At 58.9% G+C, this 230686-nt stretch carries 204 protein-coding genes, 1 other RNA gene, 3 pseudogenes and 1 riboswitch (2 of these 209 running past the window's edge); of the genes and pseudogenes, 92 read left to right on the top strand and 116 right to left on the bottom strand.

The window, feature by feature from the left end; all coding sequences use genetic code 11:
* The 4 genes from ypfJ to dapA form a co-directional block, all read right to left on the bottom strand.
* On the bottom strand, positions 1 to 13 hold the start of the coding sequence (ypfJ, locus tag ACJ8M3_RS19370) for a KPN_02809 family neutral zinc metallopeptidase (RefSeq protein ID WP_033644002.1). It extends 857 nt beyond the left edge of the window; only the first 13 of its 870 coding nucleotides appear in the window; the start codon lies at positions 11 to 13; its stop codon lies beyond the left edge, outside the window.
* A 209-nt stretch (positions 14 to 222) separates the two neighbouring features.
* A complete protein-coding gene (purC, locus tag ACJ8M3_RS19365) occupies positions 223 to 936 on the bottom strand; it encodes a phosphoribosylaminoimidazolesuccinocarboxamide synthase (RefSeq protein WP_033644003.1) in 714 nt (237 codons plus the stop codon).
* A 170-nt stretch (positions 937 to 1106) separates the two neighbouring features.
* Positions 1107 to 2159, bottom strand: coding sequence for an outer membrane protein assembly factor BamC (gene bamC, locus ACJ8M3_RS19360; protein ID WP_089197310.1), 1053 nt, complete (start codon positions 2157 to 2159; stop codon positions 1107 to 1109).
* Between the two features lie 16 nt (positions 2160 to 2175).
* Positions 2176 to 3057: a 4-hydroxy-tetrahydrodipicolinate synthase gene (dapA, locus tag ACJ8M3_RS19355; RefSeq protein ID WP_033644005.1), complete on the bottom strand. Its 882-nt coding sequence runs from the start codon at positions 3055 to 3057 to the stop codon at positions 2176 to 2178.
* Between the two features lie 110 nt (positions 3058 to 3167).
* Between dapA and ACJ8M3_RS19350 the strand changes: the two genes are divergently transcribed.
* Entirely contained in the window at positions 3168 to 3773 is a 606-nt protein-coding gene (locus tag ACJ8M3_RS19350; RefSeq protein ID WP_369795937.1) for a glycine cleavage system transcriptional repressor, read from the top strand.
* A gap of 2 nt (positions 3774 to 3775) precedes the next feature.
* Positions 3776 to 4240 carry a thioredoxin-dependent thiol peroxidase gene (gene bcp, locus ACJ8M3_RS19345; protein WP_033635500.1) on the top strand — a complete coding sequence of 155 codons (465 nt, stop codon included), beginning with the start codon at positions 3776 to 3778 and terminating at the stop codon, positions 4238 to 4240.
* Between the two features lie 43 nt (positions 4241 to 4283).
* Here the strand turns inward: bcp and ACJ8M3_RS19340 are convergent, their stop codons facing one another.
* Positions 4284 to 5360: an AI-2E family transporter gene (locus ACJ8M3_RS19340; RefSeq protein ID WP_033644006.1), complete on the bottom strand. Its 1077-nt coding sequence runs from the start codon at positions 5358 to 5360 to the stop codon at positions 4284 to 4286.
* An 859-nt stretch (positions 5361 to 6219) separates the two neighbouring features.
* On the opposite strand from ACJ8M3_RS19340, the gene ACJ8M3_RS19335 reads away from it, so the two are divergent.
* Together ACJ8M3_RS19335 and ACJ8M3_RS19330 are read left to right on the top strand one after the other, a co-directional pair.
* Positions 6220 to 6432 carry a hypothetical protein gene (locus ACJ8M3_RS19335; protein ID WP_089197311.1) on the top strand — a complete coding sequence of 71 codons (213 nt, stop codon included), beginning with the start codon at positions 6220 to 6222 and terminating at the stop codon, positions 6430 to 6432.
* A 30-nt stretch (positions 6433 to 6462) separates the two neighbouring features.
* Positions 6463 to 6915 (top strand): GNAT family N-acetyltransferase, encoded by a 453-nt coding sequence (locus ACJ8M3_RS19330; protein ID WP_033651529.1) that lies wholly within the window; start codon positions 6463 to 6465, stop codon positions 6913 to 6915.
* A 2-nt stretch (positions 6916 to 6917) separates the two neighbouring features.
* Here the strand turns inward: ACJ8M3_RS19330 and ACJ8M3_RS19325 are convergent, their stop codons facing one another.
* Positions 6918 to 7535 carry a LysE family translocator gene (locus ACJ8M3_RS19325; protein WP_033651530.1) on the bottom strand — a complete coding sequence of 206 codons (618 nt, stop codon included), beginning with the start codon at positions 7533 to 7535 and terminating at the stop codon, positions 6918 to 6920.
* A 192-nt stretch (positions 7536 to 7727) separates the two neighbouring features.
* On the opposite strand from ACJ8M3_RS19325, the gene ACJ8M3_RS19320 reads away from it, so the two are divergent.
* On the top strand, positions 7728 to 8189 hold the full coding sequence (locus ACJ8M3_RS19320) for an Lrp/AsnC family transcriptional regulator (RefSeq protein ID WP_021504394.1): 462 nt from the start codon (positions 7728 to 7730) through the stop codon (positions 8187 to 8189).
* A gap of 205 nt (positions 8190 to 8394) precedes the next feature.
* Here ACJ8M3_RS19320 and ACJ8M3_RS19315 read toward each other — a convergent pair whose 3' ends face one another.
* On the bottom strand, positions 8395 to 9399 hold the full coding sequence (locus ACJ8M3_RS19315) for an acyltransferase family protein (protein WP_089197312.1): 1005 nt from the start codon (positions 9397 to 9399) through the stop codon (positions 8395 to 8397).
* Between the two features lie 105 nt (positions 9400 to 9504).
* On the opposite strand from ACJ8M3_RS19315, the pseudogene ACJ8M3_RS19310 reads away from it, so the two are divergent.
* Positions 9505 to 9771, top strand: a pseudogene (locus ACJ8M3_RS19310) (Lrp/AsnC ligand binding domain-containing protein); the annotation flags it as partial.
* 34 nt (positions 9772 to 9805) lie between these two features.
* Here ACJ8M3_RS19310 and ACJ8M3_RS19305 read toward each other — a convergent pair.
* Positions 9806 to 11014 carry an NAD(P)/FAD-dependent oxidoreductase gene (locus ACJ8M3_RS19305; protein WP_089197313.1) on the bottom strand — a complete coding sequence of 403 codons (1209 nt, stop codon included), beginning with the start codon at positions 11012 to 11014 and terminating at the stop codon, positions 9806 to 9808.
* A gap of 160 nt (positions 11015 to 11174) precedes the next feature.
* Positions 11175 to 11714: an RrF2 family transcriptional regulator gene (locus tag ACJ8M3_RS19300; RefSeq protein WP_046687616.1), complete on the bottom strand. Its 540-nt coding sequence runs from the start codon at positions 11712 to 11714 to the stop codon at positions 11175 to 11177.
* 340 nt (positions 11715 to 12054) lie between these two features.
* On the opposite strand from ACJ8M3_RS19300, the gene ACJ8M3_RS19295 reads away from it, so the two are divergent.
* Together ACJ8M3_RS19295 and arsC are read left to right on the top strand one after the other, a co-directional pair.
* Positions 12055 to 13524: a beta-barrel assembly-enhancing protease gene (locus ACJ8M3_RS19295; RefSeq protein WP_033651532.1), complete on the top strand. Its 1470-nt coding sequence runs from the start codon at positions 12055 to 12057 to the stop codon at positions 13522 to 13524.
* A gap of 20 nt (positions 13525 to 13544) precedes the next feature.
* On the top strand, positions 13545 to 13898 hold the full coding sequence (arsC, locus tag ACJ8M3_RS19290; protein ID WP_089197314.1) for an arsenate reductase (glutaredoxin): 354 nt from the start codon (positions 13545 to 13547) through the stop codon (positions 13896 to 13898).
* Between the two features lie 48 nt (positions 13899 to 13946).
* Here the strand turns inward: arsC and hda are convergent, their stop codons facing one another.
* Positions 13947 to 14648: a DnaA inactivator Hda gene (hda, locus tag ACJ8M3_RS19285; protein ID WP_025159568.1), complete on the bottom strand. Its 702-nt coding sequence runs from the start codon at positions 14646 to 14648 to the stop codon at positions 13947 to 13949.
* A gap of 272 nt (positions 14649 to 14920) precedes the next feature.
* Between hda and ACJ8M3_RS19280 the strand changes: the two genes are divergently transcribed.
* Positions 14921 to 15436, top strand: a complete 516-nt coding sequence (locus tag ACJ8M3_RS19280) for a hypothetical protein (RefSeq protein WP_016926729.1) — start codon at positions 14921 to 14923, stop codon at positions 15434 to 15436.
* A gap of 33 nt (positions 15437 to 15469) precedes the next feature.
* Positions 15470 to 15718, top strand: coding sequence for a GlsB/YeaQ/YmgE family stress response membrane protein (locus ACJ8M3_RS19275; RefSeq protein ID WP_016926728.1), 249 nt, complete (start codon positions 15470 to 15472; stop codon positions 15716 to 15718).
* Between the two features lie 47 nt (positions 15719 to 15765).
* Here the strand turns inward: ACJ8M3_RS19275 and uraA are convergent, their stop codons facing one another.
* Both uraA and upp read right to left on the bottom strand, forming a co-directional pair.
* Positions 15766 to 17055, bottom strand: a complete 1290-nt coding sequence (gene uraA, locus ACJ8M3_RS19270) for a uracil permease (protein WP_033651534.1) — start codon at positions 17053 to 17055, stop codon at positions 15766 to 15768.
* Between the two features lie 76 nt (positions 17056 to 17131).
* A complete protein-coding gene (upp, locus tag ACJ8M3_RS19265) occupies positions 17132 to 17758 on the bottom strand; it encodes a uracil phosphoribosyltransferase (RefSeq protein ID WP_004941642.1) in 627 nt (208 codons plus the stop codon).
* Positions 17759 to 18013: 255 nt separating this feature from the next.
* Between upp and purM the strand changes: the two genes are divergently transcribed.
* The 21 genes from purM to speG all read left to right on the top strand — a co-directional run bounded on the left by purM (position 18014) and on the right by speG (position 43309).
* Positions 18014 to 19051, top strand: a complete 1038-nt coding sequence (gene purM, locus ACJ8M3_RS19260; protein WP_025303843.1) for a phosphoribosylformylglycinamidine cyclo-ligase — start codon at positions 18014 to 18016, stop codon at positions 19049 to 19051.
* Entirely contained in the window at positions 19051 to 19689 is a 639-nt protein-coding gene (gene purN, locus ACJ8M3_RS19255) for a phosphoribosylglycinamide formyltransferase (protein ID WP_033644022.1), read from the top strand. Before purM ends, purN begins: the two co-directional genes overlap by 1 nt.
* A 714-nt stretch (positions 19690 to 20403) precedes the next feature.
* Entirely contained in the window at positions 20404 to 20646 is a 243-nt protein-coding gene (locus ACJ8M3_RS19250) for a hypothetical protein (protein WP_127897176.1), read from the top strand.
* Positions 20647 to 20718: 72 nt separating this feature from the next.
* Positions 20719 to 21729, top strand: a complete 1011-nt coding sequence (locus ACJ8M3_RS19245; protein ID WP_052133767.1) for an ABC transporter ATP-binding protein — start codon at positions 20719 to 20721, stop codon at positions 21727 to 21729.
* 1 nt (position 21730) lies between these two features.
* Entirely contained in the window at positions 21731 to 22786 is a 1056-nt protein-coding gene (locus tag ACJ8M3_RS19240) for an ABC transporter permease (protein WP_046687618.1), read from the top strand.
* A gap of 19 nt (positions 22787 to 22805) precedes the next feature.
* Positions 22806 to 23714 (top strand): thiopeptide-type bacteriocin biosynthesis protein, encoded by a 909-nt coding sequence (locus ACJ8M3_RS19235; RefSeq protein ID WP_071841623.1) that lies wholly within the window; start codon positions 22806 to 22808, stop codon positions 23712 to 23714.
* Entirely contained in the window at positions 23701 to 25047 is a 1347-nt protein-coding gene (locus ACJ8M3_RS19230; RefSeq protein WP_050594440.1) for a YcaO-like family protein, read from the top strand. The genes ACJ8M3_RS19235 and ACJ8M3_RS19230 overlap by 14 nt, the downstream gene beginning before the upstream one ends.
* 12 nt (positions 25048 to 25059) lie before the next feature.
* On the top strand, positions 25060 to 25677 hold the full coding sequence (locus ACJ8M3_RS19225; protein ID WP_089197316.1) for a hypothetical protein: 618 nt from the start codon (positions 25060 to 25062) through the stop codon (positions 25675 to 25677).
* Positions 25677 to 28079, top strand: coding sequence for a nitroreductase family protein (locus ACJ8M3_RS19220; RefSeq protein WP_060660375.1), 2403 nt, complete (start codon positions 25677 to 25679; stop codon positions 28077 to 28079). The genes ACJ8M3_RS19225 and ACJ8M3_RS19220 overlap by 1 nt, the downstream gene beginning before the upstream one ends.
* Before the next feature lies 1 nt (position 28080).
* Positions 28081 to 29112, top strand: a complete 1032-nt coding sequence (locus tag ACJ8M3_RS19215) for a PqqD family peptide modification chaperone (protein ID WP_089195060.1) — start codon at positions 28081 to 28083, stop codon at positions 29110 to 29112.
* Positions 29109 to 31646: a lantibiotic dehydratase gene (locus tag ACJ8M3_RS19210; RefSeq protein ID WP_285142977.1), complete on the top strand. Its 2538-nt coding sequence runs from the start codon at positions 29109 to 29111 to the stop codon at positions 31644 to 31646. The genes ACJ8M3_RS19215 and ACJ8M3_RS19210 overlap by 4 nt, the downstream gene beginning before the upstream one ends.
* Entirely contained in the window at positions 31639 to 31854 is a 216-nt protein-coding gene (locus ACJ8M3_RS19205; protein WP_033644030.1) for a hypothetical protein, read from the top strand. Before ACJ8M3_RS19210 ends, ACJ8M3_RS19205 begins: the two co-directional genes overlap by 8 nt.
* A 6-nt stretch (positions 31855 to 31860) precedes the next feature.
* The gene (locus tag ACJ8M3_RS19200) at positions 31861 to 32895 is read left to right on the top strand and encodes an efflux RND transporter periplasmic adaptor subunit (RefSeq protein WP_080273402.1); all 1035 of its coding nucleotides are present in this window, start codon (positions 31861 to 31863) and stop codon (positions 32893 to 32895) included.
* Positions 32888 to 33598 carry an ABC transporter ATP-binding protein gene (locus tag ACJ8M3_RS19195; protein WP_047025626.1) on the top strand — a complete coding sequence of 237 codons (711 nt, stop codon included), beginning with the start codon at positions 32888 to 32890 and terminating at the stop codon, positions 33596 to 33598. The genes ACJ8M3_RS19200 and ACJ8M3_RS19195 overlap by 8 nt, the downstream gene beginning before the upstream one ends.
* Positions 33599 to 33657: 59 nt before the next feature.
* Positions 33658 to 34752 (top strand): ABC transporter permease, encoded by a 1095-nt coding sequence (locus ACJ8M3_RS19190; protein WP_033644034.1) that lies wholly within the window; start codon positions 33658 to 33660, stop codon positions 34750 to 34752.
* Positions 34749 to 35918 (top strand): ABC transporter permease, encoded by a 1170-nt coding sequence (locus tag ACJ8M3_RS19185; protein ID WP_033644036.1) that lies wholly within the window; start codon positions 34749 to 34751, stop codon positions 35916 to 35918. The genes ACJ8M3_RS19190 and ACJ8M3_RS19185 overlap by 4 nt, the downstream gene beginning before the upstream one ends.
* Before the next feature lie 354 nt (positions 35919 to 36272).
* The gene (locus ACJ8M3_RS19180) at positions 36273 to 40274 is read left to right on the top strand and encodes an amino acid adenylation domain-containing protein (RefSeq protein ID WP_442514719.1); all 4002 of its coding nucleotides are present in this window, start codon (positions 36273 to 36275) and stop codon (positions 40272 to 40274) included.
* Complete coding sequence (locus tag ACJ8M3_RS19175) at positions 40271 to 41836, top strand: hypothetical protein (RefSeq protein WP_047025625.1); 1566 nt, start codon at positions 40271 to 40273, stop codon at positions 41834 to 41836. The genes ACJ8M3_RS19180 and ACJ8M3_RS19175 overlap by 4 nt, the downstream gene beginning before the upstream one ends.
* Entirely contained in the window at positions 41833 to 42267 is a 435-nt protein-coding gene (locus ACJ8M3_RS19170) for a toxin-activating lysine-acyltransferase (RefSeq protein WP_033644038.1), read from the top strand. Before ACJ8M3_RS19175 ends, ACJ8M3_RS19170 begins: the two co-directional genes overlap by 4 nt.
* Positions 42268 to 42312: 45 nt before the next feature.
* Entirely contained in the window at positions 42313 to 42651 is a 339-nt protein-coding gene (locus tag ACJ8M3_RS19165) for a hypothetical protein (protein ID WP_033644039.1), read from the top strand.
* Positions 42652 to 42757: 106 nt separating this feature from the next.
* A complete protein-coding gene (gene speG / locus ACJ8M3_RS19160; protein ID WP_004941631.1) occupies positions 42758 to 43309 on the top strand; it encodes a spermidine N1-acetyltransferase in 552 nt (183 codons plus the stop codon).
* Positions 43310 to 43379: 70 nt separating this feature from the next.
* Here the strand turns inward: speG and ACJ8M3_RS19155 are convergent, their stop codons facing one another.
* The 4 genes from ACJ8M3_RS19155 to ACJ8M3_RS19140 all read right to left on the bottom strand — a co-directional run bounded on the left by ACJ8M3_RS19155 (position 43380) and on the right by ACJ8M3_RS19140 (position 53451).
* Positions 43380 to 44684 (bottom strand): hypothetical protein, encoded by a 1305-nt coding sequence (locus ACJ8M3_RS19155; protein WP_047025624.1) that lies wholly within the window; start codon positions 44682 to 44684, stop codon positions 43380 to 43382.
* 746 nt (positions 44685 to 45430) lie between these two features.
* Positions 45431 to 45793, bottom strand: a complete 363-nt coding sequence (locus ACJ8M3_RS19150) for a DUF596 domain-containing protein (protein WP_048795068.1) — start codon at positions 45791 to 45793, stop codon at positions 45431 to 45433.
* An 8-nt stretch (positions 45794 to 45801) separates the two neighbouring features.
* The gene (locus ACJ8M3_RS19145; protein WP_047025623.1) at positions 45802 to 51723 is read right to left on the bottom strand and encodes a DUF637 domain-containing protein; all 5922 of its coding nucleotides are present in this window, start codon (positions 51721 to 51723) and stop codon (positions 45802 to 45804) included.
* 60 nt (positions 51724 to 51783) lie between these two features.
* A complete protein-coding gene (locus ACJ8M3_RS19140) occupies positions 51784 to 53451 on the bottom strand; it encodes a ShlB/FhaC/HecB family hemolysin secretion/activation protein (RefSeq protein WP_089197319.1) in 1668 nt (555 codons plus the stop codon).
* Positions 53452 to 53821: 370 nt separating this feature from the next.
* Here ACJ8M3_RS19140 and ACJ8M3_RS19135 point away from each other — a divergent pair, with 370 nt between their 5' ends.
* Together ACJ8M3_RS19135 and ACJ8M3_RS19130 are read left to right on the top strand one after the other, a co-directional pair.
* On the top strand, positions 53822 to 55276 hold the full coding sequence (locus ACJ8M3_RS19135; protein ID WP_089197320.1) for an SIR2 family protein: 1455 nt from the start codon (positions 53822 to 53824) through the stop codon (positions 55274 to 55276).
* On the top strand, positions 55273 to 55764 hold the full coding sequence (locus ACJ8M3_RS19130; protein ID WP_042785184.1) for a TIR domain-containing protein: 492 nt from the start codon (positions 55273 to 55275) through the stop codon (positions 55762 to 55764). Before ACJ8M3_RS19135 ends, ACJ8M3_RS19130 begins: the two co-directional genes overlap by 4 nt.
* 65 nt (positions 55765 to 55829) lie before the next feature.
* Here ACJ8M3_RS19130 and pstB read toward each other — a convergent pair whose 3' ends face one another.
* Genes pstB through ACJ8M3_RS19115 form a run of 3 tightly spaced genes read right to left on the bottom strand, consistent with a single transcriptional unit; the run spans position 55830 to position 60488 of the window.
* Complete coding sequence (gene pstB, locus ACJ8M3_RS19125; protein WP_004941613.1) at positions 55830 to 56642, bottom strand: phosphate ABC transporter ATP-binding protein PstB; 813 nt, start codon at positions 56640 to 56642, stop codon at positions 55830 to 55832.
* Positions 56643 to 56670: 28 nt separating this feature from the next.
* A complete protein-coding gene (gene pstA / locus ACJ8M3_RS19120) occupies positions 56671 to 58320 on the bottom strand; it encodes a phosphate ABC transporter permease PstA (RefSeq protein WP_033644042.1) in 1650 nt (549 codons plus the stop codon).
* The gene (locus tag ACJ8M3_RS19115) at positions 58317 to 60488 is read right to left on the bottom strand and encodes an ABC transporter permease subunit (RefSeq protein ID WP_123061890.1); all 2172 of its coding nucleotides are present in this window, start codon (positions 60486 to 60488) and stop codon (positions 58317 to 58319) included. The genes pstA and ACJ8M3_RS19115 overlap by 4 nt, the downstream gene beginning before the upstream one ends.
* A gap of 396 nt (positions 60489 to 60884) precedes the next feature.
* Here ACJ8M3_RS19115 and ppk1 point away from each other — a divergent pair, with 396 nt between their 5' ends.
* From ppk1 to ACJ8M3_RS19085, 6 genes are all read left to right on the top strand, one after another.
* Positions 60885 to 62948 carry a polyphosphate kinase 1 gene (ppk1, locus tag ACJ8M3_RS19110; RefSeq protein WP_089197322.1) on the top strand — a complete coding sequence of 688 codons (2064 nt, stop codon included), beginning with the start codon at positions 60885 to 60887 and terminating at the stop codon, positions 62946 to 62948.
* A gap of 10 nt (positions 62949 to 62958) precedes the next feature.
* Positions 62959 to 64509 (top strand): exopolyphosphatase, encoded by a 1551-nt coding sequence (gene ppx, locus ACJ8M3_RS19105; RefSeq protein ID WP_033632396.1) that lies wholly within the window; start codon positions 62959 to 62961, stop codon positions 64507 to 64509.
* A 181-nt stretch (positions 64510 to 64690) separates the two neighbouring features.
* Entirely contained in the window at positions 64691 to 64873 is a 183-nt protein-coding gene (locus ACJ8M3_RS19100) for a YfgG family protein (RefSeq protein WP_004941600.1), read from the top strand.
* A gap of 103 nt (positions 64874 to 64976) precedes the next feature.
* On the top strand, positions 64977 to 66410 hold the full coding sequence (mgtE, locus tag ACJ8M3_RS19095) for a magnesium transporter (RefSeq protein WP_033644046.1): 1434 nt from the start codon (positions 64977 to 64979) through the stop codon (positions 66408 to 66410).
* Between the two features lie 185 nt (positions 66411 to 66595).
* Complete coding sequence (locus ACJ8M3_RS19090) at positions 66596 to 69922, top strand: diguanylate cyclase (RefSeq protein ID WP_089197323.1); 3327 nt, start codon at positions 66596 to 66598, stop codon at positions 69920 to 69922.
* A 194-nt stretch (positions 69923 to 70116) separates the two neighbouring features.
* Entirely contained in the window at positions 70117 to 70470 is a 354-nt protein-coding gene (locus ACJ8M3_RS19085; protein ID WP_033644048.1) for a DNA-binding protein, read from the top strand.
* A 6-nt stretch (positions 70471 to 70476) separates the two neighbouring features.
* Here ACJ8M3_RS19085 and alkA read toward each other — a convergent pair whose 3' ends face one another.
* The 3 genes from alkA to ACJ8M3_RS19070 all read right to left on the bottom strand — a co-directional run bounded on the left by alkA (position 70477) and on the right by ACJ8M3_RS19070 (position 74126).
* A complete protein-coding gene (alkA, locus tag ACJ8M3_RS19080) occupies positions 70477 to 71967 on the bottom strand; it encodes a DNA-3-methyladenine glycosylase 2 (protein ID WP_089197325.1) in 1491 nt (496 codons plus the stop codon).
* Positions 71968 to 72128: 161 nt separating this feature from the next.
* Positions 72129 to 72968 (bottom strand): oxidoreductase, encoded by an 840-nt coding sequence (locus ACJ8M3_RS19075; RefSeq protein WP_089197326.1) that lies wholly within the window; start codon positions 72966 to 72968, stop codon positions 72129 to 72131.
* Between the two features lie 147 nt (positions 72969 to 73115).
* Positions 73116 to 74126, bottom strand: coding sequence for an AraC family transcriptional regulator (locus tag ACJ8M3_RS19070; protein WP_089197327.1), 1011 nt, complete (start codon positions 74124 to 74126; stop codon positions 73116 to 73118).
* A 271-nt stretch (positions 74127 to 74397) separates the two neighbouring features.
* Between ACJ8M3_RS19070 and yegD the strand changes: the two genes are divergently transcribed.
* Positions 74398 to 75750 (top strand): molecular chaperone, encoded by a 1353-nt coding sequence (yegD, locus tag ACJ8M3_RS19065; RefSeq protein WP_033644053.1) that lies wholly within the window; start codon positions 74398 to 74400, stop codon positions 75748 to 75750.
* 51 nt (positions 75751 to 75801) lie between these two features.
* Positions 75802 to 76368 carry a GNAT family N-acetyltransferase gene (locus tag ACJ8M3_RS19060; protein WP_033651544.1) on the top strand — a complete coding sequence of 189 codons (567 nt, stop codon included), beginning with the start codon at positions 75802 to 75804 and terminating at the stop codon, positions 76366 to 76368.
* On the opposite strand, the gene ACJ8M3_RS19055 is transcribed toward ACJ8M3_RS19060, so the two are convergent.
* Together ACJ8M3_RS19055 and ACJ8M3_RS19050 are read right to left on the bottom strand one after the other, a co-directional pair.
* On the bottom strand, positions 76365 to 76982 hold the full coding sequence (locus tag ACJ8M3_RS19055; RefSeq protein ID WP_033651545.1) for a pyridoxamine 5'-phosphate oxidase family protein: 618 nt from the start codon (positions 76980 to 76982) through the stop codon (positions 76365 to 76367). The two genes, ACJ8M3_RS19060 and ACJ8M3_RS19055, sit on opposite strands and share 4 nt — an antisense overlap.
* Before the next feature lie 61 nt (positions 76983 to 77043).
* Positions 77044 to 77997, bottom strand: a complete 954-nt coding sequence (locus ACJ8M3_RS19050; RefSeq protein WP_033644056.1) for an aldo/keto reductase — start codon at positions 77995 to 77997, stop codon at positions 77044 to 77046.
* 269 nt (positions 77998 to 78266) lie between these two features.
* Here ACJ8M3_RS19050 and ACJ8M3_RS19045 point away from each other — a divergent pair, with 269 nt between their 5' ends.
* The 6 genes from ACJ8M3_RS19045 to baeR are packed head-to-tail and all read left to right on the top strand — an operon-like array spanning position 78267 to position 89252.
* Positions 78267 to 79520, top strand: coding sequence for an MdtA/MuxA family multidrug efflux RND transporter periplasmic adaptor subunit (locus tag ACJ8M3_RS19045; protein WP_033651547.1), 1254 nt, complete (start codon positions 78267 to 78269; stop codon positions 79518 to 79520).
* Positions 79520 to 82639 (top strand): MdtB/MuxB family multidrug efflux RND transporter permease subunit, encoded by a 3120-nt coding sequence (locus tag ACJ8M3_RS19040; protein WP_089197328.1) that lies wholly within the window; start codon positions 79520 to 79522, stop codon positions 82637 to 82639. The genes ACJ8M3_RS19045 and ACJ8M3_RS19040 overlap by 1 nt, the downstream gene beginning before the upstream one ends.
* A complete protein-coding gene (gene mdtC / locus ACJ8M3_RS19035; RefSeq protein ID WP_047574078.1) occupies positions 82636 to 85716 on the top strand; it encodes a multidrug efflux RND transporter permease subunit MdtC in 3081 nt (1026 codons plus the stop codon). The genes ACJ8M3_RS19040 and mdtC overlap by 4 nt, the downstream gene beginning before the upstream one ends.
* A gap of 10 nt (positions 85717 to 85726) precedes the next feature.
* Positions 85727 to 87157 carry a multidrug transporter subunit MdtD gene (gene mdtD, locus ACJ8M3_RS19030; RefSeq protein ID WP_033644060.1) on the top strand — a complete coding sequence of 477 codons (1431 nt, stop codon included), beginning with the start codon at positions 85727 to 85729 and terminating at the stop codon, positions 87155 to 87157.
* Positions 87154 to 88536, top strand: coding sequence for a two-component system sensor histidine kinase BaeS (gene baeS / locus ACJ8M3_RS19025; protein WP_033644061.1), 1383 nt, complete (start codon positions 87154 to 87156; stop codon positions 88534 to 88536). The genes mdtD and baeS overlap by 4 nt, the downstream gene beginning before the upstream one ends.
* On the top strand, positions 88536 to 89252 hold the full coding sequence (gene baeR, locus ACJ8M3_RS19020) for a two-component system response regulator BaeR (RefSeq protein ID WP_033644062.1): 717 nt from the start codon (positions 88536 to 88538) through the stop codon (positions 89250 to 89252). Before baeS ends, baeR begins: the two co-directional genes overlap by 1 nt.
* On the opposite strand, the gene ACJ8M3_RS19015 is transcribed toward baeR, so the two are convergent.
* Positions 89249 to 89431: a hypothetical protein gene (locus ACJ8M3_RS19015; protein WP_033644063.1), complete on the bottom strand. Its 183-nt coding sequence runs from the start codon at positions 89429 to 89431 to the stop codon at positions 89249 to 89251. The genes baeR and ACJ8M3_RS19015 overlap by 4 nt on opposite strands.
* A 285-nt stretch (positions 89432 to 89716) precedes the next feature.
* Here ACJ8M3_RS19015 and ACJ8M3_RS19010 point away from each other — a divergent pair, with 285 nt between their 5' ends.
* Entirely contained in the window at positions 89717 to 90055 is a 339-nt protein-coding gene (locus ACJ8M3_RS19010) for a YegP family protein (protein WP_033644064.1), read from the top strand.
* Between the two features lie 178 nt (positions 90056 to 90233).
* Positions 90234 to 91586 (top strand): prephenate-dependent tRNA uridine(34) hydroxylase TrhP, encoded by a 1353-nt coding sequence (gene trhP, locus ACJ8M3_RS19005; RefSeq protein WP_046897730.1) that lies wholly within the window; start codon positions 90234 to 90236, stop codon positions 91584 to 91586.
* A gap of 216 nt (positions 91587 to 91802) precedes the next feature.
* Here the strand turns inward: trhP and ACJ8M3_RS19000 are convergent, their stop codons facing one another.
* Positions 91803 to 92024: a hypothetical protein gene (locus tag ACJ8M3_RS19000; RefSeq protein WP_127897175.1), complete on the bottom strand. Its 222-nt coding sequence runs from the start codon at positions 92022 to 92024 to the stop codon at positions 91803 to 91805.
* A gap of 29 nt (positions 92025 to 92053) precedes the next feature.
* On the opposite strand from ACJ8M3_RS19000, the gene yegS reads away from it, so the two are divergent.
* The 15 genes from yegS (at position 92054) to gutQ (ending at position 106839) form a co-directional block, all read left to right on the top strand.
* On the top strand, positions 92054 to 92959 hold the full coding sequence (gene yegS, locus ACJ8M3_RS18995) for a lipid kinase YegS (protein ID WP_033644066.1): 906 nt from the start codon (positions 92054 to 92056) through the stop codon (positions 92957 to 92959).
* 168 nt (positions 92960 to 93127) lie between these two features.
* Positions 93128 to 94342: a D-mannonate dehydratase ManD gene (gene manD, locus ACJ8M3_RS18990; protein WP_047574071.1), complete on the top strand. Its 1215-nt coding sequence runs from the start codon at positions 93128 to 93130 to the stop codon at positions 94340 to 94342.
* 5 nt (positions 94343 to 94347) lie between these two features.
* Entirely contained in the window at positions 94348 to 95364 is a 1017-nt protein-coding gene (locus ACJ8M3_RS18985) for a Zn-dependent oxidoreductase (RefSeq protein ID WP_197787524.1), read from the top strand.
* 91 nt (positions 95365 to 95455) lie between these two features.
* The gene (locus ACJ8M3_RS18980) at positions 95456 to 96745 is read left to right on the top strand and encodes an MFS transporter (RefSeq protein WP_047574063.1); all 1290 of its coding nucleotides are present in this window, start codon (positions 95456 to 95458) and stop codon (positions 96743 to 96745) included.
* Positions 96746 to 96797: 52 nt separating this feature from the next.
* Complete coding sequence (locus tag ACJ8M3_RS18975; protein WP_089197330.1) at positions 96798 to 98303, top strand: mannitol dehydrogenase family protein; 1506 nt, start codon at positions 96798 to 96800, stop codon at positions 98301 to 98303.
* Positions 98284 to 99615 (top strand): MFS transporter, encoded by a 1332-nt coding sequence (locus ACJ8M3_RS18970; protein WP_089197331.1) that lies wholly within the window; start codon positions 98284 to 98286, stop codon positions 99613 to 99615. The genes ACJ8M3_RS18975 and ACJ8M3_RS18970 overlap by 20 nt, the downstream gene beginning before the upstream one ends.
* A gap of 98 nt (positions 99616 to 99713) precedes the next feature.
* Positions 99714 to 100400, top strand: a complete 687-nt coding sequence (locus ACJ8M3_RS18965; protein ID WP_197775914.1) for a GntR family transcriptional regulator — start codon at positions 99714 to 99716, stop codon at positions 100398 to 100400.
* A gap of 206 nt (positions 100401 to 100606) precedes the next feature.
* Positions 100607 to 101656 carry a class I fructose-bisphosphate aldolase gene (fbaB, locus tag ACJ8M3_RS18960; protein ID WP_015378749.1) on the top strand — a complete coding sequence of 350 codons (1050 nt, stop codon included), beginning with the start codon at positions 100607 to 100609 and terminating at the stop codon, positions 101654 to 101656.
* A 236-nt stretch (positions 101657 to 101892) separates the two neighbouring features.
* Positions 101893 to 102441 carry a PTS glucitol/sorbitol transporter subunit IIC gene (srlA, locus tag ACJ8M3_RS18955; RefSeq protein WP_004941528.1) on the top strand — a complete coding sequence of 183 codons (549 nt, stop codon included), beginning with the start codon at positions 101893 to 101895 and terminating at the stop codon, positions 102439 to 102441.
* 15 nt (positions 102442 to 102456) lie between these two features.
* Positions 102457 to 103440, top strand: coding sequence for a PTS glucitol/sorbitol transporter subunit IIB (gene srlE, locus ACJ8M3_RS18950; protein ID WP_042785195.1), 984 nt, complete (start codon positions 102457 to 102459; stop codon positions 103438 to 103440).
* Between the two features lie 22 nt (positions 103441 to 103462).
* Positions 103463 to 103825, top strand: a complete 363-nt coding sequence (gene srlB / locus ACJ8M3_RS18945; protein ID WP_004941520.1) for a PTS glucitol/sorbitol transporter subunit IIA — start codon at positions 103463 to 103465, stop codon at positions 103823 to 103825.
* Positions 103826 to 103835: 10 nt separating this feature from the next.
* A complete protein-coding gene (gene srlD, locus ACJ8M3_RS18940) occupies positions 103836 to 104615 on the top strand; it encodes a sorbitol-6-phosphate dehydrogenase (protein WP_033644069.1) in 780 nt (259 codons plus the stop codon).
* 46 nt (positions 104616 to 104661) lie between these two features.
* Positions 104662 to 105018 (top strand): transcriptional regulator GutM, encoded by a 357-nt coding sequence (gene gutM / locus ACJ8M3_RS18935; RefSeq protein WP_004941515.1) that lies wholly within the window; start codon positions 104662 to 104664, stop codon positions 105016 to 105018.
* A gap of 83 nt (positions 105019 to 105101) precedes the next feature.
* Complete coding sequence (gene srlR / locus ACJ8M3_RS18930) at positions 105102 to 105875, top strand: glucitol operon DNA-binding transcriptional repressor SrlR (RefSeq protein WP_033644070.1); 774 nt, start codon at positions 105102 to 105104, stop codon at positions 105873 to 105875.
* A complete protein-coding gene (gene gutQ, locus ACJ8M3_RS18925; protein WP_033644071.1) occupies positions 105868 to 106839 on the top strand; it encodes an arabinose-5-phosphate isomerase GutQ in 972 nt (323 codons plus the stop codon). The genes srlR and gutQ overlap by 8 nt, the downstream gene beginning before the upstream one ends.
* A gap of 39 nt (positions 106840 to 106878) precedes the next feature.
* On the opposite strand, the gene ACJ8M3_RS18920 is transcribed toward gutQ, so the two are convergent.
* From ACJ8M3_RS18920 to thiM, 3 genes are all read right to left on the bottom strand, one after another.
* Positions 106879 to 107337 (bottom strand): inhibitor of vertebrate lysozyme family protein, encoded by a 459-nt coding sequence (locus tag ACJ8M3_RS18920; protein ID WP_033644072.1) that lies wholly within the window; start codon positions 107335 to 107337, stop codon positions 106879 to 106881.
* Positions 107338 to 107420: 83 nt separating this feature from the next.
* Positions 107421 to 108221 carry a bifunctional hydroxymethylpyrimidine kinase/phosphomethylpyrimidine kinase gene (thiD, locus tag ACJ8M3_RS18915; protein ID WP_025303881.1) on the bottom strand — a complete coding sequence of 267 codons (801 nt, stop codon included), beginning with the start codon at positions 108219 to 108221 and terminating at the stop codon, positions 107421 to 107423.
* Entirely contained in the window at positions 108221 to 109012 is a 792-nt protein-coding gene (gene thiM / locus ACJ8M3_RS18910; RefSeq protein WP_033651555.1) for a hydroxyethylthiazole kinase, read from the bottom strand. The genes thiD and thiM overlap by 1 nt, the downstream gene beginning before the upstream one ends.
* Before the next feature lie 35 nt (positions 109013 to 109047).
* A riboswitch (TPP riboswitch) is annotated at positions 109048 to 109144 on the bottom strand.
* A gap of 142 nt (positions 109145 to 109286) precedes the next feature.
* On the opposite strand from thiM, the gene ACJ8M3_RS18905 reads away from it, so the two are divergent.
* A complete protein-coding gene (locus tag ACJ8M3_RS18905) occupies positions 109287 to 109712 on the top strand; it encodes a GNAT family N-acetyltransferase (RefSeq protein ID WP_033644074.1) in 426 nt (141 codons plus the stop codon).
* Here the strand turns inward: ACJ8M3_RS18905 and ACJ8M3_RS18900 are convergent.
* Positions 109709 to 110932, bottom strand: a complete 1224-nt coding sequence (locus ACJ8M3_RS18900) for an MFS transporter (protein WP_089197332.1) — start codon at positions 110930 to 110932, stop codon at positions 109709 to 109711. The genes ACJ8M3_RS18905 and ACJ8M3_RS18900 overlap by 4 nt on opposite strands.
* A 95-nt stretch (positions 110933 to 111027) precedes the next feature.
* On the opposite strand from ACJ8M3_RS18900, the gene ACJ8M3_RS18895 reads away from it, so the two are divergent.
* Positions 111028 to 111477 carry a winged helix-turn-helix transcriptional regulator gene (locus ACJ8M3_RS18895; protein ID WP_042785200.1) on the top strand — a complete coding sequence of 150 codons (450 nt, stop codon included), beginning with the start codon at positions 111028 to 111030 and terminating at the stop codon, positions 111475 to 111477.
* 21 nt (positions 111478 to 111498) lie between these two features.
* Here the strand turns inward: ACJ8M3_RS18895 and ACJ8M3_RS18890 are convergent, their stop codons facing one another.
* Genes ACJ8M3_RS18890 through ACJ8M3_RS18880 form a run of 3 tightly spaced genes read right to left on the bottom strand, consistent with a single transcriptional unit; the run spans position 111499 to position 112722 of the window.
* The gene (locus ACJ8M3_RS18890) at positions 111499 to 111744 is read right to left on the bottom strand and encodes a DUF1158 family protein (RefSeq protein ID WP_047574036.1); all 246 of its coding nucleotides are present in this window, start codon (positions 111742 to 111744) and stop codon (positions 111499 to 111501) included.
* Positions 111745 to 111799: 55 nt separating this feature from the next.
* Positions 111800 to 112180 (bottom strand): putative T6SS immunity periplasmic lipoprotein, encoded by a 381-nt coding sequence (locus ACJ8M3_RS18885; RefSeq protein WP_049866702.1) that lies wholly within the window; start codon positions 112178 to 112180, stop codon positions 111800 to 111802.
* 8 nt (positions 112181 to 112188) lie between these two features.
* Positions 112189 to 112722, bottom strand: coding sequence for a type IV secretion protein Rhs (locus tag ACJ8M3_RS18880; protein ID WP_089197333.1), 534 nt, complete (start codon positions 112720 to 112722; stop codon positions 112189 to 112191).
* A gap of 272 nt (positions 112723 to 112994) precedes the next feature.
* On the opposite strand from ACJ8M3_RS18880, the gene rluF reads away from it, so the two are divergent.
* Positions 112995 to 113864 carry a 23S rRNA pseudouridine(2604) synthase RluF gene (gene rluF, locus ACJ8M3_RS18875; protein WP_047574034.1) on the top strand — a complete coding sequence of 290 codons (870 nt, stop codon included), beginning with the start codon at positions 112995 to 112997 and terminating at the stop codon, positions 113862 to 113864.
* Between the two features lie 117 nt (positions 113865 to 113981).
* Here the strand turns inward: rluF and ACJ8M3_RS18870 are convergent, their stop codons facing one another.
* The 4 genes from ACJ8M3_RS18870 to ACJ8M3_RS18855 form a co-directional block, all read right to left on the bottom strand.
* A complete protein-coding gene (locus ACJ8M3_RS18870; protein WP_089197334.1) occupies positions 113982 to 114434 on the bottom strand; it encodes a DUF943 family protein in 453 nt (150 codons plus the stop codon).
* On the bottom strand, positions 114427 to 115230 hold the full coding sequence (locus ACJ8M3_RS18865; protein WP_089197335.1) for a YPO3983 family protein: 804 nt from the start codon (positions 115228 to 115230) through the stop codon (positions 114427 to 114429). The genes ACJ8M3_RS18870 and ACJ8M3_RS18865 overlap by 8 nt, the downstream gene beginning before the upstream one ends.
* A 181-nt stretch (positions 115231 to 115411) precedes the next feature.
* Complete coding sequence (locus ACJ8M3_RS18860; protein WP_089197336.1) at positions 115412 to 118459, bottom strand: autotransporter family protein; 3048 nt, start codon at positions 118457 to 118459, stop codon at positions 115412 to 115414.
* Between the two features lie 195 nt (positions 118460 to 118654).
* On the bottom strand, positions 118655 to 118969 hold the full coding sequence (locus ACJ8M3_RS18855; protein ID WP_025303891.1) for a hypothetical protein: 315 nt from the start codon (positions 118967 to 118969) through the stop codon (positions 118655 to 118657).
* A 175-nt stretch (positions 118970 to 119144) separates the two neighbouring features.
* On the opposite strand from ACJ8M3_RS18855, the gene ACJ8M3_RS18850 reads away from it, so the two are divergent.
* Entirely contained in the window at positions 119145 to 119777 is a 633-nt protein-coding gene (locus tag ACJ8M3_RS18850; RefSeq protein WP_033644079.1) for a response regulator transcription factor, read from the top strand.
* Positions 119774 to 121555, top strand: coding sequence for a hybrid sensor histidine kinase/response regulator (locus ACJ8M3_RS18845; RefSeq protein WP_033644080.1), 1782 nt, complete (start codon positions 119774 to 119776; stop codon positions 121553 to 121555). The genes ACJ8M3_RS18850 and ACJ8M3_RS18845 overlap by 4 nt, the downstream gene beginning before the upstream one ends.
* A 97-nt stretch (positions 121556 to 121652) precedes the next feature.
* Here the strand turns inward: ACJ8M3_RS18845 and ACJ8M3_RS18840 are convergent, their stop codons facing one another.
* From ACJ8M3_RS18840 to ACJ8M3_RS18830, 3 genes are all read right to left on the bottom strand, one after another.
* Positions 121653 to 121847 carry a hypothetical protein gene (locus ACJ8M3_RS18840; protein ID WP_127897174.1) on the bottom strand — a complete coding sequence of 65 codons (195 nt, stop codon included), beginning with the start codon at positions 121845 to 121847 and terminating at the stop codon, positions 121653 to 121655.
* A 159-nt stretch (positions 121848 to 122006) separates the two neighbouring features.
* The gene (locus ACJ8M3_RS18835; protein ID WP_033644081.1) at positions 122007 to 124121 is read right to left on the bottom strand and encodes a peptidase domain-containing ABC transporter; all 2115 of its coding nucleotides are present in this window, start codon (positions 124119 to 124121) and stop codon (positions 122007 to 122009) included.
* Complete coding sequence (locus ACJ8M3_RS18830) at positions 124114 to 125391, bottom strand: HlyD family secretion protein (RefSeq protein ID WP_033644082.1); 1278 nt, start codon at positions 125389 to 125391, stop codon at positions 124114 to 124116. The genes ACJ8M3_RS18835 and ACJ8M3_RS18830 overlap by 8 nt, the downstream gene beginning before the upstream one ends.
* A 320-nt stretch (positions 125392 to 125711) precedes the next feature.
* Between ACJ8M3_RS18830 and ACJ8M3_RS18825 the strand changes: the two genes are divergently transcribed.
* Entirely contained in the window at positions 125712 to 126029 is a 318-nt protein-coding gene (locus ACJ8M3_RS18825) for a hypothetical protein (protein WP_079007635.1), read from the top strand.
* A gap of 77 nt (positions 126030 to 126106) precedes the next feature.
* Here ACJ8M3_RS18825 and ACJ8M3_RS18820 read toward each other — a convergent pair whose 3' ends face one another.
* From ACJ8M3_RS18820 to guaB, 4 genes are all read right to left on the bottom strand, one after another.
* Complete coding sequence (locus ACJ8M3_RS18820; protein ID WP_047574026.1) at positions 126107 to 127732, bottom strand: cholesterol oxidase substrate-binding domain-containing protein; 1626 nt, start codon at positions 127730 to 127732, stop codon at positions 126107 to 126109.
* Positions 127733 to 127860: 128 nt separating this feature from the next.
* Positions 127861 to 128664, bottom strand: coding sequence for a helix-turn-helix domain-containing protein (locus tag ACJ8M3_RS18815; RefSeq protein ID WP_033644341.1), 804 nt, complete (start codon positions 128662 to 128664; stop codon positions 127861 to 127863).
* Positions 128665 to 129762: 1098 nt separating this feature from the next.
* The gene (guaA, locus tag ACJ8M3_RS18810; protein WP_021504498.1) at positions 129763 to 131340 is read right to left on the bottom strand and encodes a glutamine-hydrolyzing GMP synthase; all 1578 of its coding nucleotides are present in this window, start codon (positions 131338 to 131340) and stop codon (positions 129763 to 129765) included.
* 103 nt (positions 131341 to 131443) lie between these two features.
* Positions 131444 to 132907 carry an IMP dehydrogenase gene (guaB, locus tag ACJ8M3_RS18805; protein WP_004941460.1) on the bottom strand — a complete coding sequence of 488 codons (1464 nt, stop codon included), beginning with the start codon at positions 132905 to 132907 and terminating at the stop codon, positions 131444 to 131446.
* A gap of 170 nt (positions 132908 to 133077) precedes the next feature.
* On the opposite strand from guaB, the gene xseA reads away from it, so the two are divergent.
* Positions 133078 to 134454, top strand: a complete 1377-nt coding sequence (xseA, locus tag ACJ8M3_RS18800) for an exodeoxyribonuclease VII large subunit (RefSeq protein WP_442514718.1) — start codon at positions 133078 to 133080, stop codon at positions 134452 to 134454.
* A 3-nt stretch (positions 134455 to 134457) separates the two neighbouring features.
* Here xseA and ACJ8M3_RS18795 read toward each other — a convergent pair whose 3' ends face one another.
* Both ACJ8M3_RS18795 and ACJ8M3_RS18790 read right to left on the bottom strand, forming a co-directional pair.
* Positions 134458 to 136824: a glycoside hydrolase family 31 protein gene (locus tag ACJ8M3_RS18795; protein ID WP_089197338.1), complete on the bottom strand. Its 2367-nt coding sequence runs from the start codon at positions 136822 to 136824 to the stop codon at positions 134458 to 134460.
* Positions 136825 to 136835: 11 nt separating this feature from the next.
* Positions 136836 to 138146, bottom strand: coding sequence for an MFS transporter (locus ACJ8M3_RS18790; protein WP_033651564.1), 1311 nt, complete (start codon positions 138144 to 138146; stop codon positions 136836 to 136838).
* 359 nt (positions 138147 to 138505) lie between these two features.
* Here ACJ8M3_RS18790 and ACJ8M3_RS18785 point away from each other — a divergent pair, with 359 nt between their 5' ends.
* The 3 genes from ACJ8M3_RS18785 (at position 138506) to ACJ8M3_RS18775 (ending at position 141005) form a co-directional block, all read left to right on the top strand.
* Complete coding sequence (locus ACJ8M3_RS18785; protein ID WP_089197708.1) at positions 138506 to 139576, top strand: LacI family DNA-binding transcriptional regulator; 1071 nt, start codon at positions 138506 to 138508, stop codon at positions 139574 to 139576.
* Positions 139577 to 139638: 62 nt separating this feature from the next.
* Positions 139639 to 140664 (top strand): M4 family metallopeptidase, encoded by a 1026-nt coding sequence (locus ACJ8M3_RS18780; RefSeq protein WP_033644087.1) that lies wholly within the window; start codon positions 139639 to 139641, stop codon positions 140662 to 140664.
* Positions 140664 to 141005, top strand: coding sequence for a protealysin inhibitor emfourin (locus tag ACJ8M3_RS18775; RefSeq protein WP_016929750.1), 342 nt, complete (start codon positions 140664 to 140666; stop codon positions 141003 to 141005). Before ACJ8M3_RS18780 ends, ACJ8M3_RS18775 begins: the two co-directional genes overlap by 1 nt.
* Before the next feature lie 4 nt (positions 141006 to 141009).
* Here the strand turns inward: ACJ8M3_RS18775 and ACJ8M3_RS18770 are convergent, their stop codons facing one another.
* The 22 genes from ACJ8M3_RS18770 to trmJ all read right to left on the bottom strand — a co-directional run bounded on the left by ACJ8M3_RS18770 (position 141010) and on the right by trmJ (position 161122).
* The gene (locus tag ACJ8M3_RS18770) at positions 141010 to 141231 is read right to left on the bottom strand and encodes a zinc ribbon domain-containing protein (protein ID WP_004941446.1); all 222 of its coding nucleotides are present in this window, start codon (positions 141229 to 141231) and stop codon (positions 141010 to 141012) included.
* A gap of 13 nt (positions 141232 to 141244) precedes the next feature.
* On the bottom strand, positions 141245 to 142201 hold the full coding sequence (locus ACJ8M3_RS18765; protein ID WP_033651565.1) for an AEC family transporter: 957 nt from the start codon (positions 142199 to 142201) through the stop codon (positions 141245 to 141247).
* A 99-nt stretch (positions 142202 to 142300) separates the two neighbouring features.
* The gene (der, locus tag ACJ8M3_RS18760; RefSeq protein WP_004941442.1) at positions 142301 to 143791 is read right to left on the bottom strand and encodes a ribosome biogenesis GTPase Der; all 1491 of its coding nucleotides are present in this window, start codon (positions 143789 to 143791) and stop codon (positions 142301 to 142303) included.
* 131 nt (positions 143792 to 143922) lie between these two features.
* The gene (gene bamB / locus ACJ8M3_RS18755) at positions 143923 to 145104 is read right to left on the bottom strand and encodes an outer membrane protein assembly factor BamB (RefSeq protein WP_046687651.1); all 1182 of its coding nucleotides are present in this window, start codon (positions 145102 to 145104) and stop codon (positions 143923 to 143925) included.
* A gap of 11 nt (positions 145105 to 145115) precedes the next feature.
* The gene (locus ACJ8M3_RS18750) at positions 145116 to 145736 is read right to left on the bottom strand and encodes a YfgM family protein (protein WP_033635592.1); all 621 of its coding nucleotides are present in this window, start codon (positions 145734 to 145736) and stop codon (positions 145116 to 145118) included.
* A gap of 13 nt (positions 145737 to 145749) precedes the next feature.
* On the bottom strand, positions 145750 to 147024 hold the full coding sequence (gene hisS / locus ACJ8M3_RS18745; protein WP_025303909.1) for a histidine--tRNA ligase: 1275 nt from the start codon (positions 147022 to 147024) through the stop codon (positions 145750 to 145752).
* Positions 147025 to 147163: 139 nt separating this feature from the next.
* Positions 147164 to 148285, bottom strand: coding sequence for a flavodoxin-dependent (E)-4-hydroxy-3-methylbut-2-enyl-diphosphate synthase (ispG, locus tag ACJ8M3_RS18740; protein WP_016929756.1), 1122 nt, complete (start codon positions 148283 to 148285; stop codon positions 147164 to 147166).
* 47 nt (positions 148286 to 148332) lie between these two features.
* Positions 148333 to 149307, bottom strand: a complete 975-nt coding sequence (rodZ, locus tag ACJ8M3_RS18735) for a cytoskeleton protein RodZ (RefSeq protein WP_033644090.1) — start codon at positions 149305 to 149307, stop codon at positions 148333 to 148335.
* Positions 149297 to 150046, bottom strand: coding sequence for a type IV pilus biogenesis/stability protein PilW (gene pilW / locus ACJ8M3_RS18730; protein WP_033644344.1), 750 nt, complete (start codon positions 150044 to 150046; stop codon positions 149297 to 149299). The genes rodZ and pilW overlap by 11 nt, the downstream gene beginning before the upstream one ends.
* A gap of 97 nt (positions 150047 to 150143) precedes the next feature.
* Positions 150144 to 151340: a bifunctional tRNA (adenosine(37)-C2)-methyltransferase TrmG/ribosomal RNA large subunit methyltransferase RlmN gene (locus ACJ8M3_RS18725; RefSeq protein ID WP_004941426.1), complete on the bottom strand. Its 1197-nt coding sequence runs from the start codon at positions 151338 to 151340 to the stop codon at positions 150144 to 150146.
* Positions 151341 to 151577: 237 nt separating this feature from the next.
* Positions 151578 to 152003, bottom strand: a complete 426-nt coding sequence (ndk, locus tag ACJ8M3_RS18720; protein WP_004941424.1) for a nucleoside-diphosphate kinase — start codon at positions 152001 to 152003, stop codon at positions 151578 to 151580.
* Between the two features lie 161 nt (positions 152004 to 152164).
* Positions 152165 to 152995 (bottom strand): enhanced serine sensitivity protein SseB, encoded by an 831-nt coding sequence (sseB, locus tag ACJ8M3_RS18715; protein WP_060660349.1) that lies wholly within the window; start codon positions 152993 to 152995, stop codon positions 152165 to 152167.
* An 89-nt stretch (positions 152996 to 153084) separates the two neighbouring features.
* Positions 153085 to 154380 (bottom strand): aminopeptidase PepB, encoded by a 1296-nt coding sequence (gene pepB / locus ACJ8M3_RS18710; RefSeq protein ID WP_162997463.1) that lies wholly within the window; start codon positions 154378 to 154380, stop codon positions 153085 to 153087.
* A 223-nt stretch (positions 154381 to 154603) separates the two neighbouring features.
* Entirely contained in the window at positions 154604 to 154804 is a 201-nt protein-coding gene (gene iscX, locus ACJ8M3_RS18705; protein ID WP_047574017.1) for a Fe-S cluster assembly protein IscX, read from the bottom strand.
* A gap of 32 nt (positions 154805 to 154836) precedes the next feature.
* On the bottom strand, positions 154837 to 155172 hold the full coding sequence (gene fdx, locus ACJ8M3_RS18700; RefSeq protein WP_004941417.1) for an ISC system 2Fe-2S type ferredoxin: 336 nt from the start codon (positions 155170 to 155172) through the stop codon (positions 154837 to 154839).
* Positions 155173 to 155174: 2 nt separating this feature from the next.
* The gene (gene hscA / locus ACJ8M3_RS18695) at positions 155175 to 157025 is read right to left on the bottom strand and encodes a Fe-S protein assembly chaperone HscA (RefSeq protein ID WP_033644093.1); all 1851 of its coding nucleotides are present in this window, start codon (positions 157023 to 157025) and stop codon (positions 155175 to 155177) included.
* A 32-nt stretch (positions 157026 to 157057) separates the two neighbouring features.
* Positions 157058 to 157579, bottom strand: coding sequence for a co-chaperone HscB (gene hscB, locus ACJ8M3_RS18690; protein WP_033644094.1), 522 nt, complete (start codon positions 157577 to 157579; stop codon positions 157058 to 157060).
* A 62-nt stretch (positions 157580 to 157641) separates the two neighbouring features.
* Entirely contained in the window at positions 157642 to 157965 is a 324-nt protein-coding gene (gene iscA, locus ACJ8M3_RS18685) for an iron-sulfur cluster assembly protein IscA (RefSeq protein ID WP_004941410.1), read from the bottom strand.
* A gap of 54 nt (positions 157966 to 158019) precedes the next feature.
* Positions 158020 to 158406 (bottom strand): Fe-S cluster assembly scaffold IscU, encoded by a 387-nt coding sequence (gene iscU, locus ACJ8M3_RS18680; RefSeq protein WP_004941408.1) that lies wholly within the window; start codon positions 158404 to 158406, stop codon positions 158020 to 158022.
* Positions 158407 to 158430: 24 nt separating this feature from the next.
* Entirely contained in the window at positions 158431 to 159645 is a 1215-nt protein-coding gene (gene iscS / locus ACJ8M3_RS18675; protein ID WP_015378780.1) for a cysteine desulfurase, read from the bottom strand.
* 54 nt (positions 159646 to 159699) lie between these two features.
* Positions 159700 to 160194, bottom strand: coding sequence for a Fe-S cluster assembly transcriptional regulator IscR (iscR, locus tag ACJ8M3_RS18670; RefSeq protein WP_004941404.1), 495 nt, complete (start codon positions 160192 to 160194; stop codon positions 159700 to 159702).
* Between the two features lie 193 nt (positions 160195 to 160387).
* Positions 160388 to 161122 carry a tRNA (cytosine(32)/uridine(32)-2'-O)-methyltransferase TrmJ gene (gene trmJ, locus ACJ8M3_RS18665; RefSeq protein ID WP_025303916.1) on the bottom strand — a complete coding sequence of 245 codons (735 nt, stop codon included), beginning with the start codon at positions 161120 to 161122 and terminating at the stop codon, positions 160388 to 160390.
* Between the two features lie 119 nt (positions 161123 to 161241).
* On the opposite strand from trmJ, the gene suhB reads away from it, so the two are divergent.
* Positions 161242 to 162045 carry an inositol-1-monophosphatase gene (suhB, locus tag ACJ8M3_RS18660; RefSeq protein WP_033644096.1) on the top strand — a complete coding sequence of 268 codons (804 nt, stop codon included), beginning with the start codon at positions 161242 to 161244 and terminating at the stop codon, positions 162043 to 162045.
* A 55-nt stretch (positions 162046 to 162100) separates the two neighbouring features.
* Here suhB and ACJ8M3_RS18655 read toward each other — a convergent pair whose 3' ends face one another.
* On the bottom strand, positions 162101 to 163123 hold the full coding sequence (locus tag ACJ8M3_RS18655) for a nickel/cobalt transporter (RefSeq protein WP_033651571.1): 1023 nt from the start codon (positions 163121 to 163123) through the stop codon (positions 162101 to 162103).
* Positions 163114 to 163749 carry a DUF1007 family protein gene (locus ACJ8M3_RS18650; RefSeq protein ID WP_046687657.1) on the bottom strand — a complete coding sequence of 212 codons (636 nt, stop codon included), beginning with the start codon at positions 163747 to 163749 and terminating at the stop codon, positions 163114 to 163116. Before ACJ8M3_RS18650 ends, ACJ8M3_RS18655 begins: the two co-directional genes overlap by 10 nt.
* A 180-nt stretch (positions 163750 to 163929) precedes the next feature.
* Between ACJ8M3_RS18650 and csiE the strand changes: the two genes are divergently transcribed.
* Complete coding sequence (gene csiE / locus ACJ8M3_RS18645; RefSeq protein ID WP_347883045.1) at positions 163930 to 165195, top strand: stationary phase inducible protein CsiE; 1266 nt, start codon at positions 163930 to 163932, stop codon at positions 165193 to 165195.
* On the opposite strand, the gene ACJ8M3_RS18640 is transcribed toward csiE, so the two are convergent.
* Both ACJ8M3_RS18640 and glyA read right to left on the bottom strand, forming a co-directional pair.
* Positions 165196 to 166341 carry a 3-phenylpropionate MFS transporter gene (locus ACJ8M3_RS18640; protein WP_141967200.1) on the bottom strand — a complete coding sequence of 382 codons (1146 nt, stop codon included), beginning with the start codon at positions 166339 to 166341 and terminating at the stop codon, positions 165196 to 165198. It abuts the gene before it with no gap.
* Between the two features lie 156 nt (positions 166342 to 166497).
* Positions 166498 to 167751 (bottom strand): serine hydroxymethyltransferase, encoded by a 1254-nt coding sequence (gene glyA, locus ACJ8M3_RS18635; RefSeq protein ID WP_047570908.1) that lies wholly within the window; start codon positions 167749 to 167751, stop codon positions 166498 to 166500.
* Positions 167752 to 168108: 357 nt separating this feature from the next.
* Between glyA and hmpA the strand changes: the two genes are divergently transcribed.
* Entirely contained in the window at positions 168109 to 169299 is a 1191-nt protein-coding gene (gene hmpA, locus ACJ8M3_RS18630; protein WP_089197342.1) for an NO-inducible flavohemoprotein, read from the top strand.
* Positions 169300 to 169336: 37 nt separating this feature from the next.
* Here the strand turns inward: hmpA and ACJ8M3_RS18625 are convergent, their stop codons facing one another.
* The 15 genes from ACJ8M3_RS18625 to purL all read right to left on the bottom strand — a co-directional run bounded on the left by ACJ8M3_RS18625 (position 169337) and on the right by purL (position 191281).
* Positions 169337 to 170521, bottom strand: coding sequence for a c-type cytochrome (locus ACJ8M3_RS18625; protein ID WP_046687661.1), 1185 nt, complete (start codon positions 170519 to 170521; stop codon positions 169337 to 169339).
* Positions 170518 to 172428, bottom strand: coding sequence for an NAD(P)-binding protein (locus ACJ8M3_RS18620; protein ID WP_089197343.1), 1911 nt, complete (start codon positions 172426 to 172428; stop codon positions 170518 to 170520). Before ACJ8M3_RS18620 ends, ACJ8M3_RS18625 begins: the two co-directional genes overlap by 4 nt.
* An 85-nt stretch (positions 172429 to 172513) precedes the next feature.
* The gene (gene patD / locus ACJ8M3_RS18615; protein ID WP_089197344.1) at positions 172514 to 173938 is read right to left on the bottom strand and encodes an aminobutyraldehyde dehydrogenase; all 1425 of its coding nucleotides are present in this window, start codon (positions 173936 to 173938) and stop codon (positions 172514 to 172516) included.
* 35 nt (positions 173939 to 173973) lie between these two features.
* Entirely contained in the window at positions 173974 to 174780 is an 807-nt protein-coding gene (locus ACJ8M3_RS18610; protein ID WP_016929774.1) for an ABC transporter permease, read from the bottom strand.
* Entirely contained in the window at positions 174770 to 175714 is a 945-nt protein-coding gene (locus tag ACJ8M3_RS18605; RefSeq protein WP_016929775.1) for an ABC transporter permease, read from the bottom strand. Before ACJ8M3_RS18605 ends, ACJ8M3_RS18610 begins: the two co-directional genes overlap by 11 nt.
* A gap of 1 nt (position 175715) precedes the next feature.
* Entirely contained in the window at positions 175716 to 176744 is a 1029-nt protein-coding gene (locus tag ACJ8M3_RS18600) for an ABC transporter ATP-binding protein (RefSeq protein WP_033651579.1), read from the bottom strand.
* A gap of 53 nt (positions 176745 to 176797) precedes the next feature.
* Positions 176798 to 177952 carry a putative ABC transporter substrate-binding protein YdcS gene (ydcS, locus tag ACJ8M3_RS18595; protein ID WP_033644107.1) on the bottom strand — a complete coding sequence of 385 codons (1155 nt, stop codon included), beginning with the start codon at positions 177950 to 177952 and terminating at the stop codon, positions 176798 to 176800.
* 73 nt (positions 177953 to 178025) lie between these two features.
* Complete coding sequence (locus ACJ8M3_RS18590) at positions 178026 to 179489, bottom strand: gamma-aminobutyraldehyde dehydrogenase (RefSeq protein WP_089197345.1); 1464 nt, start codon at positions 179487 to 179489, stop codon at positions 178026 to 178028.
* A gap of 115 nt (positions 179490 to 179604) precedes the next feature.
* Positions 179605 to 180528: a LysR substrate-binding domain-containing protein gene (locus ACJ8M3_RS18585; RefSeq protein WP_089197346.1), complete on the bottom strand. Its 924-nt coding sequence runs from the start codon at positions 180526 to 180528 to the stop codon at positions 179605 to 179607.
* 216 nt (positions 180529 to 180744) lie between these two features.
* Complete coding sequence (glnB, locus tag ACJ8M3_RS18580) at positions 180745 to 181083, bottom strand: nitrogen regulatory protein P-II (RefSeq protein WP_004847623.1); 339 nt, start codon at positions 181081 to 181083, stop codon at positions 180745 to 180747.
* A gap of 12 nt (positions 181084 to 181095) precedes the next feature.
* Positions 181096 to 182718 (bottom strand): NAD+ synthase, encoded by a 1623-nt coding sequence (locus tag ACJ8M3_RS18575; RefSeq protein ID WP_021504519.1) that lies wholly within the window; start codon positions 182716 to 182718, stop codon positions 181096 to 181098.
* 130 nt (positions 182719 to 182848) lie between these two features.
* On the bottom strand, positions 182849 to 184189 hold the full coding sequence (glrR, locus tag ACJ8M3_RS18570) for a two-component system response regulator GlrR (RefSeq protein WP_033644111.1): 1341 nt from the start codon (positions 184187 to 184189) through the stop codon (positions 182849 to 182851).
* Positions 184186 to 185058, bottom strand: a complete 873-nt coding sequence (gene qseG / locus ACJ8M3_RS18565) for a two-component system QseEF-associated lipoprotein QseG (protein WP_089197347.1) — start codon at positions 185056 to 185058, stop codon at positions 184186 to 184188. The genes glrR and qseG overlap by 4 nt, the downstream gene beginning before the upstream one ends.
* Positions 185059 to 185061: 3 nt before the next feature.
* Positions 185062 to 186498, bottom strand: a complete 1437-nt coding sequence (locus ACJ8M3_RS18560) for a sensor histidine kinase (RefSeq protein WP_033644112.1) — start codon at positions 186496 to 186498, stop codon at positions 185062 to 185064.
* Positions 186499 to 187387: 889 nt separating this feature from the next.
* Complete coding sequence (gene purL / locus ACJ8M3_RS18555) at positions 187388 to 191281, bottom strand: phosphoribosylformylglycinamidine synthase (RefSeq protein ID WP_199560486.1); 3894 nt, start codon at positions 191279 to 191281, stop codon at positions 187388 to 187390.
* 275 nt (positions 191282 to 191556) lie between these two features.
* Between purL and mltF the strand changes: the two genes are divergently transcribed.
* On the top strand, positions 191557 to 193017 hold the full coding sequence (mltF, locus tag ACJ8M3_RS18550; protein WP_033644113.1) for a membrane-bound lytic murein transglycosylase MltF: 1461 nt from the start codon (positions 191557 to 191559) through the stop codon (positions 193015 to 193017).
* Here mltF and tadA read toward each other — a convergent pair whose 3' ends face one another.
* On the bottom strand, positions 193018 to 193524 hold the full coding sequence (gene tadA / locus ACJ8M3_RS18545) for a tRNA adenosine(34) deaminase TadA (RefSeq protein ID WP_033644114.1): 507 nt from the start codon (positions 193522 to 193524) through the stop codon (positions 193018 to 193020).
* Between the two features lie 117 nt (positions 193525 to 193641).
* Between tadA and ACJ8M3_RS18540 the strand changes: the two genes are divergently transcribed.
* On the top strand, positions 193642 to 194694 hold the full coding sequence (locus ACJ8M3_RS18540) for a DUF2157 domain-containing protein (RefSeq protein WP_089197348.1): 1053 nt from the start codon (positions 193642 to 193644) through the stop codon (positions 194692 to 194694).
* A 41-nt stretch (positions 194695 to 194735) separates the two neighbouring features.
* On the opposite strand, the gene yfhb is transcribed toward ACJ8M3_RS18540, so the two are convergent.
* From yfhb to murQ, 3 genes are read right to left on the bottom strand one after another with little or no spacing between them, the layout of a single operon-like run.
* Positions 194736 to 195392, bottom strand: coding sequence for a phosphatidylglycerophosphatase C (gene yfhb, locus ACJ8M3_RS18535; protein ID WP_089195089.1), 657 nt, complete (start codon positions 195390 to 195392; stop codon positions 194736 to 194738).
* A gap of 3 nt (positions 195393 to 195395) precedes the next feature.
* Entirely contained in the window at positions 195396 to 196757 is a 1362-nt protein-coding gene (locus ACJ8M3_RS18530) for a PTS transporter subunit EIIC (protein ID WP_033644117.1), read from the bottom strand.
* Between the two features lie 18 nt (positions 196758 to 196775).
* The gene (gene murQ, locus ACJ8M3_RS18525; protein WP_033644118.1) at positions 196776 to 197669 is read right to left on the bottom strand and encodes an N-acetylmuramic acid 6-phosphate etherase; all 894 of its coding nucleotides are present in this window, start codon (positions 197667 to 197669) and stop codon (positions 196776 to 196778) included.
* A gap of 167 nt (positions 197670 to 197836) precedes the next feature.
* Here murQ and ACJ8M3_RS18520 point away from each other — a divergent pair, with 167 nt between their 5' ends.
* The 3 genes from ACJ8M3_RS18520 to ACJ8M3_RS18510 all read left to right on the top strand — a co-directional run bounded on the left by ACJ8M3_RS18520 (position 197837) and on the right by ACJ8M3_RS18510 (position 200743).
* A complete protein-coding gene (locus tag ACJ8M3_RS18520; protein WP_047025581.1) occupies positions 197837 to 198685 on the top strand; it encodes a MurR/RpiR family transcriptional regulator in 849 nt (282 codons plus the stop codon).
* Between the two features lie 143 nt (positions 198686 to 198828).
* A complete protein-coding gene (locus ACJ8M3_RS18515; RefSeq protein WP_442514717.1) occupies positions 198829 to 200391 on the top strand; it encodes a phosphoethanolamine transferase in 1563 nt (520 codons plus the stop codon).
* A 91-nt stretch (positions 200392 to 200482) separates the two neighbouring features.
* A complete protein-coding gene (locus ACJ8M3_RS18510; RefSeq protein WP_025303942.1) occupies positions 200483 to 200743 on the top strand; it encodes a YfhL family 4Fe-4S dicluster ferredoxin in 261 nt (86 codons plus the stop codon).
* Between the two features lie 44 nt (positions 200744 to 200787).
* Here ACJ8M3_RS18510 and acpS read toward each other — a convergent pair whose 3' ends face one another.
* The 7 genes from acpS to lepA all read right to left on the bottom strand — a co-directional run bounded on the left by acpS (position 200788) and on the right by lepA (position 207338).
* A complete protein-coding gene (gene acpS / locus ACJ8M3_RS18505) occupies positions 200788 to 201168 on the bottom strand; it encodes a holo-ACP synthase (RefSeq protein ID WP_004929169.1) in 381 nt (126 codons plus the stop codon).
* Positions 201168 to 201899, bottom strand: a complete 732-nt coding sequence (gene pdxJ / locus ACJ8M3_RS18500; RefSeq protein ID WP_033644120.1) for a pyridoxine 5'-phosphate synthase — start codon at positions 201897 to 201899, stop codon at positions 201168 to 201170. The genes acpS and pdxJ overlap by 1 nt, the downstream gene beginning before the upstream one ends.
* A 71-nt stretch (positions 201900 to 201970) precedes the next feature.
* Positions 201971 to 202702 carry a DNA repair protein RecO gene (recO, locus tag ACJ8M3_RS18495; protein WP_015378804.1) on the bottom strand — a complete coding sequence of 244 codons (732 nt, stop codon included), beginning with the start codon at positions 202700 to 202702 and terminating at the stop codon, positions 201971 to 201973.
* A 6-nt stretch (positions 202703 to 202708) separates the two neighbouring features.
* Complete coding sequence (gene era, locus ACJ8M3_RS18490; protein WP_004929162.1) at positions 202709 to 203617, bottom strand: GTPase Era; 909 nt, start codon at positions 203615 to 203617, stop codon at positions 202709 to 202711.
* The gene (rnc, locus tag ACJ8M3_RS18485) at positions 203614 to 204294 is read right to left on the bottom strand and encodes a ribonuclease III (protein ID WP_004929158.1); all 681 of its coding nucleotides are present in this window, start codon (positions 204292 to 204294) and stop codon (positions 203614 to 203616) included. The genes era and rnc overlap by 4 nt, the downstream gene beginning before the upstream one ends.
* A gap of 234 nt (positions 204295 to 204528) precedes the next feature.
* A complete protein-coding gene (gene lepB / locus ACJ8M3_RS18480) occupies positions 204529 to 205506 on the bottom strand; it encodes a signal peptidase I (protein WP_033644122.1) in 978 nt (325 codons plus the stop codon).
* Positions 205507 to 205538: 32 nt separating this feature from the next.
* Complete coding sequence (lepA, locus tag ACJ8M3_RS18475) at positions 205539 to 207338, bottom strand: translation elongation factor 4 (RefSeq protein WP_019452315.1); 1800 nt, start codon at positions 207336 to 207338, stop codon at positions 205539 to 205541.
* A 519-nt stretch (positions 207339 to 207857) separates the two neighbouring features.
* Between lepA and ACJ8M3_RS18470 the strand changes: the two genes are divergently transcribed.
* The gene (locus tag ACJ8M3_RS18470) at positions 207858 to 208694 is read left to right on the top strand and encodes a hypothetical protein (protein WP_089197351.1); all 837 of its coding nucleotides are present in this window, start codon (positions 207858 to 207860) and stop codon (positions 208692 to 208694) included.
* Here ACJ8M3_RS18470 and rseC read toward each other — a convergent pair.
* The 4 genes from rseC to rpoE are packed head-to-tail and all read right to left on the bottom strand — an operon-like array spanning position 208691 to position 211382.
* Positions 208691 to 209167, bottom strand: coding sequence for a SoxR-reducing system protein RseC (gene rseC, locus ACJ8M3_RS18465; RefSeq protein WP_069100120.1), 477 nt, complete (start codon positions 209165 to 209167; stop codon positions 208691 to 208693). The genes ACJ8M3_RS18470 and rseC overlap by 4 nt on opposite strands.
* Positions 209167 to 210123, bottom strand: a complete 957-nt coding sequence (gene rseB, locus ACJ8M3_RS18460; protein WP_025303948.1) for a sigma-E factor regulatory protein RseB — start codon at positions 210121 to 210123, stop codon at positions 209167 to 209169. The genes rseC and rseB overlap by 1 nt, the downstream gene beginning before the upstream one ends.
* Complete coding sequence (rseA, locus tag ACJ8M3_RS18455; protein WP_033644125.1) at positions 210123 to 210776, bottom strand: anti-sigma-E factor RseA; 654 nt, start codon at positions 210774 to 210776, stop codon at positions 210123 to 210125. Before rseA ends, rseB begins: the two co-directional genes overlap by 1 nt.
* A 30-nt stretch (positions 210777 to 210806) precedes the next feature.
* Complete coding sequence (gene rpoE, locus ACJ8M3_RS18450) at positions 210807 to 211382, bottom strand: RNA polymerase sigma factor RpoE (protein ID WP_004929136.1); 576 nt, start codon at positions 211380 to 211382, stop codon at positions 210807 to 210809.
* Between the two features lie 214 nt (positions 211383 to 211596).
* On the opposite strand from rpoE, the gene nadB reads away from it, so the two are divergent.
* The gene (gene nadB / locus ACJ8M3_RS18445; RefSeq protein WP_016929796.1) at positions 211597 to 213198 is read left to right on the top strand and encodes an L-aspartate oxidase; all 1602 of its coding nucleotides are present in this window, start codon (positions 211597 to 211599) and stop codon (positions 213196 to 213198) included.
* A 38-nt stretch (positions 213199 to 213236) separates the two neighbouring features.
* Here the strand turns inward: nadB and trmN are convergent, their stop codons facing one another.
* Positions 213237 to 214016: a tRNA(1)(Val) (adenine(37)-N(6))-methyltransferase TrmN gene (trmN, locus tag ACJ8M3_RS18440; protein ID WP_089195093.1), complete on the bottom strand. Its 780-nt coding sequence runs from the start codon at positions 214014 to 214016 to the stop codon at positions 213237 to 213239.
* 99 nt (positions 214017 to 214115) lie between these two features.
* On the opposite strand from trmN, the gene srmB reads away from it, so the two are divergent.
* Positions 214116 to 215438 carry an ATP-dependent RNA helicase SrmB gene (gene srmB, locus ACJ8M3_RS18435; protein WP_047025578.1) on the top strand — a complete coding sequence of 441 codons (1323 nt, stop codon included), beginning with the start codon at positions 214116 to 214118 and terminating at the stop codon, positions 215436 to 215438.
* 52 nt (positions 215439 to 215490) lie between these two features.
* Here srmB and ACJ8M3_RS18430 read toward each other — a convergent pair whose 3' ends face one another.
* From ACJ8M3_RS18430 to grcA, 3 genes are all read right to left on the bottom strand, one after another.
* Entirely contained in the window at positions 215491 to 216246 is a 756-nt protein-coding gene (locus tag ACJ8M3_RS18430) for an ankyrin repeat domain-containing protein (protein ID WP_089197352.1), read from the bottom strand.
* Positions 216239 to 217198, bottom strand: a complete 960-nt coding sequence (locus ACJ8M3_RS18425; RefSeq protein WP_089197353.1) for a phospholipase — start codon at positions 217196 to 217198, stop codon at positions 216239 to 216241. Before ACJ8M3_RS18425 ends, ACJ8M3_RS18430 begins: the two co-directional genes overlap by 8 nt.
* A gap of 184 nt (positions 217199 to 217382) precedes the next feature.
* Entirely contained in the window at positions 217383 to 217766 is a 384-nt protein-coding gene (gene grcA / locus ACJ8M3_RS18420; protein WP_004929114.1) for an autonomous glycyl radical cofactor GrcA, read from the bottom strand.
* A 346-nt stretch (positions 217767 to 218112) separates the two neighbouring features.
* Between grcA and ung the strand changes: the two genes are divergently transcribed.
* Complete coding sequence (gene ung, locus ACJ8M3_RS18415) at positions 218113 to 218796, top strand: uracil-DNA glycosylase (RefSeq protein WP_004929112.1); 684 nt, start codon at positions 218113 to 218115, stop codon at positions 218794 to 218796.
* Positions 218797 to 218852: 56 nt separating this feature from the next.
* On the opposite strand, the gene grpE is transcribed toward ung, so the two are convergent.
* Positions 218853 to 219437, bottom strand: a complete 585-nt coding sequence (gene grpE, locus ACJ8M3_RS18410) for a nucleotide exchange factor GrpE (protein WP_025159545.1) — start codon at positions 219435 to 219437, stop codon at positions 218853 to 218855.
* A 125-nt stretch (positions 219438 to 219562) separates the two neighbouring features.
* On the opposite strand from grpE, the gene nadK reads away from it, so the two are divergent.
* The 3 genes from nadK (at position 219563) to bamE (ending at position 222768) form a co-directional block, all read left to right on the top strand.
* A complete protein-coding gene (gene nadK / locus ACJ8M3_RS18405; protein WP_004929107.1) occupies positions 219563 to 220441 on the top strand; it encodes an NAD(+) kinase in 879 nt (292 codons plus the stop codon).
* 86 nt (positions 220442 to 220527) lie between these two features.
* The gene (gene recN / locus ACJ8M3_RS18400; RefSeq protein ID WP_089197354.1) at positions 220528 to 222189 is read left to right on the top strand and encodes a DNA repair protein RecN; all 1662 of its coding nucleotides are present in this window, start codon (positions 220528 to 220530) and stop codon (positions 222187 to 222189) included.
* 240 nt (positions 222190 to 222429) lie between these two features.
* A complete protein-coding gene (gene bamE / locus ACJ8M3_RS18395) occupies positions 222430 to 222768 on the top strand; it encodes an outer membrane protein assembly factor BamE (RefSeq protein ID WP_004929101.1) in 339 nt (112 codons plus the stop codon).
* Positions 222769 to 222885: 117 nt separating this feature from the next.
* On the opposite strand, the gene ACJ8M3_RS18390 is transcribed toward bamE, so the two are convergent.
* Positions 222886 to 223170, bottom strand: coding sequence for an RnfH family protein (locus tag ACJ8M3_RS18390; RefSeq protein WP_004929098.1), 285 nt, complete (start codon positions 223168 to 223170; stop codon positions 222886 to 222888).
* The gene (locus ACJ8M3_RS18385) at positions 223163 to 223597 is read right to left on the bottom strand and encodes a type II toxin-antitoxin system RatA family toxin (RefSeq protein ID WP_004929096.1); all 435 of its coding nucleotides are present in this window, start codon (positions 223595 to 223597) and stop codon (positions 223163 to 223165) included. The genes ACJ8M3_RS18390 and ACJ8M3_RS18385 overlap by 8 nt, the downstream gene beginning before the upstream one ends.
* A 161-nt stretch (positions 223598 to 223758) precedes the next feature.
* Between ACJ8M3_RS18385 and smpB the strand changes: the two genes are divergently transcribed.
* The 3 genes and pseudogenes from smpB to ACJ8M3_RS18370 all read left to right on the top strand — a co-directional run.
* Complete coding sequence (smpB, locus tag ACJ8M3_RS18380; RefSeq protein ID WP_016929804.1) at positions 223759 to 224241, top strand: SsrA-binding protein SmpB; 483 nt, start codon at positions 223759 to 223761, stop codon at positions 224239 to 224241.
* 49 nt (positions 224242 to 224290) lie between these two features.
* Positions 224291 to 224654, top strand: a transfer-messenger RNA (tmRNA) gene (gene ssrA, locus ACJ8M3_RS18375).
* Between the two features lie 119 nt (positions 224655 to 224773).
* Positions 224774 to 225862, top strand: a pseudogene (locus ACJ8M3_RS18370) (integrase domain-containing protein); the annotation flags it as partial.
* A gap of 45 nt (positions 225863 to 225907) precedes the next feature.
* Here ACJ8M3_RS18370 and ACJ8M3_RS18365 read toward each other — a convergent pair.
* From ACJ8M3_RS18365 to ACJ8M3_RS18335, 7 genes and pseudogenes are all read right to left on the bottom strand, one after another.
* Positions 225908 to 226489, bottom strand: a complete 582-nt coding sequence (locus tag ACJ8M3_RS18365) for a hypothetical protein (protein WP_089197355.1) — start codon at positions 226487 to 226489, stop codon at positions 225908 to 225910.
* Positions 226489 to 227382 carry a DUF4747 family protein gene (locus ACJ8M3_RS18360; RefSeq protein WP_089197356.1) on the bottom strand — a complete coding sequence of 298 codons (894 nt, stop codon included), beginning with the start codon at positions 227380 to 227382 and terminating at the stop codon, positions 226489 to 226491. The genes ACJ8M3_RS18365 and ACJ8M3_RS18360 overlap by 1 nt, the downstream gene beginning before the upstream one ends.
* 658 nt (positions 227383 to 228040) lie before the next feature.
* Positions 228041 to 228220 (bottom strand): annotated as a pseudogene (locus tag ACJ8M3_RS18355) (ogr/Delta-like zinc finger family protein); the annotation flags it as partial.
* Positions 228217 to 228444: a hypothetical protein gene (locus ACJ8M3_RS18350; protein WP_233503931.1), complete on the bottom strand. Its 228-nt coding sequence runs from the start codon at positions 228442 to 228444 to the stop codon at positions 228217 to 228219. The pseudogene ACJ8M3_RS18355 and the gene ACJ8M3_RS18350, both read right to left, overlap by 4 nt.
* Before the next feature lie 182 nt (positions 228445 to 228626).
* Positions 228627 to 229352: a hypothetical protein gene (locus ACJ8M3_RS18345; RefSeq protein ID WP_442514716.1), complete on the bottom strand. Its 726-nt coding sequence runs from the start codon at positions 229350 to 229352 to the stop codon at positions 228627 to 228629.
* 142 nt (positions 229353 to 229494) lie between these two features.
* Positions 229495 to 229971, bottom strand: a complete 477-nt coding sequence (locus ACJ8M3_RS18340; RefSeq protein ID WP_145957733.1) for a DUF6650 family protein — start codon at positions 229969 to 229971, stop codon at positions 229495 to 229497.
* Positions 229972 to 230180: 209 nt separating this feature from the next.
* Positions 230181 to 230686: the 3' portion of a hypothetical protein gene (locus ACJ8M3_RS18335; RefSeq protein WP_145957734.1), read on the bottom strand. The gene runs 469 nt beyond the window's last position; the window shows 506 of its 975 coding nt (coding positions 470–975); its start codon lies beyond the right edge, outside the window; its stop codon occupies positions 230181 to 230183.

Raw genomic sequence — 230686 nt, 5'->3', positions numbered from 1 at the left:
CTTGCCAACGCATAAATACACTCCAGATATTTCCCCTGCTCGTTGAAGATGCCGCGCGTTGGTAAGCGCAAAGGCAGCTTCAAGCCTGAGTGGGATAGGTTTTAGTCATCTCGCATCCATCATTATAAATGGTCTGCCGCGGAGGAAATGTAGAAATTTTCTGGAAAAATGCAGAACAGCGGGACGATCCGGCCGGATCGCCCCGAATGGCGGTGCCAACGCTTAGTCGAGCTTCACGCCGATGCGGCGCGCCACTTCTTCGTAGGCTTCGATCAGCCCGCCCAGGCTTTGACGGAAGCGGTCTTTGTCCATCTTGTCCAGGGTGTTTTTGTCCCACAGACGGCTGCCGTCCGGCGAGAATTCATCGCCCAGCACCACTTCGCCGTTGAACAGGCCGAATTCCAGCTTGAAATCGACCAGGATCAGGCCGGCGTCGTCGAACAGCTTGGTCAATACTTCGTTGGCGCGATAGCTCAGCTCACGCATGCGCGCCAGATGCTCTTTGCTCACCCAGCCGAAGGTTTCGCAGTAGGATTCGTTGACCATCGGATCGTGCATGGCGTCGTTTTTCAGGAACAGATCGAACAGCGGCGGGTTCAGCACCAGACCTTCTTCGATGCCCAGACGCTTCACCAGCGAACCGGCGGCGCGGTTGCGGATCACGCATTCCACCGGCACCATGTCCAGCTTCTTCACCAGCACTTCGTTGTCGGACAGCAGACGCTCCATCTGGGTCGGGATGCCGGCTTCTTCCAGTTTGCTCATGATGAAATGGTTGAACTTGTTGTTCACCATGCCTTTGCGATCGAACTGCTCAATGCGCTGACCATCCAGTGCTGACGTATCGTTGCGGAACTCCAACACCAACAGATCGGGATTCTCGGTGGTGTAAACGGTTTTTGCCTTTCCGCGATACAGCTCAGCTAGCTTTTGCATCTTACTTACTCCAGTGATGTATCCCCGTTGTCTCCCGAGCGCGGCCCGAAATTAGGGGGTATAGAATTGACCTAATGAATTCTTTGGCGTGCCGGGCACTATTGTGCCAAACCTGCGACGCAAACGATACCGTATAGACAAAACAAAAAGGGGCCGAAGCCCCTTTTTGGTTATTTAACGCTGGTTTTACTGAAGGCAGACTGGAATGCCGCCACCAGTGCGTCGTTTTTCGACTGGGTGAGCGGTTTGCCTTTCGGATCGATGAATTGCAGGCTGGTGCGGTTGTTGAGATCGCCGACCTGCAGCTTGTAATCCCCTTCCGCCAGCTCAGGATCCTTGACGCCCAACGCATCCCAATCGCTGCTGCTCAGGGACTTGTAGGTCACGGCGACGGTGCCCTGCGGACGGCTGCGGTCACCCACTTTCATCCCCAGTTTTTCGAGCGCCGGCGGCAGGCGATCCCACACCACGGTGTACGGGCCGCGCACGACCAACATCGGCAGGCCGGTATCATCGGCGCCGCTCTGCACGTCCAGCGCGCCGAAGCGGCTGGCGGTCTGGCCGCTCGCCAGGTTGTCCTGCTTGTCCAGACCTTCGATCAGGGTGTTGATCATCATGCCGTTGTAACGCTGGATCTCAGATTGATCGGTGACCTGTTCGGTCTTGCCCTGCTGCTGCAGGCCAACGCTTTTCACCACCAGCGCCTGCTGGTAGCCTTGTTGCTGCACGCTGATCTGATAACGGCCTTCGTACTGGTTGTCTTCGTCCAGACGGTTCCACTTCACCCAGTCGGTGGTCAGGGTCTGACCGGCGTCCTGGCGGGAAGCGATCGCGATGTTCTTCGCCTGCAGCAGGCTGACTACGCGCGACCACAGGTTTTGGTTCTGCGGGCTGTTTTCCAGCAGCAGCGTGCCGCTGTCGCCGGCGTATTGCGCGCGAGAACCGCTCAGCAGCGCCAACGGCTGCACCGGCGGACGAATGTCCAGTTGCTTGCCGACGTTGCCTTGCAGCGTCGTGGCGGGCACGTCATAGTTGCCGCTCTGCACCGGCAGGATCATGCCGGACGGCGCGTTCAGCGCCTTGAGCGGAGCCGCGTCGAGGTAAGCCTCGTCGCCGCTGACCTGGCGCTTGTAGCGCTGATCGCTGCTGCAGGCCGCCAGCATCATCACCAAAGAGATGCCCACTACTTTTGCTACCGTCGACTTTTGCAATGAATAAGCCATCAAATTTCCCTTAGAGTTACAGCAAACCGACGCTTTTCAGCGCGCGCTCCACCACCGGGCGGGCGGTTTCGCTCAACGGCGTCATCGGCAGACGCAGCGTATCGGTTGCCATCAATCCCAACGCCTTACAGGCCCACTTCACCGGAATTGGGTTTGCTTCTACAAATAGATCCTGATGCAACGGCATCAAGCGCTGATTTAAGCGGCGCGCTTCGGCGAATTTGCCCTGCGCCGCCAGCGCACAAAGTTCCGCCATCTCGCGTGCAGCCACGTTGGCCGTCACGGAAATCACCCCTTTGCCGCCCAGTTGCATGAAGTCCAGGCCGCTGGCGTCGTCGCCGCTCAGCAAAATGAAGTCTTCATCGTCAACCAGCACTTGGATCTGACTAACGCGACTTAAGTTCCCCGTCGCTTCTTTTACAGCAACAATATTCTTGATTTTCGCCAGCCGAGCGATGGTCGGCGGCAGCATGTCGCAGCCGGTGCGCGAAGGCACGTTATACAGGATCTGCGGCAGCTCGGTGCTCTCGGCGATCGCCTTGAAGTGCTGATACAGCCCTTCCTGCGTCGGCTTATTGTAGTACGGCGTCACCGTCAAACAACCTACCACGCCAGTGTTGGCGAAGCGGGTGGTGAGCGCGATGGCTTCGGCGGTAGCGTTGGCGCCGGTGCCGGCGATCACCGGAATGCGGCCGTCGGCCAGCTCCAGCGTCTGCAGCACCACGTCAACGTGCTCGTCATGGGCAAGCGTTGCGGACTCGCCGGTGGTCCCTACGGAAACGATCGCCGCGGTGCCACTGGCTACATGATAATCGATCAATTTTTTCAGGCTCGCGCGATCGACAGCACCTTTGTCGTCCATCGGCGTAACCAGTGCAACAATACTTCCCGTAAACATTGGCCGTCCCCTCCACAAACAAGTCACTCATGGTACTTTTGCTGCCTATCCAAAAGCAAGCGCACAACCGCGTTGTAAGCGCTTGGCAGGCGGTTTTTTTTATGTTTACCATGGTAACCCCATTAAGCACGACAGGAAGCGCCATTTTGCCTCAGTCAGACGAACACTATCTCGTGATTACCGCGCTCGGCGCCGACCGCCCCGGAATCGTCAATACCATCACCCGCCACGTCAGCAGTTGCGGATGCAATATCGAAGATAGCCGTCTGGCCATGCTGGGAGAGGAGTTCACGTTCATCATGCTGCTGTCCGGCAGCTGGAACGCCATCACCCTGATCGAATCCACCCTGCCGCAAAAAGGCGCGGAGCTGGAGCTGCTGATCGTGATGAAGCGCACAAACTCGCATGAAAGGCCGCCGATGCCGGCCACCGTGTGGGTTCAGGTCGAGGTGAAGGACTCGCCGCACATCATCGAACGTTTTACCGATCTGTTCGACTCCAGCCAGATGAATATCGCCGAGCTGGTCTCACGCACGCAGCCGGCGGACGGCGACCTGCCGCCGCAGCTGTATATTCAAATAACCGCCCACAGTTCCGGCGATCGGGACGCCTCAAATATTGAGCAAGCCTTCCATCGCCTATGTACAGAATTGAACGCGCAAGGCAGTATTAGCGTGGTGAACTATCCACAGCATGATGAGAAAGATGGAGAGTAGTGATGAGCCCATTGAAAGCCGGTGACACAGCGCCGAAATTTAGTTTGCCTGACCAGGACGGTGAGGAAATTAATTTGGCCGACTTCCAGGGACAGCGAGTATTGGTTTATTTCTATCCGAAGGCGATGACGCCGGGCTGCACCGTGCAAGCCTGCGGCCTGCGGGACAACATGGACGAATTGAAAAAGGCCGGCGTCGAAGTGCTGGGCATCAGCACCGACAAACCGGAAAAACTGTCGCGCTTCGCCGAAAAGGAGCTGCTCAACTTCACGCTGTTGTCTGATGAAGACCATCAGGTATCACAACAGTTTGGCGTGTGGGGCGAGAAAACCTTCATGGGCAAGACCTATGATGGCATTCACCGCATCAGCTTCCTGATCGACGCCAAAGGCAAGATTGAAAAAGTGTTTGATGATTTCAAAACCACCAATCACCACGACATCGTTCTGAACTACCTGCAGCAGTAATTCTCACGAAGCGCAGCGGCCTGCTGCGCTTCGTCTCCCTCCGTCAGCCGGCCTTGTCTTCCACCTCGACCCGCAGTTCATCCGGCCAGGCGTGAATCACCGCCTTCACCAGCGTCGCCAGCGGTATGGCGAAAAACACGCCCCAGAAGCCCCACATTCCGCCAAACACGATCACCGACAGGATAATCACCAGCGGATGCAGGTTGACCGCCTCGGAGAACAGGATCGGCACCAGCAGGTTGCCGTCCAGCCCCTGCACCACCAGATAGGCGACGATCAGCGTCCAGAAATCGGCGCCGACGCCCCACTGGAACAGCGCCACTACCACCACCGGTATGGTGACCAGCACCGCGCCGATATAGGGGATCAGCACCGAAAAACCCACCAGCACCGCCAGCAGCAGCGAGTAGCGCATGTCCAGCACAGCGAACACCAGGTAGGTCGCCACGCCGACAATCACCATCTCCAGCACCTTGCCGCGAATATAGTTGGTGATCTGCTGATTCATCTCGTTCCAGACCTGCCCCGCCAGACCGCGATTGCGCGGCAACACGCGGCGCACCGCGTTCAGCAGCTGCTCTTTGTCTTTCAACAGGAAGAACATCATCATCGGCACCAGGATCAGGTAGATAGCCAGCGTCAACAGGCCGACCAGCGACGCCAGCGAGAATTTCACCACCGACTCGCCCATGCCGGACAGCCGGCTGCGCAGATTTTCCGCCATCATGTCGATGATGCCAGCATCCACCAGTGCCGGATAACGCTTCGGCAGCGTCGCGGCAAAGTTATAGAACTGGTTGAGCATGCCCGGCAGATCGCTCATCAGATTGATGCCCTGCTGCCAGGCGGTCGGCGCGACGACGAACACCAGCAGCATGGCGACGCCCGCGAACACCAGCAGCATGATGCTCGCCGCCCAGGTGCGCGAACAGCCGATGCGCTGCAGGCGCGCGGTCGGCCACTCCAGCAGATACGCCAGCACGATGGCGACCAGCAACGGGGTCAGAATGCCGTGCAGAAAATAGAGAATGAGGAAGCCGGCGACCAGGATCACCAGCAACGCGATAGCCTGTGGATCGGTGAAACGGCGGCGGTACCACTGTAATAGCATCTCCAGCATCAGAGCGGGCTCCTCGAGATTTGACGGGCGGGCATGGCGATTCCTGTGATGGGCCTGATTAAAGCATAGATAGAACGGCGCACGTGGGGGTGTGCAAAGCACTCAGAGTACTCAAAGTTCGCCATACATCAACAGCGATTTGGCTGAATTTATCGCGCCGGTGGGCGATCGGCGCAAAAATCCGCAGACGCCGCGTCAGAGTCGGTGAACGGCCCCGGGCGGGGCCGCAGAAGATTACAGCGAGGCACTGATGGAGAGCGGCGAACCGACCGCCAATGCGAACAACAACACACAGCCGATGGCGATCGCCGCCGCCAGATCATTTTTCATTGTCCTGTCCCTTGATGATGCGTAAACCGATTATCGCCACGAACTCTGTCGGTTCTTTACGTTGAAGGCCTATGCCGATGCACACCATTAAAAACCCCCGCCTAAGCGGGGGGAGAAAACGTTCTGGTGCATCAAGTATTACAAGGAGGTCATGAGGGATTGCTAACCCTAAATGACTATTTCAAGCTAGGATTATTCCCAGAGCATGGCAAGCGATCGCGTCGAGGTTCTCCGCACTTTGAGAAAAACCTCATAAAAAAATCCCGCACGGCAGCGGGATGAAGGGATGATAACGTCATAAATTTTTTATGCGGACAATGAGGCGGTATTGTCGTCATTTGGCGACAATACCGCGCCGCTCAGGCGGTCTCAAGGGAAATCTGACCGCCGTCAGGAAATCAGAATTTCGCCAACGCACGCGATCGTGAGCCATTCTGCAGCAACGAAAAAATGGGATTTTCGTCAGACAGCCGTCGAGCAAAAACCGGTAGCATGGCCGATATCATCCCAAATGCCGTAAGGGGGAAAGATGAACAGCAAACCGTGTGAATTTGATGAAGCCATCTGTCTGGCAATCGGGCGTGGCGTTTGCGAAGTCGTGAAGATAGGGGATGAAATCAGCGTCTTCTCCCTGTTGGAAGCTATCGAATGCTTCATCGAACGACAGGCGCTCAGCGAAAGCGAAATCGCGGCGGCGGACGACGCGCTGGATTTGATCAGCGGATTGGTCCACCGCCAGTAGCGATGCGTTAACGAAAAGAAAAGGAATAGCATGACCATACCTTCCCCACTTGTCTGGCAGCGTGCGGACTATCTCGTCAGCACCGATCCCGCCCTGCTGGATCTCGATGCCATTCACGCTTTTCTGACCCGTTCCTCATGGGCGGAGGGAATCGATAAAGAAACCGTCCGCCAGTCCCTCACCCACAGCCTGTGCTTCGGTTTATATCACGAGGCCAGGCAGATCGGTTTCGCCCGGCTGGTCACCGATTACGCCACTTTCGGCTATCTGTGCGACGTGTACGTGCTGGAGACGCATCAAAAAAGCGGGCTGGGTCTGTGGCTGGCGGAATGCTGCCAGGCCCATCCGCTGATGGCGAAGCTGAGGCGAATCATGCTGGTCACCAGCACCGCCCCCTGGCTCTATGAGAAAGTGGGCTATTCGGCCATCAATCACCCCGACTTTGTCTGGCAGATCGCCCGGCCGGACATCTACCGACGGTAATGCTATTTCAACGCCTGCTCGGCCAGCAGCCCGAGCGCGATGACGATCATCGCCGCACCGGAGATGCGCCCCACCCCCTTCGCTGCCTGCGGGCGCGTGCGCAGCACGGACTGTGAACCGAATCCCACCAGCAGATACACCAGGCCGCAGCTGATCAAATGCACGGCGCCCAACGCCAGCATCTGCATCGGCACCGACCACTCGGCCCGGGCGTCGGTAAACTGCGGCAACAGCGCCAGAAACAGCAGAAACACCTTGGGGTTCAGGCCGCTGACGCACACGCCCTTGCCGGCCCAGCGCAGCCAGGAATCGGAACGCTGATCCTCACCGGCGCCCGGCACCGGCGGATGCAGCAGCATATTGAAACCGATCCACAGCAGGTAAGCCGCCCCCAGCAAGGTGAGCGCCGTCAGCGCCAGCGGATTGCCGACCAGCAACGCGCCGACGCCCGCCACCACGATCGCAATCATCAGCAGGTGGCCGAACAACAAACCGGCGACGGCGGGCACCACCACCCGGCCGCGAATGCCCGCCGAGATCACATAAGCCCAATCCATACCCGGCGTGATCACCAACAGAATCGACACCGCCCAAAAAGCGGCGAACAGAGCGAGCGTCATGCCGGCGCCCTCTCAAACGCACAGCGCCGCACCGAACAGAGAACCATCGCGTTTTCCTCGTAGAATAAGCACGGCCCCCGCCTGGCGGTGGCCGTCAAAACCGTTCAACAGATGGCAAGAATATCCTCAAGGCGTTAAAATGTGCTTTCAATTACTTGCCTGAAATCGGCATAAGCGGGGAAATTTTTCCAAATGGACAAGATTGATCGCAAAATTCTTGCGGAACTGCAAACCGACGGGCGTTTGTCGGTGACCGAGCTGGCCGAGCGGATCGGATTGAGCGTATCCCCCTGCCACCGCCGGGTGCGCGCATTAGAAGAATCCGGGGTGATCAGGGGCTACCGCGCCCAGCTCGATCCCGGCAGCCTGGGCTATAACTTTTCCGCCCTGGTGTTCGTCACCATGCGCGAAGGCGATCGCCGCGCCGTTGAAACCTTCGAAAACGCCATGGTGGACATTCCGCAGGTGGTGCAGGCACAGCGTTTGTTTGGCGATCCCGACTATCTGCTGCACGTTATCGCCCGCGATCTGCCCGCCTTCCAGCAGCTTTACGACGAGAAGCTCTCCGCCCTGCCGGGCGTGCAGCGCCTGAGCTCCACGCTGGTGATGAAAACCGTGGTGCCGGAACGCTCTTTCCTGCCGCTGGGGAAATGACGACAAGAAAAATCTCACTCACATCTTTATTTAAGGAAGCTTTGAAGTCATCCAAAAACAATATCGCTTTAAATGTTGTATATAAAAAATTTTAATGACATAAAACTATCCTTCAATCAAAAAAAATTGCGTATGAAATAAGAAAAGACGTGGTCACATAATTTATATGACCACAGAAAGCAAAGAAGCAACAAGAATTCAACTATTATGCATTATCATTCAATTTATTAGTTGCAATTCTTTTCCTTCGTACAAAATCATTTATTTTATTGGTATAACCGTAATGCAACGCCAGCCCTACAAGGATAATAGATGTAACACAAGCAGCAATGTAAATAATCAATTCATGAACACCTATGGAATTAAGAATCATATACACAGCAGTCACAACCAATATATGGGAAATATAAATCTCATAGGAAATATTTCCTAAAACATTGAGAGGACGTATGAACTTGTTTTTTAAATTTATAAAACCAATAAAGAGAAATGCTGAAGGCAACCCGCAAATGATAAATCGTGGAAGCGAAGTTTTATCGAAGGCAAAATAAAGGACAATAGCAGCCCCAATCATTACGCATGGATTGACTTTCAATTTCCCTGCTTTATAAATCAGATAGAGCATCATCCCCATGCAAAATTCAACAGATATACTGTTGGTAATACCTAACACCAGAGGCGAATCACCTCTGTATATAAAGCCTACAATAACCAGAGATAAGATAACAACGACAGTGCAGAATGCCGTTTTTCTGACATCATTAAACGACAAGAACAAGGAGAATATTATATAAAACATCATTTCATAACATAAAGTCCACACAACTGGGTTTAGATATTGATAGCTCCCAATTTTAACAGGAATTAGAAAGACAGATTCTAGAATATATGTTCCACTAAATGTACTATTTATCAACCCCGGTTTGACTGAATATACCAACAGTAAAGGAACAAGAATCAAATAATGAAGTGGCAATATCCTTAATGCTCTATTCTTTATAAATTTCACCGAGGTTTGCGGTTTTCCATCACAAACATACATCATTATGAAGCCTGAAATAATGAAAAATATATCAACACCGATACCACCTCTCTCGAAAGCGACCCCCGACCACCCTGTTGAGTAAGCTTTACCCATAATATGGGTAAAAATGACAACAACCGCAGCAATTCCCCGCAACCATTGTATTTGATTAAGATTTTCCCGCATTATACCCTCAAAGACGCATAGGTAACAAAAAGTAAACTATAACTCATAAACAAAAAACCAATAAACTTTTTTGTATGTTCAAGCAACATATGAATACGCAGATATCTCTTGTTTATCACCATGCGCGAAGGCGATCGCCGCGCCGTTGAAACCTTCGAAAACGCCATGGTGGACATTCCCCAGGTGGTGCAGGCACAGCGTTTGTTTGGCGATCCCGATTATCTGCTGCACGTTATCGCCCGCGATCTGCCCGCCTTCCAGCAGCTTTACGACGAGAAGCTCTCCGCCCTGCCGGGCGTGCAGCGCCTGAGCTCCACGCTGGTGATGAAAACCGTGGTGCCGGAACGCTCTTTCCGGCCGCTGGGGAAATGACGACGGGAGCGTTGCCGCTCCCGTTTTTATCTTTTTAAGGCACAATCACGAAATCCGGATTGGCGACGGCGAACAACGCCTCGCGGTCCGCCGCCGGTGGGTAAATCCACTGCGTGTTAATCTCCTGCTTAATCTTTTTGCCTTCCTGACGGGTAAAGCGCACCTGGCGCTGCCAGCCTTCGGTATACAGCGCGCCCCAGGGGCCCAGATCCAGACAGGTCACATACTTCGGCTGGCTATACGGGTGCGTCGGCAACCCCACCAACTCCGCCGCCGCATTGTGACCGGCGACGCGGCCGAGGCTCATCGCATGCTGGCAGGTCATCAGATTGTGGTTACCGAGATCGTCGGTCGCCGCTTTCACCGTATCACCGGTCACGAAAATGCCCGCCGCCGCCGGCGCGCGCAGGAAGGCGTCGCCGATCACTCGGCCATTAGCGTCACGTTCGCCGGGGATTTGCTCGGTCAGCGGATGCGCACGCACGCCTGCCGCCAGGATCACCGTGTTGGCGGCGATGCGCTCACCGTTCGACAGCATCACCCCCTCGGCATCGATAGCCGAAACGCGCAGGCCGGCTCGCGCTTCCACGCCGCACTCCGCCAGCGCCTGGCGAATCACCGCCCCCGGCTCCGCGCCCATTCCTGCGCCCACTTCCGGGGCGCTATCGACGATCACCACGCGCACATTCTCGTTTTGCCCCAGCGCATCGCGCAGCCGCTGCGGCATCTCCGCGGCACTCTCCAGCCCGGTCAGTCCCGCTCCCACCACCACGGCGGTGTTGCGCGCCGGCGTCGACGGTTTGGCCGCCAGCGCTTTAATATGAGCATCCAGACGCTGCGCGCTTTCCAGCGTATCGACGTTGAAACCGTATTCGGCAAAGCCCGGTACCGCAGGCACGGAGAGCCGACTGCCGGTGGCCCACACCAGGCGGTCGTAAACCAATTCAAGGGCTTCCCCCGTCGCCTGCGCCACCGTGAGCGTTTTGGCGACGGCATCGATGCCCTCTACCGTCCCGGCCAGGTGCCGTACGCCGACGGCGGCGAGCTGCGCGGAAATATCCGGGTTCATGTTTTCCAACACCGCTTCATACAGGCGCGGGCGGATGGTGACCGTTGGCGTCGGTGAGACCATGATCACCTCGATATCCTCATGCTTACCGGCAAGGGTAATGGCGCGCATGGCGGACACGGCGGCCCAAAAACCGGCAAAACCGGAACCGGCAATCACTATTTTCTGCGTCATGGGATGACTCCTTCATACAGGGTTAACCGGGCGACAAGGCTGCCCGCAGTTTTTTCGGATGAACGATGCCGTTCCGCTCCCGTAACAGGGTGCAGAAGGCCCGCCCGCCCCTTCCGAAGAGGCGGGAAAAAGTGTGTTTCGCTTTAAGGAAAGGCGGCGATTAGGACTTGGCGCGCGCCGTTTTGCCGCTGCGCGCGGTGCGTTCCGTCATGCGCTCGTCGAGCCAGAGGTTGACCTCACCGAAGAAGCCCTGCGGCGCCTTGCGGCCAAAGCGGGCGGCGACGGCGCCGAGGGTCTGCGCCGCCAGCGCATCGCGCATCGCCTTCTCCGCCTGCAGCATCACCGCATGGATAGCGCATTTGCCGGAGATCGCCCAATCCGGCGGGGAGTCATCGAACACCGCACAGCGCCCGCGCACCTCCTGGCAATCGAACAGCGGCTTGTGCCCCTCGATGGCGTCGATGATTGCCAGAAAACTGATCTCGTCCGCCGGGCGGGCCAGCCGGTAACCGCCTCGCACCCCTTCACTGGCGGCGACGATGCCCGCCTTTTCCAGCTTGGGGAAAATCTTGGCCAGAAAGCTGGGGGAGATCCCTTGCAGTTCGGCGAGTTCGCGGCTGCTGAGCGCGCGCTGGTTATCGCCGACCAGCCACAGCAGGCAGTGGATGCCATATTCAACGCTGGTTGTGATGTACGCCATATGTCCGTTTTTGACCGTCAGTAAACCTTCAATAACGCAGACTATATGAGTCTGCGTTTATCTTGTCAATAAAACACTGACTAACTTTATCCGCGTTTTATTGAAGTTCCGTCTCGCTCCCGACGGAGAAAACGCCCTTCGAAATGAAAAATAAAACTTTTTTGCCCTATTCGCCCCCGGCTAACGTTTCCTTGTCGCCTGCCGCTGACTATGATGTGATGATTGCCGTCGCGGCGGTTTGTGATCCGCCGCACTTTCACGCGGATCGCGCCGTGGGAATAAAGAACTCTTGTCTGCTGCTGACGTCTTAGAAATGATTATTTAAGGGAAACGCCTGACTATGACCAACCGGTTGACCAAAACCGCGTTAGCGGTGCTGTTGCTCGGCACGTTGAACGCCACCGCCCTGGCGCCAGCACAGGCGGAAAGCCAGGACCAGTTGCCGGATATGGGCACCTCCGCCGGCGGCACCCTGAGCATCGGACAAGAGCTGGCGATGGGCGACTTCTACGTGCGCCAACTGCGCGCCAGCGCCCCGCTGATCAACGATCCGCTACTGAGTCAATACATCAACCAACTGGGCAACCGGCTGGTGGCCAGCGCCTATTCGGTGCGCACGCCGTTCCATTTCTATCTGGTGCGCAACGACGAAATCAACGCCTTCGCCTTCTTCGGCGGCAACGTGGTGCTGCATTCCGCCCTGTTCCGCGTCAGCGACAACGAAAGCCAGCTGGCCTCGGTGCTGGCGCACGAAATCTCGCACGTCACCCAGCGCCACCTGGCGCGCGCAATGGAAGATCAGCAACGCAACGCCCCGTTGACCTGGGTGGGCGCGCTTGGTTCCATCCTGCTGGCGATGGCCAACCCGACCATGGGCATGGCGGCGCTGAGCGGTACCATGGCCGGCACCCAGCAGGGCATGATCAGCTTTACCCAATCGAACGAACAGGAAGCCGATCGCATCGGCATTCAGGTGCTGCAGCGCGCCGGTTTCGATCCGGAAGCGATGCCCGACTTCCTGCAGAAACTCTCGGATCAGTCGCGTTACGCCTCCAAGCCGCCGGAAATGCTGCTGACGCACCCGCTGCCGGACAGCCGTCTCTCTGATGCGCGCAACCGCGCCAACCAGATGCAGAAACACATCGTGCAGTCTTCGCAGGATTACCTGATGGCCAAGGTGCGCGCACTGGGCATGTACAGCTCGGAAGGCTATGGCCTGAATGAAGAGCTGCTCGGCTCGCTCAGCAAGGGGAACGTGCGCGAACAGGCGGCCGCCAAATACGGCCGCGCCATCTTGTTCTATGAAGCGAAAAAATACGACGACGCGCGCAACATCATTCAACCGATGCTGGCGCAGGATGCGAAAAACGTCTGGCTGATTGACCTGATGACCGATATCGATCTCGGCCAGAAACGCGCGCCGCAGGCCATCGCCCGCCTGCAGGCGGCCAACGCCGCCCAGAACAACAACCCGGTGCTGCAGCTCAACCTGGCCAACGCCTATGTCGAAGGCAACCAGCCGGCGCAGGCGTCGAAGATCCTGAACCGCTACACCTTTGCCCATCCGGACGATCCGAACGGCTGGGATCTGCTGGCGCAGGCCAGCGCCGCTCAGGGGCTGCGCGATGAAGAGCTGTCGGCCCGCGCCGAAAGCCTGGCGCTGAACGGCCGGCTCGATCAGGCTATCGGCCTGCTCAGCAATGCCAGCTCGCTGCAGAAACTCGGCAGCCTGAAACAGGCGCGCTACGATGCGCGCATCGACCAGCTGCGCCAACTGCAACAGCGCTTCCGCCAATACCAGCGCAGCTGATTCAACAAGGAATGAACGCCATGAAAAACGTCACGATTTACCACAACCCGCGCTGCTCCAAGAGCCGTGAAACCCTGGCGCTGCTGGAACAGCACGGCGTCGATCCCAAGGTGGTGCTGTACCTCGAAACGCCCCCGACGGTCGATGAGCTGAAAAAGCTGTTGAAGGAACTGGGCTTCACATCGGCGCGCGATCTGATGCGCAAAAAAGAAGATCTGTACAAGGAATTGAAGCTGGCGGACGACAGCCTGAGCGAAGAGCAACTGTTGGCGGCGATGACGGCGAACCCGAAACTGATCGAACGCCCGATCGTGGTGAAAGGCGGCAAGGCGCGCATCGGCCGGCCGCCGGAGCAGGTGCTGGAGATTTTATAGATTCGAATTCGGGCGCGGACTGTCGCGCCCTTTCTTTTACTCGGGCTATTACAGCCCCAGGATCTCTTTAACGAACGGGATGGTGAGCTTGCGTTGGGCGGTGATCGAGGCGCGATCGAGTTGATCGAGGGTCATAAACAGCGTGCGCATCTCGCGATCCAGCCGTTTCAACAGGAAGCGGCCCACGTCTTCCGGCAGCTCGAAGCCGCGCAGTTTGCCGCGCAGCTGCAGCGCCAGCAGTTTCTCTTCGTCTGACAGCGGCTGCAGCTTGTAGATCTGCCCCCAGTCCAGGCGCGAAGCCAGATCCGGTAAACGCAGGTTCAGCTGACGCGGCGGACGATCCCCGGTGATAAACAAACGGGTGCGGCCGGTTTCCAGGATGCGGTTGTAGAGGTTGAAGATCGCCATCTCCCACTCTTCGTCGCCGGCGATGCATTCGATATTGTCGATGCAGACCAGCGCCAGCTGCTCCATGCCGTCCAACACTTCAGGCACGAAGTAGGCGCGCTTGTCGAGCGGCACATAGCCCACCGCTTCGCCTTTCTGCGAAAGCTCGGCGCAGGCCGCATGCAGCAGATGGCTGCGCCCGCCGCCTTCACGCGACCAGAAATAGATATAGCTGCCATGTTCCTGACGGACGGCGGATTGGATCGCGGCTAATAGGGATGGGTTCTCGCCCGGATAAAAACTGGCGAAAGTTTCATCATCGGGAAGATAAAGTGGCAGTGAAAGCTGTGCCGGCGTATTCAGAGAAGCACCTCAACCAAAACTGGCAGAAAAACGTGGGCAGTTTAACACAGAAAACGGGCGCTGTTGAACCGGCAGGATCTTATGCCGCAATAGTGAACAATGCCTAAGCATCGCTTGATCGGCGGCGGCACCCGCCGAGGCAAGAATTATCCGATATCATTCCCTAACTCCATGCCTGCGCAGGTTAAATTTGTAATTTAAGTAAAATCTGACCTAGTATAGGTAGGCTAAATGCAATCACCATCAACAAGGTTTCTGCAAGGATATAGACGATGAAAGTATGGAATAAAGTGCTGTTGGCCTCCTTTATCGGGTTGTTGGTTGCCGGCTGTGATGACTCCTCCAAGGTTGACGCCAACCTGGATAAAGCCAAAGACAGCGCCGAGCAGATGAAAGACGCCGCCCAGAAAAAAGCGGACGATCTGACGGACAAAGCGAAAGCGACGGCGGATGAAATCAAAAAAGAGGCCGCCACTCAGGCGGATCAGCTGAAAGACAAAGCTTCGGCGATTAAAGAAGACGCCGCCAAGCAGGCGGACGCCATCACCAACGACGCCAAGGCCAAAGCCGCCGCGATCAAAGACGACGCAGGCAAACAGAGCCAGCAGTTGGTGGATCAGGCCAAGGCCATCAAAAACGACGCCATCAACGGCGCCAACGATCTGACCGAGCAGGCCAAGGCGAAGACCGAAGCCATCAAGAACAGCGCCGAAAACAAAGCGCAAGAGTTGAAACAAGAGACCGATGCGGCGGTGAACGGCAATACTCAGCCGGCCACCCAGCAGTAAGCTATTCTCAGCCACCAAAGAAAGGAGCAGTAAATGGGGATTATTTCCTGGATTATCTTCGGCCTGATCGCCGGTATTTTGGCTAAGTGGATCATGCCCGGCAAAGACGGCGGCGGCTTTATCCTGACCGTTGTGCTGGGGATCATCGGCGCCGTGGTCGGCGGCTATATCAGCACCTTCTTCGGCTACGGCAAGGTTGACGGCTTCAACTTCGGCAGCTTCGTGGTGGCGGTTATCGGCGCCATCGTGGTGCTGTTCGTGTACCGCAAAATTCGCAGCTAAGGCGAATGCCATAAGTCAAAAGGGCAGCCCCTGGGCTGCCCTTTTCGTTACTTCTGCTCCGCCGATTCGTCCGGCGCGTCGAGCACCTCTTCTTCCTTGCGGAACAGGCTGATGACCTTGAACAGCAGGCTCAGGCCGATCCCCACGATGGTCGCCAGCGCCATGCCTTTCAGCTCCGCCGCGCCGATGTGCACCTTGGCGCCGCTCACGCCGATGATCAGGATCACCGAGGTCAAAATCAGGTTCTGCGCTTTGTTGTAATCCACTTTGGATTCGATCAGCACGCGAATGCCCGAAGCGCCGATCACACCGTACAGCAGCAGCGAAACGCCGCCCATCACCGGCACCGGCACCGCCTGGATCGCCGCCGCCAGCTTACCGATGCAGGACAACAGGATCGCCAGCACCGCCGCGCCGCCGATCACCCAGGTGCTGTAGACCTTGGTGATGGCCATCACGCCAATGTTCTCGCCGTAGGTGGTGTTCGGCGTGGAGCCGAAGAAGCCGGAGAATACCGTCGAGATGCCGTTGGCGAACATCGAGCGGTGCAGGCCCGGATCGCGGATCAGGTCTTTTTTCACGATGTTGGCGGTCACCACCAGGTGGCCGACGTGCTCGGCGATCACCACCAGCGCCGCCGGCAGAATGGTGAAGATGGCGAACCACTCAAAGCGCGGGGTGTAGAAGGTCGGCAGCGCGAACCAGTGCGCCTCGCGGATCGGGGTCAAATCCACCACGCCCATGAAGAACGACAGTGCATAGCCCACCAGTACGCCGATCAGGATCGGGATAATCGCCAGGAAGCCGCGGAACAGTACTGAACCGAGCACCGTGACCGCCAGCGTCACCAGCGAAATGGTGATGGTGGTCGAGTCGGCGCTGGCGCCTTCCGCCGGCAGCAGCCCCGCCATATTGGCCGCCACGCCCGCCAACTCCAGGCCGATGACGGCGACGATCGCCCCCATCGCCGCCGGCGGGAACATCACGTCCAGCCAGCCGGTGCCGGCCTTTTTCACGATCAGCGCCACCAGGCAGAACAGCACGCCGCACATGATGAAACCGCCCAACGCCACTTCGTAACCGAGCGGCAACAGCAGCAGCACCGGCGAGATAAACGCGAAGCTGGAACCGAGGTAGGCCGGGATCTTGCCTTTACAGATGAACAGATACAGCAGCGTGCCGATGCCGTTGAACAACAGCACGGTCGCCGGGTTGATCTTGAACAGGATAGGCACCAGCACGGTGGCGCCGAACATGGCGAACAGGTGCTGGAAGCTGAGCGGAATGGTCTGGAGCAGCGGCGGGCGCTCGCTGACGCCGATGGCGCGACGGGTCATGTGTGCTTTTCCTCGGTTTATTGGTTTTATAGGTTTTAGTCAAAAAAAAGCCGACTCGTTAAGTCGGCTCAAATGTTTACTTAGTACCAAATATCTTGTCGCCCGCATCGCCCAGGCCAGGCACGATGTAGCCCTTGTCGTTCAGACACTGATCGATGGAGGCAGTGTACAGCTCAACGTCCGGATGCGCTTTCTCCAGCGCGGCGATGCCTTCCGGCGCCGCGACCAGAACCAGCACCTTGATGCTGTGGCAGCCGGCTTTCTTCAGTAGATCGATAGTGGCGATCATCGAACCGCCGGTGGCCAGCATCGGGTCGACGACCAGCGCCATGCGCTCTTCGATGTTGGAAACCAGTTTCTGGAAGTACGGCACCGGCTCCAGGGTTTCTTCGTCGCGGTATACGCCCACTACACTGATGCGCGCGCTCGGCACGTGCTCCAGCACCCCTTCCATCATGCCCAGGCCTGCGCGCAGGATTGGCACTACGGTAATCTTTTTCCCTTTGATCTGATCCACTTCAACTGGCCCGCACCAGCCTTCGATGGTGACTTTTTCCGTCTCCAGATCGGCGGTCGCTTCATAGGTCAGTAAACTACCCACTTCTGAGGCCAGCTCACGGAAGCGTTTGGTGCTGATGTCATTTTCGCGCATCAGGCCAAGCTTGTGTTTTACCAGCGGGTGTTTCACCTCAACGATCTTCATCATTTTTCTCCTATTAAGGTGGTTGCGGCCAAAAAAATCGCGGGATTATACCTCCTTTTTTTCGCCGCGCCACCCACAATAGCCCGATCGGGATCAACAAAAGTTTGAATATCAGTATAGATGACGAAAAAGCGGAGCCGGTTCACAAGCCGCTCGCAAACGTTTGCCTGCGCTGTTAGAATTGCCGCGCCTTATTCCGGAATCAACATCGGAAGCACAGTTTTCAAACCGCAAATCGTCGTGGGGAATCGCGCAGTGACCGACAAAACCTCTCTCAGCTATAAAGACGCAGGTGTCGATATCGATGCAGGCAACGCATTGGTAGATCGCATCAAAGGTGTAGTTAAACAGACCCGTCGCCCGGAAGTGATGGGCGGTCTGGGCGGGTTTGGCGCCCTGTGTGCGTTGCCGCAGAAATACCGCGAGCCGGTGCTGGTTTCCGGTACCGACGGCGTGGGCACCAAGCTGCGTCTGGCGATGGATCTGAAACGCCACGACACCATCGGCATCGATCTGGTGGCGATGTGCGTCAACGATCTGGTGGTTCAGGGCGCCGAGCCGCTGTTCTTCCTCGACTACTACGCGACCGGCAAGCTGGATGTGGACACCGCGGCCAGCGTGATCACCGGCATCGCCGAGGGCTGCAAACAGTCCGGCTGTGCGCTGGTGGGCGGCGAAACCGCTGAAATGCCGGGCATGTACCACGGCGAAGACTACGACGTGGCCGGTTTCTGCGTCGGCGTGGTCGAAAAATCCGAGATCATCGACGGCAGCAAAGTGCAGTCCGGCGATGCGCTGATCGCCCTGGGCGCTTCCGGCCCGCACTCCAACGGCTACTCGCTGGTGCGCAAAATCCTGGAAGTGAGCAACACCGATCCGACCGCCACTCAGTTGGAAGGTAAACCGCTGGCCGACCACCTGCTGGCGCCGACCAAGATTTACGTGAAGTCCGTGCTGGAGCTGATCGAGAAGGCTGACGTACACGCCATCGCTCACCTCACCGGCGGCGGCTTCTGGGAAAACATTCCACGCGTGCTGCCGGAAGGCATGCAAGCGGTGATCGACGAAGCCAGCTGGCAGTGGCCGGCGGTGTTCACCTGGCTGCAGCAGGCCGGTAACGTCAGCCGTCATGAAATGTATCGCACCTTCAACTGCGGCGTAGGCATGGTCATCGCCCTGCCGGAAGCCGAAGTGGAAGCGGCCATCGCGCTGCTGACCGCGGCAGGTGAAAAAGCGTGGAAAATCGGTAAACTGACCGCCTCTTCCGACGAACAACAAGTGGTCATCAACTGATGAAAAAGATCGTGGTGTTGGTCTCCGGCCAGGGGAGCAATCTCCAGGCGCTGATTGACGCCTGCCAGCAGGGCCGCATCGCCGCCGAAATCGTGGCGGTGTTCAGCAACAAGGCGCAGGCATATGGCCTGCAACGCGCCGAAGCGGCGGGCATCGCCGCCCAGGCGCTGGATGCCAAGGCCTACGCCGATCGCACGGCGTTCGACGCCGCATTGGCGGACGCCATCGACCAGTACCAGCCCGATCTGGTGGTGCTGGCCGGCTACATGCGCATCCTCAGCCCGCAGTTCGTGCAGCGCTATGCCGGCCGCATGCTGAACATTCACCCTTCCCTGCTGCCGAAATACCCGGGGCTGCATACTCACCGTCAGGCCATCGACAACGGCGACAGCGAACACGGCACCTCGGTGCACTTCGTGACCGAACAGCTCGACGGCGGCCCGGTGATTTTACAAGCCAAGGTGCCGATTTTCGCTGACGACGAGGAGGATGACGTGGTTGAACGGGTGCAAACCCAGGAACACACGATCTATCCACTGGTGGTGAGCTGGTTCGTCGACGGCCGCCTGGCGATGCGCGACGGCGCCGCCTGGCTGGACGGTGAACGCCTGCCGGCGCAGGGCCACGCCGCCGACTGATGCGCGCAGCCTAAACGGCGCCCACGCGGCGCCGTTTTTTTTCGCTGCCCGCCGCGATGGTTCCAAAAGGCTCGCTGCGCCGTGGCCAAACTGCCCGCTTTAGGGCCAACCCCGTCGTGAGCGCGTCCCAGTATGTCGCATCAATGCCCCGCCCGGAACGGAACGCATCACGGACGCCAAGCCAACTGTGGTTCCGCGCGCAATAATCCTTGTCAAAAAATAAAACCATTATAATACTTTCTACCCTAAACAATATTGGGTGAAATTTTTCAAAAAAGAATATATTTATCCCTTATACATAGTTTTAAATTAAATAAATTAACGTCAACCCCATGATTATTGTGAGCTTCGTTGCAATAACAGAAAACACCCCTGTCAATTGTAATGATGTGTTGCCGTTCTATTACAAGTATGTAAGAGTGTGTCTAACACGATAACTTAACATTACGTACATAGGATTCCTTTCATATGCGCAAGCGCCAGTCATATATGACGCCTTCAAATGCAAATAATTCAATATGAAAGAATTCAGTATCGCCGCTGCTTATTTTTATATAATTAGCGCGATATTAAAATTGATTTTTATTTTTCAGATAAATATTTAATGGGGAATATCCCATTGAGATGAATTCGTTTGAATATATTTCAACGATATGCAGCAGCTCGAATCATGTTATAGCCAACTCATCAATAAACTGATTAATAAGGATATTTATGCTTAATCATACCTCTCTGACTCGTCAATCCCACCGTTTCGATATTGTTCTCGACTCGCCTTCCATGCCCTCTGACGGCATTGATTTATTAGTCGAAGAACTGCCTGAAACGCTGCACTTTGCCAGCGATTGCGCCTCAACCGGCAGCAGCGTCAGCACCGCCTCTACAGCGGGCTGCGGCTGCATTGCAACGGCGAGCTGCATCGGCACAATGGGCAGCGTTACCAGTAGCGGCAGCTAAATCATTACCCACAACCGGTACAAGATACTGTGCCAGTTAGTTATCTGAAACTCTACTCACTGGCTTTAAACAATGAGCACGTACACTGACGCCACTTTAGATTTCGACAGCAGTCATAAGCCAACCCTGGATATATCCTGGGATCGCCAACGGCCGCTATTAGAGGTCGAGTCACTGAATAAGTTTTATGGTGACACGCAAGTTCTTCATGACATCTCGCTGCAAATCAAGCCGGGAGAAATCATTGGATTAGTCGGACCTAACGGTGCCGGCAAAACGACGCTCATGGAAACCTTGTACGGAGGACAGCCCTTTGAAGCCGGCTTGGTGCGTTTATTTGGCGAAGACGTTCGACAAGGGCTTAATCACGTCATCAAGCAACAGTTAGGCGTCGTTCCGCAATCCTTTAGTTTGCCTTCGCTGCTGCGCGTTGAAGAGATCATTTCGCTCTATCAGGTACTTTATACGGATGCGTTGTCGGTTAAGCAGTTATTGGACATTGTGGCGCTAAAAGCGCAGCGTAAAATGCGTTTCTCGCGGCTTTCAGGGGGGCAAAAAAGACGTTTGGTGTTGGCGCTGGCATTGGCCGGCAAACCCAAGCTTCTTTTGCTGGATGAACCCACCAGCGATCTTGACCCGCAAAGCCGACGCTATATTTGGCGGCACATTATTGCGAATTCTCGTCAATCTGGCACGGGCGTATTGATCGCCACTCACCAAATGGATGAGGCGGAGAATTTATGCGACCGGGTGATGATCATCAACCACGGCCGGTTGCTGGAGAATGCCAGCCCACAACAGCTTATTGAGCGTTATTGTCCTGGGCATCATATCCGATTCTCAGTGCCGTTGACGTCGGTTGACGAGTTCCTCGCGCTCTTCCCTGAGGCGACGCAGGAAAGCGATGAACATGATCAAACCTTCCGCCGCCTACATATTCCCACCCAAGAATTGGCACAGGTGTTACCGCAAGTGATTGCGTTATCACAACGATTGGGTTGTGAACCCGAACAAATGCAGGTAAGCAAAAACACCCTCGAGGATGTGTTCATTCATCTGACAGGCGAAGCATTAAGGGATTAACATGAGCCATAGCTGGCAGATTTATCGGCGCTTCTTCGGCGCCAACACCAAAGAATATTTACGCGATCCGCTATCAACCTTATTTTCTCTTGTATTGCCGTTATTTTTCATCTTTACCTTTGGCATAACGGCAAAAATTATTAATGGCAATCATCAACCGTTCTCCATGCAGGTGAGCGTTGTCGGAGACACGCCGGAAACAGAGGCTCTCTGGCTTAAATTGAACAATTATCCTGGCCTGGCCGTCCAGCGCCAGCTTCGAAGCGATCCGGAAGCGCTGGTGCGCGCGAATGAAGTGAACGCGGCGGTGAGTTGGGATGCAGTACAACAACGCCCTGCGATCACCACGACGGAATCCATGAGCTCCATCGCTCAACTGGTTTCCGCCGCACTCAATCAGCAACCGGCCGACGCCCAGCAGCCGATACGCTTCATTACGCTGAAAACTGAGCGTTTCAACTATTTTAGTTTTATCTTCCCGTCCTTGCTGACGCTGGCCCTGTTGCAAGTCGCCTTATTTGGCACGGCGACGCCGCTGATCGCCGCGCGAGAAAAAGGCACTTACCGCTATTACGGCGTCATTCCGTTGCCGCGCTGGATTCTGCTCGCATCACAGGTCAGCGTCCGCCTGGTGATATCACTGGTTCAGATCGCCCTGTTAATGCTCATTAGCAGTCTGGTCTTTGGCTTTACCCTTGAGCATCCCCTGCTGTTTATCGTGCTGCTCGTCGCCAGCGCACTGTTGCTGGTGAGCTTTGGGTATGCGCTGGCCGGCTTATTCCGCACGAATACCGTCGCGACAATCGCCCTGACCTTACTCAACTTTTGGTGCATGTGTTTCGGGCAATTGTTCCTCGATCTGAGCGCATTCCCGCCACTCAAATGGTTAATTTTGACGACGCCGGTCGGTTTTGTCGCCGATGCACTGCGATACGCCATGAATGGCAGCGAAGGCGTATTCCCCTTCTTCATTAACTGTATCGGCATGGCGATATGGGGTGTGATCACGCTGTTTGTCGGCGTTAAGTGGTTCCTTTTCCAGCCAAAACAATCTTAAAAAAAACAGGTACGCAAAGATGAAAAACAGATCGGCATCTTGGCATTTTTACAAGCTGTATATCGGTAGCCATCATGATGGAATGGACTTTCTGATCACCCAGGGATTGACCCAAGCACTGGCGTACGCTCCTGATTCTCCTTGGTTCTTCTTACGTTATATCGATGAAAAAGGATTACATTTACGCGTTCGTTTTCTGCTGCAGGAAAAGGACAGCCAGCGCCTGGAAACCGCCATTTACGCTGCGCTGCATGATGCGCTGAATAGCCTGCCGTTGCGCCCGGCCAACCTGTGGACGCCATTGGTCAGCTTCCGCGGCAACACGCCGTTTCCCACGCATGAACTCCCGGTCCATTGCGAACGCGCGGAATATGAGCCGGAAACGGACGTCTACGGGGGCGAAACGGGCATTGGCATCGCCGAAGCGCTGTTTCACCAATCCAGTGACATTGCCCGTGCCATATTGCTGGCCGAGGCAGGCGGCGGCATGACGCGCAAAGAGTTTGCGTTGCCTCTGATGCTGGCCATGTTGGAAACGTTCATTCCTGTTGCCCGGCGTTCCGCCTTCCTTGAAAGCTTCTCGACTTTCTGGCTGGCGGGCTCTGCGGATATCGGAATGATCAAAAACAGCTTTACCGATCGCGCATGGGAACTGATTGATGAAAACTCGGTTCTTCTGTCGCCGCAGATACGGCAAGACGCGCAAAGCGCCGAACTGGTGGATCGCTGGCAGTCTGCGCTAGACCAGACCCGGCGTAACTATGAACGCCATTGCGAACGATACAGTGACGGCCTCGCGAAAAATCTGGCATTCCAATTCATGCACCTAATGAACAATCGCCTTGGCTTAAGCACGCTGGATGAAGCCTGGCTGGCCGTGTTGCTAAGCAAAAGCCTGGAAAGCGGAGTTATTCATGCATCATCATAACTTTGCCGTTTCCGCGTCCATGCGCCAGAAATATCCGTTCATGTCGCTGCTCTCGCCGCTGACGGGCGTTGTCGGCAGCGTCTACCCGTTGGAACCGCAGGAGATGCATATCCCCCGCTTTTCGTCGGTTCTGGCCAGCCTGGGCAATCTGTCAATGCCATATCCCCATATCATTGACAATAAAGGCAACGACCTGCAAAAAATCGCGCTTGCCGGCTGCGGCGCCGATGAACACGTCGATATGGCGATCGTCCGCGCTGTCGCCGAAGCGGCAGAGCGATACGCCACCTGCGTCTACCATCCTCGCGATGTTTCGGTCGCCAGCTTCCGCGAACTCGGGGCTGACGGTTTGGCGGCCGACAGCCTGCCCCGTTGCAGCGAGGAGGAGCTCGCCGATCCGCTCTGCCCGGTCAAACCCATTGATGACGCCCAGCCGTTGCGCTGGGTGGAAGGTTACTCGTTGACGGACTCCCGCCCGCGCAAGATCCCGTTGATCATGTCGCATCTGTATGTGCGGCCCTGGGAAAGCGAGCGTTTCTGGTTGCCGATATCGACAGGCGTCGCGGCGCACACCGACCTCACCACCGCCACGGTAACCGCGATCAATGAAGTCATCGAACGCGATGCGATTGCCCTTACCTGGCTATTGCAAATGCCTTTAGCGCGCATCCGCTTCGATGAACCGGTACCGGATAGATTACAAGACAAGTTTTCACGCCTGGCGGCCAGTGGGCTGGAACAGCTGTTCTTCGATGCCACTACCGACATCGGCTGCCCGACAATCTACGGATTGCAGCTGCGCGACGGGCATCCGACCTCGGCCCAGTTCGTCAACTGCTCTACGGGGTTCGATCCCTGGGGCAGCTGCGGCAAGATTATCCGAGAAAGCGCCATGGGGCGTTCGGTACTCGAACATCAACTGCCGGTGCCGGACGATATACGCGATTTTATCGCTCTCGAACATGGCGCCATCTTCATGGGGCGAGCCGAACAGCGCTCCGCATTCGATTTTCTCACCGCCAGCGAGCGGCAGATGCCGATTAGCCGCCTGCAGGCCGGGCAACCGCAAACGCCGGCAGCACAGCTGAAAAAATTGGTGGCGCGTTTTCGTCAACTCAAGATGGACGTCGTGATAGCGGACATGACGACGGATGAACTGCGCGATGCCGGTTTACATGTGGTGCGCGCTGTCATCCCCGCCCTTTTGCCCATGACGGCATGCTATCGCGCCCGCTATCTCGGGCATCCGCGCCTACGGGAACAGCAGCAACGGTTGAGTGAACAATTAGGCAAAGCCGCCACGATAAATCCGTGGCCGCAACCTTTTGCCTGAAGGAGAGTGGTAATGATTATCGTCAGTGACACCGCGTTCGGCAATGACGTGGCCGATTATATGCACTGCCAGGAAGGGATCTCTCAACTGACATTGGCAACCGCACTGAACTATTCCTGGGCCGACAGCAAGGTTTCGTTCGTCGGGATCGCGCTATCCGGCGGCGCGCCGCTTAAGCTTGAACAGCTCACCACGCAGCTGTTTCGCGCCGGGATCCCTCACGCTTGCACCGTGTTGAACGACCATATGCTGTTTTGCGGCCCCCTAGTCATCCCAGGCCGAACCGCCTGTTATGCCTGTGCGGCGAAGCGCCTGCTCAGCCTCGCCGAAACGCCGCGTACGGCAATGATGGATTTGAACCTGCAGCGATATCATGAACAGCAGCCGCAGAACGCATTGCGCGGATATACGCCGGCGCTGGTGCTGATGGCTGGATTACGGTTAAAGCAGTATGCGCAGCTCCCCGAAGACCAATTCGGCAAACTGACCGCCGTGAGCTTTGGCAGCAATCGCACCGCAAGCAGTTCCGTGGTGGCGTTACACGGCTGCAGCTGCCGTGAAAACCGGCATATTTCGCAGGCTCAGGGCACGGCCTTGTTGGCCGAACACCTGGAAGGAGCCTTACGCTAATGAAAGCCACTCATATGTCGACCGTCTTGTCGGGCGCACAGTTTAGCCACCATAACGATCTTTACGCTTTGCTGCCCAAGCGCCCCAAATTAATTCCGGAACTGATTTTCATTCCTGAAAGCGATACCCGCGTAGCCGTGTATGGCGCCTATCAGCCGCGCATCCTGACCTGCGTTCAGGGGATAAACACGCTGGCGGTCTTCCTCGAGCGCCTCGATGGCGTCAACGTGCTGGAAAGCGTGCTGACCGACGACGCGACCATGAGCCGCGAGAATGCCCTGGGCATGCTGTCCTTACTGTTTCGCTATGGCTTCCTTGAAGAAGGTGAAGGCCTGGATGACGGCGCCCCAAGCCATTTGGCAAGCTATTGCGGCCGCTTTGTCGACAATACCCGCCTGCACGCCAACCGCACTGCGGCGCTGCAGTCCGCCCGCCGCCGCAGGCTCGCCCTGGTTTGCCCGGAAGATGTGTCATCGCTGCTGCAACACGCGTTGGCGCCTATGGCCGCCAGCATTGACGTTCTGACCGAGCGCCCAACGTCCAGCGCCCTCCCCTGGGATGATGCACTGATCATTTTTGACGGCAGCGAGTCCGACGTTTTCCGCCAGGCATGCGCCGATGGGTTGCACCAGGCCGGCGTGCGTTATCTGAGCTGCATTATTGGCGCGGATCGCACGCTGGTGGGCCCTTATACCCTCCCGAACATCAGCGCCAGTTATCAATGCGCACGCACGCAATGTGAGCAGCCATCGCCCGCCAACGATCGGCAAGAGGTGGCGTTCCGCGCCGTCTATGCCGCCCATGAGCTGGGGCAAATTCTGCTCGGGCTGTCCTCTGAAAGCTACCTCAACAAGGTCGTTTCCCATAGCCATCGGGGCGAGGGGGAGTACACCTTAGCCTATAAGGTCGCCCGCATTCCCGGTACCGCGCTAAGCGGTTTAGGCCATGCCGCCTATCTGCCGCCGGGGGAAGAGGCATTTACTGCCTGGCAGCACCATATCGGCACACGCTTGCCGCCGCAGGGCTTGTTGCCACCGCGTTCGCATCAGATGCACTTCACGCTGGATAACCTCAACCGCCACGCCTCAAGGCCGGTCAGGCTGCATGGGCAGCAGCATATCAACCTGCCCGACAGCGCATTGGCGGAGCGCTGTCCGCCGCCCTGGCGAATGTCGGCAATGCCGTCACAACCGTTGACACTGGCCAATCTGGGCTGGTTGCTGCGCCACGCCACGGGTTATCAAAAAGGTGAAGACGGCACATTACGCCGCATCGCGCCCAGCGGTGGGCAACTGCTCTCGTGCGATATGTTTGTGGTCGTCCGCCGGCCGCTGCCGGAGATACCTTGCGGGGCCTGGTTCTATCTCGGTGAAAAGCACCAGCTCGTCAGGATTGACGGCATTGACTGCCAGCAATTGGAACACTTGCTCCAGCATCCCGAAGAGCCGATTTCACTCATTATCAGCGGCAACCTGAACCGCGTGCGCGGCAAATATAACGACTTCAGCTATAACATCGTTAACCTTGACGCTGGAGTGGTTAATCAATATTGCGCGCTTTCCGCGCGCGCGGCGGGCTGGACGCTGAGAGAAGATCATGGCGTCGACCTGCAATGGTTGGCGTCATTGCTCTTCTTCACGCAACAGGATAACCCCCATATCCTCTGCCAGGTCTTGCATGTGCAAGCGCCCCCGTCACAGGGTGAGCCGTGCCCTGCTCCACTTTATGAAACGGCGAGCAGCCTGGTCGCCGTTAGCCACCGCCCACGGCCGGCCGCCGCGCCAGCGTCGCCCACGCCCGCTGCTCTTTCATCACTGGCGACTGTGCACCGCGATGAGCCGCTCTCCGCGTTGCTGGAGCGCCGCAGGGCGACGTATGACTATGCCGATAGCCCGTTCCCGGAAACCTGGCTGAATACCCTGATCGCCGTCGCGCATGCCGGTCTTGAACAAAGCCGCCTGCGCGGGATGCCGGCGTTGCCAATGGAACCCTGGATATTGCTGCCGGAAGCCAGCGGCGAACTTGCCGCGGGCATTTATCAGTGCAGTCAGGCAGATCGCCGTTACTGGCGGAAACGGGATAGCGGGTTTGGCCGCGCACATTTGGCTGATTGCATCAATCAATTAGCGTTCCATAAAGCCGGCGCGTTGCTGATGTGGGTTGCCGATCTTGAAAAGACCCTGCATGACCATGGCGCGGCGGGATACCGCATGCAGCTGCAAAACGCCGCGGCAAGCGCGATGCAGTGCTGGTTGGCGGCGCTGGACTGCGGCTTGACCGGAACGCTGGCGGGAGGCGTGATCGAAGAAGGGCTCATTCGCCACGCGGGCGCCGACGGCTATCGCGAGGCGCCGCTGTTCTGTCTAGTGCTGGCGTCCCCTCCGCCGGCAGAGGGTGTTTAACATGCCGCCTGCATCCCCCCTGTTGCGTTTAAACGAGGATGTGAAACTGATCTCTCCGCAGGCGAATGTGGCGCTGTTGCTGCAAGAAAACAGTAATGCGCCGTTAAAGCTGAGTGGGTTTTCTGCCCGGCTTGCCCAACAGTTGCAAGGGGGCAGCTCCATGGCGGCCCTCCTGGCGGAGCTGGCAGAACACCACCCGAACGCAACGCCCGAACAGTGCCAACAGGCGCTGTCCGCGTTTCTGCTGCGGTTGAAACAGGCGAATATGATCGTTGATGGCGCACAAAAGCCGCCTGCGGCGGCGAAAGTGGCCGGGCGATATCAGCTGCCTAACCCCGATCGCGCCGCACATAAAATCGCCACCGTGCTGCGGGTTGTCCCGCGCGGGTTAGGTTACGGCCTGCTGAGCCTCGCGATTGCCGCTGCCTTGTGGCGTTTCATCGCGTGTTTGCCAGGGCTAAACGCCTGGCTGCTGCAGGGCGAATGGGCCAGCGTCCAGCTGATGGTGATGCTTGTCGGCATACCGTTATGGCTGTTTTTGCATGAAATGGCGCATGCCGTCGTTTGCCGTCTTTACGGCTGCCCGGTTCTGGGGGCAGGTCTGCAATTTCGCGGCTGGTGGCTGCCCTCCGTGTTTGTCAACACCAGCGCCATCGCGCTATTCCCACTGCGCGGCATGAAGGCCTGGGTGGCGATGGCAGGGCCATTGATGGATCTCTTGTGTCTGGGAGCGCTCGCGGCGCTGAGTGAAAGCGCCGCCGCCACCGCGATACGGCCGTTACTGCTGTTGATACTGTTCGGCCTGCTTTTCAATCTCACCCCTTTTCGGCTTTCGGATGCCACGCGGGCATTTCGCGCTTTTGCCCAACCCGGCGCCAATAAGAAAACCCGCGAGTGGTCTGCCCGAGGCCGCCGCCTATTCCGCAGTTATTGCCTGCTTTACAGCCTCTGCATGGCGGCGGCGATGGGTTGGTTAAGCTTCGTGAGTTGGCAGAAGGTGAATAACTGGTTGGCATCTGGAGTATTATCATGACGTTACCCGCGCAGCCTTTGTTGCTCGTCGCCCCTTTTATCATGCTGCGCACCGCAGGCCTGCCGGCGCACTATGTCAGCCAACTTCCGGATGATTTATCCGCGATTATCCGGCAACACCACTTGCAGGAGCCGGCCTGGCAGCAACTCGGGCAGGCGCTTATCGCCAGGCTGCATGCGAATATCGCATTACCCTCGGCGGACAGCGTTCGCCAGGATATGATTCGCTGTCGCCGCCATATCTTCAACGATCGCTATTTCAACCTGTCTGCCGAAGTGCGCGCCTGGTTGGCGCATTACGACTCAGCCGCTCTGGAGCAACTGACCGAATGGTTGGCGATAGCGAATGAGCGCCGGCAGTTGGCGGCAACCTTTAACCAACGCTGGCAGCGTGTCAACGAACAGACGCAGGCCTTGTTGCTCAAAGCCGCCAACGAACCGGCTCTGCGCCGGGCGCTCTGCCTTGCCTCCCCGCAGTTGCTTTGCGATCTGGAACAAAATTGGCAGAGTTGGCCGGCCAAACGGCGCCGGCGCGTAGAGCGCTCCTTGTTTGCCTACATGATTCGAGCGGCGGGCAAAGTCAGCCCATTCAGCACCTTTTCCTCTTTTAGCCTGGTCCCGTTTGAAAGCTCGGCCGGCGAAGCCACTCTGCAAACCGGTGAAGGCAAGGTGACCTCGACCGTACACCTCAACCGCTCCATCGCATTAGCCTTGCGCGACGCGCTGTATACGCAGCTCTGGTTGGCGAAACATGATCTGCCGCTGTGCCGTAACCCCTCCTTGCAACGCATTTCCGCCAGCCAGATGCGCGGCCATTTCTATCGCTATGAGAAACGCCACGGTTTGTTATGGAACGAAGAGCAGCAATTTGTCCTGGGCTTGGAGGCGGCGGAAATCGACGCCGTTCTGAGCGCCAGCCACCAGCAAAGCTGGAGCGCGTGGCGAACGCATTTCGAACTGGCTGGGATGGCCCCGTCCGAAGCGGAAAGACTGCTGAGAAAGCTGGTGCGCAAGGACGTCTTGCGCCCGACATTACAGTGGGGAACGCATCATCCTGCCCCTCTGGCCGATGTTTTGGCGCTGATGCCGGCGGAGCTCTCCAGCGACGCTCTGCGCAACCTGCCCGAACTGCCCGAACGCTTTGGTGCGGCAGAAAACGCGGAGCGCGTTGCGCTGCTTGAGCAGGCTCAACAGACGATTCAACAGAGCTGGGAGCGGCTGACCCGCCATCAGATGCCCGAAATTCGCAATATTTTATATGAAGACGCCTGGCGGGAAGGGATCAGGATGACATTGCCTGACGCTTTCATTCCCAATGTACTTGCCCGCGTAGCGAAAGCGGTGGCCAAACGCGCCACGTTGTCGCAGGAGTACCTCTGGCTGCTGCAGAACTTTATCGACAAATACGGCGCAGGTGGCCACTGCACCGATGTCTCATTGTTTTTGCAGCAGAGCTGGCAGGGATTTATTCAATTCACCCAACAACGTATCTCGCAGTCCGCCGCCACAACGGCCCGCTGGCGGCAGCACAATATCAACCCCGCCGCCCTGAAGCTGCCGGTAACGCTCTTCCTGCAATTGGATGCCCGTCATGTGGGGCAGCTAGCGCATCCCCGGGGCAAAGTGGTCATCAACAATGCGTATTCGCGTATCGGCTGGCAGTTGGCGCGCACCACGTTGACCAACGACAGCCAGGCCGACGACAGACGCCATCAGCTGCAAAACTGGCTGCGCCAGTTCGCCGCGCCGGCGCTGCCATTAACCTTCAGCGTCAGCGGCGAGTCCAGCAATCTCCAGGCTCAGGCCCGCCTGGCGGCTCATCATCTGTGCCTGGATGAGCCGCCTCAGGTTGCCGGCGACCTGACGCTCGACCGGCTCCAACTGCATCATGATACGCAGAGCGGCCTGCTGAAGCTGACGGACAACCAGGGACAAGCGTTCCAATTATGTTACCTCGGCGCGGCGACGCCGATGGTGGCCTGGGGAACCAAATACCTGCTTACCGTACTGGCCGAACCGGTGCAGATTGGCCGCCCCGCCTACAAGCGATTGATGGCCAATGAGCTGGATCATGACTTCCGCCATGCCCCGCGCATGGAGGAGGAAGACTGTGTCCTGATCCGTGAAACCTGGTGGGTCCGCTCTTCCCGCATTTTCCATGAGCTGTCCGGGCATCAGGCGGCGGAGCATCCGGTGCGCCTGTTGGCATTGTTACTGAAGAACGGCATTCCGACGGACAGCTATGTGAACGGGCAATTCAACGATCATCTTAGCTGGCAGTCATTTAACAACGACAAGATTCGCAAGCCGATGTGGTGCAGGCTGGGCAATTCACATTGCCTTGACCAATTGCTGCTACTGGCGCGAAAAGTTGACTGGTTAGTCTTCCGAGAGGCTCTCCCGTCACCGGAAAACAGTTGGATGGAAGTGAAGAATGAAACCTATCTCACTGAAATACACACTGAGATGGTCATCCCTGGCGATTACCTCGACGCCTCTCTTATGTCCCCTCTGAAGGAGAAATCCCATGCATAAAGTATCAGGCTTGCTGCTTATTATCGGCCTCGTCATGTTCGCTGTCGCCCTGGCCCTCAATATCTACAGTAGCTACACGGCGAGCAACGCCAACGGTGCGTCATTGTTCTCCACCAACTGGTGGGCGCGCTGGTTCCCACTTTACGCTTCGGGAGCCGCTCTGCTCTTCATTGGTGTGATCTTGCGCCTGACAGTAGGGGATCGTTAAGCACCTATGCGTTCCCCATCTTCAGAGGCACCGCGCAACGCCGCCCGCCAGCAGGCGTTGCACCTGCTGAACTCGCCTCATACTCCGCCGCGCGGGCGGCCATGGCGCAAAGCGGCGCTCGTCGGAGCGATTGCGCTGGCGTTAGCCTTAGGTCTCGTTGCCGGCAGGGCATGGTTTACCCAGCCAGCAGCGGCCGAGCGCGCCAGCGCCGCCGAGCCTCAGGCCAACACCGCAGCACCTGTCGAGCCAGCGCCCCCTGCGGCGGCCGCATCTGCAGTCACGGCCGCAGGATTCATCAAGGCCTCGCGCCTCTCCACCGTTTCGGCAGAGATTACGGGAACGGTGCAAGAGATTTATGTGCAACGCGGGGACAAGGTAAAAAAAGGCGAGCGATTGGCATCACTCGACGGGCGTTCGCTAAGAGCGCAGCTTGCGTCGCTCCAGGCCAGCCAGCAAATCGCGGCGGGCAAACTCGCGCAGACAGAGTCCCGCCTGCCGCGCGCGCGCAATCAGCTGCAGCGATTGAACCGTTTGTTGCCGCTCAACTATGTGAGCCAGGATGATGTCGACAGCGCCAAAGCGGAGTTGGATTCGTTCGAGGCGCAGCGCCGCCAATATCAGGCAGAATTACAACAAGTGGGCTGGCAGATAAAAGCCAGTGAAATCGACCTGTTGCGTACGATTATCCGCGCGCCCTTCGACGGCCAGGTGGTGTCGTTAGACGCCTCCCCAGGGGAAACGGTCTCGCCCATTTCCGCCGGCGGCGGTTTCACCCGCACGGGGATCGCCACCATTGTCGGTTTGGATAATTTTGATGCCGAAGTTTGGCTGCCCGAAAGCCAGCTGGCGAAAGTCGCGCCCCAACAACGAGTGACAATCAAGCCGGATGGCCTCCCCGATCGACAGATCTCAGGCACCGTCAGCCTTATCTCTTCGGTGGTGGATGAGCAACGCGCGGCGGTTTTAGTCATTATCAAGCTCGCTCAGCAACAGCCCTGGCTGAAACATAATATGTCAATTCAGGTAGATTTTTATGAATAAAACGGCAACCGCGCCGAGCGATCCGGTCGTACAACTGCAACAGGCCGGCAAAGACTATAAAAAAGGGCGCGAGCACATCACGGTATTGCACGATCTTGATTTTAGCCTGCACGGCGGCGAGATGGTCAGCATCATGGGGCCATCCGGCTCAGGGAAATCGACGCTGCTCAATCTGATCTCCGGCGTTAATGTCTGCGATCGGGGCGAGGTATTTTTGCAAGGGCATTCGCTGCATCGGCTGCGACCTGAAGAACGCACCTCGCTGCGAGCCCGCCATATTGGCTTCGTCTTTCAGTTTTATAACCTGTTGCCCGTGCTCAGCGCCGAAGAGAATGTCGCCCTCCCCCTGCACCTTTGGCATATGGACGCCAAACAGCGCCGGCAACGCGTCGACGCCGCGCTGGAGCTGGTTCAGATGGAACACCGGCGCCGCCACTTGCCGGATGAACTCTCCGGAGGAGAGCGCCAACGCGTGGCCATTGCGCGTGCGATAGTCACTAATCCGGATCTGCTGCTGTGCGATGAGCCTACCGGCGATCTCAGCCAGGAGGCGGGGGAGGAAATTATGGATATTATGACGCTACTGAGCCGGGAGCAGGGCAAGGCTATCATCGTCGTGACGCATGATATTCAGGTCGCCGCGCGGGCACAGCGCCAATTCCAACTCAGGGACGGCAAGCTGATCCGTAGGGATATGCCATGAGAGCCGTGTTTTACCTCTGGTTGTGGCGCTCCGCCACTGAGCAGTCGAGAAGATTTATCATGATCTTGCTGTTTATCGCCAGCGGCGTCATGTTGCTGCTGCTCATGCTGACCTTTGATCGCGCCTTCAGCTTAAAGGCAAGCGATCCGCCCGGCGCAGACAACCGGCTACTGGTGCTGAATGCACTCAGTTCCCAAATGCTGCTGCCGCAGTTTTATCATCAGAAAATGAGTCAACTGCCGGCGTTGGATCGGCTGAGCTGGGGAGTTTGGGTCGGTGCTTACTATCGCCACCCCGGATGGTTCGTGCCCGCTATCGCGGTAGAAGACCAACACTACTTCGCCATGATCCCCTCTTTAAAAATAGCGCCGGGCTTACTGGAGCGTTGGCAGAATGACCGGCAAGGCGTGCTGGTCGACAGCCGTTTTGCGGCGCAATATCGCTTAAAAGCGGGCGATCGGCTGCCGCTTTCATCCGCGATTTGGAAGCTCGCGCCTAACCCCATTCTCGATCTTTACATTACTGGCATCGTTGAAGAAACCCAAACCGACACCCCTCCCGCGGTCTGGATGCATTATGACTACCTCGACAGCGTGAGACAAAATGGCAAGCGGCTGGTGAGTTTTTTTATGGCGACCCCTAAACCCGGCATGTCTGCCGAGAACCTCTCCCGGCAGATTGATGCCCTGTTTGGCGCGGAGCGGTTGCGCGGCACCACGCAGACAGCCCCCGTACGCATGCATATAAAATTGTTTATGAGTAAATTGTTCGATTTCCATCGCGTGATTTTTTGGGTCAATCTGGCGCTGTGCCTGTTATTGGCGCTGCTGCTCAGCACCAACTTCTATGTCATGACGCATAAAGCCTTGAGCGACTACCGCACCCTTAATTATCTGGGTTTTCGCAAATCACAGTTGATTAAAGCGGTTGCCGTGCAACTCGGCGCCATCACCTTGGCGGGTGCCATCGTGGGCATAGTGTTGTCGGTTATTTTTATTCTGCTGTTGCCGACGCTGTTCCCCGCCGTATTAAACGCCGTTGAGCCGCATTTCCAGGATTATGCCATCGGCCTCCTGCTGGTCTTTATTTTATCCCTGGTCTGCGCATTGCCCTCCCTCTTGCAAATCGCTCGCCTGCAGGAGGAGAGAAAATGAACCCGCGTTCATCCTCGAAAATCCACCAGCTCGGGATATTGCTGGGCATTGGATTACGCAACCTGTGGCGGCGGCCGCTTTATTTCACCGCGATTCTATCCAGCTTCATTTTTCTCGCGGTCATTGTGACATCGTTATTTTCACTGCGCGCAGGGCTGATCGGCGCGCTGGAGTCGAGTGCGGAACCCGGCCTGTATTTTGCGCAAAGCAAAGACTCCTCTTCCGAACTGACCAGCACGATAACGCGAACGCAGGCGGCGCAACTTTCGCGCTTGCCCGGCCTTGTTGCGGCTTCGCCGGAGTGGGTTGTCCTGGTGCGGCTCCGCCCAGACAACGTGGAGAAAGAGTATCTGGTGCGCGGCGTAACGCCGGCGGCATTCACGCTGATGAACGCGAACAACGGGCAACCGCTGGTCACCCTCACCCGCGGCAGAGCATTTCAGCCGGGGCAAAATGAGCTCGTCGTCGGCGCGTCATTGGCGCGGCATTATCCGGCGTTCCACGTGGGCGAGACCATACGCCTGCACGACCGCGATTGGAAAATCGTCGGTGAATTTACCACCGGCGGTTCGCCGCGGCAGTCCGAGTTCATGGCCGATCTGGAACATATCCGCACCAGCTGGGGCGCGGGACTCGATTACAACCTGGTGGCATTGACCAGCAATGTCACCTCTGTCGAGCAACTGCAACAAGCCATCCAGGGGACGCTCAATGACCGAGTCGCCATTAGCGACAGCCGAACCTACTATGCCGGCAGCAGCGAAGGGTTGGGCCAGGTGCTGCTGTGGTTCGGCCTGTTATTTTCATTGCTGGCGGGGGTGTCGGTGACTGCGGGCATCATCGCGCTGTGTGAATCGCTCATTGCCAACCAACAAGACCAGCTGGCAATAACGCTGCTGCTGGGATTCGGCAGGGTTATTGATGTGTCTTATCTCTGCCAAACCCTCTTGCTGGGCCTGGCAGGCTCTTCCATTGGCGCCTTGTTGAGCATGTTGCTGTTCAACGGCATCACGTTCACCACGTTTGGCCACGCGCATGAGCTGGTGTTCCCCATGATGGTCAGCGGAAAAATGCAGATGATCAGTATCGCTTATGGCGTATTCATCAGCTTTATCGCCTCACTGTTTGTGCTGCCGGCCATTCGCGCAGCGACAAAGGGAAAATAATGCCGGGCGCAACAGAGAGCCGGCGAAAAGCAAGCCGCGCGTCGCCGCCGGGGTGCGGCCCAATAGCGATTAAAAAATGATAGCTACTTAATTTATTGCGGTATGCCCGGCGAAACGCGGCAGAAGATTTTGCGATGACCTTGGCGATAAGGGCAAAGCAATTTCCCCCGCCGGTCATTGTCGCCAACGAAGAGCGCAGGGCATTCATTGAATGAAATCGCGCTAGGTGAAAAACCCAAAGCACTGAATATCAATTACACAGAGATATTGATTTGATTTTGCAGGCCAAAAGAAAATGGAAAGCCTGGTAACAAGGCACTTGAGTACCACTCCAGAACAGGAGCCAGAGAAAAAATGAATGATTCATCCCTTAATAATACCCCCCTGGCGGACACCCAGCAGGGCGTATGGTACGCATCGCAAGCGAGCCACTCTTCCAAACTCTATGCGACGGCGCAAGCCCTGCGCCTGCACGGTGAAATTAATCGGACATTATTGCTCAACGCCATCGAACTGGCTCTGCTGGATATTGAGGTGCTCAACCACCGTTTCCTCGATATCGATGGCACTCCGTCTTTCGGCATCCGCCAGCCTGCTGGCCGCGTGACCGTCTGCGATCTCAGCCATCACGCAGACCCGGAGGCGCTCGCCTGGCGCGCGATGGAACAGATAACGCAACGGGAACAGGGACCGGAGAATTTACATCTTCATGAACATCAGCTGTATGTTTTGAATGAACGCGAAGCGATATGGTTTTCCCGAATACACCATATCGCTTTCGACGCCTACGCCTATTCCCTGCTCCACCGCCGTGCGGGGGAGCATTACCGAGCGCTGTTGCAAGGAACGCCGCCTCTCCCCAGCCGCTTTGTCAAACTGACCACGCTCTGCCAGGACGACGTCCTCTACAGGCAGAGCGCGCAATATGCGGACGATCACCGCTACTGGATGCAGCGCTGCGCGCAGTTGCCTGCGCCGACCTTTCTGGGTGCGCCAGCGCAAGCCATGGCCGAGCACACGTTGGAAGTCGAGACCGTTATCGATACCGAGCTGGCGCTAGCCCTGGGCAGCTTCTACCAAAGCAGCGGGATCGCGTTATCCGACATCTTGCTCAGCGCGTTCGCCAGCTATTTCTCCCGCTGTCAGTCGGGCGAGCGGCAACTGTTGTTCGGCCTGCCCTGCATGGGGCGGCTTGATACTTATGGCGCCCAGGCGGCGGTCACACGCAGCAATATCCTGCCGCTTCTGCTGGATTTGCCGCAACACGCGCACTTTCGCGACGTTTGCGCCACCGTCGCCCGCAGCCGGCGCGAGCTGCTCGCGCACCAGCGCTACCGCGGAGAATGGATCGGCCGAGCCATCGGCAGGGTAGGCGATACTCTGCCCCTTTACGGCATCGAACTGAACATCTTGCCTCCGCCTGCGACGCTCGATTTTGCGGAGCTAAGCGCCACGGTCAAACATATCGCCACCGGCCCCGTACGCGATCTTAACCTCCACCTGGAACTGGGTACGGACCTGCAACCGCGCCGCCTGCGTCTTATCGCCAATGCCGCGCGCCATCATCACGCAGAGCTGCAATTGCATGTGCGGCGGCTGTTGCATTGGATCATGCAGTTGGTTGCGGCGCCGACCCTTCCGCTGCAACAACTGACGCTGCCGGCACCGGCGGAACTGGCGTTAATCGCGCAATGGAACGACACCGCCCAGCCGTTACCCGCCAACACGATCCTCGGCCTGTTCCTCAAACAGGCTCAAGCCACTCCGCATCAGCTAGCCGTGCTCGACGAAAACGAACGGCTGAGCTATTCGGCGCTGGAACTGCGCTCACGGCGGTGCGCGCATGCCCTTGAACGCCATCTGCAAGGCGCTCGCGGCCAGGTGATCGCCGTCACACTTGAACGCAGCGTAGCCTTAGAAGTGGTTCTGCTGGCCATTATGCGTGCCGGCGCCACGCTATTGCCGCTGTCGCCCGAACTGCCGACGCGGCGACAGCAAAAGATGCTCGAGCAGGCCAATGCGGCATTGCTGATAGCCGATCGCGCCGATGACGACAGGTTGCCGGACAGCGTTCCCCGGCTCGATCTCGCCGCGCTGTACTCACTAGCCGCCCATCAGGGCGACGCGGCATTGCCGCTCGTCACGCGGCAAAGCGGCGCAGATCCGGCTTATATTCTGTTCACCTCCGGTTCCAGCGGCGCCCCAAAAGGGGTGATCGTGAGCCATCTTGCCTTGGCCAATCGCCTGCAATGGATGCAGGCCGAATATCCTCTCGGAACGCAGGATCGCGTGCTGCAGAAAACGCCGGCCACCTTTGATGTGTCGATTTGGGAGTTTTTCTGGCCGCTGATCGGGGGCGCAACCTTGGTGATGGCGCGGCCCGGCGGCCATACCGATCCGGCGTACCTGCTGAATTGCATCGTGCAGCATCGCATCACAACGCTGCACTTTGTTCCATCGATGCTGGCGCTGTTTCTCGACGCCGTCGAACGCAGGCCCGAACCGCTGCCGCTGCTCAGGGTATTCGCCAGCGGGGAAGCCTTGTCGCCGGAGCTGGCCCAACGGCAGCGGACATTGCTGACGGCGCCTTTGCATAATCTTTACGGCCCGACGGAGGCCGCCATTGATGTCACTTACCACGCGCTGAGCTGCAGCGACGAGAAGCGCAGCGTGCCTATCGGCCGCCCCATTTGGAATACGCGCATCCACGTGCTGGATCCCTTCGGCAACACCACCCCCATTGGCATCGAAGGGGAATTGCACATTGAGGGCATTTGTCTCGCTGACGGCTATGCGGGCCAACCCGAGCTGACGGCAGAACGGTTTTTCGCCACGGCGGACGGCAAGCGCCTTTACCGCACGGGAGACCTGGCGCGCTGGCGCCCGAATGGCGAAATAGACTATTTGGGGCGGCTGGATCACCAGATAAAAATACACGGGCAGCGTATTGAGCTGGAGGAAATTGACGCGGTTCTCAATCGACATCCGCAGGTGCTCCAGTCCTGCGCCAACATGCATGACGGGCGCATTGTCGCCTATGTCGTGGCCAGCGGCGCCGAGGCCGATGAAAAAGCCTTACTAGCGCTCTGCCGGGAATATCTCCCTGCCTACATGCTGCCGCAGTGCCTGGTGTTTCTCTCCGAACTGCCGCTCAGCCGCAATGGCAAACTGGATAGAAAAGCGCTGCCCGCTCCGCAAAGCCCGCAATCACAGGGCGGTGGCATTCCCTCCTCCCTGACGGAGCAACGGCTGTGCGAATATTTTGCCGATGCGCTGCGCCTGCCTGCCGTGGCGCCTGAAGCCAACTTCTTCGAACTGGGAGGCAACTCGCTGAGCGCCGTTGATGTCGCCGCCCGCATTAACGCCGGCCTGGGTTGGCAAATCACCATCGCCAGTATCTTTGCTCATCCTTCAGCCCGGGCGCTGGCCGAACAAGGCCAGCACTCAGCGCCGGATATGCTCGATGCCACACTGCTGCTGCGCCCTGGCGCCGGCGCTTCGCAAAACGCGCTGCCGACGCTGTTTTGCATCCATCCGGCCGGTGGCATCGCCTGGTGTTACAGCGGCCTGGCGCGTTTTCTCAAAACGCCGTGTGAAATCGTCGGCTTGCAAGCTCAAGGCCTGACGCCGGGCAGCAATATCACCCGAACGATGGATGAAATGGCCGCAGAATATGCCAGGCGCATACGCGCCCATCAGCCCGAGGGGCCTTACTGGATCATCGGGTGGTCGGTTGGCGGCATGATCGCCCACAATGTCGCCATCCACCTAGAGCAACAAGATCAGCAGGTCGAATTGCTGGCGATGATGGATGCCTATCCCAGCGATCTGTGGCGACGCTTCGCTTTTGAAACGCTCAATGGCGAAGAGGAGGAGAGCCTGGCGCTGGCCGCCCTGTTGTTCATTGCGGGCATCGCCTTGCCCTTCGATCAAGAATTGCCTTCGCTGGTCGTGCCGAAAGGCGAGATCCTGCAACGCGCGGAAACAATCGCCCTGTTGCGAAAACACGGCAGCGCCCTGGCCAGTCTGGATGACGGCACGCTCGACCGCTTGATTGACGTGGTGATTAATAGCCGCCGCCTGGTCGGCCAGTCGGAACACGGCCACTTCTACGGTAATTTGCTGTTCTTCACGGCAGCAGCGCCGCGCGCAGAAGACTGGTTGGATTTGGAGGCCTGGCGCCCCTATGTACATGGACGAATACAAAATATCGACATCGACTGCGATCACCCCGCGATGGCCAGGGCGGAAGCATTGCGCGATATCGCCGGGCATCTGGACGCCGCTTTTGCTCGTTTCGCGCAGCGCACGTCCGTATCAGAACTGAACTACACCATAGAGTACATCACCCAATGAGCGATTCTTTTTTACTTAAGGACCTGGCGGAAAATTTAGTGCCTTTCACGGCACACCGGGTTACGTCCTCTCTCATTTGGTCCGCCGAAGAAAAGGCAGACGGCGAAGCGCTGCACGCCGCGTGCAGCTATCTGGTCACTCCCGATACGCCAGGCGCCGTCAAAGTTTTCCACGCGGAACGTTACGGCGGAGGCGGTATTCAACGTAACGGCGGCGGCGCCCGCTGCGGTTTTGATGGCCGTTACCAGGTGAAAGGAATCGGTGCTAATCCGCTGGTCGGGCAAGGTTCGGATTGGTATCACTCCAATGGCGAACTGCGCGCCGAACAGGCGATCTATGAAGCCCTATGGAGCGAAATGCTGGCGCAGACGTTGCCTTATGGCGCCGCGCGCACCCACGCGATTTTGCTCACCGACAGCTATACCCATGGGGATTTCACCCGCACAAAGGGCCGCTCTCGCCGCGCCCTTCTGGTTCGCGAGCCCCTGGTCCGCCCGGCACATTTTGAACGAACGCCCTACTTCCGGCCCAAAGCGGAATATGCAGGGCAGCTCATGCATGACGTTCAACGGGTTAAATCCGTGCTTCGCCGCCTGCCGGACTATTTGCCGGTCCCCACCGCGGGCTTCAGCGAACAGGCCGCTCGCGATCCGCGGCGCCGCTGCCTTGAGGGGATGTATGAGCTCACCAAACGTCTGGCTCGGCAAATGGCGTTTTGCCGCACCCGCTTCCTGATGTTGACCACCTCATCCTCCAACATCACCATGGACGGTAGGGTATTGGATTTTAACGGGCTAACCTGTTTATTCCCCAGCGATCATCGTTACGATTTCGAATACCAGCTCAAGTTTGCACAATTGATGAGAGAACCGGCAATCATTCAGAACAGCCTATCCGAGCTGTGCTTCTACCTTGGGAAGTACCTGTTTGATCGGCCTTTCATTGCCATCGCCCAGCAACAGGTAAAAACCTATTTCTGGCATTTTTTTCAGCAGGCCTGTTGCCGCGGCTATTTGACGCTACTGGGCATTCCCATCGACCTGCTCTCACCGGCGGAGACGCCAAAACCCTTAGAGAGGCTGGCAAACAGTTTCCTGCAGCTGCTTATCCACCGTTGCCGAAAGCTCTATGTCTCAGCGGAAATGGCGGGAGACGAATCGCCGCTGGAACGTTTGGTCGTGACCTTGATTCGCTGCAGCCAAGGGCACCCCGTCCCCACGCATGACGATTTCTCACGGGATGCGCGTTTTATGGGCACCCTGCGCGCTTTCTCGCAGGTCAATCATTGGTTGGTCGAAACCTGCCGCGCCCAGGGAATCGATGCCACCGTTATTCAGAAAGGCATGGCGCAACAGGCTCGCCTCAGGCTGCGGCCCCGCCCCCAGTGCGGGAAAATACAGATGCTCAACGAAATCACGGCTCTGGTGGAGGCCAATGGTGATGACGACCAACGCTTGCGGCAACTGTTAACCGACATGCGGATAAAGGCGGTGGCCTTCGCCAAAGAAACCTTTGGCGGGCAGCCGCTTGTCATCCCCTCCAGGAGAAATGAACCAGCATGACGCTCTATATTCGAGAAACCGCCGGCGGCCAAGATCAATGGTCAGACTATGAGCAGCTTGGTTTTGCCGTGAGCTGCATGTTACATCACCGAAATTACAGCCTTCATCCGATAAAAAGCGTTCAAGAGCGCTTGATATTTGCCATACAGCACGGGCAGATCAAGTTTCTTTTCGACACCAATGACCAACCGCTGGCCTATGTTCTCTGGGCCTGTCTGACGGAGGACACCGAAACGCAATTGCAACGCGATCCGGGGTTCCCACTTCACCCTTCCGAATGGAATGAGGGAGACAGGATATGGCTGCTCGATTTTTGTTGCAGGCCCGGTTTCGCACCTCAGGCAATCAAGCGCTTCAACAAGCTCAAACCCTGGGGAGAGGGCCAGGTGCGCTGGCAGAACAGAAAGAGAAAGGTAATGACGCTGGCCTGATCCGCACGGCCCGCTCCTTAAATAAAACGAATGGAGAGCCCCTCGATGGACGGATTTGTACTCATGGCGATCAAACGAATCGCGGTAGAAACGGCATTTTTCTGTGAAGGCCCCTATGACAGCGATAACGGATTTGAGCGTCTGATGGCCTGTAAAACCCGCAGCGACTTGAACAATAGCGCGTTTGGCGATGTCTTCCTGCATTCGTTTCTTCGCGGCAAAAGCGTGGAAGAAATAAAAAGCGTTGTCCTAAATTCGGCAATTCAATTGATTGTTGCGATTAAAAAAGTATCGGCGGAAATCGCCGAACAAATTTTATTGCAGACTCCATTGCCACCAGAGGCCATAAGTGTCGCCAGGCCAGCTAATACCTGCACCGTCTGAAGTCTGAACCTTGCCTAAACGGCGCCCACGCGGCGCCGTTTTTTTTCGCCTTCATCCATTCTGTGAAGTTATACTTTGCACAATTTCACGGCACAGAGGAGCCCACATGTCCAGCACTGCCAGCGTCAGGTTACGCCCATTGGAACGGGACGATCTGTCGTTCGTCCACCAGATGGACAACAACGCCAGCGTTATGCGCTATTGGTTTGAAGAACCCTACGAAGCCTTTGTCGAACTTTCCGATCTCTACGACAAACACATCCACGATCAGAGCGAGCGCCGCTTTATCATCGAGCACGAAGGCGCCAAGGTCGGCCTGGTGGAACTGGTGGAGATCGATCACATCCACCGCCGCGCAGAATTCCAGATCATCATCGATCCCGCCCACCAGGGCAAAGGCTACGCCAGCACCGCCGCCCGCCTGGCGATGGACTACGGCTTCTCGGTGCTGAACCTGTACAAGCTGTACCTGATCGTCGACAAGGAGAACCCGAAGGCGATCCACATCTACAGCAAGCTGGGCTTCAACGTGGAAGGCGAGCTGATCGACGAGTTCTTCGTCAACGGCGAATACCGCACCGTGCTGCGCATGTGCATCTTCCAGCCGCAATATCTGGCGAAGTTCAAAACGCCCAATGATAAGCCGCTGGTGAAGTGACGGCTAGCGAGAAAAAGAGAAAACCCGCGCTGGCGGGTTTTCTTCTATTAGATAAAAGGCATTAACCCGGTTAGTTCGCTATCTTAAGCGCTCTAAAACCGGTGCCGGCGCTATTCTCCTCCCCCAGCATCACTCGCTCAAACCCCATCTTCCCTTTTCTGTTCGTCAGCAGGCTTAGCGACGTATTGCCTTCGCTCCAGGGGTAATCGATAGCGACCACACGGGCACCGGAGGCATGCATTTCAATCAAATCGGTATTGCCATTGATAATTTTAGTTCCCTCTTTCGCCACGCTGAAGGCACTGGCATTAATTGAATATCCATTGTTTGCCCCCGAAGGCAATCCGATGACCAAACAGTTCTGACCAGAATTTTTGACTTTACCCACATCAAGAGATGAAACGGACACCAGAGCACTTTGGCTATCGATCGTGACCGAATTCGATCCCGAATTAATGCTGGCCTCGATAACTTTGTTGAGTGAAAAGGTGCCTGCCGTATTTTCCGTTCCTCCCTCCGCGCGTATGGAGTCAATATAAAGCTGACTGACACTGCTATTGACGCTTCCTGACGCTTTAACGATCCCTTTGCAAGACTCTGCCGTTGTGCCATACAAAAAGAACCCTGTCGAAGGGCGGTTAGAACAAACGATAGAAATACCGTGCAGGCCGGTAAACGCCACGCTGCAGCCAATCAGGGTGATGCCACGGCAATCTACAAATAAAAAACCGTGGCATGGCGCCTGGTTAACATAGCTCTCTGGGCCACCAAACGCTTTGCAATTGATGAAAACGGCCTCTTGTAATGCCTCAGCATAAAAACAAGGCGCTGTTGCCGTCAGATTGGTATGTTTTACCAGGACGTTTATTGCCGTTAGCGTCTGGGAGACTTTGTCCGACGGATTATCATCGTTATCCGGCTCGATAACAATGCCGATACCGCTATCCGCCAAATTATCAATATTGATATTCTCCAGAATAAAACCGTCATAGGGCTTACGTAAAACAATTGCGCTCCCGGTATGGCTGGCCATATTGATAGAGATATCTTTGACGCACACGCCAACGGTAGAGTACCCCGTAATATCGGAGTCAAATTTGAAAACGGCCCCCAGCTCCCCCAGGTCAGCCGTAAGGAGTAACTTCGTTGACTGAATTCCTTCGCCAACGATGTGTACACCTGGCTTTAAAAAAACGATCTGCCTCTTGATGCTGTAGGTACCGGCGGGCACGATGACCTTACCGCCGAGGGATTCCCAGACCGGGTTAGGATTCTCATTGATTTTCTTGGCAAGACGAAGAAATGCGTTAGTTAAATCATTTCCTTCACCCGCCTCAACAAAGTCGAGAATATTCATTGCACCGGATGACGCCATATTACTTCTCCTGTTTACACTGTCTCACTGTAGGTTCGGCTCTCCTGTCACAGAACTGAGCCAAGGCTTGAACAAACAGATTATCCGCAAACATCAAAATGCAAAGGCATATGCTGTTGTGTAATCGATGACAGATCACTCATCACCCGAGAAAATAATGCGTCCTTATAGGACTGTCTTTTTCCGAAAAAAGGGAAGTATTCTATGAACGCGCTCACATAACGGAGTTACGTTAACAACAAAGTCACATTAAAAGGGTAAGATTAAATAAAAATTCAGACCTATTTATGTTACCTACGAGCGAGAAATTTCATGCATAAAGTATCAAGCTTACTTATCCTTATTAGCCTCATTATTTTAATTATCGTGTTTTCACTGAATCTCTATGGCCACTACGCCGTCAGTAACTCAAACGCTGCACCGCTGTTTTCCCCGCTCTGGTGGACGCGCTGGTTCCCGCTCTATGCCTCGGGCGCTGCATTGCTATTGGTAGGGGTAGTATTGCGAGTTTCGGGGCGGGGACGATAAAACCCAATTTCATCGTAGATATTGCAAAGCAATATATTCTACCATATTCATTATCAAAGCAAATATTTCCACAATGCGTATATATTGCAAACCAAATAATATTAAAAATAAAATAAAATCAATGTGTTAATTTTTGATTGCTGCGTAATAAAAAACCCGCTTTTGCGGGCTTTTTATTATCTGTTAACAGATTACCATTCTACAGATAGTATCAGTAACTACGTCCAATCCTGGTAGCCGTCTTCATGAATCCAAACAAGACCACCAGGGCATTCCTCTTCATAGAACCAAATATCTTCATTTTTTGTTTTCCATTCCTCTTCTGTCTTAGGGAATGCAGCCTTGTAATGTGTTAACTGTTCTTCAATGTCTCCCTCAAGGAATTGACCATGTTTGCCTAACCTTACTCTCCCTTCAGCCATAAGGTGATGAATCAAATCGAAAAAATAGTTTTTCTTATCTTCGTAGGACAATGTATTCCTATCAAAATTATCAGCTCTCATAGCTGACCATACGGTTCCAATGGAAGCACCGTCCAACTCTTCACTAAACAGTTTGTATTGATCATCGCTATACAACATGGTAGCCCTCATCGAAATTTGATTTCTACTCTTTTTTTCACTTTACCTTGAAGCGCATTCAGGTGTTCATTATCTATGATATCAATCGTCCAACGTGCTTTGGTATCTTCCTTGCTACTTGAAACACTTCTAAGAGTTAATTTCTCACCTGTTTTTTCATTTAAAACCACCGTCCATAGTGCATCTTTTCTGACTTCTATTAATGGTTTCCCTCCGGTAAGAGATTGCGCATAATCGAAGATCGCCTGTTTCGATAAATTCTCAGTGGCAAACACTTTTGTATTACCTTGCTTGTTGCTGCCGCCCTCACCTAACACCTGCTCAAACTGCTGACCAAACACGTTCAGCTTACTTTCGTTCTGTTTCGGGTCAAACACCTTGACCAACTGGTTAGTGTTAACCTTCTGTATTTCCCGTAGATAATCTGCCGTTTTAGTCGACAAATTCGCCCCGGCTGCTGTTTCTCCTTTGATAAAATCGGCAACCGGCTGAGTGTTGAACGTTTTTGTTCTGTATAATTCATCGGAAGCGTTCACCAGCTGTCGGCTCAACTTCCTCACGCTGTCTTCGGTCTTACCCAAAATCAATGTGCTGCCGGTCGTTACGGCGCCCGTGCCAATGATGGCCTCAGGTGCCACAATATCCGCCGCATAAATACCGGCTTGGTTCAGGCAAAGCGCGGGGTTAGTTTTGCAACCGGCAATCGCCAATCTTGCAGCCAGAACCAATTCTGGCGCAGCTCCCACCAGCGTCATCCCCCCCGCAGTAAGTACCAGACCGCCACCACCTACTGTCGCCACTATTGCGGCAGCTTCTCGGCGAGCCACAACACGTTTTGCCGCAGCAACATCGCCTTTACCAGCGGCCAAAATGTCTTTCTGATTATCAAGCGCATACTGCATCAACATATGCTCGGTCATGTTGTAGCGATAAACCGACTGTGCACTGTCCGCAGCGCTGTAGGCGCCCTCCGGTGTATGCGTTGCCAACGCCCCGGTCAAAGCCCCGATCACTCGTGCCGTTTGCTCTTTTACTTCATTGCCGTTTAGCGCCTCCTGCAGACGGTAGAGCTGGCGTTCTTTTTCGTTGAGATTGGCCGGTTCGAACAGCGTACTCTGCATCACAACGCCGGCCAGCTCCGCCGCCAGCGCCCCGGCAGCAGCCCCTTTACCGTCACCGCGCCCGATTTCCGCGGCGATGCCCGCCACAACCGCATGACTGACTGACTTCCCGGCCGCGCCCAGGACTTCGCCGTTATCCCCGATCAGATTGGCGCCCTCGGCCTGAACCTGGCTGCCGATGTTCGCCAACAGCGCATTGGTCAAGTTGTCTTTGAAGCTGCCGCCATTGATGGCGGTATTCAGGCTGGAGCTGATGACCGATTGCCCGGCCACCCGCTGCGCCACCTTGCTCCAGTCGCCATTGCTCAGCTGCGGCAGTTTGACGTTGTTTGGATTGAGCGGTTTGCCCGCCGCGTCCTTGCTCCAACCCATCGCGCTGTCGAAACCGTTGAGCGCGCCGCCTATCGCCATCGCTGTGGCGGTCGCCTTGACGTTTTCATTGCTGCCCAGCGCCTGCAGGGTTTTCGACAGGTTGCCTTGATTCTCCACCAGCGCGACCGCCGCCTGGGAGGCCAGAGAAGACATCCCGGCGGTGACCGCGCCGCTGGTGACCGCCCCGCCGCCCACGGCGCCGGAAACGCTGGAGGCCGCCGTGGCCGCCAGTGAACTGCCTGCGGTCACCGCCGCAGCCGCGATGGCGATCACCGCCGCCACCGCCGGGTTCAAGTGCTGGCTCTTGTAATCCCAGCTGTCGTAGGCGTCCTTGACCTTGCTCCACTGCACGTCGTTGCGCTTATTCAGATCTTTGACCCAGGTGGTGCCGGGCGTATTGCCCAGCGCGTCGATAGCGCTTTGCAACGCCTGCCCGTTTTTTACCTTCACATCGGCGCTGACGCCCTTGGCGGCATCCACGGTCAAGGCGCCACCGGTATGAATGCTCGGCAGCACCCACTTATTGTCTTCGTAGCCTTTATTGGCCTGCTTGATAAAGAAGCCTTTCGAATTGCTGACGGTCTGTTCGAAAGAGGTATTTTTCACCGCGCGGAAGTTAACCTGGCCATGCGTGCTGGTCAGGCGCGCGTTTTGCCCAGCGGCGATCTTGCTGGCTTCATAGGTGCTGTCGTCGCGGCTCATGAGCGTGATATTGCCGGCGGCGGAAAACTCGGTAACCTTGTTGGTCACGTCATGGCGGGTCTGCTTAACCTCGGTTTTCTTGCCCCACCATTTGCGCTTGGTTTCCTTTTTCTCGTAGTGGCTGGACTCTTCCATCGCCTGAGCGTAGAGATAGCCGCCCTTGGCAGCGATATCCATATTGCCGGCGCGCATGGCTTCAGCCTGATTGTGGGCGTCGACCTGGGCTTTTTGCTTAGCCTCGTCCGCCCCTTTACTTATCGCCTCATTGCGGGCGGTTGCCAGACGTGATTGTGCGCCATCGCGATCTTGCGTGGCCTGAGTAAGGCGCTGCTGCGCATTATTGAACGCTGATTGCTCGGCATTTATTTCATTCGGAAGACTATTCGCACGCTTCTCTTTTTCTAAAAGTTCATGGGTGATGCCGATGCCTTCGGCTGTGAGGCCGGCACTTTCTTGCCATAGACTCCAATCGTTAATTTCCATCAACTTGCCATGCTTGGCGGAAAATTCCTGAATCTTTCTTAAATTATCTGCTTGTCTTTGTCTTAGCGTCTCCATGTCACGCTGCAACGTATTAAATTCATTGCTTTTACTGTTTTTCGCTTGTTCAGCCCGGCTCTTGTCCTGCAGAGCCTGATTGATACGCTGCTGTGCGTTTTGAAGCTGCTGTTCTGCAATGGCTATCTGGCTCCCCCAATCCGTCACCGCTACCGGCGGTTTCCAGTTTGCCCCCAACCCTTTCACTACCAGTTTGGTCGCCTGGAATAGAATGCTTCCGCCGGAAATCACCGTCATCAGGCCACCGGCATTCAGCTCGGTCCCTTGCTGGGTGCGAGTTTCGGTAAATTCGTTGCCACCTTCTCGGTAAGTGTGGTTTTGCACCGCCTCGAAGCGCATATCGCCGCCGGAGGTCAGCGTCATGTTGGCGCCGGAAGTCAACCTGGCACCGTAAGTCAGCAGTTGGTTGTTCGCCGCCGCGGTCAGATTTTTCCCGGCGCTGAGAGTAGTGACCACATGGCGGTCGTCTTTGTTGTTGTCGTTAGCGGCATCGATAGCGGAATAGGCGACGTTCGACAACCATAGATTCTGTCCGGCCAACAGCGTGATATTACCGTTGGCGGAGAGCGCGCCGCCCTGGGTGCCTATGTCGCGGGCCGAGTTAATCAGCAAATTGCCGCCGGCGTGTATCTTGCTGCCGAGTTCTGGGGTACGTGAAGTTGCAAAAAGATGCCCATAATTACCGCCCAGCGCCCGGTAGTTGAGGTCGGCATTATGCCCGGCCAGCAGCGTCACATCCTTGCCGGCATTGATGTTGACACCGCGCAGTGCCAGATAACCGCCGCTATTGAGAGAGACCGAACCAGTGGCGTTCAGTTTTCCTGTGTTCAACAGGCCATTGAAGTAGTGTTGCAACTTGTCTGATGGCAGATATTCACCGGGACGATCGCGCATCAGTACGGCATCATTTTTGATAAGAGAGATGCTACCGGAAGCAGTCATGCTGATATTGCGACTTTGTGGCGCCAGCAACGTATTTAGTAACGTAATGGTGCTGCCCGCCGTCAGCGTCAGGTCACGAGAGGCCAGCAGACTGCCCAGCCAACGCACACCATTCTGATGGTAGTAATTAGGCTTTTCGCTGGTGTGAACTTTTATCTCACCGGTACGCGCGGTAAGCGTGATGTCTTGCCCTTTCAGTTCGCTTTGCCATACATCGATAGTATTAACGGCGCTCAAATTCAGCTCTTTGCCGGCAGAAAGGATACCTTGACCCAGCACGATGCGGTCTTCGGCGATAGCGGTGATGTTGCCTACCGCGTTGATGGCATCGGTATTGACGATATTAGCCGCATGCAGGAGTACATTCTTTGCCTTGATAGTTTCCGGGCGCCCAGCCGTATTGATGTCGTTTAATTGGCTTTCATTGGGCATCACCGTTCTGATTTCGATCTGATTCTTGAAGTCTGCAGTCAGATTGCCATCAGCGACCATACCGCCATCAATTATACCGTCATAACTCCAACGGAAAGCTCGCTCTCCGGTATCGACATAACTTAATGGGGGGTAAGGCCATCCCAGCTTTTCATATTGGATGTAAGCTTCCGTATCTGGTTTAAATTTGTTGAAGCGTTCTTTTGTACCAAAGGCGTGGTTGATGGAACTGAAGGTATTACCTGTAAGGATCATATCTCCTTTAGCCTTCAGTTGGCTGGCATCATTCCACAATGAGCCAGCATTAATGTAGCTGTTTTTGCCAGACGCTATAATGGCAGGAGAAGAATTAGAGGTAACGCGGGTTCGAACTCGCTCATCGAGTATCCAATTAGCTAAGTGCCGATTTGCATAAGTACATTCCTCCGATGTCGTGCAAGGTAGCAGCCATTTCTCCCACTTCGACATGTCTTCTTTATAAAGATCTTGTCGGTTTTTTATATCTCCGTTTTTATACGCATTGAATACGCTACCAAATAATCGCATTCCTTCTTGATCAACAGGCTCTATTTGGTCAGAAATCGCCAATGTCTGCCGCACGTTATCGAGCTTGTCGGTACGAATAACCAGGTCGCCGCTGTTGGTTTGGATACGGGAAGAACGGTTTTCTACCCGAGTCGCTTTGTTTCCCTCCGCATCCTTCTGTATCCACAAGTTGTTGTTGGCTTGAATGTTAGCGTAATAGGTACCGACGTTACGTACGGTATCACCAAAGATACGAATATCATTGCCTGCAGCGATATTGGCGTCGTTATTTTCTATCGTTGCTGCGGCGAGCGTAACGTCACGTTCAGCACGCAAGCTCGATCGAGGCAGCGTTTGAATGGCCTGGCCACTTACATTCAAATCGGTTTGCGCATGTGTATTGCCCAAGATTATCTTGCCCTTCACGGATAGCATAATATCGCGTTGCCTCCCCTTCAGGTCGTTGAGGTTCACCCCCACCCCATCCTCGTTGGCCACCAGGCGGATTTTGTTGGCGTACATGCCGCCCAGCGCTTTGGTATCCACGGCCAGTAGGGGCTTAGCGCCTTCACCGGCGATCGGTTTGATGCTGCCGTCCTTGAAGCTGATGCGGTTGGTGCCCTGAGTCAGCGACAGATTTTGTGCATTGATTTTGCCGTTCAACTCGGTGGCGCGGCTGATGATATCGACATAGTCGGCGCCGCTGCCGTCCAGCCCTTTACCGCCGATGGTGACGCCGCCTTTTTTCACCTCCAACGCTTCCAGCGCGCCCTGCTTGTCGAACTGCGGTTTGCCGGTGGTCAGCGTCACGCCCGGCGCGTTGATAAAGCCGCAGCCGTCGCAGGTGATGCCATTCGGGTTGGCGATCATCACGTTGGCCTTGTTGCCGAATACCTCGAGTTTGCCCTGCAGCTCGGAACGACTGCCGCCGATCACCTCATTGATGATCAACTCCGCCGGTTTTCCCTTCAGGTAGGTGTTGCCCTGCGCGCTGTAGATCTCCACGCCCAGTTGCGTTTTGCCGCCGTGAGTGGCGTTATTCAACACGGCGCCCTGTGGCCCAACGTTGAAATCTTTATAGGTGTTGTGGGAGATGCCCGCACCGTTCGGCGTGGCGATATTCACCACCGGCACGTCGCCCGGCTTGATAACCACCTGCGTATTGCCGTTGGCGGCGGTAATACCGGCAGCAAACGCCGGGTGTAATGGCTGGAAAGCCGTCAGGTAAATCAGCAAATAGCTGGCGCCCCGCGCCAGCGGATGATTGAGCTTATCCATATTCATTCCTTCGAAAGGATGTTGTTTTGAACGCCGAGGCGCTCCTGCTGTGTGCTGGCGTTATAACGTGACGGTGGCTTGCCAGTAGGCCACCCAACGATCCGGTTGCAGACTGTCTGGGTGCGTCAGCGGTTTACCGACGGTGACCGCCTGATTGAACCAGCGGCCGCTTAGCGTGGCGCCCAGCGCCGCACCGACGACGCTGCCGCCGTCTATCTGCCCGGCGCGCCCCTGCAGCCAGCCGGCGTCTAACGCGCCGGTCAAAGAAAGCTCCCCCAGCCTCGGCAACGTCTGCCATTGCCAGTTGAGTTCATTGCGCCAGTAGGCGCCGCGATTACCGGTCAGGTACTGCTCTTTAAAGCCACGCACCGAGTATTGCCCGCCGATGGAAATGCGCTCGCCGGCATACAGATTGTCTGCGCTGGTTTGCCCGTAGGCCGAGGTCAGGTAGTAAAGAGAGGGGGCGAGCGGATAGAAATAACTGGTGCTGAGGCCAAGCTTACGGAACTCACTGCGCGGCGCCCCGTTGCGCTGCGGATCGTCGGCGGTGGCGCCCAGCATGCGCAGCCCACGGCTTACCGTCGGGTTCAGCGTCATATAGCCGCCGCCCGTGACCGCACTGTAATTGAGGCCCAGACTGGCGATGCTGAGCGTCGGGCTGCTGACGCCCAACCGTTCCCCCGCCAGCTTATTTTCCGTGGTGCGCCGCGCCAGCCCGATATCGATGGCCAGCTTACGTTTGCCATCCCGCAGCAACGTGCGGTTCGCGCCCAAACGCTGGGTCTGGTTGTTGCCCTGATAGCGGTAAGCGGCACCGTTGAACGGCACCTGCTGGAAAAAATCGTTCCAGGCGTACTGGTAGCTGAGCAGCCAATAGCCATAGGGTAAGGTGACGCTGCCGTTCAGGCTACGGCTGCGATGATGCGGGCTGAAATCGTTATTGCGCGCTGCGGAAAGCGACCATTGATCGGCGAGACGCAGCGGATTATCCAGCGAGAAGGCGACGTTCATCTGCCCGGTGCCGGTGCTTCTCTGGCCGCTGTTATCCGCGCCGAAAGAGAAAGAGACCGGTGCCCGCGCGGCGCCACGCAGCAAAACCACTTTGGAAAAGCCGGGTTGCTCGCCAGGTTGAATATCGATAGTCACCTGTTGTGACGGCAGGCGGTTGAGCTGCTCCATGCCCTGCTCGATATCGCGCAGATTCAGTACGTCGCCAACCAGGCCGGGAAACGCCATCTTCAACGCCAGCGTCTGCTCACCGTTTTGCGTGATGGACTCGATTCGCCCTTCGCTGACGCTGACGGCCAACACGCCGCGGGAGATATCCTGTTCCTGCAGCCAGGCCCGCGAGGTGACATAGCCACGTTGCAGATAAGCATTAGTGGTTTCGCGCACCAGACGGTTGATATGCTCTAGCGTCAGGCAACGCCCCTGATACGGGCGCGCCAGGCTTTCTTTTACCGACCAGGAAAGATGGTCGGCGCCATCAAAAACGATCTGCCGCACCGGCTGGCAAACCGCTCCTGCGGCGGCCGGCACTGGCAGCGGTAACGCCGGCAGTTCGACGCTATTTTGCAACGCCTCGCGCTGTTGCTGGGCCTGTTCCAGCAACGTTTTCTGCTGTTGGGTAATACTGTCGCGATCGGCAGGGTTGGTGATTTCCGCGCACCACGCAGAGCTGCAAAACGCCAAGAGCACAGGCCAAATCTTCAGCCTCCATGCACACATATTAATACATCCATTTACGTTAACTTACACACCTTGGCAGAGTATATACATTTTACGCCGCAAATCAATGATAATGAGAATTACTTCTATTTAATCAAAGTCACAATGTGACAAAAAATGCAGATATGCCACAACCAATGCATCTTATTACCCAGAGTGCATTTAATTAATATTAAAATTAAAAAAACAAATAATAAAAACAAATTAATTCAATATTAAAATAACACATTCAATATCGACAAAAACAAAAAAGCAGAGTTTACAAAGTTAACTTATCATCTTATCTTGATAGTTCTATTAGCATAATTAATTCATAAAAAACATAGTTGTTAATTAACTAATAAAGAAAAACAATGTTGGGAATAGCCTCATGTTTAACCGTAATATAGAACTGTTTATTCGAGATTACGCTAATGATATCAAAGCCGGCAGCGCTGCGCTGTTTGCCGGCGCCGGACTGTCCATCCCCGCCGGTTTCGTCAGCTGGAAAGAGCTTATCGGCGATATCGCTTATGAACTGGAGCTGGATATCGAAAAAGAGAGCGATCTTATTTCTCTGGCGCAATATCACCTCAATGAAAAAGGCAACAGACATAAGATAAATCAAAAAATAATTACAGAATTCGCTGAGCAAGCAGAAGAAACAGAAAACCACCGAATTATCGCCAGATTACCGATAGCGTCACTTTGGACCACTAACTACGACGACCTGATTGAAAAAACCTATGCCCGTTATAATCGCGTCTGCGACGTCAAAACTACACCGGAAAGCCTGACCAACAACATTCACAAACGTGATGTTGTCTTATATAAAATGCATGGTGACTATAGAAATCCCAACCAGGCGATTATCACTCGCGAACAATACGAAACTTACTCCCGTACACATCTTCCTTTTATCAACATGCTGATGGCGGAGCTGACTGCCAAAACCTTCCTGTTTATCGGTTTCAGCTTTGAAGACCCCAACCTGCAATATGTATTGAGCCGCCTTTACGCGCAGTACGGCGAAGGGCAGAGAAACCACTACTGCATCATGCGGCGCGTCCAGCTCGGCGACAACGGCAGCGAGGATCAGGCGTCTTGCGATTACAACAGCCGCAAACAAGGCTTGATGATTAACGATCTGCGCCGTTACGGCATTCAAACGCTGTTGGTGGATGACTATCGGCAAATCACCGACCTGCTGTATGCCATCGAAACGCAGTTCAAGAAAAGCACGGTGTTTATCTCCGGCAGCGCCGACAACTACCAGCCCTATGCCCGTGAAGAGTCCATCCAATTCATACATCGTCTGGCGCGCCTGCTTATCCGCAAACAGTATCGCATCGTCAACGGTTTCGGCTGGGGCGTAGGCACGGCGGTGATCAACGGCGCCTTGGAAGCCATTTACGACAGCCAGGGAAAAATCAGCGAAAGCCAGCTGGTACTGCGTCCTTTCCCCCAATTCGCCAGCGGCGGCATTACCCTACCGGCACTTTGGCACGAATACCGTCAGAACATGATTTCGCTCAGCGGCATCGCAATCTTTTTGTTCGGCAACAAACGCAACGCCGAAGGCGAATACGTGCTGGCCGACGGTTTATTGAAAGAGTTCCAGATCGCCACGGAACAAGGCTGCGTCTGCATTCCTATCGGTTGTACCGGCAGCGCATCTGCCGAGATCTACCGAAAAATCAAGGAGGAGATGAAAGAAACCCTCTACTACCGCAACCCCGCCGCCATGAATCTGCTGGATCAGCTTAACGAACCGGGCAGCCTGGCGGAGAAGAAAAAAAGCCTGTTGGCGCTTATCGATATCATTACTAAGGATAACCCCCGATGACCAGAAAATGTTTTTACAGTTTCCATTATGAGCCGGACAACTGGCGCGCTTCTCAGGTACGCGAAATGGGCTCGCTGGAAGGTAACCGACCAGCCACGGATAACGATTGGGAGGAAGTGAAAAAAGGCGGTGACGCCGCTATCGCCGCTTGGATCAAGGGCCAGTTGGACAATCGCAGCTGCGCCGTGATTCTCGCCGGTAAAGATACCGCTAATCGCAAATGGATTAATTTCGAGATCTGCGAGGCTTGGAAAAAAGGCATGGGCGTGCTGGTGGTGTATATACACAATTTGAAAGACAGCGCCGGCGACCAAACCACGAAAGGTAAAAACCCTTTGGATTACATCAAGCTGGGTGACGCAAAGCTTTCCACAATCGCCAAAGCCTATGATCCGCCTTACCTGACCAGCACCAATGTCTATAACCACATCAAAGAAAATCTGGCTGAGTGGGTAGAAGAAGCGATCCGCATTCGCAAAAACTACTGACGCCCCTGATAGACGAAAGGCTGCATGGTTGTGCAGCCTTTCGTTTGTTCATAGCCCAAACGGCCTCACCCATACCGCCCGGTAATATAATCCTCGGTGCGGCGCTGGCGCGGCGACGTGAAAATGGCGTCGGTGTCGTTGTATTCCACCAGCCGCCCCTGATGAATAAAGGCGGTGTAGTCGGAGACGCGCGCCGCTTGCTGCATGTTGTGCGTCACCAGCACCACACTGTAACGCTGCTTCAGCGCCGAAATCAGCTCTTCGATGGTCAGCGTGGAGATCGGATCCAGCGCCGAAGTCGGCTCGTCGAGCAACAGCACTTCCGGCTCGATGGCGATGGCGCGCGCGATCACCAGGCGCTGCTGCTGGCCGCTGGACAAGCGGAAGGCGTTTTCGCGCAGCCGGTCCTTCACCTCATGCCACAGCGCGGCGGCGCGCAGCGAACGCTCCACCGCTTCATCCAGCAAGCGCCGGTCGCGCACGCCCTGCAAGCGCAGGCCGTACACCACGTTTTCATAGATCGATTTCGGGAACGGGTTCGGCCGCTGGAACACCATGCCCACTCGCCGCCGCAGCGCCGCCACGTCGATCTGCGCGCCGGAGATCGCCGCGCCGTTCAGCTGCAGTTCGCCCTCGATGCGGCAGTTGTCCACCAGATCGTTCATGCGGTTGAAACAGCGCAGCAGCGTCGATTTGCCGCAGCCCGAAGGGCCGATCAGGGCCGTTACCCGGTGTTTCGGGATACGCAGCGAGATATCGTGCAGCACCTGTTTGTCACCATAAAACAGGTTCAGGCCGTTGACCGCCAGCGCGGTCTGTTCATCGTCGAGATGCTGGACATCCAGCCGGGGCAAACTGCCTGGCGTCATCAAACCCATTACGCACTCCCCAAAAATAGCGTCATTGTTACTGCGACCATGCTCGGTACCGCTCCCTCAGCGAATGGCGGATGCCCATCGCCGCCAGATTCAAACTCACCACGATCGTCACCAGCAAGAAGGCGGTGGCGAACACCAACGGCCGCGCCGCCTCCACGCTCGGGCTCTGGAATGCCATATCGTAGATCTGGAAGCTCAAATGCATGAACTTCCGCTCAAGGTGCAGATACGGGAAAATCTCGTCCACCGGCAGCACCGGCACCGATTTCACGACCCCCACCAGCATCAGCGGCGCGGTCTCCCCGGCGGCGCGCGCCACCGCCAGGATCAGACCGGTCATCATCGCCGGCGCCGCCATTGGCAGCACGATGCGCCACAGCGTCTCGGCCCGGCTGGCCCCCAGCGCCATCGAGCCCTGCCGCAGCGAGGTGGGTATGCGCGACAACCCTTCCTCGGTGGCGACGATCACCACCGGCAGCGTCAGCAGCGCCAGCGTCAGCGCCGCCCACAGCACGCCGGGCGTGCCGAAGGTCGGGTTGGGCAGGGATTCAGGATAGAACAGCTGATCGAGCGTGCCGCCTATCATATAGACGAAGAAGCCGAGGCCGAATACGCCATAGACGATCGAGGGCACGCCGGCCAGATTGACCACCGCGATGCGGATCACCCGCGTCAGCAGATTGTTGCCGGCATATTCGTGCAGATACACCGCCGCGATCACGCCAAACGGCATCACCACGATCGACATCAGGATCACCATCAACACCGTGCCGAAAATGGCCGGGAACACCCCGCCCTCGGTATTCGCCTCACGCGGGCTGTCGATGAGAAACTTCTTCACCTGCTCGCCCCAGTGCGCCAGCTTCTCGGAGGTGCTCATGGCGTTCGGGTACCAGGCATCGCGCACCTGGCTGAGCGGAATGGTCAACGTCTGCCCGTGCATGTCGCGCAGCAGCAACGCGTCGCGCTGGCGATCGCGGTTCAGCCCCGCCAGACGTTCGGACAACAGCTGATACTGCCGCTGCAGCTCCAGCCGTTCGGCCTTGATGGCGTCTTGCGCGCGGGCGTCCAGCTTATCGTCGCGCTGCAGGCGCTTTTCCCGCAGCCGCAGCGCGTCAAACTGCTGATTGATGCGCGCCATGTCGCGGAATTGAATGTCGTGCGCCTGGCGTGAGAGCGCGGCGATTTGCGGCAGGCGCTGCTGCAACGCCTGCCCCAGATTGCGGCCGGTCAGCGGTTGCCCGTCTTCCAGCAGCCCCGCCAGATAGCCGTAAGCGGTGCCGTGGCTGTCGCGTTCCAGCACCAGCAGGCTGCGCGGCGTGCTTTGGCTGCGGATATCGCTGGCCAGCAAGGTGCGGAAATCCTGCCCCTCGCGCTCGCGGTTGCCGACCTTAATCAGATAACGTTCGACGTTCTGCGCCTCGCCCGGCGGCGTGACGCCCGCCTCGGCCAGCTGGCGCCGGGAAATGCTTTGTTGCTGGTACAACTCGCCGATCACCGTCACCGGCCCGGCACCGTTCTGATTCAGTTCGAACTGATAAACCGGGCTCGGCCAGAAATAGCGCATCCCCTGCCCGGCCAGCAGCAACAGAATGCCGATCAGCGCCAGCAGGCTGACGGCGACCGAACCGGCGGTCAGCCACACCCACGGTGACCCGCTCTTCACCCAGTTTTTCATGGCGCCTCCTGATTCGGCGTGTAGCGCTTGCGCAGCCGCAGGCGCACCGCCTCCGCCAGCGTGTTGAACACGAAGGTGAAGACAAACAGCACCAGCGCAGTCAGGAACAGCACGCGGTAATGGCTGCTGCCGGAAACCGCCTCCGGCATTTCGATGGCGATATTGGCCGCCAGCGCTCGCAGCCCCTGGAACAGGCTGCCGTCGATAATCGGCGTGTTGCCGGTGGCCATCAGCACGATCATGGTTTCTCCCACCGCGCGGCCAAAGCCGATCATCAGCGCGGAGAAAATGCCGGCGCTGGCGGAAGGCAGCACCACCTTGATCACCGTCTGCCATTGGGTGGCGCCCAGCGCCAAAGAACCCTGGCTCAGGGTGGCCGGCACGCTGAACAGCGCGTCCTCCGCCAGCGAGAAGATGATCGGCACCAGCGCGAACCCCATCGCCACGCCCACCACCAGCGCATTGCGCTGGTCATAATTATCCCCCAGCCAGAAATGCAGCGGCTCACCGAACAGCGCCACCTCCAGCCACGGCCCCAGGCTGAACGCCAGCCACACCGTCAACGCCAGCAGCGGTAACAGCAACAGCAGATCGACGCCCGGCCGGCAGCGCGGCATAAAGCGATGGGTCAACGCGCCGCACAGCAGCACCGCCACCGCCAACAGCAGCGGCAACGCCAGCACCGCCAACAGATACTGCTCGATGATCGGCGCCAGCCAGATGCCGGCCACCAGCCCGATCACCACCGTCGGCAACGCGCCCATCACTTCGATAGCCGGTTTGATCACTCGCCGTAGCCCCGGCGTCATAAAGTAAGCGGTATAGATGGCGCCGGCCAAGGCCAGCGGGATGGCGAACAGCATCGCGTAAGCCGCCGCCTTGAAGGTGCCGAAGATCACCGGCATCAGGCTGAATTTCGGTTGGTAGCTGTCTTCGCCGGAGGTGGACTGCCAGACATAGGCCGGCTGCGGGTAGTTCTCATACCACACCTTGCCCCACAGCGAACGCCAGGTGACGTCCGGATACGGGTTGTCGAGCGCATAGCGCTGCCAGCCCTGCGCGCTCTCCAGCAGCAGGCCATCGCCGCGCGGCGCGAACGCCATTTGCCGCACCTCGGCGCCCAAACGGGTATTCAGCAGCGGCTGGGATTGGATCGTGGAGAATAACGAGAAGCCGCCATCGGGCCGCAGGGTGGCGAACACCCGGCGATAAGGTTCAGCCACCGTCAGCTCCTGCCCGTCGGCGTCGTGGTCGAAATGCTGCACCGGCGTCAGTCGCCAGCGCTGCTCTTTTTCCACCTCAAACCACTCGCGCAGGTTGCCGTCGGCGCCCTTGATCAGCAGCGCGCTGCCGCCGGGCAGCGCCGTCATCTGGTACGGGGCGTGTTCGCCCAAGGTGCGCGTTTCACGCAGTTGCAGCTGCGCGCCGTCGATCTGGTAACGCGCCAGCCGGTTGCCCGCCAGCAGGTAAAGCTGGCGGCCATCCGGCGTCAGCACCAACTGCCCTGCGTCGTGTTCCAGCGGACGTTCGCTGAACTGCGGCGGCCGATCCGGGCTGAAACGGCCGAACACCAGCCGCCGATCGTCGGTCACCCCGGCCAGCAGATACTGCCCGCGATGCGCGTCCGCCAGCGACAACAGCTTCAGCGGCTTGCGCTGCAGATCCAGCGCCAGCGGCGGTTGGCCGAGTGGGAACAGCCACTGCGGCCGGCCGTTTTCCGCCGTGGCGAAATCCGCGCGCGCCACCACCAACCGGCCGTCGGCCTGCGCCAGCGCAAACAGATCCCGCTCTCCGGCGGCCTGCGCGAGCAGCGCCGGTTTGGCCAGCAGCGTTTGCTGCACCAGCGGTGTCTGGGCCTGGCCGCTCGGCGCCGGCGACAGACGATAAAATTGCCCCGTGCCCTGCGCATCGATGCGATAACCGACGCGCTGCTGCACGTCCATGCCCAGCGCCAGCGCCGGGGAAGACGCCACAATCGGCAGCGGCTGAACTTGCCCAAGCGAGGCCGGTTTGAACAGCGGCAGCACCGCAAACAGCAGATAAACGAAGATCAGCATCAACGTCATCAGCACCATCAGCCCGCAGGCGGTCACTGCCGCCTGCACGCCGCGGTCGATGCGCCCGCGCAGGCGATCTCGGGGATGTTGATTTGCCGTCGTCTGTGTCATGTGTCTCGCTGTCGCTGATGTAATCGGGCTTACGCCGTAAGATAACCGGGCATCTTATGTCAGTTTTATGACGTTTGCATGACAAAGTTACCCGACTCAACCCAGGTTTTTTACACTGCCAACAGACAATATGAATTTGATATATTGCTGAAAAATGACCATAAACACGCTTTATAACGCCAAGAATAAGCCTGCTAACCGTCATTTCATGCTGATCGTTTCACTGCCGGGCATCCCGCCGCGGGGAAAATTTATTGTCGGCGAAAAACGCCGCGCGCCAACGCAATGGATATGTTGGACTTTCCTGTCAATCTCTCGCAATAATGATGAAGGACACTAGAGCGGCATCCGGGCGCTGCGTCCCGGATCCTATTCTAAAATTGAACTGGAGTGGCAATGGGTCAGGAAAAGCTCTACATCGAAAAAGAACTAAGCTGGTTATCCTTTAATGAACGCGTGTTGCAGGAAGCCGCAGATAAGAGCAATCCCCTGATTGAACGAATGCGTTTTCTGGGCATTTACTCCAACAACCTCGACGAGTTCTATAAGGTCCGCTTCGCCGATCTCAAACGCCGCATCCTGATCAGCGAAGAGCAGGGCTCCGCCGGCGCCTCGCGCCACCTGCTGAAAAAGATCCAGGCCAAGGTGCTGAAAACCGATCAGGAATTCGACGGCCTGTACAACGATCTGCTGCTGGAAATGGCGCGCAACCAGATCTTCCTGATCAACGAACGCCAGGTGTCCGAAAACCAGCAAATCTGGCTGCGCCAGTATTTCAAACAGCATCTGCGCCAGCACATCACGCCGATCCTGATCAACCACGACACCAATCTGGTGCAGTTCCTGAAAGACGATTACACCTATCTGGCGGTGGAAATTATCCGCGGCGCGCGCACCGACTATGCGCTGCTGGAAATCCCGTCGGACAAAGTGCCGCGCTTCGTCAATCTGCCGCCGGAAGCGCCGCGCCGCCGCAAGCCGATGATCCTGCTGGACAACATTCTGCGTTACTGCCTGGATGAGATTTTCAAAGGCTTCTTCGACTACGACGCGCTCAACGCCTATTCGATGAAGATGACCCGCGACGCCGAGTACGATCTGGTGACCGAAATGGAATCCAGCCTGCTGGAACTGATGTCCTCCAGCCTGAAACAGCGCCTCACCGCCGAACCGGTGCGCTTCGTTTATCAGCGCGACATGCCGAACGAGATGGTGGAACTGCTGCGCGGCAAGCTGGGCATCTCCAACTACGATTCGGTGATCGCCGGCGGCCGCTATCACAACTTTAAAGACTTCATCAGCTTCCCGAACGTCGGCAAGGCCAATCTGGTCAACAAGCCGCTGCCGCGCCTGCGCCACATCTGGTTCGACGGTTTCCGCAACGGCTTCGACGCCATTCGCGAAAAAGACGTGCTGCTCTACTACCCGTACCACACCTTTGAGCACGTGCTGGAGCTGCTGCGCCAGGCGTCGTTCGATCCGAGCGTGCTGGCGATCAAAATCAACATCTACCGCGTGGCGAAAGACTCGCGCATCATCGAATCGATGATCCACGCCGCGCACAACGGCAAAAAGGTCACGGTAGTGGTCGAGCTGCAGGCGCGCTTCGACGAAGAGGCCAACATTCACTGGGCGAAGCGCCTGACCGAAGCCGGCGTACACGTAATCTTCTCGGCGCCGGGGCTGAAAATCCACGCCAAACTGTTCCTGATTTCGCGCCGTGAAGGCGATGAAATTGTGCGCTATGCTCATATCGGCACCGGCAACTTTAACGAAAAAACCGCGCGCATCTATACCGACTATTCGCTGCTGACCGCCGACTCGCGCATCACCAACGAAGTGCGCCGGGTGTTCAACTTTATCGAGAACCCCTACCGGCCGGTCACCTTCGACAACCTGATGGTGTCGCCGCAGAACTCGCGCCTGAAGCTGTATGAGCTGATCGACAACGAAATCGCCAACGCCCAGGCCGGGGAACAGGCCGGCATTATGTTGAAAATAAATAATCTGGTGGATAAAGGGCTGGTAGATCGGTTATATACCGCGTCCGGCGCCGGCGTGAAGATCCGCCTGCTGGTGCGGGGTATGTGTTCCCTGATTCCCAACCTGCCGGGGATCAGCGACAATATTCAGGTGATCAGCATCGTCGATCGCTTTTTGGAACACGATCGGGTTTACGTTTTCGACAACAAAGGTGACAAACGGGTGTATCTGTCCTCCGCCGATTGGATGACCCGCAACATAGATTACCGTATCGAAGTGGCGGTATCGCTGCTGGATCCGGCGCTGAGACAGCGCGTTCTGGACATTCTGGAGATCCTGTTCAGCGATACGGTCAAGGCCCGTTATGTGGATAAAGAACTGAGCAACCAGTACGTGCCGCGCGGCAACCGCCGCAAAGTGCGCGCCCAGGTGGCTATTTACGAGTATTTAAAAGCTCTGGAACAACCAGGACAGTAGGCCAGCAACTATGCCGCTAAAAAACACTGCAACGAACAAACCGCAGGAAATCGCCGCCATCGACCTCGGGTCGAACAGTTTCCACATGGTGATCGCCCGCGTCGTCAACGGCGCCTTACAAGTATTGGGCCGTTTAAAACAGCGGGTGCACCTCGCCGACGGATTGGACAGCAACAACGTACTCAGTGAAGAGGCGATAGAACGCGGCCTGGCCTGCCTGGCGCTGTTTGCCGAACGGCTGCAGGGCTTCCCGGCGGATAACGTCACCATCGTCGGGACCCACACCCTGCGCCAGGCGGTGAACGCCGAAGTGTTCCTCAAGCGCGCCGCCAAAGTGATCCCCTACCCGATCGAAATCATCGCCGGCCAGGAAGAAGCGCGCCTGATCTTCATGGGCGTGGAGCACACTCAACCGGAGAAAGGCCGCAAGCTGGTGATCGACATCGGCGGCGGCTCGACCGAGCTGGTGATCGGCGAAGACTTCGAGCCGCTGCTGGCGGAAAGCCGCCGCATGGGCTGCGTCAGCTTCGCCCAGCTGTTCTTCCCCGGCGGCGAGATCAGCAAAAACAACTTCCGCCGCGCGCGGCTGGCGGCGGCGCAGAAGCTGGAAACGCTGGCCTGGCAGTACCGCATTCAGGGCTGGCAGTACGCGCTGGGCGCCTCGGGCACCATCAAGGCCGCCCACGAAGTGCTGGTGGCGATGGGCGAAAAAGACGGTCTGATCACCCTCGAACGCCTGGAAATGCTCGCCGAACAGGTGCTGCAGTTCAAAAGCTTCAGCTCACTGAGCCTGCCGGGGCTGTCGGAAGATCGCCAATCGGTGTTCGTGCCGGGGCTGGCTATTCTGTGCGGCGTGTTCGATGCACTGGCGATCCGCGATCTGCGCCTGTCTGACGGTGCGCTGCGCGAAGGCGTGCTGTATGAAATGGAAGGCCGCTTCCGCCACCAGGACATCCGCAGCCGCACCGCCAAAAGCCTGGCCGATCACTACAACATCGACCGCGAACAGGCCAAGCGAGTGCTGGAAACCACCGAACTGCTCTATTCGCAGTGGATGGCGCAAAACACCAAGCTGGTGCATCCGCAATTGGAAGCCCTGCTGAAATGGGCCGCCATGCTGCACGAAGTGGGGCTGAGCATCAACCACAGCGGCATGCATCGCCATTCGGCCTACATTCTGCAAAACTCCAACCTGCCTGGCTTTAACCAGGAACAGCAGCTGCTGTTGGCGGCGTTGGTGCGTTTCCACCGCAAGGCGATCAAGCTGGAAGAGCTGCCGCGCCTCAACCTGTTCAAAAAGAAACACTACCTGCCGCTGATCCAACTGCTGCGTCTGAGCACCCTGCTCAACAACCAGCGCCAGTCGACCACCACGCCGGAAACGCTGCGCCTGACCACCGACGACAACCACTGGACGCTGCGCTTCCCGGCCGGCTACCTGGCGCAAAACAACCTGGTGCAGTTGGACTTCGAGCGCGAGCAGGCCTACTGGAACGACGTCGTCGGCTGGAAGCTTCTGATCGACGAAGAAGGTTCGCAAGACGAACAACGCTCCGCCTGATCCCCCGCCCCCTGCCAGCCAGGGGGTTTTTCTTTCCGCCCCCGCTCCGCCAACCTAAACGAAACCCTAATACGGCGCGCCGCTCGCCGGAAAAAAATGGACAACTTTTGTCATCAGCGCCTAAAATCCGGTTACAAATTCTCGAGCGAATAACACAGGACACCGGCATACCGGGTGATATATGCGCAAGAAAACCACCGGACAGATGACGAAGATAGTGTTGTTTATCAGCTTTATCATTTTAGTCGGCCGACTGCTGTACGCCGCCGTGGTGGCGGTGCCTCATCATCAGGAAAAAAAGCAGGCCGCTGCGCAAAACGCCGCCGAAGTCAGCGCGCCGCAACAGGACGCCTCCTCTGAATAACCGCCGCGCCCCGTCCGTTTCATAAAAATGACTCCGGCACTCGCTATGCTCTATCTTTTAATGAGCCTGCGTCAGGAACGCCGAGCGCCCGTTAAGGAACACCATGTCAGCCGCAACCCATAACGTCAAAAAAGTCGCTGAACACCGCCAGCGCATTCTCACTCTGCTGTTGAACAATAAAGAATTGGTCGATGGCATTCTCGGCCGACCAGGGGATGAACACGCCCTCAGCCAAAGCGAACGGCTGAACCAAACGGCGGAAATCACCGGCCTGCTGGACGACATGCACGCCGCCGACCTGGCGGACCTGCTGGAAGCGCTGCCGCAGGACGAACGCATGGCGCTGTGGCGGCTGGTGGGCAACAGCAAGCGCGGCCAGACGCTGGTGGAAGTCGCCGAACCGGTCTGGGACAGCCTGATCGAAGAAATGAGCGATAAAGACCTGCTCAAAGCGATCAAAACGCTGGACGTCGACGAGCAGGCCTATCTGGCGCAATACCTGCCGCGTAACCTGATGGGCCGGTTGCTGACCTCGCTGGAGCCGGAGCAGCGTGCCCAGGTGCGCGAGATGAGCCAGTACGCCAAAGACAGCGTCGGCTGGATGATGGATTTCGAACTGGTGACGGTGCGGCCGGACGTCACGCTCGGCGCGGTGCACCGTTTTTTGCGCATGCGCAAAACCATTCCCGACGCCACCGATAAACTGTTCGTCACCGATCGCAAAAACACCCTGCTGGGCGAACTGCCGCTCACCGCAGTGCTGCTGAACGACCCGGAGATCCCGGTGCGCGAAGTGATGGACAGCGATCCCGCCACCTTTCAGCCCGAAGACAAGGCCGATGAAGCGGCCGGCGCGTTCGAACGTTACGACCTGATCAGCGCCCCGGTGGTTGACGCAAAAGGCAAACTGATGGGCCGCCTGACTATCGAAGAGATCGTCGACGCCGTCAACGAAGAGAGCGACACCAATTTGCGCCGCATGGGCGGTTTGAGCCCGGAAGAAGACGTGTTCGCCCCGGTCAGCAAGGCGGTCAAGACCCGCTGGGCCTGGCTGGCGATCAACCTCTGTACCGCGTTCGTCGCCTCGCGCGTGATTGGCCTGTTCGAACACACCATTTCCCAGTTGGTGGCGCTGGCGGCGCTGATGCCGATCGTCGCTGGCATCGGCGGCAACACCGGCAACCAAACCATCACCATGATTGTGCGCGCGCTGGCGCTGCACCAGATTGAAGTCGGCAACATCTCGCGCCTGATGCTCAGGGAGCTGGGCGTCGCCATCATCAACGGCGTGGTGTGGGGCGGCATCATGGGCGTGATCACCTGGCTGCTGTACGGCGACGCGGCGATGGGCGGCGTGATGACGCTGGCGATGCTGCTAAACCTGCTGCTGGCGGCGCTGATGGGCGTGGTGATCCCGATGACCATGCTCAAACTGGGCCGCGATCCGGCGGTCGGCTCGAGCGTGCTCATCACCGCGCTGACCGACACCGGCGGCTTTTTCATCTTCCTCGGCCTCGCCACTCTGTTCCTGCTGTAATACGCCAAAAGCCGGCCTCGCGCCGGCTTTTTCGTCATTCTGTCGCCGGGCTGGCGTTAACGCAGTAAAGTCGGGCTTCCCGGTAGGTTTTCCTCTCGCGCTGTACTACCCTTTGCCAATAAATCGTCTTAATTCATCCACGTCATGAATCCAATCACTGACAGAGGCCATCGGTAAGGGTGTCTATGGATATCAGCGCGCCGAACACGTTCGGCACACACAAAGGCGTCGTGGTGACGCATTCCCTGTTCGTGGCGCTGGCGACGTTTTTGCTCGCCTTGCTGAGCCTGTCGCTGTCCAGCGAAGCCCGCCACTTCACGCCGCTGTGGTTCCCGACCGCCGCCGCAATCGCGGTGCTGTACCGCCACGCCCCGCGTCACTGGGGGCTGCCGCTGCTGGCCAGCGGCCTCGGCATCGTGCTCGCCAGCTTCTTGCTGTTCGGCGTCAGCGTCACTCCCGTCAAGCTGGCCGCCATCAACCTGCTGGAAGCGGCGATTTGCGCCCTGCTGTTGCGCCGCATGCTACACCCGTACGATCCGTTGAATGATCTCGCCAGTTGGCTGCGTTTTGTGGTCTGTGCGGTGATTTTTACCCCGCTGTTCAGCGCGCTGCTGGCCGCCGGCCTGGTACCCGCGCCAGAGCAGCCTTTTTGGCAGCCGTTCGGTACCTGGTTCATTTCCGAAGCGATAGGGGTACTGTCGCTGGCACCGATCGGCCTCGCTTACAACCGTCGTACCCTGACGGCGCTGAACCCGTTTCCATTATTGCTGACACTGATGGTTACGCTGGCTTTCAGCTTTATGGCGCTGACCTATCTGCCTTTTCCGTTCACGTTCGTGATTTTGCCGCTGCTGTGGGCAGCCATCGCACTGCCGCGTTTTGAGGCGTTCACCGTTTGCTTCTGCACCCTCTTGCTGATCACCGTGATGATTTCGCTGGGACTGCTGCATTTTCAGGCTACCGGCAAACACCTTGGCGATCTCGGTCTGTACTTGCCGATGCTGCTGATTTTAATCCCGGCGCACGCAATGGCGGTGGTGATGCACGCCTTCCGAGTGGAAAAACAGCATATCGTCGAAAGTGAAAGCCGCTTTCGCAGCGCGCTGGAGTATTCCGCCATCGGCATGGCGCTGGTGTCGCCGCAGGGCAAATGGCTGCAGGTCAATCAGGCGCTGTGCACGCTGCTCGGCTATACGCCGGAGGCGCTGCATAAGCTGACCTTTCAAGAAATTACGCATCCCGACGATCTCAACGCCGATCTCAGCCAGTTGCACGACCTGCTCGATGGCCATATCAGCAGCTATACCCTGGAGAAACGCTACATTCGCAGCGACGGCCAGACCGTTTGGGCGCTGCTGGCGGTTTCGCTGGTGCGCGACGCCGAAGGGGTGCCGTTGTACTTCATCTCTCAGGTGGAGGACATCAGCGATTTGAAGCGCAGCCAGGCGGAAAACAACCGGCTGGTGGAGCGCATAACGCTGGCCAATCAGGTGGGCGGCGTCGGCATCTGGGAATGGGTGATAAGCCAGGAAAACTTCACCTGGGATCAGCGCATGTTCGAACTCTACGATCTCAATTCCGACCAAACGCCGACGTTGGCGCTGTGGCGCACGCTGTTGGTGCCGGAAGATCGCGACCGCACCGATCGCGAGCTGGCCGAGATTCTGGCTCAGCCACGACCATTCGTCATGGAATTTCGCATCACCACGCGCGGCGGCAAGTTACGCCATATTCGCGGCCAGGGCAATGTGATCCTCGACGACCAGGGCCAGCCGCTGCGCATGATCGGCACCAATATCGACATGACCGAGCTCAAGATCCTCGCCGAAGCGCTGCACGAGGAGAAAGAGCGCTTGCACATTACCCTCGACGCCATCGGCGAAGGGGTGATCTCCACCGACGGTCACCAGCGCATTACCTTTATGAATCCGGTGGCCGAGCAGATGTGCGGCTGGCCGCTCGATCTGGCGATCGGTATGCCCGTCGCCGGCGTGGTGCGCCTGACCAACGGTAAAGACGGCCCGGAAATCGAAAACCTCACGCAATACCCACGGCAGTGGCCGGCGGATTACGCGCTGGTGCTGCACAGCCGCGACGGGCGCTATTTCGACGTGCAGCAGTCGGTCTCACCGCTGAAAACCCTCGACGGCGAAACCATGGGCGCGGTGATGGTGCTGCAGGATGTCACCGCCTCGCGCGAATTGATGAAAAAGCTCAGCTACAGCGCCTCACACGACGCGCTGACCGGCCTGCCGAACCGTACCCGCTTCGAGAAGCAGTTGAAAGCGGCGATCGTCGCCAGCGGCGAACCGTCGTCGTCGCATTCGCTGGTGTTCCTCGATCTGGATCGGTTCAAGGCGGTGAACGACACCGCCGGCCACGCGGCGGGTGATGCCTTGCTGCGGGACATCGCCCAGCTGATGCGGCACCAGCTGCGCAACAGCGACTGCCTGGCCCGGCTGGGTGGCGACGAATTCGGCCTAATCCTGTTCGACTGCCGGCTTGAACAGGCCAAATCGCTGATGCAGCAAGTGGTCAACCAAATCAGCCAACACCCGTTCTACTGGGAAGGAAAGATTTACCGCGTCGGCGCCAGCGCCGGCATCACGCGCATCGGCGGCGACGCCAAAAGCAGCGAGCTGCTGGCGCAGGCCGACATCGCCTGCTACACCGCCAAACACCACGGGCGCGGCCAGGTGTATCTGTATGAAACGCGACAAAAACAGCTGCTGGAACGGCAGCATGAATTGCTGAGCCCACAGGAGGTACAGGCGATCGTCAGCGAGGGGCAGCTGCGGCTGCTGACCCGCGCCATCGCGCCGCCGGCGACGCCGCTGTCGGCCGCGTTTCACCAGGTGAAGCTGCAGGTGATGGCGCCGGACGACCGCCCGCTGTCGCACGAGGCGTTCATCGCCGCCGCGCAGCTGTACGGCCTGATGCCGGACATCGACCGCTGGACGGCGGCGCAACTGCTGGTGAAATATGCCGACGACATCAAACGCAAAGGGCTGTCGCTCGCGCTGCCGCTGGCCATCGACAGCCTGCTGAGCGCCGACTTCCAGCGCTACCTGACTGAAACGGTGCGCGCTTCCTCGCTGCCGCCGCAGGCGCTGCTGTTCAGCGTCGATGAGGCCGCAATACTGGAGCACGCCGCGCAGTGTCGGGCATTTCTCCGCGAACTGCAGCAGCAGGGCTGCCGGCTGATCGTCAACGGCTTCGGGCATAACATCAATGCGTTCGATGAGCTCAGCGACCAGAGGATCGACATCATTCGCATCGATGAGCGCTTTATCACCAACGTGCACTGCAACCAGATGGACGAGCTGATGGTCTCGATGCTCAACGGCGCGGCGCATCGCATTAAAGCGCAGACCTTCGCCGGACCGGCTCACCAGCCGGTGACGCTGCAGGCGCTGCGCGACATCGGCGTCGATCTGGCGGACGGCGACCAGGTGGCGCTGGAGCAGCCGCTGGCGGTGTTGCTCAGCGACGGCTATTTCGGCATCCGTTAACCCTCTCCCCCTCTCAGGCGCCGTCTCCCGGGCGGCGCCTCGCATCTCGTTCGTTACATGATATTAACCAAGACAAGATTAGTGATATAAATAACACCTGAAGCTTAAACGATTAAGTAAGATGAAATCCCCATGCGAACATCGACGTATCCGTTGATTTTCCTCGACAGGTGATGGCTCAGAGACAAGGGACTATGGAAAAGAAATGGTTTTCCGCCAGGGAACTGATGGGTAAGGCGGGGTTGCCCTCAACCCCGCAAGGGGTCAATTTGATGGCCCGGCGCGAAGGCTGGGTCAGTCGCCGCCGCAGCGGCGTACAGGGCAAAGCGCTGGAATACCATATCGACAGTCTGCCGTTCGGCGCGCGCAGCCTGTCGGCGTTGCGCGAAACCGACCATCCGGATTACGACGTCAAACGTCAGGATCCGGTACGGGTCTGGATCGAGTATTACTATCACCTCACGCCGGCCGAACGGGAAAAGCTGCTGGCGTTCCTGATGCGTGAAGGCATGAGCCGCCTGCTGCAGCTGATCGAGTCTCCCCGCTAGCCGCGTTCAACTCTCCGCTTCCGGCGCCCAGCCGCCGTTGTGCCACAGATGCAGCGTGGCGTAAGAGCGCCACGGGCGCCAGCGCTCGGCGTAGCGTTCAATCTGGCGCGGCGTCATACCGGGGAAACGCTGTTTGATCAGGTAGTCGCCGGCCAGGAACACGTCCGGCCACGACCAGGCGCGCATCGCGATATAGCTGGCGGTCCAGCTACCGATACCCGGCAGTGCGATCAGCGCCTTGATGCCCTGTTCGATATCCAGCACGTTGTCGAGCTGCAGCCGTCCTTCCCCCAGCGCGCGGGCGATCTCGATCAGCGCCGCCGCGCGCTTCACTTGCACCCCGAGCGGGCGCAGTTCTTCAGGCTGCAGCTGCGCCACCCGTTCTGCTGTGGGGAAAACGTGGGTGATGCCCTCATGTGGCGTCGCCAGCGCTTCGCCCCAGCGTTCGGCCATCCGCCCGGCGAAGGTCGCCGCCATTTTCACGCTGACCAACTGCCCCAGCACCGCACGCGCCGCCTGCTCGAAACTGTTCACGCAGCCCGGCAGGCGCAGCCCCGGCGCATCGGCCGCCAGCGAGCCCAGCGCCTCATTGATGCGATCCGGCGCGGCGTCCAGATCAAACAGCAGGCGCACCCGGCGCAACACCTCCGTCGTCACCAGACTGAGCGTCGGCGCAATCTCGACCCGAACCCGATTGCGCGCCTCTTCCGGCTGCACGCTGAGCCAGCCGCGGTGTTCCGTGCCGCCCTGGCTGACGGCGATCGAGCGCAGGTAGCGGCGCCCCTCGACCCGCTCCACGCCCTGCACGGCGCGCGCCTGCAAGAAATTCAGCATGCGCGCCCAGTCATAGGGTGGCCGATAGCCCAGGTGAAACACCAACCCGCTGGCGGCGGCCCGTTCACCGCGCGCGCCGCCGCTGCGCAGCGCCGACGGGATCAGGCGGTAACGCGCCTTGAACAGCTCGTTGAAACGCCGCAGGCTGCCGAAACCGGCGGCGAACGCCACCTCGCTGAGCGGCAGATCGGTGTCCGCCAGCAGGCGCTTGGCCTGTAGCAACCGGTGCGACTGCGCGTAATCGATCGGCGAGGCGCCAAACTGTTCGGCGAAGATGCGCCGCAGATGGCGATCGGAAATGCCCAGCCGCGCCGCCAGCGCTTCGCAGCTGTGTTCGGACAGATACCCCTGCTCGATGAGCTGCACCGCCACCTGGGCATAGCGGTTGCCCAGATCGATCAGCGCCAGGCCGGGCGCCAGTTCCGGTCGGCATTTGAGGCAGGGGCGAAACCCCGCCAGTTCAGCCGCCGCCGCGCTCGGATAAAAGGTGCAGTTTTCCAGCTTCGGCGTGCGGGCGCTGCACACCGGGCGACAATAGATGCCGGTGGAAGAGACGCCGACGAAAAAACGGCCGTCGAATTTGCGGTCACGCGCGCGCAGCGCGTCGTACAACGCTTGCTGTTGAGTATTCATGGCAACGCTCGGGTTCGGTTTTTTCTGCATTATGGGACTCGGCTAGCGCGCTGACGTGCGGAATTCGGACATTAAGTTACGCACCTTCCCACCGTCCAGATTAGCGATTGTCTTTAATGATTATGCGTCTGAACAGTGTTCAGACGCACCATTTTCACCGCCACCGACATAAAGCCCCGCTGCCCGACGACTTATTGCCCCTGGCGCGGTACCCCCAATGCCCGGCGCATCAGCCCATCGAAGGCGCGATCGGACAACAAGCGCCGCAGAAAAATCAGCGGTTTCGCGCCAAACCCCACGGCATAGCGCGTTTTCGGACGATGGGCGGCGACGGCTTTGGCGATCGTATCGGCAATCACGCTCGGCGGCGATTGCCGTTTCTTGCTGGCGTCGCTGACCATGGCGTGGGCGACAGCGTGAGCCTGAGCGGCGTACTCGCTCTGGCCGGAAACGCCGATCAGTTTTTCCGCGGCGATATCCGCCCATTCACTCTGGATGCCGCCGGGTTCGATCACCACGACGTCGATGCCGAAAGGTTGCACCTCCATGCGCAAACAGTCGCTGATGGCCTCCAAGGCGAATTTGGTGCCGTGATACCATCCGCCCAGCGGCGTATGTATTTTCCCGCCCATCGACGTAATATTGATGACGGTGCCGGAGCGCTGCGCTCGCATGTGCGGCAAAATCAGCTGCGTCAGCCGAACCGCACCGAACACATTCACATCAAATTGAGCGCGAGCCTCATCCGCAGAAACGTCTTCAATAGCGCCATAGGAGCCGTAACCGGCGTTATTGACCAACACATCGATACGCCCCGTTTCGGCGATGATGGTCTTTACCGCCTGCGCCATGGAAGCATCGTCGGTGACGTCCAACGGCAAAACGTGAATGCCGGCGGCAGCCAGAGCCTGCATGCGTTCAACCCGGCGGGCGGCCGCATAAACGGTATGCCCGCGCTGCTTTAACGTGACGGCGGTGGCTTCGCCAATACCGGACGAGGCGCCGGTCACCAGGATCACTTTGGACTTCATACTGACTGCTCCTTATTAGGATGATTGCGTTGGCGACTGCCTGCGCAGTCTGTATGTTGTCCACTTTAAGCGACGGGCCCTGCCGCAACCATGTCGAACCGCGCCAATCAACTCGCAGAATGCGCCAACGTGAACAGCGCCTCTCGGCTAATTCAGCCGCATCGCCTGGCGAGCCGCTTCCGGCGTTTGCCCTGTCCATTCGTGAAAGGCGCGGAAGAAAGAGTTCGGCTCTTCAAAACCGAGCAAAAAGGCAATCTCTCCGCTGGTAAGGGTCGAATGCTTAAGATAGTGGCGCGCCAATTTTTCCCGGGTGCCGTTGCTCAGCGAACGAAAACTCTCGCCCTCATCTTCCAGACGCCGCTGCAGCGTCCGGCGGCTCATGCCCAATCTTGCCGCCACCGCGTCGATGCCGGCGGTATTGCTGGGAATCAACTCCAGCAGCACCGCACAAACGCGCTCTCCGGTGGTTGCCGTGGCGTCCAGTTCACTGAGGCGACGACGCAGCTCGGGTTCGAAAACGCGCCACATGCCCTCATTCACTGTCAAAAAGGGACGCAAGGCATCTGCGGAGGAGAAAGTAATGCCCGGCCCTGCCCCAGGCGTTACCGCGCAGCCGAAGAAGGCTGCCAAGGGGCGTGAAAGGGCTGCAGGCGGCAGTTCATGCAAGGTGATACGGCGCGCTTTTACCGGTTCGCGCGTGGCAAGCTGCGCCAGCCGAACATAAAATGCCAGCTCAGCCACCAGTAAAGACGCCGGTACCGCCTCCTCCGCCAACAACCAGCGGGGTGAAATCGTCATTTCGCCTTCAGGGCCGATGGCGAGCTCCAGGCTCATCGGCGCCGTAAGTTGCTTGTATTTCGCTAACCGCTGGACAGCTTGCGCCAGATTGGCGCTGCACAGGGCGGCGAATATCGGAGGGTCAAACGATTCCGTTGACATCAGCGCAACGATTTTCAACGGAAACAACGGGTCGCCCGTTCCTTCCTCCATCGCGCGCCAGAAGCGGAAATATTCTTCCGTAGTGATCCCTTCAGCGGTGCGTGACAACAGATCTTCAGGCAATGCAGCCCGGCGTAAAACATCCGTCGGCTGGAGCCCCAGATCTTTCAGCAGGGTTCTCCAGCCGATATTCATGAGAAAGGTCGAGTTGCGCGTCATGAAATCCTCATCACAGAGTCATAGGGAAAGGCATTCCCCGCTCGGAATACCTGTTGAGTATAAAGAAATGGCGTGCGTCTTGATGGGCGAAGCACGCCATTTTCATAGCCGACTGTGCCATTGCTGCGGCTTGAGCGTTATCCGCACTGAGAAAGTTCGCGCAAGCCGCCGCGCCCGCTAAATTTTTCGACACTCGCGCATTGGCGCATTGCCCGCCGGCCCCGTCTCGGGTAAAGTCGCCCCCCTTCATTGGCATGGGGACAAAAAAGAGATGTTTATTGGATTCGATTACGGGACAGCCAACTGTTCCGTTGCAGTGATGCGCGACCACGGCCCCGAGCTGTTGACGCTGGAAAACAACGCGCCCTATCTGCCTTCGATGCTGTGCGCGCCGACCCGCGAAGCGGTGAGCGAATGCCTGCACCGCCATTGGCAGATCCCGACCGGCAGCGAAGAAAACCAGCAGCTGCTGCGCCGCGCCATCAGTTACAACCGCGAAGAAGACATTCCGGTCAACGGCGACAGCGTGCTGTTCGGCCTGCAGGCGCTGGCGCACTATATGGAAGATCCGGAAGAGGTGTATTTCGTGCGCTCGCCGAAGTCCTTCCTCGGCGCCAACGGCCTGAAACCACAGCAGATCGCGCTGTTCGAAGACCTGGTGTGCGCCATGATGTTCCACATCAAACGCCAGGCAGAAAATGTGCTGCAAACCGGCATCGATCAGGCAGTGATCGGCCGGCCGATCAACTTCCAGGGCATCGGCGGCGACGAAGCCAACCGGCAGGCGCAGGGCATTCTGCAACGCGCCGCCGAACGCGCCGGTTTCAAGGACATTGAATTCCAGTTCGAGCCGGTGGCGGCGGGGCTGGACTTCGAAGCGACGCTGAGCGAAGAGCAAACCGTGCTGGTGGTGGACATCGGCGGCGGCACCACCGACTGCTCGGTGCTGCTGATGGGGCCGCAGTGGCGCAACCGCGCCGATCGCCAGCAGAGCCTGCTGGGCCACAGCGGCTGCCGGGTCGGCGGTAACGATCTGGACATCATGCTGGCCTTCAAGCAGCTGATGCCGCTGTTCGGCCTGGGCGGCGAAACCGCGAAAGGCATCGCCCTGCCGGCGCTGCCTTACTGGAACGCGGTGGCGACCAACGATGTGCCGGCGCAAAACGATTTCTACAGCGCCGCCAACGGCCGCGTGCTGCGCGATCTGATCCTCGACGCGGCGGAGCCGGAAAAGGTCAAGCGCCTGCTGAAAGTGTACCAGCAGCGCCTGAGCTACCGATTGGTGCGGGCGGCCGAAGAGAGTAAGATCGCCCTGTCCGGCCAAACGGCCATCAGCGCGCCGCTCAATTTCGTGCAGGCCGATCTGGCGGAGAACATCAGCCAGGATCAGCTCGCCGACGCCATCTCGCAGCCGTTGATGCGCATTCAGGAGCAGGTCAGCGCCGCGCTGGCCAGCAGCCAGACCGCGCCGCAGGTGATCTACCTGACCGGCGGCAGCGCGCGTTCGCCGCTGCTGCGCGCCGCGCTGCAACAGCAGCTGCCGGGCATTCCGATCGTCGGCGGCAACGACTTCGGCTCGGTCACCGCCGGGCTGGCGCGCTGGGCGCAAACGCTGTTCCGTTGACAGCCCAAGGGCGCGGCTCGCCGCGCCCTTGTTCATTGGAGGCTATGCATCATGTCGACCATCCTTACCCTCGACAGCGCCAGGCTACGGCTGCGCCCCTGGCGCGACGACGACCTGCCGGCCTTCGCCGCGCTCAACGCCGATCCGCAGGTCATGCGCTATTTCCCGGCGACGATGACGGCCGAGGAAAGCCGCGCGCAGGCCGAACGCATCCGCGCCTTCCTGCAACAGCACGGCTGGGGGCTGTGGGCGGTGGAAGTGAAAAGCGGCGCGCCTTTTATCGGTTTTGTCGGGCTGGCGCGGCCGGGCGACGATCTGCCTTGCTCCCCCTGCGTGGAGATCGGCTGGCGGTTGGCGGCGGCCCACTGGGGCAACGGCTACGCCGCTGAGGCGGCGCGCGCCGCGCTGGCGTGCGCCTTCGACACGCTGCATTTGCCGGAAGTGGTGTCCTTCACCGCCGAAGATAACCAGCCGTCGCGCCGGGTGATGACGCGCATCGGTATGCGCTTCGACGGCGAAACCTTCCTGCATCCGCGTCTGCCGGCGGGCCATCCGCTGCAAAAGCACGTCTTGTACCGGCTGAACCGACAAACGTGGCGCGAACGCCACGGCGATTAATACAGCGTATCCTTCAGCCGCTGCGGCAGCGCGCTGTCGTACTCCTCACCATCGAAGCGCGTTTGGCTCACCGCAGCCAAAATATGGCCGGGGCTGGGCAGCGCCGAACGCTCGAGGCGGCTGGCCTCTTCCCATAACCCCGAACGCAAGATCGCCCGGCTGCACTGGAAGAACACCGCCTCCACCCGAATGCGCAGCACCGAACGCGGCAGCTGGTTACGGTGGGCGAAACGCTGCAACACCGCCGGCGCCACCACGATCTCCGCCCGCCCGTTAATCCGCAGCGTTTCGCCGATGCCGGGGATCAGCAGCAGCAGCGCCACCCGGTTGTCGTGCAGGATATTGCGCAGGCTGTCGATGCGGTTATTGCCGCGCCGATCCGGCAACAGCAGGGTTTTCTCGTCTTCGATATGAATGAAACCGGCCGGATCGCCGCGCGGCGAGACGTCCATGCCGTCCGGCCCCACCGTCGAGAGGGCGGCGAACGGCGCCGCCTCGATAAACGGACGGTAAGCCGGGTGGATGTAGCTGACTTCTTTAAAAACCGAGGGCGCGGCGGGCTTGCCGTACAGCTGTTCCAGCGCCGCGAGGTCGTTGATGATATCGCCAGACATTGCAGTTTCCTGAATGAGTCATATTGACCCCTTCAGCATAGAGCAAAATCGCCGGCGGCTCTTACTCGGCGCTGGCGTGGTTCAGCGTCTGAATGTCGTCCGCATCCAGCGTCAGACGCGTGGCGCTGACCAACTCATCCAGCTGCGACAACGAGGTGGCGCTGACGATCGGCGCGGTGATGCTCGGACGCGCGATCAGCCAGGCCAGCGAGACCTGCGCCGCAGAGACGCCGTGTTTGCCCGCCACCTGATCCAGCGCCGCCAGGATGCGGAAACCGCGCGGGTTCAGGTAGCGTTCGACGATGCGATCGCCGCGCTGACTTTTGCCCTCATCCGCTTTGCTGCGGTATTTGCCGGTCAGAAAGCCGCTGGCCAGCGCGAAGAAGTTGATCACCCCGAGGCCATGGCGCTGCGCCACCCCCTCCAGCTCGGCTTCATACCCTTCGCGCGCATACAGATTGTATTCCGGCTGCAGGGTTTCGTAGCGCGCCAATCCGTTGCTCTCGCTCACCCGCAGCGCTTCTTCCAGGCGATCCGCCTGATAGTTGGAGGCGCCGATCGCCCGCACCTTGCCGGCCTTAATCAACGCATCGAACGCCGCCAGCGTCTCTTCCAGCGGCGTATCGCGGTCATCGTCATGCGACTGATAAAGATCGATATAATCGGTTTGCAGGCGCCGCAGCGAATCTTCCACCGCCTGCTGAATATAGCGCGGCGACAGACCCTGTTTGCCTTCGCCCATCGGTTTACCCACCTTGGTGGCGATGATCACCTGGTCGCGCTTGCCGCTCTTCTTCAGCCATTCGCCGATGACGGTTTCCGATTCGCCGCCCCGGTTGCCCGGCGCCCAGCTGGAATAAACGTCGGCGGTATCGATAAAGTTGAGCTGATTGTCCACCAGCGCATCCAGCAGGCTGAACGAGGTCGCTTGATCCGCCGTCCAACCGAACACATTGCCGCCAAAGGTCAACGCCGGCACCTGAATGCCTGAGCGGCCCAATTCTCTGTTGCTCATCACCTGCTCCTGTGGGAAAAGATTCGCGGGTTAATTATTAGCGCCAACCAGGATAGAACGCTAAAACGGATTGGCTATAAGCTGAAACAAATCACTTATAAACATAGCACGCTCAAATCACCCACTTATTAGGACAATGCTGACGGTTCCTCCATATTTCCTTCATTTTTATGCCGTCCCCGCTGGCTAAACTAGTATCCTGTAAGGAGTGTCATTTTTGTGGCAATGAGTGCCCGCACCCCTGCCTTTTGGAGAGAATTTTCGCCGCCATGAATGCAAAACCCCAACGCCGTTCCCTGATGCCGCGCCTGCTGGTTGCGGCCATCCTGGTCATCGCCGCCGTCTTCGCCTGGCGTTATTTTAACGCCGCTCAACCGCCGGCCGGCACGGCCCCGGGCGCGCAGCAGGCCGGCGGCAAAGCGGGGGCCGGTCGCGCGGCGGGCGGGCGGCGCGGCGCGCCGATGTCGCCGGTGCAGGCGGCGACGGCCACGCAACAGACGGTGCCGCGCTATCTTTCCGGCTTGGGCACCGCCATCGCCGCCAATACCGTCACCGTCACCAGCCGGGTCGACGGCCAACTGATGGCGATCCACTTTACCGAAGGCCAGCAGGTCAAAGCCGGCGATCTGCTGGCGGAGATCGATCCCCGGCCGTTCCAGGTTCAGTTGACCCAGGCGCAGGGGCAGTTGGCGAAAGATCAGGCCACGCTGGCCAACGCCCGGCGCGATCTGGCGCGCTATCAGCAATTGGTGAAAACCAATCTGGTTTCCCGTCAAGAGCTGGATACGCAGGCCTCGCTGGTGCAGCAAACCGAAGGCGCCATCAAAGCCGATCAGGGCGCGGTCGACAGCGCCAAACTGCAGATCACCTACAGCCGCATCACTGCGCCAATCGACGGCCGCGTCGGGTTGAAACTGGTCGACGTCGGCAACTACGTCACCAGCGGCAGCACCACCGGTTTGGTGGTGATCACGCAGACGCACCCGATCGACGTGGTGTTCACGCTGCCCGAAGGCAACATCGCCGATCTGCTCAAGGCGCAAAAAGCCGGGCCGGTGAGCGTCGAAGCCTGGGATCGCACCAACCAGAACAAGCTGACGACCGGTTCGCTGCTGAGCCTGGACAACCAAATTGATACCGCCACCGGCACCATCAAGCTGAAAGCGCGCTTCGCCAACGAAGACGACGCGCTGTTCCCCAACCAGTTCGTCAACGCGCGGCTGCAGGTGGATACCCTGCACGATGCGGTGGTGATCCCGACCGCCGCGCTGCAGATGGGCAACGAAGGCAACTTCGTCTGGACGCTCAGCGAAGACAACAAGGTCAGCAAACACCGGGTCACCGCCGGCGTGCAGGACAGCCGGCAGGTGGTGATCAGCGCCGGCCTCAACGCCGGCGATCGGGTGGTGACCGACGGCATCGATCGCCTGACCGAAGGCATGCAGGTGGAAGTGCTGGCGCCGAACGACGCGCCTGCGGCGTCAAAAGCCAAGCGCGAACCTGACGTTCAGAGGAAGTCCTGATGCAGGTGATGCCACCGACCCGCGGCGGCGGCCCTTCCCGCCTGTTTATCCTGCGCCCGGTCGCCACCACCCTGCTGATGGTGGCGATACTGCTGGCGGGGATCATCGGCTATCGCGCGCTGCCGGTTTCCGCGTTGCCGGAAGTGGACTACCCAACCATCCAGGTGGTGACGCTGTACCCCGGCGCCAGCCCGGACGTGGTCACCTCCGCCATTACCGCGCCGCTGGAACGCCAGTTCGGCCAGATGTCCGGCCTGAAGCAAATGGCGTCGCAAAGCTCCGGCGGCGCCTCGGTGGTGACGCTGCAATTCCAGCTGGCGCTGCCGCTCGACGTCGCGGAGCAGGAAGTGCAGGCGGCGATCAACGCCGCCACCAACCTATTGCCGAACGATCTGCCCTACCCGCCGATTTACAGCAAGGTTAACCCGGCCGATCCGCCGATCCTGACGCTGGCCGTCACCTCCACCGCCATGCCGATGACGCAGGTGGAAGACATGGTGGAGACGCGCGTAGCGCAGAAAATCTCTCAGGTGACCGGCGTCGGCCTGGTGACCCTGGCTGGCGGCCAACGCCCGGCGGTGCGTGTAAAACTGAACGCCGCGGCGGTCGCCGCCTATGGCCTGAACAGCGAAACCATCCGCACCGCCATCAGCAACGCCAACGTCAACTCGGCAAAAGGCAGCCTGGACGGCCCGACCCGCTCGGTCACCCTGTCCGCCAACGACCAAATGAAATCCGCCGACGACTATCGCCAGCTGATCGTCGCCTATCAGAACGGCGCGGCGATCCGCCTGCAGGATATCGCCACCATCGAACAAGGGGCGGAAAATACCCGACTGGCGGCCTGGGCCAACCAGCAACAGGCGATCGTGCTGAACATTCAGCGCCAGCCCGGCGTCAACGTCATCACCACCGCCGACAGCATCCGCGAAATGCTGCCGACGCTGATTAAAAGCCTGCCCAAGTCGGTCGACGTCAAGGTGTTGACCGATCGCACCACCACCATCCGCGCCTCGGTCAGCGACGTGCAGTTCGAGCTGCTGCTGGCGATCGCGCTGGTGGTAATGGTGATCTACGTGTTCCTGCGCAACGTGCCGGCGACCATTATCCCCAGCGTGGCGGTGCCGCTGTCGCTGGTCGGCACCTTCGCCGCCATGTATTTCCTCGGCTTCTCCATCAATAACCTGACGCTGATGGCATTAACCATTGCCACCGGTTTCGTGGTGGATGACGCCATCGTGGTGATCGAGAACATCTCGCGCTACATCGAGAAAGGGGAAAAACCGCTCGACGCCGCGCTGAAAGGGGCCGGCGAGATCGGCTTCACCATCATCTCGCTGACCTTCTCGCTGGTGGCGGTGCTGATCCCGCTGCTGTTCATGGGCGACATCGTCGGCCGCCTGTTCCGCGAGTTCGCCGTGACGCTGGCGGTGGCGATTTTGATCTCCGCCGTGGTATCGCTGACGCTGACGCCGATGATGTGCGCCCGCATGCTCAGCCACGAATCGCTGCGCAAGCAGAACCGCTTCTCCGCCGCCTCTGAGCGCTTTTTCGAGCGCGTGATCGCGCGATACGGCCAGTGGCTGAAAACGGTGCTTAACCACCCCTGGCTGACGCTCGGCGTGGCCGTGGGCACCCTGGCGCTGACGGTGTTGCTGTACCTGCTGATCCCGAAAGGCTTCTTCCCGGTGCAGGACAACGGCATCATTCAGGGCACGCTGGAGGCGCCGCAGAGCGTTTCGTTCAGCAACATGGCCGAGCGCCAGCAGCAGGTCGCGGCGCAGATCCTCAAAGATCCGGCGGTGGAAAGCCTGACCTCGTTCGTCGGCGTCGACGGCAGCAACGCCACGCTCAACAGCGGCCGGCTGCAGATCAACCTGAAGCCGCTGAGCGAACGCAGCGACCGCATTCCGGCGATCATCAGCCGGTTGCAGCAGCAAACGGCGCAGTTCCCCGGCGTGAAGCTGTACCTGCAGCCGGTGCAGGATCTGACCATCGATACCCAGGTCAGCCGCACCCAGTACCAGTTCACCCTGCAGGCGATGTCGCTGGACGATCTCAGCCTGTGGGTGCCGCAGCTGATGGATGAGCTGAAACAAACCCCGCAGCTGGCGGACGTCACCAGCGATTGGCAGGATCAGGGGCTGGTCGCCTACGTCAACGTCGATCGCGATTCGGCCTCGCGCCTCGGCGTCACCATGAGCGACGTGGACAATGCGTTGTACAACGCCTTCGGCCAACGCCTGATCTCCACCATCTACACCCAGGCCAATCAATACCGGGTGGTGTTGGAGCACGACGTCAGCGCGACGCCGGGGCTGGCGGCGCTCAATGAGATCCGTCTGAGCGGCAAGGACGGCGCCGTGGTGCCGCTGAGCGCCATCGCCAAAATCGAAGAACGGTTCGGCCCGCTGTCGGTCAACCACCTCGACCAATTCCCGTCGGCCACCGTCTCGTTCAACGTCGCCGCCGGCTACGCGCTCGGCGAAGCGGTAGACGCGGTCACCCAGGCGGAAAAAAATCTCGCCATGCCGAAAGACATCACCACCCAATTCCAGGGCGCGACGCTGGCCTTCCAGGCGGCGCTCGGCAGCACGCTGTGGCTGATTTTGGCGGCGGTGGTGGCGATGTATATCGTGCTGGGCGTGCTGTATGAAAGCTTCATTCATCCGGTGACCATCCTCTCCACCCTGCCGACCGCCGGGGTCGGCGCGCTGCTGGCGTTGATGCTGGCCGGCAGCGAACTGGACGTGATCGCCATCATCGGCATCATCCTGCTGATCGGCATCGTGAAGAAGAACGCCATCATGATGATCGACTTCGCGCTGGCGGCGGAACGCGAACAGGGCTTATCGCCGCGCGACGCCATTTATCAGGCCTGCCTGCTGCGTTTCCGGCCGATCCTGATGACCACGCTGGCGGCCTTGCTCGGCGCGCTGCCGCTGATGCTGAGCACCGGCGTCGGCGCGGAGCTGCGGCATCCGCTGGGCGTCTGTATGGTCGGCGGCCTGATCATGAGCCAGATCCTGACGCTGTTCACCACGCCGGTGATCTACCTGCTGTTTGACAAACTGGCGCGCAACACGCATCGCCAGCCGGATACGCAGGAGCTGCCGTGAAATTCTTCGCCCTGTTCATTCACCGGCCGGTGGCCACCACCCTGCTGACGCTGGCCATCGCCATCAGCGGCGCGATCGGTTTTCGCCTGCTGCCGGTGTCGCCGCTGCCGCAGGTGGATTTTCCGGTGATTTCGATCAGCGCGTCGCTGCCGGGCGCCTCGCCGGAAACCATGGCCTCCTCGGTGGCGACGCCGCTGGAGCGCGCGCTGGGCCGCATCGCCGGGGTCAATGAAATGACCTCGATGAGCTCGCTCGGCAGCACCCGGGTGATTTTGCAGTTCGATCTCAGCCGCGACATCAACGGCGCCGCGCGCGACGTGCAGGCGGCGATTAACGCCGCGCAAAGCCTGTTGCCGACCGGCATGCCGAGCCGCCCCAGCTATCGCAAGGTCAACCCTTCCGACGCGCCGATCATGATCCTGACGCTGACGTCGGACACCTACAGCCAGGGGCAGCTTTACGACTTCGCGTCCACCCAGCTGGCGCAGAAGATCAGCCAGACCGAAGGCGTCGGCGACGTTTCCGTGGGCGGCAGCTCGCTGCCGGCGGTGCGCGTGGAGTTGAACCCTTCGGCGCTGTTCAATCAGGGTGTTTCGCTGGATGCCGTGCGGCAGGCCATCAGCAACGCCAACGTGCGCCGCCCGCAGGGCGCCGTCGAAAACCCGCAGCAACGTTGGCAAATCCAGGCCAACGACGCGCTGAAAACCGCCGACGCCTACCGCCCGCTGATCGTTCATTACAACAACGGTTCGGCGGTGCGGCTCGGCGACGTGGCCGAGGTCAAAGATTCGGTGCAGGACGTGCGCAACGCCGGGATGACCGACGCCAAGCCGGCGATCGTTCTGGCCATCAGCCGCGCGCCGGACGCCAACATCATCGAAACCGTCGATCGCATTCGCGCCGAGCTGCCCGCGCTGCAGGAAAACATTCCGGCCGCAATCTCGCTCAACGTCGCGCAGGATCGCTCGCCGACCATTCGCGCGTCGCTGGCCGAGGTCGAACAGTCGCTGGCGATCGCCATCGGGCTGGTGATCCTGGTGGTGTTCATCTTCCTGCGCTCCGGCCGCGCCACGCTGATCCCGGCGGTCGCCGTGCCGGTGTCGCTGATCGGCTCGTTCGCCGCCATGTACCTGTGCGGCTTCAGCCTCAACAACCTGTCGCTGATGGCGCTGACCATCGCCACCGGCTTTGTGGTGGACGACGCCATCGTGGTGCTGGAAAACATTTCCCGCCACGTCGAGGCCGGCATGAAACCGATCAACGCCGCGCTGCTGGGCGCGCGGGAGGTCGGTTTCACCGTGCTGTCGATGAGCGTTTCGCTGGTGGCGGTGTTTATCCCGCTGCTGCTGATGGCGGGCCTGCCCGGCCGGCTGTTCCGCGAATTCGCCGTCACCCTGTCGGTGTCGATCGGGCTGTCGCTGATCGTCTCGCTGACGCTCACGCCGATGATGTGCGCCTATCTGCTGCGCCACCAGCCGGCACGTTCGCAGCGGCGCGCGCGCGGCTTCGGCAAAATGCTGCTGGCGCTGCAGCAGGGATACGGACGCTCGCTGAACTGGGTGCTTGGCCACTCGCGCTGGGTGCTGGCGGTGTTCCTCGCCACCATTGCGCTCAACGTCTGGCTGTATATCAGCATCCCGAAAACCTTCTTCCCCGAACAGGATACCGGCCGCCTGATGGGCTTTATCCAGGCCGATCAGAGCATCTCGTTCCAGGCGATGCGCGGCAAACTGGAAGATTTCATGAAAATCGTGCGCGAAGATCCGGACGTGGAAAACGTCACCGGCTTTACCGGCGGCTCGCGCACCAACAGCGGCTCGATGTTCATCTCACTGAAACCGCTGTCGGTACGCAGCGACGACGCGCAGAAAGTGATCGCCCGCCTGCGCGCTCGCCTGGCCAAAGAACCGGGCGCCAGCCTGTTCTTGATGGCGGTGCAGGATATCCGCGTCGGCGGCCGCCAGGCCAACGCCAGCTACCAATATACGCTGCTGGCGGATGACCTCGCCGCGCTGCGCGACTGGGAACCGAAGATCCGCGCCGCGCTGGCGGCATTGCCCGAGCTGGCGGACGTCAACTCGGATCAGCAGGATAAAGGCTCGGAGATGGATCTGGTCTACGATCGCGAGACCATGGCGCGTCTCGGCATTTCGGTGTCCGACGCCAACAACCTGTTGAACAACGCCTTCGGCCAGCGACAGATTTCGACCATCTATCAACCGCTCAACCAATACAAAGTGGTGATGGAAGTGGCGCCGCCTTACACTCAGGACGTCAGCTCGCTGGACAAGATGTTCATCATCAACAACGAAGGCAAGGCGATACCGCTCTCCTACTTCGCCAGTTGGCGACCGGCCAACGCGCCGCTGTCGGTCAACCATCAGGGGCTGTCCGCCGCCTCGACCATCTCCTTTAACCTGCCGGACGGCGGCAGCCTGTCGGACGCCACCGCCGCTGTCGAGCGCACCATGACTCAGCTCGGCGTGCCGTCCACGGTGCGCGGCGCCTTCGCCGGCACCGCCCAGGTGTTCCAGGACACCCTGAAGTCGCAGCTGATCCTGATCCTGGCGGCGATCGCCACGGTGTATATCGTGCTCGGCGTGCTGTACGAGAGCTATATCCATCCGCTGACCATCCTCTCCACCCTGCCTTCCGCGGGCGTGGGGGCGCTGTTGGCGCTCGAGCTGTTCGGCGCGCCGTTCAGCCTGATCGCGCTGATCGGCATCATGCTGTTGATCGGCATCGTGAAGAAAAACGCCATCATGATGGTCGACTTCGCGCTCGAGGCGCAGCGCAACGGCGGCATCAGCGCCCGCGAGGCGATTTTCCAGGCCAGCCTGCTGCGCTTCCGGCCGATCCTGATGACCACGCTGGCGGCGCTGTTCGGCGCGCTGCCGCTGGTGTTGACCAGCGGCGACGGCGCGGAGCTGCGCCAGCCGCTCGGCATCACCATCGCCGGCGGTCTGGTGATGAGCCAGCTGCTGACGCTGTACACCACGCCGGTGGTCTATCTTTACTTCGACCGGCTGCAGGCGAAGTTCCGCCGCAACAAGCAGCTGGCCCCGCTGCCGCACTAATGGCCGACCGATGCTGATGAAACACACCGCCACGGTACGTTGGCAACTCTGGATAGTGGCGTTCGGCTTCTTTATGCAGACGCTGGATACCACTATCGTCAATACCGCCCTGCCCTCGATGGCCGCCAGCCTGGGGGAGAACCCGCTGCGCATGCAGTCGGTGATCGTCGCCTATGTGCTGACGGTGGCGGTGACGCTGCCGGCCAGCGGCTGGCTGGCGGACAAGGTCGGCGTACAGCGGGTGTTTTTCAGCGCCATCGTGCTGTTTACCCTCGGCTCCCTCCTCTGCGCCCGCTCGGCAACCCTGAACGAGCTGATCGCCTCGCGCGTGCTTCAGGGCATCGGCGGCGCGATGATGGTGCCGGTCGGCCGCCTGACGGTGATGAAGATCGTGCCGCGCGAGCAGTACATGGCGGCGATGACCTTCGTGACGCTGCCGGGCCAGATCGGTCCGCTGATGGGGCCGGCGCTGGGCGGACTTCTGGTGCAATACGCCAGCTGGCACTGGATTTTCCTGATCAATATTCCGGTGGGCATCGTGGGCGCCATCGCCACGCTGCTGCTGATGCCCAACTACCAAATGCAGACCCGTCGTTTCGATCTCAGCGGCTTTTTCCTGCTGGCGATCGGCATGGCGTCGCTGACGCTGGCGCTCGACGGCCACAAAGGCATGGGCCTGACCGGCGGCGCCATCGCCGGCCTGGTGGCGCTGGGCGCGGCGGCGTTGTTGGGGTATGTTTGGCATGCCTACGGCAATAGCCGCGCCCTGTTCTCGCTGCGGCTGCTGCGCACCCCGACCTACAAGATCGGGCTGCTGGCCAGTCTGCTGGGGCGCATCGGCAGCGGCATGCTGCCGTTCATGACACCGCTGTTTCTGCAGGTGGGCATGGGCTTCACGCCGTTCCACGCCGGGCTGATGATGATCCCGATGATCATCGGCAGCATGGGCATGAAGCGCATCGTGGTGCAGGTGGTCAACCGCTTCGGCTACCGCAACGTGCTGGTGGCCGCCACGCTGCTGCTGGCGCTGGTCAGCCTGAGTTTCCTGCTGGCGGCGATGCTCGGCTGGCTGTGGCTGCTGCCGGTGATACTGTTCTTCCAGGGGATGGTCAACGCATTGCGCTTCTCGGCGATGAATACCCTGACGCTGAAAGACCTGCCGGACCGGCTGGCCAGCAGCGGCAACAGCCTGTTGTCGATGGTCATGCAGCTGTCGATGAGCCTCGGCGTCAGCGTCGCCGGCATCTTGATCGGCAGCTTCGCCCATCACCAGGCGGTGGCCGACAGCCCGGCCATCCACAGCGCATTTATTTACAGCTACTGCTGTATGGCGTTGATTATCGCCCTGCCCGCGCTGGCCTTCGCGCGCGTGCCGGCGGATAGCGCGCCTAACCGCACGCTGGCCAAAGAGCCGGGCACCGGCTCAACGAGGTTGCAATGAAGATAGGCATTACCGGGAAGCTGTTCCTGGCCATTTTCGCCACCTGCATGCTGGTGTTGATCACCATGCACTGGGGGGTGCGCGTCAGCTTTGAGCGCGGTTTTATCGACTACATCAAGAGCAGTAACGAGCAGCGCATCAACATGCTGAGCGAAGCGCTGGAGGAGCAGTACAGCCATCATGGCAACTGGATATTCCTGCGCAACAACGATCAGGTGGTCTACCAAATCATGCGTTCGTTCGAGCAGAACAGCGACAGCAGCCACAACCTGCCGCCCAAGGGCTGGCGCACCCAGTTTTGGGTGGTGGACAGCCAGTTCAATCGGCTGGTCGGGCATTCCGGCCCGTTGCCGAAAGAGGGGCCGCGCCACCCGATCCGCTACAACAACGAGATCGTCGGTTGGGTGCTCACTACCCCGGTCGAACGCCTGACGCGCAATACCGACATCAACTTCGATCGCCAGCAGCGCCGCACCAGCTGGATCATCGTCGCGCTCTCCACCCTGCTGGCGGCGGCGGTGACCTGGCTACTGTCGCGCGGCATGCTGGCCCCGGTTAAACGCCTGGTGGCGGGCACCCATCGATTGGCGGCGGGCGACTTCACCGCCCGCGTGGCGGTCAGCAGCCAGGATGAGCTGGGCAGGCTGGCGCACGACTTTAACCAGTTGGCCACCTCGCTGGAGAAAAATGAACAGATGCGCCGCGCCTTTATGGCCGACGTGTCGCACGAACTGCGCACGCCGCTGGCGGTGCTGCGCGGCGAGCTGGAGGCGCTGCAGGACGGCGTACGCCAGCCGACGCCCGCGTCGCTCAGCTCGCTGCAGGCCGAGGTGTCCACCCTGACCAAACTGGTCGACGACCTGCACCAGCTTTCGCTCTCCGATCTCGGCGCGCTGGCCTATCGCAAATCGTCGGTGGACTGCGTGCATCTGCTGCAGATCGCCGTCGCCGCCTTCCGCGAGCGCTTTCGCGCCAAAGGGCTGGAGATCGTCACCCATCTGCCGCCCCAGGCGCCGCTGTTCGGCGATCCCGATCGCCTGAATCAGCTGTTCAATAACCTGTTGGAAAACAGCCTGCGCTACACCGATGCCGGCGGCCGGCTGGAAATCAGTGCCGAGCTGCAGCCGGGGCGGCTATCCCTCTGCTGGCAGGACAGCGCGCCAGGCATCAGCGATCAGCAACTGACGCGCATTTTCGAACGTTTCTACCGGGCGGAAGGCTCGCGCAACCGCGCCAGCGGCGGTTCCGGATTAGGGCTGGCGATCTGCCACAACATCGTGGAAGCGCACGACGGGAAAATCCGCGCCGAGCATTCGCCTTTAGGCGGCGTGCGCATTACAGTAGAATTTGCTACCCCGATAAAAAATAAGGCGCCCTGATGGACATTCAGAATCAACCCGTGCAGATCATGATTGTTGAAGATGAGCCCAAGCTGGGCCAGCTGCTGGTGGATTATCTGCAGGCGGCGGGCTACGCCACCCGTTGGCTGACCAACGGCAACGAAGTGGTGCCGACCGTGCACCAGCATCCGCCGGCGCTGATCTTGCTCGATCTGATGCTGCCGGGCGCCGATGGGCTGACGGTGTGCCGCGAGCTGCGCCGCTTCAGCGACGTACCGATCGTGATGGTGACGGCGAAAATCGAAGAGATTGACCGCCTGCTGGGGCTGGAGATCGGCGCCGACGATTACATCTGCAAACCCTACAGCCCGCGCGAAGTGGTAGCGCGGGTGAAAACCATCCTGCGCCGCAGCTATCGGCCGCAGGAGAATGCGCGGGAAGATGACCTGCTGCACATCGATGAACCGCGTTTCCAGGCCAGCTATCAGGGGCAGTTGCTGGATCTGACGCCGGCGGAGTTCCGCCTGCTGAAAACGTTGGCCAGCCAGCCGGGCAACGTATTTTCGCGCGAGCAGCTGCTGAACAACCTGTATGACGACTATCGGGTGGTCACCGACCGCACCATCGACAGCCACATCAAAAACCTGCGCCGCAAGCTGGAGCTGATCGACGGGCAAAAATCCTTTATCCGCTCGGTATACGGCGTCGGTTACCGCTGGGAAGCCGAACCCTGCCGGCTGGTGAATGGGGTTTAGGGGAGAGAATCGACCGCGTTCCACCAAGGCGCGCGGTCAGCCACACCCTGTTGTCGCTCATCCGACAGCAGGAAGTCGTGTGGTAGGGCTGTGTTAGCGATCATTCTCAACAGAGGCTCCCAACCTTTATCGCTGCCCTCGCTTTTATCATTTCCTACTGACCGTTCGATTTTTTCCATCCTTGGCGCTCCTGTGCAAAATTTGCCCTATTTTATCTCTGCAAGGTGAACCCGCCAAGATGAAATCGCGAGTGTTCCACGGCTTAGACGTCCCAAATACTGCGCTGCGCAATCACCGCCCCTCCCTTAGCTTCCCGTGCGGCGCCGAGCTTCTCGGGCGAAAACTCCGCGCCGGCGCAAAAAAATTGCGCATTTTTTCGACTAAGCTGCTGTGAGGTTTAGCCACCGATTTTCAAGCGATTGGCTACACTTACATCACGAATCGGAACCTACAGGAGAAGAACCATGGCAATCGGTCATTACGAGCTGAAAAAAGCAAAGAACGGACAGTACCACTTCAACCTGAAAGCCAGTAACGGCGAGATCATTCTGGCCAGCGAGATGTACGCCAGCAAAGCGTCGGCGGAGAACGGCATCGCCTCGGTGCAGACCAATTCGCCGCATGAAGCGCAGTTTGAGCTGAAGCACAGCACCAGCAACCAGCCCTACTTTGTGCTGAAGGCCAAGAACCATCAGGTGATCGGCGTCAGCGAAATGTACAGCTCCGAAAGCGCAGCCAAAAACGGTATCCAGTCGGTGATTAAAAACGGCCCGACCACCGATATTCGCGATTTGAGCGCCTGATCCCCCGTTTCGCCCGCGCGGTGGCCGCCATCGCGCGTTTTCCGTTTGACCGGGATCAATCTCCCTTGAATAAATCCGGTTAACTGCTGATTTTTTGCCGCGCCGCGGCTACAATCCCCCGCTTTTACTGCGCCATCAGGTGGCGTGGTGCTGACCTGAAATCAGACCGAGACACACTATGTTTACACCGGAACTTCTCTCCCCGGCCGGAACGCTGAAAAACATGCGTTACGCCTTCGCCTACGGCGCCGATGCGGTTTACGCCGGCCAGCCGCGCTACAGCCTGCGGGTGCGCAACAACGAGTTCAACCACGAGAATCTGGCGCAGGGCATCAACGAAGCGCACGCGCTGGGTAAAAAATTCTACGTGGTGGTCAACATCGCCCCGCACAACGCCAAGCTGAAAACCTTCCTGCGCGATCTGAAACCGGTAGTCGATATGGGCCCGGATGCGCTGATCATGTCCGATCCTGGCCTGATCATGATGGTGCGCGAAGCCTTCCCACAGATGGACATCCACCTGTCGGTGCAGGCCAACGCCGTTAACTGGGCGACGGTGAAGTTCTGGAAACAAATGGGCCTGACCCGCGTGATCCTGTCGCGCGAGCTGTCGCTGGAAGAGATCGCCGAGATCCGCGCCGAAGTGCCGGACATGGAGCTGGAGATCTTCGTCCACGGCGCGCTGTGCATGGCCTACTCCGGCCGCTGCCTGCTGTCCGGCTACATCAACAAGCGCGATCCCAACCAGGGCACCTGCACCAACGCCTGCCGTTGGCAGTACAAGGCGGAAGAAGGCAAAGAGGACGACACCGGCAATATCGTGCACCTGCACGAGCCGATCCCGGTGCAGACCGTCGAGCCGACGCTGGGCATCGGCGCGCCGACCGACAAGGTATTCATGCTGTCTGAGGCGCAAAAACCAGGCGAATATATGAGCGCCTTCGAGGACGAACACGGCACCTACATCATGAACTCCAAGGATCTGCGCGCCATCCAGCACGTAGAGCGTCTGACGCAGCTCGGCGTGCATTCGTTGAAGATCGAAGGGCGCACCAAGTCCTTTTACTACTGCGCGCGTACCGCCCAGGTCTACCGCCGCGCCATCGACGACGCCGTTGCCGGCAAACCGTTCGATCCGACCCTGCTCACCACGCTGGAAGGCCTGGCGCACCGCGGCTATACAGAAGGCTTCCTGCGCCGCCACGTGCACGAAGCGCAGCAGAACTACGAATACGGCTCTTCGCTCTCCGAGCGCCAGCAGTTCGTCGGCGAGTTCACCGGCGTGCGCCGCGAAGGCTGGGCGGAAGTCGACGTGAAGAATAAATTCTCACTCGGCGACAGCGTCGAGATGATGACGCCGGGCGGCAACGTGCTGTTCACCCTCGAAAGCATGCAAAATAAGAAAGGCGAGCCGATTGAGGTCGCGCCGGGCAACGGCCATATCGTTTATTTGCCGATCCCGCAGGATATCGATCTCAATTATGCTTTGCTGATCCGCAATTTGGCGGAAGAAAATAGCGCCGGAGCCTAACAATGAATCGCCGTCATTCGGCGGCGATTTTTAGCAAATATTAGAATTGGATCACATCAATGTGCCCGCAGCTTGGTTACTATCACGCTGCTTAAAACGAACAACGAAAATATTTGCATAGCAATACTAGGAACCACCTCCTTAGCCGGCCCAATCTCCCTTGGGCTGGCTTTTTCTTTATGGGCCCGCCATTGCCGCCGGCGCGCCTATTTCTCATTACGTTTTCCCGTTATCCATTTTAATAAAAATAATAACGCCACATCGATATATAAATAACGCTATAGCGATTAATCCTGCCGCCATTAAAATTGCGCTTATTGTCAGGTTAAATTCAGATAAATTCGCATCGTCTTCATATTCACGGCGCAATGGGAAATAACCGGAATTAGCTGAATATTCTGATGGCTTGGCGGCCTGGGCTGGTTTATCTTGAGGCATTATTGGTTTTCCGCCGGAGGAGCTCGGCAATGCCTCAACACTCACATGCACCAGCACTGCTTATCATCAACGGCAAGGGCGCCGGCAACGAAGAGCTGCGCCAGGCCGTCAACCGGCTGCGCGAAGAGCAGATAACGCTGCACGTGCGCGTCACCTGGGAACACGGCGACGCCGCGCGCTACGTCGCGGAAGCCGCTCGGCTCGGCGTCGGCACCGTCGTCGCCGGCGGCGGTGACGGCACCATCAACGAAGTGGCCGCCGCGCTGGCGCAACTGCCGGCGCAAGGTCGGCCGGCGCTGGGCATTTTGCCGCTCGGCACCGCCAACGACTTCGCCATGGCCTGCAACATTCCCCTCTCGCCCGAGCAGGCGCTGCAGCTGGCGATCAAGGGCCGCTCGGTGCCTATCGATCTGGCCAAGGTCAACGGCGAGCGCTACTTCATCAACATGGCCACCGGCGGCTTCGGCACCCGTATCACCACTGAAACGCCGGAGAAGCTGAAGGCGGCGTTGGGCGGCGTGTCCTACTTCGTTCACGGCTTATTGCGCATGGATACGCTGCAGGCCGACCGCTGTGAAATCCGCGGGCCGGACTTCCGCTGGGCCGGCGAAGCGCTGGTGATCGGCATCGGCAACGGCAAACAGGCCGGCGGCGGCCAGGAACTGTGCCCCAACGCGCTGATTAACGACGGGCAGTTGCAGCTGCGCCTGCTGATCGCCGATGAACTGCTGCCGGCGCTGGTGGCCGCCCTGTTCAACGACGAAGAGAGCAACAGCATCCTCAGCGCCGCGCTGCCGTGGCTGGAGATCGACGCGCCGCATGAGATGACCTTCAACCTCGACGGCGAGCCGCTCAAAGGACGCCATTTCCGCATCGAAGTGGTGCCGCAGGCCATCGAATGCCGCCTGCCGCCGAACTGCGCCCTGCTGGGCTGACCTTGTCGGGCGCAGCCGCTGCGCCCCGCTTCTTCCCCTCCGTTCATCCGCTTCCACTCGCGATCAAATGTGATCCTCTCCGGCAAATTCATCAATTCATACTTGTATGGTAGTTAGTTCATGGCGTATTTTCGCGCTATCTCTCCGCAGCTACAGGATGTGAAGGTTATGAAAATCGTCAACGCCGAGGTGTTCGTCACCTGCCCGGGGCGCAACTTTGTCACGCTGAAAATCACCACCGATGACGGCATCATCGGCCTCGGTGACGCCACGCTGAACGGGCGCGAATTGCCGGTGGCCTCTTACCTGAAAGATCACCTCTGCCCGCAGTTGATCGGCCGCGACGCGCAGCGGATCGAAGACCTCTGGCAATTCTTCTACAAAGGCGCTTACTGGCGGCGCGGCCCGGTGACCATGTCCGCCATTTCCGCCGTCGACATGGCGCTGTGGGACATTAAGGCCAAGGCCGCCAATATGCCGCTGTATCAGCTGTTGGGCGGCGCCTCGCGCTCGGGAGTGATGGTGTATTGCCATACCACCGGCCACTCGATCGACGAGGTGCTCGACGACTATGCCAAACATAAAGAGCAAGGTTTTAAGGCGATCCGTGTGCAATGCGGCGTGCCGGGCATGAAAACCACCTATGGTATGGCCAAGGGCAAAGGCCAGGCCTATGAGCCGGCCACCAAGGGCGAATGGCCGGAAGAGCAGCTGTGGTCGACGGAGAAATACCTCGATTTCACCCCCAAACTGTTCGATGCGGTGCGCAACAAGTTCGGCTTCAACGAGCATCTGCTGCACGACATGCACCACCGCCTGACGCCGATCGAAGCGGCGCGCTTCGGTAAAAGCGCCGAGCCGTATCGTCTGTTCTGGATGGAAGATCCGACGCCGGCGGAAAATCAGGCCTGTTTCCGCCTGATCCGTCAGCATACCGTCACGCCGATCGCCGTCGGCGAGGTGTTCAACAGCATCTGGGACTGCAAACAGCTGATTGAAGAGCAACTGATCGACTACATCCGCACCACCCTGACGCACGCGGGCGGTATCACCGGCATGCGGCGCATCGCCGACTTCGCCTCGCTGTATCAGGTGCGCACCGGTTCACACGGCCCCTCCGATCTGTCGCCGATCTGCATGGCGGCGGCGCTGCACTTCGATCTGTGGGTCCCAAACTTCGGCGTGCAGGAATACATGGGCTATTCCGAGCAAATGCTCGAGGTGTTCCCGCACAGCTGGACGTTCGACGACGGCTATATGCATCCGGGCGACAAGCCGGGCATCGGCATCGAGTTCAACGAGAAGCTGGCGGCCCGTTACCCCTATGAACCGGCCTACCTGCCGGTCGCGCGTCTGGAGGATGGCACTTTATGGAACTGGTAAACACCATGCGCAGCGTCGTGATAGAACAGCCCGGGCGCCTGGCGCTGCAGACGCGCGCGCTGCCACAGCCGGCGGCCGGCGAGGTGCGGGTCAAGGTGAAATTCGCCGGTATCTGCGGCTCCGACGTCCATATCTATCACGGCCATAACCCGTTCGCCCGCTATCCGCGGGTGATCGGCCACGAGTTCTTCGGCCTGGTCGATGCGCTGGGCGAAGGCGTCGATCCGGCGCGCCTCGGCGAACGCGTCTCGGTAGACCCGGTGGTGAGCTGCGGCCACTGCTATCCCTGTTCGGTCGGCCGCCCCAACGTCTGCACCTCGCTGCAGGTGATCGGCGTGCACCGCGACGGCGGCTTCAGCGACTACGCCTGCGTGCCGGCGCGCAACGCCTATCCGGTTCCGGCCACCATCAGCGATCGCCACGCCGCGATGATTGAACCCTTCAGCATCGCCGCCAACATTACCGCGCATCTGCAACCGCGCCCCGACGACATCGCGCTGATCTACGGCGCCGGGCCGATGGGGCTCACGGTGATCCAGACGCTGAAAGGCGTGTACGGCGTCAAGCAGGTGTGGGTCGTCGATCGCATCGCCGAGCGGCTGGAGATGGCGCGCGCCAACGGTGCTGATGAAGAGTTCAACAACGCCGAGGCCGCATTGCCTCAGGCGCTGCAGCAGCGCGGCGTTCAGCCGACGCTGATCGTCGATGCCGCCTGCCACCCCGCCATTTTGCCGGAGGCGATCGCGCTGGCTTCGCCGGCGGCGCGCATCGGCATCATGGGCTTTTCCGGCGACGCCTGCACCCTGACCCAGCAGAGCATCACCAGCAAGGAGCTGTCGATCTTCTCCTCGCGCCTGAACAGCGCGCGCTTCCCGCAGGTGATCGCCTGGATGGCGGACGGCAAGCTGGACCCGCAGCGGCTACTCACCCACTGCGTGCCCGCCGGCGACGTCGAACGGGCAATGCAGATGTTCGAGCGGGATCAGCGCACCTGCTGCAAGGTACTGCTGCAGTTCGAGTAACGTCACGGCAGCATCGGGGCATGGGGCGGCACCCGCCGCCCGTGCAAACAACGAAGCATCACGATTAAAACAACACCCAGTGGAGTGCTTTATGTTTAAGAACCTGCGTTGGACCATCGTGTTCCTGCTGTTCATGGTCTACATGATCAACTACCTCGATCGCGTGGCGCTGTCGATCACCGTGCCGATGATCGAACAGGATCTGATGCTAAACGCCGAACAGTTCGGCCTGATCTTCGGCAGCTTCTTCTTCGGCTACGCCATCTTCAACTTCGTCGGCGGGCTGGCGGTCGACCGTTTCGGCCCGACGCTGGTGTTAGGCGTGGCGGTCGGTCTGTGGTCCATCTTCTGCGGCATGACGGCGATCGCCACCGGCTTTTACTCGATGCTGATCCTGCGCGTCCTGTTCGGCATGGCCGAAGGGCCGATTTGCGCCTCGGCCAACAAGATGATCAACGGCTGGTTCCCGAAGAAGCAGGCGGCAACCGCCATGGGCCTGCTCAGCGCCGGTTCGCCGTTGGGCGGCGCGGTGGCCGGGCCGATCGTCGGCTATCTGGCGCTGGCGTTCGGCTGGCGGCCAGCGTTTATGATCATCTGCGCCATCGGCATCGTCTGGATGCTGGTGTGGTTCTTCGTGGTGGCGGATAACCCGGCGAAAAGCCAGCGCGTCAGCAACGAAGAACGGGCGCTGATCGCACGGTTGAAACAGGAAAACCTCGGCGAGGAAAGTGCGCTGAGCGACGCCGCGCACGGGCTGGGTTACTACCTGAAGCAGCCGATCATTCTGGTCACCGCCTTCGCCTTCTTCTGCTACAACTACATTCTGTTCTTCTTCCTGAGCTGGTTCCCCTCGTATCTGGTGCAGGCGCACAACCTGAACATCAAAGAGATGAGCCTGACCACGATGATCCCGTGGATCGTCGGCTTCGTCGGGCTGGCGCTCGGCGGCTATATTTCGGACAAAATCTTCAACATCACCGGCAAATTGCTGCTGTCGCGCAAGATCGTGCTGGTCACCAGCCTGCTGGCGGCGGCGGTGTGCGTGGCGCTGGCGGGCACCGTCAGCAGCGTGGTGCCGGCGGTGATGCTGATGTCAGTGTCGATCTTCTTCCTCTACATTACAGGCGCTCTCTACTGGGCGATTATCCAGGACGTAGTGCATAAATCCCGGGTCGGTGGCGCCAGCGGGTTCATTCATTTGATCGGCAGCGTCTCCGGCATCATCGGGCCGATCGTCACCGGCTACATCGTGCAGAACACCGGCAAATTCGACAGCGCCTTTATGCTGGCGGGCGGCGTCGCCGCGCTGGGCGCGCTGCTGGTGCTGCTGGTGATCAAGGCGCCGCGCTCAACGGCGGGCGTGCAAATCTTAAAACCCTAACGCCAGGCGGGGCGGCTTCGCCCCTTTGCTTACCTCTCCAGGGACATTGAACATGAGACTTTCCGACCGCAGCGCGCTGCCGGCCGCCGTTATCCGGCCCGGCTACGCACGTGAGCGCGTGAAACCGCGCATGGCGCATATCGGCTTCGGCGCGTTTCACCGCGCGCACCAGGCGATGTACGCCGACAGGCTGGCCAGCGAGCACGGCAGTGACTGGGGCTACTGCGAAATCAGCATGCAGCACGGCTGGCAAAAGATCGCCGACCTGCAGCAACAGGATCTGCTGTTCTCGGTGGCGGAGATGGACGACGATGGCTGGCGGGGCCGGGTCATCGGCGTGGTGCGCCAGGCGCTGCACCTGCAAACCGACGGGCTGGCGGCAGTGCTGGCGGCGCTGACGCAGCCCGAGATCGCCATCGTCTCGTTGACCATCAGCGAAAAGGGCTATTGCCACCACCCCGCCAGCGGCCGACTGATGGCGGAACACCCGGCGATCGCGCATGATATCGCCCACCCGGCACAGCCGGAGTCGGCGCCGGGGCTGCTGCTGGCGGCGCTGCGCCTGCGCCGTGAACGCGGGCTGCCGCCGTTCGCCGTGATGTCCTGCGATAACATGCCGGCCAACGGCCGGGTCACGCGCCAGGTGCTGCTCGAGCTGGCGCAGCGGCAGGATCCGGCGCTGGCCGACTGGGTGCGTCAAGAGGTCGCCTTCCCTTCCACCATGGTGGATCGCATTGTGCCGGCAGTAACGCCGGAGACCCGCCGACAGTTGCACGCCTGGCTGGGCGGCGCCGAGGATGAGGTCGGCGTGGCCTGCGAGCCGTTCAGCCAGTGGGTCATTGAGGACCGATTTCCCCAGGGGCGCCCGGCCTGGGAAAAGGTCGGCGCCGAACTGGTGAGCGACGTGCTGCCGTACGAGGAGATGAAGCTGCGCATGCTGAACGGCAGCCATTCGTTCCTCGCTTATCTCGGTTATCTGGCCGGCTATCAGCACGTTGGCGACTGCATGCAAGATGCGGATTTTGTCCGCGCCGCCCGTCACCTGATGCTGGCGGAACAGGCGCCGACCCTGCAGGTGCCGAACGTCGATTTGGCGCAGTATGCCGACTCGCTGCTGCAACGTTACCGCAACCGCGCGCTGAAGCACCGCACCGCGCAGATCGCCATGGACGGCACGCAGAAGCTGCCGCAGCGGCTGTTGGACGCGATCCGCTGGCATCTGGCGCGCGGCAGCCGCTTCGACTGCCTGGCGCTGGGCGTCGCCGGCTGGATGCGCTACGTCGGCGGCCGCGATGAACAAGGCGCGCCGATCGCCATCAGCGATCCGCTGCGCGAACGCCTCGCCGCGTTGGTCGCCGGCAGCGAGGAAGGCCGGCCCCGCGTCCTGGCGCTGCTGCAACTCGACAGCGTCTTCGGCCACGATCTGCCCGATTCACCTGACTTCGTCAACGCCGTCAGCCACGCTTATCATCAACTGCTGAGCCTGGGGGCCAAAGCCGCCGTCGCCGCTCTGCCGCTTACCGACCGGGAGGTTTCCGATGACCATCACCACGCATAACGCCGTCAATACCGGCAATCAACCGCTGCTGCGGCGCGTCGCCAGCGCGTCGGCCATCGGCACTGCCGCCGAATACTATGATTTCTTCGCCTACGGCACCGCCGCGGTGCTGTTCTTCGGCCAGCTGTTTTTCCCCAGCGCCGATCCGCTGATCAGCACGCTGGCGGCCTTCGCCACCTACGCGGTCGGTTTCCTGGCGCGTCCGCTGGGCGGCATCGTGTTCGGCCACATCGGCGACAAGGTCGGCCGCAAGAAGGCGCTGGTGATCACCATCCTGATCGTCGGCCTCGGTACCTTCTGCATCGGCCTGCTGCCCACCTATGAGCAGATCGGCATCTGGGCGCCGCTCGCGCTGATCTTTATCCGCGTGCTGCAGGGCTTCGGCGTCGGCGGCGAACAGGCCGGCGCGGTGCTGATGACCGCCGAATACGCGCCACCGCCGCGGCGTGGCTTCTACGCCAGCTGGGTGCAGATCGGCGCGCCGGCCGGTTTCCTGCTGCCGTCCGGGCTGTTCGCGCTGCTGACCGCCGTGCTGTCGCCGGCGCAGATGCTGGACTGGGGCTGGCGCATTCCGTTCCTGCTCAGCCTGCTGCTGGTGCTGGTCGGGCTGTTTATTCGCCTGAAGATCGACGAGTCGCCGGTGTTTACCCAGATCCGCGCCACCAAGGCGGTGGAGAGCCGGCCGGTGGTGGAAGTGGCCCGCCGCTATCCCGGCCTTATCGGCAAAGGGGTGTGCGCCAAGCTGATCGAGGCCTGCGCCTTCGCCATGTTCACAGTGATCGTACTGGCCTACGGCAAGGCCAACCACCTCAACGAAAGCATTCTGCTGGAGGCGATGATCGTGGCGGTGCTGCTGGAGATTTTCGCCATTCCGCTGATGGGCCGCCTCTCCGATCGACTGGGGCGCAAACCGGTTTACATCGCCGGCGCGCTGCTGCAGGTGGTATGCATCGTGCCGTTCTTTATGGCGATCAACCTCGATAATTTCTGGGTAACGCAGATCGCCATGATCGTGGTGCTGACCTTCGGCCACAGCATGTGCTACGCGCCGCAGGCCTCTTACTTCCCGGAGCTGTTCCCCACCCGCGTGCGCTGCAGCGGCATCGCGCTGATCTGGCAGATCGGCTCGCTGATCGGCAGCGGCATTCTCGGGCTGTTGGCGGTGAAGATCCTGCAGGTGACCGGCGGCCACTACTACGGGCTGGCAGGGTACATGATGGTGCTGGGCGTGGTGTCGGCCATCGGCCTGAGCCTGATGCCGGAAACCGCGCCAGGGCGGCGCAAGCAGGAATATCAGGATTGGCATCACTGAGTTACCCTGCCCGGCGGGTAGATTTATCCACCCGCCCTTAACCAATAATCTGCTAGTATGGTGGCATTCGAATTCCAGCCAGATGCCTGATTGTCGCCATGTCTGAAACGTACAGTCTCACCAACAACGTCCCGGTCAACCAACAGATCTATCGCTTCCTGCGCAAGGATATCGTCGACTGCACCATCCCCCCCGGCACCCTGCTGTCCGAGAAAGAGATCTCCACCCGCTTTTGCGTTTCGCGCCAGCCGGTACGCGAAGCCTTCATCAAGCTGGCGGAGGCCGGCCTGGTTCAGATCCTGCCGCAGCGCGGCACCTTCGTGATGAAAATCTCCGCCAAGCGCGTGGCCGACGGGCGCTTTATCCGTCAGGCGGTGGAATGCGCCATCGTGCGCCGCGCGGCCGAGCGCGCCAACCCGGCGCAGCTGATGACGCTGGAGCATAACCTGCACCGCCAGGCGCTGGCGGCGCAGAACGGGCAAACGCGCGAGTTTTTGGCGCTGGACGACGAATTCCACCAGCTGCTGACCCAGTTTGCCGACTGCCCGCTGGCGTGGGAGACCATCGAAACCATCAAGGCCACCATGGATCGGGTGCGTTTCCTCAGCCTGAGCGAAGTCTCGCCGCCGGAGAGCCTGATCAAGCAGCACTACCGCATCTACGAAGCGCTGAAAGCGCGCGATGCCGAGGCGGCGGAGCGCGCCATCCACGATCATCTGCAGGAGATGATCTACTCCATCACCCCGATCTCCCAACAGAATACCGCGTGGTTCGAGATCGAATAATCAACCGCTTAGCAAGCCGGGGGCGATCGCCCCCGCGTATTTGGCCACGCCAATGGCATTTCCTCTCAATCGCATCTATTGTTTGTCCTTGCCGGATCAAGTTCGGTAGCATCGCTTTACAGCTTCAATCACCGCTTTTTTACTACGCCGGTGGTCAAAAACCCTTGCATTGCCGGTGTATGAAGAAGCTTAATCGGGAGTGAATCATGACTGATATTGTGCAGTTGCTAGGAAAGGAAGCGGAAGATCTGCTGCAACACCGCTGTACCACTATCCCCGCCGAGAATCTCTACCTGCCGGGCGCCGACTTCGTCGACCGCGTAATGATCGATAACAACCGCCCCAACAGCGTGCTGCGTTCGATGCAAACCCTGTTCAACCACGGCCGCCTGGGCGGCACCGGTTACCTGTCGATCCTGCCGGTCGATCAGGGCATCGAGCACTCCGCCGCCGCCTCGTTCGCCGCCAATCCGCTGTATTTCGATCCGAAGAACATCGTCGAGCTGGCGATTGAAGCCGGCTGTAACTGCGTCGCCTCCACCTACGGCGTGCTGGCGTCGGTATCGCGCCGCTATGCGCATAAAATTCCGTTCCTGGTCAAACTCAACCACAACGAAACGCTGAGCTACCCGACCCAGTACGACCAGACCCTGTACGCCAGCGTCGAGCAGGCGTTCAACATGGGCGCAGTGGCGGTTGGCGCCACCATTTACTTCGGCTCCGAGCAGTCGCGCCGCCAGATCGAAGAGATCTCGATCGCCTTCGAGCGCGCGCATGAGCTGGGCATGGTCACGGTGCTGTGGGCCTATCTGCGCAACCCGGCGTTCAACAAGGACGGCGTGGACTACCACTCCAGCGCCGACCTGACCGGCCAGGCCAACCACATCGCCGCCACCATCGGCGCCGACATCGTCAAACAGAAAATGGCCGAAAACAACGGCGGTTACCGCGCGGTGAAATTCGGCTATACCGACGATCGCGTCTACACCAAGCTGACCACCGATCACCCGATCGATCTGGTGCGCTACCAGCTGGCCAACTGCTACATGGGCCGCGCCGGGCTGATCAACTCCGGCGGCGCCGCCGGTGAGAACGATCTGCAGGAATCGGTGCGCACCGCAGTGATCAACAAACGCGCCGGCGGCATGGGCCTGATCCTGGGGCGTAAAGCGTTTAAGAAATCGATGAAAGACGGCGTGGCGCTGATCAACGCCGTACAAGACGCCTACCTGGACAAGAAGGTCACCATCGCCTGATGTGACAGACCGCCTGTCCCAAAGCCCGGTTCGCCGGGCTTTTTTGTGCCCGTTATCCCGCCTCTCGCGCCGTTCACCTTCTCTTTCTTTCACTTTAAACTTTCAAAATAAAATATTTATCTTTCAAATTGTGATCTATTTAAAACAAATAGCCCAACAAAGTGACTACTGTAAGGCCCATGGCGACAGAGCCGCCGTTCGCTCCAGGCCATATCAGTCCATTACAGGAGAACATAATGATTGAGCTAATCACCCACGGCGCCGAGTGGTTTATCGGCCTGTTTCAAAAAGGCGGTGAAGTGTTTGTCGGCATGGTGACCGGCATTTTGCCTTTATTGATCAGCCTGTTGGTTATCATGAACGCGCTGATCAAATTTGTTGGCCAGGAACGTATCGAACGATTGGCGCAGCGCTGCGCGGGCAACCCCGTCTCGCGTTATCTGCTGCTGCCGCTGATCGGCACCTTTGTCTTCTGCAACCCGATGACCCTCAGCCTGGGGCGCTTCATGCCGGAGAAATACAAGCCGAGCTACTACGCGGCGGCCTCCTACAGCTGCCACTCGATGAACGGCCTGTTTCCGCACATCAACCCCGGCGAGCTGTTCGTTTACCTCGGCATCGCCAGCGGCCTGACCACCCTCGGCCTGCCGCTCGGCCCGTTGGCGGTGAGCTATTTCCTGGTGGGGCTGTTCACCAACTTCTTCCGCGGCTGGGTCACCGATCTCACCACCAGTCTGTTCGAACGCAAGATGGGCATCCGTCTGGATCGCCAGGTGCAACTTTAATTCGTGGAGTGCAGCATGAGTGCTTATATCCGTATTGAAAAAGGCGCCAGCGGCTGGGGCGGCCCCCTGGAACTGCCGATAGAACCCGGCAAAAAAGTGGTGTACATCACCGCCGGCACCCGGCCTTCCATCGTCGATCGCCTCAGCGAATTGACCGGTTGGCCCGCCGTCGACGGTTTCAAAGAGGGCGAGCCGCCGGCGGAAGAGATCGGCGTGGCGGTGATCGACTGCGGCGGCACCCTGCGCTGCGGCCTGTACCCGAAACGCCGCATTCCGACGGTCAACATCCACGCTACCGGCCAGTCCGGCCCACTGGCGCAGTTTATCCTCGAAGACATCTATGTCTCCGGCGTGCGCGACCACAACATCAGCCGAATCGACGCGACGGAGAACCCACCCGCCGCCGCCGCCGTTGCAGCGCCGCCCAAGGCGCGCGACTACGACACCAGCAAGAAGATCACCGAACAAAGCGACGGGCTGCTGGCGAAGGTCGGCATGGGCATGGGATCGGTGGTGGCGGTGTTCTTCCAGGCCGGGCGCGACACTATCGACACCGTGCTGAAGACCATTCTGCCGTTTATGGCGTTCGTCTCGGCCTTGATCGGCATCATCATGGCCTCCGGCCTCGGGGACTTTATCGCTCACGGCCTGACGCCGCTGGCCAACAGCCCGATCGGCCTGGTGACGCTGGCGCTGATCTGCTCATTCCCGCTGCTGTCGCCGTTCCTCGGCCCCGGCGCGGTCATCGCCCAGGTGATCGGCGTGCTGGTCGGGGTGCAGATCGGCCTCGGCCATATTCCGCCGCAGCTGGCGCTGCCCGCGCTGTTTGCCATCAACGCGCAGGCCGCCTGCGACTTCATTCCGGTCGGTCTGTCGCTGGCGGAGGCCAAGCAGGACACCGTGCGGGTCGGCGTGCCCTCGGTGCTGGTCGGCCGCTTCCTGACCGGCGCGCCAACGGTCCTGATCGCCTGGGCCGCCTCGGCCTTTATTTATCAATAATTTGATTCCCAGGGAGACGTTTATGCACACCATTTTTCATACCACCATCACGCAGATCGGCGGCTGCGCCCGCGACGCGTTGCTGGACAACATGCTGATCACTTTCCGGGAAGGCGCGCCGGCGGATATCGAAGAGTTCTGCTTTATCCACCGCCACGGCGCGACCGCCGGTGAGCTGCAGGTCGGCGGCGTGATGGAACTGGCGCAGCAGCGCTACGCCATCACCGCCGTCGGCAGCGTCGCCACACAGAATCTGCGCGAACTGGGCCACATCACCGTGCGCTTCGACGGCGAAGCCGAAGCCGAATTCCCCGGCTCGATCCACGTTTCCGGCCCGACGCCGACCGATATCCCGTTGGGCAGCACGCTGTCATTTATCGCATAAGGAGTAGACCATGTCTGAAGTAGCTGTAGTGATCGGCGGCGGCCAAACGTTAGGCGCCTTTTTGTCCCACGGGCTGGCGCAGGCCGGTTATCGGGTGGCGGTGGCCGATCTGAACGCCGACAACGCCAATCGGGTGGCGCGGCAGATCAACGAAGAGTACGGCGCAGGCAGCGCCTGCGGTTTTCAGGCCGACGCCACCGACGAGCAGAGCGTGATCGCGCTGGCGGCGGCGGTTGACCGGGAGTTTGGCCAAACCAACCTGCTGGTCTACAGCGCCGGCATCGCCAAGGCGGCGCCGATCACCGACTTCCCGCTGGGCGACTTCGACCGCTCGCTGCAGGTGAACCTGGTGGGCTATTTCCTCTGCGCCCGCGAGTTCTCGCGCCTGATGATCCGCGACGGCATCGCCGGGCGCATCATTCAGATCAACTCCAAGTCCGGCAAGGTCGGCAGCAAGCACAACTCCGGCTACAGCGCCGCCAAATTCGGCGGCGTGGGGCTGACGCAGTCGCTGGCGCTCGATCTGGCGGAATACGGCATTACCGTGCATTCGCTGATGCTCGGCAACCTGCTGAAATCGCCGATGTTTCAGTCGCTGCTGCCGCAGTACGCGCAAAAATTGGGCATCGCGCCGGACCAGGTGGAGCAGTACTACATCGACAAAGTGCCGCTGAAGCGCGGCTGCGACTACCAGGACGTGCTGAACACCCTGCTGTTCTACGCCAGCGATAAGGCCTCTTACTGCACCGGCCAATCGATCAACATCACCGGCGGCCAGGTGATGTTCTGACGCCACCGACGCCCCCTTCCGCGGAAGGGGGCATAAGGAGAACCCCATGACACAAGCTTTGATCGCCTTCGCGCTGCTGGCCTGGCTGCTGCAAATCGCCTTCGGCTGGTGGCAACTGCAACGTTTTAACCGCGCCTTCGACGGCTTATGCCGACTGGGCGCCGTCGGCGTCGGCCGCTCCGGCGGCCGTTTTCGCCCGCGGGTGGTGCTGGCGCTGGCCTTCGACGCCGATCGGCGGGTGTGCGGCAGCCTGTTGCTGCGCGGCCTGACCGTTTTCGCCCGGCCCCGCCCGCTGCCTCATTTGCACGGTTTGCATCAACGGGATTTGCGCCCGGATGTGATCTTCCCCGAGGATCGCGCATGCCAGTCTGCACTATCGTTAGCGATTGAACCCAAATCGTGATATTTTCACATTAAAAGGCATTACCTTTCATAGTGAATTATTCAGCGAGGGGAAATGCCCCACTCTTGTGAACGGGAATCGCGATGAAACCAAAGCAGCGGCAGGCCGCTATCCTTGAATATCTGCAGCAGCATGGCAAAACGGCAGTGGACGCCCTGGCCGAGCATTTCTCCACTACCGGCACCACCATCCGCAAAGATCTCACCCTGCTGGAAGAAGAAGGCGAGGTGATCCGCACCTACGGCGGCGTAGTACTCAGCCGCGACGACGGCGATCAGCCGATCGACCGTAAAACCCATATCAACACCGAGAAAAAACGCCGCATCGCCAGCGCCGCCGTGGCGCTGATCGCCGACGGCGACTCGCTGATCTTCGACGCCGGCAGCACGGTGCTGCAGATGGTGCCGCACCTGGCGCAGTTCAATAACATCACGGTGATGACCAACAGCCTGACCATCGTCAACGCGCTGGTGGAGCTGGATAACGATCAGACCATCCTGATGCCCGGCGGCACCTACCGCAAAAAATCGGCCTCGTTCCACGGCAGCCTGGCCGAATCGGCGTTTCAGCAATTCAGCTTCGACAAGCTGTTTATCGGCGCGGACGGCGTCGATCTCAACGCCGGCGTCACCACCTTCAACGAAGTGCACAACGTCAGCAAAGCGATGTGCGAAGCCGCCGGCCGCATTATTTTGTTGGTGGACTCCTCGAAATTCGGCCGCAAGAGCCCGAACGTGGTGTGCGAACTCAGCGCCGTCGATACGCTGATCACCGACCGAGACATCAACCCCGATTATCTCGCCGCCCTGCAGGCGAAAGGCATCAATATCATTCTGGTAGGAGACCCCGATGAGTAACGCCAACGCCCTGCTCGCCTTCGCCCGCGAAACGCTGGAGATCGAGTTGACCGAAGCGCAGCGCCTGCTGGCGCGCCTGGATGACAATTTCGTCTGCGCCTGCGAGCTGCTGCTGAACTGCCGCGGCAAAGCGGTGATTTCCGGCATCGGCAAGTCCGGCCATATCGGCAAAAAAATCGCCGCGTCGCTGGCCAGCACCGGCACGCCGTCGTTCTTCGTTCATCCGGCGGAGGCGCTGCACGGCGATCTCGGCATGATCGGCGCCGAGGACGTGGTGGTGTTCATCTCCTATTCCGGCCGCGCCAAAGAGCTGGACCTGATCCTGCCGCTGCTGGCGGAGAACGGCATTCCGGTGATCGCCATCACCGGCGGCAAAGAATCGCCCCTGGCGCAGGGCGCGGCCTGCGTACTGGATATCGGCGTCGAGCGCGAAGCCTGCCCGATGGGGCTGGCGCCCACCTCCAGCGCGGTCAACACTCTGATGATGGGCGACGCTCTGGCGATGGCGCTGATGCGCCAGCGCGGTTTCAATGCGGAAGACTTCGCCCGCTCGCACCCGGGCGGCAGCCTGGGGGCGCGCCTGTTGAACCGCGTGCATCACCTGATGCGCACCGGCGATCGCCTGCCGCGCGTGAGCGAAAGCGCCAACGTGATGGAAGCGATGCTGGAACTGAGCCGCACCGGGCTCGGGTTGGTGGCGGTGTGCGACGCGCAGCAGCGGGTAGTGGGCGTGTTTACCGACGGCGACCTGCGCCGCTGGCTGGTGAAAGGCAACAGCCTGCAGGACCCGCTCAGCCCGGCGATCACCCGCCCCGGCTATCGGCTGCCGGAGCAGTGGCGCGCCGGCGAAGCGCTGGAAGCGCTGCACGAACAGCACATCAGCGCGGCCCCGGTGGTCGATATGGACGGCGTGCTGGTGGGGGCGCTCAACCTGCACGATCTGCATCAGGCCGGCATCGGCTGATCAACGCCGGGGGCGGCATCGTCAGCGCCCCCGGTCAGATCATTTCCAGTCGGGATTGTTCTCGAACTGCTGCTTAAGCAGCGCTTTCATGTCGTCATCCGGCTTGCCGAGCCACTGGTACTTGGCGTATTTCTTCGGATGATCGACGGCTTCCGGCCGATCTTCCACTTCCACCCGCACGCCCCAGGCCTGGGATTTGTCCGCGCTGAACGCCACGATCAAAAAGTTGTTGCCGCAGTCGTGCGGCTTGCACAGGTTGCCGACCAGATACTCTTTGCCCTTCCAGCTCAAGTTTTGCGCCGGCGTAGAGGTGCCGACGCCCTTGCGCGCCCAGCCCGGCATCCGCGCCTGGCCTTTGACCATGTTTTGCCAGCTGGCCTGATACCCCGGCTGCTGAATCAAATCCGATGTGGTGACGATCTGCTGAGCGAAGCTGCCCGCGCTGAAGCTGAGCAGTGCGCCGAAGAGGGCGCAACGCAGCGCCTGGTGTCCCGTCATAGTCCTTCTCCCTAGGTTAAATCAGGTTTCGCCCGTAAACCGGGCCTGAACTAGTCAGACCACGGTTGCGGCAAAAAGTTGACTCACCACCAGGCGTGAAAATGATGCACCGGCCCGATGCCGTGCCCCACTTCCAGCGTGTCCGCCTGTTGCAGCGCGTGTTGCAGGTAGTCCTTGGCGGCGGCCACCGTGGCCGCCCAGTCGGCATGGCGCGGGCGCAGCGCCGCCAGCGCGGCCGAGAGCGTGCAACCGGTGCCGTGGGTGTGGCGGGTGGCGACGCGCGGCGCCGTAAAGCGCTGCTCGCCTTCGGCGGTAAACAGCCAGTCCGGGCTCTCGCTTTCGCTCAGGTGGCCGCCCTTCATCAGCACCGCCCGGCAGCCCATCGCGAGCAGCGCCCGCCCCTGCTCGCGCATCTGCGCTTCATCTTCCGCCGGCGCGCACGCCAGCAGCGCCGCCGCTTCCGGCAGGTTCGGCGTAATGATCGACACCAGCGGCAACAGCTCGCGCCGAATAGACGCCACCGCCTCCGGCGCCAGCAACGGATCGCCGCTTTTCGCCAGCATCACGGTGTCCAGCACCACGAACTCCGGCCGGTAATGGCGCAGCCGTTCGGCCACCGCCTGCACGATGTCGGCGTTGGCCAGCATGCCGATCTTGACGCTGTCGATGCGCACGTCGCTGAACACCGAGTCCAGCTGCGCGGCGACGAACGCCGGATCGATGTAATACACCGACTGCACGCCGCGGGTATTCTGCGCCACCAGCGCGGTGATCACCGAGGTGCCGTAGGCGCCAAGCGCCGAGAAGGCCTTCAAATCGGCCTGAATGCCGGCGCCGCCGCTGGGATCGGTGCCGGCGATGGTCAGGGCGTTAATGCGTTTCATCACAGATCCTCCCCGCGCAGTTGATACAGCGCATCGAGGAACGCCGGCGTAAAGCTGCCCGGCCCGGCGGCCTGCCTGGCCGCAAGGCCGCCGCAGTGGGACATCACCCGGCAGGCGGTCGCCACGTTGTCCAGGCGATCGCCCGGCAGGGCGCAAAACGCCGCCACCACCGCCGACAGCGCGCAGCCGGTGCCCACCACCCGCGTCATCAGCGGAGAGCCGCCTTCGATCGCCCAATCGCGTTGGCCGTCGGTGACGTAATCCACCGCGCCGGTGACCGCCACCACCGCGCCGCTGCGCTGCGCCAGCTCACGCGCGGCGGGCAATGCCGCCAGCGAGTCGTCGCCGCTATCCACGCCGCGGCCGCTGGCCAGCAACCCGCTGAGCGCCATGATTTCCGAGGCGTTGCCGCGTATCGCCGCCGGTTTCTCGTCCAGCAGCTGTTTGGCGAAGGCGGTGCGGTAGGAGAGCGCGCCGACCGCCACCGGATCCAGCGTCCAGGGCTTACCGGCCCGATTGGCGGCGGCCACCGCCGCCCGCATCGATTCGGCGCGCAGCGCGTTGAGGGTGCCGACGTTGATCAGCAGGCCGTCGGCCAGCGCGCTGAACTGCGCCGCCTCTTGCGGCTCCACCACCATCGCCGGAGAGGCGCCGAGCGCCAATAGCACGTTGGCGGTCAGCGACTGCACCACTTCGTTGGTCAGGCAGTGGATCAGCGGAGGCCGCTGTTGGAATTGGGTCAGGCAGGCCGCGGCGCGGGCGCCGGGTAGTGCATCAGGTCGAGCGATCATATTCCTCCCAACCGGCGTTCAAGAAGGCGGCGCCGGTTGAGCGGCCGTGACTTCCCTACGCTGGCATTATCCAGATCAGGTAATACGGGTATTTCTCAGCCTTCACGCGGAAGGGCACCCCGAGTCATGAAAATCAATAGGTTGTGATCAACGTTGCGTTAATCCCTACTGGGGATCATGCCAGCGGCGGCGCGGACAAACAAGCGATTAAATTGGCCCAGCGGGCATACGCCGCGCAATGCGCTATAGTGAGCACAAACCACCAGGAGATGCCATGCAGATAAGACCCTACCAAGAGACCGATCGCCCCTTCCTGCGCACGCTGTACCTGGCGTCGCGCAAGGCGGCGTTCGGCTGGCGCGATACCTCAAACTATCAGTTGGAAGATTTCGACGGCGCGACGCTGGGCGAAGCGATTTGGGTGGCGGAAGACGGCGGCGCGCTGCTGGGATTCGTCTCCGTCTACCGCGAAGATAACTTCATTCATAACCTGTATGTCGATCCCCATCAGCCGCCGCGCGGCGTCGGCAGTGCGCTGCTGCATGCGGCGCAAGCCACCTTCACCGCCACCGGTTCGCTGAAATGCCTGGTGAAAAATGAAAAAGCGCTGGCGTTCTACCGCAAGCACGGCTGGCGCATCATCTCCACTGGCAACGACGGCGAAGAAGATTATTACCTGATGCACTCACCGGCCCGCTAGCCCTTACCCGCCGCATCCGGCATCCCGCGCAGCGTCAGCCGCCAAAACAGCAATGCGCTCAGGCTGACGCCCGCCCCCAGCCAGCAGACGCCGCTCCAGCCCGCCCAGGCGTACACATGGGTGCCGGCAAAGGCGCCCAGCCCGCTGCCGACGGCGTAAAACAGCATGTAGCAGGCCACCAGCCGGCTGTGCGACTGCGGGTGCGCGCTGAAAATCATGCTCTGGTTCAGCACGTGGATCGCCTGGCCCGCCAGATCCAGCAGCACGATGCCCGCCACCAGCCAAACCAGGCCGCTGCCGAGCAAACCGAGCGGCAGCCAGGCCAGCGTCAACAGCAGCAGACATGCGCCGCTGGCCGCCTGCCCCAACCCGCGATCCGCCAGATGCCCGGCGCGCACCGCCGCCAGCGCGCCCACCGCGCCGACCAGGCCGAACGCTCCCACCGCGGCATGGGTGAAGTTGAACGGCGGCCGGCTCAGCGGCAACACCAGCGAACTCCAAAAGAGGCTGAAAGCGCCGAACATCAGCAGCGCCAGCATGCCGCGAATTTGCAGCGTGCGGTCATGCAGCAACAGGCTCAACATTGAACCCAGCAGCGCGGGATAACTCAGCGTGCTGGGAACGGTGCGTGGCGCTGGCAGGAGGCGCGATAGGATCGGCAGCAATACCAACGTCACTCCGGCGGAGAAGAAGTACACCGTGCGCCAGCCGCCAACGTCCGCCAGCGCGCCGGACAAGGTGCGCGCCAGCAGCAACCCCAGCACCACCCCGCCCTGCGCCGCGCCGACTACCCGCCCGCGCTCCTGCGGCGGCGCCAGGGCGGCGGCGAACGCGATCAGGCCCTGCGTCATGGCGGTGCCCAGTAGCCCCACCAGCATCATCCCCACCAGCAGCCAGGGCGCGCTGGGCGCCCAGCCCACCAACAGTAGCGCAGCGATCAGCCCCAGCTGTTGCCCCGCCAGCAATCGATGCCGGTTCAACCGATCCCCCAGCGGCACCACCAACAGCAACGCCAGCGCGCAGCCCAACTGAGTCACGGCGATCACCATGCCGACCGCCGCCAGGCTGATGGAAAAATCGCGGGCGATGGCGTCTAACAGCGGCTGCGCATAGTAAACGTTGGCCACGCTAAAGGCGCTGGCGGCGGCCAACAGCAGCACCAGGGCGGCCGGCAGGCGCCCCAATGCCGCACAGGGAGGAGCCAGCAGTTTGTCGCTCATCGTACACCTCAATGTGGTTTCATTATTAAACCCAATGAACTTTAGGCGCAGAGGTTTTATAATGCAACCAGAATGTGCAGCAGGAGATAATCGTCGTGAAACGTAAGAGCCTGGAAGACGCGCCGTGCCCGGTGGCGCGCACGCTGGATGTGATTGGCGACTGGTGGTCGCTGCTGATCGTGCGCGACGCCTTCGACGGCGTCACCCGCTTCAGCGAATTTCAAAAAGGGCTGGGGATGGCGAAGAACATTCTTGCCACCCGGCTGCGCGCCCTGGTGACGCACGGCGTGCTGGAGATCGTGCCCGCCGCGGACGGCAGCGCCTATCAGGAATATGTGCTGACCGAGAAAGGCCGCGCGCTGTTTCCGGTGATCGTCGGCCTGCGCCAGTGGGGGGAAGATCATCTGTTCGCCGAGGGAGAAGCGCATTCAACGCTGGTGGAAAGCGACAGCGGCCGCCCCGTGCCGCGCCTGACGCCGATCGGCAACGCCGGGCAAACGCTCACCCCGCTTAACACCCGGGTGGTGAAGGTGGGGGAACGGTGATGAGAGTTAATGACGGTGTCCTCAGCTCACCCGTTGAAAGATTAGGCGGATAAAGAACCATTCCAGACATCCAGCCAACAAATAAACCGCGCCAAAAACGAGCGCGCCAAACCATTCCGTATCGTTAAAATGAAAAAACTCACTGGCGTCAATCAGCCAAGCGGTTTGATTCTGGTTTAGCCTGGGTACAGGAAAAGGCTTTATTGTCAGCACAGCCAGCCCAACAACAGCCAATACGTTAGCGAGCAACAGGGCAAATTTTTTCATAGCCTTTCATTCTACAACCTAACGCAGCCCAACAAACTGAACCTAAGAACATACGTTAATCGTTAACCCTCAGGTTGCCCCGTTCGTCGGAGACAACCATGAATGCGGCGGTAATCAAATGCGAACCTTCGGGTGTCTGTACATCGTAGGCGACGGAATAGCGCCTCCCTGGCCGAAAAGCATAGTCGAATACCGGCATGCACCTCCCCGGTTCAACAAAAAAAGCGTCATTATCGATATCTTTAATGAGCTTATCGCCTGATTCGCTATAAATCTGAACGAAGCGGATATTATCCCCCGCCTTCATAGAAGAAAGAATGCAGACATGGTTATCTTTGGCAGTGACGACGGCGGGGAAACGCGGAGTAAACTTATCGCCAGGCCCCGGACAGCCGACCAAGAAGCAGGCCGTGAATAGAACCACATATTTTTTCATGCTCCCTCTCATCCCCTAATAATTTTTTGATAAAGTGCATGAATGTCACGCAAACTATCGGTTCCCCTGTACCTACCCACTCGTCCAGGACGTTGATAATAACGCCACGTTTCAATACCATAAACCAACAGCAGCCAGTAATCAGCAAAAATCGAAGCTTGTTGTTCCAGCGAGTAATCAGTAATTTTATTTCTATCAAGACGATAGTTGTACTCAGCCGCCCAACTAAACAACCCACGCATTCTTACCCATTGTCCATGCTGATGTTGCCATACATGCCCCAATTCATGGATGAAAAGATGTTTATCTTCTATCAGAACCCTATTATCAGAAAAATCGTCTTTATAGAGCTCCCTCCGTAACCATAACTCACCATTAGGTGCCATGGCATAACTTTTGTTTTGTAAGCCAAACGGGAAATAGCTATCACAGTGTATCCATACACGACCATATATAATTGAGTTTCCATATATATGGCGAGCCAATTTTATTTCCCCTATGGTCATACGTCGTAATGTCCCTTCTTCGGCCAATGCGTTCATTTATCCCTCCTTGAATTTATCGATATCCTAATACTTTTTTAAAATGAATCTATACATGAACTCTTAAAGAATTGCATTTGGCATAATCCATTTATAACTTGAATGACTTTCAGGGAAATCCCCATCGATTTTCTATAATTAATTAAACGAAAAAAATATTGCAAATACCTTTGTAGCAACCGTGGTCAGGATACGCGTATCCAGCCCCCCCTGCATGATTCGCTTCGCAGCGCCATCCGGGTAATGTATAGTCCGCGTTTTACGGAGATCCCATGCTGACTAACTCATCCATTCGTCTGAACAAATACATTAGCGAGAGCGGTATCTGCTCACGCCGCGACGCCGATCGATACATCGAACAGGGCAACGTTTTCATCAACGGTAAACGCGCCACCGTTGGCGCCCAGGTATTTGCCGGCGATGTGGTGAAGGTTAACGGTCAGCTGATCGAACCGCGCAATGAAGAAGATCTGGTGCTGATTGCGCTGAATAAACCGGTCGGCATCGTCACCACCACCGAGGACGGCGAGCGCGACAACATCACCGACTTCGTCAACCACAGCAAGCGCATCTTCCCGATCGGCCGCTTGGACAAGGATTCGCAGGGGCTGATCTTTCTGACCAACCACGGTGACCTGGTCAACAAGATCCTGCGCGCCGGCAACAATCACGAGAAAGAGTATCTGGTGACGGTCAACAAGCCAGTGACCGACGAGTTTATTCGCGGCATGGGCGCCGGCGTGCCGATGCTTGGCACGGTGACCAAAAAGTGCAAGGTGAAGAAAGAAGCGCCGTTCGTGTTCCGCATCACGCTGGTGCAGGGGTTGAACCGCCAAATCCGCCGCATGTGCGAACACTTCGGCTATGAGGTCACCAAGCTGGAACGCACGCGCATCATGAACGTCAGCCTGAAAGGCTTGCCGCTGGGCGAATGGCGCGATCTGACCGATGACGAGCTGATTGAGCTGTTCAAGCTGATTGAAGGCTCTTCGTCCGAGGCTAAACCGACGAAGAAAGCCCCGGCCAAATCTTCCCCGGCGAAAAAACCGAGCGCCGGCGGACCGAAAAGCGCCGATAAAACCGCTGCGCCGGCCGGCCGCAAGCGCTTTACCCAGCCAGGACGCAAGAAAAAAGGGCGTTAAACGTCCTTCCCTGCTCAGCCCGCCGTTGCGCGGGCTTGGCGAGGGCGAAATCCTGACCACCACCTAGACGAGTCTGATTGAAAACGAGGAAAAATCAGGGGGTAAGAGTAAGAGTCACTATTTTTTTAACAGCGTGGTCTTACCGTCAGGCTCTTGAGCAAAAGTCTTCCCATCCAGACTGATAAAAATCCTTTTATTAGCATCACCATTAATAATCATCGCTATATCCTTATAGATACATTTGTTCTTGGCATCGCCCTCGGCAAAACAATGATAGTCATCAACACTTCCATCATTGCTACCCGTCGGAGCGGCAACATAGCCATCAAAATTCATTACGGCAACGGTAAAGTGACTCTCGTCTTTGATAATATGATATTTTTCCTGAAGTTTATCTTTATTATCATTCCACCAAGATATTTTATCTTCCGTGGTCAACGGAAGGTATTGAACATAAACAGCAGCACCATCAACCCGCACAACATTAGCCGGCCTGACAAGCACCCAAACCAACCAAAAAGCCGCTACGGCAACCAAAGAAAAGAACGCAACCTTTTTCTTGTTAAGCATAGTTTTCACCTGTCACTATTATCTTCGCGCCAAAGTTGGTGAAAAAGGGTCTAAACGCGAACTCTTTATACCTTTGAAGTACAAACCAAATCCTGAAAAAACCAAAAGAATTAAACGTTAACTTGCTAATATCTTCTTTATCCAATCCAAAATGATCCTGAGCTTTATAGCTAATCACGGCAGTATATCTATTACCTTGAAAAACCAAAGAATCAACACTGATCTCTGTACTGTTGACCTCATGCACACTGACTCCCATTCCATTTATGCAGTCTTCCCAGCGGACATACTTTGGCAAACGGCTCTGTGATAACTGAAGAGCAAATGCCTCTTTATTCAGCCGATATGAGTTAAAGTCAAAGGTGTCGAGAACACTTTTAATTCGAATTAGCGTACTATTTTCTGATTTATCGCTCAGTATCAGCCTTTTATAGGCTAAATCCATTTGAACATCTTGAAAGTCAGTTCCGTTATTGCACTGCATATGATTGAAAAGCTTAACTATCAAGCCTTGATAAACGCTAGTAAAAGAAAAGTATCTCGATGCAGCTCTCAGCTCATCAAAAAGCATGGCAACCGCCTTTTCTTTTCCTGCTGCCGGAATATTTCGCGTTGCCGGATGATCATAGGGCGATTTATAAGTACTCCAATCGATAAACGTTGATACTTGCCCCAAGCGATACCGTTGCTTAAGTGTACGTTCATCCATATCGCCATATTGCATATCATCCGCAAAACGGTCGTTAAAAGGCTTCTTACTGGTGAAAATCGTTAACGGCCTTGTCAATTCACGCATTGGAAAATCAGTCCCTTGCCCATACCAAGAAGAGCATTAATCATACAGACAATCCCGCCCTGCTCATATCGGGAAATGTCTTAGCGCCCCCTTACGCAGGCTCACGGGAAACTTAATGCCCACCATAAAAAAGGCCCGCATCAAGCGGGCCTGCAAGTACCAGAGAAGTCTAGAGGAAAAATCAGAACGACCAGCGCAGGTTGGCGTTGACCGAATTGACGCGGGTATCGGCGCCGAATTGCCCCTGATAGCCAACATCCAGCGTCGCAGCGCGCGACAGCTTCACGCTCACGCCGATATCGCCCACCATCACGTTGTCATCCACGGCCTGGCCCTGAGTGACGAACGCGTCGCTGCCGGCAAACGCCATGCGCGATGAGGTGTTCTTATCGCCGTAGGCATGTTGCCAGCCGAGCGAGCCGTAAAGGCTGACGTTCTTCGGCAGTTCAGTCACGCCGCGCACCCCGAGCGTGGAGTAGAAGGTGTCCATGGTTTCATTGCGCACGCTCAGCGCCGCCGCGCCACCCGACTCCTGGAAGCTGTCGGTATGCAGGCGGATGTAGCTCAGGTTGATGAACGGTTCGACGTTCATCTCCGGTTGGCCGAAACGGTAACCCGCTTCGGTGAACGCCAGCAGCGAGTTCGCGTCATAATCCGACTTCAGCCGATCCGAGAAGCCGCTGAAATCGACGTTGCGCTTGCCTTCAATCTTGTGCCAGGTGTAACCCAGCGCGCCGCGCAGCGAGAACGCATCCTGTTGCCCGGCCGCATACAGGCCGAGGTGGTAGTTGTCGGTATCGGCCTTGGAGCGGCGGCTGTCGACGTCATAATCGCCGCGGCTGTAACCGAAGTAACCGCCGATGCGCACGTTACGGTCCGCCAGCTTGCGATCCGCCCCCAACAGGAAGCCGGTGGTGTTGCCATCCAGCTTGCCCACGTTGCCGTTGCCGCTGTTCCTGCCCCAGGAACTGAAGGTCTGGCCCCAGACGCCGCTGTTTTGCGCCTGCGCCGGTTGCACCAGCGACATCGCCAACGGCGGTATCGGCAGGCTGTCATTGTCGAACAGGCGCAGCATGCGCTGGTTCAGCACGTTGAACAGCTGGGTGCTGCCGGCGATCAGGTTAGACTGCATCGACGGATAGACTTCGCCGGACAGCTGATTGAACGCCTCGCGCGCTTCCGGCGCGCTCAGCAGCAGCAGCGAGTTGTACAGCGCCAGTGAAGGACCGCGCTGCGCCAGCGTGGAGAGCGCGCCGGCGGTATTCCACTGGTTGCCGCTCTCGGCCACCGTTTGGAAAATGCCCGGCTTGCCGCTGCCTGGATTCTCGCCCCCCGGATTTTCCCCGCCTGGGTTTTCTCCGCCCGGATTCTCGCCCCCTGGATTCTCACCGCCAGGGTTTTCTCCGCCCGGATTCTCACCACCTGGATTTTCCCCACCCGGATTCTCACCGCCCGGGTTTTCACCGCCGGTGTCTTTCTGCGCGATGGTCAGATCCACGGCGTTGGCGCTGTGTTTTAACGCCACATCGAGGAAGGCAGACTTGGAGACCGCCGACGCGAACTGGCCGTCAATACCGCCGTCCGAGGTCAGAATGCGGTAGCTTTGGCCGGTTTTATAGCTGGTTTGCGGATCCAGCGCCGTAACCTGCACCTTGGCCCGATCGCTGATGGTGGTTTTGCCCGCCACCAGCAGTTGATCGCTGCGGCCGTCGCCGGCGATATCGACGTCATAGAATGATTCGCCGATAAAGTTCAGGTAGCGTTTCAGCGTCAGCGTGCCGATATTGCCGTCGCCGGGCGAGATATGGCCGCCGGACTGGATCTCGGTCTGGCCCAGCGTGCCGTTGCCGCCCAGCGTGCCGCCGGCCTTGATCGACGCGGCGCTGCTGTAGCCCAGCCCGTTATTGACGTCGGTGCCCGCCGTCGCGTTAAGGATCAGCGTGCCGCCGTTCTCGGCGCCGAGGGTTTGGATCTCGAAGATGTCGTCTTCTTTCTGGGTATTGATGTCGCTGGCGATGATGAGCTTGCCGCCGCGCGCGGTGACGTTCGCCTGCAGCTCAGAGAGATCGCCGTTCAGCGTCGTGTGCCCGGCGCTGTTGATCACCTCGCCTTCGCCGCTCATCTTGTTGCTAAAAACGTAATTGCCGTCGGTATGGTTAAAGTACACATAGCTGCGGAACAATCCGCCTCGCAGGGCGATCGCCGTCTGGGCATCGATAGTGCCTGCAGCGCCCGCCGCGCCGAGCGTCGGTTCGGTTAACCCGGTGCCGGTGTCCATATTGCCGCGGCTGCCGATAATCAGCGCGCCGCGGTTCGAGCCGGAACCGGTCTTGCCCAGCACCACTTCGTTGCCGCCGGCGGAGAATGTCCCGCCGTCCATGACCGCCAACACGCCGTTGCCGTAATCGCCGACGTTGACGCTGCTGCCGCTGGTAAACCGTGAGCCGTTGCCGGCGATCGTCAGCTCGGCAGTTTTACGCGCGCCCGAGACGCCCGCCACCTGAATATTACCGACGTTGACCGCAGCGCCGTTCAGCACGTCCAGATCGCCGTAGAGCGTGAGCGCACGGCCGACGTTCCACTGGGAATTGTCCCCCTTGACCGTGGCTTTCGGGCTCAGCGTATCGGTCTCACCCGGCCCGCTGCCATTGCCGATGCGTGCGTCAAAGGCAGTGTTCAGCACCGCGCCGTCTTCAATCGCCAGCGTGGAACGTGCCCCCAGATCGGTGCCGACGCTGAGAAAATTGCTGGTAACGCGAGAACCGGCGCCGGTGGCGATAAGGTGGCTGTCATAGCCACGGGTGGTGCCGACCACGATCTCTTTCGCGCTGGCCAGCGCACCGTCTTCAACCCGCAAAGTGCCCCGCCCCAGATTGAGGCCGCCGCGCAGCACGAACTGATCGTTCACCGCATTCAGCTCGGCGTTCGGCCCGCGGACCGTGACTACGCTGTCATGAATTTGGCCGTTGAACATCCGGCCGATATTGATGTTATAGGCGCTGATCTTGCCATTCTCGATCAGCAGGTTGCCGCTTTGGTTACGGCCGACGTAAACGTCCCCGGTGTAGGCCAATGATTCGGTAATTTTTGAGTCGCCGTCAAAAATGGCATCGTCTGCGCGAGCGATATCGGCGGGCACCAGCATCAACAGCGGCGCGGAAAATAGAGCGAGGTAAAGTTTGGAAAGCGGTGTTTTAACCGCTAAAGAATGCGATGTCGTGTCATTCACGGGCTATCTCCGTACTCGTTAGCGTGATGTCGCGGAATGTATTGTTATAAGAAAACTCAATGCGCTAGAGGAGGTATGAGGCGTTATTCCGCGCACGCAGGTTTATTGATCGTCGAAGCAAAAGCTTATTGCCCCCCGGCGCTGGCGCTCCGACGATGGAAAACCAGGAAGCGGCAATACCGCCTCCAAAGCGAATTATTTATGGGTGACTACCGGTGTACAGGTCGGCGCGCTCAGCGACGGCGAGGAGCCTAAAATTCCCGGCATCATCAGCGATGAACAATCGAAAATTCGGCCTTTTTCCGTGGTGGCGCGATAAGAAAGTTTTTGGCCGCCCAGCGCATCCGGCTGCGCGCCATTGACATTGGTCACGGTAATTTCGTCCGATGAACCCAGGCCCAGCATTTTAGCGGTTTCCGCCTGCAGCAGCGGAATGGCCTGATCGGTTTTCAGGGTGGAACAACCGGCTATCATCATCGTAACGGTTAAAGCGATAAGTGGTTTCTTCATAAATTATCCTTTATAACCAATCAGTTAAAATTACCGATTGGCTTTATGTTTTCTCTTATCCAAATCCTCGAATAATATATTTCCCTTTCCTAAACGAAAAAACCCTCCTAAAGTAGGGAGGGTTGATAATAACTCATCAGACCTATCTGATATTTGAAGGCGAAAGGAGAATCCTTTGGGGCAGGATTATGCGTTGGTCGTTGATGACCATCCATTGGTAGCAAGCGGCATCGCTAATTTTCTCAGCACGCATTGCCGATTCAAACAGGCGCATGTGGTGACCACAGAAGAGAATTGCTACCGTCATATTAGGGAAAATGGCCCGCCGCGTTTACTGGTGATCGATTTTTGGCTCTCTTCCGGTACGGCGTTGAAATTACTCAAAGAAGTAAAGCAACTTTATCCTCAGGTGCGGATCTTGGTGGTTAGCGGCGACGAGAATAACGATATCTGGCAGAAAGTGCACACTGCCGGCGGGCATGGATTTGTATTAAAAAACGAACCTCCTGAATTATTCGCCAAGGCGGTCTTTGCGCTGAACGATAATCAGGAATGGTTTCCTGACGGGAATGAATTCGCCGTTAAAAGCAACCACGAGCATTTAAAAAAATTTAATTTAACCCCACGACAAATTGACGTATTAAATATGATGATGCGCGGCCTGCCCAATAAAAGGATCGCCGCGCAGCTGTCTATTTCCGAACCCACCGTCAAAGAACACATCAGCAATATTTTGAAAAAGATCGGCGTCAACAGCCGGGTCGAAGCCATTACGCTGTTGCACGGCAAACGGGAGCCGTCGCAATGAGGTTTTTCCAGAATTTACAAAATGATGGCATCTCACCACGCGCGCAGATCCGCCTGCTGGACAACACCTTCATGCGATTGGTGTTCAGCTTTACCGCCGTACCTTTCGTCGGCATCCCTTTCGCCATCTGGATTTATTTGCTGGGGGATGAACTTGGCCCAACCATTGCCTGGATCATGGTTTACCTGCTATGCGCCGTGGCGATCAGAATATGGCATCGGCGCTACCTGCGCGAGGCCAAAGAAAATGATGAAGACACCGTGCTGCGCCGCTGGCTGCCGCGCATTAATAAGGTGGCCTTTATTCACGGGCTGGGGATCTCCTCACTCTATTTAATTACCCCGCAGACCCATAACTTTGACTTTTTCCTGCTGCTCAATATCAGCATCGCCGCGATCGTCGCCGCCAACGCAACGCATCTTACGCCCGTCATCAGCACCTTTACGCGTTTTTTCTTCGCCTCCTGGGGGCTGCTGAACCTCGGTATCATTTGGCGGCTGGAAGACGTGATGTTCATCGTGCTGATGCTGAACTTGCTGTACGGTTTCGCCATTTATCGCCACGCGTTAACCTCACATGCGTTCTTTATTCAGCAAGCGCTGCTCGAAGAGCAAAGTTCGCGCCTGGCGGAACAGTTCCGCCAGGCCAAAGAAGAGGCGGAACAGGCGCTGTTGGACAAGAACCAGTTCCTGACCACCGCCAGCCACGATCTGCGCCAACCGGTGCACGCCATGGGTTTTCTGATCGAAGCCATCATCCACAAAAACCGGGACGACAGCCTGACGCCGCAGCTGCTGGATCTGCAGCAGAGCGTGCGCTCAGTGCATCTGATGTTCAATTCGCTGCTTGATCTCAGCAAGATCGAATCCGGCAACGTGCGCACCGCCGCCACCCATGTGGATATCGGCGCACTGCTCGACTCAGTGATCACCCTGTTCCGCGAAGAGGCCAACAGCCGCTCGCTGGCGCTGCGCACCTGGCGGCCCAGGCGGCGCATCAGCGTGATGGGCGATCCGCTGCTGGTGCGGCAATCGCTGATCAATCTGATCCAAAATGCCCTGCGCTACACGCAACGGGGCGGCGTACTGATCGCCATCCGCCCGCGCGGCGCCGAGTGCCTGGTGGAAGTGTGGGATACCGGCGTAGGCATCGCCGACGAAGAGAAAAGCAAAATCTTCTCCCCTTACTACCGCCCCGAGCTGGCGTGGAAGATAGACAGCGCCGGGCACGGGCTGGGGTTGGCAGTGGTAGCGCGCTGCGCCAAGCTGATGAAGGTGAAGTACGGCATGCACTCCGTCGAGGGCAAAGGCTCGCGCTTCTGGATGCGCTTTGCGCAATACCTCGGCGAAGACAAAGCGCCGGAGAGCGCGGCGACGTACGACAACACCGCCACGCCCACCCGCTACGCGCCGCTGCGGGGATCCTGCCTGGTGGTGGACGACGATCCTTTGGTGACCTCCGCCTGGGAAAGCCTGATGAGCACCTGGGGCATCACCGTGCGCTGCGCGGCCTCCGCCGAGGAAGCCTTCGCCATCGTCGACGACGGCTTTACGCCGTTCGCCGTGCTGTGCGATCAACGCCTGCGCTCCGGCGAGAGCGGTTTCGACATCCTCAAAGCGTTGTTCGAACGCCTGCCGGACGTGAGCGGCGCCATGGTCAGCGGCGAGTTCAATTCGCAAGTTCTGCAAGAGGCCGAGCAGGAAGGCTATCTGGTGCTGCGCAAGCCGCTGGAACCGGCCAGGCTGCATGCGCTGTTGACGCAGTGGGGGGCAAGTTAACTACACAGATGGCGCAGGTTATCCGCCAGCAATAAGACAGGCTCAATGAATAAAACATTAAGCCTGCCGCATTTTACGTGGCGTTATCTAAATACGATTAATCGCATTTAGGCGGTTCTGGTTTGCAGACCGGCGGCTCAGGTTTACATACCGGCGGTTTTGGCGTGCAACCGCCCCAGGCATTATTCCACGCGTTTCCCCAGCTGTTAACAACCTTGCCGATAATAGCCAGACCCAGGCCAATCGTTGCGCCGTTCACCTGCTGAACTTCTGTTGAGTTTAATTCTCTCATTTTTCATCTCCATTCACTAAAAAGAATCAATTAAAAAAGACTGCTTTTTATGAACCGTCGGTTCACGCTTTAGGTATAAGGTGCTCGATAAATTAACTCAATAACGAAAATCTTAATTAAAGATGAAATAAATATAAAATTTTATATTTCATCAAACAACTACGCCATTGCATTTACAGGTTGCAATGTAATTACCCGATCTGCCGATGCAATCGTCGATGGCCGATGAGCAATGATAACGCGGGTCATTTTCAACGAGGATATGGCTTCGTTCACCCTTTTTTCATTGTCCAGATCCAAATGACTGGTGGCTTCGTCCATAAACAGAATACTGGGCCTTCGATATAACGCGCGGGCGATAAGCACCCGCTGTTTTTGCCCGCCGGAAAGACTGCCCCCCAATTCGCCCACCAACGTTTCATATCCCATCGGCATTTTCATAATATCGTCGTGAATATTGCAATGCTTGGCGCATTCAACGATAAATTCCGTATCGGGATGAGCATCAAAACTGCATATGTTCTCGGCAATTGAACCGGCAAGCAGTTTATCTTCTTGCAATACACATGCGATGCACTCCCGATAATTATTAATGCCGATATCATGAATGTTAATGCCGTTGATAAACAAACGCCCTTCCGTCGGTTCCAACAGCCCGCACATCAGCTTCATCAACGTGGTTTTGCCGACGCCTGAAGGCCCGACGATCGCCACGCTTTCTCCCGCCGCGATCTGCAGGCTGAGCCCGGGGATCACTGGGCGCGAAAGGCTGTCATATTGATAAAGCAGATCGCGCACTTCAAAAGTCACCGCCTCGTTGGGATTGCATATCTTGCGATAGGGCTTTTCTTCCTCTGTCGTAGAAAGCACGATGTCCGCCAGCCTTTCATTATGCAAATTCAGCATTCTCAGCCGAATGACCATATCGATAAGATTTGACGCGCGATCGGAGAATTGCCCCCGATAGGCATTAAAGGCGACAAACATGCCTAATGTCATTTGACTGTCGATCACTAAAGACGCGCCCAACCACAAGATAACGATTTGATCGCAGGCCGCAAGAAACGCATTCACGCCGCCAAAGAACATATCGAGCTTCGTCACCCGAATATTGGCGTTTGCCGTATCGATATTTAAATTTAACCAGAATTGCGAACGCGTTCCCGCCAACCCCAACGACTTCAGCGTCGCGATGCTGTACAGCGTCTCCATAAAATGTGAGCTGGCTTTCGCCGACTTCACCAATTGCTCCTCGGACGCTTGCCGATAATAGCGATAGGTCGAAAGGCGCAGCAGAACATATAAGACCGTAAAGCCGGAGGCTACCCACACCAGCCAGCCACCGTACATGAACATCATGATAAATACGCCGACCGACATGATGCCATCAATGATGCTGGAAACGATACTGGTGGTAAACGTGGTGCGAATGGCGTCCAACGAGCCAAAGCGCGATTGAATATCACCCAGCTTGCGCTTTTCAAAATAGGCAAGCGGGAGCTTCATCAGATGATCAAACAGCCCTGATTTCCACTGTATATCGATCAGCGCGCCCATCACGATGGAGATCCACGAGCGAAACATCGAAACGCAGGTGCGGAACAAGATAAAAAACAGTAAACCGACGCAAATAATGACCAATAAATTATGGTCGCCGGCCTGGATGACGTGGTCCATCACCAACTGAGTCCCGACGGGCATCAGCAGGTTGACGGCCTCAATGACCAGCGACAGAGCGAAAATTTTTACCAGCGCGCTTTTAAGACCGGTGACATTGCTGAGCAGTTTTCTAAAGTGCAGGCGATTTTTCTGCACCACAGGCGTGAATTCACTGCTTGGCCATACCTCTAAAGCGATTCCGGTAAAATGCAGGGAAAACTCCTGCAGGCCGATAACCCGGCGGCCAAATGCCGGATCGTGCAGGGTTATCCGCCCACCGCGAATGTTGACCAGGACCACAAAGTGATTCATATCCCAGTGCAATATGCAGGGCCTTTTCACCTGGTGAATCTCATCCAGGCTCAAGGATAAGGCCCGCGTTTTCAAATTGAGATTCTCGGCGATCGCGATCAGCGAGCTCAGGGTGGCGCCGCGGGCCGAGATATCAAACTTCTGGCGCATCGACAGCATATCGATGTGCATGCCGTAATAGCCGCACACCATCGCTAAACTGGCCAGCCCGCATTCGGCGGCCTCCGTTTGCAAGACCTGCGGCACTTTTCTTCTGAGCGACAGGTTCAGCTTGCCAACGATATTCTCATAAACTTTATTCACGAAGTGGCCCCGACACACTGTTTTTCATGTCATAAAATGGCGCGAACATCCATTGGTAGATGGGTCTTTTCTCCAGGAAAAGCGTGGCTTGCGCCTTCATGCCGCTTGAAAGGTTCAGCTTCTTTCCCTGATAGCCAAACTGCGTGTTATCGATAGCCACCAGCACTTTGTAGTACGACTCAACCAGTTCAGCCGATTGTCGAGTTGGCGAACTGCTGTAAGTGGACATTTCCTGAATCGATGCGGGAACATAAGCGATGCTTTCGATCACGCCGGGAAACTGACCAAATTTTTCATACGGGAAGGCGTCATAGCGAACGTTGATGTGATCGCCTCGGCTCACGTAAGGCACGCTGCTGTTGGGCAACCATAAAACCAAATAATAGATGGCATGATTACTGGGGATTAATTGCGCCAGGCTGTCTCCCGTATTGACCATTTGCCCAGGCGTCACGCTGAGCGATTCAACGCGCCCGTCCGCCGGCGCATTGACAATCAACGAGCCGCTGGCGTCCGCTTCGGCCAGCTGCCGCAGGAGATCATTGCGCTGAAATTGATATTGTGAGATTTGATTATCGAAATCGGACGCTCTTGTCGCGAGATCGCTATTCAGGTTAGTTATCTGCAAAGACTCTTGAATGCTTTGGTTATAGAGACTGTGGAACGTACTCTGCTGCTGATAGTAGAGGTAAACCTGGTTATTCAGCTGATCCCGATTAATGAGCCCCTTACTGCGATACTCATCGTAATTTTTCATGGTTTCGCGCATGAAGTTAACGCCGTTGCGTGAATTTTCGACCATCTGTTTGGACTGGCTGTGCGCCAGTTTATATTGGTCAATCTGCGCCTGCAGATTGACCAGGGTCGTTTTCTTGTTCGCCTCCAATTTGGCGATGATGCTATCGACCTGCGCCAGTTGATTTTCTATCGCCTGCCGCGTGCTTGCGCTGACGGTGCCGGAATCCGTCACCCTGCTGACGTCTATCTGATAAAGATGCTGCCCTTTTTTTACCTGATCGCCCACATTGACAAAGCGTTGTGCAATGAATCCCTGCTGAGTAGCAAATATGTTGACCGACCTTGGCAGCGTCGTGACCTCTCCGCCCACGCTGATACGCCGGGTATAACCGCCATAGGTCACGAAAATGATCAGCACAGAAACGAATGAAAGTGAAATGCCCGCGATGACCCAGGCCGGCAACCCTGCAATTAACAATGCTTTTCCTGCCCATTTAGAACGACTGTGCGATAAGGCCTCTTCCCTAAACAAATTTTGACCTCTCCATATATAGCGACACCGTTCATTTTTATCTTTTCCCTGGCCCAACACGGCGCTTATTTAGATTTAGTCTTTGTTGGCAAAACCCACAAGTAATAATAATCTTAAAAAAACAAAAAACTGCTGAAACGTCACAAAAAGTGCGACCCTAATATTAGCGACGGCGTTATGAGTTGCATATTTCAACGCCGACCTCTTTAATCTAAGCGTATTCTCATCAAGCCGTCATTCACAGAGGCTGCGAGAATTAAGCGGCGAAACGCTTTACGTTTCGTTCCTGAGGTATAGGGATAAAGTTGAAAGGATTTACTATGAAAGAGCTAAATACTGCAGAGATCGAAATCGTTTCTGGTGCGGGGATTATTTCCGATACGGCAAGCTTTGTATCAGGATTTGCCGGCGATGTTATCATTGATACCGTAAAATTGGCCAATGATGCGCTTAATACCCGATTGATCTCTTCCGTAGGCCAAGGGTTCAACGCGATCGGTTTTGGCTTGGGCGCCGTTCATAATGTCGCGGACTCGCTTGGCTATGCGGCATTTAAAAGCGTTGCAGCCGTAGGCTCCCTGCTGGGCGGGGATGCAAGCCGTATCGAATATCATTACGAGAAAGAATGGGGTGCTTGAAAACAAGCGGCTCCCTCTGAAAGGTTAATGATGCTAACCACCTGCCCAATCAGGTGGTTATTTCAATTACGCACTCACTAACTCTTCTGTTTGAAAACCGCTTTGGTCAATGGAGAGGAGAACACGTTGTGCGGATCGTACTTATTCAGCACGTTGCAGGCATGATTCCAACTGTCATTGTTCCCTGCCCCGGCATTAAAGCTGCGCGGAATGTTTTCTTCGAGTACGGTTTTATCCTGCCACGCGGCCTGTGACGTATAACCCCAGCCTTTACTCCACTCTACGCGAACCGTCGCATAGTCGCCCGCATAGTGGCTAAAAATCCATTTTTCCATTTCACTGTAGAATTTATTGGCATCCGGCGTATCGGGCATGGTCAGAATATCCAACCAGATCGCGACATCCCATTCCGGATGGGATTCAACGGGACGAATAGCCGAAAGATCGGGAGCAATGGCATTGGCCACCGCGCTCTCTTTTGCACTGTCCAATCCGGTGACGCGAATTTCAATCGGGCCATTCATCGGAAATGAATTCTTGCGCTGGTAATCGGCCACCATTTCTTCATATTTTTTCGTGAAATCGTGCAATACGTTTTGAATATTGCTCCGCTTCGTGATTATCGCGTAACCATTGGCCGTCACGCGCAGCGTTGTCGGCTTCACATACAACAGCAGATCCTTGCTCCACCCCCACAGATCCGCCGACACGGTGGCCCCTAAACCAATGCTGACCAACTCCATCTGCGCCTTGCCGAGTGTCGGGGTCAGCTCCGGGTGGCCATTATTGATTTTTTTAATGATATCGGAAATTTTAACCGGCAAATTATCCGAGAACGGATAGTTAAATGGACCATTAACCGGTTTTGACACTTTTGGGAAGCTGTCTTCTTGCTTCCACACTTTCAGCCATGGTTTTTCCGTGAACGGGAACCAGATGACTTCAACGCGCCCGCACAGATCCAAGAAATGGCTGAAGGTATTTTTTGTCGTGCTCGCAGTGGAAAAAAGATCCGCCGCAGTGACATTAACATAACTTTGACAGCGTAAACGCCGGTTGCGCGGCACCTGCAGCGTCACTTCGCTGATAAAAGCCCGGCCGACATGCACCAGGAATGCCGAGCTCTCCGCATTATCACGCGTAAACTCCTTTAATTCATACTTCGACCGCGCCTGATCCCAGACGACAGCTTTTAGCGACACCACGCTATTGCTCACGGAACCAAAGCTGGCAAACTCAGCCAGAGGCTCATCTTTTGCCGGGATGCAGGTTCCATGGCCGCCGATGGCGAGCACGCCGCCCAGGGTCAGATCGCCAGGCGCCGGCGTCGCGTAAAAGCCGAGTTTCTTTTTTTCTAATTCAGTGAGCAAAGCCTGCATTGTCACCCCCGTTTGCGCGGTGACGTATCCATGCTCTCCCACTTTATTGATTGAGATGTTTTTGAATTTCCTGGTGAGGTCGATCAGCACGACATTGCTGTTATCCTCCCCGTTTGCAATAACGAGCGGGGACCAGTTGTGCTTGATGCCAACCGGACGCACGCAATATTTATTCTCATGCGCCCAGTTAATTACGGCCAAGAGCTCATCCGTATTTTGTGGATAGCAGGTCAGAATATGATTGCCGGAGATTTCTTTTGACCAATTAACAAAATTGACATACTCATAGCCCACAGGGAACGTGTTCAAACTAGAACCAGTCATAACTGACTTCCTTTTAAAATTAAAATAGATAGAGATAAAAACGGCAACAGCCCGAGCGCTAATTAATCACCCTGATAAGCACCTCCTTTTCCTTGGGATAATCCCTCTGTTTTACTGCCCGAAGAGCGTCAAGACTTGCCAATATAAATCAACACCTTGACGTTAATTTCCGCGTATTGAAAATTCTTTTCTTTATGCAACTCAATTAAAAAGCCGTTTCTTATTCGCACGCCAAGCAAAGGAAGATAGGCGTCATAGATGCTGTCAAAAAAAACCAGATATTCGTTCAACCTGCCGTTAAACTCGAACAATAAATACTGCCCTCTTATCAACGTCAGATTGCGTGTCTCGTAGTACCCTTTGCTGAGCGTTACTTCCCAACCGGATGAAGCCAACTTTACCGTGCGCATTGACGTATCGGTATTTTTCCCTGTGCGGCTGCCGTATTTCTGTCGTTCCTCTCCTCCAGAGCTGGAAGCATTCATTGAATGATAGAGAAAAAACTTATATCCCTTAAGCAGGTATATGTTCTTGGGCATTTCGATAAAATGATATGCTGACGGATTTTGTATTAAAAAGGGAGGGAGATGTTTGGAAAAGTCCCATTCCTGGCTCGTTCTAAAGTCCTTTGGGCTTTCACCGAAAAAGCGTTGAAAGGCGCGGCTAAAAGCCTGCTGGGAGCTAAAGCCGATAGCAGTAGCCACTTCCAATACTTTTAAATCAGACTGTTTGAGCATGACGGCAGACTTGCTCAGACGCCTATTTCTGATATACGTCGCTATTTTCATTCCCGTATAACGCTGAAACATTCTTTGCAAGTGCCATTTCGAATAACCAGACAAATCCGATAACTTTTCTATCGAGAGATCATGCTGTATATTCATCTCGATCAAATTAACTAGCTCGACCACAATACTATGCTGGTAACTCATAATGACATCCATGCCCTAACAAAACCCACCCTCAGACAACCTGCTCATTGGGCTTTTATCCATTAAAATGAAAAACAAAGCGCTGCCGCAACCATGCAATTAGGATTAGAATGTGAAAAACGATGAACCTTTTATAATTGATTGACAGAGAGATACTTCTTTTTGGGTAGACATCCTCCTTGTGACGTTATTGGTATAATTCTTATAAAGCTTTTCCCTGGTGAAGGCTTTTCCTGTCTCTTTCATCTTGACCAATATCCATCCTGACGTTGTGCAACTAAGCAGTCAAAAGAAAGCATATCCTGGCATCCGTTGATAAATCGTTTGCCTCCCTCTCGGCGGTGCATTTTAATACCCTTACATTTAGAGTAGCCTATGTAGATAGCTTAGAAAATATCAAATGCCAGATAATTACACAGTTCGCACTTTATGTTACGACAATAATTAAAAGACAAGAAAAATCATATAATTAGAATTTCAACTCCAAGCAATGAATGCCGATAAAACGTAGGAATCGCCCTTGAGAAGGGTTATTAAATACAATAAAACCGCTGATTTCCTCAATAAAAACAGAAGGAAAGATTTATAAAATAAGAAATAGACTAATTCATCGCATCCTTCTGATATATTTATTCGTCAGACCAAGTCTTTCAGAAAAATCCCATAAAAGGGCGCACGGAGTCCTTTTATTTTCGCAGAGGATTAATTAGCTACGCCATCGCCCGATGCCGATGAGTCGACGCGCCTCAATACGGCAATTCATTATGCCGCGGCCCGGCGGATACGGTGAATAAAGCCCCGTTATCCGACGACATCATCGCACCGGCGAAGTGCGCGTGGTTGCAGAATACCGTTCTGCGGATAGGCGCAAAGCCGAGATGGGAAACGCAGCGCCTCAGGAAATGAGCCGTAAGCAAAGCGCAGGCGGCTCCGCGCGGGCTGTCCTCTCCGTTCGCGCCTCTCTCAACCCAGCCCTCTTGCGGATCGGAGGCCGTCTACGGCACAGGGCGCCAAACATCGGGCATAAAAAAACCCGCCGTTAAGCGGGTTTGGTTCTCATGTGCGGTTCACTGACGCCAGCCTACGCCGGACGCGGGATTACTCCCACTCGATCGTCGCCGGCGGCTTGCCGCTGATGTCGTACACCACGCGGGAGATGCCGTCCACTTCGTTGATGATGCGGTTGGACACGCGGCCGAGGAAGTCATACGGCAGATGCGCCCAGTGCGCGGTCATGAAGTCGATGGTTTCCACCGCACGCAGGGAGACCACCCAGTCGTATTTGCGGCCGTCGCCCATCACGCCGACCGAGCGCACCGGCAGGAACACGGTGAACGCCTGGCTGACTTTGTTGTACAGATCGGCTTTGTGCAGCTCTTCGATGAAGATGGCGTCGGCGCGGCGCAGCAGATCGCAGTACTCTTTCTTCACTTCGCCCAGCACGCGCACGCCCAGACCCGGGCCCGGGAACGGGTGACGGTACAGCATGTCGTACGGCAGGCCCAGTTCCAGGCCAATTTTGCGCACTTCGTCTTTGAACAGCTCTTTCAGCGGCTCGACCAGGCCCAGCTTCATCTCTTTCGGCAGGCCGCCCACGTTGTGGTGCGACTTGATCACGTGCGCTTTGCCGGTGGCGGAAGCGGCGGATTCAATTACGTCCGGATAGATGGTGCCCTGCGCCAGCCATTTCACCTGCTCTTGCTTGCAGGCTTCTTCGTCGAACACTTCAACGAACACGCGGCCGATGATTTTACGCTTGGCTTCCGGCTCGTCGACGCCCGCCAGCGCGGTCAGGAAGCGGTTTTCCGCCTCGACGTGCACGATGTTCAGGCCGAAGTGGTCGCCGAACATTTCCATCACCTGCTTGGCTTCGTTCAAGCGCAGCAGGCCGTTGTCGACGAACACGCAGGTCAGGCGCTTGCCGATGGCACGGTGCAGCAGCATCGCGGTCACGGAGGAGTCAACGCCGCCGGACAGGCCGAGGATCACGTGGTCTTCACCCACCTGCTCGCGGATGCGCTCAACCGCATCTTCGATGATGGTCGCCGGCGTCCACAGGGCCTCACACTGGCAGATGTCCAGTACGAAGCGCTCCAGCATGCGCTGGCCCTGACGGGTGTGGGTCACTTCCGGGTGGAACTGCACGCCGTAGAAGCGTTTTTCTTCGTTGGCCATAATGGCGAACGGGCAGGTATCGGTGCTGGCGACGGTCACGAAGTCGGACGGGATCGCGGTCACTTTGTCGCCGTGGCTCATCCACACGTCCAGCAGCGGTTTGCCGGCCGGGCTGATGGCGTCTTCGATGTCGCGCAGCAGCGCGCTCTCGTTGACGATTTCCACCTGCGCGTAGCCGAACTCGCGTTCGTTGGAGCCCTGCACATGGCCACCCAGCTGCATCGCCATGGTCTGCATGCCGTAGCACACGCCCAGCACCGGCACGCCGGCGTTGAACACGTAGTCAGGGGCGCGCGGGCTGCCAGCTTCGGTGGTGCTTTCCGGGCCGCCGGACAGGATGATGCCGCTTGGGTTGAATTCGCGGATCTGCTCTTCGCTAACGTCCCAGGCCCACAGTTCGCAGTAAACGCCGATTTCGCGCACGCGGCGGGCGACCAGTTGGGTGTATTGCGAACCGAAGTCCAGTATGAGGATGCGATGCTTATGGATATTTTGTGTCATGTGAGGCGAATTCCAGCAACAAGAGAAAAAGAGCGAAAATGTATGTTTTCGGGATGGGGCTTAGCGCCCCACCCCGGCCTCTCACTCAGGAGAGGTTAAGGCATCAGCCCATGCGGTAGTTCGGCGACTCTTTGGTGATGGTCACGTCGTGCACGTGGCTTTCCTGAATGCCAGCGCCGCTGATGCGCACGAACTCCGCCTTGGTGCGCAGATCGTCGATGGTGGCGCAGCCGGTCAGGCCCATGCAGGAGCGCAGGCCGCCCATCTGCTGGTGCACGATGGCTTTCAGCATGCCTTTATAGGCCACGCGGCCTTCGATACCTTCCGGCACCAGTTTGTCGGCGGCGTTATCGGTCTGGAAGTAACGGTCGGAAGAGCCTTTGGACATCGCGCCCAGCGAGCCCATGCCGCGGTAAGATTTGAACGAGCGCCCCTGATACAGCTCGATTTCGCCCGGAGATTCTTCGGTACCCGCCAGCATGGAGCCGACCATCACGCAAGAGGCGCCCGCGGCGATCGCTTTGGCGATATCGCCGGAGAAGCGGATGCCGCCGTCGGCGATAACCGGAATACCGGTGCCTTCCAGCGCTTCCACCGCGTCGGCGATGGCGGTGATCTGCGGTACGCCTACGCCGGTCACGATGCGGGTGGTACAGATGGAGCCAGGGCCGATACCCACTTTCACCGCGCTCACGCCGGCTTCAGCCAGCGCTTTGGCGCCCGCCGCGGTCGCGACGTTGCCGCCGACGATCTGCAGATCCGGGTATTTGGCGCGGGTTTCGCGGATGCGCTGCAACACGCCTTCGGAGTGGCCGTGCGAGGAGTCGATCAGCAGAACGTCAACGCCTGCCGCCACCAGCGCATCAACGCGCTCTTCGTTGCCGGCGCCGGCGCCGACCGCCGCGCCCACGCGCAGACGGCCGTGCTCGTCTTTACAGGCGTTCGGCTTACGTTCCGCTTTCTGGAAGTCTTTAACGGTGATCATGCCCAGCAGGTGGAAGCTGTCGTCCACCACCAGCGCTTTTTCTACGCGCTTTTCGTGCATCTTCTGCAGCACCACGTCGCGCGCTTCACCTTCTTTCACGGTGACCAGGCGATCTTTCGGCGTCATCACCGCAGTCACCGGCTGAGTCAGATCGGTCACGAAGCGCACGTCGCGGCCGGTAATGATACCGACCAGCTCGTTGTCTTCGGTGACGACCGGATAACCGGCGAAGCCGTTGCGCGCGGTCAGCTCTTTCACTTCCTGCAGCGTGGTGGCCGGGGTAACGGTCTGCGGGTCGGTGACTACGCCGCTTTCATGTTTTTTCACGCGGCTGACTTCTTCAGCCTGGCGCTCGATGGACATGTTTTTGTGGATGAAGCCCAGGCCGCCTTCCTGCGCCAGCGCTATGGCCAGGCCGGATTCGGTAACGGTATCCATGGCTGCGGACAGCATAGGGATGTTCAGGCGGATGGTTTTGGTCAGTTGAGTACCGAGCTCTGCGGTGTTAGGCAGAACCGTGGAGTGGGCTGGAACCAGGAGGACGTCGTCAAACGTCAGAGCTTCTTTAGCGATACGTAGCATGGGCAATATCTCACCAGGGTGGGCTGTGAAAAAGATAAAATATTGCCGCGGCATTATACAGAGCGGAATCGGTTGCCTCCAGCACTTTCTTACAAAAAGTCTTGATTACCTTTTTCAGCCATGTAGTATCGACCAATTAAGTGATTGTTTTGAAATTTGATCTGGGTCACATGTCGCTACCTGTTTCGCCTTCCATTTTTACCGTAAGCCGCCTGAATCAGACGGTTCGCCAACTGCTGGAAATGGAAATGGGGCAGATTTGGCTCTCCGCCGAGATCTCCAACCTCTCCCAGCCCGCCTCCGGCCACTGGTATTTCACGCTGAAAGACGACCGCGCCCAGGTGCGCTGCGCGATGTTCCGCAACAGCAACCGCCGCGTCACCTTCCGGCCGCAAAACGGCCAGCAGGTCTTGGTGCGCGCCAGCATCACGCTGTATGAACCGCGCGGCGACTACCAGCTGATCGCCGAGAGCATGCAGCCCGCCGGCGACGGCCTGCTGCAGCAACAGTTCGAGCAGTTGAAACAGCGCCTGAGCGCCGAAGGGCTGTTCGATCAGCAGTTCAAGCAGCCGCTGCCCGCCCCGGCCAAACGCGTCGGGGTGATCACCTCCGCCAGCGGCGCGGCGCTGCACGATATCCTGCAGGTATTGCAGCGGCGCGATCCGTCGCTGCCGATCGTCATCTACCCCACCTCGGTGCAGGGCGCGGAAGCGCCGATGCAGATCGTGCGCGCCATCGAGACCGCCAACCGCCGCGATGAATGCGACGTGCTGATCGTCGGCCGCGGCGGCGGTTCGCTGGAGGATCTGTGGAGCTTCAACGACGAACGCGTGGCGCGGGCGATCTTCGCCAGCCGCATTCCGATCGTCAGCGCCGTCGGCCATGAAACCGACGTCACCATCGCCGACTTCGTCGTCGACCTGCGGGCGCCGACCCCTTCCGCCGCCGCCGAACTGGTGAGCCGCAATCAGCTCGAGCTGTTGCGCCAGCTGCAGTCGCAGCAGCAGCGGCTGGAGATGGCGATGGATTACTACCTGGCTCAGCGTCAGCAGCAGTTCACCCGCATTCATCACCGTTTACAGCAGCAGCATCCGCATCTGCGCCTGGCGCGCCAGCAGACGCTGCTGTTCAAGCTGCAGCGCCGAATGGAAGACGGCATGCAGCAGCAGCTGCGCCTGGCCGCCCGCCGCAGCGAACGCGTCCAGCAGCGGCTGGCGCAGGTGCAGCCGCAGGGCCGCATTCACCGCTACCAACAGCGCGTGCAGCAGCAGGAATACCGTCTGCAGCAGGCGATGGAGCGCCAGCTCAACGCCTACCGCCAGCGTTTCGGCGTGGCGTGCAGCCAGCTGGAGACCGTCAGCCCGCTGGCGACGCTGGCGCGCGGCTACAGCGTGACGCAAACTCCGCGCGGCGAGCTGCTGAAAACCACCAAGCAGGCGCAGGTCGGCGAACTGCTGAAAACCCGCCTGCAGGATGGCTGGGTGGAAAGCGAGGTGAAAACCATCACCGTCGCCAAAAAGCCGCGCAAGAAGCGCGCGGCCGAGTAAGCCCTACTCCAGCGTAAAACGCTCGCCGGGTTCACCGTTCACCCACAGCGCGCGCGTTTCGCCTTCCGGCAGGCTGAGCGTCAGCGTGCGCCAGGCCGGGCGGAAATGCCCTTCCGTCGTGATATCCAGCATGATGCGCTGATGGTCACAGCGCATTTCCCAGCGCAGCCACAGCGCCTCGCCCTGCCGCCAGCCGTCGCTTTCGCCGTCGTCCTCAAACAGCAGCCCGCCGCTCGCCCCGCCGCCCTTGAGCGGAAACAGCCGCAGCTCGCGCCGATCGTCGGCGGCCACGTCCACATGCGCCAACCGCTGCGACAGCGGCAGCGCCGCCCCGGCGCGCACCAGCAGCGGCAGACGCTCCAACGGCGCCGCCAGCGTCACCGTCTGGCCGCCGCCGAACCACTGGCCGCTGTAGAAGCAGTACCAGCCTTCGCCGTTATCCGGCAGATACACCGAACGGCGACGTTGCCCCGGCTCCACCACGCTGGCCACCAGCAGATCGCGGCCAATCAGAAAATCGTCGTTTTCGCCAAAGGTGCGCGCATCCTGTTCGTGATCGAGAAAAGTCGGGCGCAGCATCGGCTCGTCGTCGGCGCAGGCCTGCCACAGCAGCGTGTAGAAATACGGCAGCAGCCGGTAACGCAGGTTGATCGCCTCGCGCACCGCCGGGGTGGCGGCCGGGTACATCCAGGGCTCGTTGACCGTAGCATCGTCGTTCCAGGAGTGGATGGTGAAACGCGGGTGCATCACGCCGTTTTGCACCCAGCGCACCAACAGCTCCGCGTCCGGCTTGTCGCCGGAGAAGCCGCCGACGTCGTGGCCGAGGTTATACAGCCCGGACAGGCTCATGCCCAGCCCCATGCGGATGTTGTAGCGCAGCGTCTGCCAGCTGGTGCGGTTGTCGCCGCTCCAGGTCTGCACGTAGCGCTGCATGCCGGCGCAGCCGGAGCGCGAGATCAGGTACGGCCGCTTCTGCGGCGCGAAGCGCTGCTGGGCCTCCATCGAGGCGCGCATCATCAGCAGCGGCATCACCGGGCGGATGTGCTTGATGGCGATCGGCCGCCCGAAGCCGTGGCAGCGCGCTTCGCCGTCCCACACTTCGTACTCGTTGTTGTCGTTCCAGGTCGAGTCGATGCCCATCTCCAGCAGCTGCTGCGTGACACCCTGCTGCCACCAGCGCACCGCCGCCGGGTTGGTGAAGTCGAGGTGCGATCCCTCATCGTCCCAGAAGCTGGAGCGCTCGGGTGCGTCGCTTTGCGAATCGCGGATAAACAGCCCCTGCGCCGCCACCGCCTGATACTGCGGGTGATCCTGCAGCAGGCACGGCTTGATGTTGGCCGCCAGCTTGAGGCCGGCGTCGTGAAACGCCTGGCTGAGCAGCCTGGGCTGCGGCACCTTGTCATAGTTCCAGTTAAACACGTAGCGTTTGTTGTTGATCGAGGTGTAGCCCGACGACAGCTGGAAAGAGTCGCAGGGGATGGCATGTTGACGGCACAGCGCAATGAACTGTTGCAGCTGCTGCTGGGCGTCCGGCGCGTCGGTGTAGTGCATGGTCGAACCGCTGTAGCCCAGGCTCCACTTCGGCCCGAAGTGGGTGCGGCCGGTCAGGCGCACGAACGCCTTGGTGACATCCAAAACCTTCGGCCCGAGGAACAGGTAGTAATCCAGATCGCCCGCTTCGGCCTGATAGCGGCGGTAGGCCGTATGGTAGTTGTCGATCTCGTTGCCCAGATCCAGCCAGCAGCTGCTCAGGTTGTCGTAGAACAGGCCGAAGCTCGCCTCCGGCCCGCGGGTGATGGTAAACGGAATGTGCTTGTACAGCGGATCGGTGCTGGCGGCGTTGTAGCCCATCGCGTCCAGGTTGCGCATCTCGAAGCGGCGGCCGGTGCGTTCCAGATCGCCGGCCTTCTCCCCCAGGCCGTAATAGCGCTCATCGGCGAAACGCCGCTGGTAATGCGCCACGCCGTCGCCGTGCGCGTTGAGCAGGTAGGCGCTGGTCGGCCGATCCGCCGCCAGCGGCCGCCACTCGCCGGCGGCATTGCAATACTCCCACGCCAGCCACAGCGGCTGATGCACCGTCACGCGCAGCAGCGGCGTGCTGACCACCAGCCGATCGCCCTCCCGGCGCAGCTGATAGCCCGGCAGGCTGAAACCAGCGACGCTGAGCCGATCGCGCCCCTCCCAGGGCACATCCTTCTGCGGCGCAATGCTCCAGGTGCGATCCAGCGCCAGCTCGCCCTCACGTTTGATCAACACGCGGAACAGGCCGTCTTCCAGCACGTACAGGCAGAAACGGTGGCGTTCATCGACCAGCAGCTCGACGTGGTCGGCATGCTGCGCCGCCAGCGTCCAATTTTTCAACGTTTTCATACATATTCCACTTAGCTGTGTGAAGGGGTTTTCTTACCGCCGCGCTCGGCGATCAGGGCGATCAGGAACAGGGCGCCGATCAAATCGAAGAAGCCCATCGCGATAAACAGCGGGTTGAAACCGAGGGTGTCGGATACCGCGCCGATCAGGAGCGTGAACAGGAAGCTGGCGATCCAGGCGCTGGAGCCGCGCATGCCGTTGACCGTCGCCATTTGGTTTTTATCGAACGATTCCACCACCAGGGCGCTGAGCATGCAGGAGATCACCTGATGGCCGAATCCGCCGATCGAGATCAACGCGATCGCCACATAGGGATCTTGGGTGATCGCCACGAACGCCAGCGACACCATCAGGAAAGCGCCGGTCACCGAGCTGGCGACCACCGAGTTGACGCGGCTGCAGCCGAACCATTTGCGGTATAGCGTGGTGAGATAGCCGCTGGCGACGCTGCCGATATCCGCCGCCAGGAACGGCAGCCAGGCGAACATCGCGATCTGCTTCAGATCCATGCCGCGTTCGGTGGCCAGGTACAGCGGCACCCAGAAACTGAAGACCGCCCAGGCCGGCTCGGCGAGAAAGGCCGGGATGGCGATGCCATAGAATTTCTTGTTCTTGCACAGGCTGGCCAGCGAAGTGAAGAACGGCAGCTTCGGCAGCACCGGCTCGTTGTCTTCACGGATCAGATCCAGCTCTTGTTGGCTGAGGTTCGGGTGCTGCTGGGGCGAGTGGTAGAACAGCCACCACAGCACTACCCAGATCAGTGCCAGCCCGCCCGAGAACAGGAACGCGCCCTGCCAGCCGAAGGAGACGTGGGCGATGACGATGATCGGCGGCGCCAGCATGGCGCCGATGGAGAAACCGACGCCCGCCCAGCCGGCGGCGATCGGACGCTCCTTCTTCGGGAACCAGTCGGAGATCGCCTTGGCGTTGGCCGGGGTGGCCGCCGCCTCCGCGCCCCCCATGAAGAAGCGCAAAATGGCCAGTTGCAGCCAGCTGCCGGCGCCGGCGTGCAGCATGCACACCACCGCCCAAATGCCCGCGCAGATCAGAAAGCCCATCTTCAGGCCGATGACGTCGATCAGCCAGCCGCAGATCGGCTGAAATACCGTATAGGCCAACTGGAACGACGCCACCACCCAGGCATATTGCTCGGTGCTCATGTTCAGGCTGGTTTTCAGTTCCGGCGCCAGAATGCCCAGCGAGTTGCGGGTAATGTAGTTGACCGTGACGCCCAACAAGAACAGCGCCAGCATCCACCAGCGTAGCGATTTGAACTTGCGCCGGCCGCTCTGCGCGACCGTCTGATTGATCTCCACACTCATCGGTTCTCTCCCCGCGGCCGCCCATGACAGCGACGCGCGCATTGGTAGGGTACATTGCGCTATCAAAAGGGGACGGTGAACACAGGCCAACGCCCGCATAACAGACAGGCAGTCCATCACAACCCCATGATTTATTTTTTGTTTTCTTCTTTGCACACCGTTAAAATTGGACTGACAAGTCGTTAAAATTGGTGTACCAATGCAGACTACTCAGCGATCACGCACAGCGAAACGGGGTTTTTTGCAAAGATTTTCACAGGCGGGTGAAAAAATAGTCATAATGGCCGCAGGATCCAGTCAAAGTGCTGAAAAGCCGCAGTGAAAATATTCTCTTGGACGAATTTGAAGGAGATCACAAAATGAACGGGAAGCTGAAAATCCAGGAGATCGCCCGCCAAACCGGGCTGTCGATCAGCACCGTTTCCCGCGTGCTGGCGGGCAAGGCCAACACCAGCGCCGAAGCGCGCCGCAAGGTGCTGGAATGCGCGCAGCAAAACGGCATTCTACAGGGCATTTCCAGCGGCCGATTGATGTTGAACAATGTGATGGTGTTCGCGCCGCAGCGCGCGTTCGACGTGCGCACCGATATCTTCTACTACAAGGTCATTCAGGGCATCGCCGCCGCACTGATGCAGCACGAGGTGCGCATCCGTTACTGCGGCCTGGAAGAGCAGCACAGCGACGGCGCGCTATTTCTGGAAAAAATGAGCGATCCGCACACCGAAGCGGCGCTGATCATCGGCATCGACGACGAACACATCCATACCCTGGCGGCCGATCTGCCCAAGCCCTGCGTGCTGATCAACTGCACCGATCGGCAGATGCGGCTGGACAGCGTCTCGCCGGATCATCAGCTGATCGGCGACTATTCCGCCAGCTATCTGTTCCAGCAGGGGCACAGCCATATCCTCAACCTGCAGTGTCTGCGCCGCCACACCATGGAGCTGCGGCTGGCGGGCATCCGGCAGGCCTACGCGCGGCATCATCTGCCGTTCGACGACGGCCGCCATCTGGTGACCACTTCCGGCTTCGGCAGCGAAGAGGCCGAACAGGCGCTGAGCACCTACCTGAACCGCGCCCCGCTGCCGACGGCGATCCTGGCCGGCGGCGACTACATGGCGGTCGGGGCAGTCAAGGCGCTCAACAAGCGGGGGCTGAGCGTGCCGGGCGACGTCTCGGTGATGAGCACCGATGGCTTCAACCTGGCGGAAATACACGACGTGCCGCTGACCTCGGTACAGGTGCCGCGTGATGAGCTGGGCTACGAGGCGATCCAGCTGCTGCAGCGGCGCATGCTGCGCGCCGACGCGCCGCCGTGCAACCTGCTGCTGCATGGCCGGTTGGCGGTACGCGCCTCGGTGCGGCGCATCAGTCCCCACAAGACCACCCCGGCGGTGAGCACGCATAACCACAGGCTTTATGACGAGTAGACTACACTTAGGCTCAGTGCATTCATTCGATGAGGTAAATTTTTTGCCTAAGGAGAGCCACTATGCCAGCCCAGCGCATGCGTTCCGTCATTCCTCCCTACATGCTGCGCCGCATTATTGAACACGGTAACGCCCCGCAGCGCGACTGCGCGCTGCACACCCTGAACCACGTGCAAAGCCTGCTCGGCAACAAGCCGCTGCGTTCACCGACCGAGAAAAACGCCCGAGCCGGCGAAGCGCTCCGCGATATCTACGACGCCCAGAACGGCACCCAACTGCCCGGCAAACAGGTGCGCAAGGAGGGCCAGCCCAGCAACCACGACGTGGCGGTGGACGAGGCCTACGACTATCTCGGCGTCACCTACGATTTCTTCTGGCAGGCCTACCGGCGCAATTCGCTGGATAATAAAGGGCTGCCGCTGGTCGGCAGCGTGCACTACGGCAAGGAGTACCAGAACGCTTTCTGGAACGGCCAGCAGATGGTGTTCGGCGACGGCGACGGCGAGATCTTCAACCGTTTCACCATCGCCATCGACGTGGTCGGCCATGAGCTGGCGCACGGCGTGACCGAGAGCGAGGCTGGGCTGATCTACTACCAGCAGTCCGGCGCGCTCAACGAATCGCTGTCTGACGTGTTCGGTTCGTTGGTCAAGCAATTCCACCTGCAGCAAACCGCCGATAAAGCCGACTGGCTGATCGGCGCCGGTCTGCTCGCCAAGGGCATCAAAGGCAAAGGGCTGCGCTCGATGTCAGCGCCCGGCACCGCCTACGACGACCCGCTGCTGGGCAAAGACCCGCAGCCTGCCAGCATGAAGGATTACATCCAGACCAAGGAAGACAACGGCGGCGTGCACCTCAACTCCGGCATTCCCAACCGCGCGTTCTACCTGGCGGCAACCGCGCTGGGCGGCTTCGCCTGGGAAAAAGCCGGCTACGTCTGGTATGACACAGTGTGCGACAAAGCGCTGCCGCAAAACGCCGACTTCGCCACCTTCGCCCGCGCCACGGTGAAACACGCGCAGGCGCGTTTCGATCAAAGCGTGGCGGACAAGGTGCAACAGGCCTGGCATCAGGTGGGGGTGGAGTAATGAAACCGCTGCCGACGCTCAATCAGGATACGGTCATTGAGCTGGCGCGCGAGGGAGGCTTCGCCTACATTCCCAAACTGGCGGGCCAGCGCCGCATTGCGCTGGCCGATATCACGCCGGAGCAACGGCAGCGCCTGAATCAGTTGCTGAATCAGACGCTGCCGTACGCCCAGGAAGAGGGCCAACCCAACTCCCCCGGCTGCGGCGACCAGCGCTACTACCGCGTACAGATCAACTACACCAGCCCCACCCTGAGCACCGAGATCGTGCTGTTAATCCCGGAAAGCAGCGCGCCGCAGGCGCTGGTGGATCTGTGGAAAACCGGCCAGGTGGATGAGTGAGGGCTTACAGCGGCTGATAGCTGAAATTCACCCGTTTTTTGGAGATCAGCCCGTGCCCGTTCTGGCACAGGTAATCCACCGCCCCGCAGGCCTTCAACTCTTGCAGCGGCTGCCCGCACTCCGGGCAGCTCGCCAGCTGCCGATAATCGCGCTGACAGGCGGCACAATGGTAGTGACCCGCTACCCAATTCATGGTCTGACGACAGTGCGGACAATGCGCATCCATAACGGCTCCCAGGTTAAATCGCGCCCCATGAGCGCAAGAAATAGATCCCCAACGCGGTGGTGAAGAACGACCCGACGGTGGTGATAGCGATAATGTTGGCCGCCAGCGTGGCGTTGCCGCCCATAGCGCGCGTCATCACATAGCTGCCCGAAGCGGTCGGCGTGGCGGAAAACAGGAAGATGATGCCCAACGCCGCCCCCTGAAACCCGCACAGCCAGCCGGCCAGCGTCATCAGGAACGGCACCAGAAACAGCTTGGCCGCCGACGACAGCGCCGCCACGTTGGACGAGCGGAACATGGCGCGGAAATCCAGGCTGGCGCCGGTGCACAGCAGCGCCAACGGCAGCGACAGCGCGGAGATATAGCTGCCGGTTTGGCGGATCACGGTCGGGATACCCAGCCCGGTTTGCGCATACAGCAGCCCGCACACCAGGCCGATGATCAGCGGATTGGTGACAATGCTGCGCAGCAGCGACAGGTGGCTGATTTTCTTGCCCTGCCCGCCCTGCAGGCTGCGCGTGAGGGTGATGACCGACAGTATGTTGAACAGGATCACGGTCACCGTCAGGTACAGCGAGGCGAGCGCAATGCCTTCGCTGCCGTAGGCGGTCATGGCGTAGGCCAGACCGACGATGGCGGTGTTGGCGCGAAACCCGCCCTGCACGAACACCCCGCGCTCACGCGGTTCTTTCACCACCCACCTGGCCGCCAGCTCCAGCAGCAGGAAGGTCGCCAGCGTGCCGACCGCGCCGAACAGCACCAGCGGCAGATTGCCGAGCAGCTGCGGATGGTTGGTGGCGATGCTGAAAAACAGCAGGCACGGCAGCGCCAGATTGAACACCAGGCGGGTCGCGCCGTCGACGAAGCGGTCATCCATCAGGCGCCAATGGCGCAGCAGGATCCCCAGCAGCATCATCAGCAGATTCGGCACGGTGACGTCGAACGCAAAACTCCAGGTTTCCCAGGACATGGTGTTCCTTCAGACAGGCGAGGTAATCTTCAGATAATAAAACGATTTCGGGCCAATAAAAAAGGGGCGCGGCATCACTGCCGCGCCCCTCATGAGCGATTACTTGCTCTTTTTCAGGTGGCTCATCAGGCGTTTGCGCTTACGCATCTGGGTCGGCGTCAGCAGGTTGCGTTTGCCGGCGAACGGGTTGTCGCCCTCTTTGAACTGGATGCGGATCGGCGTCCCCATCACGTTCAGCGAGCGACGGAAGTAGTTCATCAGGTAGCGCTTGTACGAATCGGCCAGATCGCTGACCTGGTTGCCGTGGATCACCACGATCGGCGGGTTGTAACCGCCGGCGTGGGCGTATTTCAGCTTCACGCGGCGGCCGCGCACCAACGGCGGCTGGTGATCGTCAACCGCCATCTGCATGATTTTGGTCAGCATCGAGGTGTTTACGCGACGGGTTGCGCACTCGTAGGCTTCCTGTACCGATTCGAACAGGTTGCCGACGCCGCTGCCGTGCAGGGCGGAAATAAAGTGCACGCGCGCGAAGTCGACGAAGCCCAGACGCAGATCGAGCATCTCTTTCACGTGCTCGCGATCTTCTTCGCTCATGCCGTCCCACTTGTTGACCGCAATCACCAGTGAGCGCCCACTATTGAGGATAAAGCCGAGCAGCGAGAGGTCCTGATCGGAGATGCCTTCACGCGCGTCGATCACCAGCAGCACCACGTTGGCGTCTTCAATCGCCTGCAGGGTCTTGATCACCGAGAATTTCTCGACGGTTTCGGTCACCTTGCCGCGTTTGCGCACCCCGGCGGTGTCGATCAGCACGTATTCGCGTTCGTCACGCACCATCGGAATGTAGATGCTGTCGCGGGTAGTGCCCGGCATGTCGTACACCACCACGCGCTCCTCGCCGAGGATACGGTTAGTGAGCGTAGACTTACCTACGTTCGGGCGGCCGACGATCGCCAGTTTGATCGGCAGATCCTGCGGATTGAACGCTTCTTCCGGCTCTTCGTCTTCTTCGCCTTCCAGCGTTTCGCCGTTTTGCTCGGCCCAGTAAGCGGCGTTGGCCTCTTCCTCGGTCAGCTCGACGTCTTCCGGTTTTTCCGGCACGAACGGCACCAGCACGTGTTCAATCAGCTGGGTCACGCCGCGGCCGTGAGAAGCGGCGATAGCGAACACTTCACCCAGACCGAGCGAGTAGAAATCGGCGGTGGCGGTGTCCGGATCCAGACCGTCGGTCTTGTTGGCCACCAGGAATGTCGCCTTCTGGCGGCTGCGCAGGTGCTGGGCGATGCCCTGATCCGCCGGCATCAGGCCGGCGCGGGCGTCGACCATGAACAGCACGATGTCCGCTTCTTCGATCGCCAGCAGCGACTGACCGGCCATGCGCGTTTCGACGCCGTCTTCGGTGCCGTCGATGCCGCCGGTATCGACGATGATAAATTCATTGCCTTCGATTTCAGCACGACCATACTTGCGGTCACGCGTCAGCCCCGGGAAATCCGCCACCAGCGCATCGCGCGTATGGGTTAAACGGTTGAACAAGGTGGATTTACCCACATTCGGGCGCCCGACCAGCGCGACGACAGGTATCATTGTTGAAGCCTCATTACTTAATAATCAATGCGTTACTGCACTGTGGATAGACACCAGCGGTGCAGCTTATAAAAATACGAAACGGCCCCTGAACATTCAGGAGCCGTTTGCAAGCCTTGCGACGAGCGGCGTTAGCGGGTGAAAGCGTAAACTTTCCCGCCGCGAGCCTGGATGACCAGCTTGTCGCCGGCCACCATCGGCGCAGACAGGAAGCCGGAGCTGTCCACTTCCTGCTGGGCGACAAAACGGCCATCGGTGGTGTTGACCCAGTGCAGATAGCCTTCGGCGTCACCGGTCACCAGATAACCATTATACATCACCGGCGGCGTCAGGTTGCGGTGCAGCAGATCGCTCTGCGTCCACACGGTCACGCCGCCTTCGGTGCTGAGCGCCACCACGCGATCGTTTTGGTCGATCAGGTAGATGCGGCCCGCGTCGACGATGAAATCGTTCACCGAACCCAGCTCGCGTTTCCAGATGATCTGACCGGAACGCAGATCCAGCGCCGTCAGGTTGCCGTTGTAACCCAGCGCGTAGACCACGCCGTCAACGATCACCGGCGTGGTGTCCACGTCGTTCAGGCGATCGATTTCGGTCGCGCCGCTCGGCTGAGAAATGCGCTGTTGCCAGATCAGTTGGCCCTGCTGCATCAGCACGGCGCTGACGCGGCCGTTGTCACCGCCGACGATGGCGGCGCCAAAGGCGACGGCTGGCGCGGATTCACCGCGCAGCGACAGCGAAGGCATATCCAGGTTAACCGTCCACTTCACCGCGCCGTCGGCTTCGTTCAGCGCCTGCAGCATGCCGTTGGAAGTATGCACCAACACCATGCCGTCGCTGACAACCGGACGGGAGATCGCTTCGCCGGCCACTTTGGTCTGCCAGGCGATGGCGCCGTCGGCGGTGTTCAATGCGTAAACCACCGCTTTTTCGCTGCCGACGTAAACCTTGTCACCCGCAACCGTCAGGCCGCCCGACAGCAGCGCAGACAGGTTGCTGGAGAAGAAGCCGGTCTTCTCGGAAAGATTGACCTTCCACTTCTCGTTGCCGCTGTCGGCATCCATCGCTTTCACGATGCCGAAGCGATCGGCGGCGTAAATGGTGCTGTCCTGATAGGCCGGACGCAGGTGGGAGTAATACTCACCGATACCGTCGCCCACCGAGGTGCTCCACGCCTTGTTCGGCGTAAACTGATTTTCAACTTTCGGCAACGGCGACATGGTAACCACGTCTTCTTCGCTGTTAAACAGCGAGCAACCACTCAGCAAGGCAGCGGAAACCAGTCCGACCAAGAGTGTTTTACGCAATTGCATGGGAATTCCCCTTAGCTGGACAAGTTATTCAATTTCATGCGCAGCAGAACCTGCAGCGCTTGAGAAGCGTTGGACTCAATGCCTTTGCTGTAAGCTTCGCGCGCGCCCTTGGCGTCGCCCTTCGCCAGCAGCACATCGCCGCGCACATCCTGCATCATCGCCGCCCAGCCTTCGCCTTTCACGCCATCCAGCGTTTTCAGCGCTTCATCCAGCTTTTTCTCCTGCAGCTGGACGCGCGCCAGACGCAGGTCGATCATCGCCAACAGGTTGTCGTCTTTGGTCTGGCCCTGAGCCAGCGCCAATTGTTGTTCCGCCTTGGCGAAATCATTCTGTTCGACAAAGTGCTTAGCCAATTGCAGCGCGGCCAGTACGCCGTAGCTATTGCCGTTGGCCTGGACAAATTTCTCTGCGGCAGCCACGTCATCCGGCTTGCCGGCCGCCAGACGATCGCTGGCTTCCTGATAGGATTGCGATGCCGCCATCATGTTGGAGTTTTCATGGCTCTGCCAGTAACGCCAGCCAACCAGGGCACCAATTCCGAGCACCACGCCCACCGCCAGCGCTTTGCCGTTCTCGGCAAAGAACCGACGCAGTGCGTCGACTTGTTCGTTTTCAGTGGTATAGACTTCCACGGTGTCCTTCTCCTTAACCTAACATCAAAGCCAGACGCGCAGCGACTTCGCTTTGCGCCAGCGTTTCTTGTTCACCACTGCGCAGGTCTTTCACCACCACCTGCTGCGCCGCCACTTCGCTCTCGCCCAGGATCAGCGCGATGCGCGCGCCCCATTTGTCCGCACGGGTGATCTGCTTCTTGAAGTTGCCGCCGCCGTAATTGGTCATCAGCTTCAGCTGCGGCGCCGCGTCGCGCACCTGTTCAGCCAGCTGCATCGCCGCGCTCTGGGTGCCCGCGCCGGAAGAGATGACGTACACGTCGATAGCCGACGGCGCCTTGAATTCCGGGTTGACCGCCTGCACCAGCAGCACCAGACGCTCCAGGCCCATGGCGAAACCGACCGCCGGGGTGGCGCGGCCGCCCAACTGCTCGACCAGACCGTCGTAACGGCCGCCCGCGCAGACGGTGCCCTGCGCGCCCAGGCTGGTGGTCACCCACTCAAACACGGTGCGGTTGTAGTAATCCAGACCGCGCACCAGGCGCTCGTTAACGGTATATGGGATACCTGCCTGCGCCAAAAGTTCACACAGACCGGCGAAGTGAGCACGGGATTCTTCATCCAGGTACTCGGACAGGCGCGGCGCGTCGTTCAGCAGCGCCTGCACCTCAGGATTCTTGGAGTCCAGCACGCGCAGCGGGTTGCTGTACATGCGGCGTTTGCAGTCTTCGTCCAACACCTCGACGTGCTGCTCCAGGAACGCCACCAGCGCATCGCGGTAGTTGGCGCGCGCTTCCAGCGAACCGATGGAGTTCAGCTCCAGCTTGACGTGCTCGGCGATGCCCAGCGCTTTCCACCAGCGGGCGGTCAGCAGGATCAGCTCGGCGTCGATATCCGGGCCTTGCAGGCCGAACACTTCCGCGCCCAGCTGATGGAACTGGCGATAGCGGCCCTTTTGCGGGCGCTCGTAGCGGAACATCGGGCCGATGTACCACAGACGCTGTTCCTGATTGTACAGCAGACCATGTTCGATGCCGGCGCGCACGCAGCCGGCCGTCCCTTCCGGACGCAGCGTCAGGCTTTCGCCGTTGCGGTCTTCGAAGGTATACATCTCTTTTTCCACGACGTCGGTCACTTCGCCGATCGCGCGTTTGAATAACGGGGTCTGCTCTACAATCGGCAACCGGATTTCGCTGTAACCGTAGCCGCCCAGCACCTGCTTGAGGGTGCCTTCAATACGCTGCCATAATGCCGTTTCTTCCGGCAGGTAGTCGTTCATGCCGCGGATGGCTTGAATGTTCTTTGCCACGTGAGTTCTCTGTCCGTTGTCTGTAAAAATGAACCTGATTATAGGGACTTTGCCGCCCGGTATTCAACGCGGATGCGGTTTTCCGCCCTTCAGGTGCATAAACAAGCGGGCCAACAGGCCCGCCGTGTAGCGATAACGCTTATTTTTCCAGCAGATTGACCGTGATACGGTTGCTTTCGTCCATCATCGCGGCCTTGGCGCGAATCTTCGCTTCCAGCTGGTCGATCATCTGTTCGTTGTCGAAACGCTCTTTCTGGCGCACGCCGTCTTCGTAGAAGCCGCTCTTCTTGTGGCCGCCGGTCACGCCCATGGTGGACACCAGCGCTTCGCCCGGGCCGTTCACCACGCAACCGATGATCGAGACGTCCATCGGCGTGATGATGTCTTCCAGGCGCTGCTCCAGCGCGTTCACCGTGCCGATCACGTCGAACTCCTGACGCGAACAGGTCGGGCAGGCGATGAAGTTGATGCCGCGCGCGCGGATGCGCAGCGACTTCAGAATGTCGAAACCGACCTTCACCTCTTCGACCGGATCCGCCGCCAGCGAGATGCGCAGGGTATCGCCGATGCCTTCAGACAGCAGCATGCCCAGGCCGATGGCCGATTTGACCGACCCGCTGCGCGCGCCGCCGGCTTCGGTGATGCCCAGGTGCAGTGGCTGATCGATGCGCGACGCCAGCAGACGGTAGGATTGCACCGCCAGGAACACGTCCGATGCCTTGACGCTGACCTTGAACTGGTCGAAGTTGAGGCGATCGAGGATATCCACGTGGCGCATGGCGGATTCCAGCAGCGCTTCCGGCGTAGGTTCGCCGTACTTTTCCTGCAGATCTTTCTCCAGCGAACCGCCGTTGACGCCGATGCGAATCGGGATGTTCTTGTCGCGGGCGCAGTCCACCACCGAGCGAATGCGCGATTCGTTGCCGATGTTGCCCGGGTTGATGCGCAGGCAGTCCACGCCGTATTCGGCAACCTGCAGCGCGATGCGATAATCGAAGTGGATATCGGCGACCAGCGGCACGTTGACCTGCTGCTTGATCAGCTTGAACGCCTCGGCGGCGTCCATGGTAGGAACCGAAACGCGGACGATGTCGACGCCCACGCGCTCCAGCGCTTTAATCTGATTAACCGTTGCTTCAACATCGGTGGTACGGGTGTTGGTCATCGACTGCACGGCAATCGGCGCGCCATCACCAATAGGCACCTTGCCGACGTAAATGCGTGTAGATTTTCGACGGTTGATGGGCGCTTGGTTATGCATTACTTACTCTCCATTGCTGCTCTGACATCACGACCGGGGCCGCGCGATTACTGCGCGGCGACGGTCAGGCGAGCAACACGGTTTGACTTAACGAACCGGCTCAAATCAACCGGTTTACCCTGATACTGGATCTGTACTGCCGCCGGCGCGCCGATGGTCAGTTTGTACGGCGCAGTGCCGGTCAGGTTCAGCTTGCCGCCCTGCTTCTGGGTGCCGCTGAACAGCGTTTTACCGCTCGCGTCGGTCACCTGCAGCCAGCAGTCGGCGGAGAAATCCATCACCAGCGCGTTCGGATCGGCCGCCGGCGCAGCCACGCCCGCATCGGCGGTCGGCAGCGGCGATTGCGCCGCCGGCGCGGTTTCCGGCAGGGTGGTCTGGCTTGGCGACACCACGGCAGGCTGTTGCTGAGCCGCGCCCGGCGTCTGGGCGGTCGCCGCCGGCGCCTGAGCCGCTGCGCCGGTATCGGCCGGCGCGGCGCTGTTGTCGGTCAACGGTACGTTGGTGCCGGCGTCGGCGTTGCCGTCCGTCAGCGGCACGGACTGCCCTTCGTTATTCTGTGAAAGCTGCGCGGAGGATTGATCGGCCATGGTGGCGATCTCTTCCTGCTGCGCCTTGTGGTTTTGCCACCACCAGGCGCCGGTCAGGCCAATCACCACGAACACGATAAGCCAGGTGAAGCTCATCAGCCAGCCGTCGCGTTTCTTGCGGCGCTTGCCCAGCGAGAAGCTTTGCATCGGCGCCACTTTCGCCATCTTCAACGGCGCCTGCTTGGCCAGCATCGGCAGCAGTTCGTCTTCCGGCAAATGCACCAGCTTGGCGTAGGAACGGATGTAGCCGCGCACGAAGGTGGACGCGAGGTCAGCGGACACGCTGTCTTCCTCGATATCGCGCACGGTGGACATTTTGAGACACAGGCGTTCTGCAACGGCCTGTTGGCTCAGCCCGAGTTGCTCACGGGCCTGACGCAGGCGCTGGCCCGTCGTCATGGATACGGTTTTATCTTGGGAGGCTTCAGTATTCATTAGCTAAGAACTGCTGGTACTGTTTGGATTGTGGAAAACTTCGCGCTAACTGCTTGCCATAGCGTTGAACGCTATCCTGACGGCCGGCTAACGCGGCGAAACGAATCTGTAACCATAAGCTGCTGGCGCTAGCCGGCAGAACATGCTGATAAACATCCAATAAAAGTTGCGACTGGGCGCGCTTCCCTTCTCCAAATTGCTTTTCGGCCTCCGCCAACAGCGGAGCGCCTTTGTCCGGATCGACTTTCAGCGCGCGGCTCAACAGCGTGCGCGCTTCATCGTTTTGTCCGGCCTTGAGAAAACAGTAACCTGCGTTTTCCAGGCTGTCAGCGACCTGACCATAATCGGGCGCCAGCGCCGCAGCGCTAAACTGCTGTTGCGCCGGTACATACTGCCCTAAACTGCAAAGAAACGCACCGTAATTATTCAGTACGGTGCCATTGCCCGGCGCAAGTTTGAGCGCTTGCCGATAACGCTGTTCGGCCGCGGCGTTTTCACCGATCCGCTGCGCGTAGAGCGCCATGCCCAACTGCGTGCGGTAATCCTGCGGGGCCGCGTCCAGCGCCTTTTCCAGGTTCTGGCGCGCGGCGTCCATGTCACCTTGCTGCAGGTACTCCAGCCCCAGCTGCAACCGCGTCTGGCCCGCCTCAGCGACCTGTGCTTCCTTTTCCGGCGATGAGCCGGAACACCCGGCCAACAACCCGACCGCCAGCCACACACCCCACAGTTTCAGCTTCATGCCCGCATTCATTTCCTTATCGGCCGTCAGCTAACGCCCATTAGCGTCAACATCTCGCATAACAGGCTGTTAGATAACAAAAAAGGTGCTATAGGATTCAGACCGCCCGTACGTTGATAGGTTCCCCGGCCATTTTCTTTTTCAGGGTACGCTTGGTACGGTCGATCACTTCACCCGCCAGTTGCCCGCAGGCGGCGTCGATATCGTCACCGCGGGTTTTACGAACAATAGTCGTAAAGCCGTATTCCATCAACACCTTGGAGAAACGGTCCACCCGGCTGTTGGAGCTGCGGCCGTAAGGGGCGCCCGGGAACGGGTTCCATGGGATCAGGTTGATCTTGCACGGCGTGTCTTTCAGCACTTCCGCCAACTGATGCGCATCGTCGGTGCTGTCGTTGATATGATCCAGCATCACGTACTCGACGGTGACGCGCCCCTGGTTGGCGTTGGATTTCTCCAGGTAGCGACGCACCGCGGACAGGAAGGTCTCGATGTTGTACTTGCGGTTGATCGGCACGATCTCATCGCGGATGGTGTCGTTAGGCGCGTGCAGCGAAATGGCCAGCGCCACGTCGATCATGTCGCCCAGCTTGTCCAGCGCCGGCACCACGCCGGAGGTAGACAGGGTCACGCGGCGTTTGGACAGGCCAAAGCCGAAGTCGTCCAGCATGATTTCCATCGCCGGCACCACGTTATTCAGGTTGAGCAGCGGTTCGCCCATGCCCATCATCACCACGTTGGTGATCGGGCGTTGGCCGGTCACCTTCAGTGCGCCGATGATCTTCGCCGCGCGCCACACCTGGCCGATGATTTCCGACACGCGCAGGTTGCGGTTGAAGCCCTGCTGCGCCGTCGAACAGAATTTGCACTCCAGCGCGCAACCCACCTGCGAGGAGACGCACAGCGTCGCGCGGTCGGCTTCCGGGATGTACACGGTTTCGACCTGCTGATCGCCCACCTTGATCGCCCACTTGATGGTGCCGTCGGCCGAGCGCTGTTCTTCCGCCACTTCCGGCGCGCGGATTTCCGCCACGCGCTGCAGCTTGCCGCGCAGGACTTTGTTGATGTCGGTCATCTGCTCGAAATCGTCGCAGCAGTAGTGATAAATCCACTTCATCACCTGATCGGCGCGGAACGGTTTCTCGCCCATTTCGGCGAAGAACTCGCGCATTTGCTGGCGGTTCAGATCCAGCAGGTTGATTTTGGCCGCAGCCGGTTGCTCCACGTTAACGGAGGGGGTAGTCAGCGAATTATTTTCAGACACGGTGTGCTCGGACGTGATGGGTTCTAACATAATGATCTCTGGCCTCGTTATTACACGTTATGGCGCTAAAGAATGGACAGTAAGTTGTGCATTTCAGCCCGCGAGATTCGGGTGGCGGCACTAAAAACACGCCCCTGACAAGTCGTCTTATCAGGGGCGCGGCATTGTACAAATTTTAGTAGCGGGTTTCTATGGCTGAAAGGCATTCAGGGCATTTTTATTGTTTCAGCCGGTGAATGCCTGGCTATCAGCTCAGAAACGGCACGATTAACGTGCGCAGATTTCGCTTTCGTTGAAGAAGTAAGCGATTTCACGCTGTGCGGATTCAACGGAGTCGGAACCGTGAACGGCGTTAGCGGTGAAGCTGTCCGCGTAGTCGGCGCGCAGGGTGCCGGCCAGTGCGTTGTCCGGGTTGGTTGCGCCCATGATGTCGCGGTTGCGCTGCACGGCGTTTTCAGATTCCAGAACCTGCACCATGATTGGGCCGGAGGTCATGAACTCTACCAGACCGTCGAAGAATGGGCGGCCTTTGTGCTCAGCGTAGAAGCCTTCAGCTTGCTCGCGAGTCAGACGCAGCATTTTAGCGGCGATGATTTTGAAACCGGCGCGCTCGAAACGCGCGTAGATAGCGCCGATGTCGTTGTTGGCTACAGCGTTTGGTTTAACGATGGAAAAGGTACGTTCTACGGTCATGATGGCCTCTGTATGACTTCCAAAACAGGCCGGTCTGCAATGTTGCCGGCCTTCTCAAGTGGCGCAGATTATATGTGCGCCGTTAACGCTTGCCTACGGGAAAATCAACATTTCATTAAAAAAATATGATCTTCCTGCGGCATTTCCGACCACGCGCCGCGTTACTGGGTCTTGTCGGTGGACGGGATCAAATTGCGCAGCCAGCTGCCCCAGCGGCGCTGATAAAACGGCTGCGTATGGGCGATCAGGTAGTGGCTGATGCCGCGCTCTTTCTCCGACACCAGGCAGAAATCGACCGGTTCGTCATTCGGCGCCGTTTCGCTGGCGACGCTGCCGGCCTCGTTGATCAACGCCTCGATCTCCGCCGGTTCTGCATCCACTTCCAGCCCGATCAGCAGATTCGGCTTCTCGTCCGCCGCCTGGTCGTGCATCAGCGCCAGAAACGCGCGGCGCACCGGTTTGCGCTGGCTGAACAGCGTGGTCAGCGCATCCACCATCGCCGACGGGTACTCTTCGGGCTGCCCCAACAGGATTTGGGTCTCTTTGTCGACGTAATGCTCAACCGGTTTGACGACGCCGCCGGTCGCCAGCAGCATCGCCACCTCTTCCGGGTAGAACTCTTTGCCGTATTCCGCCTTCGGGTTGAGGAACAGATCCGCGCCCTGGGTGATTTCAAACAGCACCCGAGCCGGCATGGCGATGAACGGCTGTTCGTCCTCAACGGCCTTCTGCAACGCGTCCAGCGAGGTGAAGAACGGAATGATGCTGCCGCCGTCCTGCTTTTCCCAATGCTGGATATTGACCGGCGTATCCGCGTTCAGCGTAATGTCGCCGTCCTGCTGCACCTGCTCGCTGTCGCCGAGGATCAGCACCGTGGCGTCGAGCAGTTCACGGAAGAACGCCGGACGGTGGGCCGGCTCCGTCACCGCCAGCTTCAGCAGGCGTTCAAGCTCGTTCTCGCTCGGGGCGGCATCGTGATGATGGGAACTCATGGCAAACTCCAGGGATCAAATAACGAGGCCCAGCATGCTGGGCCCCGAAGATAATGCGCATTCTAGCGCCCGACGCGGCGGGCGTTCAATTATTTGGCTTTGCTCAGCAGCAGATTGGCCAGGGTACGCACGCCCAGCCCGGTCGCGCCGGCCGACCACTGATCCACCGCGCCTTTGCGGTAGGTGGCGGAACAGTCGATGTGCAACCAGCCTTGCTGGTAGTTCTTAACGAAATGCGACAGGAAGGCCGCCGCGGTGCTGGCGCCGGCGGTGTAGGCCGGGCCGGCCACGTTGTTCAGCTCGGCGAAGTTGGACGGCAGCTGGCTGCGGTGGAACTCGGCCAGCGGCAGACGCCAGAACGGCTCGTGCTCGGCGGCGGCGCTGCTCAGCAGCTCTTGCGCCAGCGCGTCGTCGAAGCTGAACAGCGCGTGATAGTCGTTGCCTACCGCCGTTTTCGCCGCGCCGGTCAGGGTGGCGCAGTCGATAATCAGCTGCGGGTTCTGCTCAGAAGCGTCGATCAGGCCGTCGGCCAGCACCAGGCGCCCTTCCGCATCGGTGTTCATCACCTCAACGGTTTTGCCGTTGCGGTAGCGAATGATGTCGCCCAGTTTGAAGGCGTTGCCGCTGACCATGTTGTCGGCGCAGCACAGGTACAGCTTCACGCGCTGCTTCAGGCCGCGCGCCGCCGCCAGCGCCAGGGCGCCGGTGATGGTGGCCGCACCGCCCATGTCAGCCTTCATCGAATCCATAAAGGCGCTCTGTTTCAGGCTATAACCGCCGGTATCGAAGGTGATGCCCTTGCCGACCAGGCAAGCGAACACCGGCGCGTCCGGGTTACCGGTCGGGTTGAAGTCCAGCGCCAGCAGCACCGGCGGGCGCTCGGAGCCGCGGCCGACGGTGTGGATGCCGGCATAGTTCTGCTCGCGCAGATCTTCGCCCTTGGTGATGCGGTAGCTGACGGCATCGCAGCCGACGTCGCACATCAGATCGACGGCGCGGGTCGCCAATTGCTCCGGCCCCAGCTCTTCCGCCGGCATGTTGATGGTGTCACGCACCCAGTCGACGATCTTCAGGCGCTTATCCAGCTCCTGACGCGCGGCTTCCGGCAGTTCGGCCCATTCGACGTTGCGCTGCCCTTTCGGCCCGCGATAGCCTTGCCAGAACGCCCAGCTGTTTTCCAAATCCCAACCGTCGCCGGCCAGCTTGACGTTTTTGATGCCCTGGCCGTCAATTTTGCGGCCCGCGCGCTGGATCGCGCCCAGCTTGTCGGCGCCGGTCAGGTGGATGGTCATCCCTTCGCCGTTGGTGCTCAGCAGCGCTTTCTCGCCCCAGCGGGCGTCGGCAGGTTGTTGCGACAGCGTGACCTGCATGAATTCTGTTGTCATAGCCTTCTTACTCCGGATGTTCCCTTTATTATTTCATTAGGGCTTTATTGCATACCCTATGGATTTCAAATTGCAGCTAGGCGCCCAGCGATCTCATCCCCAGGAGCTTACTCAGGTAAGTGACTGGGGTGTGATCGTGCAGGTAACAACGCTGCGGTTTGAAAGACGACGGGTATGTCGGATACAAAATAAACGGGCCGCCCATGGCAGCCCGTTACGCTATTTACTCCGCTTCATCTAACCAGACCAGCAGGATCGCTTCCAGTATTTTTTCGTTGGAAGCCTGCGGATCGTCATCGAACTCTTCCAGATCGCAGATCCACTGATGCAGGTCGGTAAAACGCACGGTTTTCGGATCGGTATCCGGGTATTGGTCGTACAGGGCTTCGCCGATTTCACGGCTGTCGGTCCATTTCAGTCCCATTATGATCTCCGAGTTGACGCTGCGGCTAACAATTAATGCTCACGCGCGTGGTTGACGGTGTAGCGCGGCATTTCGACCACCAGATCTTCGTCGGCGACCAGCGCCTGGCAGCTCAGACGGCTTTCCGGCTCCAGCCCCCACGCTTTGTCCAGCATGTCGTCTTCCAGCTCGCTGCTCTCTTCCAGCGAATCGAAGCCTTCACGCACGATGCAGTGGCAGGTGGTGCAGGCGCAGGATTTCTCGCAGGCATGCTCGATTTCAATGCCGTTGCGCAGCGCAACGTTGAGGATCGACTCCCCTTTTTCGGCTTCCAGAACCGCCCCTTCCGGGCAAAGGTCTTGATGGGGCAGGAAAACAATTTTAGGCATGGTTAAACCTCATCCACAGAATGGCCAGCCAGCGCGCGGCGAATGGAAGCGTCCATGCGGCGCGCGGCAAAATCTTGCGTTTGTGCATCTAATGTTTTGATGGCGTCTTCGATAGCGGCGGGATCTTCACCCTGCGCCGCCTGCTGCAACGCCTGGGTCGCGGCGGCGATCGCCTGGCTTTCCGCCTCGCTCAGCAGCGCGGCGTCGGTGGCCAGCGCGCCCTGCAGGCTTTCCAGCACCCGCGCGGCTTCCACGCGTTGCTCCGCCAGCTTGCGCGCGCCCACGTCGCTTTGCGCGTTGGCCATCGAATCCTTGATCATGCCGGCGATTTCGCTGTCCGACAGGCCGTACGACGGCTTGACCTGGATCGAGGCTTCGACGCCGGTGGATTTCTCCATCGCGGTAACGCTCAGCAGACCGTCGGCATCCACCTGGAAGGTGACGCGAATATGCGCGCCCCCGGCAGGCAATGGCGGCAGGCCGCGCAGCGTGAAGCGCGCCAGCGAACGGCAATCCTGCACCAGCTCGCGCTCGCCCTGCAGCACGTGGATCATCATCGCGCTCTGGCCATCTTTAAAGGTGGTGAACTCCTGCGCGCGCGCCACCGGAATGGTGGTGTTGCGCGGGATCACTTTCTCCACCAGACCGCCCATGGTTTCGAGGCCCAGCGACAGCGGGATCACGTCCAGCAGCAGCATGTCGCTGTCCGGCTTGTTGCCCACCAGAATGTCGGCCTGGATCGCGGCGCCGATGGCGACCACTTTATCCGGATCGATAGACGTCAGCGGCGTGCGGCCGAAGAAGGCGCCCACCTGCTCACGCACCAGCGGCACGCGGGTGGAACCGCCGACCATCACCGCTTCCAGCACCTCGTCGGCGGCGACGCCGGCATCTTTCAGCGCGCGGCGGCAGGCCATCAGCGTACGTTTCACCAGCGGAGCGATCAGCGCTTCGAACTGGGCGCGGGTCACCTCGCCCTGCCAGCCGGCCACCTCGACGCGCACGCTGTCGGCATCGCTCAACGCGATTTTGGCGGCGATGGCGGCATCCAACAGTTGGCGCTGCACGCCGTGGTCGCTGCGATCGGCCACGCCGGCCTGCTCGCGCAGCCAGTCGGCCAACAGGTGATCGAAGTCGTCGCCGCCCAGCGCGGAATCGCCGCCGGTGGCCAGCACTTCGAACACGCCGCGGCTGAGGCGCAGAATGGAGATATCAAAGGTGCCGCCGCCCAGATCGTAAACCGCGATCACCCCTTCCTGGCCGGAATCCAGCCCATAGGCGATCGCGGCCGCAGTGGGTTCGTTCAACAGACGCAGAACGTGCAGGCCGGCCAGACGCGCCGCGTCTTTGGTGCCCTGGCGCTGCGCGTCGTCGAAGTAAGCGGGAACGGTGATCACGACGCCATCCAGCTCGCCTTCCAGCGCCGCTTGCGCGCGCGCGGACAGGGCTCGCAGGATGTCGGCGGAGACGCCGACCGGGTTAACCGCGCCGGCGGCGGTGACGATCAGCGGCAGGCCGTTGTCGCTGGCTTGGAATTGGTACGGCAGGTTCGGGTAACGTTGCTGCACGTCCGCCAACGAGCGGCCCATCATGCGTTTGATGGAGCTGACGGTATTGGCCGGATCCTGCGCCGCCTGTTGGCGCGCCTCCCAGCCGACGCGCTGCGCGTCCGCCTGATAATGCACTACCGAAGGCAGCAAATGGCGACCCTGTTCGTCGGCCAGCGTTTCCGCTTGCCCGCTGCGCACCGTGGCGACCAGCGAGTTGGTGGTGCCCAAGTCGATGCCGGCGGCCAGACGTCGCTGGTGCGGCGCGGCGCTGAGGCCAGGCTCACTAATTTGTAATAAGGCCATGTTGAAGCTTCCACAATCAGAATCAGAAGGTGTTACTCAAAACCCAGCAGTTTTTCTTCGAGTTGTTCAACCTGTTGCTGGAGTTTGTCCAAGAAGCGCAGCTTGCGCACGGTATCGGCGGCGTCCGCCCACTGCTCACTGTCCAACTGCTGCAGCATCAGCGCGCTGCGCTGTTTGACCGAGGCGGCCAGCCGCGCGCCGAAATCGGCCAGCAGGCTTTCCGCCTCCGGCTTGCGCTCAATGGCGTCGAGCTCTTCGCGCAGTTCCAGCTGTTCCATCAGGAACGCGGTGTCGCGCATCGTATGCTGTTCGTTGCCCAGATCGAAGCCGTGCAACGATAGCATATACTCCGCGCGTTTTAACGGGTGCTTCAGCGCCTGGTAGGCTTCGTTGATGGTCGCCGCCTGCTGCAACGCCATCAGGCGTTCGCGCTCCGGCTGGTTGGCGAAACGATCGGGGTGGAATTGGCGCTGCAGATCCTGGAAGCGGGACGCAAGCAGGCTGCCGTCCACGGTGTAGCGAACTGGCAGCCCGAATAAAGTAAAGTAATCCATAGCGTGCTCTGGGCGTTAGCGGATGAAGTTCCCCCGCCGAAACGGGGGAGCACGATGGACTGTCAGACGTTGAAACTCTCGCCGCAGCCGCACTCGCTTGAGACGTTCGGGTTGTTGAACTTGAAGCCTTCGTTCAGGCCTTCCTTAACGAAATCAAGCTCGGTGCCGTCAAGGTAGACCAGGCTCTTGCCGTCGATGATCACCTTGATGCCTTTGTCTTCAAACACGATGTCGTCATCGTTGGCTTCGTCAACAAATTCCAGCACGTACGCCATCCCGGAGCAGCCGGAAGTTCGCACTCCCAGACGCAGGCCGAGACCTTTGCCGCGGTTCGTCAAAAACGCCTGAACACGCTGCGCAGCGCTGTCGCTCATGGTAATAGACATCACAACCTCACACTTCACATCAAAGCCCGGCGCGGCCGGGCCGACTCAGACAAATTACTTGGCGCTATGCTTGCTCTTATAGTCGGCAATCGCTGCTTTGATGGCGTCTTCAGCCAGGATCGAGCAGTGAATTTTGACCGGCGGCAATTCCAGCTCTTCGGCGATCTGGGTGTTTTTGATCGCTTCAGCCTGATCCAGCGACTTGCCTTTCATCCATTCGGTCACCAGCGAGCTGGAGGCGATGGCGGAACCGCAGCCGTAAGTTTTAAAGCGCGCGTCTTCGATGATGCCTTCATCGTTAACCTTGATTTGCAGCTTCATCACGTCGCCGCAAGCCGGCGCCCCTACCATGCCGCTGCCGACGGTAGGATCTTCGTTGTCGAAAGAACCCACGTTGCGCGGGTTTTCATAATGATCGATTACTTTTTCGCTGTAAGCCATGACCTTGCTCCTGAAACCTGAGAATTAATGATGCGCCCATTCGATGCTGTTGATGTCCACGCCCTGCTTGAACATCTCCCACAGCGGGGACAGATCGCGCAGACGGCCGATGGATTTACGCACCAGTTGAATGGTGTAGTCGATCTCTTCTTCCGTGGTGAAACGCCCCAGGGAGAAACGGATCGAGCTGTGCGCCAATTCATCGCTCATGCCCAGCGCGCGCAGCACGTAGGACGGCTCGAGGCTGGCGGAGGTACAGGCTGAACCGGAAGAAACGGCCAGGTCTTTCAGCGCCATGATCAGCGACTCGCCTTCAACGTAGTTGAAGCTGACGTTCAGGATGTTCGGTGCGCCGTGCTCCAGATCGCCGTTCAGATACACTTCTTCCATATCTTTCACGCCGTTCCACAGACGATCGCGCAGGGTGCGCAGACGCGCCATCTCTTCGGTCATCTCTTCTTTGGCGATGCGATAAGCTTCGCCCATGCCGACGATCTGGTGGACAGGCAGGGTGCCGGAACGCATGCCGCGCTCGTGACCGCCGCCGTGCACCTGCGCTTCGATGCGGATGCGCGGCTTGCGACGCACATACAGCGCGCCGATGCCTTTCGGACCATAGATTTTGTGGCCGGAGAACGACATCAGGTCGACTTTCAGCTTGCTCAGATCGATAGGCAGTTTGCCCACGCTCTGGGTGGCGTCAACGTGGTAGATGATACCGCGCGCACGGCACATTTCGCCGATCGCTTCGATATCCTGCACCACGCCGATTTCGTTGTTGACGTGCATGATGGAGACCAGGATGGTGTCATCGCGCATCGCCGCTTCGAGATCCTGCAGGCTGATGATGCCGTTGCTCTGCGGCGCCAGGTAGGTGACTTCAAACCCTTCGCGCTCCAGCTGACGGCAAGTGTCGAGCACGGCTTTGTGTTCGGTTTTGCTGGTGATGATGTGCTTGCCTTTTTTCTGGTAGAAATTGGCAGCGCCTTTTATCGCCAGGTTGTCGGATTCGGTCGCCCCGGAGGTGAAGACGATTTCGCGCGGATCGGCGCCCACCAGTTCGGCGATTTGGTTACGGGCGATGTCTACCGCCTCTTCCGCCTGCCAACCGAAACGGTGGGAACGGGAAGCCGGGTTGCCGAAAGTGCCGTCCAGGGTCAAAAACTGCATCATCTTCTCAGCAACGCGCGGGTCAACCGGCGTCGTTGCTGAGTAATCCAGATAAATCGGTAATTTCATTGCTCTTGTGCTCCGTACATCACTTCCAAAAACTAAAATAATTTCGCCAGCTGCTTATGCGCGCAGATTAACGTTGATAGTTTCTTGCGGACGACCGTTGGCCGTGCGGCGCGTATCGTTGTTTTGACGATCCGCCACCACCAGCACTTCCTGGTTGTTGACCAGTTCAGCCAGCGTAATGTTGTTCAGGAACCCGCTGATGCGCTCGCTCAGATCGCGCCACAGGGCGTGGGTCAAGCAGCGATCACCGCCCTGACAGCCTTCTTTGCCCTGGCAACGGGTTGCATCTACCGATTCATCGACGGCAGTGATGACAGCGCCAACGGCGATCTCACCCGCGTCTTTACCCAGCAGATAACCACCGCCCGGACCGCGCACGCTGGCCACCAGGCCATTCTTGCGCAGACGGGAGAATAATTGTTCCAGATAAGAGAGCGAAATACCCTGGCGTTCGGAAATGTCCGCCAGTGGCACCGGCCCTTCCTGGGAATGCAGCGCTACGTCGAGCATAGCGGTTACGGCATAACGGCCTTTGGATGTCAGTCTCATAGCTCAATGGTTACCTGTTGGTCAAATATGGCCGAAAGTCTGACATTCCTGAGTAAAACAGTCAACTATTTAACCTAGTAATTGACTCAAGTATTAGCACGTTTTGAACTTAGCAAGAACAAAGGTATATAAAATACATGTTATAACCTTTGGATAACTAATACTATTGTCGCCCACCGTTATGCCACATCAATTAATTACCTTGATGTTTATCCTGTTTCTCGATCGACGTCAGCATGCCGCGCAGGATATTCAGCTCCTGCCCTTCCGGGCGCGCGCGGGTGAACAGCCGGCGCAGGCGGCTCATCACCTGGCCCGGATGGGACGGGCGAATAAAACCGGTGCGCTGCAGCGTCTGCTCCAGGTGCTGATAAAAACGCTCGAGGTCATCCACCAGCGGATACGGCGTCTCTTCCAGCTGCGGCGCGCCCGCCTGTTGGCGATCGAGGTAAGCCACGCGCACTTCGTACGCCAGGATCTGCACCGCCATCGCCAGGTTCAGCGAGCTGTAGTCCGGGTTGGCCGGAATGGCGACGTGGTAGTGGCACTTCTGCAATTCATCGTTGGTCAGTCCGACGCGTTCGCGGCCGAACACCAGCGCCACCGGCGCGTGTTCGCCTTCGTGCACCGCGCGCACGCCGCATTCACGCGGCTCCAGCATCGGCCACGGCAAGGTGCGAGAACGTGCGCTGGTGCCCACCACCAGGCTACAGCCGGCGATGGCGTCATCGAGGGTATCGACGATGGTGGCGTTGCCGATCACGTCGCTGGCGCCGGCGGCCAGGGCGATGGCCTGAGAATCGGGTTTGATCAGCGGATTAACCAGATAAAGGTTGGTTAAACCCATGGTTTTCATGGCTCTGGCGGTCGAGCCCATGTTGCCGGTATGTGAAGTCTCTACCAGAACAATGCGGATATTGTGCAGCATACAAACTCTGAGCGTGGCGGAAAATCGCAGCATCTTAACACAGCCGTAGGCAATTTGCCGAACAGCTGCTATACTTCGCGCCGTTTCCTGTTCTTTAACATCCTAGTTGGAAGATACCCATGCATCCGATGCTGACTATCGCCGTGCGCGCTGCGCGCAAGGCCGGTAACCTGATTGCCAAAAACTACGAAACCCCGGACGCTGTAGAAGCGAGCCAGAAAGGGACCAATGACTTCGTCACCAACGTCGATCGCGATGCAGAGCATCTGATCATCGACGTCATCCGCAAGTCTTATCCGCAACACAGTATCGTGAGCGAAGAACGCGGTGAGCTGATCGGCGAAGATCGCGATGTGCAATGGGTGATCGATCCACTGGATGGCACTGCAAACTTCATCAAACGTTTCCCTCATTTCTCCGTTTCCATCGCCGTACGCATCAAAGGCCGCACTGAAGTGGCCGTGGTTTACGATCCGATGCGCAACGAACTGTTCACCGCCACGCGCGGTCAGGGCGCCCAGCTCAACGGTTACCGTCTGCGCGGCACCAACGCCAAAGATCTGGATGGTACCATCCTGGCGACCGGCTTCCCGTTCAAAGTCAAACAGCACGCCACGCCTTACATCAACATCGTCGGCAAGCTGTTCACCCAGTGCGCGGACTTCCGCCGCACCGGTTCCGCTGCGCTGGATCTGGCCTATGTGGCCGCCGGCCGCGTAGACGGTTTCTTCGAAATCGGCCTGAAGCCGTGGGACTTCGCCGCGGGCGAACTGCTGGTGCGTGAATCCGGCGGCCTGGTCACCGACTTCGTCGGCGGCCACAACCACTTCAGCTCCGGCAACGTGGTAGCAGGCAACCCGCGCGTCGTGAAAGCCATGCTGGCCACCATGCGCGAAGAACTGAGCGAAGCGCTGAAGCGTTAATCGCCAGAAGCGAATCGAAAAAAGCGCTGCCGATGCAGCGCTTTTTTTATGCCCGTTAGCGGGAGAAGGGGCGGATGCCGCCGCCGAATTCCGGCTGCGCGCTGACGTACAGCAACAGCCCGGCGGCCAACAGGATCAGGCCCCCGGCCAGCGCCAACGATCCCCAGGCCACCGCGCTCCAGGCGGCGGGCGCACGCGAGCGGCTAAGGCGCACCGCCAGCCGTCGGCTGTAATGCACCAGCAGCGCCAGCATGGAGATGGTCAACGAGGTGCCGAACGCCATCGCCAGCGCGGAGATCACTCCCCAGCCGAACACGCCGATCACCTTAGAGAACAGCAGCACCAAAATCGCCCCCGAACAGGGACGCATGCCCATCGCCAGCACGATGGCGGTCTGGGTGCGCCAATCGCTTCCCGCCTGCAGCTCGCTGTCGCTCGGCAGATGCCGGTGGCCGCAGCCGCAATCGGCGCTGTGCACATGCTCCGCCGCCAGCGGCGTCAGGCTGTTAATGCGCAGCGCCGGCGCCGGGCGCATCGCCTTGATCGCCGCAAACAGACGTTTCAGCGCGCGCCAACTCAGCAACACGCCAAGCAACATCACCAAAATAAAGCTGCCCTTCTCCAGCCAGAAGCTGCTTTGGTGAAGCTGGCGCGAAGAGAGCTGCAATACCACCAGCATCAGCGTAACCAGCGCGATCGCCACCCCGCCCTGCACCAGCGAAGCGGCGAAGGTCAGCTTCAGGCTGCTTTTCAGCCGCGCCGGGTGAGTGGCCAGATAGGTGGCGATCACCACTTTGCCGTGGCCGGGGCCGAGCGCATGCAAAACGCCATAGCCGAGGCTGAACAGCGTCAGCGCCAACCCTGCCTGCTGCGGCGCGGCCTTCACCTGCTGCAACAACCCCGCCATCTGCTGGTGCAGCGCTTTTTGCCATACCACGCTCTGCATCAGCAGCTGCGGCCAATAGTGCCACGCCAGCAGCGCGGCGGCCGCCAGCGCCAACGTGAACGGCAGCAGCGGCCACAGGCCGAAAGCCCAGTGGCGCCGGTTTATCGTCGGTTGCGAGAGATTCAGCGACATTGCAGCGTCACCCGCTGGGCGAACTGCTGCCCCAGCGCCAGGTCTTCACCGGGCGAGTCGTTCTTGTCGAGCGACAGCGCATAGGCCTGCAGCGACGCATTCGGCTTCGGCGTCATCAGCTTGTAGCTGCACTGCTGCGCCATCTCCGGCGGCAAATGCAGCGCATTTTGGTCTTTATAGGTCATATCCACGAAATAAGTCGGATCGTAAGTAGAAAGCTCGAACGGCTTGCCCGCCAGCGGCTGCGGCTCGGCCAACGGCAGCACGAACTCCAGCACCGCCTGGTTGCCCTGGCGCGACAGGTGATATTCGCTGGGCAAGTTCAGGTATTTCACCGGCTTGCCGTCGCGGTAAAGGTCGGTGAAATAGTGTTGTCCCAGCACGTTGGCCATCACTTCCGCCGCCAGCTTTTTCCACACTTCCGAATCGCTCTTGGCGTTTTTCGCATCGTAGAGCAGATCCGCCGAGGTGATTTCATCCATCACCCACACCATTTTCAGGCCGACCAACCGCTGATCCTTGGCGACGAAGGTGGTGTTCATATCGATAAAGCTGTGCGGATGCGCGATCGCACCGGCGCTGAACACGGCGCCAAAGGCAGCCAAAAGTCGACGTAACTTCATCATTATCCTGCTTTACTATATTTGTTATAACGTAACACAAATAAATGTCGAACGGCCCGCCTCTGCCGGCGATATTTGTGACGAAAGTTGTAAGCCGAAGTAAAAGCCGCGCGTTAACCCTGCCGGCACAACGCCTTTTGCTATGCTTAGGCATAATCGCAACCTTTTATGCCGGAAGGTGATATGAGCCTGGACACCTCTCCCGTGCCTGAGCTCTCCGGACAACAACGGCGCTGCCATCTGCTGCTGATGCTGTACACGCCGGAGCCCGAGTTACAGCTGGAGACCCTAAGCCGAATCAACGGCGTCGCCCCCCCGATAACCCGGCAAGATATAGCCGAGGTGGCCAGTGAAATCCAGCGTTTCCACCATCTGGAGATCGCCGTCGATCCCGACCATGGCTACCGATTGAGGGGCAGCGCGCTCAACCAACGCCTGTGCCTGCTCCATTGGCTAAGGCGCACCCTGCGCTGCAGCCCGCGGTTCGTCGAAGACGATTTCGCCCCGCGCCTGCGGCAAGCGCTGGCGGCCGATGCCGCCCCTGCGTCTGCACTGACAGAGGCGATCGACGCCTGCGAGCCGCTGCTCAACCGCCGCTTCGATGCGCGCGACCGCCAATTCCTGCAGCATTATCTGCTCTACTGCGCCTGGCAAAATCGCCTGCAGCGCCATCCGCATTTCGACGCCGTTCAACGCGACTGGCTGCGGCAAAAGCCGGAGCAGCAAGCCGCCGCCTGGCTGCATCAGGCCTGCAACCGGCTGTTTAACCAGCCGCCGCAGGCAGACGAGCGCGATTTTTTGGCGCTGACCTTCACCATGTTGAAAAATCACAGCTACCACAGCAATGACTCGGCGCAAGAGCAGAGATTGATGGCGGCCATCGACAGCATGGTCGAGCGTTTCCAGCAGCTTTCCGGCATGGCCTTCAGCAGCAAGACGGAGCTGGTCAGCCAACTGTTCGCCCACCTGGCGCCGGCGCTGGAGCGCTGCCGTTTCGCCATCGGCATCGACAATATGCTGCTGGAAGAAGTGGTGCGCAAATACCCGCGGCTAATGCGCACCACGCAGGAAGCGTTGAAACCGCTGGAACAGGAATACGGCGTGCATTTTTCCAACGAGGAGGCGGGCCTGGTGGCCATCAGCTTCGGCGCCTGGCTGATGCAGGACAACGCGCTGCAGGAAAAACAGGTGCTGCTGCTGACGCTGGATAACCCGCAGTTGGAAGAGGAAGTGGAATACCAGATCCGCGAGCTCACGCTACTGCCGCTGAACATCAAGTACCTGCCGCTGAGCGACTATCTGCGCGGCGGAGCGCCGCAGGGCGTCATGCTGGTGATCACCCCTTATGCGGCGGTGCACAGCGATCCGCACCCGCCGTTGATCTATACCGAATTGCCGCTGGAAACCCGGCAGCGCCAGGCCATCCGCGCGCTGCTGGAAGCGCCTTAATCAGCGGCTGACGCTGACCGCCGGCGGCCGGATGAACAAGGCCGGCACCGCGACCGCCGCCATCACCCAGAATACCCCGCCCTGCCAATGTTCGAACAGGAACCCGGCAATGACCGTCATGACGGCGATACCGCCGCCCATCGCCAGCGCCGAATACACCGCCTGCAGCCGGATCACCTCTTGCCCCTGGCGCGCGGCGATAAAGCGCATCGCCGCCAGATGGCAGACGGTGAAGGTGCCGCAATGCAGGATCTGGATCAGCAGCAGCCAGCCCAGCTCGGTGCTGTAGGCCATCAGGCTCCAGCGCAACACGCCGCAGCAGGCGGAGAGCAACAGCAGGTTGCGCGCATTCCAGCGGCGGAACAGCACGTTGCTGCTGGCGAAAATAATCACCTCCGCCACCACGCCCAGCGACCACAGATAGCCGATGGTCGAGGCCGAATAGCCCGCCTCCTGCCAGTAAATGGAGCCGAAGCTGTAGTAGCCGGCGTGCGCCCCCTGCAGCAGCGTGACGCACAGCAGGAAGCGCCAGACCGGCCCTTCTTTCAGCAGTGCCCACAGCGAACGTTCGGTATCGCTGTGCGTACGCGCTTCGCCCTGCGGCATGACGCTCGGCTTCAGCAACATGCCCAGCAGCATCGCCAGCACGCTGAAGATCAGGCTGTAGAGAATGGCGTTATGGCCCCACACCGCCACCAGCTGCCCGGTCAGCGCCGAGCCGATGACGAACGCCAGCGAGCCCCACAGCCTTACCCGGCCGTAGTCCATACGGATCTGCTTTTGCCAGGTGCCGGCCAGCGCGTCGGTCAGCGGCACCAGCGGCGAGAAGAACAGGTTGAACCCCGCTATCACCAGCATCAGCCAGCCCCAACCGTTGCCGAAACAGAAGCCAACCGCGAAAGCCAGTGTCAGCAGCGCCAGCAGGCGCAGCGCGGAAACCAGATGAGAGGGATCTTTAACGCGGGGAGCAATCAGTAAACTGCCGAGGAAGCGGGCCACCAAACCGGCGCCGAGCAATATGCCGATGGTTTCCGGCGCGATGCCCTCGCCTTTCAGCCACACGCCCCAGAACGGTAAGAAAATGCCGTAGGAAAAGAAGTAGGTGAAATAACTGAGCGCGAGCCAACGCGTGGATTGCAGAACCATGATCCCTCCGGAGTGAGGGCAATACTTTGACAGAGCTCACACCTGCCCGCAATCTTCATTCCACGTCAATGCGTTAGAGTGCCAGACAGCTCACAGTTTGCCGCGAGCGGCCACAAAAAAACCCGCCGCAGCGGGTTTTTTCAGGCAAAAGCGGGATTATGCGTAAACCGGCAGGCGGGCGCAGATATCCAGCACTTTCTTCTTGGTGCGTTCGATGGTGGCTTCATCGTTGATGTTGTCCAGCACATCACAGATCCAACCGGCCAGTTCGCGCACGTCGGCCTCTTTGAAGCCGCGACGGGTCACGGCCGGGGTGCCGATACGCACGCCGGAGGTGACGAACGGGCTCTTCGGATCGTTCGGCACGCTGTTTTTGTTGACGGTGATGTTGGCACGGCCCAGGGCGGCGTCCGCTTCTTTACCGGTCAGGTTTTTGTCGACCAGATCCAGCAGGAACAGGTGGTTATGGGTGCCGCCCGAGACCACTTTGTAGCCGCGCTGCAGGAACACGTCAACCATCGCCTTGGCGTTGACCGCCACTTGCTGCTGGTAAACCTTGAACTCAGGCTCCATCGCTTCTTTCAGCGCCACCGCCTTGCCGGCGATCACGTGCATCAGCGGGCCGCCCTGGCCGCCAGGGAACACGGCGGAGTTCAGCTTCTTGTACAGATCTTCGTCGCCGCCCTTCGCCAGGATCAGGCCGCCGCGCGGACCCGCCAGGGTTTTGTGGGTGGTGGTGGTGACGATGTGCGCGTGCGGTACCGGGTTCGGGTACACGCCGGCGGCGATCAGGCCCGCCACGTGCGCCATGTCGACGAACAGGTAAGCGCCGATGCTGTCGGCGATTTCGCGCATTTTGGCCCAGTCAACCACGCCGGAGTATGCGGAGAAGCCGCCGATGATCATTTTCGGCTTGTGGGTTTGCGCCTGTTTGGCCAGATCGTCATAGTCGATTTGACCTTTGTCGTCGATGCCATAAGGCACCACGTTATACAGTTTGCCGGACAGGTTAACCGGGGAACCGTGGGTCAGGTGGCCGCCGTGCGCCAGGTTCATGCCCAGAATGGTGTCGCCCGGCTGCAGCAGCGCGGTGTACACGGCGAAGTTAGCCTGGGAGCCGGAGTGCGGCTGCACGTTGGCGTAATCAGCGCCGAACAATTCTTTGGCACGATCGATAGCCAGCTGCTCAACGATATCCACGTATTCGCAGCCGCCGTAGTAACGCTTGCCCGGATAGCCTTCAGCGTATTTGTTGGTCAGCTGGGAACCCTGAGCCTGCATCACGCGCGGGCTGGTGTAGTTCTCAGACGCGATCAGCTCGATGTGCTCTTCCTGACGCACCACTTCCTGCTCCATGGCACGCCACAGTTCCGCATCGTAATCGGCAATGTTCATTTCACGCTTTAACATCCGGCATCTCCTGACTTAAATCAGCTAACTAAAAAATCACCAAATAACTACCCGTTTGGGTTCTGGGCCACAGTGTAAACCGTTTCACCCCACCGAAGATAGGTCTTGACAGAGGTTTTTACGCAAACGATTGGCATAAGGTGGCGCAAGGCTTTGATCCGCTAAATGCCGCCGTTTATCAACGGACATTTCCTCATGCGAACGATGCGCTTTTTTCATGTTCTGTGAGCGCGATCGACGCCCGAAGAACACCGCAACGAAAACAAGGGTATTTACAAGCGACGCGGAACCCAATAAGATGCATTTAAAATACATCATTACAATTATCGTCAAGATCCCAACCCAAGGAGCGCTTCCATGCTGGATAGCCAAACCATCGCCACCGTGAAATCCACCCTTCCCCTGCTGGCTGCGACCGGGCCGAAGCTGACCGCCCACTTTTACGATCGCATGTTCGCGCACAACCCGGAATTGAAAGATATTTTCAACATGAGCAACCAGCGCAACGGCGATCAGCGTCAGGCGCTGTTCGACGCCATCTGCGCCTATGCCGCCAACATCGAGAACCTGGCGGCGCTGCTGCCGGCGGTGGAGCGCATCGCGCAGAAGCACACCAGCTTCAATATCCAGCCGGAGCAGTACAACATCGTCGGCGGTCACCTGCTGGCGACCCTGGACGAAATGTTCAGCCCGGGCCAGGAAGTCCTGGACGCCTGGGGCAAAGCCTACGGCGTGCTGGCCAACGTGTTTATTCAGCGTGAAGAGCAGATTTATCAGCAGAGCGAAACCGACAACGGCGGCTGGCGCGATCTGCGCGCATTCCGCATCCTGAAGAAACAGCCGCAGAGCGACGTGATCTGCAGCTTCGTGCTGGCACCGGTGGACGGCGGCCGAGTGGCGGACTTCAAACCGGGGCAATACCTGGCGGTCTACATCAAGCACGACAGCCTGGAGCATCAGGAAATTCGCCAGTACTCGCTGACCACCTCGCCAAACGGCGAGTTCTACCGCATCGCGGTGAAGCGCGAAGATCAGGGGAAAGTGTCCAACTACCTGCACCAGCAGGCGCAGGAAGGCGACGTGATCGACATCGCCCCGCCGCACGGCGACTTCTTCCTCGATGTGGCGCCGACCACGCCGGTGGCGCTGATCTCCGCCGGCGTCGGCCAAACCCCGATGCTCGGCATGCTCAACAGCCTGCACGACAACCAACACCAGGCGCAGGTCCACTGGCTGCACGCGGCGGAAAACGGCAGCGTGCATGCCTTTGCCGAGGAAGTGGCGGATATTGCCGGGCGCATGCCGAATCTTAGCCGCCATGTGTGGTACCGCGAGCCGGGCGCCGATGACGTGGAAGGCCGCGACTACCACAGCCGCGGATTGATGGATTTGAGCGCGCTGCAAGGCAGCCTGGCCGATCCGCAGATGCACTATTACTTCTGCGGCCCGGTGGCCTTCATGCAGTTCGTGGGCAAACAGCTGCTGGAGATGGGCGTAGAGGCCGAACGCATCCACTACGAATGCTTCGGCCCGCATAAGGTGCTGTAATGCTTGCGGAGCGCGGCCGTCAGACCGCGCTCCCTCTTCATTTCGCCTGCAGTTGGCGCGCGTCCTGCACCTGCTGCACCGTTACCGGCGCCGCCTGGTTGCCCCAGCTTCCCCGCAGATAGCTCATCAGGTCGGCCGCCTGCCGATCGTTCAACGCCCAGCCGTAAGCCGGCATCCCGAGCGCCATCGCCTGCTGCGTGATCGGGGTATGCGCCCCTTCCAGCACCACCCGCAGCGCGGTCAGCGGATTGTCCGCCGTTACCGTGGCGTTGCCCGCCAGCGCCGGGATAGTGAAGTCGGTGCCCTCTCCCTTATTGCCGTGGCAGGTCGAGCAGTACATCGCATAGGTCGCCTTGCCGCTCGGGTTATCCGCCTGCGCAGCCTTCGAGGCGGCCCCGGCGACAGGGTCCGGCGCCAGGCTGCGCAGGTACACCGCGATGGCGTTCAGATCGCCGTCGCTGAGGTACTGCGTGCTGTGGGCCACCACCTCGCTCATCGGCCCGGCGACCGCCGCATGGCGGCTGCGGCCGGTTTTCAGCAGCGCCGTCACCTCTTCCGGCGGCAGGCCGCGCAGGTTGGAGGCGTACCAGCCGTCCAGCTCGGCGCCGCTCAGGAATACCGGCTCCTTACCGTCCAGCCCCTTCTCCTGCATCGCCCAACCGCGTGGCGTATGGCAGCTGCCGCAGTGGCCCGCGCCCTGCACCAGGTAGGCGCCGCGGTTCCACTCGGCACTTTGCTGCGGATCGGCCTGATACGGCTGGTCGTCGTGGAACAGCTGGTTCCACACCGCCAGCGGCCAGCGCATCGACAGCGGCCAGCTGATGTCGCTGGCGCGGTTGGCGACGTTCTGCGCCGGCACCTCGTTCATCAGATAGTCATACAGCGCGCGCATGTCTTCCGCGCTCATTTTGGCGTACGAGGTGTACGGCATCGCCGGATAAAGCCGGTGACCGTCTTTGGCGATCCCCTGACGCATGGCGCGATCGAACTCTTCGAACGAGTAAGCGCCGATGCCGTGCAGCTTGTCCGGCGTGATGTTGGTGGCGTAGATAGCCCCGAGCGGCGTCGGGAACTTCATGCCGCCCGCCAATTCGGCGCCGCCCGGCGCGGTATGGCAGGCGGTGCAGTCACCGGCTTTGGCGACGTATTCCCCGGCCGACATCGCCTGGGCCGAGCCGCCGGCGGCCAGCAGGCTCAACAGGTACAGCGAACGCAGACTCATGCTCCCTCCTTGGCGGCAACCTTGCCGTAGGCCAGTTCGTTGACCGCGCGCCATGCCTGATCGATCGCCGAGTTGGCGTACGGGCTCCAGTCGGCATCGGAGTTGGCGATAGCGATCTTGCCGATCGGCTGCCGCGCCGTTTCGATGATTTTCTTGGCTTCGTCTTCGTCGTCAAACAGCCCGTTGAGGAAGTAGGAGTAACCGTGCGACCAGCGGTTGACCGTGATCGCCTGAATGTCGCGCTGATGATCGAAACCGGCCTCGCCCAGCATGCCCTGCAGCTGTTCGCGGATCATCTGTTCGTGCACTTCGAACGGCGTGCCCAGCAGCAGCGCGCGCCCTTTACGCGACTGTTCGCGCGTGCTGAGGCCGCTGCCCGGCAGCGTCGGCACATACACCATATGCAGGCCGATCGGCCGATCCGGATCGCGCGGGTGCTGATAGCCGCCCATGCTCACCGGATAGTCCAGCTTCACGCGGCTGTACGGCGCGGCCGGCGAATAGACCTCGTGCACGCCCAGCTTGATGAACGGCTGCCAGTTGCGGATCACCACCTTGCTGTACACCAGCGGCGCCTTGACGTTCTGCTTCAGCGCCTCCTGCTGCTCGTGCGACATCTCCGGCACCAGATACGGGATCATCATGTTGTAGCCGGCCATCACCACCTGCCCGGCGCGCACTTTGGTCATCTTCTCGCCGGTCATGTAGGTGACTTCCACCTTGTCGCCGACGTTGGCCGCGTGCAGCCCGGTGCTGTTCAAACGCAGCTTCACCGGCGATTCCGGCCGATCGAGCTGGCTGTAGTCGAATTTGGCCAGCACCACGTCGTTCATGTCTTTGCCGGCCGGCGCCACCGCCGGGATCAGCTTGCGCACCATCAGGCGCGCCAGCGTGGCGTTGCCGTCCGGGAAGTGGAACACGTAAGGATCGTCGAGATCCGCCTGCGACTCTTCGTCCAGCGGCGGCAAATTCATGCCGCCGAGGCCCGGCAGATCGCAGATGCGCGCATCGCTGCACGACGTGCCGTCGATGCCCACCGCCTGGAAGTCGTTGGTGGTCTGCTGGAAATAGCGGATCGCCAGCTCGCTCAGGCCCACCTTCTCGCGCAGGAACTGGGTATAGCTGTGGGTATCGAGCCACTCGACCTTCTGCTCCAGCGTCATCTCTGGCAGATAATCCTTCTCCACCGTGTGCAGCGCGATCAGCGCCTGGCGATCGCTTTCCGGCAGCGGGAAATCGCCGATGAACGCTTCATAAGAGCGGCCGTTGAGCCGATCGCGCGGAATGTCGTCCGCCACCGTACGCCCCGGATCGCCGCTCACCACCTTGTCGACGCCGAAGTTCTTGCGATCGAAGTAAACCCCGCGGCTCAAATTCAAATCCGGGTAGAAGGTGGTGTCGAAAGCCTGCTCCAGTTGGTCGATATCGACGCCGAGCTTGCGCAGCAGCCCCATCGCCACCGGGCTGAAGTTGGAGCGCGGCGACTGCAACGATTCGCTGCCGCCGTAGCCGAGCAGCATGCCGTCGTCGCTGTTGAACTCGTTGCGCTTGGCGTGGCCGCCGAAGTCGTCGTGGTTGTCGATCAAAAGAATGCGCTGCCGCTCGCCTTTCAGTTGCTGCCAGAAACAGGCGGCCGCCAGCCCGCTGATGCCGGCGCCGACCACCACCAGATCGAACTCTTCAACGGCGGGTACGCTGCCGAAATCAAAGGTTTTGCCGTCGCGCCCCAACTGGTGCGCATGCTCGAACGAGCCCGGATGGTTGCCCCGCAACCCGGTCAGCGCCGGCGGATAGTACAGGGTTTGATTGGCGGTTTGCGGCGACGCGCGCAAGATTTGCAGCGGCGTCAACCCGGCGGCGATGGTGATCGCCACTCCGTTGAGAAAATCGCGTCTGGTGATACCCATATAGGCTTCCTTTCAATTTTTATTATCATCAGCCGGCCGGAGCCGGCTCGAAGGCCGCGCTATTGTGCGGATAATTACTGTAAAATCAATGTTTGAACATCACATGACGAATGGCCGTGTAATCCTCCAACCCGTACATCGACATATCCTTGCCGTAGCCGGACAACTTCTGGCCGCCGTGCGGCATTTCGCTCACCAGCATGAAGTGGGTGTTCACCCAGGTGCAGCCGTATTGCAGGCGGGCGCTTAAGCGATGCGCGCGGCCCACGTCGCGGGTCCACACGGACGACGCCAGCCCGTAATTGGATTCGTTCGCCCAGGCCAGCACCTGCTCTTCGTCGTCGAACAGCGTCACCGTCACCACCGGGCCGAATACTTCGCGCTGCACGATCTCATCGTCCTGGCGCGCGCCGGCCAACAGCGTCGGCTGGAAGTAGTAGCCCGGCCCTTTCACCTTCTCCCCGCCGGTCACCACCTGTACGTGCGGCAACGCTTTGGCTCGCTCGACAAAACCGGCCACCCGCTCCAGATGCTGGGCGGTAATCAACGGCCCCAGTTCGGTGCTCTCGTCGTCCGGCGCGCCGATCTTCAGGCAGGCCACCGCCTCGCCCAGCCGCTTGACCAGCTCGGGATAAATGCTTTTCTGCGCGTAGATGCGGCAGGCGGCGGTGCAATCCTGCCCGGCGTTGTAGAAACCGAAGCCGCGAATGCCGTCCACCACCTGCTGCAGATCGGCGTCGTCAAACACCAGCACCGGCGCCTTACCGCCCAGCTCCATATGGGTGCGCTTAATGCCGGCGGCGGTGTGGGCGATAATGTGCTCGCCGGTGGCGATCGACCCGGTCAGCGACACCATGCGCACCTTGTCATGCCCGGTCAGCCGATCGCCCACGCCGGCGCCGCGCCCGAACAGCACGTTGAGCACGCCCGGCGGGAACAGCCCGGCGGCCAGTTCGGCCAGTTTGAAGGTGGTCAGCGGCGTCTGCTCAGAAGGCTTGATCACCACGCAGTTGCCCGCCGCCAACGCCGGCGCCAGCTTCCAGGCCGCCATCATCAGCGGGTAGTTCCACGGCGCGATCGAGGCCACCACGCCGAGCGGATCGCGGCGGATCATCGAAGTGTGCCCGGCCAGATACTCGCCGGCGGCCATGCCGGTCAGGCAGCGGCTGGCCCCGGCGAAGAAGCGAAACACGTCGGCCACCGCCGGCAGTTCGTCATTCAATACGCAGTGATAAGGCTTGCCGCAGTTGAGCGACTCCAGCCTGGCGAAGGTCTCGGCATGCTCGTCGATCAGATCCGCCAGCTTGAGCAGATGCTCGGCGCGCTCCTTCGGCGTGGTTTGCCCCCAGGCGGCGAACGCGGCGTCCGCCGCCAGCACCGCGCGATCGACCTGTTCCGGGCTGGCCTCCGCCACCTGCGCGATCACTTCGCCGGTCGCCGGGTTATACACCGGCTGGGTCGCGCCCTGGCCATTCACCAGTTGGCCGTCAATCAACAGTTGGCTTTGCATAGGGTTATCCTTTTATCAGAGGTCGGGTAAGGAAATTATTTGCCGCTGCCGGCGACGCTTTCTCCACCTTTGGTCAGATAGTAAGCGCCGAGGATCGGCAGCATGGTCAACAGCATCACCGACAGCGCCACCACGTTGGTGATTGGCACGTCGCGCGGGCGGCCGAGCTGGTTCAGCAGCCACAGCGGCAGCGTGCGCTCGTGGCCGGCGGTAAAGGTGGTCACGATGATTTCATCGAACGACAGCGCAAACGCCAGCATGCCGCCGGCCAGCAGCGCCGAGCCGAGGTTCGGCAAGATCACGTAACGGAAGGTTTGCCAGCCGTCGGCGCCGAGATCCATCGACGCTTCGATCAGGCTGTACGAGGTGCGGCGGAACCGGGCGATGACGTTGTTGAACACGATCACCACGCAGAACGTCGCATGGCCGACGACGATGGTCAGGATGCCGGGCTCGATGTTCAGCGCCTTGAACGCCGCCAGCAGCGCCAGGCCGGTGACGATCCCCGGCAGCGCAATCGGCAGCAGCAACAGCAGCGAAATGCTGTCCTTGCCGAAGAAATCGCGCCGATACAGCGCCGCCGCCGCCAGGGTGCCGAGCACCAGCGCGATGGCGGTCGCCAGGCAGGCGATCTGCGCCGACAGCAACACCGCATCGATAATGTCCTGCCGCCCGGCGGCGACGTTGAACCAGTGCAGCGTGAAGCCCTTCGGCGGGAAGCTGAAGGCCGCGTCCTCGGTGTTGAAGGCGTAGATGGCGATGATCGCCAACGGGAAATGCAGGAAGACAAGTCCGCCCCAGGCGGCCAGCTTCAGCCCTAAGGGCGCGCGTTCAGAGTGCATCGAAAGCCCCCAGACGTTTGACGATGGAAAGATAGATGGCGATCAGGACGATCGGCACCAGCGTAAAGGCCGCAGCCATCGGCATATTGCCGATCGCGCCCTGCTGGGCGTACACCATGCTGCCGATGAAATAACCCGGCGGCCCCACCAGCTGCGGCACGATAAAGTCGCCCAGCGTCAGCGAGAAAGTGAAGATCGATCCGGCGGCGATGCCCGGCACCGCCAGCGGCAAAATGACGTGACGGAAGGTCTGCGCCGGCCGGGCGCCCAGATCCGCCGAAGCGTGCAGCAGCGAGGGCGGCAGGCGCTCCAGCGCCGCCTGGATCGGCAGGATCATGAACGGCAGCCAGATATAGACGAACACCAGAAAACGCCCCAGCCCCGAGGTCGACAGCGTGTTGCCACCGACGCCGGGCACCGTCAGCAGCGACGCCAACAGCGGCTCCAGCCCCAGGTGCTGCAGGAACCACTGCGCCACGCCGTCTTTCGCCAACAGCAAAGTCCAGGCATAGGCTTTGACGATATAGCTGGCCCACATCGGCATCATCACGGCGATGTAAAAGAACGCCTTGACGCGGCCGCTGGTGTAACGCGCCATGTAATAGGCGATGGGGAACGCCAGCGCCGCGCTGGCCAGCGACACCAGCACCGCCATGGTCAGCGTGCGCAGGATAATGTCGTAGTTGGCCGGGTTGAACAGCGCCGCGAGGTTGGCGAAGGTCAGATCCGGCGTCACCGCCATGGTGAAATCGTCGAAGGTGTAAAATCCTTGCCACAGCAGCGTCAGCAGCGAACCGAGGTACACCGCGCCGAACCACAGCAGCGGCGGCACCAGCAGCAAAAGCAGATACAGCGTCGGCCGGCGATAGAGCCAGGTCGACAGCGCGCGCACGGTACCGCCGCGCGCCGGGGGGGAATCGATGCTCATGTCCATCTCACCTCTCCTCCAGCAGCGGCACCATCGCCGCGCGCGGCCAGCAGGCGACGATCGGCTGGCCGATCTGCCGCTGTTGCCCTTCGGCGATCCACTGCGGATTGGCCTGGCTGACCAGCAGCTTTTCGCCGCCGTTCAGCGCGATTTCATACCGCGTGGCCGCGCCCTGGTAATGGATTTCCTGCAGCGTGCCCTGCACCTGGATCTCGTCCTGCGCCGCGCCGCCGTGCTCCAGCAGGCGGATATGTTCCGGCCGGATCGAGAAGGTTCGGCTTTCGCCGAGCAGGCGCTGCGCCAGCTCGCTGCGCACCACGTTGGAGGTGCCGACGAACTCGGCGACGAACGGCGTCTTCGGCCGCATGTAAAGTTCGCGCGGCGTATCCACCTGTTCGATGCGGCCGTTATTGAACACCGCCACCCGATCGGACATCGACAGCGCTTCGCTTTGATCGTGGGTGACGAAGATAAAGGTGATGCCCAGCTGACGCTGCAGCTTCTTCAGCTCACCCTGCATCTGCTCGCGCAGCTTGAGATCCAGCGCGCCGAGCGGCTCGTCCAGCAGCAGCACCCGTGGCCGATTGACCAGCGCGCGCGCCAACGCCACGCGCTGACGCTGGCCGCCCGACAGGTGCGCCGGTTTGCGTTCGGCAACGAAACCGAGCGCCACGCTCTCCAGCGCCTCTTGCGCCCGCGCCAGCCGCTCGCGTTTGGCGACGCCCTTCACCATCAGGCCGTAGGCGACGTTTTCCAGCACCGACATGTGCGGGAACAGCGCGTAATCCTGAAACACGGTGTTCACGTCGCGCTGATACGGCGGCAGGTTGGCAGCTTCCTGACCGTGAATGCGAATCGAGCCGGAAGTCAGCTGTTCAAAGCCAGCGATCAGGCGCAGGCAGGTGGTTTTGCCCGAGCCGGATGGCCCGAGCATGGAGAAAAATTCCCCGTCCTGAATGTCGATGGATACCCGATCCACGGCGCGAACATCGCCGAAAGTCCGCGAAACATCGATGAATTGCACGGCAATGGTCATTTTCTGTGCTCCATACTGATGTAGTTCGGGCGCAGCGGGCTGCGCCCCGCGGCTTAGCGGCCGCCCATGATGGCGATGTAATCCTGGGTCCAGCGGCTGTACGGCACGAACTTGCCGCCCTGCGCCTGCGGCGTTTTCCAGAAGGCGATTTTGTCGAACTGGTTGAAGCCGTTGGTTTCGCAGCCCTTCTCACCCAACAGCGCGCTGGCCTTGCAGCCCGCCGGTGAAGCCGGCACCGACCCGAACCAGGCCGCCACGTCGCCCTGCACCTTCGGCTCCAGCGACCAGTTCATCCACTGGTAGGCGCAGCTCGGGTGCTTGGCATCGGTATGCAGCATGGTGGTGTCCGCCCAGCCGGTCACGCCCTCTTTCGGGAACACGGTGGCGATCGGCTGCCCCTCGCCCTTCAGGGCGTTGGCCTGATACGGCCAGGCGCTGGAGGCCACCACGCCTTCGTTTTTAAAGTCGCTCATCTGCACCGAGGTGTCGTGCCAGTAGCGGTGGATCAGCGCGTGCTGGCTGCGCAGCAGCTTCAGCGCCGCCTGATACTGCTCTTCGTTGAGCTGATAAGGATCGCTGATGCCGAGCTGCGGCTGGGTGGCCTTCAGGAACAGCGCCGCGTCGGCGATGTAGATCGGGCCGTCGTAAGCCTGCACCCGCCCCTGGTTGCTCTTGCCGTCCGGCAGGTTCTGCTGCTGGAAGATCACCGCCCAGCTGTCCGGCGGCGTCGGGAAGGTTTTGGTGTTGTACATCAGCAGGTTCGGCCCCCACTGGTACGGCGTGCCGTAAGTTTTGCCGTCCACGGTATACCAGGCGCCGTTCAGCAGGCGCGGATCGATGTTCTTCCAGTTCGGGATCAGCGCGGTGTTGATCGGCTGCACCCGCTTGCCGAAGATTAGGCGCAGCGAGGCGTCGCCGGAGGCGGTCACCAGATCGTAGCCGCCCTTGGCCATCAGGCTGACCATTTCATCGGAGGTGGCGGCGGTCTTCACGTTCACCGCACAGCCGGTTTGCTTCTCAAACTGGGTGACCCAGTCGTAGTTTTTGTCGGACTGGCCGCGTTCGATGTAGCCGGGCCAGGCAATGATGTCCAGCCGGCCTTCGCCTTTGCCCAGCGACTGCGGCAGATCGGCCGCCTGAGCCAGGCCGCACAGCACGGTGAGGCAGAGCGCGGAGACGGTGGTGGTGACTGCGGTAGTTTTTCTCATCGTAATTACCCCTGTGTTGCGTATCTGTGTGCGGCAGGGAACGGCTGCCGCCCGATTTTGCTTTATAGAACCGCTAGAAGCTGGCTTTGAACTTCGCCATTACGTGCCTGACAACGCTGTAATCCTGCAGCGAATCGCTGGACAGATCCTTGCCGTAGCCGGAGCGTTTCAGGCCGCCGTGCGGCATTTCGCTCGCCAAGGTGAAATGGGTGTTGATCCAGGTGCTGCCGTACTGCAGATGGGCGGCGATGTGCAGCGCCCGATCGATATTTTGCGTCCACACCGACGAAGCCAGCCCGTATTCCGAGTCGTTGGCCCACTCGACCGCCTGCGCCAGATGCTCGAAGCGCGTGACGCTGACCACCGGGCCAAACACCTCGCGCTGCACGATCTCGTCGCTTTGCAGGCAGCCCGCCAGCAGGGTCGGCTGATAGTAGAATCCCGGCCCGGAGTGCGCCGCGGCGCCGGTGATCAATTCGATATGCGGTTGGCTGAGCGCCCGCTCGACAAAGCTGGCGACGCGATCGCGCTGGCGGCTGCTTATCAACGGGCCGATCTCGTTGTCCTGATCGCGCTTGCGGGCGAAGCGCAGGCTGGCGACCGCCTCGCCCAGCGCGTCCACCAGTTTGGGATAGATGCCGGCCTGCGCGTAGATGCGGCAGGCGGCGGTGCAGTCCTGTCCGGCGTTGTAATAGCCATAGGTGCGAATGCCGTTGACCACTTCGTCAAGATCGGCGTCGTCGCAGACGATCACCGGCGCCTTGCCCCCCAGCTCCAGATGGGTGCGCTTGACGCTTTTGGCCGCCGCCTGAAGAATTTTTTGCCCGGTGACGATATCGCCGGTGACCGACACCAGCCGCACCTGCGGGTGCCCCACCAGCTGGCTGCCGACCCCTTCACCGCCGCCGTAGACGATGTTCAGCACGCCCGGCGGCAGGATCTCCTGCAGCGCCGGCACCAGCGCCAGAATGGTCAGCGGCGTATGTTCGGACGGTTTAAACACCACGGTATTGCCCGCCGCCAGCGCCGGCGCGATTTTCCACGCCGCCATCATCAGCGGATAGTTCCAGGGGGCGATCGAGGCCACCACGCCGATCGGATCGCGGCGGATCATCGAGGTGTGGCCCGGCACATACTCACCGGCCAGTTGCCCTTGTTGCGTACGCACCGCGCCGGCGAAGAAGCGGAACACGTCGACCGCCGCCGGCAGATCGTCATTGAGCGCCTGATGCAGCGGCTTGCCGCAGTTGAGGGCTTCCAGCTGCGCCAGCTGCGGCGCCTGCCGCTCGATGGCGTCAGCGATGCGCAACAGCAGCGTGGCGCGCTGGGCCGGCGTGGTGCGCGACCAGTGGCTGAACGCCTGCTGCGCGGCTTTTACCGCGCTGCCGACCTGCGTCGAAGAGGCTTCGGTCAGGGCGATCAGCGTCTCGCCGTTGGCCGGATTGACGATGCATTCCTGCTGGCCTTCGCCGTCGATAAGCTGACCGTTAATGAACTGCTGACAGGACAAACCTGAGAGAATCTGCACATCCGCCATCGCCTGACGCCCCTAAGTGACAAAAACGTTAACCAAATGTGAATAAGTTAGTTTTAATCAGCCTAAGCGAGCCTCTGGCGGGCAACAAATTCTAAATACTGAACGCCGCGTTCGATTAAATCGAATGCTTAAGCCCGGCGGCGTGTTTGCTGCCGTTCTCGCGCGCGATGGTGAGGAACGGCGTCACCAGCTCCGGCCGCGCGCTACCGCGCCGCCATGCCAGCCCGATATCCAGCGGCTCCAGCAGATCGTCCAGCTTGCGCGCCTCGATCATATTGCCCTCCAGCGACCAGGCGCGGTACGCCATGTCCGGCTGGATGGAGACCCCCATCCCCGCCGCCACCAGACTGCGCACCGCCTCGGTCGAGGCGGTCTTCATGGCGATCTCCGGCTTCAGCCCGGCGCGCGCCCAGATGCGCCGCGCGTGCACGTCCATCTCATCGGCGTTGAGCTGGATCAGCGGCTGTTTGGCCACGTCCGCCAGGTTGATGCTCTCGTGCTCCAGCAGCGGGTGCAGCGGCGGCAGCCACAGGCGATACGGCGAGTGCATCAGCACCTCGGTCTGCAGCGCGTCGCGGTCCTCGATGTTCGACAAGATCAGCACGCCGATGTCGATCTCGCCGCTGACCAGCAGATGCTCGATGTACGGGCGTTCGTCTTCAACCACCTGCACGGTGACGTTGGGATAGGCCGATTTAAAGCGCGTGAGCAGTTCCACCAGGAAGTAGCCGGCCACCAGGCTGGTGACGCCGATGGTCAGCTTGCCGGTCAGGCTTTCGGTGCCGATCTGCAGGCTGCGCTTGGCGTTGTCCACCGTCGCCAGGATCAGATACGACTGGCGCAAAAACTGGTGCCCCTGATGGGTCAGCGTCATGCCCTTGGCGTGGCGCTCGAACAACCGCACGCCGATCTCGGTTTCCAGCTGCTGGATAGCGAGCGTCAGCGAAGACTGGGAGACAAACACCGCCTGGGCGCCGGCGGAGATCGACCCGGTTTCCGCCACGGCGATAAAGTGGCGGATTTGGCGTAACGTCATCATGGGGGTGATTCCTCAAGCAAAAACATTGCGTTGAGTGTAGACGCCGGCCGTGAAGCGATCGGGAAAAGTATCAAAAACGCGATAGCGTTCGCTTTTTTAGAATGCCGACAGGCAAAAATGGGGGGAACAATGAGGCGAAGAAGTGCGATGTGCGGGGGACAGAAATGACAAGGGCGCAGCAAGCTGCGCCCTGATGACCGATGATCCTGCGGAGGATCAGATCGCTTCTTCGTCCTGCTCGCCGGTACGGATGCGCACCACGCGCGCCACGTCGAAGACAAAGATCTTGCCGTCGCCGATCTTGCCGGTCTGCGCCGTCTGCATGATGGTTTCCACGCAGGTGTCGACGATGTCGTCGGCAACCACGATCTCTATCTTCACCTTCGGCAGAAAGTCGACCATGTACTCGGCGCCGCGGTACAGCTCGGTGTGGCCCTTCTGGCGGCCGAAGCCTTTGACTTCGGTGACCGTCATGCCGGTGATGCCCACTTCGGCCAGCGCTTCGCGGACGTCATCCAGTTTGAACGGCTTGATAATCGCGTCGATCTTTTTCATCTTCTTTCCTTATTACCAATTTTTGCGGCCAAAACCGGATGTGATGGGATAACGGCGGTCTTTGCCGAAGTTACGGGCGGTGATACGCGGCCCGACGGCGGCCTGACGCCGCTTGTATTCGTTGATGTCCACCAGGCGGATCACCTTGCGCACGATCGCTTCGTCGAAGCCTTCGGCCACCAGATCGGCGACCGACTTGTCGCGCTCAACGTAGCCTTCCAGGATCGCATCCAGGATATCGTACGGCGGTAGGCTGTCCTGATCGACCTGATCCGGTGCCAGCTCGGCGGACGGCGGACGATCGATTACCCGCTGCGGGATCACGTAGGAGACGGTATTGCGGTATTCGGACAGCTTGAACACCAGCGTTTTCGGCACGTCCTTCAGCACGTCGAAACCGCCGGCCATATCGCCGTACAGCGTAGCGTAACCGACCGCCATTTCGCTCTTGTTGCCGGTGGTCAGCACGATGCTGCGGCGTTTGTTGGACAGCGCCATCAGCACCACCCCGCGGCAACGCGCCTGCAGGTTCTCTTCGGTGGTGTCGCGCTCGGTGCCGGCGAACATCGGCGACAGCTGGCCCATAAAGGCATCGAACATCGGCTCGATGGAGACGATATCGAACTCCACGCCGAGGATTTCCGCCTCTTCCTTGGCGTCGGCGATGCTGATGTCCGCGGTATAGCGGAACGGCATCATCAGCGCCTGCACCTTGTCTTTACCTAACGCATCCACGGCGATCGCCAGCGTCAGCGCCGAGTCGATGCCGCCGGACAGCCCCAGCACCGCGCCTTTGAAACCGTTCTTGGTCACGTAGTCGCGCACCGCCAACACCAGCGCCTGATACACCTGCGCCAGCTGCGGCAGTTCGGCGGCCGGATCGGCCATCGGCACCACGTCCAGCTCGTTGAATTCCAGGCGAGTGACCTGCTCGTCGAAGGCCGCCAGACGGTGGGTCATGGTGCCGGCGGCGTCGAAGACCTTGGAGCAGCCGTCGAAGATCAGCTCATCCTGGCCGCCGACCTGGTTGAGGTACACCAGCGGCAGCTGGGTGCGCTGGCAGTGGCCGGCCATCAGCGTTTTGCGGATATACGGTTTTTCGCGGTTATACGGCGAGGCGTTGATCGACAGGATAATCTCCGCGCCGGCGGCCTTGGCGGCGTCGATCGGCTCCGGGAACCACAGATCTTCGCAAATCAGCAGCCCAAGACGGTAGCCTTTCAGTTCCACCACGCAGGTGTCGTTGCCGGCGTGGAAATAGCGCTTCTCATCGAACACGCCGTAGTTCGGCAGCTGCTGTTTGAAGTAACGGGTCAGCAGGCGGCCTTCGGCAAACAGCGACAGCGCGTTGTACAGCTTGTCGCCTTCGCGCCACGGGTGGCCGACCAGGATCGCCGTCTCGGCGGAGGCCTGCTGCAGGCGCAGCAGCTGCGCGTCGCAGCGCTGATAGAAGTCATTGCGATACAGCAGATCTTCCGGCGGGTAGCCGGACAGCGCCAGTTCGCTGAACATGACCAGATCGGCTCCCGCCTTCTGCTGCTCCTGCACGATTTGCAACATGCGTTCGGTGTTGCCTTCAATGTCGCCGACCAGCAGGTTCAGCTGGGCCAGGGCGATGGAAAGTGATCTGCTCATTTGTGTACGATCCCGCTTAATACGTTCCATGGTGCTCTACGCCGGGGCGCGCCGCGGCAAAGAGAACGGAGTGTAAATCATTCCGCCGGATTTGTTGAGAACCTGCGTGGCAGGCGCCGGCGGGAATCTGTCATTCTTTGAAATCGTTGGCGTCCAGCTCGTGGCGCGACAGCAATTTGTAAAACTCGGTGCGGTTGCGGCCCGCCATGCGCGCGGCCTGGGTCACGTTGCCCTTGGTGATCTGCAGCAGTTTGCGCAGATAGTGCAACTCAAACTGGTTGCGCGCTTCGGCGAAAGTCGGCAGCGCGGTGTTTTCCCCTTCCAGCGCCTGTTCCACTAGCGCCTCGCTGATCACCGGCGCCGAAGTCAGCGCCACGCACTGCTCGATGACGTTGACCAACTGACGCACGTTGCCCGGCCAGCTGGCGGTCATCAGCCGCTTCATGGCGTCGGTCGAGAAGCTGCGCACGAACGGCTTGTGCCGCTGAGCCGCTTCGCGCAACAGGTGATTGGCCAGCAGCGGAATGTCTTCGGCGCGCTCGTTGAGCGCCGGGATCTTCAGATTCACCACGTTGAGACGATAGTAGAGATCCTCGCGGAACTCGTTCTTCGCCATCGCCTTTTGCAGATCGCGGTGGGTGGCGGAGATGATGCGCACGTCGATGTCCAGATCGCGGTTGCTGCCCAGCGGCCGCACCTTGCGCTCCTGCAGCACGCGCAGCAGTTTCACCTGCAGCGACAGCGGCATGTCGCCTATCTCGTCGAGGAACAGCGTGCCGCCCGCCGCCGCCTGGAACAGCCCTTCGCGGCTGCTGACCGCGCCGGTGAAGGCGCCCTTGGCGTGGCCGAACAGTTCGGACTCCAGCAGTTGCTCCGGCAGCGCCCCGCAGTTGATGGCGATGAACGCCTTGCCCGCGCGCGGGCTGGCGGCGTGGATCGCCTGCGCCAACACCTCTTTGCCGGTGCCGCTCTGGCCGTTGATCAACACGCTGACGTCGGACTGGGCCACCATTTTCACCTGCTCCAGCAGGCGCAGCATCAACGGGCTGCGGGTGACGATGTCTTCGCGCCAGGCGTCGTCACCCGCGGGGGAGGCCGACAGCGACAGCGCCTCGTCGATGGCCTTATAGAGCGCATCGCGATCCACCGGTTTGGTGAGGAAGCTGAACACCCCCTGCTGGGTGGCGGCCACCGCATCGGGAATCGAACCGTGCGCGGTAAGAATGATCACCGGCATGCCCGGCTGATGCTTTTGGATTTCGGCGAACAGCGCCATGCCGTCCATCTCATCCATGCGCAGATCGCTGATCACCAGATCGATCTGTTCGCGCGCCAACAGGCGCAGCGCTTCCTGGCCGCTTTCGGCGGTGGTGACGTGAAAACCTTCGCTGGTCAGGCGCATGCCCAGCAGCTTCAGCAGGCTGGGATCGTCGTCAACCAATAACAGGTTGGCCGGTTTGCGTGCGGTCATTGCGCGTGGGACTCCTTATTGGCGGGGTGCGGCGTATAGGTGTCTTCCGGTTCAACCGGCAGCGCGGTGCCTTTTTCCGGTTCGTCCTGCGTTTCAGCGCCTTTGGCGGCTGCGCCGCTTTTACCGGCGGCGTCGCCCTTCTGCTGGCCCGCGCCGTTTTCCGGGATTTCCCCTTGCAGCTGCTTGCGCGATGAGAGCTGGCGCTCGATATCGGTCAGGTTTTCCAGCTTGCGCGAGGTGTCCTGCAGCTGCGATTGCAAGCGCGCCTGGCTCTGGCGCAGCGAATCGATCTGGCTGTCGCTGCTCTCCTGCAGATGCTGATAGCGCGCTTTCTCATCGAACAACGTGATCTGCAGCATCTGCTGCTGGCGCCACAGCTGCGTCAACGGACGTAGCGAACCGGGGAACTCCATCCGGTAACTGTTGATCCTGTCGAGCATCTGGCGGCGTTCACCGGAGGTCGGCTGTGCGCTCCCCAGCAGGATGCTCTGTTTGAAAACGCCGGACCAGCTGTCACCCGGCACCGTTTTCGCCAGCGCACGCGCCTGGGTCGAGCCGATGCGATCGGCGCAGTCCATCGCGCGCAGCCAGTAGAGCGCGTTATCCAGCGCGTCCTTGTCGTCCAATTGCCACAGGGTATCGCAAGCCGCGGTGCGGTAATCGATCACCTTGGTATCCGGGATCGCCTCTTGCTGCTGAGCGCTCAATCCGCCGCTGACGGCGCGATCGACGCAGCCCGCCAGCAACAGCGGCATAAAGAAAACGGCGCCCAGCCAGGTGATCGGGCGTTTGCCGAGCGGCGCTCTGTGCGTGGCACGCGGTGAACGTTCGGTCTGTGAAAGACGAAGGCGTTTAGACCATGTGTACATTATTTATTCATTCTCGGCGGTTAACGGCAGTTCAATGCGGAAGCAGACGTCTGCACCGGCGACCGTCGCCAGTTGCAGCTCACCGCGCATGCGACGGATACAGTCCTGAGCGATGCTCAACCCCAGTCCGCTTCCTTTTACCGCCCCTTTTCGCTGGTGACTACCCTGGAAAAAAGGCTCGAAAATCATGGCTCTTTCAGCCTCGGGGATCGGCGTGCCGGTATTGGCGACGTCGATTTGCACCCGTTGTCCAACCTGACGGCTGCGGATCCAAATGTTACCGGATTCCTTGCCGTAGTGCACCGCATTGGAGTAGAGATTATCCAGCACGCGCATTAATAGCGTAGGCTCTGCCCAGCAGATTTCCGCTTCCAGCGCGATTTCGGTGGAAATCATCTTCGCCCGCGCCGGCAAACTGTGCGCGGCGACCACCAAATCGACCATCTCGCGCAGCTCGACGTTCTCGTGCTCCGCCGGGCCATCGGCCAGTTTGCGGTTGTAATCCAGCAGTTGTTCAATCAGCTGCTGCAGGTGGCGGCTGCTGTTGTCGAGGATCGTCACCACCTCTTTCTGGTCGGAAGTCAGCGGCCCCGCCACCTCGTCGGCCAGCAGTTCGGTGCCTTCGCGCATGCTGGCCAGCGGCGTTTTCAATTCGTGCGAGATATGGCGCAGGAACTCGTGGCGCTGCGACTCCAGCCACGCCAGCCGTTCGCTCAGCCAGATGATGCGCTGCGCCAGCGAACGCAGCTCGCGCGGCCCTTTGAACGATGCGGTGCTGCCCAACGCGCGCCCTTCCCCCAGGCGGTTGATCATCCGCTCCACGGCCTTGACCGGCCCGATGATCATGCGGGTGAACAGCACCACCAGCAGCACGCTGACCAGGAACAGCAGCAGCGCCTGCCAGCCGAAGAACTGGCCGCGCTCGGCGATGGCCTGCTGCAGCTGCTGGCCGCGCGAGAACACCACCGCGCGCGTGGCCTGCACCATTTCGGCATTGGAGCGCGAGAACGACTCGAGCAAGGCGGAGGCTTCTTGGTCCGGCCCGCTGTTATGGCACTTGATCGCCGCCAGCTGGGTCAGCAACTGACGCAACGTTTGGTAGTAGCGCTCGTCCGGCAGAATCGGCGCGTGGGCGTCCAGCATCTGCGAATACTGCTTGCGCTGATTTTGGTACAGCTTCTGCAGCGTGGGCTCAACCAGCACGCAGTACTGACGATAGCTGCGCTCCATCTCCAGCGCCACGCTGGTCATCGCCTCGCTGCGCCGCGCGTCCACCAGCGTGGTGCGGTTGATGTCCGCCGCCTGCGCGCTCAGGTGATCCAGACTCTGGTAGGCCTGATAGGCCAGCACCAACAGCGGCAGCAGCACCAACAGGAACGCCAGCAGCACCAATTGCCGCAGCGAACGGGGGAATAAACGCCATTTTTTCAACGAAATCATCTCATTCTCTCAGGCCTGTCACGATGCTAACTGACTCGCCGGAAAGAGAAAAGCCCGGCAAGGGAGAATCCTGAACGCACAAGGAAAAAGCCGCGGGATCGGTGAACCGCGTCGATAGGGTTGGCCTGCCGATGGCATACGGCCCCGGTAACAAAAACCGGTACGAAAGCGAGAGTGTGGGAATAGCGTCTGCGTTCGAGGGCATAGGCAACGAAACAGGAGTAAGCGCAGCGTTGAGAATTGACGCCGGGGCAATAAGCTTGCCCCGCCGCAAGGAAAGTGTGGATGCCCTTGAACCTCGTCCCCAGGGTGATGTAGCGCAGCGGCTGGCATCGAACAGGACGAATAGCATCCGTAAGTATCCAGGATTGATGAACCCTTCATCACAGTTGGATACAGGCGGTGCCTCACTCCACGTGTCGCCCGATGCTTGATAAAGCCGCTTGCGCGGTCTGTTATCGGTTTGGTTGGACGATAGGCACCATTTCTTTGGCATCATTCGGAGGCTTATGAGGCGATTTGCCGTTTATAATTACGGCGCCGTCATAAAAAGGTGAATGAGCAACCGCAGAGAATAATGCACGTTACGTGCCAACTTTGCAATTAAATTAATAACAAATTGATTTCACTAAAAAATAAATAAAACCCTGCCGTTTGATTCGCCGATTCCGCGCCGAGCAGTGATGAAATAAACGCCGCTCTGTCGCCAAACGCCGACAACTAAAGTCAAACCTGTTTACCGACAATAAAATCAATGGCTTAAATGTCTCCATTTAGCGACAAGCAAACCAGCGCTTGTCGCAAAATGCAGACACTGCCGCCAATCGCCGAGTGCCGGCCATAAAAAAGGGCGCAATTGCTTGCGCCCTCTGTACGGTGGTGGCCGTTTTTAGCCCAGTTGCTTACGGGCGTTGCGGAACATGCGCATCCACGGGCTATCCTCGTCCCACTCTTCCGGGTGCCAGGAGTTGCTGACGGTGCGGAACACGCGTTCCGGATGCGGCATCATCACCGTTGCGCGCCCGTTGGCGCTGGTCACGGCGGTGATGCCATTCGGCGAACCGTTCGGGTTAGCCGGGTAAGCTTCCGTGACCTGACCGGCGTTGTTGACGAAACGCAGCGCTACCAGGCCGTGGCTTTCCAACGCCGCCAGATGCGCCGCATCGCGCACTTCGACATGCCCTTCGCCATGGGAAACGGCGATCGGCATGCGCGAGCCGGTCATGCCCTGCATGAACAGCGACGGGCTGGCCGCCACTTCCACCAGGCTGAAGCGCGCCTCGAAGCGATCCGACAGGTTGCGCACGAAGCGCGGCCAGTGTTCGGCGCCCGGGATCAGCTCACGCAGGTTGGACATCATCTGGCAGCCGTTGCACACGCCCAGCGCCAGCGTCTGCGGACGGTGGAAGAACGCCTCGAACTCGTCGCGCACCCGCTCGTTGAACAGGATAGACTTCGCCCAGCCTTCGCCGGCGCCCAGAACGTCGCCGTAAGAGAAGCCGCCGCAGGCCACCAGCGTGTGGAAATCCTGCAGATCGCGGCGCCCGGCCAGCAGATCGCTCATGTGCACGTCCACGGCGTCAAAGCCGGCGCGGTGGAACGCCGCCGCCATTTCAACGTGGGAGTTCACCCCCTGCTCGCGCAGCACCGCCACTTTCGGGCGAGCGCCCTTGGCGATGTACGGTGCAGCGATGTCTTCCTCGGGTGCGAAGGTCAGCTTCACGTTCAGGCCGGGATCTTGTTCATCCTGCTTGGCCTGATGTTCCTGATCGGCGCACGCCGGGTTGTCGCGCAGACGCTGCATCTGCCAGGTCGTTTCCGCCCACCAGGTGCGCAGGGTATTGCGGCTTTCGCTGTACAACGCTTTGCCGTGCTGATTGATGACGAAACGATCGCCGGCCTGTACGCTGCCGATGTGATGCACGTTGTCGGTCAGACCGTGCTGCGCGAACGCCCGCTTCACGTCGTCGAGACGTTCGGCGCTCACCTGGATCACTGCGCCCAGCTCTTCGTTGAACAGCACCGCCAGCGCATCGTCGCCGAGGCCATCGAGGTTAACCTCTACGCCGCAGTGACCCGCGAAGGCCATCTCCGCCAGCGTCACCAGCAGGCCGCCGTCAGCGCGGTCGTGATAAGCCAGCAGCGCGCGATCGGCCACCAGCTGCTGCATGGCGTTGAAGAAGCCCGCCAGCTGCGCGACATCGCGCACATCGGCCGGTTTGTCGCCCAGTTGGCGATAAACCTGCGCCAGCGCGGTAGCGCCCAGCGCGTTATGGCCGTTGCCCAGGTCGATCAACAGCAGCGCGCTGTCGCCCTTATCGGTACGCAATTGCGGCGTCACGGTGTGGCGCACGTCTTCCACGCGGGCGAAGGCGGTGATGACCAGCGACAGCGGCGAGGTCATTTCACGCTGTTCATTGCCTTCCTGCCAGCGGGTTTTCATCGACATGGAGTCTTTGCCCACCGGAATGGTGATGCCCAGCGCCGGGCACAGCTCTTCGCCCACCGCTTTCACCGCTTCGTACAGGCCGGCGTCTTCACCCGGGTGGCCGGCGGCGGCCATCCAGTTGGCGGACAGCTTCACGCGCTTCAGGCTGCCGATTTCCGTGGCGGCCAGGTTGGTCAGCGCTTCCCCGACCGCCAGGCGGCCGGAGGCGGCGAAGTCCAGCAGCGCCACCGGCGCGCGTTCGCCGAGCGACATCGCTTCGCCGTAATAGCTGTCCAGACTGGCGGTAGTGACCGCGCAGTCGGCCACCGGGATCTGCCACGGGCCGACCATTTGGTCGCGCGCCACCATGCCGGTAACGGTGCGGTCGCCGATGGTGATCAGGAAGGTTTTCTCCGCGACGGCCGGCAGATGCAGCACGCGCTTCACCGCGTCGGCCAGCGTGATGTTCTCACGCTGTACCGCCTGGCCCTGCGCCTGCAGACGGGTCACGTCGCGGGTCATCTTCGGCGTCTTGCCGAGCAGCACGTCCAGCGGCATGTCGATCGGCTGATTGTCGAAGTGACGATCGTTCAGCGTCAGATGTTGCTCTTCGGTCGCTTCGCCGATCACCGCGTAAGGCGCGCGCTCGCGGCGGCAGATCTCGTCGAACTGCGCCATCTGCGCCGGGGCAATCGCCATCACGTAACGTTCCTGCGATTCGTTGCACCACACTTCCAGCGGGCTCATGCCCGGCTCGTCGTTGAGGATATCGCGCAGCTCGAAGCGGCCGCCGCGGCCGCCGTCGCTCACCAGCTCCGGCATGGCGTTGGACAGGCCGCCGGCGCCGACGTCATGAATAAACAGGATCGGGTTCTGGTCGCCCAGCTGCCAGCAGCGGTCGATCACTTCCTGACAGCGGCGCTCCATTTCCGGGTTGTCGCGCTGCACCGAAGCGAAGTCCAGATCGGCATCGGACTGGCCGGACGCCATCGACGAGGCCGCGCCGCCGCCCAGGCCGATATTCATCGCCGGGCCGCCCAGCACCACCAGCTTGGCGCCGACGGTGATTTCCCCTTTCTGCACGTGATCGGCGCGGATGTTGCCGATGCCGCCCGCCAGCATGATCGGTTTGTGGTAGCCGCGCAGCTCAACGCCGTTGTGGCTGTTGACGCGCTCTTCATAGGTACGGAAGTAGCCCAGCAGCGCCGGACGACCGAATTCGTTGTTGAACGCCGCGCCGCCCAGCGGGCCTTCGGTCATGATATCCAGCGCGGTGACAATGCGTTCCGGTTTGCCGAAATCCTGCTCCCACGGCTGTTCAAAACCGGGAATGCGCAGGTTGGACACCGAGAAGCCCACCAGGCCGGCCTTCGGCTTGGCGCCGCGGCCGGTAGCCCCCTCGTCGCGGATCTCGCCGCCGGAGCCGGTCGCGGCGCCCGGCCACGGCGAGATCGCCGTCGGGTGGTTGTGGGTTTCTACCTTCATCAGGATGTGCGCGTCTTCCTGATGGTAGTCGTACGTGCCGTTCTCCGGTGCGGCGAAGAAGCGGCCGACCTGCGAGCCTTCCATCACCGCGGCGTTGTCTTTATACGCCGACAGCACATAGTCCGGCGTCTGCTCATAGGTGTTCTTGATCATTTTGAACAGCGACTTGGGCTGCTGTTCGCCGTCGATGATCCAGTCGGCATTGAAAATCTTGTGGCGGCAGTGCTCAGAGTTGGCCTGCGCAAACATATAGAGTTCGATATCCGTCGGGTTGCGCCCCAAACCGGTAAAGGCATTCAGCAGGTAATCGATCTCGTCCTGCGCCAGCGCCAGGCCGAGCCGGACGTTGGCCTGCTCCAGCGCGGCGCGCCCTGCGCCCAGCACGTCGACCGACTGATACGGCGCCGGCTGATGGTGCGCGAACAGCTGTTCAGCCTGTTGCAGCTCGCTGAAGACGGTTTCCATCATGCGATCGTGCAGCAGCGCGGCGAGCTGGTGCCACTGGGCTTCCGTCAGCTCAGGCGCCTTGACGTAGAACGCCAGACCGCGCTCCAGCCGCAGCACCTGTTGCAAACCGCAGTTGTGGGCGATGTCGGTGGCTTTGGAAGACCAGGGGGAAATGGTGCCCGGGCGCGGCGTAACCAGCAGCAGCCGGCCTTCGGGGGCGTGTTCGGCGAGAGAAGGACCGTACTTGAGCAAGCGCTGAAGTTTGGCGTGTTCTTCGGCACTTAGCGGTGCGCTAACATCGGCAAAGTGGACGTACTCGGCGTAGATATCACTGACGGGCAGGTGGGCGTCCTGGCAGCGGGACAGCAGTTTGGTAATGCGAAAAGCCGATAAAGCGGGCGAACCACGCAGAATTTCCATAATCAAAGTTCTCTCGTCTTCGAAGCGACGGATAAGACGCTTCATTGGGCGCAACAGGGGAAAACGCGCGTCATTATAGAGAATCCTCGCCGCCGACGAAACCGTTTGCGTAGGGATTATTGATAAAAGCGCGCCGCACCGTCGAATTGTCATAACGTGTCAATAAAGTTGCACACTGGCGTTTTGTTGCGCAAAATGCCCCCCGCACTGGTGATTTAACCATGAGAAAAGTCGCGGTTGTCGTCGCCGGCGTACCTGTGCCACCACTGGATAACTATTTGAAACGTCTTAAAATAAACTACATCCTCATCGGCGTTGTCACCCTGCTTCTGGCTCTCGCGCTATGGCCCAATATCACCTGGCGCAGCGGCCAGGGCGGGCAACTCCAGGAGATCATTTCCCGCGGCGAGTTGCGTATCAGCACGCTGAATTCACCGCTGACCTATTTCAACACCAAGCAAGGGCCGGGTGGGCTCGACTACGAACTGGCCAAGCGCTTCGCCAACTACCTCGGGGTAAAACTGGTGGTGATCCCCCATCAGAACATCAATGACCTGTTCGACGATCTGGACGACGACGACGCCGACCTGCTGGCGGCGGGCCTTATCTATAACCAGGAGCGCCTCAGCCGCGCGCGCACCGGCCCCGCCTACTACTCCGTTTCCCAACAGCTGGTGTACCGGCTGGGCACCCCGCGGCCAAAAGGCTTCGCCGACATCAAAGGCAAGCTGGCGGTCGCCTCCGGTTCCGCGCACGTCAGCACGCTAAAGCAGCTCAAACAGGATAAATACCCGGATCTCGCCTGGGAGTCCTCCAGCGATCTCACCTCCAAAGAGCTGCTGGAGCGGGTTGCCGACGGCAAGCTGGACTATACCCTCGGCGATTCGGTGACCATCGCGTTGCTGCAGCGCATCCATCCGCAGCTGGCGGTGGCGTTCGACGTCACCGACGAAGAGCCGGTCACCTGGTACCTCAAACGCGACGGCGACGACAGCCTGTACGCGGCGATGCTGGATTTCTACAGCCAGATGGTGGACGACGGCACCCTGGCGCGGCTGGAAGAGAAATACCTCGGCCACGTCGGCAGCTTCGACTACGTGGATACCAAAACCTTCCTGTCGGCCATCGACTCGGTGCTGCCCAACTTCCGCCCGCTGTTCGAGAAACACGCCAACGAGATCGACTGGAAGCTGCTGGCGGCCATCGCCTACCAGGAATCGCACTGGAATCCGCAGGCCACCTCCCCCACCGGCGTGCGCGGCCTGATGATGCTGACCCGCGCCACCGCCGACGGCCTGGGGGTCAACGACCGCCTCGATCCGGAAGAGAGCATTCAGGGTGGCGCCCTTTACCTGCAGCGGCTGATGGCCAAGGTGCCGGACAGCGTGCCGGAAGATGAGCGCATCTGGTTCTCGCTGGCGGCCTACAACATGGGCTGGGGCCATATGCTGGACGCACGCAAGCTGACCAAAACGCAAAAAGGCAATCCGGACAGCTGGGTCGACGTCAAACAGCGCCTGCCGATGCTCAGCCAAAAGCGCTACTACCCGCAGCTGACCTATGGCTATGCGCGCGGGCGTGAAGCCTACAACTATGTAGAAAACATCCGCCGCTACCAGGTCAGCCTGGTGGGTTATCTGCAGGAAAAAGAGAGAAAGGCGGCGCAAGCGGCCGCCGAGCAGGAAGCGTTGGGAAAAGGCTATCCGACGGTGATGCCGGAACTGGCGCTCAACTACTGATTATTCCGGCTTATCCGCCGCCCGCTGCGCCAGTTTGAGCGCTTTTTTCTGTTCGCGGCGCAGGCGGAAGAAATTGCTCAGGGTGGCGGCGCATTCGTCCGCCAGCACGCCCGAGACGATCTCCACCTGATGATTCATGCCCGGATGGCGCAAAATATCCACCAGCGAACCGGCCGCGCCGGTTTTCTCGTCGGCGGCGCCGTACACCAACCGGCGGATGCGGCTGTGCACCATCGCGCCGGCGCACATCACGCAGGGTTCCAGCGTGACGTACAGCGTGGCGTTCAACAAGCGGTAGTTTTGCAGCACCGCGCCGCCCTGGCGCAGCGCCATGATCTCGGCGTGCGCGGTAGGATCGTGCCGGCCGATCGGCCGGTTCCAGCCCTCGCCGATCACCTGATTGTCCAGCACCAGCAGCGCCCCCACCGGCACCTCGCCCTCTTCCTGCGCGCGCAGGGCCAGCTGCAATGCCTGACGCATCCAGTACTCATCGTTATATTCAGTCATCGCATAATTCCTCGTGCGCTTTTGCGGCGGGCATTATACACACTAGCCTCCCTTTGTCGTAGCCGCCCGCCAATGGCTATACTGGCCACATCAGCGTGTGATTCAGGGACAAGAAACATGAAACTCAGTAAAAAGAACGCCGTCGTGGTGCGCAAGGCGCTGGACGGCTGGGTTGGGGAAGGCGCCTTGACCCCCGAGCAACAACAGCAACTGCTGCTGCATGTGGACGTGCAGCCTTTCGACTGGCGACGGCTGGCGCGCTATGCGTTTCTCGCCGCGCTGGCCTCGTTGCTGATCGCCGTCACCAGCCTGTTCGCCGACAGCGCACTGCTTGAATGGCTGAGCGAACTGTTCCGCTTCGACGCGCCGGTGCGCATGGCGATCGCCGGCGTACTGGCGGCGCTGGCCTACGTCTGGGCACTGCGTCGTCGTCAACGCCACCCGGAAAAACGCTACGGCAATGAGGCGGCGCTGTTTGTCGCCGTGTTGCTCACCGCCTGGGCCTTATGGCAACTGGGCGTCTGGCTGGATAACGGCAGCGGGCGGGTTTCCGTGCTGCTGCTGGTCGCCGCGCTGCTGTACGGCGCCATCGGCTGGTTCAGCCGCTCCGGGCTGGTGTGGTGGTTCGCCCTGCTGTCGCTCGGCAATGCCTTCGGCGCCGAGACCGGCTACCTGTCCGGCTGGGGCGCCTACTGGCTCGGCATGAGCTACCCGATTCGCTTTATCGCCTTCGGCGCGGTGCTGATCGCCGCCGCATTGCTGCTGCGGCCGCTATTGGCGCAGCGCGGCCTGCAGCGGGTGTCGCTGGCGATGGGCCTGCTGTACCTGTTCATCGCGCTGTGGCTGCTGTCCATCTTCGGCAACTACGGCGATCTCGACAGCTGGTACCGCGCGCGCCAGATTGAGCTGTTCCACTGGAGCCTGCTGTTCGGGCTGGCCGCCTTCGCCGCCATCTGGCTGGGGTTGAAGCATGACGACGCCATGCTGCGCGGTTTCGGGCTGACCTTCCTCGGCATCAACCTGTACACCCGCCTGTTCGAGTTTTTCTGGGACAGCATGCCGAAGACGATTTTCTTCGCGCTGCTCGGCCTGAGCCTGTGGGCGCTGGGGCATTATGCAGAGAAGATTTGGCAGCTCGGACGCAAACCGCACGACGTAACCGACGACTGATCGCGGCAGAACAGCAAAGGGCGGAATTCTCCGCCCTTTGTTTATTCCAGTTGCTGCAGCTCGCCCTGCTTGCTCACCCGCCAACGGTGCTCGCAAAAAAACAGCAGCGGGTTATCCTGCTTGCTGTCGCTGTAACCGCTGTACAGCTTCAGCGGCGCGCCGAGCCGTTGCTCCAGCTGCACCACTTTTTGTACGCCCAGACAGCGCAAGGTCAGCACCCAGCCGCCATAGCGGCGCGCGATGCGGCTGCCGACCAATCGCACCCGCGGCAGAAACGCCGAATCCCGATACACCTGCGCCACCAGTTGCTCCGGCGAGCCGGTAATCAGCCACACCTCGGCATCGTGCTCATCCAGATACTGCCGCAAGCGCATTTGCACCACCGGAAACGCAGTCACCCTCTGGCGGAAAACCTCGATGAACTGCCGCTCCAGCGCCTTCAGCGTCGCTTCGGTACGCCCGAAGGTGATAGCCCACAACAACAGGCTCATCGGCCAGCGCGCGGCGCGCCCCAGCAGCAACAGCGCCAGACCAATCAATGGCAACAGCGGTATCACCAGCAGCAAATTCAGCGGTAAACGGCGCAGCAGGAAACGCAAGAAACTGCCGAACATATCCTCCTGATGCAGAGTGCCGTCCAGATCGAAAAAGACCACGCGGCGCCCTGCTGCGGCCGATGGTTGCTGCTTGTCGCTCAAACGCTACTCCTCGGGATCGTTGAACCCCATCATCCAGGTGAAGAGAAAACCGGCGATAATCGTAATCAGCATCCCCGCCAGATACAACATCACCTTACCTGAGACGATGGTCAACGCCAAAGGCAGCCCCGAAATGCCAAAGGTAATCACCGTCGCCACTTTCCAGTAGCTGATCAGCGCGCCGCCTACCGCACCGCCGAGGCAGGCGCCGATAAACGGCCGGCCCAGCGGCAGCGTCACCCCGAAGATCAGCGGCTCGCCGATGCCGAGAATGCCGACCGGCAACGCCCCTTTGATCACCTTCTTCAGCCGCGCGTTACGGGTTTTCAACAGCACCGCCAGCGCCGCCCCCACCTGACCGACGCCGGCCATCGCCAGGATCGGCAACAGCGGGTTGGAACCGTGCGCCTGCACCAGCTCGACGTGGATCGGCACCAGCCCCTGGTGCAAGCCAGACAGCACCAGCGGCAGGAACAGCCCGGAGAGCAGCGCCCCGACAAGCAGCCCGCCCTTGTCGATCGCCAGATTGGCGCCGTGGGCGATGGCATCGGAAATGGCGCCGCCGATCGGCTGCAGGATCAGGATCGCCAACGAGGCGGTCACCAGCGTGGTCAGCAGCGGATTGAGGATCAGTTCGACCGACTCCGGCAGCAGCGTGCGCAGGCGTTTCTCCACCCAGCACATCAACGCCACCACCAGCAGTACGGCGATCACCCCGCCGCGCCCCGGCTGCAGCGCCTCGCCGAACAGGGTGATCTGCGCCAGCGCCGGGCTGGAAAGGATCCCGGCCATCACGCCGCCCATCGCCTGTGAGCCGCCGAACACCCGCGCGGCGTTCACCCCAACCAGAATGTTCATGATGGCGAACACCGCGCTGCCGAAGATCGCCAGCAGCCCCAGCGCGTTCGGGTAGTCCAACGCCAACTGTCCGGCGATGTCGGGCCGTTTCAGCAGGTTGATGATGCCAGTGATCAGGCCCGAGGCGATAAACGCCGGGATCAGCGGAATAAAAACGTCGGCCAGCTTTTTCAGCGCGCCGCTCATCGGCGCCGCGTATTTCTGTTTGGCCTGCGCCTTGGTGCGGGCGGCGTCACCAACGGCGGGCTGCGCGCTGCCGCTCAGCAAAGCGCGCATGGCGTCCACCACCTTGGCGGCGGCGCCCGGGCCGACGATAAACTGATGCTGTTCACCCTGCTTGATATAGCCCTTCACGCCGGGCAACTGCTTGAGGGCCGCCAGATCCAGACGCTGTTCGTCGCTGACCTCGACGCGCACCCGCGTCATGCAGTTTTCCAGTTTGAGGATATTGCCCTCGCCCCCCACGCCCGCCAGGATCTGTGTCGCCAATGCCGTTGTCTTGTCCATCGCCGCCCCCACCGTGAATTAACGCGCCAACGCCGCGCGCAGGTAGCCGTCGTGCCGCTGCAGCCGCTGCTGCGCCTCATCGGCGCTGACGCCGGCTAAAATCATCAGGATCGCCGGTTTGACCTCAAAGCCGGTCTGCGCCAGCGCCGCCTCCGCCTGAGCGCGTTCGGCGCCGGTGGCCTCCACCACGATGCGGCAGGCGCGATCCACCAGTTTGACGTTGGTGGCCTTCACGTCCACCATCAGGTTCTGGTAGACCTTGCCCAGCTTGACCATCGCGCCGGTCGACAGCATGTTGAGCACCAGCTTCTGCGCGGTGCCGGATTTCAGGCGCGTCGAACCGGTCAGCGCCTCCGGCCCCACCACCGGCGAGATCGCCACCTGCGCTTCGTGCGCGATCGGCGAATCCGGGTTGCAGGAGATGGCCGCCGTCGGGCAACCCAGCCCGCGCGCATAGCGCAGCGCGCCGATCACGTAGGGCGTGCGCCCCGAGGCCGCCAACCCCACCACCATATCGACGGCGGTCAGGTTCAGCGCCCGGAGGTCGGCCTCGCCCAGGGCTGCGTCATCTTCCGCCCCTTCCACCGCTTTGAGCAGCGCGCCCGGCCCGCCGGCGATTAGCCCCACCACCACGCCGTGCGGCACGCCGAAGGTCGGCGGGCACTCGGAGGCATCCAATACGCCCAGGCGCCCGCTGGTGCCGGCGCCCAAATAAATCAGCCGCCCGCCGGCCTTCAGCGCCACCGCGGCCAAATCGACCGCCTGCGCGATCGCCGGCAGCACCTTTTCAATCGCCTCCGGCACCTTGCGATCTTCCTGGTTAAAGCAGCGGACCATGTCCAGCGTCGACATCTCATCCAGCCCCATGGTGGCCGGGTTGCGGGTTTCCGATACCAGTGCGCCTAAGTTCATCTGTTCACCTTTGAATTTTTAATTCACAAAATTAAATCAATATTTGAATATTTTATTCAACAAAGCGAGCGCTATTTGCTATTTTAACGACGAGCTCACAAAAATTTTCACCGCGCGTTTTCGCTGCCTGCGTGGCAAAATGGCCGCTGGTTTCCAGGGAAAGATCAATGAGTACCCTTCTGCGCATTCGCCAGATGTATCCGACACTGGCGCAAAACGACCGCAAGCTGGCGGATTTTTTGCTGAACAACGCCGAACAGGCGCGCCATCTCAGCTCGCAAAAGCTGGCCCAGCTGGCCGGCGTCAGCCAGTCGAGCGTGGTGAAGTTCGCCCAAAAGCTGGGCTATAAAGGTTTCCCGGCGCTGAAGCTGGCGCTGAGCGAGACGCTGGCCCAGCCGCAGGCCGAACCGGTAGTGACCGTTCATAACCACATTCTCAGCAGCGACACGCTGAAAACCGTCGGTGAAAAGCTGTTGGCGGAAAAGCAGGCGGCGCTGCGCGCGACGCTGGACATCAACAGCGAAGAACGGCTGCATCAGGCGCTGGACATGCTGCGCCAGGCGCGCCGGGTGATGCTGATCGGCATCGGCGCCTCCGGGCTGGTGGCCAAGGATTTTTCCTTCAAGCTGCTGAAAATCGGGGTGATGGCGGTGGCCGAAGCGGATATGCACGTTCAACTGGCGGCGGTGCAGGCGCTGGACAAACGCGATCTGCTGGTGGCGATCTCCTTCAGCGGCGAGCGGCGTGAAATCAATCTGGCGGCGGAAGAAGCGCGCCAGGCCGGCGCCAGGGTGCTGGCGCTGACCAGCTTCTCGCCCAACGGCCTGCAGCAACGCGCCGATCACTGTCTCTATACCATCGCCGAAGAGCCCCGCACCCGCAGCGCGGCCATCTCTTCCAGCACGGCCCAGTACGCTCTCACCGACCTGCTGTTTATGGCGCTGATCCAGCACGACCTCGATCATGCCCGCGACCGTATCAAGCACAGCGAACAGTTAATGAAAAAGTTGGTTTGAGGCGTATAATGGCGGCCGATAAAACGCCGCCAGCTCAATTATTTCCCTTCTCTGCATTCGAAAAATAATGTGCGGGCGGTGACTCGCTCAATTATCAATCAATAATTGAGCATGCATGGACAGCATTATTTAACGATACCATTATGAATACACACACTGTTATTTTAGATAAGTTGCGATATTCCGTGACGCATCCGATTCTGCGTACCTTTTTACTCTATGTCATTACTGCATTGATTCTAATCAAGGCGATGGGATACAGCGGTGGAAAAGGCATTGATATTCTTTTTATTGCACTTATCTTGCTATTATTATCTATCCATTCGCTTACCCGTTACGGCCTGATTATTCCGTTTATTCTGCTGTGTGCGCTTTATGCGCCGGTCGGGGCCATTTACGGTACCCCTTCCACTGCCGTGATATCCGCCCTGTTGCAAACCAACCTCATAGAAGCGACGGAGTTTTTGCAGACCCTGCCGGCCAGTTGTTATCTGCTGCCCGCTGCCATTCTGGTTATGTTGGCCATTCTCGGCCTATTTATTTGGCGGCAAGCTATTTCAAAACAAACCATACTTCCCTCGCTAGCCCTGCTGATGGTTATCATCATCGCCAGAGCCTTCAATGGCGGTGTGGCGAATCTTAAACTGCCTGACTTCTTTTTATCCCTCTACTCGGCTTACCAACAATACCAACAGCAGGTTGATGAATTAAGTGCCGGTGCTACGACACCGGATACTTGGGCAATAACCGCAGGCGCACCGACGAATGGAAACTATGTCATTATCGTCGGCGAAAGTATGCGTAAGGATCATATGTCATTATTTGGTTATCCGGTGTCCACTACGCCGTTTCTGGATAATGCCAATGGACGATTTTACAGCAATTATATTTCCACTGCGCCAAATACGTTCGAATCGCTTCCTCGCACGCTGGCTTTGAGCAACGGCCATAACATTGCCATCGGAGATAATATCATCACCCTGGCAAAAGCCGCCGGTCTCAAAACCCACTGGCTGTCCAATCAGGGCATGTTCGGACAATTCGATACGCCGGTATCAAAAATCGCCATGTTCAGCGATAGCCATTATTTCCTGAAGAAAGGCGACTTCCAATCGCGCAATACCGATGACGATGCGCTGCTGCCGATATTTGACCCATTATTGCGTCGCCAGGGACAAGGCAATCTGTATGTGCTGCATCTGATGGGCTCGCACGCCGACTTTTGCGAGCGGCTTAACGGCGAACCGCCGAGCGTCGAGTCGCCGAATAAGGAACTGGCCTGCTATCTCTCTACCTACCGCAAGACCGACCGTTTTATCGAGCAGGTTTATCACAGCCTGAAACAGAGTGGCACACCGTTTAAACTGTTCTATTTCTCCGATCACGGCCTTTCCCACAAGGATATCGGCGGTGGGCGTTCTTTACGCCACAGCGGCGATACCCGGCAGAATTACCAGGTGCCGTTGCTGGTGCTGAGCGATCGCGACCAACAGCACCAGATCATTGATGATCCCTTAAGCGCGTTCGATTTTATCGGGTTGTTTGCCCAAGAGGCGGGAATACGGATTGCCCATCCCGAAGTGATGCCTACGATACGTATCGCAGATGCAGATGCAGATGCAGATGCAGATAAACGCTGGGTGTTTGACGGGCAGAGAATGGTTGATTTCGATCAGTTGGCTGACGATCCGCCTGAGTTACCCTAAGCGGTAAGATGACGAAAAAGTGCCCGTTGCGCGGCGATTCTATGATAGATTGCGCGCCAGCCCGAGCACACCGATGGAAAGATAACTGACAATGGCACTGCTGATTACCAAGAAATGCATCAACTGCGATATGTGCGAGCCGGAATGCCCGAACCAGGCAATTTCGATGGGCGATGAAATTTATCAGATAGATACCGACCGCTGCACCGAGTGCGTCGGCCATTACGATACGCCGACCTGTCAGCAGGTCTGCCCGATCGACAACACCATCATTACCGATCCGCAGCACCGCGAGAGCAACGAACAGCTGTGGGACAAGTTCGTGGTGTTGCACCACGCCGATCGCATTTAATCGCCGCAGGACTGACAAGGGCGCCATAGGCGCCCTTTCTCTTTTCAGCTTTCGACGATCACCGTCGCGCAGGCGTAGCGCCGTTCATCGGCCAGCGAAACGTGGATCGCGGTGACCCCCATCTCCCCCGCCAGCTCGGCGGCGCGGCCATGCAAACGAATATTCGGTTTGCCCAACGCATCGTTGAACACCTCGAACTGGTTGAACGCCAGGCCGTTGCGAATGCCGGTGCCGAACGCCTTGGCGGCGGCCTCTTTCACGGCGAAACGCTTGGCCAGAAAGCGAATCGGCTGCTGGTGCTGCTGGTACAGCGCCCATTCGGCGTCGCTCAGCACGCGGCGCGCCAGACGATCGCCGCTGCGTTCCACCACCGCTTCGATACGCGCCATCTCGACGATGTCGGTACCCAGCCCGAGCACCGCCATTACCGGCGCGCTTCCCGCATCAGCACTTTCATGTCGGCAACCGCGGCCGGCAGCCCGCTCATCACCGCCTGGCCGATAATCGCATGGCCGATGTTCAGCTCGTGCATTTCCGGCAGCGCGGCGATCGGCTGCACGTTGTGATAGGTCAGGCCGTGGCCGGCGTTGACCTTCAGCCCCTTCTCGGCCGCGTAGGCGGCGGCGACCGCGATGCGGCGCAGCTCGGCCTGTACCGCCAGCTCGCCCTGCGCTTCGGCGTAGGCGCCGGTGTGGATTTCGATATAGGGGGCGCCCACCGCCACCGCCGCGTCGATTTGGCGATGATCGGGATCGATGAACAGCGAGACCAGAATGCCCACCTGCGCCAGGCGCTCGACCGCCACGCTCATTTTGTCCAGCTGGCCGGCAACGTCCAGGCCGCCTTCGGTAGTCACTTCTTCACGCTTTTCCGGCACCAGGCAGCAGAAGTGCGGCTTCAGCTCCACGGCGATGTCCAGCATCTCGTCGGTCACCGCCATCTCCAGATTCATGCGCGTCTGGATGGTCTGGCGCAGCAAACGCACGTCGCGGTCGGTGATGTGGCGGCGGTCTTCGCGCAGATGCACGGTAATGCCGTCGGCCCCCGCCTGTTCGGCAATGAATGCCGCCTGAACCGGATCCGGGTATTGGGTTCCGCGCGCGTTACGTAACGTGGCGATGTGATCGATATTGACGCCCAGCAGTAAATCAGCCATGACAACCTCTAAATACGATTTTCAGTGCCAGCAGTTTACACGCGGGTGCAGAACGGCAAAAGGAGAAAAGGTCAGGCGTCGTCGACCGGCGTATTCGGCTGCTTGCGCACGAATTGACGGAACAGTTCGCGGCTCTTCAACGGCTTGCCGCCGAGGTAGGGTTTCAGCGCCATGCGGGTGAAACGCTTGGCGGCGCGCAGCGTCTCGGCATCGGGAAACTGCCGCTCCGCCAGCGCGCGCAGTTCGCGCCCGGTGAAGCTGTAGTGATCCACCACCAGGCTGGCGATAAAGCCCTTCTCTTCGCGGTAGCGGTAGGTCATGGCGTCATCCACCGGCAGGCCGCTGCCGGCGCAGTGCAGGAAATCGAGGCCGTAACCCAGGTGCTGCAACAAGGCCAGTTCGAACTGGCGCAACGCCTGTTCCGGCGAGCTGTCTTCCGCTGCCAGCGCCTGCAGGCACTGCAGGTAGTCGAAGAACAGCACCGAGTAGTTGGTTTCCTGCTCCAGCACGCGCGCCAGCAGTTCGTTCACGTACAGGCCGCTGTAAAGCATCATGCCGCTGAGGGGTAAACCGAGAGAGACCGCTTCGGCGTTGCGCAGCGTTTTCACTTCGCCGCGGCCGCCCCAGCGCACTAACAGGGGGGTAAAGGGCTGCAGGCAACCCTTCAGATTGGAGCGGCGGCTGCGCGCGCCTTTTGCCAGCAAGCGCACCCGCCCATGACCTTCGGTAAACAAATCCAGCATCAGACTGGTTTCACTGTACGGCCGCCCATGCAGGACGAAAGCGCGCTCCCAGCCGTCCACGGATCGTTACTTCAGATCGTCAACATAGCCCAGGCTGCGCAGCGCACGTTCGTCGTCCGCCCAACCGGATTTCACTTTCACCCACAGCTCCAGATGCACTTTAGCGTCGAACATCTGTTCCATGTCCTGGCGCGCTTCGATGCCGATGGTTTTGATCTTGGCGCCCTTGTTGCCGATGACCATTTTCTTCTGGCCTTCGCGCTCGACCAGGATCAGGCCGTGCACATCGTAGCCGCCGCGATCGTTGGCCACGAACTGTTCGATTTCCACCGTCACCGAATACGGCAGCTCTTCACCCAGGAAACGCATCAGCTTCTCACGGATGATCTCGGACGCCATAAAGCGCTGGGAGCGATCGGTGATGTAGTCTTCCGGGAAGTGGTGTTCCGCTTCCGGCAGCAGCTTGCGCACGATGCCAGCGATGGTGTCGACGTTCATCCCTTTCTCGGCTGAGATAGGCACCACGTCGAGGAAATTCATCTGCTGGCTGAGGAACGCAATGTGTGGCAACAGCTTGGATTTGTCGGTGACGTTATCGACCTTGTTGATCGCCAGCAATACCGGGCAACGCAGGCTGCGCAGCTTGTTGACCACCATTTCGTCGTCGGCGGTCCAGTTGGTGCCTTCGACCACGAAGATAACCAGTTCGACGTCGCCGATCGAGCTACTGGCCGCGCGGTTCATCAAACGGTTGATGGCGCGTTTTTCTTCGATGTGCAGCCCTGGGGTATCGACGTAGATCGCCTGATAGGCGCCATCGGTGTCGATGCCCATGATGCGGTGACGGGTCGTCTGCGGCTTACGCGACGTAATGGAAACCTTCTGCCCCAGCAGTTGGTTCAGCAACGTCGATTTGCCCACGTTCGGGCGGCCGACGATGGCGATAAAACCGCAGTGTTGTTTTACTTCACTCATTCAAGCTCCAGCTTTTTCAGCGCTTGTTCCGCTGCCGCCTGCTCGGCTTTACGGCGGCTCGAGCCGGTGCCCACCACGGGCTCGCTCAAACCACTCACCTGGCAGTGGATGGTAAACTCTTGGTCGTGCGCTTCACCGCGAACCTGCACCACCAAATAAGAAGGCAACGGCAGATGACGCCCCTGCAAAAATTCCTGCAAACGGGTTTTCGGGTCCTTCTGCTTATCACCGGGGCTGATTTCGTCCAACCGGCTGCGATACCAGTCCAAAATCAGGCGCTCGACGGTCTGGATGTCGCTGTCCAGGAACACGCCGCCGATCAATGCCTCCACCGTATCCGCCAGGATTGACTCGCGGCGGAACCCACCACTTTTCAATTCGCCCGGCCCAAGCCGCAGACATTCGCCCAGGTCAAACTCGCGCGCCATCTCCGCCAGCGTGTTGCCGCGCACCAGCGTGGCGCGCATGCGGCTCATATCGCCCTCGTCTACGCGAGGAAAGCGGTGATAGAGCGCATTGGCGATGACAAAGCTAAGAATCGAGTCACCCAGAAACTCAAGACGTTCATTGTGTTTACTGCTGGCGCTGCGGTGAGTCAAAGCCTGCAGTAAAAGCTCCTGCTGTTGAAAAGTGTAGCCCAGCTTCCGCTGCAGCCTGTTTATTACGATGGGGTTCATGAGTTACCAATAGATCAAGAATGCGTCAAAAACTTGCAGCATACGGAACAGGCCTGCTTCGCCGAAAGCCGATCCAAAGCTGTTTCGTTTGCAGTGGCTCCCAGCAGGAGCCAACTTTTATCGCTCGAGAAAGTATTCTACAACGAGTGGAAACATAATGCTGTGTTTATATCCCCTTAATCTTTCACGCCGCAGCAGGCTGCGGCGTGAAATTGACAGGGAATAAATCAGCGATTAATGAATGCCGCCAATCCGGCTGAAACGCACGCCGGTAGGCCACTCGCCTTCCTGCTTTTCAAAGCTCATCCAGATGGCCGTGGCTTTACCCACCAGATTCTTCTCCGGCACAAAGCCCCAGTAACGGCTGTCCGCGCTGTTGTCGCGGTTGTCGCCCATCATGAAGTAATGCCCGGCCGGCACCACCCACTCCGCCAGCGGTTTGCCCGGCTGTTGGTAGTAAGCGCCCACCTGATCCTGCGTGCCCGGCACGGTCAGGATGCGGTGCGTCACGTTACCCAGACTCTCCTGACGTTCACGCAGACGAATGCCGCCCTGCGGCACGTTGTCATTCAGCGGGATCTGGTAGAAACCGTTGCTGGCCTCGCCCATGCCGCTGCGGCTGAACAGCTGTACGAAGTCGCTCGGCTGCGCGTCGGCGTAGGTGACCGCCAGCGCGGTATCGCAGGACTGCCCGCTGTTGCACGACGGCTGCACCGTAACGCGCTTATTCACCGGATCGTAAGTAATACGGTCGCCCGGCAGGCCAATCACGCGCTTGATATAATCCAGCTTCGGATCCAGCGGATATTTAAATACCGCAATATCGCCGCGCTTCGGATGACCGGTTTCAATTAGCGTGGTCTGGGTTATCGGATCTTTAATGCCGTAAGCATATTTCTCCACCAGAATGAAATCGCCAATCAACAGCGTCGGCATCATTGAGCCGGACGGGATTTGGAACGGTTCGTAAATAAACGAGCGCACCACAAAGACCAGCAGCAACACCGGGAAGACCGATGCCCCGGTCTCTACCCAGCCTGGCTGCTTAGCCACTTTCGCCAGCGTTTTATCGTCTACTGCGCCCGCGGTCTGCTCGTTGACCGCCGCAATCTTCGCGCGGCGGGCCGGCGCCCATTTAAAGCGCTCGAAGCACCAGATGATCCCGGTGACCAGGGTGGCCAACGCCAGGATCAGGGCAAACATATTCGCCATGCAAACTCCCTCGTTTCGCGAACTCGTCGCGGTTACTTGCCGTCTTTACCGACGTGCAGAATGGCCAGGAACGCTTCCTGCGGCAGCTCGACGTTGCCGACCTGCTTCATGCGCTTCTTACCGTCTTTCTGTTTCTGCAGCAGCTTTTTCTTACGGCTGACGTCACCGCCGTAGCATTTCGCCAGCACGTTTTTACGCAGCTGCTTCACGGTGGAGCGCGCGATGATGTGCGTGCCGATCGCCGCCTGAATCGCGATGTCGAACTGCTGACGCGGGATCAGATCTTTCATCTTTTCCACCAATTCACGGCCGCGATACTGCGAGTTGTCGCGGTGGGTGATCAGCGCCAGCGCATCCACGCGCTCGTTGTTGATCAGCACGTCCACGCGCACCATGTCGGAGGCCTGGAAGCGCTTGAAGTTGTAATCCAGCGACGCATAACCGCGCGACGTGGACTTCAGGCGGTCGAAGAAGTCGAGCACCACTTCCGCCATCGGGATTTCATAGGTCAACGCCACCTGGTTGCCGTGGTAGACCATGTTGGTCTGCACGCCGCGTTTCTCAACGCACAGGGTGATGACGTTGCCCAGGTATTCCTGCGGCATCAGCATGTGGCATTCGGCGATCGGCTCGCGCAGTTCCTGGATGTTGTTCAACGGCGGCAGCTTGGATGGGCTGTCGACGTAGATCACTTCTTTGCCGGTGGTTTCCACTTCGTAGACTACCGTCGGCGCGGTGGTGATCAGATCCAGATCGTATTCACGCTCCAGACGCTCCTGAATGATCTCCATGTGCAGCAGACCAAGGAAGCCGCAGCGGAAGCCGAAGCCCAACGCGGTGGAGCTTTCCGGTTCGTAGAACAGGGAGGCGTCGTTAAGGCTCAGCTTACCCAGCGCATCGCGGAAAGATTCATAGTCGTCGGAGCTGATCGGGAACAGGCCGGCGTACACCTGTGGCTTCACTTTTTTGAAGCCCGGCAACGCTTTATCCGCCGGCTGACGCGCCTGCGTCAGGGTATCGCCCACCGGCGCGCCGAGGATGTCTTTGATCGCACAGACCAGCCAGCCCACTTCGCCGCAGTTCAGCACGTCGCGATCGACCTGCTTCGGCGTGAAAATGCCCAAACGATCGGCGTTGTACACCTGGCCGGTGCTCATGACCTTGATCTTGTCGCCCTTGCGCAGCGTGCCGTTCTTGACGCGCACCAGCGACACGACGCCCAGGTAGTTATCGAACCAGGAGTCGATGATCAGCGCCTGCAGCGGCGCATCCGGATCGCCCTGCGGTGCAGGAATGTCGCGCACCAGACGCTCCAGCACGTCGGGCACGCCGACGCCGGTTTTGGCCGAGCAGCGCACGGCATCGGTGGCGTCGATGCCGACGATGTCTTCAATTTCCTGCGCGGCGCGATCCGGATCGGCGGCCGGCAGGTCGATTTTATTCAACACCGGCACCACTTCCAGATCCATTTCGATCGCGGTGTAGCAGTTGGCCAGCGTCTGGGCTTCTACGCCCTGGCCGGCGTCCACCACCAGCAGCGCGCCTTCGCAGGCCGCCAGCGAGCGGGACACTTCATAGGAGAAGTCAACGTGGCCTGGGGTGTCGATAAAGTTAAGCTGATAGGTCTGCCCATCCAGCGCCTTGTAATCCAGCGTGACGCTCTGCGCCTTGATGGTGATGCCGCGCTCGCGCTCCAGATCCATGGAATCGAGCACCTGCGCAGCCATTTCACGGTCGGACAGGCCACCGCAAATTTGGATAATGCGGTCAGACAGCGTCGACTTACCGTGGTCAATATGGGCAATAATGGAGAAATTTCGTATATGCTTCATTATAAAAGTTTTTCTGCCTTGGTATTTCTGAATTACTCGCCTATAGAAACCCGCATGGACCTAAAGCGACAGTGAATGGGTTAGGCCGTCTTGCACCTGAATCGCTGCATTCTACATGCCACACCACTGAAAACCTAGCGATCGGTGCAGTGAAGGCATTCTATTATGCGCAGCTAAATGTTACAGGGCGCCCCGGCTGATGAAAACAGATGTTAACACGGGTCATACGGCCTGAACCCAAGGCTTGCAGGTGCTCCGTGGCCGTCAAACTCCGGCGCTAATACATAACCGGCCGCAGCGCAATAAACCCCTTCTGAAATTATCGAAAAAGAATATTTGGATCAACCTCTTAGAATTCGATTTTGCCCCACATCCTTTAGGAAAAACCCCATATACGCCACCACCGTCCCTCGGATAGAAAGGGCGTGAACTCCGCGACAAAACATTATTCCGGGCACTACATCGGCAGCCCACCGGGGTTCACCAGCATATCTGCGTACGTTGATTGGAAGGTGCATTATGATCGATAAAGGGCAAATGCTGAGCCGGCACGATTTTTCGAAGGTCAACTGGGGCATTCTGGCGGCGGCGGCGCTGCTGTTCAGCGTGGGTGCGGCGCTGTTGGTGCTGCCGCTGCTGAGCAGCATTGATGAGAACGACGTCATCACGCTGTTGCAGGCCGGCGCGGGCACAATTTTACTCGGCTGTACGCTGCTGGCGCTGCGGCATTACCTGCGCCCGGTGTTGACATATCGGCTCTACGAGCACGGCGTGCGGGTCTTTGACGACCATCATCACAAAGAGCGTTTCATCCCGTTTGAGAAGATCGGCGATATCTATCGCTTTCGCGGCGGCAAGGCTTTTGGCGGGCTGTTTGACGTCACGGCGTTTCGCACCGGCGCGGATCAGCCCTGGTGCACGGTTTTCAGCAATATCGCCCATTCTTGGCGGTTGGCGGACGTGATCGTCGACCAACAGCTGCAACAGCGCGGGCCGCTGGCGTTGAATGCGCTCTATCAGGGGGAGCCGGTGTCGTTTCACACGGTTGAGGGCGACGCACGCTGGCTGTGGCAGTTGCTGCTCGGCAAGCGGCAAGGCACCCCGACGGAAACGCTGCGGCTGAGCGCCACCTTGCTGACCACTGAACGGGGAAACGTGCCCATCGAACAGATCCGCGCATTGGAAAATCATCCACAGCGCGGCATCCGCTTGCTCGACGGCCAGGGAAATGTGCTGTTCGCGATTAACTACGATTCGCTGCTCAGCGCCGATCTGTTCATCGCGCTGTTGGAGCATATGATCCACAACCGCATCCCCGCCTATCACAACCCGGCGATGACGCGACCGTCGGTTTAAATCAGCGGGGAGTTTTCCGTCTGCATGCGCATCGCGGTAGGCGGCAACCCAATCTGCAGCACCACCGGCTGATAGTCGGCCTGCTCGCCCAGACGCCGGGCCAACCGGCGCGCCAGCATAAAGGCCGCCCCGCCGCCCAGCACGGCGCCGACTGCCGCCGAGGCGTCGCTGCCGAAACAATATTGCAGCAACGTGCCGCCCAGCATCATGCCCAGCAGCGGCGTCAGGTAAACCAGCATGGCGGAGCGCAGCAGGCTGCCTTCCGCGATGCCGACCTCGACGCGCTGCCCCGGTTCGAGCGGCTGATCGATATGCACCTGCAGCTGATGCTCGGTTTCCGGCACCAGCTCGTTCAACGCACGTGCGCCGCAGCCGGAACGCGCGGTGCAGCTGCCGCAGCCGGCCTTGGGTTCACAGCGCAGCAGCGCTACGCCCTGTTGCCACGACACCACCGTGGCCCACTCTTTCATCATTACGGCGATACCTTGAAAGAAATGCTGTCGGCGATGCGCTTGGCCGTAGCCGGCGGCAATTCGCCCACAATCGTGATTTCGTTGCCCGCGCGCACTTCGGTCTGAATGGTGCGGCGCCCCTGACGGTAGTACTGCTGCCCGGCTCCGCTGCCCGCCGGGCTGACGTTGACCGAGAAGCTGAACAAGCCGTCGCTGTAAAGGCGGGATTCAACCGGCACGGCGACGTTAGGCAATTTGCGGCGGTTGCGCGCCACCTCGTCTACCCCCGCCGGCAGCCAGCCGGTGCTCCAGCTCAGCTGGACGTTTTCCACCGCCGGCAGCGACAGCAGCGGCGGCAGGTTGGCTTTGAGCAGCCCCTGCATCGCGCCCTGCACGTCGGCGCCGACCGCGAAGGAGATCACCCGATATTGCTCCAGCGTTTCGCCGTCGCGATCGAGCAAATCCACCCGCAGCGGCAGCTTGGTGTCCTCGTCCATCCAGACGATGTAGCTGTAGCGGGAACCGTCGCGCGCCACCACGCGCAGCACTTCACACGGCCGATCGGCGATGCGGGTGCTGCCCACGGAGATGAAGTCGTAGTACTTGGCCAGGCGGGTGAAATCGGCATAAACGATCGCCGGCAGCGCATCGACGATGTGATCGCCGGTGAGCGTGAACGGCTCCAGGCCGGGTTCGAAGTAGCTGATCCCGCCGCCGCGCTGCAGCACTTCGCGGCGCGGGCCGTCCATGTGCAACAGCTGGCCGAGCGGCACGTTGCCGATCACCGCATGGCGATAGCGCAACGACTCGATTCCCTGCTTGCTGATGCTGATGTAGGCGAGCTCGTAATTGAGAGAACGGCTGGCGCTGCTCATCTGTTGCAATAACGCCCCGGACGCAGTCGGCTGCGCCGGGGCGATGCTGGAATAGAGCAGGCTGCCCGTCAATAAACAAACGGAGAACCAGATTTGCTTCATTACTGCTGTTGCATTCCTAAAGACTGAGTTCCGGGAACCTGAATGGCAGCCTGTTGCGGATTGCTTTGCTCAAGCTGCAGCTGATCCGAATGCAGGCGACGTTGCAGTTCATAGTCCTGCAGCATGGCGTTGATACGCTTACGCTGTTCCTGCACCTGCTGCTGTTGGCCGCTGCCGGTGGAGAAACTGTCGGCAGGAACGCCCAGGCTGACCGGTGAGGCCTGGCCCATGATCGGCAGCGTGGTGAAGGCCGGCGATTCGGACGCGTTCGATGACGCAGAAGGCTGGTTGTAGTGCTGCACGCCGACGATGACCGCCAGCGACACGCAGGCCGCCATGCCGATTTGCGTAATCTGGCTCGCCCAAGGACGCACTTTGTCCCAGAACGGCATTTTCTGCCAGGTGTGAGGCTGCGGCTGAGATTCCTGGACGGCGGAAGGCACCAGCCGGGCAGGTTCTTTCTCAAGTGCAGCGGCGACGCGATCGGCGATATCGAAATGCATCACTTGTCCGATATCACCCCGCAGTGTGTCACGTATCAGGTGATAGCTCTGCCAGCTTTGCTGAAGCGTTCGATCTTGCGACAGAGAACTCAACAGCTCGCTGTCGAACGATTCACCATCCATCAGAGCGGAAAGCTTTTCTTTCTGCATGCCTAAGTACCCTTCCTGTGCCCGCCATTGCTAACGCTGGATCAGCGGTTGAACTTTATTATCGATAGCTTCCCGGGCGCGGAAAATACGCGAACGTACGGTTCCGACCGGGCAATCCATGATGGCGGCTATCTCTTCGTAGCTTAGACCATCCAACTCCCGCAGGGTAATCGCCATGCGAAGATCCTCAGGGAGAGACTCAATGGTACGGAAAACTATCTGTCTCAGCTCTTCTGACAACATTAAGTTCTCAGGGTTCGAAATTTCTTTCAGTGCGCCCGCACTTTCGTAATTTTCCGCATCGTTGGCGTCCACATCACTGGATGGCGGACGGCGCCCCTGAGCAACCAGATAATTCTTTGCCGTGTTCACGGCGATTCGATACAACCAGGTATAAAAAGCGCTGTCGCCACGGAACGATTCCAGTGCGCGATAGGCCTTGATAAACGACTCCTGCACCACATCGGGCACATCGCCCTGCGGCACATAGCGGGAAACGAGACTCGCCACCTTATGCTGATAGCGCACTACCAGCAGGTTAAACGATTTCTGGTCGCCCTTTTGGACCCGCTCAACCAGAACTTGATCCGTTAACTGCTCGCTCATCCGAGGTAAACTCTCCCCAAATCCGTCTCCACGCGTAAAATTGTACTGCCAGCCATACATTATTTTCCTGAGCAAGCACTCGCTTGGAGTTCATATAGAACACGAAGTTCCATATCGCCATTGTTTTTTCTGTTGATGTCACCCTATCCGTGGCTTTTGCCCGGACAGTTAGGCTAACATGAAATTCACTCTTCTTCTGCACACATCATACGTTATGCAACCATCATCTGAACATGTTAGCGATGTACTGATCGTCGGCAGCGGCGCTGCGGGCCTGTCACTGGCGCTGCGCCTGGCGCAGCATTGCAAGGTTACCGTTCTCAGCAAGGGGCCGCTCAGCGAGGGGGCCACCTTTTACGCCCAAGGCGGGATCGCCGCGGTGTTCGATGAGACGGACAGCATTGCCTCACACGTTGATGACACTTTGATTGCCGGCGCCGGCCTGTGCGACAAAGAGGCCGTCGAATTCATCGCCGGCAACGCGCGCCACTGCGTGCAGTGGCTGATCGATCAGGGTGTGCTGTTCGACACCGAGGTCAACGCGCAGGGCGAGGCGCATTATCACCTCACGCGCGAAGGCGGCCACAGCCATCGCCGCATCCTGCACGCTGCGGACGCTACCGGTAAGGAAGTAGAGACCACGCTGGTGGGGAAAGCAAGCGCTCACCCCAATATTTGCGTGATGGAACGCCGCAACGCGGTTGACCTTATTACCTCGAACAAAATCGGCCTGCCGGGCACCCGCCGAGTCGTGGGCGCTTACGTCTGGAACCGCGAGCTCGAGCGGGTGGAAACCTACCGCGCCAAAACGGTGGTGCTGGCCACCGGCGGCGCGGCCAAGGTATACCAATACACCACCAACCCGGACATCTCCTCCGGCGACGGCATCGCCATGGCCTGGCGCGCCGGCTGCCGGGTCGCCAACCTGGAGTTCAACCAGTTCCACCCGACCTGCCTGTTCCACCCGCAGGCGCGCAACTTCCTGCTGACCGAAGCGCTGCGCGGCGAAGGGGCTTACCTGAAGCGCCCGGACGGCAGCCGCTTTATGCCCGATTTCGACCCGCGCGGCGAACTGGCTCCGCGCGATATCGTCGCCCGCGCCATCGACCATGAAATGAAGCGCCTGGGCGCCGACTGCATGTACCTGGACATCAGCCACAAGCCGGCGGAGTTCATCACCCAGCACTTCCCGATGATCCACGAGAAGCTGCTGACGCTGGGCTTCGATCTAACTCGGCAACCGATCCCCATCGTCCCGGCGGCGCACTACACCTGCGGCGGCGTGATGGTCGATCAGCACGGCCGCACCGATCTCGACGGGCTGTACGCCATCGGCGAGGTCAGCTACACCGGCCTGCACGGCGCCAATCGCATGGCGTCGAATTCGCTGCTGGAGTGCCTGGTTTACGGTTGGTCGGCGGCGGAAGACATTCTGCAGCGCCTGCCGTTCATCCAGCAGGCCAAACAGGTGCCGCACTGGGATGAAAGCCGGGTGGACGATGCGGACGAACGGGTGGTGATTCAGCACAACTGGCACGAGCTGCGGCTGTTCATGTGGGATTACGTCGGCATCGTGCGCACCACCAAGCGCCTTGAGCGCGCCCTGCGCCGCATCAACACGCTGCAGGCGGAAATCGACGAGTACTACGCTCACTTCCGCATCTCCAACAACCTGCTGGAGCTGCGCAATCTGGTGCAGGTGGCCGAGCTTATCGTGCGCAGCGCCATGGCGCGCAAAGAGAGCCGCGGCCTGCACTACACGCTGGACTACCCGGATTTGCTGCCGGAAGCGCTGCCGACCATTTTGCAGCCTTAAACTCTGCGACAGGGCGCCTTATCGGCGCCCTTTTCTTTTCAGTAGAACAGGTAGAAGTCAGTGATCAACCGGCGGAAATCGTCGGTATAGCTGCCGTCGGCCTGTTTGATCGCCAGCGCCTGCTCCCGCAGCGGCGTTTCCCGCCGCGTCAGCGCCAGCAACACCCGGTGCAGCGGCGTATCGGCCCGATCGCTGACGTTCACTTTCGCCGCCGTGTGCCAACCGCTTTGCTGCGCCAGGCGTTCGAATTCGGCGCCGATGTCGTGCGGCAGCACCACGCAGAACGTGCCCTGCGCGGCCAGCAGCTGCGCGGCGCAGGTCAACAGCGCCTCGTGCGTTAAGGTTTCGGTGTAGCGCGCGTTGTGGCGCGCCTGATCGCGGCAGGCCACCGCCGGCTCAAAATAAGGCGGATTGCTGACGATCAGATCATACTCAGCGGCATGCTGCTGCGCATAATGGTGAATATCCTGCGCATGCACGCGGATGCGCTGCGGCCACGGCGATTCCGCCGCGTTTTCGCGCGCCTGGCCGGCGGCGGCTTCATCCAGCTCCACCGCATCGATGGTCACTTCGTCGCCGCTGCGCTGCGCCAGCATCAGCGCGATCAGCCCGCTGCCGCTGCCGATGTCCAGCACCCGGCGCGCCTGCCCCAGCGGCGCCCAGGCGCCGAGCAGCACCCCGTCGGTGCCCACTTTCATGGCGCAACGATCGTGGGCGACAAAGAATTGTTTAAAGGTAAAACCCCCGCGGCGCGGGGTAAAATCGGCTTTCGATCGCTTGCTCACACTCACCACCTGGCTATAAAACTGGCGTAGCATAAGGCAATCTGATCGGCGGGAAAAGAGCGGCTTTCCGCTTAAATAGGTGAAGATCGCGGCCAACCCGTCTATAATCGGCGCCCCAAGTAGAGGTAGACCATGACAGCAACCACTTTTTCCGAACTCGAACTCGATGATCGCCTGATCGACGCGCTGCGCGACAAAGGCTACGATCGCCCCACCGCCATTCAGGCCGCTGCGATCCCGCCGGCGATGGACGGGCGCGACGTCTTAGGTTCGGCTCCGACCGGCACCGGCAAAACCGCCGCCTTCCTGCTGCCCGTGTTGCAGCACCTGCTGGACTTTCCACGCAAGAAATCCGGCCCGCCGCGCGTGCTGATCCTGACGCCAACGCGTGAACTGGCGATGCAGGTCGCCGACCAGGCGCGTGAATTGGCTGCTCATACCTCGCTGGATATCGCCACCATCACCGGCGGCGTCGCTTACATGAACCACGCGGAAGTGTTCAGCGAAAACCAGGACGTGGTGGTCGCCACCACCGGCCGCTTGCTGCAATACATTAAAGAAGAGAACTTCGACTGCCGCGCGGTGGAAACCCTGATCCTCGACGAAGCCGACCGCATGCTCGACATGGGCTTCGCGCAGGACATCGAAACCATCTCCGCCGAAACCCGCTGGCGCAACCAGACGCTGCTGTTCTCCGCCACGCTGGAAGGCGAAGCGATCCGCGAATTCGCCGAGCGCATCCTGAAAGAGCCGGTGGAAGTGGAAGCCGATCCATCGCGCCGCGAACGCAAAAAGATCCTGCAATGGTACTATCGCGCCGATGACGTGCAGCACAAAACCGCGCTGCTGATCCACCTGCTGAAGCAGCCGGACGTGCAGAAATCGGTGATCTTCGTGCGCAAACGCGAGCGCGTGCATGAGCTGGCCACCTGGCTGCGCGAAGCGGGCATCAACACCTGCTATCTCGAAGGCGAAATGGTGCAGGCCAAACGCAACGAAGCGGTCAAACGCATGATGGATGGCCGGGTTAACGTGCTGGTGGCCACCGACGTTGCCGCGCGCGGCCTGGATATCCTCGATATCACCCACGTGTTCAACTTCGACATGCCGCGCACTGCGGATACCTACCTGCACCGCATCGGCCGTACCGGCCGCGCCGGGCGCAAAGGCACTGCCATTTCGCTGGTGGAAGCGCACGACCATCTGCTGCTGGGCAAAGTGGGCCGTTACCTGAACGAGCCGCTGAAAGCGCGCGTGATCGACGAACTGCGGCCGAAAACCAAGGTGCCGAACGAGAAGAGCAACGGTAAACCGTCGAAGAAAGTGCTGGCCAAGCGCGCGGAAGACAAGGCGAAGAACAAAGAAAAGGCCAAGGTGAAAGTGCGCCATCGCGACGCCAAAAACGTCGGCAAACGCCGTCAGGCGAAGGCCAAACCAACCGGCGACGCGCAATAACCGCCGCTGCCTAAGAAAAAACCGCCTGTACAGGCGGTTTTTTTATGGGTGTTTACTGCTGCGCGTAATGCGTGGCCAGGCGGCGCCCCTGCAGCCATTTATCCAGCTCGCGGAACTGCGCCTTCAGCTCGTCATTCTGCAAATGCGCCGGCGTTTGCGAGAAATAAAACTGGAACGCATAACCCTGCTGATTGCGCGCCCGGGCATCGGCACCGGCCTGCAACAGCAACAGCGCCAGGTGCGGCGCGTTGATCTTCGCCGCCAGATGCAGCGGAGTATCCCCCAACCGATCGCTCAACGTGGTGTCCGCCCCGGCCGCCAACAGCAGCCGCAGCTGCTCCTCACGCCCGGCCAGCACCGCCGCCGCGAGCGGCGTGGCGCCGGTAACGGCATTGCGCACGTTCACCTGCGCCCCTTCGGTCAGCAACAACCGCAGATACTGCGCGTCTTGCAACATCGCCGCGGTGTGCAGCGCGCTGTTGCCGTCCAGCCCCGTCGTCGCCGGGTCGGCACCGAGCGCCAGCAACGTCTGCACGCTGGCCGGCTGTTGCGAAAGCACCGCCCACTGCAACAGCGTGACCTGCCGATCGCCCCGTTCGCGCAAGCGCTCCTGTGTGGCCTGCGCGGCGATGCCCTGCGCATCGCCGCGCGCCACCGCCTGAGCCAGCGCCTGGTTGCTGCGGCCGTCAAACGGTGAAATCTCCTGCCCCATCTGTTGCTCCTTAGCCATCATCAGTAAACCGGTCACCGCGACCAGCGCCAGTAAGGCTATCGCCAGCGCCCGCCGCAAGCGACGCCCTTCAGGCATTGGCCTTCGCCTCCCACGGCTTTTGTTCCGCCATCGAGCTTATCACCTTGTCGATGCCGTGCGCCGTCAGGCTGCGATCCAGATGCTTGCTCGGCCGCCAGTCATCGATGCCGGTCAGGGTATCGTTGTTGGCCAGGGTAATGTTGTGGCCGATGGCGTCCGGGATCAGCGAAGTCGATTCCTGGGTGCTGGTCAGCATGTCATATTGCTCGCTGTAACGGCGAATGCCCCCGGCTTCGGCGTCTTTCTTCGCCGCCGCCGGATCGATCCCCAGGCGATTCAGGGTGTAATCCGACACCCCGGCCGCGTTGAAGGTGACCGCGACGGTGCCGGTCGCCAGCGCCGCCGTGGCCGCCAGACCGCCGCCGAGCGAATGACCGGCGATCACCAGCGCATCGCCGAAGGCCGCCTTGGCGCTTTTGGCGGCGGCAACCGCCTGATTGTACTGCACATCGTCATAGCCCGTCGCCTGCCGCACGTTGCTCAGCCAGTCGCGCCAGTCGTTGGTGCCGGCGAACGTCAACACATACTGCTTGTCGTTGCTGTAAATCCCGGCCTGGAAACCGCTGCCCGCGTCGTGCAGACTGGCGGGATCGATGCCGAACCCGAGCAACGCGCTGTCGCTCAGACGGTTGAACCCGGCGGCGCCCTGGCCGTTCAGCGAGTAAACGTCCTTGGCCAACAGCGCCAACGCATAATCGCCTTCCTGAGATTGTTGCCCCCGGGTCACGCCCGGCGCAACCGCCGTCGGCGCCGCCGCAGAGATATCGCCGACCAGCGTATTCAACAGGTTCTGCGCGTTCAGCGTATTCTGAGAAGGGGTGGCCACCGGCGCCGGATTTGCCGGCGCTGCCGCAGGCTGCGATACCGTCGCCGTTTCGGCAGCGGCGCGAGGTGTAGGGATCGCGGCCACCGGGGATACTGCAGAGGTAAAACTTAAAGGCATACTCATGCCGACTCCTTGTCGATAGACTTTTTTATTTAGCACCTGAATAGGTGCTGATTTAGCTATCGGCAGGTCGGATGAGTTCTGTATCAGGAATGCTTATCTTTGTGCAGAATGTGATCCGCCTTCAGTTTTCGGTCATCAAGTGCAAAAAAGGGAGCCGAAGCTCCCTGATTGACTGCGCCGCCGATTACAGGCTTTCGGTAAAGGTGCGGGCGATAACGTCGCGCTGCTGTTCTGGCGTCAGGGAATTGAAACGCACCGCATAGCCGGACACGCGGATGGTCAGCTGCGGGTATTTTTCCGGGTGCTTGACCGCGTCTTCCAGGGTTTCGCGACGCAGCACGTTGACGTTCAGGTGCTGGCCACCTTCCACGCGCACGGTCGGCTGCATTTCCAGCGGCACTTCACGGTATTCGATCTGGCCCAGATCGCTGACCGCGACAACCTGATCTTCCGCGTAGTTGGCCTTGGCGCACACGCAGCGAGCTTCCGCTTTTTCATCATCCAGCAGCCAGAAAGAATTCACCAGCGCCTGGTCGTTCGCTTTGGTAATTTGAATACCGGTAATCATTATGTTGCCTCCGTACAAGGGCGTAAAAATTCACATCGTGAGAAAACCCAATTCTGGTTTCGGCCATTTGGTAAAACCATTGTTGTCTTGTTGTTCTGTATACCAGCCTGACCGGGCCAGTTCCTTGATTAAAGTCAATTTTTACCGGGTAGGCACAAGGCGTGAAAGGGCAAATTTATGTTTTATATCAATTTTCCCACTGCGGCAAAAACCAATTATTTTTGTAAATTTTCAAAAATAATTGCATTACGCGTGACAGTGAGAAATGAAAAGCGGGTTTCGCTGCGCGGGCCGACACGGTAAGCTATAGCCCATGAATTGCTAAAGAAAACAAAGGAGAGCGTTTATGGCCACCTCCCTCACCTGGCATGACGTGATCGGCAAAGAGAAAGAGCAACCCTATTTTGTTGAAACGCTCGCCTTTGTTGCCGCTGAGCGCCAGGCCGGTAAGACCATTTATCCACCGCAGAAAGACGTGTTCAACGCGTTCCGCTTTACCGAGCTGGCGGACGTCAAAGTCGTCATCCTCGGCCAGGATCCCTACCACGGCCCCAATCAGGCGCACGGCCTCTCTTTCTCGGTGCGCCCCGGCGTGCCGGCGCCGCCGTCGCTGGTGAACATGTATAAAGAGCTGGCGACCGACATTCCCGGTTTCGAGCGCCCTGATCACGGCTACCTGCAAAGCTGGGCCGAACAGGGGGTGCTGCTGCTCAACACCGTGCTGACGGTGGAAGGCGGCCGCGCGCACTCGCACGCCAACCTGGGCTGGGAAACCTTTACCGATAAGGTGATTGCCGCCCTGAACGAGAACCGCGAAGGCGTGGTGTTCCTGCTGTGGGGCTCGCACGCGCAGAAGAAAGGCAACTTTATCGACCGCAACCGCCACCATGTGCTGAAAGCGCCGCACCCGTCGCCGCTCTCCGCGCACCGCGGTTTCCTCGGCTGCCGCCACTTCTCGCAGGCCAATCAGCTGCTGGAGCAGCAAGGGCTCACGCCGATCGACTGGATGCCGCGCCTGCCGCAGGCGTAGTCCAGAGACAAAAAAGGCACCCTCGGGTGCCTTTCTTTATGCCGTTGCCGGGGCGATTACGCCTTGGCTTTGGAGACCGCGACCATCGCAGGGCGCAGCAGGCGGCCGTTCAGCGTATAGCCTTTCTGCATCACCATCATCACGTGGTTCGGCTGGTGATCGGCGGATTCCATCATGCTCATCGCCTGATGCACTTCCGGGTTGAACGGCACGTTGACGTCGCCGACGATTTCGATGCCGTACTTGCGCACCACGTCCAGCAGCGATTTCAGCGTCAGCTCGATGCCTTCGATCATCGCGGCCAGTTCCGGATTGTTTTTATCCGCCAGATCCAGCGCGCGCTCCAGGTTGTCGATCACCGGCAGCAGATCGCCGGAGAATTTCTCCAGGGCGAACTTGTGCGCTTTCTCGACGTCCAGTTCGGCGCGGCGACGGATGTTCTCCGCTTCCGCTTTGGCGCGCAGCAGGCTGTCGCGCTCGTGCTGCTGAGCTTCCGCCAGTTGGGCTTCCAGTTCGGCGATACGCGCATCGCGCAGATCGACGCCTTCCGCCGCTTCCGGCAGCGTATCCTCGTGATGAGCGTGTTGTTCCATTTCTTCCGAGACTTGCTCGTTTGGCGTCTTCTGTTCTTTACTACTCATGAATATCTCCGCGTTTTAGCATTAATCTCGCAACTTGGCTTATTATGGGGATCAAAACCGGGGTTTCAAGTCAACCGGTCACAATGTGGGGCATAAACGGGTCCCGGTGAGGAAAATCACAACAAATGAATAAAAAATTCGCCTGTATTGGCATTGTTGGCCACCCGCGTCACCCTTCAGCGCTGGCAACCCACGAGATGCTGTTCCACTGGCTGGTCGCCCGCGGCTATTCGGTGATGGTCGAACGCCAAATCGCCCATGATTTGGGGCTGAAAGACGCCGTCACCGGCAGCCTGGCGGATATCGGCCAGCGCGCCGATCTGGCGGTGGTGGTCGGCGGCGACGGCAACATGCTCGGCGCCGCGCGCGTGCTGGCGCGCTACGACATCAAGGTAATCGGAGTCAACCGCGGCAACCTCGGTTTCCTCACCGATCTCGATCCCGACAACGCCCTGCAGCAGCTGGCGGACGTGCTGGAAGGCGAGTACATCGACGAACAGCGTTTCCTGCTGGAAACCATCGTGCATAAAGAGCACCAGCAGTGCCGCATCAGCACCGCCATCAACGAAGTGGTGCTGCACCCCGGCAAAGTGGCACACATGATCGAATTCGAGGTGTATATCGACGATCGCTTCGCCTTCTCGCAGCGCTCCGACGGCCTGATCATCGCCACGCCGACCGGCTCCACCGCCTACTCGCTCTCCGCCGGCGGGCCGATCCTCACCCCGTCGCTGGAGGCGATCGCGCTGGTGCCGATGTTCCCGCACACTCTCTCCGCCCGGCCGCTGGTGATCAACGGCGACAGCACCATCCGCCTGAAATTCTCGCAGATCGGCAGCGATCTGGAGATCAGCTGCGACAGCCAGATCGCACTGCCGATCCAGGAAGGCGAAGAAGTGCTGATCCGCCGCAGCAACTTCCATCTGAACCTGATTCACCCGAAGGACTACAGCTATTTCAACACGTTAAGCACCAAGTTGGGCTGGTCGAAAAAATTGTTCTAAAATCTGCATCGGCCACTTTACTGTATATAAAACCAGTTTATACTGTATGAAACTACAGTTATGTGTTTATACACAGGAAGGTTCCCATGCTGGCGCAATTAACCATCAGCAACTTTGCTATCGTTCATGAGTTGGAAATCGATTTTCAACCGGGCATGACGGCGATCACCGGTGAAACCGGCGCCGGCAAATCCATCGCCATCGATGCGCTGGGGCTGTGCCTCGGCAACCGCGCCGACGGCAACGTGGTGCGCCTGGGAGCCGCCCGTGCCGACATTTGCGCCCGCTTCTCGCTGGCGGACACCCCGTCCGCGCGCGCGTGGCTGGAGCAGAACCAGTTGGACGACAGCAACGAATGCCTGCTGCGCCGGGTGATCAACGCCGACGGCCGTTCGCGCGGCTTTATCAACGGCACCGCCGTGCCGCTGTCGCAGCTGCGTGAGCTGGGGCAACGCCTGATCCAAATCCACGGTCAACACGCCCATCAGCTGCTGCTCAAGCCGGAGCACCAAAAAGCGCTGCTCGACGCCTACGCCGACGAACCCGCCCTGCTGGCGGCGATGAGCCAGGCCTACCAACGTTGGCATCAGAGCTGCCGCGAGCTGGCGCACCATCAGCAGCAGTCCATCGAGCGCGAAGCGCGCAAGCAGCTGCTGCAATACCAATTGAAAGAGCTGAACGAATTCGCGCCGCAGGCCGGCGAGTTCGAACAGACCGACGCCGAGTACAAGCGCCTGGCCAACAGCGGCCAGCTGCTGACCCTCAGCCAGCAAACGCTGCAGCTGCTGGCCGACAGCGACGAGAACAACATGCTCAGCCAGCTTTACAGCGCCAAACACCTGCTGCTTGAGCTGGCCGGGCTGGACGATAAGCTCAGCGGTCTGCTGGACATGCTGGAAGAGGCCTCTATCCAGATCAGCGAAGCCAGCGACGAACTGCGCCATTACGCCGATCGCATGGATCTCGATCCCAATCGCCTGCACGAGCTGGAACAGCGCCTGTCGCGTCAAATCAGCCTGGCGCGCAAACACCAGGTCGCGCCGGAAGAGCTGCCGCAGCTGCATCAGCAGTTGCTGGATGAACAGCAGCTGCTGTCTCAGCAGGAAAGCGACCATGAGCACCTGAACGAGGCGGTTACCCTGCATCACCAGCAGGCGCTGGCGCTGGCGGAAGAGCTGCACCAGAAACGCCTGCACTACGCCGCCGAGCTGACCACGCTAATCACCGACAGCATGCAGGCGCTCTCCATGCCGCACGGCAAATTCAACATCGACGTGCGCTTCGAACCGCAGCACCTGAGCGCCGAAGGGGCCAGCCGCACCGAGTTCTGCGTCTCCACCAACCCGGGGCAGCCGCTGCAGCCGCTGGCGAAGGTCGCCTCCGGCGGTGAGCTGTCGCGCATCGCGCTGGCCATTCAGGTGATCACCGCCCGCAAGATGGAAACTCCGGCGCTGATCTTCGATGAGGTGGACGTGGGCATCAGCGGCCCGACCGCCGCCATCGTCGGCCGTCTGCTGCGCCAGCTCGGCGAATCCACCCAGGTGATGTGCGTCACCCACCTGCCGCAGGTGGCCGGATGCGGGCATCAGCACCTGTTCGTCAGCAAGCAGACCGACGGCACGGTCACCGAAACCCAGATGGCGCCGCTGGATAAACGCGCCCGGCTGCAGGAGCTGGCGCGCCTGCTCGGCGGCAGCGAAGTCACCCGCAATACGTTGGCGAACGCCAAAGAACTGCTGGCGGCATAAAAAAGCTCAACTTTTTCACTTTCCTGCGGTCTGACAGTGACGCTGTTGGCCCGAGAAATATCTAAAGTGCGGCGCGGCGGTGATCCAAAGCCATCTCAACAGCCTAAAAAAGGCCAAGCGCTTGAGGTGCTAAAGGAAAGCCAATGCGTCGCAACGTGAAAGATGAAGGGTATAAAGGTTTCCAACTGCCGCAAGGTCTATTATCATCGGCATCCTATGCCCTAAAGGAATGTGATTACTATGCGCTGTAAAACGCTGACTGCCGCCGCTGTAGTTCTTGTGATGCTGACTGCAGGCTGTTCTACTTTTGAAAAGGTGGTTTATCGTCCTGACATCAACCAGGGGAACTACCTGACGTCGACCGACGTGGCGAAAATTCAGAAAGGGATGACCCAACAACAGGTCGCTTACACATTGGGCACCCCAATGCTGCAAGACCCGTTCGGAACTCAGACGTGGTTCTATGTGTTCCGCCAGCAGCCTGGCCATGAAGATATCACCCAGCAGACGCTGACGCTGACCTTCGACAGCGCAGGCGTGTTGACCGACATCCAGAACAAACCGGCGCTGACCAAGTAATCGGCGCTTCCCGTTCTTCCGGCCCATGAGGGGGCATGGTGTTCCTCATGACAGTCGCAGGCTGCAACGCGGAAGAAAAAATCAGTTTCAGATAAAAAATAAGGCGCTTATAGCGCCTTATTTTTTTGCCTTTTCTGCCCGTTGCCGGCGCAGCTCTTTCGGATCGGCGATCAGCGGCCGGTAAATCTCCACCCGGTCGCCATCGTTCAGCGTATCGCCCAGCTTGGCCGGGCGGCTGTAAATGCCGATTTTGTTGCTTTTAAGATCGATATCCTGGCGCAGCTCCAGCAGGCCTGAAGCCTGAATCGCCTGCTCGACGCTGCTGCCCTCGGCCAGCTTCACCTTGCGCAGGTACTGCCGCTCCGGCAAGGCGTACACCACCTCGACCTGGATGTCAGACACTGTAGACCTCTTTCGCCCGCTGGGTGAATGCCTGCACCATGCTGCCCGCCAGCTCTTTGAACACCTTGCCGAACGCCAGCTCAATCAGTTTGTTGGTGAACTCGAAGTCCAGGTGCAGCTCCACCTTGCAGGCCTCTTCGCTCAGCGGCGTGAACTGCCAGCCGCCCATCAGCTTGCGGAACGGACCATCGACCAGTTGCATATTGATGCTCTGGTTATCCAGCAGCGTATTGCGGGTGGTGAAGGTCTTGCTGATACCGGCCTTGGCGACGTCCACCGCGGCGGTCATCTCGTTGGAGGTAGCGTTAAGCACCCGGCTGCCGGTGCAGCCTGGCAGAAAATCGGGATAAGAATGAACATCGTTAACCAACTGATACATCTGCTCGGCGCTGAACGGCACTAATGCAGACCGACTGATCTGGGGCATATCATTTCCTGTAAGACATAAAACGTACAGATAATACCATTTATCTGGCGGCAAACAAAAAATCTGCTAAGGGATGAGGGCACCAAAAATGCGAAAAATTGCGCAGGTGCTGAACGGGAAAGGATTTCTTTCGCTGAAGCATCCAGTATAATGAACGCACTATGACAAAGAAAAAAGCACACAAACCCGGTTCCGCCACCATTGCCCAAAACAAGCGCGCGCGTTTCGAATACTTCATTGAAGAAGAGTTCGAGGCGGGCCTGTCGCTGCAAGGGTGGGAAGTTAAATCGCTGCGTGCAGGCAAAGCCAACCTCAGCGACAGCTACGTGACGTTCCGTGACGGTGAAGCCTACCTGTTTGGCGCCACCATCACCCCGCTCAACGTGGCTTCGTCGCATGTGGTGTGCGATCCGACGCGTACCCGTAAACTGCTGCTGAACCGACGCGAGCTAGACACCCTGCTCGGCCGCGTCAACCGCGACGGTTACACCGTGGTGGCCTTGTCCCTGTATTGGAAAAATGCCTGGAGCAAGATCAAGATCGGCGTAGCCAAAGGCAAGAAAGAGCACGACAAACGCGATGACATCAAAGATCGCGAATGGCAGACGGCTAAAGCCCGTATCATGAAGCACGCCAATCGTTAAGCCGCTGGCTTATCGAGGTAAACTTCTGGTATACTGCACAAAGTTACTTGGGGCTGATTCTGGATTCGACGGGATTTGCGAAGCCCTAGGAGCATGCCGAGGGGCGGTTGGCCTCGTAAAAAGCCGCAAAAAAATAGTCGCAAACGACGAAAACTACGCTTTAGCAGCTTAATACCCTGCTTAGAGCCCTCTCTCCCTAGCCTCCGCTCTTAGGACGGGGATCAAGAGAGGTCAAACCCAAAAGAGATCGCGTGGATGTCCTGCCTGGGGCTGAAGCGTTAAACTCAATCAGGCTAGTCTGTCAGTAGCGTGTCCATCCGCAGCTGGCCGGCGAATGTAAAGATTGGACTAAGCATGTAGTGCCGACGGTGTAGTAATTTCGGACGGGGGTTCAAATCCCCCCAGCTCCACCAAATACGTCGCCAGTGAACCAGATAGACCCGGCGATAATAGCGAAAAAGCCCACAACTTCGGTTGCGGGCTTTTTTTGTTTTTGTATCTGTCCGAGGATACCCAGCTAAATTCGGGGGGCCTACACAACGGCGGCAGCGACGACCTATTCCTGTTAGTCAAAACCTCGGGAAAGAAATTGTGGCACTTCCGCTACCTTCACCCCGCCACCAGTTCACAAACAATGGTTAGCCTCGGTGCCTATCCAGCCCTGTCACTTGTAGATTCCCGGCAAATACGAGCCGAAAAGCTCACAATATGGGCAAGAGGTATTGACCCACAGGCCAAAGGAGCAGAATAACAACAGATAGCCCAAGAAAGCATTTTTCTGAATGTGGCAAAGCATTGGTTCGCGTTGAAGCAGGCCAGCGTTAGCGCTAAGCATGCGGAGGAAATCTGGCGTTCTCTTGAAAAAGACATACTGCCATCTATCGAGAATGTTCCTGTTCAAGACATCAAAGCGCGTTTGCTAATACAGGTGCTGGAACCTATCAAGGCCCGTGGTGCATTAGAAACCGTTCGCCGATTAGTGCAACGCATCAACGAAATCATGATCTACGCCGTCAACACCGGCTTGATTGATGCTAATCCGGCTTCTGGCATCGGTAATGCCTTTGAACGACCTAAGAAGCAGCACATGCCGACTATACGACCCGAAGAATTGCCCAAGCTGATGCGCACTATATCAATGAGCAATCTATCGATACCCACTCGTTGCTTGCTTGAATGGCAGTTGCTGACACTGATACGTCCGGCAGAATCCTCCGCAACCGTATGGGCTGAGATCGATATAGAAAACCGTGAGTGGCGTATCCCGGCAGAACGAATGAAGGCTAAGCGTGATCATATCGTCCCACTGTCAGACCAGGCATTAGAGGTTCTTAAAATCATGCGGTCTATCAGTGGCAGGCGTGAACATGTATTCCCTAGCCGCAATGATCCACGAAAACCGATGAACAGCCAAACAGCTAATGCGGCTTTAAAACGAATTGGTTATGGCGGTAAGCTCGTTGCTCATGGGTTACGTTCTATAGCTAGTACCGCCATGAATGAAGCAGAGTTTAATCCAGATGTGATCGAGGCAGCACTTGCCCACAGTGAAAAAAATGAAGTTAGACGGGCCTACAATCGGTCTATTTATTTGGATCAAAGACTCGCATTGATGTCATGATGGGGAAAATTTGTATATGAAAATATCCGCTAATCTTTTTTGGAGTCATAATTTATTTTTTTTGTTTTCAATAGTAATATAATCATTGAACCAACTAGACACTCTGAATATAGCCATAACGGCGGCAATGGCAGAAAACAATGAGTAAACAAAAATAAAATAAGCAATAAAACTCATGAGAAAAAGGAGGTGCTTGTAATATATCCCTAAGTAATAGTACATAAAGGCACTATTACTTAGAATGGAACTATATGATTTAGTTAGCAATGCAAAAATAATAGCTAACAATTGAAGAAGTATGAAATGAACGAAAGTTGAATTTACAGTCATGTAAGGAGAGTACTCCAACTCTCCATGCTCATTAATCTCGTCTCCAGATATAATTCTTTTAAACTTGTCATCTCCAATAGCAATCCACATCGCAAACCCACCAAGTGAAAACCCAAGTAAGTTTGGCATCAGTGATAAAATGTCATTCCACCACCCAGAATGAGTCCAAGATGGATAAAGAATCAAGGTCATTAAAAATGCACACCAAAAGTAGCGGCTTGTAAATACAGCCTGAAAGCCACCGTATACCTTCCAGTATCGTGCAAAAGCACTCATTGACTCTTTATCTTCTTTCATTATATTTTCAACAGCCTTTTGAACTCATCCCTAAGAGATTGAGCTTTCATTATTAGCAATTCGGTTACAGATGTTACATCGGCATCAAATGGTTCAACCCGTCTAAGCGGTAGTGTATTTGTTGAATGAACCTCTACATATCCATCATCATTAATTCGTCTTACACTCACTTCTCCATTTCTAGAAGCAATCAGAGCATCTTGCTTTAACTCTTTATCAGGTTTTATTTCTTCGCCCCTATCTGACTTATACGTTTTATCTTCCTCGATAACTCCCAACCGCCTAAATCTTTTTTGCATTACACTTTCTGCTGTAGCAAGATCATCCGGGTTAGGTCGTCGTGTAACCATATTAATGCATGTAATCCCCTTTAATGAAAGAATCTTCTCCACACTATCAGGTTCAGTTAACACCGTAACATTAACACGCCCAAATTTCTTAACTATTTTTTCATCAGAAAATATTTTATTTAGGAATAACTCAACCTGTTTTGATGAAAGGTTTTTATTTCCATCTTGCATTTCGTAAACAAGCAAATGACTAACCGGCAAGAATATAAAAGTAAACCTTCCAACATTCGGTTTCAAGTTATCAGGTATGCTGATTTTATTTTTTTCCTCGTCAGTAGCGATATCTTTTCTAGAAATATTGAACCAATCGCCATTTATATCAATATCAATAAACTTTAAAATTTCCCCTTCAAATGGCTCTTTGTCAGACTGGCCTCTTTTATATGCTGAAAAATATGATAAGGCTGCATATGAATCGCCTCTCAAATGTACATTCTCAGCAATTCTTCTAGCCATCTTGAATAGTTCAATATACTTTTTAGAAGAATGGGGATGTATAGTAATATTCACAGCTCCATACGTGAGTTTTTTTGTTCTTGCCATTTTTTATTCCATTTAAAGACCTACTGTTAAGTATACATACATCTAACTGAGTTAAATTTCAATAACCATAATTTCTAATGTGTGAAAAATAAAATAATCACCAAAAACTATTTCAATGCAAATGATTGCAGCTTTAATTATGTAAGTTACTTCATAAGAAGTGACTAACCTAAACACTTATCATTAAAAAAATAATTATATATTATACAATTGGTTATACAAAAACATTCATTATGGTACGAAACAAATATCAAACAAAATCAATTCGTTCAAGAGTAGTTCGATAAACTAGTTTTAGATACATTAGGAGAAGCGAAAGTCGCTCAAACCTCTGGGCGCGCAATACTCCCTCGCCTACGCGCTCTGACTTTATCATGCACATTTCATGCATGACATAGATACCCTGTAAGCCCTTGTGGCGCGGGGTTTTGGCTGTTTTGAAAGGCTGGGGATTCATGCAAAATCATGCACCCTATGCATGCACGCTCGATTTAAGGCAGGCTAGCCAGAAAAAGGCTGTTTTCGAGCTTGTGGAACGGTAAAGCCCCGCAGCAAAATCAGTATTGCAGCGGGGCCTGCTCAATCAATGAAGTGTTTGGTTTCGGCTATAACGGCGGTAACGGTTTAATGTCCTTTGTTCCGGCGGCGGTAAATCTTAGCTGGTCACAGTTTCCGCTTGAATCGGTTGACACAAAATCTTATCGACGCTCTCCACCGTTTTAAATGTGCAGGAACACACGATGTTCTGGCACTGGTAATAGACTTCTTTCGTCCGCTCCGTGATATAGCGACTGGTGCGAGTATAGGATGCATGGGTGCACAGCGGACAACACATCATGATTTGGCCCCCTTCTGCTGTAAGCGTTGACGTTTTTCCTTCAGTTCTGAGACAGCCTGCATTCGTTTGGCAGGACTGTTTTGCAGTTCCGGCAATGCGCCCGTTTCTTCCGGTATCGTCAGGCCAATCTCATTAAGCACCGGGTGGTCGATGTTTTGCTGTGCCATGGCAACGTGAATCCGGCCTTGTAGCTTTCCCAGTACCTGTTGCTCAATCATTTTCATCGGATTGTCCGCATAGACGCTGTAAGCCCGTGAAGCCAGTGCGGACTATCTCATTTTCCTTACAGCTACTGAAAACATAATTTATAATGTGTTGTGTTAATAAATAGAGGAAATTTTACGTACATAAACCAGAGAGCCAGCACGACCAAAAGAGCCATTTTATCTATCAATCCCTAGAAGACTCATATATTTTTGCCGCCGCTTTTATGAGATTTGTTTTTTGCCTCTTCAATTTTTCTCTCTATAATAGTTATTGTATTTTGAATGATTCGACGAGTCCCTTCCCTGGACGTGTACTTGAGGGTTTCTGGATACTGGTTAAGATCGATTAGCCTCTTAAAGTATTCATTTCTTTCGGTTTCAGGAATTTTTTCTTTATCGCATAACTCATCGAATGGACTTGATGCACCAGTAAGAGCAATAATCTCACTTCCCTTAAGCGGGGAACTCAATATAACCTCTCCCTGCGATGCTTTGAAATTAAAGATGGCATCCGCATTTTCACCACTTGCCTTTTTATATTGTTCAGCCGAACATATAAATGATTCCGATTTCCAAAGCTCACATATATTCAGGACTACTTCACTTGCAGTTGGAAAATGCTCAAATATTGCCGCTGATACAGCCCCAGGCTTATGTAAACCCTTAAAATTTTCAGCGTACTTTTGGCAAATAGTCCAGCTTGTCAGGTCATCATCTTTCCCATCAACCATTATGATTTCAAAGAGTTCACCTTTACGTAGAAAATGCTTTCGATAACAGGGTTGATCAACTTGTTTGAATTGACTTGGTAAGGCCAACGAGGCACTCCTCAATCTTTGAGCAAGCTCCAGTCGAACGGTTTGATCTTCTTTCCAACCCTTTTGCCATGCGCCTAATATTTTTAGAAAGTCATTACTAAATGTCATTTAGACCTCGATTTATTAGGTAGGTGGTTGTCATTGCTTGACACGCGTCAAGGTTGTTGTGTATATCACTTTCCGCAGCAACGCTACATGAGCGTATCTTGGAAGTTGTTTAGCAACGCTAGCGAAATGTTGATGCTCATCGTTATGTGTTTTCTGCATTATTAAAAGGTATAATGCCAGCCAATCCATCATCAATATCAATGCCATAGGAAACTGCTATTTTTGCTATAGAGACGCCACACTTTTCTCTTAATTTGAAAAGCTCTCGCTCCAGCATGGATACTTGCACAGGGCATTCAAATTGCGAAAATTTTGGATGTCCAAGTTTGTCACTAAATTCTTGGCAAGCTCTTCTAATACTCTTAATTGATCTCGCTAAAATAGAACTACTTGGCAAGTTTCGAAGAGCATTAGTTAATTCATTCCTAATTTGAATAACACTTTGAGCGCAATGATTTGCATCCTCCATATCGGCTGGATTGAATAAAACACGCTTATCTTCAAGAAATAATATAATATTTTTGGCTTCATCAGCCTCTATGATAGGCGCATTCCACTGAATTCCAAAAATGGGACAGCTAAGACCAGTAATATTTTTGTAGATTAGTTCAAATTTCACTATTTCCCCCTTGGTATTTACATCATATCTGCAGTTATGAAAAAAAACCTATCCGATAGCCTGAGATTATTCTATACTATTCTTACTAAAATAATTTTGTCAGCTCATTAAACGAGATCTTTTAAATTGTTTCTGGCTAAGACCGCCACAGGGACAGTGACGAAGCTTGCTATTATAATCACACTCAGTATAATTAAATATCACCATGGTTACTTTCTCGACTTAAAGAATCTTGTTCCGATATCATATAGTGAAACAATTGACGTTGATACAGGTAGACCTCCGAAAAGCAAGGTATCTGCCGCAATAGTGCCAACATATTTACTTGCTATTATGCCAATATCTTTTCCGCGACTTTCGAGATCTTTTGAAGCGGTAATGATTCCTGCAATAGAGTCAATGCGTTCTTTTTGATCCAAATAGAAAGCTACTTCTGCAAGCGTAAGTGACTCAGGGCTTTTTAAAAGATTCTTAGCCTCTATGATGGAGTTACCTATTTCAACATCGCCTCTTTCTTGACTCGCATGGGCCTGAGATAACTCGCCAATATACTTGTCGCGTTTATAATGTGTATAGTTATATCTAGATATTCCATCTCGAAAAAATGGATGACTGAAAAATGGCTCCACTGAGTATTCTTCCGCTGCAGCCAACATCAAACCAAGACCGTGGCCAATTCCATATGGTTCTAGCCTCCAGGCATATTCTGGCCCTA

Origin of the sequence: Serratia sp. CY55921, from assembly GCF_052167655.1 — a bacterium.
Classification (GTDB): domain Bacteria; phylum Pseudomonadota; class Gammaproteobacteria; order Enterobacterales; family Enterobacteriaceae; genus Serratia; species Serratia ureilytica.
This window is presented reverse-complemented; position numbering and strand designations above follow the sequence as displayed.

Coding starts and splice junctions, on each gene's coding strand:
- guaB (WP_004941460.1), bottom strand. CDS start 132,907: ATGCTACGTATCGCTAAAGAAGCTCTGACGTTTGACGACGTCCTCCTG.
- ACJ8M3_RS18515 (WP_442514717.1), top strand. CDS start 198,829: ATGAATACACACACTGTTATTTTAGATAAGTTGCGATATTCCGTGACG.
- ACJ8M3_RS19090 (WP_089197323.1), top strand. CDS start 66,596: ATGGATATCAGCGCGCCGAACACGTTCGGCACACACAAAGGCGTCGTG.
- ACJ8M3_RS18530 (WP_033644117.1), bottom strand. CDS start 196,757: ATGGACAAGACAACGGCATTGGCGACACAGATCCTGGCGGGCGTGGGG.
- ACJ8M3_RS19060 (WP_033651544.1), top strand. CDS start 75,802: ATGTCGACCATCCTTACCCTCGACAGCGCCAGGCTACGGCTGCGCCCC.
- arsC (WP_089197314.1), top strand. CDS start 13,545: ATGAAAAACGTCACGATTTACCACAACCCGCGCTGCTCCAAGAGCCGT.
- hscB (WP_033644094.1), bottom strand. CDS start 157,579: ATGGATTACTTTACTTTATTCGGGCTGCCAGTTCGCTACACCGTGGAC.
- smpB (WP_016929804.1), top strand. CDS start 223,759: ATGACAAAGAAAAAAGCACACAAACCCGGTTCCGCCACCATTGCCCAA.
- ACJ8M3_RS19230 (WP_050594440.1), top strand. CDS start 23,701: ATGCATCATCATAACTTTGCCGTTTCCGCGTCCATGCGCCAGAAATAT.
- ACJ8M3_RS19045 (WP_033651547.1), top strand. CDS start 78,267: ATGAATGCAAAACCCCAACGCCGTTCCCTGATGCCGCGCCTGCTGGTT.
- baeR (WP_033644062.1), top strand. CDS start 88,536: ATGGACATTCAGAATCAACCCGTGCAGATCATGATTGTTGAAGATGAG.
- ppx (WP_033632396.1), top strand. CDS start 62,959: ATGCCGCTAAAAAACACTGCAACGAACAAACCGCAGGAAATCGCCGCC.
- guaA (WP_021504498.1), bottom strand. CDS start 131,340: ATGACACAAAATATCCATAAGCATCGCATCCTCATACTGGACTTCGGT.
- ACJ8M3_RS19070 (WP_089197327.1), bottom strand. CDS start 74,126: ATGACGCGCAACTCGACCTTTCTCATGAATATCGGCTGGAGAACCCTG.
- ACJ8M3_RS18510 (WP_025303942.1), top strand. CDS start 200,483: ATGGCACTGCTGATTACCAAGAAATGCATCAACTGCGATATGTGCGAG.
- pdxJ (WP_033644120.1), bottom strand. CDS start 201,899: ATGGCTGATTTACTGCTGGGCGTCAATATCGATCACATCGCCACGTTA.
- der (WP_004941442.1), bottom strand. CDS start 143,791: ATGATACCTGTCGTCGCGCTGGTCGGGCGCCCGAATGTGGGTAAATCC.
- fdx (WP_004941417.1), bottom strand. CDS start 155,172: ATGCCTAAAATTGTTTTCCTGCCCCATCAAGACCTTTGCCCGGAAGGG.
- ACJ8M3_RS19340 (WP_033644006.1), bottom strand. CDS start 5,360: ATGCTGGAGATGCTATTACAGTGGTACCGCCGCCGTTTCACCGATCCA.
- bamC (WP_089197310.1), bottom strand. CDS start 2,159: ATGGCTTATTCATTGCAAAAGTCGACGGTAGCAAAAGTAGTGGGCATC.
- pstB (WP_004941613.1), bottom strand. CDS start 56,642: ATGGGTTTGATGACGCCAGGCAGTTTGCCCCGGCTGGATGTCCAGCAT.
- ACJ8M3_RS18840 (WP_127897174.1), bottom strand. CDS start 121,847: ATGAGAGAATTAAACTCAACAGAAGTTCAGCAGGTGAACGGCGCAACG.
- srmB (WP_047025578.1), top strand. CDS start 214,116: ATGACAGCAACCACTTTTTCCGAACTCGAACTCGATGATCGCCTGATC.
- ACJ8M3_RS18820 (WP_047574026.1), bottom strand. CDS start 127,732: ATGACTGGTTCTAGTTTGAACACGTTCCCTGTGGGCTATGAGTATGTC.
- tadA (WP_033644114.1), bottom strand. CDS start 193,524: ATGACTGAATATAACGATGAGTACTGGATGCGTCAGGCATTGCAGCTG.
- ACJ8M3_RS18780 (WP_033644087.1), top strand. CDS start 139,639: ATGCCAGCCCAGCGCATGCGTTCCGTCATTCCTCCCTACATGCTGCGC.
- ACJ8M3_RS18870 (WP_089197334.1), bottom strand. CDS start 114,434: ATGCTTAACAAGAAAAAGGTTGCGTTCTTTTCTTTGGTTGCCGTAGCG.
- srlD (WP_033644069.1), top strand. CDS start 103,836: ATGTCTGAAGTAGCTGTAGTGATCGGCGGCGGCCAAACGTTAGGCGCC.
- iscX (WP_047574017.1), bottom strand. CDS start 154,804: ATGGGACTGAAATGGACCGACAGCCGTGAAATCGGCGAAGCCCTGTAC.
- ACJ8M3_RS19050 (WP_033644056.1), bottom strand. CDS start 77,997: ATGAGCAACAGAGAATTGGGCCGCTCAGGCATTCAGGTGCCGGCGTTG.
- bamB (WP_046687651.1), bottom strand. CDS start 145,104: ATGCAATTGCGTAAAACACTCTTGGTCGGACTGGTTTCCGCTGCCTTG.
- ACJ8M3_RS19240 (WP_046687618.1), top strand. CDS start 21,731: ATGAGCCATAGCTGGCAGATTTATCGGCGCTTCTTCGGCGCCAACACC.
- thiM (WP_033651555.1), bottom strand. CDS start 109,012: ATGATCGCTCGACCTGATGCACTACCCGGCGCCCGCGCCGCGGCCTGC.
- iscA (WP_004941410.1), bottom strand. CDS start 157,965: ATGTCTATTACCATGAGCGACAGCGCTGCGCAGCGTGTTCAGGCGTTT.
- mdtD (WP_033644060.1), top strand. CDS start 85,727: ATGCTGATGAAACACACCGCCACGGTACGTTGGCAACTCTGGATAGTG.
- ACJ8M3_RS18345 (WP_442514716.1), bottom strand. CDS start 229,352: ATGACATTTAGTAATGACTTTCTAAAAATATTAGGCGCATGGCAAAAG.
- ACJ8M3_RS19350 (WP_369795937.1), top strand. CDS start 3,168: ATGGTAACCCCATTAAGCACGACAGGAAGCGCCATTTTGCCTCAGTCA.
- ACJ8M3_RS18540 (WP_089197348.1), top strand. CDS start 193,642: ATGAAACTCAGTAAAAAGAACGCCGTCGTGGTGCGCAAGGCGCTGGAC.
- srlR (WP_033644070.1), top strand. CDS start 105,102: ATGAAACCAAAGCAGCGGCAGGCCGCTATCCTTGAATATCTGCAGCAG.
- rnc (WP_004929158.1), bottom strand. CDS start 204,294: ATGAACCCCATCGTAATAAACAGGCTGCAGCGGAAGCTGGGCTACACT.
- ACJ8M3_RS18865 (WP_089197335.1), bottom strand. CDS start 115,230: ATGCGTGAATTGACAAGGCCGTTAACGATTTTCACCAGTAAGAAGCCT.
- ACJ8M3_RS18725 (WP_004941426.1), bottom strand. CDS start 151,340: ATGTTAGAACCCATCACGTCCGAGCACACCGTGTCTGAAAATAATTCG.
- ACJ8M3_RS19015 (WP_033644063.1), bottom strand. CDS start 89,431: ATGGAAAAAATCGAACGGTCAGTAGGAAATGATAAAAGCGAGGGCAGC.
- ACJ8M3_RS18590 (WP_089197345.1), bottom strand. CDS start 179,489: ATGGCGGATGTGCAGATTCTCTCAGGTTTGTCCTGTCAGCAGTTCATT.
- grcA (WP_004929114.1), bottom strand. CDS start 217,766: ATGATTACCGGTATTCAAATTACCAAAGCGAACGACCAGGCGCTGGTG.
- ACJ8M3_RS18825 (WP_079007635.1), top strand. CDS start 125,712: ATGAAAGAGCTAAATACTGCAGAGATCGAAATCGTTTCTGGTGCGGGG.
- ispG (WP_016929756.1), bottom strand. CDS start 148,285: ATGCATAACCAAGCGCCCATCAACCGTCGAAAATCTACACGCATTTAC.
- ACJ8M3_RS18815 (WP_033644341.1), bottom strand. CDS start 128,664: ATGAGTTACCAGCATAGTATTGTGGTCGAGCTAGTTAATTTGATCGAG.
- rluF (WP_047574034.1), top strand. CDS start 112,995: ATGCTGACTAACTCATCCATTCGTCTGAACAAATACATTAGCGAGAGC.
- ACJ8M3_RS19175 (WP_047025625.1), top strand. CDS start 40,271: ATGAGCGATTCTTTTTTACTTAAGGACCTGGCGGAAAATTTAGTGCCT.
- gutM (WP_004941515.1), top strand. CDS start 104,662: ATGACACAAGCTTTGATCGCCTTCGCGCTGCTGGCCTGGCTGCTGCAA.
- ACJ8M3_RS18890 (WP_047574036.1), bottom strand. CDS start 111,744: ATGAAAAAATTTGCCCTGTTGCTCGCTAACGTATTGGCTGTTGTTGGG.
- ACJ8M3_RS18855 (WP_025303891.1), bottom strand. CDS start 118,969: ATGAAGAAACCACTTATCGCTTTAACCGTTACGATGATGATAGCCGGT.
- suhB (WP_033644096.1), top strand. CDS start 161,242: ATGCATCCGATGCTGACTATCGCCGTGCGCGCTGCGCGCAAGGCCGGT.
- nadK (WP_004929107.1), top strand. CDS start 219,563: ATGAATAAAAAATTCGCCTGTATTGGCATTGTTGGCCACCCGCGTCAC.
- ACJ8M3_RS18920 (WP_033644072.1), bottom strand. CDS start 107,337: ATGACGGGACACCAGGCGCTGCGTTGCGCCCTCTTCGGCGCACTGCTC.
- ACJ8M3_RS18470 (WP_089197351.1), top strand. CDS start 207,858: ATGATCGATAAAGGGCAAATGCTGAGCCGGCACGATTTTTCGAAGGTC.
- ACJ8M3_RS19135 (WP_089197320.1), top strand. CDS start 53,822: ATGTTTAACCGTAATATAGAACTGTTTATTCGAGATTACGCTAATGAT.
- purC (WP_033644003.1), bottom strand. CDS start 936: ATGCAAAAGCTAGCTGAGCTGTATCGCGGAAAGGCAAAAACCGTTTAC.
- glnB (WP_004847623.1), bottom strand. CDS start 181,083: ATGAAAAAGATCGACGCGATTATCAAGCCGTTCAAACTGGATGACGTC.
- patD (WP_089197344.1), bottom strand. CDS start 173,938: ATGCAAAGCCAACTGTTGATTGACGGCCAACTGGTGAATGGCCAGGGC.
- trhP (WP_046897730.1), top strand. CDS start 90,234: ATGTTTACACCGGAACTTCTCTCCCCGGCCGGAACGCTGAAAAACATG.
- ACJ8M3_RS18795 (WP_089197338.1), bottom strand. CDS start 136,824: ATGAAAACGTTGAAAAATTGGACGCTGGCGGCGCAGCATGCCGACCAC.
- baeS (WP_033644061.1), top strand. CDS start 87,154: ATGAAGATAGGCATTACCGGGAAGCTGTTCCTGGCCATTTTCGCCACC.
- yegS (WP_033644066.1), top strand. CDS start 92,054: ATGCCTCAACACTCACATGCACCAGCACTGCTTATCATCAACGGCAAG.
- srlE (WP_042785195.1), top strand. CDS start 102,457: ATGAGTGCTTATATCCGTATTGAAAAAGGCGCCAGCGGCTGGGGCGGC.
- ACJ8M3_RS19325 (WP_033651530.1), bottom strand. CDS start 7,535: ATGACGCTCGCTCTGTTCGCCGCTTTTTGGGCGGTGTCGATTCTGTTG.
- iscR (WP_004941404.1), bottom strand. CDS start 160,194: ATGAGACTGACATCCAAAGGCCGTTATGCCGTAACCGCTATGCTCGAC.
- ACJ8M3_RS19145 (WP_047025623.1), bottom strand. CDS start 51,723: ATGGATAAGCTCAATCATCCGCTGGCGCGGGGCGCCAGCTATTTGCTG.
- ACJ8M3_RS19305 (WP_089197313.1), bottom strand. CDS start 11,014: ATGACGCAGAAAATAGTGATTGCCGGTTCCGGTTTTGCCGGTTTTTGG.
- ACJ8M3_RS19245 (WP_052133767.1), top strand. CDS start 20,719: ATGAGCACGTACACTGACGCCACTTTAGATTTCGACAGCAGTCATAAG.
- ACJ8M3_RS18650 (WP_046687657.1), bottom strand. CDS start 163,749: ATGATGAAGTTACGTCGACTTTTGGCTGCCTTTGGCGCCGTGTTCAGC.
- ACJ8M3_RS19200 (WP_080273402.1), top strand. CDS start 31,861: ATGCGTTCCCCATCTTCAGAGGCACCGCGCAACGCCGCCCGCCAGCAG.
- iscU (WP_004941408.1), bottom strand. CDS start 158,406: ATGGCTTACAGCGAAAAAGTAATCGATCATTATGAAAACCCGCGCAAC.
- ACJ8M3_RS18600 (WP_033651579.1), bottom strand. CDS start 176,744: ATGACCATTGCCGTGCAATTCATCGATGTTTCGCGGACTTTCGGCGAT.
- sseB (WP_060660349.1), bottom strand. CDS start 152,995: ATGAGTTCCCATCATCACGATGCCGCCCCGAGCGAGAACGAGCTTGAA.
- ACJ8M3_RS19300 (WP_046687616.1), bottom strand. CDS start 11,714: ATGGCGTACATCACAACCAGCGTTGAATATGGCATCCACTGCCTGCTG.
- ACJ8M3_RS18985 (WP_197787524.1), top strand. CDS start 94,348: ATGCGCAGCGTCGTGATAGAACAGCCCGGGCGCCTGGCGCTGCAGACG.
- gutQ (WP_033644071.1), top strand. CDS start 105,868: ATGAGTAACGCCAACGCCCTGCTCGCCTTCGCCCGCGAAACGCTGGAG.
- ACJ8M3_RS19280 (WP_016926729.1), top strand. CDS start 14,921: ATGAAAGTATGGAATAAAGTGCTGTTGGCCTCCTTTATCGGGTTGTTG.
- ACJ8M3_RS19235 (WP_071841623.1), top strand. CDS start 22,806: ATGAAAAACAGATCGGCATCTTGGCATTTTTACAAGCTGTATATCGGT.
- bamE (WP_004929101.1), top strand. CDS start 222,430: ATGCGCTGTAAAACGCTGACTGCCGCCGCTGTAGTTCTTGTGATGCTG.
- lepB (WP_033644122.1), bottom strand. CDS start 205,506: ATGGCGAATATGTTTGCCCTGATCCTGGCGTTGGCCACCCTGGTCACC.
- ACJ8M3_RS19085 (WP_033644048.1), top strand. CDS start 70,117: ATGGAAAAGAAATGGTTTTCCGCCAGGGAACTGATGGGTAAGGCGGGG.
- trmJ (WP_025303916.1), bottom strand. CDS start 161,122: ATGCTGCACAATATCCGCATTGTTCTGGTAGAGACTTCACATACCGGC.
- ACJ8M3_RS18360 (WP_089197356.1), bottom strand. CDS start 227,382: ATGGCAAGAACAAAAAAACTCACGTATGGAGCTGTGAATATTACTATA.
- ppk1 (WP_089197322.1), top strand. CDS start 60,885: ATGGGTCAGGAAAAGCTCTACATCGAAAAAGAACTAAGCTGGTTATCC.
- rseC (WP_069100120.1), bottom strand. CDS start 209,167: ATGATGAAAGAGTGGGCCACGGTGGTGTCGTGGCAACAGGGCGTAGCG.
- ACJ8M3_RS19180 (WP_442514719.1), top strand. CDS start 36,273: ATGAATGATTCATCCCTTAATAATACCCCCCTGGCGGACACCCAGCAG.
- ACJ8M3_RS19315 (WP_089197312.1), bottom strand. CDS start 9,399: ATGCGGGAAAATCTTAATCAAATACAATGGTTGCGGGGAATTGCTGCG.
- recN (WP_089197354.1), top strand. CDS start 220,528: ATGCTGGCGCAATTAACCATCAGCAACTTTGCTATCGTTCATGAGTTG.
- yegD (WP_033644053.1), top strand. CDS start 74,398: ATGTTTATTGGATTCGATTACGGGACAGCCAACTGTTCCGTTGCAGTG.
- srlB (WP_004941520.1), top strand. CDS start 103,463: ATGCACACCATTTTTCATACCACCATCACGCAGATCGGCGGCTGCGCC.
- ACJ8M3_RS19320 (WP_021504394.1), top strand. CDS start 7,728: ATGGACAAGATTGATCGCAAAATTCTTGCGGAACTGCAAACCGACGGG.
- qseG (WP_089197347.1), bottom strand. CDS start 185,058: ATGTACACATGGTCTAAACGCCTTCGTCTTTCACAGACCGAACGTTCA.
- ACJ8M3_RS19190 (WP_033644034.1), top strand. CDS start 33,658: ATGATCTTGCTGTTTATCGCCAGCGGCGTCATGTTGCTGCTGCTCATG.
- bcp (WP_033635500.1), top strand. CDS start 3,776: ATGAGCCCATTGAAAGCCGGTGACACAGCGCCGAAATTTAGTTTGCCT.
- ACJ8M3_RS18965 (WP_197775914.1), top strand. CDS start 99,714: ATGTCTGAAACGTACAGTCTCACCAACAACGTCCCGGTCAACCAACAG.
- purN (WP_033644022.1), top strand. CDS start 19,051: ATGAAAAAGATCGTGGTGTTGGTCTCCGGCCAGGGGAGCAATCTCCAG.
- ACJ8M3_RS19075 (WP_089197326.1), bottom strand. CDS start 72,968: ATGAAGTCCAAAGTGATCCTGGTGACCGGCGCCTCGTCCGGTATTGGC.
- ACJ8M3_RS19225 (WP_089197316.1), top strand. CDS start 25,060: ATGATTATCGTCAGTGACACCGCGTTCGGCAATGACGTGGCCGATTAT.
- ACJ8M3_RS19215 (WP_089195060.1), top strand. CDS start 28,081: ATGCCGCCTGCATCCCCCCTGTTGCGTTTAAACGAGGATGTGAAACTG.
- glyA (WP_047570908.1), bottom strand. CDS start 167,751: ATGTTAAAGCGTGAAATGAACATTGCCGATTACGATGCGGAACTGTGG.
- ydcS (WP_033644107.1), bottom strand. CDS start 177,952: ATGAGAAAAACTACCGCAGTCACCACCACCGTCTCCGCGCTCTGCCTC.
- ACJ8M3_RS19170 (WP_033644038.1), top strand. CDS start 41,833: ATGACGCTCTATATTCGAGAAACCGCCGGCGGCCAAGATCAATGGTCA.
- ACJ8M3_RS18905 (WP_033644074.1), top strand. CDS start 109,287: ATGCAGATAAGACCCTACCAAGAGACCGATCGCCCCTTCCTGCGCACG.
- ACJ8M3_RS18430 (WP_089197352.1), bottom strand. CDS start 216,246: ATGCCTGAAGGGCGTCGCTTGCGGCGGGCGCTGGCGATAGCCTTACTG.
- ACJ8M3_RS18385 (WP_004929096.1), bottom strand. CDS start 223,597: ATGCCCCAGATCAGTCGGTCTGCATTAGTGCCGTTCAGCGCCGAGCAG.
- upp (WP_004941642.1), bottom strand. CDS start 17,758: ATGAAGATCGTTGAGGTGAAACACCCGCTGGTAAAACACAAGCTTGGC.
- ACJ8M3_RS18775 (WP_016929750.1), top strand. CDS start 140,664: ATGAAACCGCTGCCGACGCTCAATCAGGATACGGTCATTGAGCTGGCG.
- ACJ8M3_RS19185 (WP_033644036.1), top strand. CDS start 34,749: ATGAACCCGCGTTCATCCTCGAAAATCCACCAGCTCGGGATATTGCTG.
- ACJ8M3_RS19335 (WP_089197311.1), top strand. CDS start 6,220: ATGAACAGCAAACCGTGTGAATTTGATGAAGCCATCTGTCTGGCAATC.
- ACJ8M3_RS19275 (WP_016926728.1), top strand. CDS start 15,470: ATGGGGATTATTTCCTGGATTATCTTCGGCCTGATCGCCGGTATTTTG.
- speG (WP_004941631.1), top strand. CDS start 42,758: ATGTCCAGCACTGCCAGCGTCAGGTTACGCCCATTGGAACGGGACGAT.
- grpE (WP_025159545.1), bottom strand. CDS start 219,437: ATGAGTAGTAAAGAACAGAAGACGCCAAACGAGCAAGTCTCGGAAGAA.
- iscS (WP_015378780.1), bottom strand. CDS start 159,645: ATGAAATTACCGATTTATCTGGATTACTCAGCAACGACGCCGGTTGAC.
- ACJ8M3_RS18560 (WP_033644112.1), bottom strand. CDS start 186,498: ATGATTTCGTTGAAAAAATGGCGTTTATTCCCCCGTTCGCTGCGGCAA.
- nadB (WP_016929796.1), top strand. CDS start 211,597: ATGCAACCATCATCTGAACATGTTAGCGATGTACTGATCGTCGGCAGC.
- ACJ8M3_RS18640 (WP_141967200.1), bottom strand. CDS start 166,341: ATGGTTCTGCAATCCACGCGTTGGCTCGCGCTCAGTTATTTCACCTAC.
- ACJ8M3_RS19330 (WP_033651529.1), top strand. CDS start 6,463: ATGACCATACCTTCCCCACTTGTCTGGCAGCGTGCGGACTATCTCGTC.
- srlA (WP_004941528.1), top strand. CDS start 101,893: ATGATTGAGCTAATCACCCACGGCGCCGAGTGGTTTATCGGCCTGTTT.
- ACJ8M3_RS19115 (WP_123061890.1), bottom strand. CDS start 60,488: ATGACACAGACGACGGCAAATCAACATCCCCGAGATCGCCTGCGCGGG.
- ACJ8M3_RS19155 (WP_047025624.1), bottom strand. CDS start 44,684: ATGGCGTCATCCGGTGCAATGAATATTCTCGACTTTGTTGAGGCGGGT.
- ung (WP_004929112.1), top strand. CDS start 218,113: ATGGCCACCTCCCTCACCTGGCATGACGTGATCGGCAAAGAGAAAGAG.
- ACJ8M3_RS18610 (WP_016929774.1), bottom strand. CDS start 174,780: ATGCACTCTGAACGCGCGCCCTTAGGGCTGAAGCTGGCCGCCTGGGGC.
- rseB (WP_025303948.1), bottom strand. CDS start 210,123: ATGAAGCAAATCTGGTTCTCCGTTTGTTTATTGACGGGCAGCCTGCTC.
- acpS (WP_004929169.1), bottom strand. CDS start 201,168: ATGGCGGTGCTCGGGCTGGGTACCGACATCGTCGAGATGGCGCGTATC.
- ndk (WP_004941424.1), bottom strand. CDS start 152,003: ATGACCGTAGAACGTACCTTTTCCATCGTTAAACCAAACGCTGTAGCC.
- ACJ8M3_RS19010 (WP_033644064.1), top strand. CDS start 89,717: ATGGCAATCGGTCATTACGAGCTGAAAAAAGCAAAGAACGGACAGTAC.
- murQ (WP_033644118.1), bottom strand. CDS start 197,669: ATGAACTTAGGCGCACTGGTATCGGAAACCCGCAACCCGGCCACCATG.
- csiE (WP_347883045.1), top strand. CDS start 163,930: ATGAGCCTGGACACCTCTCCCGTGCCTGAGCTCTCCGGACAACAACGG.
- ACJ8M3_RS18765 (WP_033651565.1), bottom strand. CDS start 142,201: ATGTCCTGGGAAACCTGGAGTTTTGCGTTCGACGTCACCGTGCCGAAT.
- ACJ8M3_RS18605 (WP_016929775.1), bottom strand. CDS start 175,714: ATGGACATGAGCATCGATTCCCCCCCGGCGCGCGGCGGTACCGTGCGC.
- ACJ8M3_RS19210 (WP_285142977.1), top strand. CDS start 29,109: ATGACGTTACCCGCGCAGCCTTTGTTGCTCGTCGCCCCTTTTATCATG.
- ACJ8M3_RS18980 (WP_047574063.1), top strand. CDS start 95,456: ATGTTTAAGAACCTGCGTTGGACCATCGTGTTCCTGCTGTTCATGGTC.
- ACJ8M3_RS19140 (WP_089197319.1), bottom strand. CDS start 53,451: ATGTGTGCATGGAGGCTGAAGATTTGGCCTGTGCTCTTGGCGTTTTGC.
- ACJ8M3_RS19195 (WP_047025626.1), top strand. CDS start 32,888: ATGAATAAAACGGCAACCGCGCCGAGCGATCCGGTCGTACAACTGCAA.
- xseA (WP_442514718.1), top strand. CDS start 133,078: ATGTCGCTACCTGTTTCGCCTTCCATTTTTACCGTAAGCCGCCTGAAT.
- ACJ8M3_RS18900 (WP_089197332.1), bottom strand. CDS start 110,932: ATGAGCGACAAACTGCTGGCTCCTCCCTGTGCGGCATTGGGGCGCCTG.
- rseA (WP_033644125.1), bottom strand. CDS start 210,776: ATGCAGAAAGAAAAGCTTTCCGCTCTGATGGATGGTGAATCGTTCGAC.
- fbaB (WP_015378749.1), top strand. CDS start 100,607: ATGACTGATATTGTGCAGTTGCTAGGAAAGGAAGCGGAAGATCTGCTG.
- pilW (WP_033644344.1), bottom strand. CDS start 150,046: ATGAAGCTGAAACTGTGGGGTGTGTGGCTGGCGGTCGGGTTGTTGGCC.
- era (WP_004929162.1), bottom strand. CDS start 203,617: ATGAGTGAAGTAAAACAACACTGCGGTTTTATCGCCATCGTCGGCCGC.
- ACJ8M3_RS18520 (WP_047025581.1), top strand. CDS start 197,837: ATGAGTACCCTTCTGCGCATTCGCCAGATGTATCCGACACTGGCGCAA.
- ACJ8M3_RS19100 (WP_004941600.1), top strand. CDS start 64,691: ATGCGCAAGAAAACCACCGGACAGATGACGAAGATAGTGTTGTTTATC.
- ACJ8M3_RS19295 (WP_033651532.1), top strand. CDS start 12,055: ATGACCAACCGGTTGACCAAAACCGCGTTAGCGGTGCTGTTGCTCGGC.
- thiD (WP_025303881.1), bottom strand. CDS start 108,221: ATGAAACGCATTAACGCCCTGACCATCGCCGGCACCGATCCCAGCGGC.
- ACJ8M3_RS19040 (WP_089197328.1), top strand. CDS start 79,520: ATGCAGGTGATGCCACCGACCCGCGGCGGCGGCCCTTCCCGCCTGTTT.
- ACJ8M3_RS18655 (WP_033651571.1), bottom strand. CDS start 163,123: ATGTCGCTGAATCTCTCGCAACCGACGATAAACCGGCGCCACTGGGCT.
- manD (WP_047574071.1), top strand. CDS start 93,128: ATGAAAATCGTCAACGCCGAGGTGTTCGTCACCTGCCCGGGGCGCAAC.
- hscA (WP_033644093.1), bottom strand. CDS start 157,025: ATGGCCTTATTACAAATTAGTGAGCCTGGCCTCAGCGCCGCGCCGCAC.
- rpoE (WP_004929136.1), bottom strand. CDS start 211,382: ATGAGCGAGCAGTTAACGGATCAAGTTCTGGTTGAGCGGGTCCAAAAG.
- ACJ8M3_RS19150 (WP_048795068.1), bottom strand. CDS start 45,793: ATGTTGTATAGCGATGATCAATACAAACTGTTTAGTGAAGAGTTGGAC.
- ACJ8M3_RS19250 (WP_127897176.1), top strand. CDS start 20,404: ATGCTTAATCATACCTCTCTGACTCGTCAATCCCACCGTTTCGATATT.
- ACJ8M3_RS19165 (WP_033644039.1), top strand. CDS start 42,313: ATGGACGGATTTGTACTCATGGCGATCAAACGAATCGCGGTAGAAACG.
- ACJ8M3_RS19220 (WP_060660375.1), top strand. CDS start 25,677: ATGAAAGCCACTCATATGTCGACCGTCTTGTCGGGCGCACAGTTTAGC.
- rodZ (WP_033644090.1), bottom strand. CDS start 149,307: ATGAATACTGAAGCCTCCCAAGATAAAACCGTATCCATGACGACGGGC.
- ACJ8M3_RS18625 (WP_046687661.1), bottom strand. CDS start 170,521: ATGAGTCTGCGTTCGCTGTACCTGTTGAGCCTGCTGGCCGCCGGCGGC.
- mgtE (WP_033644046.1), top strand. CDS start 64,977: ATGTCAGCCGCAACCCATAACGTCAAAAAAGTCGCTGAACACCGCCAG.
- ACJ8M3_RS18350 (WP_233503931.1), bottom strand. CDS start 228,444: ATGAAAATGATTGAGCAACAGGTACTGGGAAAGCTACAAGGCCGGATT.
- ACJ8M3_RS18975 (WP_089197330.1), top strand. CDS start 96,798: ATGAGACTTTCCGACCGCAGCGCGCTGCCGGCCGCCGTTATCCGGCCC.
- ACJ8M3_RS19205 (WP_033644030.1), top strand. CDS start 31,639: ATGCATAAAGTATCAGGCTTGCTGCTTATTATCGGCCTCGTCATGTTC.
- ACJ8M3_RS18365 (WP_089197355.1), bottom strand. CDS start 226,489: ATGAAAGAAGATAAAGAGTCAATGAGTGCTTTTGCACGATACTGGAAG.
- lepA (WP_019452315.1), bottom strand. CDS start 207,338: ATGAAGCATATACGAAATTTCTCCATTATTGCCCATATTGACCACGGT.
- ACJ8M3_RS19055 (WP_033651545.1), bottom strand. CDS start 76,982: ATGTCTGGCGATATCATCAACGACCTCGCGGCGCTGGAACAGCTGTAC.
- ACJ8M3_RS18970 (WP_089197331.1), top strand. CDS start 98,284: ATGACCATCACCACGCATAACGCCGTCAATACCGGCAATCAACCGCTG.
- ACJ8M3_RS18790 (WP_033651564.1), bottom strand. CDS start 138,146: ATGAGTGTGGAGATCAATCAGACGGTCGCGCAGAGCGGCCGGCGCAAG.
- pstA (WP_033644042.1), bottom strand. CDS start 58,320: ATGAAAAACTGGGTGAAGAGCGGGTCACCGTGGGTGTGGCTGACCGCC.
- dapA (WP_033644005.1), bottom strand. CDS start 3,057: ATGTTTACGGGAAGTATTGTTGCACTGGTTACGCCGATGGACGACAAA.
- ACJ8M3_RS19000 (WP_127897175.1), bottom strand. CDS start 92,024: ATGCCTCAAGATAAACCAGCCCAGGCCGCCAAGCCATCAGAATATTCA.
- trmN (WP_089195093.1), bottom strand. CDS start 214,016: ATGCTACGCCAGTTTTATAGCCAGGTGGTGAGTGTGAGCAAGCGATCG.
- alkA (WP_089197325.1), bottom strand. CDS start 71,967: ATGCAGAAAAAACCGAACCCGAGCGTTGCCATGAATACTCAACAGCAA.
- ACJ8M3_RS18785 (WP_089197708.1), top strand. CDS start 138,506: ATGAACGGGAAGCTGAAAATCCAGGAGATCGCCCGCCAAACCGGGCTG.
- ACJ8M3_RS18770 (WP_004941446.1), bottom strand. CDS start 141,231: ATGGATGCGCATTGTCCGCACTGTCGTCAGACCATGAATTGGGTAGCG.
- ACJ8M3_RS18845 (WP_033644080.1), top strand. CDS start 119,774: ATGAGGTTTTTCCAGAATTTACAAAATGATGGCATCTCACCACGCGCG.
- ACJ8M3_RS18885 (WP_049866702.1), bottom strand. CDS start 112,180: ATGAAAAAATATGTGGTTCTATTCACGGCCTGCTTCTTGGTCGGCTGT.
- hmpA (WP_089197342.1), top strand. CDS start 168,109: ATGCTGGATAGCCAAACCATCGCCACCGTGAAATCCACCCTTCCCCTG.
- ACJ8M3_RS18880 (WP_089197333.1), bottom strand. CDS start 112,722: ATGAACGCATTGGCCGAAGAAGGGACATTACGACGTATGACCATAGGG.
- ACJ8M3_RS18575 (WP_021504519.1), bottom strand. CDS start 182,718: ATGAGCAGATCACTTTCCATCGCCCTGGCCCAGCTGAACCTGCTGGTC.
- uraA (WP_033651534.1), bottom strand. CDS start 17,055: ATGACCCGTCGCGCCATCGGCGTCAGCGAGCGCCCGCCGCTGCTCCAG.
- pepB (WP_162997463.1), bottom strand. CDS start 154,380: ATGACAACAGAATTCATGCAGGTCACGCTGTCGCAACAACCTGCCGAC.
- ACJ8M3_RS18585 (WP_089197346.1), bottom strand. CDS start 180,528: ATGATGACGTTACGCCAAATCCGCCACTTTATCGCCGTGGCGGAAACC.
- ACJ8M3_RS19130 (WP_042785184.1), top strand. CDS start 55,273: ATGACCAGAAAATGTTTTTACAGTTTCCATTATGAGCCGGACAACTGG.
- ACJ8M3_RS18425 (WP_089197353.1), bottom strand. CDS start 217,198: ATGAGTATGCCTTTAAGTTTTACCTCTGCAGTATCCCCGGTGGCCGCG.
- glrR (WP_033644111.1), bottom strand. CDS start 184,189: ATGACCGCACGCAAACCGGCCAACCTGTTATTGGTTGACGACGATCCC.
- ACJ8M3_RS18620 (WP_089197343.1), bottom strand. CDS start 172,428: ATGGGTATCACCAGACGCGATTTTCTCAACGGAGTGGCGATCACCATC.